Origin of the sequence: Bradyrhizobium sp. U531, from assembly GCF_051710265.1 — a bacterium.
Lineage (GTDB): Bacteria > Pseudomonadota > Alphaproteobacteria > Rhizobiales > Xanthobacteraceae > Bradyrhizobium.
Window position 1 is genome coordinate 998,800 of the sequence record NZ_JASVEN010000001.1, and the last position, 225,237, is coordinate 1,224,036.

A 225,237-nucleotide genomic window follows, 5' to 3' on the forward strand; every position below is an offset into this window, starting at 1 on the left:
CGCCGCTGTACCAGAAATAGCCGTATCGGCGCTGCTCGTCGCAGGCGACGTAGGGCTGGAATGATTTCGCGAGCCAGTCTGGCGAGACGATCTGCCGCCCGTCCCATTGCCCGCGGTTGAGGATCAATTGCCCGACGCGCGCGAGATCGCGCGGCGTCATGCGCAGGCCGGATGCCGGCGCGGGCTGCCCGTTGAACCCTTTGGTCCATTCGGTCGGCCCGATCCCGAGGGGATCGAACAGGTGCGCGTGCGCAAACTCCGGCAGCGATTGGCCGACGCCCTTGACCAGCAGATGTCCGATCAGCTCTGTGCCGGCCGCGCCATAGATCCAGCGGGTGCCGGGATCGGAGATGAAGGGGCGGCTGAAGATGTAGCGCAGCCGATCGGGCGCGCCCTCCATCTGGATTTCGCTGTTGTGCGGGTCCTGGTAAGGAATGTCCTCGTTCCAGTCGAAGCCCAGGGTCATGGTGAGCGCGTGGGCGACGGTCAGGCGCTGGACGCGGGGATCGGTTGCGGCGTCCACGTATTCGGGGAATTGCGCGATCAGATTCTGATCGGGCGCGGGCACCTTGCCGAGATCGAGCGCGATCCCGTAGAGCAGGCCGAGAACGCTCTTGGTGACCGAGCGCAAATCGTGCAGCGTATCGGGGCCGAAGGCGACGGGGCCGCGCGGCGTGCCCCAGACTTCGTCCTCGCCGGTGAAATAGCGTTCGAGCACGATCTTGCCCTTGCGCGTGACGACGACACCATGCAGGCCCCAGGCGCGCTTGTCGGCAATCGCCTTGTCGAGCCGCTCATCGAGGTCGGGCGCAAAGCCTGCATCGGACGCGGCGACCGAGCCCCATGTGAACGGCGCGGAGGCAAGCGGGCTCGTCGTCATGAGGAGCGCTCCTGCTCCCATCAGGGCGGTGCGACGATCGATGGCAGCCATTCGAGCTCTCGCTCCCCGAGGGCACGCATTCGGTGCCGCGATGGAGTTGTGCGCCTGTTCTGCCCGACGAGTCAAACGTCGCCGGGGCTCGCAGAAACCCACAAACAGGGTTTGATAAGCGCCTGACATCCCTCACAGTTTCTACTGTGCATGGGGTTGTTTTCGCAGTTTTTGTTTGGGCGTCTGAAAGAGATTGTCATGCCCGGGCTTGTCCCGGGCATCCACGTTCCCATGTGACGTAAAGCAGAGCGTGGATGGCCGGGACAAGCCCGGCCATGACGGTGTACCGGGTCTACTCCGCCGTTTTTTCCCGCAGCCGCTGCGCATAGACGTTGATGACCAGCGCCGCCAGCAGGATCAGGCCGCGGATCAGGATCTTCAGGAAGCTGTCGATGTTGACGTGGTCGAGGCCGTTGTTGAGGACGCCGAGAACGAACAATCCGACGATGGTGTTGCCGATGCCGCCGCGGCCGCCGAAAAGACTGGTGCCGCCGACCACGACGGCGGCGATGGAGTCGAGCAAATAGGTGTCGAACTCGTTCTGCTGCGCGCTGCCGAAATGGGCGACGCCCAGCATGCCGCCGATGCCGGAGCACACCGCCGAGATCACCATCACCGCGCCCAGGATGAGCTTGACGTTGAGGCCGGCATATTCGGCCGCCTCGCGATTTCCCCCGACCATGTAAACGTAGCGGCCGAAGCGCGTGTAGGTCAGCACCAGATGGCCGCCGAGCAGCATGATCGCGGCGACGATGACGATCCAGGGGATGCCGCCGATCGAGCCGGAGCCCAGCGTCGTGATCAGGCTCGGCACCTTGTAGGCGATCTGGCCGCGCACCAGCAGCGCGGAGACGCCGGCCGCGATCTGCATCATCGCCAGGGTCATGATGAAGGAGGGGATGCCGATCACGGTCAGCCCCAGCGCGTTGACGAGGCCGAGCAGGGCGCAGAGCGCGATGGCGAGCAGGATCGCGGCGGCGCCGGGCATCGGCAGGTTGGCGATGTTGACGTAGGATTCCTGCAAGGTGAAGTAGGCGACCGCGATGCCGGTGACGTTGGCGATGCTGGCGATCGAGAGGTCGATCTCGGCGCACAGGATCACGAAGGTGAGCCCGACCGCGATGATGCCCGTCACCGACACCTGGGTCAGGATGTTGCCGAGATTGTCCAGCGTTGCGAAGGAGGGGCTGGCGAAGGCGAAGAAGGCCGACAGGAAGATCAGGGTGAGGAACGGGGCGATGTTGCGCATCTGCGAGCGCAGGAACGGTCTAAGGCCCCGTGCCCGCCGCTCCCCCGCCAAAGCCGTCTCGCTGCTCATGTGCTTCTCCGTCACGCCGCTTCCAGCAGGCGGTCCTTGCTGACCGGCTCGTTCCTGAATTCCCGCACCAATGCGCCGCGCTTGAGCACGAGGATGCGATCGGCCAGCGACAGCACCGTTTCCGGCTCGGTCGACAGCACGATGATCGCGAGCCCCTTGGCGCGGAGATCGCGGACGATGTTGATGACGTCGTTCTTGGCGCCGACATCCATGCCGCGGGTCGGCTCGCACAGCACGAGCAGCTTGGGCGGATAGGTCAGCCATTTCGCCAGCGCCACCTTCTGCTGGTTGCCGCCGGAGAGCATGCCGAGATCGAGCCCGACCACGGGCGGCCTGATCTGGAGCTGCTCGACCTGGCGCTGGGCGATCTCGCGCTCCTGCGCCGGCTTGAGCAGCAGCGCGGAGATGCGATCGAGAATGCTGATCGAGATGTTCTTGTAGACCGGCTCCTGGTGGAACAGCATGTCGCGCCGGCTCTCCGGCACCAGCGCCACGCCGGCGCGTCGCGCCGCTGCCGTGCTGGCGAAGGTCTTTGGTGTGCCCTCGACGAGAAGCGTGCCGCTGTCCGGCTTCAGCTTGCCGAACAGGATGCGCGACAGTTCCTGCTGGCCGCAGCCCATGAAGCCGTAGATGCCGAGCACCTCGCCGGCGCGGGCCTCGAAGGAGATGTCCTTCAGGCTACGGGACAGCGAGAGCTGATCGACCTGGAGAACGACCTGGCTGGCGCTCGGCTGCGGCAGCATCAGATCGTCGGTATAGCTGTGCTCGAGCGCCTCGCCACCGCGGCCGATCATGGCCTCGATCAGCGCGCCCTTCGTCGTCGCGGATGAAGCGGTCTCGGCGACCTTCCGCCCGTTGCGGAACACGGTCACCGTGTCGGACACGCGCAGGATGTCCTCGATGAAATGCGAGATGAAGACGATGCTTTTGCCTTCCTCGCGCAGGCGACGGAGGGTGGCGAACAGCCGCTCGACCTCGGGCGGGGAGAGGGCGGAGGTCGGCTCGTCCAGAATGATGATGCGGGCGCCGGAGAACAGCACGCGCGCGATCTCGATCAGCTGCTGCAGCCCGATCGGCAGGTCGCCTAGCCGCGACATCGGGTCGACGTCGATGCCGAAGCGGGCGAGCTGCTCGCCGGCCTCGCGCGCCATCCGCCGCCATTGCACGAGGCCGAGGGCGTTGGTCGGCTGGTTGCCGAGGAAGACGTTCTCGGCGACCGTGAGGTCGGGAGCGACCGAGAGCTCCTGGTGCACCATGGCGATGCCGGCCGCGTGCGCATCGCGCGCCGAGCGGAAATGCGTCTCCGCGCCGTCGATCAGGAAGCGGCCGGAGAATTCGGTGTGCACGCCGGCGATGATCTTCATCAGCGTGCTTTTGCCGGCGCCGTTCTCGCCGACGAGACCGTGGATCTCGCCGGGGTGAAGCGCGAAATCGACACCACGAAGCGCTTCGACGCCGCCGAAGCTCTTCGTGATGCCCTGCAGTTCAAGGATGGGCGAACGTCCCTCGGGCATGAAAGCTCAGATCAGGAAGTGATCCTGCATCCACTGCATCCCCGCGGCATTGGCCTTGGTCACGACGGGCCCGTCGGTGACGACGTTCTTGGGAATGCCCTGACCGCTCTTCTCGCCGCCGACCACGGCGGAGACGCCTGCGATGATCGCGCCGCCATGGATGCGGCAGGAGGGATTGCGGACGGTCGCGAACATGCGCCCCTCGCTCACCGCCTGGATCGCCGGCGGCATGGCATCGACGCCGCCGATCAGGATGTTGGTGCGGCCGCGCGCCTTCATGATGTTGGCCGCCGCGAGCGCCATGTCGTCATTGTGGAAGAACGCCGCGTCGATCTGCGGATACTTCGTCAGGTAGGTTTCCCAGAGGCGGGCGGTCTTCGACACGTCCCAGTCGGCCGGCTGGGTGTCGAGCACCTCGATCCCCGGGAATTGCTTCACCGTGTTGGTGAAGCCCTTGGCCCGTCCTTGCGCGCCGGTGTGGCCGAGCGCGCCCTGCGTCATGATGATCTTGCCCTTGCCGCCCATCGCGTTGCACAGCGCCTGGGTCACAGAGGCCCCCATGAACTCGTTGTCGGGGGCGAGGAAGGAGTGCACGTTGATTTGATCAAGAGGAGCAATGAGCGTGTCCATGTCGATCACGGGCGTGCCGGCGTCGATCATCTTCTGCACGGGCTGGGTGAGGGTGCCGATGCCGAAGGCCTGGATCGCGACGAAGTCCCATTTCTGCGAGGCCATGTTGTCGATCGCCGCGCGCTGCTTCACGGCGTCGAGCTGGCCGTCGAACCAGGTGACCTCGACGTTGAACAGTTTGCCCCAGAACTCGGCGGCCTGTTTGCCTTGCGCGCACCAGGTGGCCTGCAGGCCTGCGTTGGAGAACGCCGCCTTCAGCGGCTTTTCGCTGCGTCCGACCTCGGCTGCCAGTGCGGGGTTTATGCCCATGCTGCCGAGGAGGGCAGCTCCGGCGCCGGCGGTCGCAACCGCCTGAAGAAGATCGCGCCTCGTCGTCGAGAAATCTTTCGTCCCGGACATCGCTCGCTCCCATATATTTTGTCGTCGGCGCGTCATTGATTGCGCGACCGATGTCCGAAAGTGTCTCACAAGAGTTGGCGCCACTCAATCTGCAATCACTCATTGCAGCGAGCCGTGTTGGTGCAGCGCAAAGCGTCAGGCCGTCGCACCGGCGAGAGCGTCGATGTCGACGAGCAGCTGATCCCAGGCGCGCGCGATCTCGATCGACCATTCATCGGCAAGCAGGTCGCGGAGCGTGTCCCTGATCACGGCGAAGAACGTGATAAACAGCTCGCGCGGCGTGCCATAACCATCGTGCGAGACGACTTCGCAAGCGATCAGCCGGAAATGTCCGCGGCGGTCGCCGGCAAGATCGAGGATGGCCTCGATCGCCAGCGCGAGCATCGATCCCTTCACGAGGTCACGGCCATCGGTGCGGAACATCGCCTTCGTCTCGGGATGCTCGTCGAACAGGCGCCGATAGACCAGAGGCGTGAGATCGGCGCAGTGTGAGGCGGCGGGTTCGAAGCTGATTTCGATCGGATTGGACGAAGCATTCATGGGCGCTTCAGCCCCTTGCCAATAAAACTTGCGGACAAAAAAAGAGCGGGGCCCTGGCCCCGCTCAAAAATTGTGTCGACCCTATTATCCCCGATCTTAAGATTTGATCTTGATTGACGGGGCGACGCTGCATTTTGCGCGCCAGGGGCTCCTCCCGAGACTTGGACCACCAGGCTTCGACCTCGCGGTCAGCGCCTGAGCAAGAGGGATGCTAGATCAACTTTTCTCACTTGTCATCATTTTCGGCAACGAATGTTCAAAATTCGATCAATAGACGAAATGATCGAGCGGCCGCACTCGCAAGTATATGACAAATATAAGAAATTTGTGGACCGCGAGGCGTTTGATCTGCCTCAAAAGGCTCATCGCCGTGCCGTGCTGGGATACCTTGGCACGGTTTCCGCCAAATTTGCGCTGGGCCAAGAAGGCGGCGGAACTGACCTCGACTTCGGGCGGGGCACGGTGTTTAGTTGATTGACGAACAAATGGTTCGGCGGATGCGCGCACGGCTACAAAAATTCCTGCCTCTGGTCCTGCTCGCTTTGGCGATGCAGGTGCTGGCGCCGATTGCCGCCTGTTGGGCGACGGGAATCGCCGTTGCCGATCCATTGTCTGCCGGCGTCATCTGCCACAGTGCGAGCGAGCCGGGCGGCCTGAGCGATCAGACCGGCGGGCCGACCGCGCATGCCGGTGCGTGCGCGCTGTGTTGCCTGGCCCAGGCCAACGCCTCGCTCGATTCGCCGCCGCACGCTTCTCTCCCGATTCCTGTCCGCCATGCCGAGCGCGTGGTGTGGCATCCGGCCGAAGCATTGGCCATCGCCGCGCCCGTGGGCTCGAGCGCCCAGGCGCGCGCCCCGCCTCAACTTTCCTGACCTAGCGACGAACCGAACCATTGGCGCCATTGCGGTGCCGATGGCGTGCTCAATGACCGGCCTGCGTGCCGGATGTCAGGAATTCAAGAGATGTTACGTATTCGTGCGATCGGAAGCGCGGGCTTGCCCGTGCTCCTCGGACTGGTGTCCCCGATCGGATCAGACGCGCTGGCCCAATCTGCTTCGGAATCGATCCCCGCGGTGACGGTCGAGGCGCCCAAGATGTCCCGTCCCAAACCCGTCAACCGGCCCGCGCGCCTGCGCTCCGCGTCGACGGCCAACGCAAGCCGGCCGGTCGCACCGAACCCGGCCGACGGCGCCGGCGGACGAAACGACACGAGGAGCGCCGGCGAGGCGAGGGCCGGCCTCAACCAGTCGCCGGCCGGACAGACCGCAACCACCATCGATCGCGGCCAGTTCGACAATCGTCCGTCGTTTTCGGTCAGCGACGTGTTGCGGGACAGTCCGGGCATCTCGATCAAGCAGGGCAACGGTCCCCGGGACTTCGGCATCTCGATTCGCGGCTCCAACGCCCGGAACGGTTTCGGCATCCGCAATCTCGTGATCTTCGAGGACGGCTTTCCGGTGACGCAGCCGGACGGCCTGTCACGCAGCGACCTGATCGATCCCCACGCCTATGGCGCGATCGACGTGGTCCGCGGTCCGTCGTCGGCGCTCTACGGCAATTATGCGACCGGCGGCGCGCTCAATTTTCGCACGCGACCGGGCGGCACGATCGACGGCGTCGAATATGGCGTGGACGGCGGCAGTTACGGCTACCTCAATAATTACCTGGCGGCTGGCAAGAAGGTCGGGAATTTCGAGGGCTCGCTGTTCGTCAGCGACACCAGGGGCGACGGCTATATCGGCAACAGCTGGTTCAACACCCAGACCCTCAACTTCCTCGGCACGCTCAAGGCGACGCCGGACGATCGCTTCACGGTCAAGATCATCAACAACGACCTCAGTGCGCGGTTGCCGCTGCGCTCCACGCTGAGCCAGTACTATCAAAACCCATTCCAGCAGGGCTGCGCGACCGGCGCCTCGGCCGCTGCCGGGTGCGGTACTGTCAAGCTGTTCAACAATGGCTTCAATGCAACCGCCGGCACCGACACCGAGACAGCCGTGCAGGCTGGGCTCGGTCGCAATGATCGTCGGACTATCGTTGGCGGCCGCTGGGAGCATGATTTCGACAATGCCACGACCTGGCGCAACCAGTTCGTGTTCGATGACAGGAACATCAGTCAGCCCACCGGCACGACCAGTGCGATCGGTGATTTTCCCTCGTACAATTTCATGAGCGACGTCACCAAGCGCGGAGAGATTCTCGGTCTAGAATCTACCGCGTTCTTCGGCGCGTTTTACAACACCCTGACGGCGTCGAGCGACACGCGAAACGTGATGCCAGGGGGTAACGCGACGCTCGGCAGGCTATCGAGCAACCTTTACAGCGAAACGACCAATTACGGGGTTCGTGCCAGGGAGGAGCTCAAGCTCACTTCAGCAATGACGGCCGTCGCCGGCATCGGATGGGAGACGACGCTCCTGAAGGGCATCAATACGGCGTATGCCTATGCTGGCCCCACCGGCGTCACCACCACGACGCTGACGACCGGGGACCGGCAGTTTCAAAATGCCGCCCCGGAGCTGGCGCTGCTGTACAATCTCAACAACGAATGGCTGTTCCGCGGACGAGTCGCCACGGGATATGGCACTCCGCAGGTTTCGAATCTCTTCGTCCTTCCGACGGGGCTGTCTGGCAACAACACCCAACTTCAGGCTCAGAAGAATCTAGGCTACGATCTCGGTTTCGACTGGACTCCGAACAACACGCTCAAGCTGAGCGCGACCGGCTTTTACGAGTTTTTCCGTAACGAGATTGTCAACCAGGCAACGCCTGTCGCGGGCGTAAATTATTCGTTCAACGCGCCGCGATCGGAGCATCGCGGTATCGAGCTTGCTGCGGACTGGAAGTTCTATCCGGGGTGGCGACTCATGGTCGCGTACACCTATCTCGACGAGGTCTATACCGAATATGTCGAGAACATCACAAAGGGGACCGTGTTCAGCTTCAACCGGGCCGGCAACAAGATCCCGGGCATCTCGCCCAACGAGCTGACGGCCAGGATTGGCTACGACGAGTTTTCTGGACCGCTGGCGGGCCTGGGAGGCTTCGTCGAGGTCCAGTGGAAAGATTCCTTCTACATGGACAATGCGAACCTGCTGAAGGCGCCAGGCTATGAGCTGGTCAATGTCAACGTCCACTACAAGACGGACCTCGTGTCCGACACCTTCAGATCCCTGAACCTGTTCCTCGAGGTCAAAAATGTGTTCGACCGCACCTACATCGCGTCGGCAAACAATATCGCCAATACGGTTTCGGTGGCTGGCGTTCCAGATGTAGGGAGTACGCTCGCAAGCACGGCGCCAGGATCGATCTATGCGGGCTCGCCGCGCTTGTTCGTTGCAGGTATGAAGGTGGCATTCAAATGATCCGGGCTCTCGAAGGGAGGCGGGCCATGATCCGAACCGGCCTGCTCGCGATCGCCGCTCTTGCGTGTCTGCAAGGAACGGCGCTTGCGCAGATGCGTGCCCCGCCTGCGTCAGAAGCGGCGTGCGAGGAGCCGACCTTGCGCTGTGCGACCAAGGCGACGCCCGCCTTCGGCCCGGACGGGACGCTGTGGCTGGTCTGGATGGCGGGAGGGCAGGTCTCGGTCGCGAGTTCTGGGGATGAGGGCCGCAGTTTTTCGGCTCCCAAACAGGTCACGACGACGCGGCTGAACCTCGACTGGGGCCCGGATGCGCGGCCGAAGATCGTGGTCGATCGCAAGGGCGGCATAGCGCTTGCGTTCTCTATCTTCAGGGACGAGGCCTTCAACGGCCAGGTGCTCACCACGCGCTCGGCCGACGGCGGAAAGAGCTTCGCCGAATTGAAGCCGATCACCGCCAGCAACGAGAGCCAGCGTTTCGAAGCGCTGGCGCTCGATCAGGATGGAACGGTCTTCGCGGCATGGCTGGACAAGCGCAATCGCATTTTCGCAAAGGAAGCGGGACAGAAGTACGAGGGAGCCGGGCTGTTCTTCACCTCGTCCAGCGACGGCGGCACCACCTACGTGGAAGCGAAGCTTGCGCGCGAGGGCACCTGCGAATGCTGCCGGTTGGGGCTGGCATTCGCCGCGCCCGGGCGGCCGGTCGTGATCTTCAGGAACATTTTCGAGGGCGGCGTGCGCGACCACGCGGTGATGACCTTCGCCGACGTCTCGACACCAGGCGAAGTCCGCCGGGTCAGCCATGACGACTGGCAGATCAATGCCTGCCCGCACCATGGGCCGAGCCTCACCGTTGCGCCGAACGGGACTTATCACGTTGCCTGGTACACGAACGGCAAGGAGCGAAAGGGATTGTTCTACGCGCACTCGCGCGACGAGGGCCGCACCTTCTCCGCGCCGATGGCGCTGGGGCAGCCCGGCCGTAATCCCACGCGGCCTTACGTGCTTGCCGGGCCCGCGGGAACGGTGATGGTTTGGAAGGAATTCGACGGCGAGAAAACTTCGGTCCAGATGACGATCTCCCGCGACGACGGCGAGACTTGGTCGCCGCCGAAGACGATATCGAGCACGAACGACACCTCCGATCACCCCTTGCTGATCTCCAACGGCAAGAAGACCTATTTGTCGTGGATGACGAAGGCGGACGGCTATCGGTTGACAGCTATCGAGGACCAGCCATGAGATTCCGATTTTTAGGCATCGTCGGTCTGTGTGTCCTGACCGCATCGGCCGCGGCGCTCGGCGCATCTTCGGCCCTGAAGCCGTTCGAACGCGGCACCTGGCAGGGCGTTCTCAAGGGCCATGCCGGCCGCCCGACACTCGTGCATTTCTGGGGCGTGACCTGCGGGCCCTGCAAGGTCGAACTGCCGGAGCTCGGGAAGTTCGCCAAGGATCATCCTGACGTCGACGTCGTCACCGTCAGCGCCGATCTCGTGCCGAACCTGCCGGGAGCAACGCAATCGATGCTCGACAAGGCGGGGTTGTCGTCGACCGAAAACTTCATCTTCAACGACGGATTCGTCGAGCGCCTGCGGTTCGAGATCGACCCGGCCTGGCAGGGCGATATTCCGAGGACCCTGCTCATCTCCCGGGAAGGGACCATCACGACGATCGAAGGCTCGGCCGAAATGGCCGATCTCGAAAAATGGTCGGCGCAACAACTCGCCAAACACTGACCTACAAGTCTGCGAAGGGAATACCGATATGAAGATCATCTCGAAGAATATGCTGCTCGCCGCGTTTGCTGTTGCGATCTCCGCAGCACCAGCGGCCGCCGACGACGTCAAGGCCGGCGATCTCGTCATCTCGCAGGCGTGGAGCCGTGCGACACCCGGCGGTGCAAAGGTGGCCGGCGGCTATCTCGTCATCGAGAACAAGGGGACAGCGCCGGACAGGTTGGTCAGCGTGTCCGCCGATATCGCCGGCAAGTCCGAGATCCACGAGATGGCGATGGATAACGGCGTGATGAAGATGCGGCCGCTCGACAAGGGGCTCGCCATCGATCCCGGCAAGACGGTGAAGTTCGCGCCCGGCGGCTATCATCTCATGCTGCAGGAGCTGAAGGGCCCGTTCAAGCAGGGCGACAAGGTGCCGGTGACGCTGCAATTCGAGAAGGCCGGCAAGGTCGCGGTCTCCCTCGACGTCCAGGGCGTCGGCGCGCAGGCCCCCGGTGACGCCGGGCATTCCGGCCACATGGACGTGAAGAAGATGCCGGATCATTCGGGAATGAAAATGAAATGAGACTGATACAGACTCTCGAAAGGCTGATCATGTCGAAGCGCTCCTGCCTGCTCCTGGTTGCAGCGTTCGCCGCCTCGCCGGCGGCGGCGCACGTCTCGCTCGAGACCAAGCAAGCCGCGGTGGGCACGTCCTATAAGGCCGTGTTCGTGGTTCCCCACGGTTGCGCGGGCTCGCCGACGGTGAAGATCCGCGTGCAGGTCCCGGAAGGGGTGATCGCGGTGAAGCCGATGCCGAAAGCGGGCTGGACCGTCGATGTCGTCGAGGGCAAATATGCCGCTGAGTACGACTATCACGGCAACAAGCTCTCCTCCGGCGTCAAGGAGGTGGCGTGGTCCGGCGGCAAGCTGCCGGACAAGCACTACGACGAGTTCGTCATGCAGACGGTCCTGACCGACAAGCTCAAGCCGAACACGACCCTGTACTTCCCCGTCGTCCAGGAATGCGAGACCGGCGTCAGCCGCTGGATCGAGATCCCGGCCGAGGGGGCAGGTCATTCGCATGACAGCAAGTCCGAGGGCAAGTCGACGGCGCCGGGCGTGAAGCTGCTGCCGAAACCCTGATGCGCGTCTTCGCCGCGCTCGCGACCATGCTCTTTGCTGCCGGTTTTGCGAGCGCGGCGTTTGCGCATGCGGCGCTGATCGCGGTCGACCCGCCGAGCGGGAGCATGCTTGCGGCCGCGCCGAAGGCGGTGGAGTTGCGCTTCAACGAGCCGGTCACGCCGGGCGCGATCCGGCTGATCGACGGCGCGGGCAGGGCGCGGGACGATACGCGCGTCAGCGCATCCGGCGAGACGATCTCGGTCGCGATGCCGGCTGACCTGCCCGAGGGGACCGCGGTCGTCAGCTATCGCGTGATCTCGCAGGACGGCCATCCCGTCACCGGCTCGGTGATCTTCTCGATCGGCATGCCGACCGCGACGAAGCCGCCTGCGAACGTGGACGGCGGGTTGAACGCGCTGATCTGGCTGGCGCGGGTCGGGCTCTATCTCGGGCTGTTCGTCGGCGTCGGCGGCGTGTTCTTTGCGCGCTGGGTGGCGTGGTCGACGGCCGGCATGGCCGTGCCGCGGGTGGCGCTCGCCATCGGCATCCCCGCTGCCGCAGCGTCTCTGGGCGCATTGGGTCTCGATCTTCTCGGCCTGCCGCTGCCTGCGCTCACGACCGCCGCTCCCTGGAAGGTCGCGCTCGCGACCAGCGCCGGCCCTGCGCTGCTGGTTGCCCTGCTTGCGATGCTGTTCGCGGCGCTGGCGCTGCGCAGCGCCTGGTACGCGCGCGCCCTTGCGATCATGGCGCTGATCGGCGTCGGCCTGTCGCTCGCCATGACCGGGCACGCCGCAACGGCACCGCCGGAGGCACTGACGCGCCCGGCGATTTTCCTCCACGGCCTTGGCGTCGCCATCTGGATCGGTGCTCTCGCGCCGCTGGTTGCGCTGGTGTCGCGGCCGACGATTGCGACCCTTCCGATCGTGAACCGCTTTTCCCGTATTGCTGCGCTTGCTGTCGGCGTGCTGGCCTTGACTGGTCTCGCACTCGCGATCGTGCAGCTCGAAAGGCCGGGAGCTCTGGTCGAGACCCGCTACGGGCTGATCCTGTCGACCAAGCTCGTGCTGGTCACGGGATTGCTGGCGCTGGCTGCGCTCAACCGGTTCCGCCTGACGCCGGCCCTGTCCCGGCCCGAGACGGGGGCGCCCGCGCTCAAGCGCTCGATCCTGCTCGAATGCGGCATCGCGCTGGCCGTCCTCGCCGTGGTTGCCGGCTGGCGCTTCGCGCCGCCACCGCGGACCATCGTTCCCGAGACGCCGCTGGCGATCCACATCCACAGCGACAAGGCGATGTTCCAGGTCCTGGTATCGCCCGGCCGACCCGGCGTCGACGATTTCGTGCTCCAGCTCATGACCGGCGAGGGCACCCCGCTGGCGGCCAAGGAGACGACCTTGACGCTGAGCCTGCCCGAGCGCGGCATCGAGCCGATGGAGCGGAAGGCGTCGCTGGGGCCGGACGGCTACTGGCATGTGCGCAAGGTCGAACTTCCCTTCGCGGGCCGCTGGCATGTACGGATCGACGCGCTGGTGAGCGACTTCGAGCAGATCACGCTCGAGGATGAACTCGACGTCACACCACCGTAATGCGCGGTTCGCGCTGAACTTGAAGTCCGACGGAAAAATGACAGGAATTCCGTTGCCTTAGCGGCTTTTCCTCATTCCCGGTCTTGTGTTTTCGCTCTTAATCCGGTTTCACTGCAGGCCACCACTGATTCCACGAGTATTGCCATGCGGTTGTCGCGCTTCTTTCTGCCCATCCTGAAGGAAAATCCGAAAGAGGCGGAGATCGTCTCGCATCGACTGATGCTGCGCGCCGGCATGATCCGGCAGGAGGCCGCCGGCATCTATGCCTGGCTGCCGCTCGGCTTCCGCGTGCTCAAGAAGATCGAGCAGATCGTGCGCGAGGAACAGGACCGCGCCGGGGCATTGGAACTCTTGATGCCAACGCTGCAGCTCGCCGATCTCTGGCGCGAGAGCGGCCGTTACGACGCCTATGGTCCGGAGATGCTGCGCATCGCCGACCGCCACAAGCGCGAGCTTCTCTATGGGCCGACCAACGAGGAAATGATCACCGAGATCTTCCGCGCCTATGTGAAGTCCTACAAGAACCTGCCGCTGAATCTCTATCATATCCAATGGAAATTCCGCGACGAGCAGCGTCCGCGTTTCGGCGTGATGCGCGGCCGCGAGTTCCTGATGAAAGATGCCTATTCGTTCGACCTCAACGAGGCCGCGGCGCGCGTCGCCTACAACAAGATGTTCGTGGCCTATTTGCGCACCTTCGCGCGGATGGGGCTGAAGGCGATCCCGATGCGCGCCGAGACCGGCCCGATCGGCGGCGATCTCAGCCACGAATTCATCGTGCTGGCCGAGACCGGCGAATCCGGCGTGTTCATCAATCGCGACGTGCTGGACCTGCCGGTGCCGGGCGAGGACGTGAACTACGACAGCGACCTGACGCCGATCATCAAGCAGTGGACCTCGGTCTACGCCGCCACCGAGGACGTCCACGACGCCGCGCGGTTCGAGCAGGAAGTGCCTGAAGAGAAGCGGGTGAACACCCGCGGCATCGAGGTCGGCCAGATCTTCTATTTCGGCACCAAGTACTCCGACGCGATGAAGGCCCTCGTGGCCGGCCCGGACGGCGTCGACGTGCCGATCCATGGCGGTTCCTATGGCGTCGGTGTCTCGCGCCTCCTGGGCGCCATCATCGAGGCCTGCCACGACGATGCCGGCATCAAATGGCCGGAAGCCGTGGCCCCGTTCCGTGTGTCGATCCTCAACCTCAAGCAGGGCGATGCGGCGGTCGATGCGGCCTGCGAGAAGCTCTATGCCGAACTCACCGCCAAGGGCGTGGACGTGCTCTACGACGACACCGACCAGCGCGCCGGCGCCAAGTTCGCCGCCGCCGACCTGATCGGTATCCCCTGGCAGATCATGATCGGGCCGAAGGGCCTCGCCGACGGCAAGGTCGAGATCAAGCGGCGCAGTGACGGCTCCCGCGAGACCATGTCGCCTGCGGACGCGGTCGCAAGACTTGTGGGCTGATAAGGCTGTCCCGCTGAATATTGTTCATCGCCCGATATCGCGGCCGCCAATCCGGCCACATTTGCCCCCGAATCATGGGATTATCGAGCGATGGATGAAACCATGACAGAGACCAAGCCTACCGCGCCTTTCGCGCCCTTCGAGTGGATGTTGTCGGCGCGCTACTTGCGGGCACGCCGCAAGGAGGGATTCATCTCGGTGATCGCCGGCTTCTCCTTCCTCGGCATCATGCTGGGCGTGGCGACGCTGATTATCGTCATGGCCGTGATGAACGGCTTCCGCAAAGAGCTGCTCGACAAGATATTGGGGCTGAACGGCCACATCCTGGTGCAGCCGCTGGAATCGCCGCTGACCGACTGGAAGGACGTCGCCGACCGCCTCAGCCAGGTGAAGGGCATCCGTCTCGCCGCGCCGGTGGTGGACGGGCAGGCGCTGGCGTCCTCGCCCTGGAACGCCTCGGGCGTGCTGGTGCGCGGCATCCGCTCCGACGATCTCAACAACCTCACCTCGATTGCCAAGAACATCAAGCAGGGCTCGCTCGAGGGCTTTGACGAAGGGCAGGGCGTCGCGATCGGCCGGCGTCTGGCCGACCAGCTGTCGCTGCACGCCGGCGACAGCATCACGCTGGTGGCGCCGAAGGGCGCGGTGACGCCGATGGGCACGACGCCGCGCATCAAGCCTTACAAGATCGTCGCGGTGTTCGAGATCGGCATGTCCGAATACGATCTCGGCTTCGTGTTCATGCCGCTGGCGGAGGCGCAGGCCTATTTCAACCGCAGCAACGACGTCACCTCGATCGAGGTGTTCACCACCAATCCCGACCAGATCGTCGCCTTCCGCCAGGCGGTGACGGAGGCCGCGGGCCGGCCTGTGTTCCTGGTCGACTGGCGGCAGCGCAACTCGACCTTCTTCAACGCGCTCCAGGTCGAGCGCAACGTGATGTTCCTGATCCTGACCATGATCGTGCTGGTCGCGGCGCTGAACATCGTGTCCGGCCTGATCATGCTTGTGAAGGACAAGGGCAGCGACATCGCGATCCTGCGCACCATGGGGGCCTCGCAAGGATCGATCATGCGCATCTTCCTGATCACGGGCGCCTCGATCGGCGTGGTCGGCACGCTGGTCGGCTTCGCCGTCGGCCTGGTGATCTGCCTCAACATCGAGTCCATCCGGCAATTCCTGTCCTGGCTGACCTCGACCGAGCTGTTCTCGCCGGAACTGTATTTCCTGTCGAAGCTGCCCGCCGAGATCGACATCGGCGAAACCACCGCGGTCGTCATCATGGCGCTGACGCTGTCGTTCCTGGCGACGCTGTATCCGTCGTGGCGCGCCGCGCGCCTCGATCCCGTCGAAGCGCTCCGGTATGAATGAGGGGCTGATGGAGCAGCAACACGGGGCTGAGGATGTACCGGTCATTTATCTCCACGAGATAAAGCGGCAGTACTTGCAGGGCGAGGTGCCGCTGACGATCCTCGACGGCGCCAAGCTGGCGCTGTGGGCCGGCCAGTCGGTTGCGCTGGTCGCGCCGTCGGGCTCGGGAAAGTCGACGCTGCTGCACATTGCGGGCCTGCTCGAGGCCCCCGATTCCGGCGAGGTCTATGTCAACGGCGCGCCGACCTCGCAACTGCCCGACATCGAGCGTACCCAGCTCCGCCGCACCGATATCGGCTTCGTCTACCAGTCGCACCGCCTCTTGCCCGAGTTCTCGGCGCTGGAGAACGTGATGATGCCGCAGATGATCCGCGGCCTGAAGAAGTCCGAGAGCGTCAAGCGCGCGAAAGAGATTCTGGGCTATCTCGGCCTTGGCGACCGCATCACCCATCGCCCCGCCGAGCTGTCGGGTGGCGAGCAGCAGCGCGTGGCGATCGCGCGCGCGGTGGCCAATGCACCGCGCGTGCTGTTTGCGGACGAGCCGACCGGTAATCTCGATCCGCACACCGCCGATCACGTGTTCCAGGCGCTGATGCAGCTCGTGAAGGCGACCAAGGTTTCGATGCTGATCGCGACCCACAACATGGAGCTCGCCGGCCGCATGGACCGGCGCGTGTCGCTGTCGAACGGCCAGGTGGTCGAGCTCGAGTAAAAAATCGCGAAAACAACCCCATGCACAGTAGCCAAGTACTTGGGCCGACTGACGAAAAAATCGGCGGCGACGGGCACGCCGCGCCGCTGGAACTCAAGGCCTGATCACCGTCAATTTGAACGGCCCGCCATTGGCCGCGGCATGCGCCACGGCCTCGTTGGCGTGGTCGAGGTCGAAGGCCGTCGTCTCGTACTCCTCCAGCCTCAATAGTCCGGCGCGCACCAGCGCAATCAGACGGCTCGCGGCATCCGGCGGATACATCCAGACCCCGTGAATGCTGATGCAGTTCCGCATGATCCAGGGGTAGGGCAGCTCGAGGCCCGCGCCGCCGGCCATGCCGACGCCACCCATCAGCGCGACGCGACCGTAGGCGCGCACTGTCATGATCGCCGCACGCACGACATTCGGGCTCACCGAGGGCGGCATGATGTCGAGCACGCAATCGATCGGCGCGGGCGCCGCGCGCTTCATCGCCTCGCGGTCGTCGTCCTCGTTGCCGGTGATCCTGACCGGCTTTACCCGTGAGCCGAAGCGGCGGACGAGATCGGACAAGATCGCCTCGTTGCGGCCCGGCGTGACCACGCAGGCCGCGCCCATCGCGAGCGCCACCGAGACGGCCGCGCTGCCGAAATTGCCGGTGGCGCCGCTGACCAGCACGGTCTCGCCGGGCTGAAGATTTGCGGCGAGGAAGCCGCCATAGGGCACCAGCGCCGTTCCCAGCGCGCACCATCGCGACGCCTCTTCGGACGTGATCTGGCCGAGCCGCTTCACGTTCTCGGTGGGCACGCGCATCTGCTCGGCAAAGGAGCCGTGGCGGAAATGTTGTTGCAGGCGCATGCCGCCGGGGCCGGCGGCGGTGAGCCCCTGGAGGGCGATGTCGGGCGCCACGACATCGTCGCGCGAGCGCACCGTGGGGTCGCAGAACACCCAATCGCCGACGCTGAGCTTGGTGGCATCCGGGCCGATCGCGCGGACCCGGCCGATGCCGCCGGGACCCGGGATGATCGGCAGCTCGAGCGCGTAATTGCGCGTCCCGTCGAAAACCTCGTTCATGTAGGAGAGGACGCGCGTGGCGACGACGTCAACGATCACTTCGCCGGTGCCGAGGGTCGGCTCCGGCACCTCCTCGATGGCCAGCGGCGATCCCAGGGATTTGAGTACGGCAGCTTTCATGTGTTCACCTCAAAGTCGGGTGATGCCGATATGAGCCGCCTTGGAGGGGCCAGGAAGGCCTGGTATTATCCTAGTATTCACACGGCCCTCCATGCGGGAGCGACATCATGGCTGATCCACGCCGCGTCGAATTCGGCGACTTCCTGCGGTCCCGCCGCGAAAAGCTGTCGCCGAAGGCCGTCGGGCTTCCGATCGGCAGCCGCCGGCGCACCGCGGGGCTGCGCCGCGAGGAGGTCGCCCAGCTCGCCGGCATCGGCGTCGACTGGTACATCCGCCTCGAGCAGGGCCGCACCGTCAGCCCCTCCGTCACCACCATCGACGCGCTGGCCCGCGCGCTTCGCCTCGGCAAAACCGAGCATGCGCATCTGAAGGCCCTGGCGCGCGACAGCGTCAGGGGCACGTTCACGCGCGAGATCGTGCCGGCGCCGATCCGGCGGATGATCGAGAGCCTGCAGCAGCCGGCCTATGTCACCGGGCGGCGCTGGGACGTGCTGGCCTGGAACGAGGCCGCCGAAGACATCTTCGCCTTCGGGCGATTGCCGGAGGAGGATCGCAACACGCTGCTGCTGGTGATGACCAACAAGCAGACGCGGAAATTCTACGGCACCAGCTGGACGGATGTCGCCAGGAGCATGGTCGCGATGTTTCGCGCCACCCATGACGTCTGGGCCGGCGATCCCGCCTTCGCCGAGCTGCTGACGCGGCTGCGCCAGGGCAGCCCGGAATTCGTCAAATGGTGGGAAGCCCACGACATCCGCAGCACGATGTCCGGCCTCAAGACCATGAACCATCCGACCCGGGGTCTGCTCCGGTTCGAGCACACCAGCTTCCAGGCCAACGACGATCCCGCCTTGAAGCTCGTGATCTATACGCCGGTTTAGGCAAGCCGGGTTCGACGCCTATTTGATCAACGCGACCGCTCGCCGGAATTCCGCGTGGTCCGACGTCTGCAGCCATTCGAACACCACCATCTCCGTGGTGACGATTTCCGCGCCGTGGCGTTCCATGCGGCGGACTGCGGTCTCCTTGTCCTGCGGATGCCGCGAGCCGAGCGCGTCGCGCACTACGAAGGTCTTCCGAGACGAGGACAGCAGGCCCAGCACCGTCTGCTGAACGCAGACGTGAGCCTCGCATCCGGCAACGACGATTTGTGCGTCGTGAGGAACGCGGTCGAGAAAGCCGTCCTCCCGGCACGCATCGAAGAACTGCTTGTGGACGAGACGGTCCGTCTCGACGGGCACCTCGTCCACGGTCGCCCCGAGCCCTTTGGCGTTTTGCTCGGTGAACAAGCGGGGGACACCGATCAGCTTGGCAGCCTCGATCAGACGGTTTGCGTTTCTGACGGCGGTCGATCCTTCGTGGATCGCAGGCATCAGGCGCGACTGGAAGTCCACGATGAGCAGAAGCGATCGCCTGGGGTCGATGGTGAGCATGGGTCTCACGCCTCCGTCAGGTGGGCGATGCGGTCTTTGACATAGGCTTCCATCAAATCCGACGCGGACGCACCGAACATCCGGATACGGCCGGTGTGAAGCAGCAACAGCAATCCGGTCGCGTGCGCAAAGCAGTCGACCATAAGGAGATTGGCCTTTTGCCGCGACGCGCCGAGTTCGCTCGCCGCTTCGGAGATCGGGCGCAGCGCGGATTCCAACGCCGCGTTCAGCACCTCGTCGCGTTCATGTCCGAGACCGGCGGGCTTCATGCCTCCGCGGAACAGGTAGAAGCCGAGGTCGAGATCCCGCGGGTTATCGGCATAGAAGCGGAAGAACGCCATTGCCGCGGCCTTCAGGCGCTGCGCTGACGTTCGGGCCTGGGCGACGGCCTGATCCACGGCGGCTCCGAGCGAGGCGAGCGAGGCTTTCAGGACCTCGGCGTAGATCGCCTCCTTGGAGTCGAAGTGGAAATAGAGGGCTGCGGGCGTGTAGCCGGCGTGCACCGCGATCGCCCGCAGGCTGGCGCCCTCCAGACCTTCGGCTGCGAAGACCTGCTTCGCCGCGTCGAGAATGAGCTCGCGCTTGTGCCCGCTGACGGCGGCGCGCCGGCTCTGTCGCTTTTCCACCATCAATTTCCCCGCAGCCTGCTTGACATCATTCTAACATTGTTAAAAATTCTAACAGTGTTCGATTATTCATACAAGAGGGAGCGTGGTCATGCTGATGTCGGGTGCCGACTACCGGGAATCCCTTCGTGCCTACAGACCGCGGGTGTTTGTGAACGGCAGTGCCGTAGCAAGCGTCGCCGACGAGCCGCTGCTGGCGCCCGGCATCGCCGGTGTCGGCGTCACCTACGATTTCGCCCGCAAGCAGGAACATGTGCCGATCATGACGGCGCGGCAGGGTACGTCCGGCAAGGTCGTCAACCGGATGCTCCACATCAACGAGACGTCGCAGGACCTGCTCTCGAAGCTCGAGGCGGTCCGCCTCGTCTGCAAGACCGTCGGCTGCGCGCAGCGTTACCTGACCCACGACGCGCTTAACGGCATCTACCAGGCGACGAGGCTGACGGATGAACGTCACGGCAGCGACTATGGTCAGCGCTTTCTGGCGTATCTCCACGACGTTCAGGACCGGGATCTCACGCTCGGCGTGGCGATGACCGATGCGAAAGGCGATCGTTCGAAGCGCCCCGGCGCGCAGGCCAATCCCGACGTCTATGTCCATATCAGGGAGCGTCGTCCCGACGGCATCGTCATCCGCGGCACCAAGGCGATCGTCACCGGCGCGCCCTACATGCACGAATTTCTGGTCATGCCCTGCCGCACACACAATCCGGAGGACAGGGATTTCGCCGTATGCTGCGCGGTGCCGTGCGACGCGCCCGGCGTCACCATCATTGCCCGGCCGGCCGGGCGTCCGGGCGAGGCATCCGCCAAGTTCTCGGCCAAGTACGGCCAGTCGGTTGGTGTCGTGATGTTCGACGACGTTTTCGTTCCGCATGACCGGGTCTTCCTGGCCGGCGAGACCGAGGAGGGCGGCTTGCTCACGACGAACTACGCGACTCACCACCGGCACTCCTGTATCGGCGCCCGGGCCGGATTCGGCGATCTTCTGATCGGCGCCGGCGCCTTGATGATCGAGGCCAACGGCCTCGACGTCGAGCGGCACGCGCACATCCGCGAGGCCATGGTCGAGCTCATCACCATCACCGAGAGCTTTTATGCCTGCGGCGTGGCCGCGTCGGTCTACTGCTCCAAAGATCCGGCCGGGTCGGTCATGCCCGACGCGGTGTTCTCCAACATCGGCAAGCTGCTGCTGGCCACGAAGATCTACGACATGCATCGGGTGGCGCATTACGTCTCGGGTGGCCTGATCGTCGCGCTGCCGGGGCCGGAGGAGGATCACAATCCGGAAACCGCGGCGTCGCTTGCCGCCGTGATGGGCGGCCGGCCGGACATCCCGGCCGACAAGCGCGCCGAGGTCGCACGCTTTATCGAGGACCTGACGGTCTCGCACGAAGCAGGCTGGTACTCGGTGATCTCGCTGCACGGAGGCGGCTCGCCTGAGGCCATGAAGCGCGAGATCTGGCGCAACTATCCCGTGGTCGAGAAGATGGAGCTGGTCGAAGGCCTGCTCGACCGCGGCCTCGTCGATGAGGGGCGCCGCGTCTCGAAGCAGCCGGGCCGCTGCTGCGCGACCGGCTGCCAGGTGCCCGAGCCTGCGACGCAAGTCGCCGTGCCGGCGCTGGAGGGCTCAGCCGAATAGCACCCGAGCCCGTCAGGGTTCTTCATCGACGTGGAGCGATGCCGGCCTGCTTCAGTTGGTCGAGTGGCAGGAATGCGCGCCGCGCTACGGCGCGGGCGTGGCGGCAGGCGTTGCCTTGACATTCGGCAGGGTGCCACTTGCCTTCCAGGGACTGTCCGTCCAGGGCGTCGGCTGCAGGGAATTCGCCGGCCAGGATTTTGCCGGATCTGCCGCCGCCGCCGTGCACGACGTCCCGAGCTGGGTCCACACCGACGTCAGACCGGTCGTGTCGATGTTGAAGCTCGTGGTGTCAGCCTTTCCTTCCGGCTCCGGCGTGGTCTCCCGGACCTGCAGGGAGTGCGAGGCCAGCACCGCTTTGACCATGTCGGGTTCGACGGCGCCGCTCCAGACCTCGAACTTTCCGAACCGCACCGCAGGCCCACCGGCTTGCTTGCTCAGGTCGGCGCTGGCGGCCATCAGGATTGATTTCTTGACCGTCGCGGCCGCGTCGATCTCGCCCGCGATCATCAGCGGCACGCGCTTCTTGTTCTCGCAATACAGGCGCCATTCCATGGTCCTGAACGAGGCGTCGCTGTCCTTCTTCACCGCGGCGATCTTGCTGATGAACGGCCGTGCTCCCTTTTCCAGCCGCCACATCGTCTCGGCCAGCGGCCGCGTGTCAATGCCGAACCGGTAGAGCTCGGGCCGCGTCAGCACGTGCAGGTTCTCGAATTTCACGGTGCGGATCAGCGCGTCGAGCTCGCGGCTGACTCCCATCGCGACAATGAACGCGGCGCGGTCGCGGTCGGCGCCGGCGATCCGGCGTCGGCGCGCTTCGGCGACCACCTCCGGAGGCGGATTGCCGCTAAACTTCAGGATCAGCCTGGAATTATGCACCGCCAGCGCGGCATCGGGGGCGACCTCGCGAGAGGTCGCGCCGAGAAACAGGTAGCCGCAGGCCGAGTTGCACATCGCATGATAGGTGGTGAGTTCGGCCTCGACCTCGCCGGCCCCGCTCTTGATCTTCTGGCACGCGGCGTCCACCTGGGTGCCCGCCGCGCACGCCGTCACGATCGTCCGCCCAACCCGGGCGATGGCCTTGCGGCTGCGGAGCAAGCGCGCGATGTCGTAGGATTGCTCCACGTTCCCGCCGGGCGAGTGAAGGTAGATCGGGCGCTGCAAATCCTTGACGCCGGCGAGGAAGCGGCGAATGCGCGGAGCAGCGTCCCGATCAATCTCGCCCTCGATCGCGATCCAGCGGTCGCAACCCGGCCCGCACGCATCGGGTGCGCCCTTGGCGAGATAGATCGTCAGTCTGGAGGTAAATCCGGCTTTCTCGGCCGGCGTCCCTTCGGCACGCAATGCACCGGGAAGCGACAGCAGGACCAGGAGAAGCAGGAGGCGGGCGAGCATCAAGTGCGAGACCAAGGAGTGGAATATCGACACCGACGCTACATGACGATTGCCGCGTTCACAACTTGCGGTGGCGCATCGGTTCACGTTTATTTTGTAGCCGTCAGGACCAGTATCTTCACTTCCCCGCGGCGGCAGGGAGCGGAGCCGCGATCCCGCGCCTGCGCCGGAACCTTAATGGCTTCATGAAGTTATCAGGGCGCGCGGATGCCAATCTCTCGCTGTCATCGTCGTTGGATCGAAGCCAATGCCGCAGGATTGCGTTGAACGATATTCGGTGGGACGAGCAAACTGTCGGGGGAAGTCAGATGACATCGACGGCCGGGGAGGACTCGACCGATCGCAATGCCGTCCTGGCCGCTCTCGGCGACTATATCCGGGAAATCGCCAATCCTGACGATCTCGCCTATGCCGCGGCAGAGCTGCTCGGCCGTAGTCTGAAGGTCAGCCGCGCCGGCTACGGCACCGTCGATACATCGGCCGAGACCATCACCATCGTCCGTGACTGGAATGCGCCGGGCATCTTCAGCCTGGCGGGTGTGCTGCACTTCCGCGACTATGGCGACTACATCGAAGATTTGAAGCGCGGCGAGACCGTCATCTGTGCCGATGCGGAGAAGGATCCTCGCGTCGGCGACCGCGCAGCCGCGCTCGAGGCGATATCCGCCCGCGCTCTCGTCAACATGCCGATCTCCGAGCCCGACGGCGTCGTCGCGCTGCTGTATCTCAACAACGCGACACCGCGCGCCTGGAGCACCCAGGAGCTCGAGCTCATCCACGACGTCGCCGAACGCACGCGAACGGCCGTCGAACGGCGGCGTGCCGAGGCGGCGGTGCGGGAAAATGAGAGCCGTCTGCTTTTCCTGGATGCGCTCAACAAGGAGACCGCCACCACCCGCGATGCCGACGGCGTGATGGCGGTGACGACGAGAATGGTCGGTGAGCATCTCGGGGTCTCCAACTGCGCCTATGCCGACATGGATCCCGATCAGGACGGCTTCAACGTCCGCGGCGATTGGGCGGCGCCGGGTGCGATGCATATTCTCGGCCATTACAGCCTGGCTGACTTTGGTGAGAAGGCGGTGCGAGAGCTCGGCGCCGGCAGGCCTCTCGTCATCAACGACAATCTGAAGGAGATCGCGCCGGAGGAAGCGGCCACCTTTCAGAGCATCGGAATAGGGGCGACGATTTGCATGCCCCTGGTCAAGGAAGGCCAGCTCACGGCCTTGATGGCCATTCATCACCGCGGACCGCACCGGTGGACGCCGCGCGAGCTGGCGTTGCTCACGGAGGTCACGGAGAGGTCGTGGGCCCATATCGAGCGCGTTCGATCGGAGCAGGCCGCACGCAACGCCGCCGAACGCCTGGGCCTTGCGAACAAGGCAGCAGGCATCGGCACCTGGGATTACGACCCGGTCAACAACGTTCTTGGATGGGACAATCGTTGCAAGGAGGTGTTCGGTTTGTCGCCGGAGGCCGAGGTGAGCTACGAAGGCTCGTTCCTGAAGGGCATCCATCCGGACGACAGGCAGCGCGCCCATGAGGCGGTGTCCGCGGCCCTGACGCCGGAATCTCCACAAAGCTACAACATCGAATATCGAACCATCGGCATCGAGGATGGTATCGAGCGCTGGATCGCGGCGACCGGCGAGGCGATCTTTTCCGATGGGCAGGCCGTCCGCTTCATCGGGACGGTGCTGGATATTTCGGCGCAGAAGAAGACCGAGCGGCAGCTTAGAATATTGAACGATACCGGCGCCTCGGTCGCTCGCGAGCGCGACCTCGAGAAGATCGTGCAGATCGTGACGGATGCCGGCGTCGAGCTGACGGGCGCCCAGTTCGGAGCGTTCTTCTACAACGTCCTGGCGGCCGACGGCGGCAGCTACATGCTTTATTCGCTGTCGGGCGTGCCGCGATCCGCCTTCGAGAATTTCCCCATGCCTCGCAACACCGCGGTGTTCGAGCCGACGTTCAAGGGCACCGGCGTGGTGAGGTCCGACGACATCCTGCAGGACCCGCGCTATGGCAAGAACACGCCGCGCAAGGGCATGCCCGAGGGACACCTTCCGGTCCGCTCCTACCTCGCGGTCCCCGTCACCTCGCGAACCGGCGAAGTTCTCGGCGGGCTCTTCTTCGGCCATGCAGAGACGGCTAAATTCCAGGCCGAGCACGAGACCGCGTTGGTCGGGATCGCAGGCCACGCCGCCACCTCCATCGACAACGCCCGGCTCCTGACCCGGCTGGAGGCGCTCAATGCCCAGCTGGAGCAACGTGTCGCCGACGAAATCGCCGAACGCATGAAGGCCGAAGAGCAGTTGCGGCAATCCCAGAAGATGGAAGCCGTGGGTCAGTTGACCGGAGGGATCGCCCACGACTTCAACAATATGCTGGCCGTGATCCTCGGCAGCCTGAATCTCGCCAAGCGCCGGCTCGGCAAGGGAGAGGTCAACGTCGACCGCTTCATCGAGGGGGCCATCGATGGTGCAAATCGCGCGGCGACCTTGACGCAAAGGCTGCTCGCATTCTCGCGCCAGCAGCCTCTGGCGCCCGAGGTCGTGGACATCAACAAGATGGTCAGGGGGATGAGCGAGCTGCTGGAGCGGTCGCTCGGTGAGCTGGTTCGCCTCGAGACGGTTCTGGCGGCGGGCCTCTGGCGCGTCAAGGCAGACCCGGCCCAGCTCGAAAGCGCCGTCATCAACCTTGCGGTCAATGCGCGCGATGCCATGCCGAAGGGCGGCCGGCTGACGATCGAAACCAGCAACGCCTCGATCGACCAGAAATATGCGCGCGAATATGCGCTGTCGCCCGGGCAATATGTTCTCGTTGCCGTGACGGACAACGGCACCGGGATTCCGGCCGACGTGCTCGGAAAGGTGTTCGATCCGTTCTTCACGACCAAGGTCGTGGGCAAGGGCACCGGTCTCGGCCTCAGCCAAGTCTACGGCTTCGTGCGGCAGTCGGGCGGCCACGTCAAGATCTACTCGGAAGTCGACGTCGGCACGACGGTGAAGATCTATCTTCCACGTTTCGCGGGCAAGGACGCGGTGTCGACCTCGTCGCAAGGCGTGACGCATCCCGGAGCGAGCCTGCAGAGCGAGACCATCCTGGTCGTCGAGGACGACGAGCGCGTCCGCAGCATCTCCTCCGAAAGCCTGCGCGAGCTCGGTTATAAGGTCATCGAGGCGGCGAGCGCCAGGGAAGCGATCAGGACGATCGAAAACGGTCTCGTCCCGGATCTGCTGTTCACCGATGTCGTCATGCCCGACATGACAGGCGCCGAGCTTGCGGCCGAACTGTCGCGACGATACCCGGACCTGAAGGTGCTGTTCACCACCGGCTACACGCGCAACGCCATCGTTCACAACGGCATGCTCGATGCCGGCAAGCATCTGCTGTCCAAGCCCTTTGCGATAGAGGACCTTGCAGCCAAGGTTCGCAATCTGCTCGACGAGGGTTGAAGGCAGATCGCGCCAGCCCGTCTTTTCCGGTTTGCAAGCCGATCCCACAGGCGCTATGCCCCGGCTTTCGGGAGAGCCCCTGACATGACGATCTCTGATGACAACGACCTGGCGCGCCTGCAGGAGATCGGGCGCATCGTCGCCAACACGCTGGAGGCGATGGGGAAGGCGCTCGAGCCGGGCATGACCACCTCTGAACTCGATCAGATCGGCCGAAAGCTCCTGGAGGCGGCCGGGGCGCGTTCGGCCCCGGAGCTGGCTTACGAATTTCCCGGTGCGACCTGCATCAGCGTGAACGAGGAGATCGCTCACGGCATTCCCGGCGAGCGGCGGATCGCGCCCGGCGACCTCGTCAACATCGACGTGTCCGCGGAGAAGAACGGCTTCTTCGCCGATACGGGCGCCTCGTTTGCCGTTCCGCCCACAATCCGAAGGATCGAACGTCTCTGCCGCGACGGAAGGCGGGCGATGTGGACCGGCCTGCAGCAGGTCGGCGCCGGCAAGCCCATTGCCGGGATCGGCCAGGCGATCGGGACCTTTGCGCGAAAGAACGGCTACAGCCTCGTCAGGAATCTCGCCAGCCACGGCGTCGGCCTGTCGCTCCATGAAGAGCCGACCGAGATCGCAACCTGGCCTGACCGCTCCGAGCGCCGCATCATGACCGACGGCCTTGTGTTCACCGTCGAGCCGTTCCTCTCCATGGGCGCGGAATGGGCCGAGAACGGCGATGATCCTTGGACGCTCTACAGCAGCCCGGAGGCGCCGACCGTGCAGTACGAGCACACCGTGGTCGCCACAAAGCAGGGGCCGTTGATCGTGACGATGGCCGGTTGAGGCTGCCGGCAGCTCACGTCGACCGGTGGACGATCTACGCCACCGGATCCCTGGCGGAATCCGCGCGCCTCCAATGATCCGGCGCCAGCGGCGGCGCGTTCGTCAGCGATGCAGCGTCGCCGGGCGAGGCGATCACGGGCGCTGCGGGCCTGCTGTCGCGCCAGGCCACGATCCAGATCAGGAAGCCCAGCAGCGCCAGCGCAGCGCCGACGGGACCGGTGGAGGTCCAGCCCAGCCCCTCGCGGATCGCGAGGCCGCCGAGGAAGGGGCCGAGCGCATTGGCGGTGTTGAACGCCGAATGGTTCAGCGCGGCGGCAAGTGCCTGCGCGTCTCCCGCAACGTCCATCAGCCGCGTCTGCAGGATGGCGCCGAGCGAGACGCTGGCGCCGATGGCGAAGATATCGGCTGCAAGCAGCCATGGATTGCCGGCGGCAAGCGGGAACAGCAGGAGTGCGACCGCCGCGAACAGCAGGATGACACCCGCCGTCGGCATCAAGGCGCGGTCGGCAAAGCGCGGCACGAACAGATTGCCGAGGGTCGCACCGACGCCGAACACGGCGAGGAAGAACGGGATGATTGCGGGGCTCACCTTGGTGACCTCGATCAGCGTCGTCGCAAGATACGTGTAGACCGCGAACATGCCGCCGAAGCCGATGGCGCCGATCGCGAGCGTGATCCAGACGCGGCCGCTCCTGAGCGCACCGAGCTCGCGCAAGGGATCGGATCGGCCGGCCTGGTCGCGCGGCGCGAACAGGGCGCAGAGCAAGACGGTGAGCAACGCCAGCACCGAGACGAGGCCGAAGCTCGCGCGCCAGCCCACCGCCTGTCCGATCAGGTTGGCGAGCGGCACGCCGATGATGGTGGCCGAAGTCAGCCCGAGCATCACCTGGCCGACCGCCTGGGAGCGGCGATGTTGGGGAACCAGCGAGGCCGCCACGAGCGCGGCAATGCCGAAATAGGCGCCGTGGGGCAATCCGGAGAGAAAACGGGCCGCGATCATCGCGCCATAGCCGGGCGCGAGCGCCGTGAGCGCATTGCCGAGCGCGAACACCGACATCAGCGCGAGCAGCTGCGTTCGTCGGGCGAAGCGAGCGCCAAGCACGGCGATCAGCGGCGCGCCCAGCACGACGCCGAGCGCGTAGGCGCTGATCGCGTGTCCCGCGGTCGGCTCGTCGATGCCGAGATCGGCCGCGAAGAACGGCAGCAGGCTCATCGATGCGAATTCGGTGGTTCCGATCGCAAAGCCGCCCATGGCGAGCGAGAGCAGGACGATGGCGAGGCGAGGGGGCGCGGAAGCCGATGTTGGGCGGCGCGAGGTCGCGGAGTGCGAAGTCGTCATGTGTCCTGCATTGGTGGCGTCAACGGGAACCAGCCCAGCGAACGTCGCCACCCCTGCAAGATTTCTCCGTCGTACTTAAACTGCGATCAGCCCGCGTCAACACTGCAGCACCGGCGAAGCGGCGACTGCATATCAGCGTCCCGCCAGTGCCGGCACTTGGCGGGTATGTCTCGATCGGCGAACCTCAGCGCGGCAGGTAGTAGCCCGGCGAGTAACCCGGGATCTGCGGGCGCGGACGGTTTTGATAGGCGTAGGGGTCGTCGCTCTGCCCGGCGAAATAGGGATTCGCGATGCAGGTCAGCGCGCGCCCCGACGCGCTGGCCTGACACTGCGCGTAGGTGTCGAACCTGCAATTGCTCAGACCCGGCCATTCATCGCCGGTGAGGCAGAATGCGTGATGCGTGCCGAACGCGCGCGCGGGAGTCGTCGCGGTTGATGCGAGCGCGATTGTGATGAATGCAAGCGAAAGTGTGGCGACAATGGGGTGGCTACAACGACCGCGCATTTCGAATCTCCAATCACGTGAATGTGCGCGCGACGTCATTACGCGCGTATGAACTTTATGACCTGTAGTCGACATTGGAACTGCTGAAAATACTTGTTTCAAAGGGTTTCCGCGCATGCGCGGATAAACATTCGTTAATGAGCGAGGTCCTTTGGAGCGAACTGTTGCGGCGTGGCTACAGCAATTCCGGGGATCGCTGATATCACCACTCAGCGGCCCGGGGGCCTACTGAAGAAAACTGGAACGGGATTCAAATGAAGAAGAATGTGTTGCTTGCTGCCGTGAGCCTTGTCGCGCTGAGCGCGGCTGCGCCGGCACTGGCTGCTGACCTCGCAGCACGGCCTTACACCAAGGCGCCGGCGATGGTCGCCGCGATCTACGACTGGAGCGGCTTCTACATCGGCCTCAACGGCGGCGGTGGTTCGGCGAACGCGAAGTGGGACCTGGTCGGTTTCGGCCGTGATGGTTCGCACGACGCGACCGGAGGCACGGTCGGTGGTCAGGTCGGTTATCGCTGGCAGTCCGGCCAGTGGGTGTTCGGTGTCGAAGGCCAGGGCAACTGGGCCGACTTCTCCGGCAGCCATGTCGGCGCGATCTCCGGCTTCACCAACAACACCAAGATCGATTCGTTCGGTCTGATCACCGGTCAGGTCGGCTACGCCTGGAACAACGTCCTGCTCTACGTCAAGGGCGGTGCGGCTGTGGTCAGCACCAAGTACGACGCCTCGTTCGCCGGCGTGTCGCTGGCTTCGGGCAACGACACCCGTTGGGGCGGCACCGTCGGTGCGGGCCTCGAGTTCGGCTTCGCTCCGAACTGGTCGGTCGGCGTCGAGTACGACCACATCTTCCTGGGTGGCAGCGACAAGAACCTGACCGGCCCGTTCGGTGTTCTGCCGGTCAACGTCAAGCAGGACGTCGACATGGGTCTCGTCCGCCTGAACTACAAGTTCGGCGGCCCGATGCTCGGCCGTTACTGATCCCGATCGCTCCTTGCGAGCGGTCGTCGAAAAGCCCCGGCCTTGGCCGGGGCTTTTTTGTTGCGTGAATTCAGCGAGTTAACCATTTGATTTTCGAGTGGTCCAAGACTGCTTGACTCCCGAGAACGAAATGAGAACAATGTTCTTCATACGTTCTAGTGATGGAGCAAGCCATGTTCAGGATTTTCGTGGAAGAAGCCGCCGCACTCGCGTCAATCGCACTGTTCGTCGGGATGGTCGCGATCTGGGCCCAGGTGATTCCGCAACTTTGATTCCCCAGCTCTAGGCCGCGACCCCTGACGTTCCCCTCGGCCGCCTGTTCGTTGCCACCTTGGGGAAAAGCAGGACGACGCCGCCAATCGGCGGGTCCGGCGTGGACTCTGCAGCGGTGAGACCCCACCATTGCAATGCGAGTCGGCCGGACGGATGGGGGATGCTCATCATCCTCACAGTGCTGGCGACCGCTTCATCTCATCAAGAGGCCGTCACGCGATCATGCCGAGCGCCGGATTTGTCCACCTTCACGTTCACTCGGCCTATTCGCTGCTCAAGGGCTCGATCAAGATCGCCAAGCTCGCCGAATTGGCGAAGAAGGACCATCAGCCGGCGCTGGCGCTGACCGACACCGACAACATGTTCGGGGCGCTGGAATTCTCCGACAAGATGGCGGGCTCCGGCATCCAGCCGATCGTCGGTTGCGAGCTCGCGATCGATTTCGGCGACCAGGATCCCAACGCGCGCAACGCGCTGCCGCCCTCGCGCGTGGTGCTGTTGGCGGCGCAGGAGCGCGGCTATCGCAGCCTGATGCGGCTGAACTCGCGCGCGTTCCTGGAGACGCCCGACACCCACGCCTGCCACATCAAGTTCGACTGGCTCGAGGGCGAGACCGACGGCCTGATCGCGCTGACGGGCGGCCCCGATGGACCGATCTCGCTGGCGCTGGCTTCGGGGCAGGCGGACATCGCGGCGCTGCGCTGCGAGCGCCTGGCCGGCCTGTTCGGCGACCGCCTCTACATCGAATTGCAGCGCCACAACATCGACAGGGAGCGGCGCGTCGAAAGCGGCCTGATCGACATCGCCTACGCCAAGGGACTGCCGCTGGTCGCGACCAACGAGCCGTATTTCGCCTCGACCGACGATTACGAGGCGCATGACGCGTTGCTCTGCATCGCCGGCGGCCGGCTGATCGCCGAGACCGATCGGGTGCAGCTGACGCCGGATCATCGCTTCAAGACCCGCGCCGAGATGGCGGTGCTGTTTGCCGACATTCCGGAGGCGTTGGCCTCGACGGTGGAGATCGCCGAGCGCTGCTCGTTCCGCCCGATGACGCGCAAGCCGATCCTGCCGTTCTTCACCGTCGGCGCCGCGCAGAGCTCGGACGCCGCCTCGGTCGAGGCCGCCGAGCTGAAGCGTCAGGCGGAGGAGGGGCTCGCCAACCGCCTGCGCGTCCACGGCCTGTCGCAGGGCACGACGCAAGAAGACTACGACAAGCGCCTGGCGTTCGAGCTCGACGTCATCATGCGCATGAAATACGCGGGCTACTTCCTGATCGTGTCCGACTTCATCAAATGGGCGAAGGGCCAGGGCATCCCGGTCGGGCCGGGCCGCGGCTCCGGCGCAGGCTCGCTGGTCGCCTGGGCGCTGACCATCACCGATCTCGATCCGATCAAGTTCGGCCTGCTGTTCGAGCGCTTCCTCAATCCCGAGCGCGTCTCGATGCCGGACTTCGACATCGACTTCTGCCAGGACCGCCGCGGCGAGGTGATCAAATACGTCCAGGAGCGCTACGGTCGCGAGCAGGTCGCGCAGATCATCACCTTCGGTACGCTGCAGGCGCGCGGCGTGCTGCGCGACGTCGGACGCGTGCTGCAGATGCCCTATGGCCAGGTCGACAAGCTGACCAAGCTGGTGCCGCAGAATCCGGCCGCGCCCGTGACGCTGGCGGCGGCGATCGAGAGCGAGCCGAAGCTGCAGGCGTTCCGCGACGAGGATCCGGTGGTGGCGCGCGCCTTCGACATCGCCCAGCGCCTCGAAGGATTGACCCGCCACGCCTCGACGCACGCCGCCGGCATCGTGATCGGCGATCGCCCGTTGAGCGAGCTCGTGCCGATGTACCGCGATCCGAAATCGGACATGCCGGTGACCCAGTTCAACATGAAATGGGTCGAGCCCGCGGGCCTCGTCAAGTTCGACTTCCTCGGCCTGAAGACGCTGACCGTGCTCGACGTCGCCTGCAAGCTGCTCAAGCCGCGCGACATCCATGTCGATCTCGCCACGCTGCCGATCGACGATGCCGACAGCTACCAGATGCTGGCGCGCGGCGAGGTGGTCGGAGTGTTCCAGGTGGAAAGCGCAGGGATGCGGCGCGCGCTGGTCGACATGCGGCCCGACCGGTTCGAGGACATCATCGCGCTGGTGGCGCTGTATCGCCCGGGCCCGATGGCGAACATCCCGACCTATTGCTCGCGCAAGCACGGCGAGGAGGAGCCGGAATATCTACATCCCGTGCTGGAGCCGATCCTGAAGGAGACCTTCGGCGTCATCATCTACCAGGAACAGGTGATGCAGATCGCGCAGGTGATGTCGGGCTATTCGCTCGGCGACGCTGACCTCTTGCGCCGCGCCATGGGCAAGAAGATCCGCGCCGAGATGGACAAGCAGCGCGACATCTTCGTCGCGGGTGCGGTGAAGAATGGGGTCCCGAAGGCGCAGGCCGAGACCATCTTCGAGCTGCTGGCGAAGTTCGCCGACTACGGCTTCAACAAGAGCCATGCGGCGGCCTATGCGCTGGTGTCCTACCACACCGCCTACATGAAGGCGCATTATCCGGTGGAGTTCATCGCGGCGTCGATGACGCTCGATCTGAACAACACCGACAAGCTCTCCGAATTCCGCTCCGAGGCGCAGCGCCTCGGCATCAAGGTCGAGCCGCCGAACATCAACCGCTCCGGCGCGACCTTCGAGGTCGGCGACAAGGTCATCTACTACGCGCTCGCGGCGCTCAAGGGCGTCGGCATCCAGGCGATCGAGCAGATCATCGAGGAGCGCACCAAGCGCGGGCTGTTCACCTCGCTCGCCGACTTCGCCGCGCGGGTCAATCCGCGCGCGATCAACAAGCGCATCATCGAAAGCCTTGCGGCCGCCGGCGCCTTCGACACGCTGGAGCCGAACCGCGCCCGCGTTTTCGCCGGCGCGGATTCGATCCTCGCCGCCTGCCAGCGCGCACATCAGGCAGAGACCATCGGCCAGAACGACATGTTCGGCATGTCGGCGGATGCGCCGACCATCATGCTGCCGCAGATCGAGCCGTGGCTGCCGGCGGAAAAGCTCCGCCGCGAATACGACGCCGTCGGCTTCTTCCTGTCGGGTCATCCGCTCGACGACTACGCCACCGTGCTGAAGCGCCTACGGGTGCAGAGCTGGGCGGAATTCTCGCGCGCGGTGAAGACCGGCGCCACCGCCGGCAAGGTCGCAGCGACCGTGGTCTCGCGCATGGAGCGGCGCACCAAGACCGGCAACAAGATGGGCATCATGGGATTGTCCGATCCCACCGGCCATTTCGAGGCGGTGCTGTTCTCCGAAGGCCTCGCGCAATATCGCGACGTGCTGGAGCCGGGCGCCGCCGTGCTGCTGCAGCTCGGCGCGGAGCTCCAGGGCGAGGACGTCCGCGCGCGCGTGCTGCATGCCGAGCCGCTCGATGACGCCGCCGCCAAGACGCAGAAGGGTCTGCGCATCTTCCTGCGCGATACCAAGCCGCTGGAGTCGATCGCCAAGCGTCTGGCCGGTCCCGACATGGCCGCCTCGAACGGCGCCGCGCCGAAGGTCGGCAGCCCCGGCATCGCGCCGCGCGGAAGCGGCGACGGCGAGGTCTCGCTGGTGATGATGCTCGACCTCGAGACCGAGGTGGAGATGAAGCTGCCCGGCCGCTTCAAGGTCTCGCCGCAGATCGCCGGCGCGATCAAGGCGGTCGCGGGCGTGGTGGACGTGCAGCAGATCTGACGCTTGCGCGCATCGCCGCAAACGAAGGCTTAACTAACAAGATTATGCATGGTTTCGAAGTCTACCGGGTACAGCTATCAGTTGTCGCCCGGCGCGCAACGAAGGAAGAACAACCATGTGTGACAAATGCTCTGAAAATCTGCATCGATCGCCTGCCCCCTCCCGCCGCTCGATGATGCTGTTCGCCGCCTCCGCGCTCGGAGCGGCGGCGTTTGGCGGGACGGCTTCGGCGAAGAATGCCAAGGCACCGCCGAAACCCCAGAACGTGTTGTCGGCCGATGCCGCGCTCAAGCGGCTGATGGAAGGCAATTCACGCTACGTGTCGGGCGTGTCGCGCCGCCACGATTTCACGCACGAGCGCGAGGCGCTGGTCGGCGGCCAGAATCCCTACGCGGCCGTGCTGAGCTGCGCCGATTCGCGCATCGCACCCGAATATGCCTTCGACAGCGGACGCGGCGACCTGTTCGTGTGCCGTGTCGCCGGAAACTTTGCCGGTGACGAGACGGTCGCGAGCATGGAGTACACCGTCGCCGTGCTCGGCACGCCCCTGATCCTGGTGCTCGGCCACGACAATTGCGGTGCGGTCGATGCCACGATCAAGTCGCTGAAGGACGACAAGCCGCTGCCGGGACACATCCCGACGCTGGTCTCGGCGATCGCGCCGTCGGTGAAGGCGTCGGCCGGGCAGGGCGGCAACGCGCTCGACAACGCCATTCGTCAGAACGTCATCGACAACGTCGCCAAGCTGAAATCGGCTGCGCCGATCCTCAATGCAGCGGTCGAGCAGGGCAAGCTCAAGGTGGTCGGCGGCATCTATCGGCTGAGCACAGGAACCGTCGAGTTGATTGCCCAGGGCTGAGCCCACCTTCCGAAAGTACGCTAAGCTTAGGCGGTCGCACCTCTGCCCGTTGAAGGGCGGCCGCCAGGCGGGGACTTGAACGAGCCTCACGCAGTTTCTAGGCTGCGCTGAGGCTGACTTGAGGCTGACGCAAGGGTGGCCTAGAGCTGACCCTGGCAGCGGCGTGGCCACGCCACCGCCTCAATCGAAGCCTTTCGTTCAACCGCCGTTCAGCCGGCTGCGCGCCTGATGCGTGGTGGCATCCAACCGACAATAACGGGCAAGCAAGCCATGCGTGGGACGTTCAGAGTCTTCATTTGCCTCCTCCTGCCGATCTTGGTCATCGCCGCCGGCACACCGGGCGCGGTGCGCGCGCAGCAGCAGGAGAAGCGCATCGCGCTCGTCGTCGGCAACGGCGCCTATGCCAAGTCGCCGCTGGCAACCACCGCGAACGATGCCGGACTGATCGCGCAGACGCTGCAGGCCGCCGGCTTCGACGTCGTCGGCGCGCGTGATCTCGACGGCGACACGCTGCGCAAGAGCTTTCGCGATTTCATCCAGAAGGCCCAGGCCTCGGGCCCCGGCACGATCGCGATGATCTATCTTGCCGGCTATGGCGTGCAGCTTGCCGGCGAGAACTATTTCATCCCGGTCGATTCCAACGTCACCCGCGACACCGACATTCCGACCGAGGCCCTGCGCATCAGCGACTATGCGCGCCAGCTCGCGTCCATTCCGCTCAAGGCCAACATCGTCGTGCTCGACGCGGCCCGCGCGCAGCCCTTCATCGAGGGCGGCCAGCCGATCGCGAGCGGCCTCTCGCTGGTCGAGCCGGAGCCGAACATGCTGATCGCCTTCAACGCTGCGCCCGGCACGGTCGCGCCGGAGGAGCCGGGGCCTTACGGAATCTACGCGCAGTCGCTGGCGGAGATGATCCGCACCGGCGGCCTGCCGTTGCCCGAGGTGTTCGACCGCGTCCGCCTGCGCGTCAACGAGGCCAGCAAGGGCGCGCAGGTGCCCTGGAACGAGCAGAAGATCTCGGCGCCGTTCTCGTTCTTCGAGCGCGGACCCGACGCGCCGCCGCCGGAGGCCGCGCCCGACCAGGTCGCAGCGATCCGCAACAAGCCGATCCGCGATCTCGGCGTGCAGGACGCCTATGCCTCCGCGCTCGAGCGCGACACGCTGCCGGCCTATGAGGAGTTTCTCGCCGCCTATCCCGGTGACCCCCTCGCAAAGCGCGTGATGGCGATCGTGGCGGCGCGCCGCGAAGCCATCACCTGGCGGCGGACCTACCGCACCGACACGCCGGAAGCCTATTGGTCGTATCTGCGCCGCTATCCGCGCGGGCCGCACGCCGGCGATGCGCGCCGGCGTCTTGCGATCCTCACCGCGCCGCCGGAGCCGCCGCCGAGCTTTGCGATGATCGACTATGACGTGCCGCCGCCGCCGCCGGAGGAGGTGGTCTATGTCGATCGTCCGGTGCTGTATTTCAGCGATCCCGATTTCGGCTTCGCGCCGCCACCGCCGCCGCCGGTCTATTACCTGCCGCCGCCGCCGCCGGATTTCGTCGTGCTGCCGCCGCCGATGCCCGTGGTCGGCCTGTTCGTGCTGCCGCAGCCGGTGTTCGTGCCGATCCCTGTGTTCGTCAGGCCGCCGGTTTATGTCGCGCCGCCGCCGAACAACATCATCTACCAGAACATCCACAATACGACGGTCATCAACACGGTGATCAATCGGCCGCCGGCGCCGGCGCCTGCGCCGGCCGCGGGGCCGGGACCAGGTCCCGCCAATCTGGCGCCGGCGGTTGCCGGCCGTGCCAATCCGGCAGGCCCGGCGGTGCCGCAGGCGGTCGCGCAGCGTGCCGCGCTGATCCAGCAAGGCAAGGCGCCGATGCCGCCCAGCGCGACGATCCAGCCGACGGCAAAACCAAATGCGCTCCCGGGGGCGATCCAGCCGATGGCGAAGCCCGGTACGCCTCCGGTGACGCCTCCAGTAACGCCTGCGGCTGTCGCGCCGACCGCAGCGCCGCCGGTCGCACCACAGGCCAAGCTTCCGCAGGCCAACACCTTGCCGGTGCCCGGTGCCCATGGCGGGCCGCCAGCGCCACCGCCGGGAGCAGGGACCCTGCCGGGCGGCAAGCCCGCGCCCGGGGTGACCGCTCCGACGGCAACCGCTCCGCCGACCGCGCCGCCCCATCCGGGAGCACCGGTGACTGCAACGCCGGGTGCTCCACCGCCGGCTCATCCCAATGCGCCAACGGCCACGGCGCCGGCGACCGCTGCGCCGACTGCAACGAACCCTGCCGCCGTGCCCGGTCAGGCGCCGAAGCCGCCGGTTGCGCAGACGCCGCCCAACGCGGCCCCCGGTGTTGCGGGACGTCCGGTCCCGCCGCCCTCGGCTGCGCGCGAACCGGTCAGGCCGCAGCATCTGCCGCCGCCTGCGCCGGCGCAGGCGGCCCGTCCGTCCGCGCCACCGGCGCGTCCGCAAGCCGTGGCGAGGCCGACACCGCCGCCGCCTGCGGCCGTCGCACGTCCCGCACCGCCGCCTCCGCCGCGAGTCGCAGCACCTCCGCCGGCACGGGTGGCTCCGCCCGTGGCGGTTGCGCGTCCGGCGCCTCCGCCGCCCGTGGCGCGGCCGGCACCGCCGCCACCGGTCGCCCGTCCGGCACCCCCGCCACCGCCGCCGCGGATGGCGGTCGCGCCGCCGCCACGCCCGGCAGCACCTCCGCCGCGGCCCGCGGCTCCCCCGCCGGCGGCAAAGAAGTGCCCGCCCAACCAGCCCAAATGCTAGCGGGGTAGTGAGGTAGGGCCGGGCCTTGCAGGGTCCTTGCGGAATGGGGGTCTTTCGGCGGGCGAAATCCGCCCCGGAAAGGCCCTTATTTCCTTGCTTCTGGCCGAAATCGCGCTATACAGCGCGCCATCTCACACGGAAGCATGGCTCGCAAGGCCGTCCGGTGGCAACCGGGGCGACAACGCTCTGTTTTGCTCACACGCTTCCGGAGGAACCAACCGGAGAATTAGAACGATGGCACTACCCGATTTCACTATGCGTCAGCTCCTCGAAGCCGGCGTGCACTTTGGTCACCAGTCTCACCGCTGGAATCCCAAAATGGCTCCGTTCATTTTCGGCGCCCGCAACAACATCCACATCGTCGACCTCGCCCAGACCGTGCCGATGCTGCACACGGCGCTTCAGGCCGTCAGCGACACCGTCGCCAAGGGCGGCCGTATCCTGTTCGTCGGCACCAAGCGCCAGGCGCAGGACGGCGTTGCTGACGCGGCCAAGCGCTGCGCGCAGTACTTCGTCAATTCGCGCTGGCTCGGCGGCACGCTGACCAACTGGAAGACGATCTCGGCCTCGATCAAGCGCCTGCGTCACCTCGACGACGTGCTGGCGGGCGGCGATGCCAGCTCCTACACCAAGAAGGAGCGCCTGACGCTTCAGCGCGAGCGCGACAAGCTCGACCGGTCGCTCGGCGGCATCAAGGATATGGGCGGTCTGCCCGACCTGATCTTCGTGATCGACACCAACAAGGAAGACATCGCGATCCAGGAGGCCCAGCGCCTCAACATTCCGGTCGCCGCGATCGTCGATACCAATTCGGACCCGAAGGGCATCACCTATGTGGTCCCCGGCAATGACGACGCCGGCCGCGCCATCGCGCTGTATTGCGACCTGATCGCACGCGCCGCGATCGACGGCATCTCGCGCGCCCAGGGCGATTCGGGCGTCGACATCGGCGCCTCGACCCGTCCGATGGCCGAAGAGCTGCCGGCGGCCTCGTCGAGCGGCTTCCAGGGCCTTGCGGGTCCCCGCGGCACTGCCGACGACCTCAAGAAGCTCCCGGGCGTCTCGGGTGCGATCGAGAAGAAGTTCAACGACCTCGGCATCTTCCACTTCTGGCAGCTCGCCGAGCTCGACCACGACACCGCGCACACGATCAGCGAAGAAGTTGGTCTGCCGAGCCGCGCGGATGCCTGGGTGGCCAAGGCCAAGGCGCTGACCGCGGAAGCGGAATAGTCAAGACGAGCGATGGGTTGGCCGGACGCGATCCGGCCACCATTTCATTCAGTTGACGCGAATTCCTGAGATGGACCGCGGCGGGGCGATTGGAGCCACGCCGCGGCAAACCGGCAGGCACAAAGGATTTTCAACGATGGCAACGATCACAGCTGCGATGGTCAAGGACCTGCGCGAGTCGACCGGCGCGGGCATGATGGACTGCAAGGCCGCGCTGACCGAAAACGACGGCAACATGGAAGCGGCGCAGGATTGGCTGCGCAAGAAGGGCCTGTCCAAGGCCGCCAAGAAGTCCGGCCGCGTCGCGGCCGAGGGCCTGATCGGCGCGCTCACCAAGGGCAACAAGGGCGTCGTGGTCGAGGTCAACTCCGAGACCGACTTCGTCGCGCGCAACGGTCAGTTCCAGGGCCTGGTCAAGATGATCGCCCAGGTCGCGTTCGATGTCGGAGCCGACGTCGAGAAGATCAAGACCGCCAAGATCGGTGACGTCACGGTCGAAGCCGCGATCAATGATGCGATCGCCACCATCGGCGAGAACATGACGCTGCGCCGCGCCGCTGCGCTCGAAGTGAGCCAGGGCGTTGTTGCGCATTACGTCCACGGCGCGGTCGTCGACGGCGCCGGCAAGATGGGCGTGATCGTGGCGCTGGAATCGCCCGGCAAGGCCGACGATCTCGCCGCGCTCGGCCGCCAGATCGCGATGCATGTTGCGGCCGCCAACCCGCTGGCGCTCGATCCGTCCGGTCTCGATCCGGCGGTCGTCAAGCGCGAGAAGGACGTGCTGGCCGACAAGTATCGCCAGCAGGGCAAGCCGGAGAACGTGATCGAGAAGATCGTCGAGTCCGGTCTGAAGACCTACTACAAGGAAGTCTGCCTGCTCGAACAAGCCTTCATCCACGACACCGGCAAGTCGGTGGCGCAGGCGGTGAAGGAGGCCGAGGGCAAGGTCGGCGGCGCTGTGAAGATCGCCGGCTTTGTGCGCTATGCTCTCGGCGAGGGAATCGAGAAGCAGGAAAGCGACTTCGCGGCCGAGGTCGCCGCGGCCAGCGGCAAGAAGTAAGCGCCGGAACACCTCCTTCCGGCGTGCCGCCGGAAGCGGCACCCGGAGAAGGAAAGTGCCCATGTCTGATCCGGTCTATCGTCGCGTCGTGATCAAGCTGTCCGGCGAATATCTCGCGGGACAGCAAGGCTTTGGCATCGATCAGCCGACCGTCGACCGGGTTGCGGACGATCTGATCGCCGCCCGCAAGCTCGGCACCGAGGTTTCGGTGGTGATCGGCGGCGGCAATATCGTGCGCGGCGTGGAAGTCTCCGCCCGCGGCGTGTCGCGCCCGACCGGCGACACCATGGGCATGCTCGCCACCATGATGAACTGCCTCGCGCTGGAAGCGGCGATCGAGCGCAAGGGCATGCCGGCGCGCACGCTGTCGGCCTTCGTCATGCCTGAGATTTCCGAGCTTTTCACCCGCACTGCGGCGCACAAATACCTCGCCGAGGGCCGGATCGTGCTGCTTGGCGGCGGCACCGGCAATCCGTTCTTCACGACCGATACGACCGCGGTGCTGCGCGCCGCCGAGATCGGCGCCCAGGCGGTGCTGAAGGCGACCAATGTCGACGGCGTCTACTCGGCCGATCCGAAGAAGGATCCGTCCGCCACGCGGTTCGACCGGCTGACCCATTCGCAGGCGATCGAGGGCGGCTACAAGGTGATGGATGCGACTGCCTTCGCGCTTGCCCGCGAGACGTCACTGCCTATCATCGTATTCTCGATCGCGGAGCCGGGGTCGATCGGCGCGATTCTGCGTGGCGTCGGCCACGGAACCATTGTCGCCGGCTGACGGCTGATCTGGCGCGCCCGAAAGGGAAGGGCGCGGAGCGGTCGCCGGGATTTTGAAGGAGAAACGTGATGTCCACGGGTAATTTCGACCTCAACGAAGTGAAGCGCCGCATGCAGGGCGCAGTTGCCTCGCTCAAGCACGAGCTTGGCGGCCTGCGCACGGGCCGCGCTTCGGCCTCGATGCTCGACCCGGTCCAGGTCGAAGCTTACGGCAGCCATATGCCGCTCAACCAGCTCGCCACCGTCAGCGTGCCGGAGCCGCGCCTGATCTCGGTGCAGGTCTGGGACAAGTCGATGGTCAAGCCGGTCGAGAAGGCGATCGTCGATTCCAACCTCGGCCTGTCGCCCGCGACCGAAGGCCAGGTGCTGCGTCTGCGCATCCCCGAGCTGAACGAGGAGCGCCGCAAGGAGCTGGTGAAGGTCGCGCATAAATACGCGGAAGCCGCCAAGGTCGCCGCGCGTCACGTTCGCCGCGACGGTCTCGACGTCCTCAAGAAGCTCGAGAAGAATCACGAGATGTCGGAGGACGACCAGAAGCGTCACGCCGACGAGGTGCAGAAGGCGACCGACGGAACCATCGCCGAGATCGATCAGTTGCTGGCTGCCAAGGAAAAAGAAATTCTCACCGTTTAAGGCCACCTTCAATGTCCAACGCCGCCGCGCCTGCAACGGAAGGACCCGATCGGTCCGAGGCGCCCGCGCATGTCGCCATCATCATGGATGGCAACGGGCGTTGGGCGGCCGCGCGCGGTTTGCCGCGTGCGGAGGGGCATCGCCGCGGCGTCGAGGCTCTGCGCCGCGTGGTGCGGGCCTCGCACGAGCTCGGCATCCGCTATCTCACCATCTTCTCCTTCTCGTCGGAGAACTGGTCGCGCCCGGCGAGCGAGATCGGCGATCTGTTCGGGCTGCTCCGCCGCTTCATTCGCAACGATCTGGCGAGCCTGCATCGCGACGGCGTCAAGGTCCGCATCATCGGCGAGCGCGAGGGGCTGGAAGGCGACATCTGCGCGCTGCTGAACGAAGCCGAGGAGCTGACACGCGACAACACGCGGCTGACGCTGGTCGTCGCGTTCAACTACGGCTCGCGGCAGGAGATCGCGAAAGCGGCGCAGAAGCTCGCGCGCGAGGTCGCAGATGGCACGCGCGATCCCGCGACGATCGACGCCGAGACGCTCGGGGCGCATCTCGATGCGCCCGACATTCCCGACCCCGATCTCATCATCCGCACCAGCGGCGAGCAGCGCCTGTCCAACTTCCTGATGTGGCAGGCCGCCTATAGCGAGCTGGTGTTCGTGCCGATCCACTGGCCCGATTTCGACAAGGCGGCGCTGGAGGGCGCGATCGCCGAATTCGCCAGGCGCGAGCGCCGTTTCGGCGGCCTGGTCGCGAAAACCGCCTCGTGAGCGAGCCCGATTCCGCACCGGCGGGCGCAAAGCCCGCCCCGAGCAATCTGGTGATGCGGGTCCTCGCAGCGCTGGTGCTGGCGCCGCTCACCATTGCGATCGCCTATGCCGGTGGCTGGCTGTGGGTGCTGCTGGTCACGCTGGTGTCGATCGGGCTGTTCGCGGAATGGCTGACGGTGGTCGGTGCAGGCACCGCCGCGCTGACCGGGGCAGGGACTATCGTCATCGCCATGATGGGAGCCGCCGTCGCCTTTGGCGGGCTCAAGACCTCCCTCGTCGTCGGCCTCGTCGGCGGCGCGATCGTGACGTTGATCGCGCGAGGCAAGTTCATCTGGGCGGCGACCGGATTCGCTTATGCGTCGGCGGCGCTGCTGGCCTCGATCCTGGTCCGGAAGGATCTCGTCAACGGTTTCTCCGCGCTGATGTTCGTGCTGCTCGTGGTGTGGGCGACGGATATCGGCGGCTATTTCGCAGGGCGCAGCATCGGCGGGCCGAAGCTCTGGCCGCGCGTCAGCCCGAAGAAGACATGGTCAGGCGCGCTCGGCGGCTTTGTCGCGAGCCTTGCGGTGGCCGGAGGTTTTGCCGCCTGCGGGATCGGGAAGGCGGTTCCGCTGCTGTTGGTCAGCGCCGTCCTGTCGGTGGTCTCGCAAGCGGGCGATCTGTTCGAATCCGCGGTGAAGCGGCGCTTCGGTGTCAAGGATTCCAGTCACTTAATTCCCGGGCATGGCGGGCTTATGGACCGCCTGGACGGTTTTGTCGCCGCCATCCTGGCGGCGTGGATTATCGGCTTTCTCCGCCATGGTGTGCATAGCGCCGGAAGCGGTCTTATGGTTTGGTGAGGATATGAGCGCGGTCCCATTGCGTAACAACAAGGCTGCGGCGTCGTCCGTCCGCAGCGTCACGGTTCTCGGCGCCACCGGCTCGATCGGCGACAGCACGATGGATCTGCTGCGCGCCTCGCCCGAGCGCTATCGCGTCGAGGCGCTGACGGCGAACAGCAATGTCGCGGCGCTGGCGAAGCTGGCGAAGGAATTTTCCGCGCGTTACGTTGCGGTCGCCGACACCTCCAAGCTCGCCGAGCTCAAGGCCGCGCTCGCGGGAACGAGCACCGAATGCGGCGCCGGCGAAAGCGCGGTGATCGAGGCTGGCGCGCGTCCGGCCGACTGGGTGATGGCCGCCGTGAGCGGCGCTGCCGGATTGAAGCCGGCGCTGGCCGCGGTCGATCGCGGCGCGCATGTCGCGCTGGCCAACAAGGAATGCCTGGTTTGCGCCGGTGATTTCTTCATGCAGCGCGCGGCGAAAGCGGGCGCCTGCATCCTTCCGGCCGATTCCGAGCACAACGCGCTGTTTCAGGCGCTCGCTTCAGGCAATCGCGACGAGCTGGTCCGTGTCATCATCACGGCGTCGGGCGGCCCGTTCCGCACCTGGAAGCCCGCCGACATCGAGCAGGCCACGCTCGAGCAGGCCCTGAAGCATCCGAACTGGAGCATGGGCCAGAAGATCACGATCGATTCCGCCTCGATGATGAACAAGGGCCTCGAGGTGATCGAGGCGTCCTATCTGTTCGCGCTCTCGCCCGACGAGATCGACGTCCTCGTGCATCCGCAGTCGATCATCCACGGCATGGTCGAGTTCTCCGACCGTTCGGTGATGGCCCAGCTCGGTGCCCCCGACATGCGCACGCCGATCGCGCATTGCCTCGGCTGGCCCGACCGGATCAAGGGGCCGGCGGCCAAGCTTGATCTCGCCAAGATCGGCCAGCTGACGTTCGAAACCCCGGATTTCGAGCGCTTCCCCGGGCTGCGCCTCGCTTTCGATTCGCTCCGGACCGGGAAGGGGGCGACCACCGTCTACAACGCGGCCAACGAGGTCGCGGTCGCCGCCTTCATCGCCGGCAAGATCCGGTTCGGCGCGATCGCCCGACTGGTCGAGGCCACGCTTGACGACTGGATCCGAACCGGGAACCAGGCGCCCATGACCTCAGCCGATGATGCAATCTCTGTTGACCATGTTGCGCGAAATAAAGCTGCCGCCCTATTGCCTCAAATTGCCTTAAAGGCATCCTAGATGGTTCGGGGCCAGGGCCTAGCGGCGCTGGATGAGGGAATTCGATGATCGACTTTTTTACCCATAGTTTCAATGCGTTGAGCCATGGGGTCCTGGGCTATGCGGTTCCCTTCCTGTTCGTCCTGACGATCGTCGTGTTCTTCCATGAGCTCGGCCATTTTCTGGTCGCGCGCTGGGCGGGCGTTCGTGTCCTGACGTTTTCGCTCGGTTTCGGACCTGAGCTGGTCGGTTTCAACGACCGCCACGGCACCCGCTGGAAGATCTCGGCGATCCCACTCGGCGGCTACGTCAAGTTCTTCGGTGACGAGAGCGAGGCTTCGACCCCGTCGGCCCAGACGCTCGCGTCCATGACGGCCGAGGAGCGCGCCGGCAGCTTCCACCACAAGAAGGTCGGCCCGCGCGCCGCCATCGTCGCCGCCGGCCCCATCGCCAATTTCATCCTGGGTGCGCTGATCTTCGCCGGAATGGCGCTGTACTACGGCAAGCCCAGCACGATCGCCCGCGTCGACGGCGTCGTTGCCGACGGCGCGGCTGCGGCCGCCGGCTTCAAGGTCGGGGACGTCGTCGTCCAGATCGACGGCAAGCCGATCGAGAGCTTTGCCGACATGCAGCGAATCGTTGCGATGAACGCCGGTTCGGCGCTTGCCTTCCAGGTGAAGCGGGACGGCGCCGTCGTCGCCCTGACCGCAACCCCGGCGCTGCTCGAGCGCAAGGATCCGTTCGGCAACAGCCATCGTCTCGGCGTGCTCGGCGTCGAGCACAAGGCGCAGGCCGGCGAGGCCTCGACCGCGCCGGTCGGCATCGGCGAGGCCCTCAAGATCGGGGTCGAGCAGGTATGGTTCATCATCACCAGCACCTTCAAGTTCCTGGGCTCTCTGTTCATCGGGCAGGGGAATCCCAACGAAGTCAGCGGCGTCCTGGGAATCGCGAAGATGTCGGGGCAGGCCGCCAGCGCCGGGTTCCAGTTCGTGATCAATTTGTGCGCGGTGCTCTCGGTGTCGATCGGGCTGTTGAACCTGTTCCCGATCCCGCTGCTCGATGGCGGCCACCTGATGTTCTACGCGGCCGAAGTGGTCCGTGGCCGGCCCTTGTCCGAACGGACCCAGGAGATGGGGTTCCGAATCGGGCTCGGTTTGGTGCTGATGCTGATGGTGTTTGCGACCTACAACGACATCCTGCGGATGGCCGCTTCCTAATTGGGCTTTTTTGTGGCGTTGCTGTTGAGCAACGTCTTGGAATGAAATGAAATTACGGCGCTTTCGGCCGTTTGCGGCGTCGGTGAAATTGGCTACAAGCGGCCTGAACTTGGGGAATCTTCCAGACCCGGCGTTGGGGTTGAGTCTGGCTCGGAATGATAAGGGCGCGTTGCGCATGAAGTTTGGACTGCGACTCCGGGGGGGCTTGCTCGCAACCCTGATCATGTTCGGCGCGGCGGTGGTTGCCCCGGTCGGGGCTGTTTTCGTGTCTTCGTCTGCGCTCGCTCAGACGGTGCAGTCGATTTCCGTCGAAGGGAATCGCCGCGTCGAGGTGGAGACGATCCGCTCCTATTTCAAGCCCGGTCCGGGCGGTCGCCTCGATCAAGGCGCGATCGATGACGGCCTCAAGGCTCTGATCGAGACCGGCCTGTTCCAGGACGTCAGGATCAACCGCGGCTCCGGCGGCCAGATTATCGTTTCCGTGGTCGAAAACCCGGTGATCGGCCGTGTCGCCTTCGAGGGCAACAAGAAGATCAAGGACGAGCAGCTCACCACTGAAGTCCAGTCGAAGGCGCGCGGCACCTTCTCGCGCGCCATGGTGCAGTCCGACACGCTGCGAATCGCCGAGATCTATCGCCGGTCGGGCCGCTATGACGTCCGCGTCACCCCTGAGATCATCGAGCAGCCGAACAACCGGGTCGACCTCATCTTCACGGTTGAGGAGGGCGCCAAGACCGGCGTCAAGTCGATCGAGTTCGTCGGTAACAATGCGTTCTCATCCTACCGCCTCAGGGACGTCATCAAGACCCGCGAATCGAACCTGCTGAGCTTCCTCGCCAGCGGTGACATCTACGATCCCGACCGCGTCGAAGCCGACCGCGACCTGATCCGCCGCTTCTATCTCAAGAACGGTTACGCCGACGTCCAGGTGGTCGCCGCGCTCACCGAATACGATCCGGAGAAGAAGGGCTTCAACGTCACCTTCAAGATCGAGGAAGGATCGCAGTACCGCGTCGGCGCGCTCGACTTCCGCTCCAGCATTCCGAACTTCGATCCCTCGTCGCTGCGCGCCTATTCGCGCGTCAATGTCGGCTCGCTCTACAACGTCGAATCGGTCGAGAAGTCGGTCGAGGAGATGCAGATCGAGGCCTCGCGCCGCGGCTATGCCTTTGCCGTGGTCCGTCCCGGCGGCGACCGCAATTTCGAGGCGCACACCGTCTCCGTCGTGTTCAACATCGACGAAGGCCCGCGCACCTATATCGAGCGCATCAACCTGCGCGGCAACACCCGTACGCGCGACTACGTGATCCGGCGCGAGTTCGACATCTCCGAGGGCGACGCCTACAACCGCGCGCTGGTTGACCGTGCCGAGCGGCGCCTGAAGAACCTCGACTACTTCAAGAGCGTGAAGATCACGACCGAGCCCGGCTCGTCGAGCGACCGCGTCATCCTGATCGTCGACATGGAAGAGAAATCGACCGGCGACTTCTCGGTCTCGGGCGGTTACTCCACCACGGACGGCGCGCTGGCCGAAGTCTCGATCTCCGAGCGCAATCTGCTCGGCCGGGGCCTGTTCGCCAAGGCGTCGGTAACCTACGGCCAGTATGCCCGCGGCTACTCGCTGTCGTTCGTCGAGCCTTATCTGCTCGACTACCGCGTCGCGCTCGGCCTCGACCTCTATCAGCGCCAGCAGCTGTCCAACAGCTACATCTCCTACGGCACCAAGACGCTCGGCTTCTCGCCGCGCCTCGGCTTCTCCTTGCGTGAAGACCTGTCGCTGCAGCTGCGCTACTCGGTCTACCAGCAGGAAATCACCCTGCCGTACTATCTGGCGAACTGTAACAACGTTGCCGGTTCTGCGTTCAACCCGAGCCCTGCCTTCGTGAATGCCAACGGCGGCGTTCCGGATCTCAGCTCGACCAACGGCCTCGGTTGCTACAGCGACGGCGAAGCCTCGCTGCCCGTGCGTAAGGAGCTTGCCAACGGCAAGACCCTGACCTCGGCGCTCGGCTACACGCTCACCTACAACACGCTGGACAACAACAAGAACCCGAGCGACGGTCTGCTCGTCGATTTCCGTCAGGATTTCGCTGGCGTCGGCGGCGACGTGTCCTACCTGAAGTCCGTCGTCGATGCGAAGTACTACACGCCGCTGGTGTCTGATATCGTCGGCCTCATCCGCGTGCAGAGCGGCATGTTGAACAAGATCGGAAGCGATCTGCGCATGCTCGATCACTTCCAGATGGGCCCGAACCTCGTCCGCGGCTTTGCCCCGAACGGCATCGGCCCGCGCGACTTGAACCCCTTCGGTTCTCGGGACGCTCTGGGCGGCACCAAGTACTGGGGCGCTTCGCTCGAATTGCAGATGCCGTTCTGGTTCCTGCCGAAGGAAGTGGGTTTGAAGGGCGCGGTCTATGCCGATGCCGGCGGTCTCTACGACTATAAGGGACCGACGAGCTGGGCGACGACCGGCGAAGTCAATCTGCCCGGCTGTGTTCCGTCGAGCGTCAATCCGGTGAGCGCGGGAACTTGTACCGGCCTCGTCTATGACGACAGCAAGGTCATCCGTTCGTCGGTCGGTGTCGGCCTGATCTGGCAGTCCCCGTTCGGTCCGCTGCGCTTCGACTACGCCGTGCCGCTCAGCAAGGGCAAGTACGACCGTACGCAGGAATTCCGGTTCGGCGGCGGCACCACGTTCTAATTCGATCAGCAGGGCATGAGCCGGCCCCCCATCGGGGCCGGCGTTCAAAAAGATCGTGCTCAGTCCATGAGATAAGGCATGATGCGGCTTGACCGCTTCATGCCGAAGCCGGACCGCGACGGGGTGGAATGGCGCAGCCGACCTTCTTCAAAAAGCCGCCGGCCTCGACGCTGGCCGAGATTGCCGCGCAGACCAAGGCGCAGCTGGTCGACCCCGCAAGGGGCGATCGCGTCGTCACGGGCCTTGCTTCGCTCGACGAAGCCGGCCCGATGCATTTGGCGTTTTTCGACAACCTCAAATATGCCCATGAGCTCAAGGCGACCCGGGCCGGGGCGTGCCTCGTGAGCCCGCGCTTCGAGGCCCAGGTGCCTGCCCATGTGGCCGTGCTGCGGGTGGCCCAGCCGTTCCGCGCCTTTGTCGGGATCGCCCGGGAATGGCACGGCGATGCGCTGCGCCCGCAATCCTGGTTCGGGATCGAGGGCATCGCGCCGTCGGCCATCATCGACCCCTCGGCCCGGATCGAGGACGACGTCATCGTCGAGCCGCTGACGGTCATCGGCCCGGATGTCGAGATCGGCAGCGGCAGCGTGATCGGCGCCGGCGCGGTCATCGGCCCCGGCGTCAAGATCGGCCGGGACTGCAATGTCGGCGCCCGCACGGCCATCCAGTGCGCCCTGATCGGCAACAACGTGCTGATCCATCCCGGCTGCTCGATCGGCCAGGATGGCTACGGGTTCATCTTCTTCGGCCCCGAGGGCCATCTGAAGGTGCCCCAGACCGGCCGCGTGCTGATCCAGAACAACGTGGAAGTCGGTGCCGGAACCACCATCGACCGCGGCTCGCTGCGCGACACCGTGATCGGCGAGGGCACCAAAATCGACAATCAGGTCCAGATCGGCCACAATGTGACGATCGGCCGGAATTGCCTGCTGGCGGCCCAGATCGGCCTCGCGGGCAGCCTGACGATCGGCGACAACGTGGCGCTGGGAGCAAAGGTTGGCATCAACAATCACGTCAAGATCGGCGATGGCGCCCAGGTCACCGCGATGAGCGGGGTCAAGGACGACATCCCGCCGGGCGGTCGCTGGGGGGGCTTCTTTGCCAAGCCGACCAAGCAATGGTTCAAGGAAATTATCGCGGTGGAGCGCCTGGTACGCGACAGCAAGGCCGATCCGAAGGACGAGGGACGGGAATGACGTCGGAATCACCTGTTAAGTTCGAGCTGGTGGACATCAACGCCATCCTCCAGACCCTGCCGCACCGTTTCCCGATGCTGCTGATCGACCGCGTGATCAACATCCGCGCCGACTACAGCGGCATCGGCATCAAGAACGTCACGTTCAACGAGCCGGCCTTCCAGGGGCATTTCCCGGAGCGCCCGGTCTATCCCGGCGTCATGATGATCGAGGCGATGGCCCAGACCGCGGGCGTGATCGGCATCAAGTCGGTTGAAGGCACCGAGAAGCCGCGGGCGGTCTATTTCCTCACCATCGACAAGTGCAAGTTCCGCAAGCCGGTGCTGCCCGGTGACACCATCGAGTATCACATGCGCTCGGTCGGCCGCCGCAAGGCGATGTGGTGGTTTCACGGCGACGCCAAGGTCAACGGCCAAGTGGTCGCGGAAGCCGACGTCGGCGCCATGCTGACGGACTGAGCGGTCCAGGCTGCCGAAATGGGCTTACGCGCGGCAGCCGTAGCGGCTGCCGGCAGTTTCTCGCCTGATATTCTGGTTGAAGAACCGTCCCATGGACGGCGCGCCGAGCAGGCTGTCGACCGTCTCGGCCGCGACACCGCAATAGCGGTCATACCTGCCGTCGACCGCCACGATGAGATCCTGCTGCGCGCGGTCGTAACAGACGCGTTGAAGCACCGTGCTCCGGGTGATGTCGCGGCATTCGAAAGTCTCGAGATCGACGAGGCGGCGTTCGCCGGTCTCGACCGTCTCGGACACGATCGGTGCCGTCACGAGCTGCGCGAGCAGAAGTGCCAGGGCCCTGACCACGATACCTGAGGCTCCACATGAACTTGTTGGCGAACGGGAATGGCCGCTTCATCCGATACTTGAAACACGGCGAGATGATACGTCACTGGACAGATCGGGCATAGTCGCGCTAACCACCGGAAAACTGAACGACTTCAACACATAATCAGAACTTCCTGACGAGTAAGATTGCTTGATGAGCAAGATTGATCCCACCGCACGGATCGCGGACGGCGCCGTGATCGGCGAGGGCACCGAGATCGGCCCCTATTGCATCATCGGCCCGAACGTCGTGATCGGCGCGAACTGCAAGCTGATCGGGCATGTGCACATCACCGCGCAGACGACCATCGGTGACGATTGCACCCTCTATCCCTTTGCCTCTCTGGGTACGCCGCCGCAGTCGCTCAGCTACCGGGGCGAGCTGACGAAGCTCCAGATCGGCTCCGGCTGCACCATCCGGGAATCCGTCACCATGAACGCCGGCACCGTCGCCGGCGGCGGCATCACCACGGTCGGCGATCGCGGCTACTTCATGAATTGCAGCCATGTCGGCCATGACTGCCATGTCGGCAATGACGTGATCTTCGCGACGTCGGCGACGCTCGGCGGTCATTGCGAGATCGGCGACTTCGTCTTCATTGGCGGCCTGTCCGCCGTGCACCAGTTCACCCGCATCGGCCCGCAGGTCATGGTCGGCGGCGTCTGCGGCGTCCGCGACGACATCATTCCGTTCGGCCTGGTCAACGGCCAGTACGCGGCGCTGGAAGGCCTCAACCTGATCGGCATGAAGCGGCGCAAGTTCACCAAGCAGCGGCTGGCGACCGTGCGCGCGTTCTACCAGAAACTCTTCCATGGCCCCGGCACCTTCGCCGAGCGGCTGGAGGCATCCAGGGCGCTTGCGGGCGAAGATCCCGCGATCGCCGAGATCCTCGACTTCATCGGCAAGGGCAAGCGCCCGCTCTGCCTTCCCGCCATCACGAAGTGATCTCGAAAATGGCCGCGGGCATGACATCGGCGGCTGCGGAGATCTCATCGCCGGTCGGCATCGTCGCCGGCGGCGGCGCGATGCCGTTCGCGGTCGCCGACTCGCTTGCCGCCCGCGGCATCACGCCGGTGCTGTTCCCGCTGCGCGGGGCCTGTGATCCGGCGCGGCTGGAGAAATTCCGCCACCGCTGGATCTCGGTCGGCCAGCTCGGCCGTGCGATGCGGCTGTTTCGCGAGGAGGGCTGCCGCGACCTGATCTTCATCGGCACATTGGTGCGGCCCTCGCTCGCGGAGATCCGGTTCGACGTCAAGACGCTGCGCCTGCTCGGCAACGTCATTCGCGCCTTTCGCGGCGGCGACGATCATCTTTTGTCCGGCGTCGGCCGCATCCTCGAGCAGGACGGTTTTCGCATGGTCGGCATCAAGGACGTCGCGCCTGATCTGCTGATGCCCGAGGGCTGCATCACGCGCGCCTGGCCCAGCGACACCGGCAAGACCGACATCGCGCGCGGCCGTGCCGTGCTGACCGCGCTCAGCCCGTTCGACATCGGTCAGGCCGCCGTGGTGATCGACGGCCATGTGGTGGCGGTCGAGGACATCGAGGGCACCGACGCGCTGCTGGCGCGCGTCGCCCGGCTGCGCGAGGAGGGGCGCATTCGCGCGGCCACGGGCCGCGGCGTGCTGGTGAAGGCGCCGAAGAGCAGCCAGGACCTGCGCTTCGACCTGCCGACGATTGGCCCGCGCACGCTCGAAGGTGTTGCGAAGGCCGGCCTTGCCGGCATCGCCGTCATTGCCGGCAACACCATCGCGGCCGAGCCTCAGGCGATGATTGCGTTCGCCGACGCCAAATACCTCTTCGTCATCGGTCTGCCGGCGTGATGCAGTCGCGCAACCCCGAGCGCAAGATCTTCCTGATCGCCACCGAGGAATCCGGCGACCGGCTCGGCAGTGCCTTGATGAAAGTGCTGCGCCAGCGCCTCGGCGACGGCGTCGAATTCGCAGGCGTCGGCGGCCGCACGATGGCGCGCGAGGGGCTTGAATCGCTGTTTCCGATCGAGGAGCTGTCGATCGTCGGCTTCGCGGCGGTGGTGCAGCAATTGCCGAAGATCCTGGGCTTGATCCGCAAGACCGTGGACGCCGTGACGGATGCCGCGCCCGATGCGCTCGTCATCATCGACAGCCCGGATTTCACCCACCGCGTCGCCCGCCGCGTGCGCGCGCGAAATCCTGATATCCGCGTCGTCAATTACGTCTCGCCGCAGCTTTGGGCGTGGCGGCCGGGGCGGGCGCGGACCATGCTCGGCTATGTCGACCATGTGCTCGGCCTGCTGCCGTTCGAGCCCGAGGAATACCGCAAGCTCGGCGGACCGCCATGCAGCTATGTCGGCCATCCCCTGATTGAGCAATTGTCCGCGCTGCGGCCGAACGCCGAAGAGCAGGCGCGCCGCAACGCTGAACCGCCGGTGCTGCTGGTGCTGCCCGGCAGCCGTCGCAGCGAGGTCAGGCACCATCTCGACGTGTTCGGCGCAACGATCGGACGCTTGCAGGCCGAGGGGCGTACGTTCGAGCTGATCCTGCCGACCATGCCGCATCTCGAAGCCACCATCCGCGAGGGCAGCGCGAACTGGCTGGTCAAGCCAAGAATCGTGACCGGCGAGAACGAGAAGCGCGCCGCGTTCCGCATCGCGCGCGCGGCGCTGGCCAAGTCAGGCACGGTGACGCTGGAGCTCGCGCTGTCGGGCATTCCGATGGTGACCGCCTATCGCGTCGGTGCGATCGAGGCCTTCATCCTGCGCCGCGCGATCCGCGTCTCCTCGGTGATCCTTGCCAATCTCGTGATCGGCAAGGACGTCATTCCGGAATATCTCCAGGAGGACTGCACCCCGGAGAAGCTGGCGCCGGCGCTTCATGACGTGCTGACGGATTCCCCGCTGCGGCGGCAGCAGATCGAGGCCTTTGCCCAGCTCGATCAGATCATGTCGACCGGCAACAAATCGCCGAGCGTACTGGCGGCCGATGTCGTGCTGGCCACGATGCGCAAGGGTGGGCGACCAAGCTAGGCGGGCCCCGCAAGCGTCGGCTGGCAGCGGCCGAGCGGAAGTCACTTGGTTTGAGCGCAATTGGCGGCTTTTGACCCGAAGCGGACTTTTCGCCAACCGCCTCGATCGCGATTGTCACGATGGAGGCTATCGCGCTTACGATCCTCGATTATCTGGAGGGCCGCGTTGACAACGGCGGCATCGGTGTGGCTGCAAAAAAAACGCGTTGCCGCGCTTTACCGTGCTTGTTCTTGGGCGGTCTCCGACACCTTCAGAACGAAGTCGTTTTCCCCGCCGTCCTGGCCCTCGATCGCTCGACGACGAGCGACTGATCGAACAGGAACGCCGTCTTGGTGAACGGCTTCTTCGCCATTCGCAGCACCTTCAACCTGCTCCTCTCAGCCGCTTAGCTAGGCGGGGCATTTTGCTTTGATGGTGCAGTTACGGACGGAAAACACCTGCGTTCAAAATCAGCGCGCCGATTGAGCGCCGACCCGCGGAACCGCAGCGCCAGGAGGATTACCGGGGCCAGCTTTACCCTTGATGTCTGAAGTTCCAGGGCCAGCTTTTCCGTTCAGCGCAACGCCAGGCGGGTTCCCCGGCCCAGCTTTTCCTTTTAGATCAACATTGTTTCTGCTTACGACAGGCTTGCCGGTTTGAATGAAAATTTTGCCCCCCGACGTCGCAGCCGGCAGCCGCTGTTCGGCCGGACGGCGTTGCGCCGCTGTTTCCGCCTGCGCATTGCTGACCAACGAGCCAACGAAAGATAGAAAAGCAACTAAAGCAACCGAAGCAAAGCGATTAATCATCGAAGCCTCCCGAGCGCATGAAATCATCATTACGGTGAGCAGCTTTATCGTTGTCATTCCCCGACCTTCGTCATTGCTCGACAATTACAGGCGCAAGACTGGGTCGCCACCGGCAAATGCCGGGGGCGGTGAGGTGTTTTCCGGAGGCGACACGATCCCGGTATTCACACCGGTCAAGCTGAGTGAGCTCGTTCCCGCGCCCGGGGCGCTTTTTGGACTGTTCGACCTTACGCGGGCCGACACAAGCCTGGCGATCAACGTAGCCTCTGGCCAGCCTGTCAAGGCGGCGGCGGATGCGATCGGCATCAAGTTCACGACCGCGCGCTCGTGCCTTGAGCAGATTTTCCGCAAAACGGGTACTATCCAGCAAAGTCAGCTCGTTGCGTTGCTGAAGAGTGCAAGCGCGATTCGTTGACCCAGCTGTGTACGCTATTGGCCCAAGGACGACCTGCGTCAACGTATGCTTCGCGTCTGCTTCCGAGAATAAAGTGGACCCAAGACAAAATGGGTGCACACCTTAGGCGAGCCCCGCGTCGACGCGAAAACACTGGCTGGTGATGCGCTGGCTTTCGTCGGAGGCGAGGAACAGCGCCATATTGGCGATGTCCTCGGGCGTGACGGCATCCGGAACGGCCTGGCGCGCGCGCATCTCGGTGATGACCGTCTCGTCCGGATACCACAGCCGTCGCTGCCGTTCGGTGATCACCATGCCGGGCGCAATCGCGTTGACGCGGATACGGTCGGGGCCGACCAGGCGCGCCAGCGAGTTGGTGAAACCAACGATCGCCGCCTTGGCGCCTGCATAGACCGGCAGCGCCGGCGCACCGCGCATCCAGGCGATCGACGACATGTTGATGATCGAGCCGCCGCCGCGCGCCTTCATCTGGGGCACCACCGCTTGCGCGGCAAAAAAGACGTGCCTGAAATTGACGCCGGTCATCCAGTCGAACTCGGCGGGCGTCACGTCGGCCAGCACCTGACGGTGATCGTTGGCCGCATTGTTGACGAGCACCGCGGCATTGCCGAGCTTTCGCTGAACCTCCGCCATGGCGGCGCGCAAGGCCTCGATGTCCAGGAGGTCGCTGGGCACGAACAGCGGCGCCGTATCGCATGCCGCCCCGACCTCCGCGGCCAGCGCCGCACCGGCCGCCTGGTCGATATCGAGGAAGGCGACGCGGGCGCGCTGGGCGGCGAAGGCGCGCACGAAGGCGGCACCAATGCCGCTGGCGCCGCCGGTGATCAGCACCACGCGGTCCGCGAGGCTCGAATAGCTCGTCTTGGTCATGCGATCAGTCGCTCCGTCTCGGGGTCGAACAGGCAAATGCGGCGGGTGTCGAGCGCGAAGGAGGCGGACGTGCCGGGCGTGGGACGGATGTCGGGCGAGATCCGCGCCATCGCGGGCTCGCCGCCGAGCCGCAGCGACACCATGGTCTCGGCACCGGTCGGCTCGACCATGTCCACGGGAGCCTCGACGAGGACGGGCGCTTCCTCTGAGAACGCGCGGTTGCCTTCGGCGATACATTCCGGCCTGATGCCGACCACCACCTCGCGCCCGACAAAGGATGCCGCGCCGTCATATTGTCCGAGGCGCAGGCGGACCTCGTCCGGCCGGCCGGCGCCGATCACGGCCACCAGCCCGTCACTGTCGCTCTCGAGCCGGGCCGCCATGGTGTTCATCGGGGGCGAGCCCATGAAGCGCGCGACGAACAGGTTGGCGGGGTAGCGATACACCGTATCGGGATCGGCGAATTGCTGCACGCGGCCCTGATGCATCACGGCGATCCGCGTCGCCATCGTCATGGCCTCGATCTGGTCGTGGGTGACATAGACGATGGTGGCGCCGATGCGCTGGTGCAGCCGCTTGATCTCCATCCGCATCTCCACGCGCAGCTTGGCGTCGAGATTGGAGAGCGGCTCGTCGAACAGAAAGAGCAGGGGATCCCGTACCAATGCGCGCCCCATCGCGACGCGCTGGCGCTGGCCGCCGGAGAGCTGCGACGGCTTGCGGCCGAGCAGCGGCTCGATCTGCAGCAGCTTTGCGACGTTCGCGACCGCGGCGTCCTGCGCGGCCTTGGGCACGTGACGGCACTCCATGCCGAAGGTGATGTTCTGGCGCACCGTCATCGACGGATAGAGCGCGTAGGACTGGAACACCATGGCGATGTCGCGGTCTTTCGGGGCAACATCGTTGACCACGCGCCCGCCGATCTCGATCGTTCCGGCGCTCGGACGGTCAAGCCCGGCGACGATGTTGAGCAGGGTGGACTTGCCGCAGCCGGACGGTCCGACCAGCACGGTGAACTCGCCGCTCTCGATGTCGAGCGCGATGTCCTTCAGCACCTCCAGATTGGCGTAGCGCTTGGACAGGTCGCGAATGCTCAGGGCTGCCATGATCGCTCCATCATTTCACGGCCCCGGCAGTCAGGCCGCGGACGAAATATTTGCCGCCGAGGAGATAGATCAACAGCGTGGGGAGCGCGGCGATGATCACCGCTGCGCTCTGCACGCCATGCTGCGGGATATCGGCGACTGCTGCGGACAGCGCGATGAGCGCCGCCGTGACCGGCTGCTGCTGGCCGTTCGTGAACGTCACGCCATAGAGAAACTCGTTCCAGATATGCGTGAACTGCCAGATCACGGTGACGATCAGGATCGGTCCCGAGAGCGGCAGGATGATGCGCCAGAAGATACGGAAGAACCCGGCGCCGTCGATACGCGCAGCCCTGATCAATTCATGGGGAATGGCGACGTAATAGTTGCGGCAGAACAGCGTGGTGAACGACAGCCCCTGGATGGTGTGGATCAAGACGAGGCCGGTCAGTGTGTTGATGAGACCGATGTCCCTGAGCACGATGGTCCAGGGCAGGAGGCGCATCTGCTGCGGCAGGAAAAGGCCAAGCGTCACGATCCCGTAGATCCAGTTGTCGCCGCGAAAGCGCCAGAGCGACACGGCGTAGCCGGCGATCGCACCGAGCAGGGTCGAGAAGATCGTCGCGGGGATAGTGACCAGCGCCGAGTTCAGCATGTAGGGCCGGATGCCGGAGCAGGTCTCGGCGACGCAAAATCCGCTCCAGGCCGCGGCGTAATTGCTCCAGGCCAGATGCTGCGGCCAGCCGATCATCGAGCCCTGCGCGATCTCCTCATTGGTGCGGAGCGAGTTCAGGACGACGACGGCGAGCGGCGCGAGCCAGGCTGCGGCGATCAGCGAAACGGCGAGGTAGATCAGGATCCGGCTCGGGGTGAAGCTGCGTTCACGCATGACCGGCCCGCCGCCGCTGGAGATACCGCCATGCTGCATAGGGCACCAGCACCGCCAGAAGAATGAGCAGCATCAGCACGGCCGCCGCGGCGCCCCGGCCGAGCAGGCTGCGCTGGAACATCAAATCGTAGACGACGAGAGCGGGCAGCTGGGTCGCAATTCCCGGCCCGCCATTGGTGAGCGCGCGAACGAGGTCGAACGCCGAAATCGCGAACTGCAGCTGGATCACGACGACGGTGATGGTGATCGGCCAAAGCGACGGCAGGATGATGCGCCGGTAGATGCGGACCGGCCCGGCGCCGTCGATCTGCGCGGCCTTGATGATGTCGGCGTCGACGGAGCGCAGGCCGGCGAGGAAGAGGGCCATGGCAAAGCCCGAGGATTGCCAGATCGCCGCGATGACGATGGTCCAGATCGCCATGTCGCGGTCGATCAGCCAGTCGAATTTGAACGAGGTCCAGCCGAGGTCGTGGACCAGCTTCTGGATGCCGAGGCCGGGATTGAGCAGCCAGCTCCAGACCGTGCCGGTGACTACGAACGACACCGCGAGGGGATAGAGGAAGATCGATCGCAGCACGTTCTCGCCGCGAATGCGCTGATCGAGCAGGATCGCGAGGATGAGGCCGGTCGCCGCGCTCAACACCACGAAGGCGCAGCCGAACAGCAGCAGATTGTCGAGGGCGATCTGCCAGTTCCGCGACGCCGCGACCGCTGAATAGTTGCGCAAGCCCACCCAGCCCGAGACCGGAATCAGCGTGGACGGCGTGAACGAGATCCAGATCGTCCACAGCGAGAACGACACGAGGTGCGCGGCGGACAATAGCAGCGGCACCCAGATCATCAGATATTCGGGCAGCCGGCGCACCCATTCGGGGAGCGCCGGCCGACCCGGTCTAATCGCGGCGGCATTGCTCAACGCGCGCCCTCGACCGCCTCTGCGAGGCGCGTGGCCGCCTGATCGGGCTTGATCGACTTGTTCTTCACGTACTCCGTGATCACGTCGATCATCGCGGCCGTCATGCCGTTTTCCTGCGCCATGTTGTGCGCCATGCTCAGCACGGCCTGATTGCTGGCGATGGCGTCCTTCAGGGCCTTTGCGGTCGTCCGTTGACCCTCCGACCAGCCTTCGCCCGACAGGTCGACGTCGGTGCGCACGGGGATCGACCCCGTGATCTGCGAGTACATGGTCTGGATCGCGGGATCCATCACGAGCTGGGCCATCAGCGTCTGGCCAGCCTGCAGGTCGGCCTCCTTGCGCTGCCAGAAGATGAAGGCGTCGGCGTTCAGCAGGAAGACAGGCTTGCCATTGTCGCTGGGACCCGGCGCAATGGTGAAGTCCTCGAACTTGAAGCCGGCATTGCGCAGCACGCCCTGCGCCCAGCCGCCCATGATCATCATGCCCATGTCGCCGTCGACGAAGCGCTTCAGATTGGTCGAGAAGTGCTGGGCGCCGACATTGGGGTCCATCCAGTCGGCGATCTTGCGCACCTGCGCGAACGCCGCCTTGATCTCGGGACCCTCGAGGGCCTTCTTCTCGAGATTCATCATGGCGGCGCGATAGGCGAGCGGACTGATGCCGGCGAGGGCCGCCTCGAATTTCTGCCCGTCGTCCGGACGCGTGCCGCCGTTGGCGACGGGGAAGGGGACGCCGCCCGCTTTCATCTTTTCGGCGAGGTCGTTGAACTCCGCCCATGTGACCGGGATCTTGTCGGCCTTGGCCTTGTCCATGGCGCGCTTGGACAGGAACAGCATGTTGGTACTGTAGATCTGCAGCGGCAGCGCGATCCATTTGCCGCCGGGCTTGTGCAGCTTCGCAAGGTCGGGCGCGACGACCTTCTCGTAGCCCGCGGCGGCGACGACGGCGTCGAGATCGAGGGTCGGGGCAATCTTCGACCAGGCTGCGATCTCGGGGCCCTTGAGCTGCGAGCAGGCGGGCGGATCGCCGGCCATGATCTGGGCACGCAGCTTATTCATCATCTCGGTGGTGAAACCGGGGACGGGCGAATGCTGCCAGACGCCTCCCTTCTCCTCGAACTTCTTGCCGAGTGCGGTGATGGCTGCGCCATCGCTGCCCGCGGACCATTGCGAGATTGCGGTCAAGCGCGGCTTGACGGCCCCTTGCGCGCGGGCAAATGCCGGCAGTGCGAGTGTGGCAACGGATCCAGCGAGCAGACGACGCCTGGTTGTTGTGATCGGCATGGCAGTTCCTCCCGGTGTGAAGTCTTGGCGCGTGTGAGAAGTGCAAGGCTCAGCGCATGTCAGGCCGCCTCCGTCGATGAAGCGGGCATGCCGCCCCGGCTGGCGAGACAAAAGGCGGCGAAGGCGAGCGCGGCCTGCGGGTCGTTGCCGGTCGAGGGCGGCACGAAGGCGAGGGACACTTGCGCCAGCTTGCGCCCGCCGAGGAGACACGCGTCGATGCCTTCGACCACGGCGTTGCGATCGTCGTCGGCGAGCAGCGACGGCCAGCCGCTGATCGCGATGCCGCGACACGGCTTGACGTTCAGCGTGTTGCCGATGGCGAGACCGAGCCTGAACAGCCGCTGGCGCAATTCCTGGCGGACCCGCGACGTAAGCGGGATCGTCGTCACCCACTCACTCCCGAGCTGGAGCAGTTCCGCTTCGCCGACCCGCAGCAGCTCGGCCAGTGCCGGCAGCGACGTATAGGCTTCGACGCAGCCGTGATGGCCGCAGCGGCAACGCGGACCCTCGGTTCCGAAGACCATGTGGCCGAGCTCGACCGGCTGCAGCGTATCCTCCTCGAACGGATCGCCCATCCACGTCCCCGCAACGCCCTGGCCGACAAACACGAACAGGTGCGCATCGCTGAACGGGTAGTCTTCCCTCCGGCAGCGGTGAAAGGTGGCATGTGCGACCACCGAATTGGTGAAGGCGACGGGAACGTCCGCAAACAGATCGGCGACCATGTCGCCGATCTGCTCGACGTTGCAGGGGATGATCGGGTTGCCGAATTCGCTCAACCGGCCGAGGCCGGGAATGGTGATGCCGATCTGCGCAAGCGCGATGCGGCGCCGGCGCGTCCAGTCGTGCAGCAGGCCCAGCGCTTCGCGGAACAGGCGGCCGACAGTCTCCATGGCTGGCTTCTTCGGCAGCGGCAAACGCTCGGTGTAATGCATTTCGCCCGACAGGCTGCCGACGCCGAGGGTCAACCACTGACTGTTCAACTCGAGGGCTGCGAGGGCCACCGAGCCATCGAGCGACACCAGCGCAGTCGGGCCGCCGACGTAAGGGGCGGGGCGCCGCACTTCCTCGATCAGGCCTTCGGCCTTGAGGTCGAACAGGATGCGCGACAGGCTCGCTTCCGACAGGCGCACGGCCTTGGCCAGCGGCGGGCGGAACGAGCCGCCCGACTGAAGCAGATGGGTCAAAATGGCAGCGCGCGTCTGCCGCCGACTTCGCGGCTGCTCCGGCATTTCCATTCCCTGTCGTCATTCTTACTTAGTGTAAGAATGCGCGCGGAGCGTTTCCGCTGTCAAGCGATCGCCGGTGCAATGCGCCGACTTGTTGTTGTGCGCGGCAGCAAGCGCAGCCCCATTCGCGCAGGTTCGTAGGGTGGGCAAAGCGAAGCGTGCCCACATCTTGTTCTGGTCGAGAGAGATGGTGGGCACGGCGCTTCGCGCCTTTGCCCATCCTACAACACCGCCTCAAACGAAAACGGCGCCATCTTGCGATGGCGCCGTTCCAAGAGCCGTATCGGCTGGATTTACTTGCGATCCTTCATCGCGACGTAGTCGCGCTTGGTGACGCCGGTATAGAGCTGGCGCGGACGGCCGATCTTCTGCTGCGGATCCTCGATCATCTCGCTCCACTGGCTGATCCAGCCGACGGTGCGGGCGACCGCGAACAGCACGGTGAACATCGAGACCGGGAAGCCCATCGCCTTCAGCGTGATGCCCGAATAGAAGTCGACGTTCGGGTACAGCTTGCGGTCGATGAAGTACTGGTCGCTGAGCGCGATCTTCTCGAGCTCGAGCGCCACCTTCAGCATCGGATCGTCGCCGTGGCCGGTCTCCTTGAGCACGGCGTGACACATCTTCTGCATGATCTTGGCGCGCGGATCGTAGTTCTTGTAGACGCGGTGGCCGAAGCCCATCAGGCGGACTTCGGAGTTCTTGTCCTTCACCTTGGCGATGAACTCGGGGATCTTGTCCACGGTGCCGATCTCGGCGAGCATCGCGAGCGCGGCTTCGTTGGCGCCGCCATGCGCCGGGCCCCAGAGGCAGGCGATGCCGGCGGCGATGCAGGCGAACGGGTTGGCGCCCGAGGAGCCGGCGATACGCACCGTCGAGGTCGAGGCGTTCTGCTCGTGGTCGGCATGCAGGATGAAGATCTTGTCCAGCGCGTCAGCCAGCACCGGGTTGATCTTGTAGTCCTCGCACGGGACGGCGAAGCACATGTTGAGGAAGTTCTCGGCGAAGGAGAGCGAGTTCTTCGGATACACGAAGGGCTGGCCGACGGTGTACTTGTAGGCCATCGCCGCCAAGGTCGGGATCTTCGCGATCATGCGCATGGAAGCGATCATGCGCTGCTTGGGATCGTTGATGTCGGTGCTGTCGTGGTAGAACGCGGCGAGCGCGCCGACCGAAGCCACCATCACTGCCATCGGATGGGCGTCGCGGCGGAAGCCCTGGAAGAAGCGGGCCATCTGCTCGTGCACCATCGTGTGATGGATCACGCGGTCGTCGAAATCCTTCTTCTGCGCGGCGGTCGGCAGATTCCCGTAGAGCAGCAGATAGCAGGTCTCGAGGAAGTCGCCGTTTTCGGCCAGCTGCTCGATCGGGTAACCGCGGTATTCCAGCACGCCCGCGTCACCGTCGATATAGGTGATCTTGGACTGGCAGCTCGCGGTGGAGGTGAAGCCGGGATCGTAGGTAAACAGGCCGGACTGGCCGTAGAGCTTGCCGATATCGATGACATCAGGTCCGACGCTGCCGCTGTGGATCGGAAGATCGTAATTCTTGTTTCCGACCGTCAGCGTGGCGGTCTTGTTGCTTGGTTTTGCGTCCATCGTAGGTCCCCGATGTGTGGTGAAACGGGCCGGAGCCGGAGGCCCCTCGCGAGATCATGGGGGCAGGCCGGAAGTTCCAGAATGTACGGGGAGATGGGTATATTATTGCTGTGTGCGCTGCAAGATCGCCGCACGCATGATCGACTTACGTCGTAGACTGATCCTTAAGGCGGCCAAGGCTCTCCTGGCGTCCAAGGACGTCCAAAACCTCAAATATACCAGGCGACGTCGTCCGTCCCGTCAGCGCGGCCCGCAAGGGCTGGGCGACCGCGCCGAGCTTGAGACTATTTTCCTCGGCAAAAGCGCGCAGCGCGGCTTCGGTGTTGGCGCCGCTCCACGTCTCGACTTTCTCCAGCGCGGAATGAAGCTGGCCGATCAGCTTGCGGTTTTCGGGCGTCAGCAGCGCCTGCGCCTTGGCGTCGAGCTCCAGCGGCCGGTCGGCGAAGATGAAATAGGCGCCGTCGATCAGCTCGATCAGCGTCTTGGCGCGCTCCTTCAGGGCCGGCATGGCCTTCACGAGCTGCGCGCGCGTGGTGTCGTTTAACTTGGCCTTAAGCTCGCTCCGCCCCGGCACGTGGTCGAGCACGTCCTCGAACATCTTCACGAGCGATTGATCGTCGGCGTGGCGGATGTAGTGGCCGTTGAGGTTCTCCAACTTGGCGAAATCGAAGCGGGCGGCGGCACGGCCGACGCTGGCGAGGTCGAATGCTGCGATCATCTCCTCGGTCGAGAAGATCTCCTGGTCGCCATGGCTCCAGCCGAGCCGGACGAGGTAATTGCGCAGCGCCGCCGGGAGGTATCCCATGGCGCGGTAGGCGTCGACGCCGAGCGCGCCGTGGCGCTTGGAGAGCTTCGAACCATCCGGACCGTGGATCAGCGGGATGTGGGACATGCTGGGCAGGGTCCAGCCCATCGCATCGTAGATCTGCTTCTGGCGGGCCGCGTTGATCAGGTGGTCGTCGCCGCGGATCACATGGGTGACGCCCATGTCGTGGTCGTCGACCACCACAGCGAGCATGTAGGTCGGGTTGCCATCACCGCGCAGCAGGACGAGGTCGTCGAGGTTCTCGTTCTGCCAGACCACGCGGCCCTGAACCTGGTCCTCGATCACGGTCTCGCCGGTCTGCGGCGCGCGCAGGCGGATGGTCGGCTTGACGTCGGACGGGGCGGTCGCGGGATCGCGGTCGCGCCATAGGCCGTCATAGAGGCGGGTGCGGCCCTCGGCGCGCGCCTTCTCGCGCATCGCGGTGAGCTCCTCGGCGGTGGCGTAGCAGCGATAGGCCTTGCCGTCGGCGAGCAGCTGCTCGGCGACCTCGCGGTGGCGCGCGGCGCGGGCGAATTGGTAGATGACCTCGCCGTCCCAGCCGAGCTCGAGCCATTTCAGCCCGTCGAGGATGGCTCCGATCGCCGCTTCCGTGGACCGCTCCCGGTCGGTGTCCTCGATCCGCAGCAGCATCTTGCCGCCATGCTTCTTCGCATAGAGCCAGTTGAACAGCGCGGTGCGGGCGCCCCCGATATGGAGGAAGCCGGTCGGCGAGGGGGCAAAGCGGGTGACGACGGGGGAGGTCATTCTTGGCAGGGCCTATGCATTGGAAGCGGTGGTATATAACAGGACCGCGGCATAACTAAAGCCCGGTGGCGGACCGCCGGATCTCGCTTAAGCCCGTGCTTAAGCTCTTGGCTCAGCCGAGCGAATTTGGCAGAAGGACCGCTGATTTCCCGACAGGATTTTCGTAATGACAGAACCGGTGGCAGCTGAGGTTGGGCGCGATTTCATTCGTGACATCATCCAGGCCGACCTCGACCAGGGCAAGTACAGGGAAATCGTGACCCGGTTCCCGCCGGAGCCGAACGGCTACCTGCATATTGGCCATGCCAAGTCGATCGCACTGAATTTCGGCATCGCCCAGGAGTTTCCCGGCCGCTGCCATCTGCGCTTTGACGACACCAATCCGGTCAAGGAAGAGCAGGAATATATCGATTCCATCCAGGCCGACGTGCGCTGGCTCGGCTTCGACTGGGGCAAGAACCTGTTCTTCGCTTCCGACTATTTCGACCGCCTGTACGAATGGGCGGAGAAGCTGATCGGCGACGGGCTCGCCTATGTCGACGACCAGACCCAGGAGGAGATCCGCCTCTCGCGCGGCACGCTGACCGAACCGGGCAAGAACTCGCCGTTCCGCGACCGCAGCGTGGACGAGAACCTCGACCTGTTCCGCCGCATGAAGGCCGGCGAATTCCCGAACGGCGCGCGCGTGCTGCGCGCCAAGATCGACATGTCCGCGGGCAACATCAACCTGCGCGACCCCGTGCTGTACCGCATCCTGCACGCGCACCATCCGCGTACCGGCACCAAGTGGCACATCTATCCGAGCTACGACTATGCGCACGGCCAGTCCGACGCGATCGAGGGCATCACGCATTCGATCTGCACGCTGGAGTTCGAGGACCACCGGCCGCTCTACGACTGGTTCATCGAAAAGCTGCCGGTGCCGTCGCAGCCGCATCAGTATGAATTCGCGCGGCTGAACCTGACCTACACGCTGCTGTCCAAGCGCGTGCTGACCCAGCTCGTCCGCGACGGCCATGTCGCGGGCTGGGACGATCCGCGCATGCCGACCATGGCGGGCATGCGCCGCCGCGGCGTGCCGCCGGCCGCTCTTCGCGAGTTCGTCAAGCGCATCGGCGTTGCCAAGGCCAACAGCGTGGTCGATGTCGGCATGTTGGAGTTCTGCATCCGCGAGGAACTGAACCGCACCGCGCAGCGCCGCATGGGCGTGCTGAAGCCGCTCAAGGTCGTGATCGAGAATTATCCGGAAGGGCAGACCGAGGAGCTGGAAGCGATCAATCATCCGGACGATCCGAGCGCCGGCACTCGCAAAATCACGTTTGGTCGCGAGCTCTATATCGAGCAGGACGACTTCATGGAGAACCCGCCGAAGAAGTTCTTCCGCCTGTCGCCGGGCAACGAGGTGCGGCTGCGCTACGCCTATTTCGTCAAATGCACCGGCGTAATCAAGAACGACAAGGGCGAGGTGGTCGAGCTGCGCTGCACCTACGATCCCGCGACCAAGGGCGGCAACGCGCCCGACGGCCGCAAGGTCAAGGCGACCATGCACTGGCTGCCGGCGGCGACGTCCGTGCCCGCAGAGATCCGCATCTACAACCAGCTGTTCGCCAATCCGAGCCCGGACGCCTCGAACTTCGCGGCGGATCTCAATCCGAATTCGCTGGAGATCCTCGCCGACGCCCGCATCGAGGCGTCGGTGGCCGAGAGCAATGCGACCGAGCCGATGCAGTTCGAGCGCCAGGGCTATTTCGTGCGCGACAAGGACTCGACTCCCGGCAAGCCGGTGTTTTCGCGCACTATCGGCCTGCGCGATACCTTCGCGAAGGAAGTGGCGAAGGGCTGAGGCAAAGGACTGAAAACGACATGAGCAACGAAGCCGACGCCATCGTTTCTGCCATCATCGCGAAATGGTGCGCCGGCTTCGCGACGCTCGACGCGGCTGCGCTGTCCGCGCTCTATGCGAAGAACGCGTTCTTCTTCGGCTCCAACCCAAAACTCTATCGGGGCAGGGACGGCGTTGCCGATTACTTCAACGGCCTGCCGCGCTGGCGCAAGCCGAGCGCGACTTTCTCCGAGGTCAATGCTGCGCAGGCCGGCCCTGATCTCATCAACATGGGTGCGACCATCACCTTCGACCTCGCCGGCGAACGCCCCGATCTCGTCGTCAAGATGAGCTGGGTGATCATCCCTGAGGATGGCGACTGGAAGATCGTCAATCACCACGCTTCGGCGAAGGCGCCGCTGATCTAGCAGGCTGTCCGGTAGAGGGGGCGGCGTTGTTTCCGGATGTACCCGGATTCGGTGTCATATAGCGCGTTATGGCCTTTGGAAAAGTAACGTGCAGGCGTTCCGCGAGGTTGGTCCTGGCCTCGTTACTCAAGGGCTCCACTTTGGTCCGGGCGTTAAATGTGCGCCTTCCAAAGAGTGGTGTCGGGACGAAGTTATAGTCGATGAAGAAGGACCCGATATTGACGATCTCGTTGCTTCCAATCCGAAATCGGGCAAAATCCCCCTTGAGTTCGATACCGGCGCTTGGCTGTGTGCAACCCACTTTTTGCAAGGTGTATGTCCCGGGGGGCAGCACAGCTACCGCTCCATATGACGCGCCGCTAAGAATACGACCGAACAGCCTCGGCGTTGTCTCGACCTCGAACGTATTACTTTCGCCCTTGTCGGAAACCACGGTGACCCAGATGTCCTGACACATCGGCACGCGTGAACTCTCTTCGATCAGGCGTGCGTGCATGAAGACGAGAGAAGTGCCTGGAGTTCGCTCTCGAGCCCTCTTCAGTCTATCCGAGATTCTCTCTTCGGTCTGTGTGTCAGCACGCGCGATCGTAACACTCACAAATGAAAGAATGAGACTGAGGAAAATGTAACGCTTCGTCATATGGTCATGAGGATCAAGAAGGAGGGGAAACGCGCGGACTTTTGTTGCAATTTTTAGTTGCGCATGAAGTGCATCCTGCGTCAAGCATGCAACTGGAAATAGGGCGAGCTGCCGCTTATGAACGAAAGATCGTCTCCCGCGTTGTGGAAGCTCCATTGAAGGAGTTCACCATGCAGAACATCGCAGAGCATATGGAAGTCATCGGCGCCGATGGCGTTCACATCGGCACCGTCGACAAGGTCGAAGGCAATCGCATCAAGCTGACCAAGAAGGACAGCGGCGAGGGCAGCCATAAGGGCCATCATCACTTCATCGACAAGGGCCTCGTTGCCGGGGTCGAAGGCAACAAGGTGCGGCTGTCGGCCAAGGCGGACGTTGCCGTGACCATGGAAGAGGAAAAGTAGGGGGCGCCATCTCGCGTTCCCGATCTGTACCGCTATTCGCGCGGGAATGTTATACTTTGCGTACCCAATCGCCCGGTGCTACTGTGAGTAGCGCCGGGGATTCGTTCGCCCCCGGAGCGCTATGGAGCCTCTGGGACATGTTGACCAAATCTGCGCATGAATTCATCGCCCTGGGGGAGCGAATAGCGCAGGCGCGTTTCGTCTTCCATCTCATGGCCGAAGCCGATCATGGCAGTCCACAACAGCAGTTGCTCCCCGAGGAAAGGGCACAGTTGGGACATGCCTTCCAAGATATCTATCGTCTTTGTGAAGACCTTGATTTGCCAACTTCGAAGGAACTTTTCCGTAAGGCGACTTCGGATCTCCCAGAAACTCTTAGAGAGTTTGAAATCTATCTCTCCGCGGTAAGTTCAGAAATGCAGAGCAAGACATTTGTGTTTTTGCCCGAGCACCGCCGTAAATTCTTCATTCCTATGAAGTTCATATCCACGGGGATTGAAGAGGCGTTCCCTCTAGCAAGACAAGAACTAGTGGAAGCAGGGAAAAGCTTTGCGTTTGACCGATATACTGCGTGCGTTTTCCATTGCATGCGCGCTGTCGAAATAGGCCTGCGCACCATGGCTACCGCTCTTGAAGTCAAGTTCGACCACCCGCTTGAATTAGCGGACCAAGAGAAGGTAATCCGGGCAATTGAGGCTAAAATTCAAGGGATGAAGGACAGGAAAAAGTCGTTTGAGAAGGACGATGATCTAAACTTCTATTCCGAGACTGCGATGCAGTTTCGTTATTTCAAGGATGGCTGGCGGGTGCGAGCCGCTCATACACGAGCTACTTATGATGAAGGCCAAGCTCTCACCGTGATAGAGCACTCAACCGCCTTCATTTCCGATCTTTCGAAGCGCCTGAAGGAGCCATCGATTTTCGATTAGCGATCTTATCGAAAGCACGGTCAAATTCTTCACCGCTTTCGTCAACGCCAAGCTCCCGAGCGGTTTCAATGAAACGTTCGGACTGCTCTTTGTCGCTCAGTTTCTGTTTTGGCCTGTTCTTAGCTGCCGCCTTAGGCGTGGTCTTTGAAGAGATCATCGGTTCGATACTCGTTCGGTAGGCAGTTGGTCTGAGAAGGTCGGATCACTGACAGTCCTAGCTTTTGAAGCTTAGGTATCGAAGTCACTACCTTCGATTTCTCTATCTTTCTTTCGAGGGTTAGAAACTCTGAGCATCCGTCCAAGAGAGCCGTTGCCATGTGTATGCTGTCGGCACCACCAAGACGAACATCATCTTTCCAGCGCAAATCGCGCGCCCGCTCCATCACGAATATGTCGGCTTCAACCAAGCTCACCACACTCCCGGAACTTAGGAAGTCCAAAATTAAAGCTCTCGTCTCATCGGTTGGCGTGGGCTCTTCGTTGATGTGAACGCACTCGGCAATCGACAGCATCGAAGTCACTAACGAAATTGCGCCGTCCCTTGACGCATCGCATACTCGTCTAAAGAACCAACGATCTGCCTCACGAGTAACTGCGCTCTCGGCCGGAATGGGGATTCCTCTTTCCAACTTCACCATTTCTATAAAACAGCAAGCGTCGGCGTAAATTCGCGGCGGCTTAGTGTTCATAATCGAGATTCCAGTCGGTAAATTCCTCCGAACTCATCTCGCCAGTATAGTTTTGATCTGATCCAAAGAACGCGCGGTAACGCTCATCAGATAGTGTCGGAGCAGTTCTCAGTTTCTCGGCTTTGATAAGCGAAATATGCCGGTCTACGCGCCTAACCGTAATAAGACCGTGCACAAAGATGCGCGAACGTCGCTGTTCACACGCTTCAATCACCTCGTTGTACAGCGCTTCCTTGAATTCACACTTGATCAATTCCTTGGAGCGCGACGACCGAAGTTGAAAGTTCAATTCGGCTACACCTAGGCTGTGGATTTGGCCTTGGATCGAGCCCCGATAGGTTATTTCCTGAGAAAGGAAACTAGCCAGGTTAACGGCTTCTCTCTTGGTGAGAGGGGCAAACTTATAGGGCTTGCTCTCGTCTGGATCATCCGGCCGATATAGGCCGAAAGCTAGTTTTTCGTGCGGCCCAAGCGATTCCGCCACCTTGGCATATTGAACCAACGTGCGGTGGCGAACTTCGCCAGTGGACTGACCGGCATTCGCTTTGATCGCATCGACAACTTCAAAAAGACGGTTGAACTCTTTGACGGAATCGATCGGTTGATACGATTCCTTCTCGATATCAAAGCGGACAGACTCGTTCACGAAATTTCGCGCGAGCCATTCACCTCGCTGAATCGTAAGGCCAGCGTCTTGCGCCAGATAACGGAGGAACTTTTCAGCTTCCTCCGCTATGTCGGTAAGCTGTGAAAGCGGCACACCTTCGCCGCCCTCATTCAAAATTAGCTTAACCCGAAGGCGCGCCATTTGGGCTGATCCAGTTTCCGAAGCCCCTTTCAAGGGATTCTAGATTGTTACCGATGGCCAGTAAAGAAGCCGTTTAGCGTCTTTTGGGGCGGCGGCTTCTTCCGTATGGCGCAGCAGAGTTAATGAGATGTTTTATACTTGAGGCGCTTCCCGCTGACGCCCTTCAAGGCGCGATCAGCACGGGAAACATCATCAACGCCAAGGGCAATTCGGTTGCTGTAGCGAAAATCGAACTCGCAAAGATAGCGGTGCAGGTGCTTCTCAGCACAGTGCTGATAGGTACCCTTCATGCCGCGCTTGAACACGGAATAGTAGCCCTCGACAGTGTTGGTCGAGATCATCTTGTCGCCTTCTCGACGAACATATTCGTCCTTGCTGTGAACAACGGTGTCATGGTTGAGGCCATCGACTTCCGCGATGTATTTGTAGGAGTTGGCTTCGTCGGTCATCATCTGAGCGTCGCGGCTCATGTTGGCGCGAATGATCGGCTGGATATCGGCAACGCGCACGCCGTCAACGTGGAAGCTGCGGGCGGAGCCGCCGCGCTCAACGAGGGTAACGACCACGTTCTTGTTGGCCCAAGCGCTGCGGCCCTTCTTGGGAGCGCCCTCAACGCGACCGTAGAAGGTCTCATCGACTTCCACAGTGCCGCCGTTGCTCCCCATGGGGCTGGTATCGGTCGAGCGCATAGCCTCGCGGAGACGGTGCGACAGAAACCACGCGGTCTTGAGGGTGCAGCCGAGGGTACGGTGCAGTTGGTTGCTGCTGATGCCCTTCTTGCTGGAGGCCATCAGGAAGATCGCCTGAAGCCAATGGCGCATAGGGATGTGGCTGGACTCAAAGATGGTCCCGACCTTCACGGTGAAGGGCTTGCGGCACTGGTAGCACTTGTAAGCGCCAATGCGGGTGGACTTGCCGCCCATCTTGGAAATGCGCTCCACGCCGCCGCAATGCGGGCAGACAGGCCCGTTCGGCCACAAGCGAGCTTCAACGAAGGCGTAAGCGGCCTCTTCGTTGTGGAAGTGCTTGGCGGACAAAACGGACTTCATGACGATTCCCCTTGTTGATCCAAACCTATAGGATCACTTTGGGTACGTCAAGTATAATATGCCCATTCGCGCAGTCGCACGTTCCGGTAGCCTCGACGCCAGTCACGTCGCGTTAGGTGCAGGGATATGGCGGAGCCGGGCCGGCCAGTGCGGTCCCAGGGAGTTGCCGGGACGTGGCCGGTCGGCCGCGCTGCGCCAGCCGGCGGCTTTGTCCCGGCGGGCTTTGGCATCTGGCCCGCGATCGTCGAAACGCTGCGCGCATGGGTCCGCGCCGAAGCGGGCCCGGGGCGGCTGCTACCGTGGGTGCCGGTTGCCTTTGGCGGCGGCATCGCGCTGTATTTTGCCGCCGATCACGAGCCGGTGCTGTGGGTTGTGGCGACGACGGGGATCGCGCTGCTGCTCGGTGCGATCCTGTTGCGGCGGAGCCGGCTGTTCGCGCCTGCGATCATGATCGCGGCGGTCGCTTCCGGCTTTGCGATGGCGACCTGGAAGACCGCGCGCATGGCCCACACCGTTCTGGCAAAACCGCTCTATTCGGTGTCGCTGTCGGGCTTCGTCGAGACGCGCGACATCCGTGAGCGCACCGATCGCTTCGTGCTGCGCGTCACCGCCATGGAGGCGCAGCGCAGTGACGTCAAGCTCGAGCGCGTGCGCCTGTCGGTGCGCAAGGGGACTGCACCCGAGGTCGGCAGCTTCGTGCAACTCAAGGCGCGGCTGATGCCGCCGCTCTCGCCGGTGCGCCCGGGCAGCTACGATTTTTCGCGCGACATGTTCTTCCAGGGCATCGGGGCCTCCGGCTTCGTGATGGGCGGGATCACGGCTTCCGTGCCGCCGGACGCCGGCGGTCTAAGGCTGCGCTATGCCGCCTTCATGCAGGGGCTGCGCGATGCGATCGATGCCCGCATCCGCGCCACGCTCGAAGGCGACAACCGCGCGATCGCGACGGCGCTGCTCACCGGGCGGCGCGATGCGATCACCGCGCCCGTCAACGACGCCATGTTCATCTCGGGGCTCGGACACGTTCTGTCGATCTCCGGCTATCACATGGCGGTGGTCGCAGGCGTCGTCTTCTTCGCGGTGCGCGCGCTGCTGGCGCTGATCCCGGGCTTTGCTGTCGGCTTCGCCATCAAGAAATGGTCGGCGGCCGCAGCGCTGGTTGCGGCCGCGTTCTATTTGCTGCTCTCGGGCGCGGAGGTGGCAACGCAGAGATCGTTCTTCATGACGGCCGTGGTGCTGATCGCCGTGATGGTCGATCGCCGCGCCATCACCTTCCGCACGCTGGCCGTGGCGGCATTGATCGTGCTTGCGGTTGCGCCGGAGGCGCTGGTGCATCCGAGCTTCCAGATGTCGTTCGCGGCAACGCTGGGTCTGGTCGCGCTGGTCCAGATCGGCATGCCGAACCTGTTCGCCTCGCCGGATCACTCCACGACGGCTCGGATCGCGATGTGGGGCGGCCGCGAGATTGCGATGCTGTTCCTGGCGTCGCTGATCGCGGGACTTGCGACCACGCCCTATGCCGCCTTCCACTTCCATCGTGTCACGCCCTATGGCGTGCTCGCCAATCTCGGCGCGATGCCGGTGGTCTCGGCGCTGGTGATGCCGGCGGGGCTGTTGGGCCTGCTCGCGGCGCCTTTCGGGCTCGATGGTGTGTTCTGGTGGCTGATGGGGATCGGTATCGACTGGATGGTTGCGGTGTCGCGTTGGGTGGCGGCGCTGCCGGGCGCGGTCGGCCGCATTCCCGCTTTCGGCATCGCGCCGCTGATCGCGGCGAGCCTCGGCCTCATCCTGATGGGCCTGTTGCGCACGCCCTTGCGCTGGTGCGGTGCCGCCGTGCTGCTGGCTTCCATCGCCTGGGGCCTGTCGGTGCGGCAGCCCGACATCCTGGTTGCCCGGGACGGCGCCAGCGTCGCGGTGCGAGGCGGGGACGGGCGTCTGCATCTGATCAGGACGGGCAAGGACAATTTCCTGCTGAAGGAATGGCTCGCGGCCGATGCCGATTCCCGCGATGCCGGCAGCGCCTCGCTGACTGAGGGCATATCGTGCGACGAGGCGGGCTGCGTCACGCCGCTCGCCGACGGACGGCTGGTCGCGCTGGCCTCGCGCATCGACGCGCTCGCGGACGATTGCAGCCGCGCAGCGCTGGTGGTGACGTCGCGGCCGGCGCCGCCGGACTGCGCGGCGATGGTGGTGGACCGGCCAAGGCTGCTGCGACAGGGTACGCTGGCGCTGACCCGGCGTGGCGACGGCTTTTCGGTTCAGGCGGTGAGGGCGAGAGGCACGAACCGCCCCTGGTCGCCGGCGGCCGCCGGCGAGGGAGATTTCGAAACGGCCCTGATGCCGAGGGCGGCGGCTCCGCGCGCCAAGGATGCGACCCCGTCGGAGGCCGATCTTCAGGCGGAGGACTGACGTCTCTGTCAGCCGATCGGCATCGGCGTGATCGGGGACCGGCTGTCGGCGGTGGTCTCAGGCTTGTGCTCGCGTTCGCCGAGCGGCTGCGTCACCGGCAGTTGCAGCACGGTTGCGCGCTGGCCTTCGACAAGCTGCGTCACCAGTACGTACTTGCCATCAGGAAATTCGATCGCGTCATGGTGACGATCGGGAACGTGCGGATCGATCTTGCCGAACTTGCCGACGCGGGAGTTGACGGTGCGCGTCCAGATCCAGCGGTTGTCGTAACGGACGTTGTCGGCGAAGGCGAGCTCCGTTCCCGGCAGCAGGCAGACCGCAACGGTGAGATCGGCCTCGGAGGCGAAGCCGCGCGTCGAGGTGCCGCGGAACGTTGTCGTGACGATCGTCTCGCCCACTTCAGCGGGGCGCGTCGCGACGGCATGCAGGCTGTAGTCACACATCGGGTTGCTCCTCATTCGAAGATGACGACCCGCACCTGCCTTGGAGGCACAGGCCTCGGAGTGGAAGCACGCAACGCTCTGCTTGGTTGTAGGCAAATCTACGGCTGGGATCCACGTGCCGCGATCACTTTATCTTTTCGAATCCGACAGGAACAAAGTCTGCCTGCGTGCATTCGGGCAGGCGGTTGTCGACGACCGCGGAAATCGAATGGCTTGAGATCGTCAAAGAGAATCGCGGCTCGCGATTGCAATGCGCATTGCCCGGTCATCACCCATGACACATGGGCAACGCGCGACGCTGATGCGGGGATCAGCGCCGTCGCGCACCACTCAAAATAAATTGGCACAGAACGAACTGGCACATGGCGGTCTCGAAAGAACTGCGATGCGCTCTGGCTTCGCGCGGCTTGCCGAGACTCTCGCCGTGAAAGAAGGGCCGGACAATCTGTGCAATACCAGAAGGACCATCCAGCCGGAGCGGACCATCATCCGCTCCAATCTCTGATCGGCGCTGCCGATCGACGGCGCGCAACAGGCGCCAGGTGATTTCAGTATCGAGCCCGTTTCGGGCTCAGTACTTGCGGTAAAGCCCGATCAGCTTGCCCTGAATCTTCACGCGGTTCGGCGGCAGGATGCGCACCTCGTAAGCGGCATTGGCCGGCTCGAGCGCGATCGAGGCACCGCGGCGGCGGAAGCGCTTGAGGGTCGCTTCCTCATCGTCGATCAGCGCCACCACGATGTCGCCGGTATCGGCGCTCTCGTTGCGCTGGATCAGAGCCATGTCGCCGTCGAGGATACCGGCCTCGACCATGGAATCGCCGCGCACTTCAAGGGCGTAGTGCTCGCCGGAGCCGAGCATGTCGGGCGGTACGCTGATCGTGTGGCTGCGGGTCTGCAGGGCCTCGATCGGCGTACCGGCGGCGATGCGGCCCATCACCGGCACCGCCACGGGGCGCTCGCCCTCGTCCGCGGACGGGATGGAGCTCGCGCGGACCTTGCCGAGATTGCCCTCGATGACGCTCGGCGTGAAGCCGCGTCGGTTGCTGGCAGCAGCCTGGAGCTCCGGCAGCTTGATCACTTCGATGGCGCGGGCGCGGTTGGGCAGGCGGCGGATGAAGCCGCGCTCTTCGAGCGCGGTGATCAGGCGGTGAATGCCCGACTTCGAGCGCAGGTCGAGCGCATCCTTCATCTCGTCGAAGGAGGGCGGTACGCCGCTTTCCTTCAGACGTTCGCTGATGAACCGCAGAAGCTCGTATTGTTTGCGCGTTAACATCTCGACCAAAGTCCCCCGGTTGATGTCGTTCGATTCCGAGACGATGAATTCAGCGATAAGCCGCTACATCCTCGAAACAAATCATGAACGGACACTATATGTTCGATACATGTTCCGCAACTGCTTAATTTACCGTGAACGAAACGAAACTCGCGGAATGCGTGTAATCGCGCAAATCAGGCGGGGAGCCGCAGCACCTCGCAGGGGCTGCCGGCCTCGGCCTTCGGTGCGAACGGCGGGCGCACGAGAAGTACCTGTGCCGCAGCGAGATTCGCAAGCAGAGAGGAGTCCTGATGATTGACGGGCAGGGCGATCTGCGTGCCGTCGTCGCGCAGCTCCAGGCGCGCGCGCAGATAATCCTCGCGCTGGTCGTTGGCGCCGAGATCTTTTCCGAGCACGGCGCGCTCGCGACGATGATGAATCACTGAACGGCCCGACAGCGCGCGAATCAGCGGCACCATGAACAGGAAGGCGCACACATAGGACGACACGGGATTGCCGGGCAGGCCGACCGCACGCATCGCGCCGAGCCGGCCGTGCATCATCGGCTTGCCGGGCCGCATCGCGATCTTCCAGAACGACATCGCCGTGCCTTCGTCCTTCAGTGCCTGCTGCACCAGATCGTGGTCGCCGACCGACGCGCCGCCGGTGGTGATCAGGATGTCGGCACCGCTCTCGCGGGCGCGCCGGATGCCGGCGGCTGTGGCTGCAAGCGTATCGGCGGCCACGCCAAGGTCGATGGTCTCGGCGCCCTCGCTGCGGGCGAGCGCGTGCAGGGCATAGCCGTTCGAATAGACGATCTGGCCGTGCCCCGGCGTGGTGCCTGGCATCACAAGCTCGTCGCCGGTGGCGAGGATTGCGACCTTCGGGCGGCGGCAGACCGCGAGGTGCGGGTAATTCATCGCCGCCGCGAGCGAGAGATCGCGTTCCGTCAGGCGGTTTCCCTTGCGCAGGAGCACCTCGCCCTCGCGGAAATCGACGCCGGCCGGGCGGATATGCCGTCCGACGATCGCAGCCTCCCTGATCGTGACGCTGTTACCGTCGGCGACGGTGTCCTCCTGGATCACCACGGCGTCCGCCCCCTCGGGGACGACGCCGCCGGTGAAGATTCGCACGGCTTCGCCGGCGCCGACCGCTTGAGCAAAGGGCCGGCCCGCTGCGACTTCGCCGATTACCGTCAGTTTGGCATCGATCCTGGCCGCATCGGCCGCGCGCACCGCATAGCCGTCCATCGCCGACATGGCCTGGGGCGGCTGCGTGCGCCGCGCCGCGACGTCATGAGCGAGCACGCGGTGATGGGCTTCGTCGAGCGAAACCATCTGCTCAGGCAGCGGCTCTGCACCCGCCAGCACCGCAGCAAGGGCGTCGGAAACCGGCATCAGGGCCACGGCGAAACTCCAGCTCGGCAGGGTCGGACGAATGTTCCGACAGTCTTCTAACCGAGCGTGGGAACAGAGGCAAAGATGGCGATGGCGCGGGCGATGGATTTCGCTGCTTTCACCTTCGGATGGAAAGCAAGCTCAAGCGCGACGCGGCATGATCCAGAGAATGAGACCGATCGGCAGCAGCGTGGCCATGGCGAGGACGAGAATGACCAGCGCCACGGCCAGCATCGATCAACTCCCGGTCGGCCTGTCCGGGCTGATATCCGATGCGACGTCGGGAGCTTTGGGGCCCTGATCTTTGTCGGGCAGCGGATCGGCCTGCGATTTCAAGTCGGCAGCCTTGCTGATCAACTTGGCGGACAGGTCGGAATCCGAGGTGGTTCTTGCGAATTCAAGCAGGAGAGAGGCTTGTTTTGTAAGGTAGGTTTTGCCCAGCACTTGGTTCAGTCCGGTGTAGAAGTCCCAACGGAGTCATGAGTCCGAAGGGTGGTATTCCGTTCCCGGAACTTTGTACAAAAATGCACAAAGTGATCAGGTTCCATACGTGTGCAAAAATTAGCAGCGCGGAATGTGTGCGCTGCCGGCCGCTGACGACGACAGCGTAACCTCAGATGCCCAGCGGCTTCAAGGCGTTCCCGACATCGCGCGGCGACGTCACATGCACGGCCCTCAATCCACGCGCCCGCGCGCCTTCAACATTCTCGTCAAGATCGTCGAAGAACACGATTCGCTCCGCGGGCACGCCGATCTCGGCGATGACATGGTCGAAAGCTTCCGCATCGGGTTTGCGCAAGCCGATGCTGGACGACAGATACAGCGTTCGGAAATGGCCGAGCAGATCGGCATATTCCCTCGAGAAATAATCGACATGCGGCCGGTTGGTGTTGGAGAAGGCGTAGAGCGGCATCTGTCTTGCTGCACGCGGCAGAAGCTCGGCGATGTCGGGCATCTCGCCCGCAAAAATCGCGTTCCAGCCCTCCAGGAACTGCGCGTCCGAAATGCCGATCCCGAGTGAGCTGCGGAGCGAGGCGAAATACTCCTCGTCGCTGATCTTGCCGACTTCGTGCATCCGATAGGCTTCGTCGCGCACATAGCGCGCGACGATCGACTCAGGGGCGCAGCCGGCATGTCCCGCCCAGCAGGCGATCGCCTTGGAGAAGTCGATGTCGAGCACCACGCGCCCGAGATCGAACAGAAGCGCATCGGCGCTGCCGGGAGAGAGCGATGTCACCTGCGTCCTTTTCACTTGGGATATGCCGATCAGTACCGGCCGATCAGTACCGGTAAGGGTCGTGGTCGAACAGCGGGAACGCGCTGAACACGCTCGGCGCATTGGTTGCGGTCGCCGGATGCAGGCAGGATTTGTCGACCTCGGCAAACGACGTGGCCCCCAAGAGGCCGAGGCAGCGCAGCACCTCGTCCTCCAGGAGCTCGAGCATCCGCGCGATGCCGGCTTCGCCGGCGGCTGCGAGCGCCCAGCATTGCAGCCGGCCGATGCCGACGAGGTCCGCACCGGCCGCGATGGCCTTGACGATGTCGGTGCCGCGACAGATGCCGCCGTCGACCATGATCTTGGCGCGGCCCTTCACGGCCTCGACGATCTCCGGCAGCACATGCATGGCACCGCGGCCATGGTCGAGCTGGCGGCCGCCGTGGTTGGAGACGTAAATCCACTCGACCCCGTGATCGACCGCGATCAGGGCGTCCTCGGCGGTGGCGATGCCCTTGAGGATCAGCGGGATCTTGAACTTGTCCTTGATCATCTTCACGGTCCGCCACTCCAGGCCCTTCTGGTAGTCGCCACCGGTGGCGCGCAGGCGGCTCTCGCGAACGTAACGCTTGGCGATGTCGCGCTCACGACGGCTGTAATGGGCGGTGTCCACGGTCAGGCAGAACCCGGCATAGCCGTTCTTCTCGGAGCGGCTGACGACATCGGCAACGAAGGCGTCGTCGCCGCGGACGTAGAGCTGGTAGAGCCGGAGCGCATCGGGCGCGGCCTCGGCGGTCTTCTCCAGGCCCGGCTCGGACACCGAGCTCAGCATGTGCGCCGCACCGAAAGCGCCGGCACCGCGCGCGACGCTTGCCGCGCCGTCCGGATCGAAGATCTCGAGCGCGCCGACGGGGGCGATGACCACGGGCAGGCGCATCTTGCGGCCGAACTGCTGGACCGAGCCGTCCACCTTGCGAACGTCGCGCAGCACCCGCGGGCGAAAGGCGATCTCGTCGAGCGCCATGCGGTTGCGGCGCATCGTGGTTTCGGTCTCGGCGGCGCCGACGATGTAGTCCCAGGCGTTCTGGTTGAGATTGGCCCGCGCTTTCCGGATGAATTCGTGCAGGTTCTGGAACGGCTCAGTGCTGGCGCCGAGTTCGACGTTCCGTTCCGGCCGGATGCGGGGTGCTTCGTTCATTTGTTTTATCCTCCCGAGAATTTGAAGCCTTATGTCATCGCCTAACCCGTCCAGCCCTCCAAAACCATCCTAAAATGGCATAGCTGCGAGGCATGGACCGGCCCACCTGGTCCCCTTGCGGGCGGACCAGTCCGGCAACGTTGCCAAAAGTTTAGGTCCGGACGAAGCGATTTCTGCGGAGGACACGCCGGCATGGCATCCCGGCCTTGAAGAAACCAGAATGGTATTGTGAGAAGCAGGCTGGATCGCCAATTGCATGGGCGACTTCCAAGTCTGGAAAGACGTCTCGAAAGACAACCGAACCGCCAAGCAAAAAGGCCAGCCCCTCCATGCGGAAATCCCTGCTGTTCCCACTGGGCGCGCTCACCGGAGCGTGCCTGACCCTTTTGGTAGCCAGCCCGCACGGTGGTGTCTGGGCGGCCCGGGCGGCGACCAGCGCGGATGACGCCTATTCCCAGCTCAATTTGTTCGGCACGGTGTTCGAGCGCGTCAAGGCGAGCTATGTCGAGAAGCCCGACAATGCCAAGCTGATCGAAGGCGCGATCACCGGCATGGTGACCTCGCTCGATCCCCACTCGCGCTACATGAACGCGAAGGCCTGGACCGAGATGCAGGAGACCACCTCCGGCGAGTTCGGCGGCCTCGGCATCGAGGTCACGATGGAGGAGGGGCTCGTCAAGGTCGTCTCGCCGATCGACGACACGCCCGCCTCGAAGGCCGGCCTGATGTCCGGCGACCTCATCAGCAAGATCGACGGCGAGGTCGTGCAGGGCATGACCCTCGAGCAGGCCGTCAACAAGATGAAGGGCCCGGTCGATACCCAGACCAAGCTCACCATCGTGCGCAAGGGCGCCGACGCCCCGCTCGACGTCGCGCTCAAGCGCGAGATCATCCATGTGCGTCCCGTGCGCTTCCATGTCGAAGGCGGCGATATCGGCTATGTCCGCATCACCTCGTTCAACGAGCAGACCACCGACGGTCTGAAGAAGGCGATCGCCTCGATCACCAAGGACATTCCGCAGGAGAAGCTCGCCGGCTACGTGGTCGATCTGCGCAACAATCCGGGCGGACTGCTCGACCAGGCCGTGTCGGTGTCGAGCGCCTTCCTGCAGCGCGGCGAGGTCGTCTCGACGCGCGGCCGCAATCCGGAAGAGACCCAGCGCTTCACCGCGCACGGCGGCGATCTCACCAAGGGCAAGCCGCTGGTGGTGCTGGTCAATGGCGGCTCGGCCTCGGCCTCCGAGATCGTGGCGGGCGCGCTGCACGACCACAAGCGCGCGACCATCATCGGCACGCGTTCGTTCGGCAAGGGCTCGGTACAGACGATCATTCCGCTCGGCGCCGGCAACGGCGCGCTGGCGCTGACCACGGCACGCTACTACACGCCGTCGGGCCGCTCGATCCAGGCCCAGGGCGTCGCGCCCGACATCGAGATCCTGCAGGACGTGCCGCCGGAGCTGAAGGGCCGGATGGACACCATGGCGGAATCGCAGATGCGCGGCCATCTGTCGGCCGGCGAGGGTGGCGAGCAGACCGGATCGCAATCCTACGTTCCGCCGAAGGAGGAGGACGACAAGGCCCTGCATGCGGCCTTCGACTTCCTGCACGGCGTCACCGCAAACGCGGTCGCGGCCAAGCCCGCCTCGAAGGCCGCGGTGCCGAACTAAGCGTTCGCGACGTCCAGACAATCGCTCGGGAGTGGATCACCGCTCCCGGGCGATTTTGTTTGAGTGCGGCTCAGCCCGGGTTCATGGCCGCGAAGGTCACCTCGTAGCGGCCGTCGCGCTCGGCCCAGCGCCGGGCGCGGTCACGCTCCACCAGCACCTCGCCGTTGGGGTGGACCCCCAGCTCCAGCAATTGCATGACCTCCGCGACGTAGGCCGCCAGCGGCATGGCGCGCGCGTCGCTGGCCTGCTGCGCGCCGGTCAGCTCGGTCTGGACATAGGGCGGTGCGAGCTCCAGCACCGCGACGGGGCGCTTGCGAAGCTGGTGGCGCAGCGACTGCAGCCAGGAATGCAGGAACGCCTTGCTGGCGCAGTAGGTCGGAAAGTCCGCGCGCGGCACGAAGGCGAGGTTCGAGCTGGTTGCGATGATCGTGGCGCCCGGTTGCCGCTTCAGGATCGGCAACAGCGCCGCTGTCGTGCGCAGCACGCCCAGGATGTTGGTGTTGACGATCGCTTCCGCATCCGAGGCGTCCCACGCGTCGGCCGTCATGTCTTCGGGCCGCGATATGCCGGCATTGGCGATCAGCACGTTGAGCTCGGGGAATTCCTCGCGGATCCGGCCCGACAGGCGTTGCAAGCTTGCGGGATCGTCAATGTCGAGCGGCAGGCCGATCAGGCCGGGCCGTTCGGCCATGATCTGATCGAGCAGGGCCTGCCGTCGTCCCGTTACGATGACGCGATTGTCGCGGCTGTGGAACGCCTCGGCCAGCGCGCGGCCGATGCCGCTGGTGCCGCCGGTGACGAGGATCGTGTTGCCAATCATCTTCATGGTGGTGCCTTTCGATTGAGAAAGGCCACGGCGATGTTCCAGACCTCACGACGCGCGATCCGGCAAGACGGCCGTCAGCGCGGCGCGTGCGTGCCGGCTTGGTCGTCTTGAACGGGTGAGCATCCGCTGAGAGGAGTGATGGCATGACCGTGGCGTCTCGTGAATCGAGAACTCCCTGCTGGGATCCTCTCGACAAAGGACGCGTTGGATGACGGTAACGCCTACGGCAGCGCCATTTCGGCCGCTGCAGAATGAGGAATAGGTTGGGCGGCCGTGCTCGTCAAGCCTGACGGCGGTCGGCCGAAATCCTAGCCGGCCTCGCGGCGGCGGCCTTCCTTGCCATCCCGCTGGGCGAGCCGGCTACGATGCAGCGCGAACAGCTCCAGCACCTTGTCGGCGGGCTTGGCTGCGCTGAACAGGTAGCCCTGCATCTCCGAGCAGCCGAGCGCGCGCAGCAGGCGCTGCTGCTCCTCGGTCTCGACGCCCTCGGCCGTGGTGGTCATGCGTCGCGCAGCGGCCAGGTTGACGACGGCCTGCACGATGCTGGCCGAGCCGTCGGGTCCGGCGATGTCGTCGACGAAGCAGCGGTCGATCTTGATCTTGTCGAACGGGAAGCGGTGCAGGTAGCTCAGCGACGAGTAGCCGGTGCCGAAATCGTCGAGCGCGATGCGCACGCCGATGGCCCGGAGCTGGTGCAGGATGGTGAGCGCGGCATCGTCGTCGCGGATCAGCACCGCCTCGGTGATCTCGAGCTCCAGCCGGCTCGCCGGCAGGTTCGATGCGGCGAGCGCCGCCATGATCTTCAGGGCCAGCGTCCCACTCTTGAACTGCACCGGCGAGACGTTGACGGCGAGACGGATGTCGTCCGGCCAATTTGCGGCGTCCCGGCAAGCGGTCGCCAGCACCCATTCGCCGATCTCGTTGATCAGGCCGGTGTCTTCCGCGATCGGGATGAACTCCGCCGGCGAGACCATGCCGCGCACCGGATGGCGCCAGCGCACCAGCGCCTCACAGCCAGTGATGCGGTCGTCCTTCAGGCTGAGGCAGGGCTGGTAATAGACCTCGAGACCGCCATGGTTGCCCCCTCGGGCGATGGCGTGGCGCAGGTCGCTCTCGAGCTGCCGCCGCTCGCGCACCTTGGCGTCCATCTCCGGCTCGAAGAAGCGATAGGTGCGGCGTCCGGCTGACTTGGCGGCGTACATCGCCATGTCCGCGTTCTTGAGGATCTGGTCGAGCACCATGCCGTGCTCGGGTGCGAGCGCGATGCCGACGCTGGCGTCGGCGGTGAGATGATGGCCCATGCAGTCGAACGGGGCGCGGATGGCCTCGAAGACCCGGGCGACGAGCTCGTCGACCTGGTCGCGCGAGGTCACCTCGCTCTGGACGATGGCAAATTCGTCGCCACCGAGGCGCGCCACGAAATCCGCCGGGCCCGCGCAGCGTCGTAGGCTCGCGGCCACCGACTTCAACAGCTCGTCGCCGACGAGGTGGCCGAGTGCGTCGTTGACGCCCTTGAACTCGTCGATGTCGATGTAGTGCACCGCGATCTCTTCGCCGTTGCCGACGGCGGCCAGCTCCGTGCGCAGATGTTCGTGGAACATGGCGCGGTTCGGCAGGTCGGTCAGCGCGTCGTAATGGGCGAGGTGGGTGATGCGCTCCTCGATGCGGCGGCGTTCGGTGATGTCCTCGTGGGTCGCGACCCAGCCGCCGTCGGCGAGCGGCTCGTTCAGGATGTGGATCGAGCGGCCGTCTGCGGTGTCGACGACCATGGAATTGCGGACGTGGATGTCCTTCAGGACCAACGCGACGTAGGCATCGACATTCCCGGTGAACGAGCCGGTCTCCTTGCGATGGGCGATGATGTCGTGGAAGCTGCAGCCGGGCTTCACGACCTCGGGCGACAGTCCGTACATCTCGATATAGCGCTGGTTGCAGACCACCATCCGCTGCTCGGCGTCGAACAGCAAAAGGCCTTGCGTCATGTTGTTGACGGCGCGGTCGAGCCGCTGCTTCTCCAGCGTCAGCCGCTCGCGCGAGGCGCGGTGCTGCTCCAGCAGCTTGCGTACGACCGCGATCAGCACGCCCGCGATGGCGAGCGCCGAAGCGCCGGCGACCGAGATCAGCATGCCGATCTGCTCGCGCCAGTCGGTCAGGGCCGCCGCGCGCGTCGTGGTGGCCATCATCAGGATCGGGAAATGGGGCAGGGCGCGCGAGGAGATCAGCCGGTCTTCTCCGTCGACCGGGCTCGTGAAGCGCCCGGCGAAATGATCGAGGCCGAAGACCCTCTGTTGCGCGAACGATCCGGTCTTGAAATTCCGCCCCATCAATTCGCCGGCATGAGGGTAGCGGGCGAGCAGCGTACCGTCCCGATGCAGCATCGAGATCGTCGCGCCTTCGCCGAGCACGACGGAGGCGAAGAATTTCTCGAAATTGGCGGGCTCGATGCCGCGTCCGACCACGCCCAGGAACTCGCCGTTCGGGCCGACGAGCTTACGGGCCACCAGGATGGTCCACGCGCCCGAGATCCGGCTGTGCAGCGGCTCGATCAGGACATCCGGCGCGTTGGGATCGTATTTGAAGGTGCGGAAATAGGCGCGGTCGGCCATGTTGGCCTTGGGGACCGGCCATGCCGTCGATGAATTGATCAGATTGCCTTCGGCGTCGATGATGTTGACGCCGCCGATATAAGGCAGAGCCTCGATCTTCGATCGCAGCATCTGGTGGACGCTCTGGTCGGAAAGGCGTTTGCGGAAATCCTCGACGCTGGTGATGCCAATCGCACGCACGTGATCGACGAAGTCGCGCTGGATGACCGCGAAGTCCTGCAATTGCTGATCGAAATGATGGGCGAGCATCAGCACGGTGTTCTCCAGCTCACGGCCGGAGTTGCGCAGCGCTCGCTCGCGGAAATTCTGCGCCATCAGGACGGAGCCGATGGCGATGGCCGCGATAAGCAGCGTGCCGCCCACCACCAGCCAGCGGATCGGTCCGCTGCGCACGAAGGCCTGGTCAAAGAGGCGACTGCCGAATCTCGTCATCATGCTGGATCATTGCCTGCGCACACCAGGGTCAATTCTTGGCCCCGATAGCATCCGTCGGTTTACGGGAACGGTGTGGAGGCGAAGTTAGGAAGCGCGGTTAACGCGATGTGAACCGCCGAGCACGAATGCAATCGATATGCGGGACGCAAAACATCCATGACGATACATGCAGAAATTGCCGGAAGCGCTGGCGTTGCCGGTCAATTCCTGCCGGTCAGGTCGCGATCAAGGAAGGCTTAACCATCTAAGGTGTTGGCGAGGCTTGCGCGGGCATTGGCACGTGATTTGCGAGCACGTTGCCGGGACATCGAGAGGACAACGATGAAAAACACTTTGAAGAACTTCCTCGCCGACGAGCGTGGCGCGACGGCAATCGAATATGGTCTGATCGCCGCGGGCATCGCGCTTGCCATCATCACCGTGATCAACGGTCTGGGCACCAGGCTGAACACGAAATTCACATCGATCAGCTCGGCGCTGAAATAGCGCCGGTCAGGCGCGATAATGGCCGGACTTGCCGCCGAGCTTCTCGATTAGTTGGATGCCCTCGATACGCACCCCGCGTTCGACCGCCTTGATCATGTCGTAGATGGTGAGGCAGGCCACCGATACCGCGGTGAGGGCCTCCATCTCGACGCCGGTCGGTCCCGTCACCTTGACGCTGGCACGCACCACGCAGCCCGGCAGCCTGGCGTCGGGCTCGATGTCGACAGTCACCTTCGACAGCGCGAGCGGATGACAGAGCGGGATCAGCTCGGAGGTGCGCTTGGCGGCCATGATGCCGGCGATGCGGGCCGTGCCGAGCACGTCGCCCTTCTTGGCGTTGCCCGACACGATCAGATCGAGCGTTGCCCTGGTCATGATGACGCGGCCTTCCGCGACCGCGAGACGCTCGGTGGCCGGCTTGTCCGAGACGTCGACCATGCGCGCCTCGCCGGAGGCCCCGATATGGGTGAGGGCGGCGCCGGCCTTGGTCTTCACGGGGCTGGTCTTCACGGGGCCGGTCTTCGAAGCTTTACGCGCCATGTCAGCGCGTACCAGTCGCACGCGCGTCGGTCTCGCGCGCGAGCAGCGTGCGCGTGGCCGCGGTGACGTCGGCCTGCCGCATCAGGCTCTCGCCGACCAGGAAGGTCGACATGCCGACGCGCTCGAGCCGGGCGAGATCGGCGGGCGTGAAGATGCCGCTCTCGCCGACCATCAGACGCTCCCGCGGGATCAGCGGTGCCAACGCTTCGCTGGTTGCGAGCGTGGTCTCGAAGGTGCGCAGATTGCGGTTGTTGACGCCGATCATCGGCGAGCGGAGCTTCAGCGCCCGGTCGAGCTCGGCGCGATCGTGGATCTCGATCAGCACGTCCATGCCGTAGGCAATCGCGGCGTCCTCGAGGTCTATCGCCGTGGCATCGTCCAGCGCCGCCATGATGATCAGGATGCAGTCGGCGCCATGTGCGCGGGCCTCCGCCACCTGATAGGTGTCGAACATGAAATCCTTACGCAGCACGGGGAGCGCCGTCGCCGCGCGCGCGGCCACCATGAAATCGAGATGGCCTTGGAACGAGGGCGTGTCGGTCAGAACCGACAGACAGGCCGCGCCACCCGCCTCATAGGCTTTCGCGAGCGCGGGCGGGTCGAAATCGGCGCGGATCAACCCTTTCGACGGCGAGGCCTTCTTCACCTCTGCGATCAGCGCGAAGTCGCCATTGGCGTGCTTGGCCTTGATTGCCCGCACGAAGCCGCGCGGAGCGGCTTGCGCCTTGGCTTTCGCCTCGACCGCCGACAGCGGCTGCGCGCGCTTGGCGGCGGCGATCTCTTCGCGCTTGTAGGCTTCGATCTTGGTCAGGATGTCCGACATGTCAGGCTCAGCCGTTCGAGACCGCGATCAGATGCTTCAGTTTGGCGTTGGCCGCGCCGCCGTCGATCGACCTGGTGCCGAGCGCGACGCCTTCCTTGAGGTCCTTGGCGCGGCCGGCCACCACCAGCGCGGCGGCGGCGTTCATCAGAGCGACGTCGCGATAGGCGCTGGGCTTGCCGTCGAGCACGCTCTGCAGCGCGATCGCATTGGCGTCGGCGTCACCGCCCTTGAGGGCAGCGGCCTCGCAGCACGGCAGGCCGGCGTCCTCGGGCGTCACCTCGAAATTCCGGATCTCGCCATTGTGGAGCGCGGAGACGAAGGTCGGGCCGGTGAGGGTGATCTCGTCGAGACCGTCGGAGCCGTGCACCACCCAGGCGGATTCGGAGCCGAGGTTCTTCAGCACCTGCGCCAGCGGCTGCACCCATTGCCGCGAGAACACGCCGACCATCTGCCGCTTCACGCCGGCCGGGTTGGAGAGGGGACCGAGCAGGTTGAAGATCGTGCGCGTCGCGAGCTCGACCCGGGTCGGGCCGACGTTCTTCATGGCGGGATGGTGGGCGGGCGCGAACATGAAGCCGATGCCGCATTCGCGCACGCAGCGGCCGACCTGGTCGGGCCGGAGGTCGATCTTCACGCCGAGCGAAGCCAGCACGTCGGCGGCACCCGAGCGCGACGACAGCGCGCGGTTGCCGTGCTTGGCCACCGGCACGCCGGCGCCCGAGACGATGAAGGAGGCACAGGTCGAGACGTTGACCGAGCCCGAGCCGTCGCCGCCGGTGCCGACGATGTCGACGGCATCAGGCGGGGCCGTCACGCTCAGCATCTTCGAGCGCATCGCCGCAACCGCGCCGGTGATCTCGTCCACGGTCTCGCCGCGCACGCGCAGCGCCATCAACAGGCCGCCCATCTGCGAGGGCGTGGCCTCGCCTGACATCATGGCGTTGAAGGCGGAAGCCGCTTCCTCACGCGACAGGCTGGCGCCGGTCGCCACTTTTCCAATGATCGATTTCAGGTCGTCCATCGCGTGCTTTCAACTCACTGGTTCGCGCCGGTCACCTGCGCGAAGGCGGCCTGATTAATGGTGGTCCCGATGTCGGTTTCAAGCTTGTTGACGTAGGACGCAACCTGCTCCTCCGTCTGGGCACGGTCGATGCTTTCCTTCAGCTTCTTGACCGCTTCGGACGCGGCATCGACGGCGGGATCGACGATGTCGGTGAGGCGGAACACGATCACCTCGGTGCCGCCGGTCACCGGCGTCTGGCCGACGCCGTCCTTGGCGACGCGGAAGGCGGCGGACACGACCGCAGCGGGCACGCTCGCCGGCGTGTCGTCGCGCTTGAAGCCGTTCGCCGTTTCGACCTTGGCGCCGATCGCCGTGGCTTCGTCGGCGAGCTTGCCGCCACCTTCGAGCTTCTGCACGATCTCGGTCGCCTTGGCCTTCAGCTTGGTGGCGATCTGGTCCTGGCGCCAGCGCGCCTCGACCTGGTCGCGGACCTCGTCGAGATTGCGGTCGCGCGAAGGCGTGATGGCCAGCACGTCGTACCAGGCATAGCCGCCCTTGAACGAGATCGAGTCGTTGTCGACGCCGACATCTGTGTTGAAGGCCTGCGACACCACATCGAGTCCCACCGGGATATTGGCGACCGGCTGGCCGTTCGGAGCGCGGCCGGAGCGGTCGACGGACTCGATGGTCACGGCGGTGAGGCCGAGCTTCTGCGCCGCGTCGATCACGCTGGCGCCGCCACCGCGCTCGTCTTCCATCTTGTCGCGGAGGTCGTTGACCTTGACCCGCGCGCGCTCAGTAGCGATCTCGCGCTTGATGTCGCCGGCAAGCTTCGCATAGTCGGCCGGGGCGCCCGGCTCGATCTTGTCGACCTTCACGATGGAGGTGCCGAGCGCGCCCTGAATCGGCTGGCTGAGTTCGCCGGCGGGAAGCGCAAAGGCGGCTTCGCCGACCGTGGCATCGAGCGAGGACTTGGTCACGAGGCCGAGGTCCACATCCGAGGCGCTCAGCCCGCGCTCCTTGCCGAGGTCCTCGAACGAGGTCCCGGCGGCAAGGCGTTCGCGCGCGGTCTGCGCCTCGGCAGCATTCGGGAATACGATCTGTTGGATCTGGCGCTTCTCGGGCGTGCCGAGACGATCCTTGCGCTGCTCGAACAGCTTCTTGGCGTCCTCGTCCGACACCTCGCTCCATTTGCCGATTTCTTCCGGCGAGACCACGACGAAGGAGATCTTGCGATATTCGGGCGCGCGGAACTGGACCTTGTGATCCTCGAAATAGGCGGCAAGCGCTTCGGGCGAGGGCGGGTCGATGGTGCCGGCCTGGGCCGCGTCCAGCCTGACGAATTCGATGCTGCGCTGCTCGTTCTGGAAGCGCGTCAGCACGTCGAGCATCGCCTTCGGCGGCTCGAGGCCGGCGCCGATCGTGCCGGTGATCTGACGGCGCAGCGAGACCTTGCGCTGCTCGGCGACGTAGCGCTGCTCGGTATAGCCGAAATTCCGGATCATCCCCTGGAAGCGGTTCGCATCGAAATTGCCGCCGACGCCCTTGAAGTTGGGGTCGTTCATGATGACCTGGCGGATCTGGTCGTCGGACTGGCCGAGCCCGAGCCGGCGCGCTTCCTCGTCGAGGGCGGCTTCCGCGATCGTCTGCTGCAGCACCTGGCGGTCGAGGCCGAAGGCGCGGGCCTGGTCGGGGGTCAGCGGACGGCCGAACTGGCGGCTGATCTGCTGCAGGCGGTCGGTGTAGATCTGGCGGAACTCATTCAGCGAAATCTCGGTGCCGCCGATCTTGGCCACCGTGGACTGCCCGAAGCCCTTGAAGATGTCGGCAATGCCCCAAATGCCGAAACTGATGATCAGCACGCCCATTACGATGGCCATAATGGTCTTGCCGACCCAGTTTGATGAGGCCTTGCGCATTCCTCGAAGCATTTGGTCCAACTTGTTTGAGCAGGAGGGGAACGGGAGCGCGTCTTAATGCAGATTCCGCAGAAGCGCGTCACCAAATTGAAAGATCATCATAAAGTGGCGGCTTTCCCCCCGCAACCTCGGCTCCTGCGTCCGCTTGCGGCTGCGGTTAAAGGCCCCGGCGCGTTTTCGCGCGGATCGGACCCCGGTTCGCGGCGGGAAAGCGCGTCAAAACAAGAATCTGGAACTGCGGCAGGTCCTCTGCTAGCGCATCCGCCAACCTCATTTTGCTGGGAATTGACATGACCGACATCCGTCCCCTGATCGCCGGCAACTGGAAAATGAACGGCCTGAAGGCCCAGGCTGCCGAGTTCGACGCCATGCTCGGCGGCGCGGCAGATGTGGCCGCCAAGGCCGACCTGCTGGTGTGCCCGCCCGCGACCCTGATTGCGGCCTTTGCCGAGAAGGCGCGGGGCAAAAAGGTCGCGGTCGGAGCCCAGGATTGCCATCCCAAGGCCTCCGGCGCCCATACCGGCGATATATCGGCGGAAATGCTGGTGGATGGCGGGGCGGCGGCCATCATCGTCGGCCATTCCGAGCGCCGCGCCGACCATGGCGAGGGCGATGTTCTGATCCGCCAGAAGGCTGAAGCGGCCTGGCGCGCCGGCGCCACCGCCATCGTCTGCATCGGGGAAACCCAGGCCCAGCGCGACGCCGGCCAGACCCTGGACATTCTGCGCGGCCAGCTCGCGGGCTCGCTGCCCGACGCCTCGACGGCCGGGAATCTCGTCGTAGCCTATGAGCCGGTCTGGGCGATTGGCACCGGCTTGACCCCCACGGCCAAGGATGTCGAGCAGATTCATGGGTTTATCCGGGAGCTCCTGACCTCCCGGTTCAAGGCCGATGGGGCTAGGATGCGGATCCTCTATGGCGGCTCGGTCAAGCCCTCGAACGCGGCCGAGCTGATGGCCGTGAAGAACGTCAACGGCGCGCTGGTCGGCGGTGCCAGCCTGAAGGCGGCCGATTTCCTTGCGATCGCCAAGGGCTGCCCCTAGCTAGGGCACTGGCGTTCGCCAGGTCCAAACCGCGGGGACCGGGCCCGATCGGGGGTGGCATTGCCCCCTCCGATCGTGTAACACCGCGCAACTTCAGGAAAACCCGCGAAGCGCGATCGGCCGCCGTCAGGCGCCGCCCGCTTGTGACGGAAGGACACCATGCAGACCGTTGTCATCGTCATCCACCTCATGATCGTCGCCGTCATGATCGGCGCCGTCCTGCTTCAGAAGTCGGAAGGCGGCGGCCTCGGCATGGGCGGAGGCGCCGGCTTCATGTCGAGCCGCGGCACCGCGAATCTGCTGACGCGAACCACCGCGGTGCTCGCGGCGGGCTTCTTCCTGACCAGCCTGTTCCTGTCATGGCATGCCGGCTACAGCCGTGCGCCGTCGTCGATCATCGGCACCCCGGCATCCCAGGGTCAGCCGGCCGGCGGATCGCCGCTCGCGCCGCCGACCTCCGGCGGCATCCTGGATTCGCTTAAGAAGGCCGACGAGCAGCAGCAAGCGCCGGCTCCGAGCGGCCCGCAGGTGCCGCGCTCGCAATAAAGCAGGGGGGCCATGCAGGCCGGTGGCTACCGTCCTGCATCAACAATCCCCATCAAGGCACTGTCACCACTCTTAGTTTTGGCTCACCCACAGGCCCGCAGAATCTTTGGGGCGGAATACGAATCGCTTTGGCGAATCGAATTCGAGGGATTAGAGGTTAGGTCCCATGGCGCGGTACATATTCATCACCGGCGGCGTGGTTTCTTCGCTCGGCAAGGGTCTGGCTTCAGCAGCACTCGGTGCGCTGTTGCAAGCCCGGGGCTACAAGGTCCGCCTCCGCAAGCTCGACCCCTATCTCAACCTCGATCCCGGAACGATGTCGCCGTATCAGCACGGCGAAGTGTTCGTGACCGATGACGGCGCGGAGACCGATCTCGATCTCGGTCACTACGAGCGCTTCACCGGCCGGCCTGCGACCAAGCAGGACAACATCACCACGGGGCGCATCTACCAGGACATCATCTCCAAGGAACGCCGCGGCGATTATCTCGGCGCGACCATCCAGGTGGTTCCGCACGTCACGAACGCCATCAAGGAGTTCGTGCTGTCAGGCAATGACGACTACGACTTCGTGCTGGTCGAGATCGGCGGCACTGTCGGCGACATCGAGGGCCTGCCGTTCTTCGAGGCGATCCGCCAGCTCAAGAACGAGCTGCCGCGCGACCACGCCATCTACATCCACTTGACGCTGCTGCCCTACATCCCGAGCGCCGGCGAATTGAAGACCAAGCCGACGCAGCATTCCGTGAAGGAGCTGCGCTCGATCGGCATCCAGCCGGACATCCTGTTGTGCCGCACCGACCGCGAGATTCCGAAGGAAGAGCGCCGCAAGCTCGGCCTGTTCTGTAACGTGCGCGAGAGCGCCGTGATCGAGGCACGCGACGCCGACAGCATCTATGCCGTGCCCGAGGCCTATCACAATGCGGGTCTCGACGACGAAGTGCTCGCCGCCTTCGGCATCGAATCGCGCATCCCGCCGGTGCTCAAGAGCTGGAACCAGATCAACGAGCGCATCCGCAATCCCGAAGGCAACGTCACCATCGCCATCGTCGGCAAATATACCGGCATGAAGGATGCGTATAAGTCGCTGATCGAGGCGCTTTCGCATGGCGGCATCGCCAACAAGGTGAAGGTCAATCTCGACTGGATCGAGAGCGAGATCTTCGAGAAGGAAGATCCGGCGCCGTTCCTCGAACACGTCAACGGCATCCTGGTGCCCGGCGGCTTCGGCCAGCGCGGCGCCGAAGGCAAGATCAGGGCGGCGCAGTTCGCGCGCGAACGCGACGTGCCGTATTTCGGCATCTGCTTCGGCATGCAGATGGCGGTGATCGAGGCCGCGCGAAATCTCGTCGGCATCGAGGACGCCAACTCCACCGAGTTCGGCCCGACCAAGGAGCCCCTGGTCGGCCTGATGACGGAATGGCTGCGCGGCAACGAGCTCGAGAAGCGCTCGCAGGCAGGCGACCTCGGCGGCACGATGCGCCTCGGCGCCTATCCCGCCGCGCTCAATCGCGGCAGCCGCGTCTCGCAGGTCTATGGCGGCGCCACGGAGATTTCCGAGCGCCACCGCCACCGCTACGAGGTCAACACCGCCTACAAGGATCGCCTCGAGCAGCACGGTTTGAAATTCTCGGGCCTCTCGCCCGACGGCGTGCTGCCGGAGATCGTCGAGTACGAGGATCACCCCTGGTTCATCGGCGTCCAGTTCCACCCCGAGCTGAAGTCGCGGCCGTTCGAGCCGCATCCGCTGTTCGCCTCGTTCATCCAGGCGGCGATGGTGCAGAGCCGGCTGGTGTAATGGTTCAGCGCGCGGCCGAGTAGTCGCGCGCGTGATGCACCGGCTCCGGCGCCACCCGCGCTGATGATTCAGGCGCGAGCGATCCCGTGATCAGCTTCATCTGTGGCCGCCGCGTCAGCCGGTAGACGGCGGCGGGCGGTACGTTCAGCAGGGCGCGATCCACGAGCTTGGCGCGCAGGCCGAGCCGGTCGAGCACGGGCCGCGGCACCGGGCAGCTCATCCCATAGGTGAACTGGTAGAAGGCGCCACCGGGGCGGAGATAGCTGAAAGCGCCGCTGAGGATCGAGATGACCTTGCGCCTGCTCATGTTGAGCAGCGGCAGGCCGCTCACGACCGCGCCGACCGGTGCGCCGTCATAGAGGCGCTCTGTCGTGAGCCGCCCTGCGTCCATCCACAGCACGCGCGCACCGGGAAAGCGCATCTGCAGCAACTTCATGAAGTCGGAGCCGTATTCGATCAGCGTGAGATCCTGGGGCCGCACGCCGCGCTTGAGCAGCTTGTAGGTGAACGCGCCGGTGCCGGGACCGAGCTCGAGGATCGGACCCGTCGATGCGCTGATCTCGCGCGTGATGAGGTCGGCCAGCGCCGCACCCGATGGCGCGACGGCGCCGACCCGACGTGGTGACGACATCCAGGACAGGAAGAACGAAAGAAAATCGTTGGGCATGCGCACTCCGGCATCTTGGTTTGCACCTCCTGAGATCAGAGGTGAGACGGATGCAGTGTTGCGAAGGCGCATTGCGACAGCATTGCGCTACCCAAAGCGGATGCGGATTGAATCAAACCTGTCGGACCGGCGGCAGCGTCATCCGGAAGCAGGCGCCGCCCTCCGGTCCATCCGCCACCGAGACGTGGCCGCCATGCAGTTGCACGATCTCGCGCACCATGTTGAGGCCGAGGCCGGCCCCGCGATCGAGCGGCGTCAGCCGGTAGAACGGCTCGAACACCTGCTCGCGCTGATCGGCGGGGATGCCGGCGCCTTCATCCGTGACCTCGATGCTTGCGGGACTGAAGACGCGAATTCCGATTGTGCCGCGGCGCGGACCGTGCTGGATCGCGTTCTGCACGAGATTGGTCAGCGCGCGCTCCAGCGCCGCCGCATCGCCGATCGTCTCGATCGGTGTTGCCGGCGCATCGAGGGCCAGCTCGTAGCCGGCCGCGATCGCCAGCGGCGCGAGGTCGGCGGCGACGCTTTGCGCAACCGCCACGAGATTGAGGCGCGTGAAGGGATGGCCGCAGCGGTCGAGCCGCTGGATGTCGAGCAATTGCTCGGCAAGCGTCGCAAGCCGCGCGGCATCCTCGAGCAGGCGGGTCTTGTCCGGGCCGGGCCCGAGCGACTCCAGCCGGGTGTTCAGGATCGCGATCGGTGTGCGCAGCTCGTGTGCGGCGTCGGCGACAAAGCGCTTGTGGCGGGCATAGCCCTGGTCGAGCCGTGCCAGCGCGTCGTTGATCGCGGTCACCAGCGGCACGACTTCCAGAGGAATGCGCTCCACCGGAAGCCGCGCGCCGCGCTGGTGGATATCGATGCGACGGGCTTCGTCCGCCGCGGTATCGAGCCCCCTGAACGCGCGCCGCACGATCATCGGTGTCGCGATGAAGGTCGCCGTTCCCATCAGCAACAGGCCGGGCAGGGCGATGCCGAGGAACGCAAGGGAGGTCATGAACAGCGCCTTGGCGCCGGTCAGCCGTCCTTGCGTCGCGGTGATGACCTGCACATTGCCGGCATCGGTATCGACCCGCTTCAGCCGCGCCGCCGGCTTGCGCGGATCGTCCTCGAACATCTGCCAGCCGAGCCGCGCCTGGCTGATCTGGTCGAGGCCGTTGCCGATCGCGGCGAACTCGGCCGGCACGGTGCCTTCGCTGAGCGAGCGGCCCTGCCGGTCGCGCACCACGAACCAGAGGTCCGGCGTCTCGTTGCGCAACTGCTGCAGCTCGGTGGTCGGGCGCAAAGCCAGTCCGCCTTGTGCCTCGCGCGTGAGCGCACGCTGGACGACATCGATGACGCGGTCCTCATCGCGCTCGGCGAGCACGAAGCCGGAGGCGCAAAGCCCGGCGAGGACGACGGCGAGCAGCGCGACCAGGATCGTGGCCTGGAGCGAGAGCAGGCGCCAGCTCAGCCGCGAGCGCAGGCAATAGGGATCGTCGTGTTTGCTCATGTCAGCTTCTTCAGGCCGGCAGCTTCTTGAGGAGATATCCGACGCCGCGAATGCCGTGGATCTCGATCCCTGCGTCGGCGTCCGCGAGCTTTCGCCGCAGCCGCGAGATATGCGTGTCGAGCGCGTTCGACTGGATCTCGTCGTCGAAATTGTAGACCGCTTCTTCCAGCGCCGAGCGCAGCACGGTCCGGCCCATGCGGCGGATCAGGGCTTCGAGCACCAGGAGCTCGCGGCGCGGCAGCTCGAACGGTGTGCCGTCGATGCTGGCCTCGCGATGACCGAGGTCGAAGGCAAGGCGGCCGGCGCGGATGACATCGGGGGACAGGCCCGCCGGACGCCGCAGCACCGCCCGCAGCCGCGCCAGCAGTTCCTCGACCGCGAACGGTTTCGCCAGATAGTCGTCGGCGCCGCCGTCGAGCCCGGCGATGCGGTCGGCGAGCTCGCCGCGCGCAGTCAGGACGATGATCGGCACGCCGTCAGCGCGCGCCCGGAGCTTCGGGATCAAGGCAAGGCCATCGCCGTCGGGAAGCTGGCGGTCGAGCAGGACCGCGGCGTGGACGTCGGCGCAGATGGCTTCCTCCGCCTCGGCGAGCGTGGGGGCATGGTCCACCACCATGTCATAGCGCTTCAGCGCCGAGGCCAGCGCGTCGGCCATTTCCGCTTCATCCTCGACCAGCAAAATCCGCATGTGACGGGCACCTCGACTGCAGCTCGGCCTTTGTAGCGGCCCGATCATTGCGGCAGCATTGCGGGAGTCCGGCGCAGCGCAGGAAGCACAAGCCATGCGCGGAGCGCCGCAGGGGAGGCCGGGCGGCGCTCAAGACACCGTCGGGGACAGCCGCTATAACCGGCGCGCAAGAAACTTGGAGGAACGAATGATCTACGAAATGCGCGTCTATCGCTGCGTGCCCGGCCGGCTGCCGGCGCTCTTGAAGCGGTTTGAGACAGCCACGCTGAAGATCTGGGAGAAGCACGGCATCAAGCAGGCCGGATTCTTCACCACGATGATCGGTGAATCCAACCAGGAGCTGACCTATTTCCTGGCCTGGGAGTCGCTGGCCGAGCGCGAGACGAAGTGGGGCAAGTTCATGACCGATCCGGACTGGATGAAAGCGCGCGCCGAAAGCGAGGCGGACGGCCAGATCGTAGGCAATATCGTCAGCCAGCTCCTGACGCCGACGGCCTTCTCGGCGGTGAAATAGGCGCCTGCCGACGCACGGGTGGCGCCGGGAGCCCCGGCGCAACCCTGATATTCGACCCGTCCGGGCCGAATAGGGTTGATCCGACCCTCGCGGAGGCTATGGTCGCGCCGAAACGAGGGATTTGCCTTGAGCTCTTCGACGTCAGCGGCGCCGGTCGTCACCATCGGCAACGTCAAATTCGGCAACGATCTGCCGATCTCGATCATTGCCGGACCCTGCCAGCTCGAAAGCCGCCAGCATGCGCTGGAGGTGGCCTCCGCGCTGAAGGAGATCGCGGCGCGGCTGAACATCGGCCTCGTCTACAAGACCTCGTTCGACAAGGCCAACCGCACAAGCGCGGCGGCGCAGCGCGGCCTCGGCCTTGCGCAGTCGCTGCCGATCTTCGCCGAGATCCGCGCCTCGCTCGGCCTGCCTGTCCTGACCGACGTGCACGAGGCCACGCAATGCGCCGACGTTGCGCAGGCCGTGGACATCCTGCAGATTCCCGCCTTCCTGTGCCGTCAGACCGATCTGCTTCTCGCCGCGGCCGCGACAGGCAAGGTCGTCAACGTCAAGAAGGGGCAGTTCCTGGCGCCCTGGGACATGACCAATGTGGTGACCAAGATCACCACCGCCGGCAATCCCAACGTGCTCGTCACGGAGCGCGGCGCCTCCTTCGGCTACAACACGCTGGTCTCCGACATGCGCGCGCTGCCGATCATGGCGCGCACCACCGGCGCGCCGGTGATCTTCGACGCCACCCATTCGGTGCAGCAGCCGGGCGGGAAGGGGGCCTCCTCGGGCGGCGAGCGCGAATTCGTGCCGGTGCTGGCGCGCGCGGCCGTCGCCGTAGGCGTTGCCGGCGTCTTCATCGAGACCCATCCCGATCCCGACAGCGCGCCGTCGGACGGCCCCAACATGGTGCCGCTGCGAGAGTTCGAGGGCCTGATTGCAAGGCTGATGGCGTTCGACGCGCTGGCAAAGAACCCGCGCTGATGCAGGAAGGCGAGGCGCGGCCGCCCGATCACGGCTTGCCGACAGCGCTCTACGTCATATCGGGCGCAAGCTTTGCCGCAGCCTTGTCGGCGCGTGCGCTCGATCCGGTGCTGCCGCATGTCGCCGAGGACTTTGGCGTCAGCATCGCGACCGCCGCGGGCTTTGCCGCGGTGTTCGCCTTCACCTTCTCGATCATCCAGCCGATCGTCGGCGCCGCCGCCGACCTGTTCGGCAAGACGCGGCTCATGATCGGCTGCCTCGCGCTGCTGGGTCTTGCCAACATTCTCGGCGCCTTCTCGACCTCGTTCTCGGTTCTGTTCGCGACCCGCATCCTAGCCGGCATCGGCTCGGGCGGCGTGTTTCCGGTGGCGCTCAGCCTGACCAGCGATCTCGTCGGCCCCGAGAAGCGCCAGGTCGCGATCAGCCGGACCCTTGCCGGCGCGATGACCGGCAATCTGCTCGGCGCCTCGGCCTCCGGCCTGATTGGCGACTTCCTCGGCTGGCGCGGCGTGCTGGCGGTGCTCGGCGCGCTCGTCATCGCCGCCTCGATCGCGGTCGCCGCCGGCTTTCACGGCGCCAAGGTCCAGCATCCGCCGAAGACGAGCCTGTCGGCGCTGAAGGCCGGCTATCGCACCATCTTCACCAATCCGAACGCCTATGTCTGCTATTCGGCGGTGTTCATCGAAGGCTGCTGCGTGCTCGGCCTGTTTCCCTACATCGCCTCGTTCCTGTTCGAACTCGGGCAGACCTCGCTGTCGATCGCCGGCATCGTCATCGCAGGCTTTGCGGTCGGCGGCCTGTTCTACACGCTGACGGTTTCGCGGCTGCTGCCCTGGCTCGGCGTCAAGGGCATGATGATCTCCGGCATGGCGCTGGTCGCCTCGCAGCTCGTCTCCGTCGCCTTCGGTCCGCGCTGGGAAGTGCAGGCGCTAAGCCTCATCGTGATGGGCTGGGGCTTCTACATCGCCCATGGCTGCCTGCAGGTCTTCGCCAGCGAGCTCTCGGTCGAGGCGCGCGCTACAGCGCTGTCGCTGCATTCGTTCTTCTTCTTCATGGGACAGACCGTGGGGCCGCTCGCCTACGGCTTCGGCCTCCAGCATGCCGGCAAGATGCCGACCCTGTTCGCAAGCGCAGGGATCATGGTGGTGCTGGGCTTCGTCTGTGCCCGGCTGCTCAAGCAGCGAGCGCCGGCGGATGCGCGCGGCTGAGCCGCGCTGATCGGTCTCAAGTCATGGGACCTCGCGTAGTCTCACTGGAGGCCTCCATCAGTTGGCGGAATCCTCGAAGTTGAGAGACGCTAGCCCCGTCCGCGATAGGGCGCGACGCCTTGCTCGGGCACCCACATTCCCTTCGGCACCCGTCCGGTCTGCCAGAACACGTCGATCGGGATGCCGCCGCGCGGATACCAGTAGCCGCCGATGCGCAGCCATTTCGGCTTGATCTCGCTCGCGATGCGCTTGCCGATCATCACGGTGCAGTCCTCGTGGAAGGCGCCGTGATTGCGGAAGCTCGCGATGTAGAGCTTCAGCGATTTCGACTCCAGCAGCCACGGTCCCGGCGCATAGTCGATCATCAGATGCGCGAAATCCGGCTGGCCCGTGACCGGGCAGAGCGAGGTGAATTCCGGCACTGTGAAACGCACCAGATAGTCCGTGCCTTTTTGCGGATTGGGCACGCGGTCGAGCTGGGCCTTTTCGGGCGCATCCGGCCATTCCACGGCATGGCCGAGCTGCAGGGCAGCCGGGTCCAGGCTTGAGTTCTTCGATTTGCTGGGTTTTTTCGACATGAGGCCGCCTCCGGAGCGGCCCTCTTAGCCAATCATCCGCCGGCCGTCACCCGGCCTTTTCCACTTCGATGCATTGCGGTAGAAGCACCGCCAACTGCCCCCCTTTGTTTCTCGAAATGAGGCTCTCATGACCGCCATCATCGACATCATCGGCCGCGAAATCCTGGATAGCCGGGGCAATCCCACCGTCGAGGTCGATGTCGTGCTGGAAGATGGTGCGCTCGGCCGCGCCGCGGTGCCGTCGGGCGCCTCCACCGGCGCCCACGAGGCGGTGGAACTGCGCGACAATGACAAGGCCCGCTATCTCGGCAAGGGCGTCTCCAAGGCGGTCGGCGCTGTCAACGGCGAGATCTTCGAGGCCCTGAGCGGCCTTGATGCCGAGCAGCAGGCCCAGATCGACCAGATCATGATCGACCTTGACGGCACGCCGAACAAGAGCCGGCTTGGCGCCAATGCCATCCTCGGCGTCTCGCTGGCCTGCGCCAAGGCGGCCGCCAATTCGCTCGACATGCCGCTCTACCGCTATGTCGGCGGCACCTCGGCCCGCCTGCTGCCGGTACCGATGATGAACATCATCAATGGCGGCGTGCATGCCGACAATCCGATCGACTTCCAGGAGTTCATGATCCTGCCGGTCGGCGCATCGTCCTTCGCCGAGGGCCTGCGTTACGGCGCCGAGGTCTTCCACACGCTGAAGTCGGAATTGAAGAAGGCCGGCCACAACACCAATGTCGGCGACGAGGGCGGCTTCGCGCCGAACCTGCCGTCGGCCGACGCTGCGCTGGAATTCGTCATGAACGCGATCGGCAAGGCCGGCTTCAAGGCGGGAAGCGACATCGTGCTCGGCCTCGATTGCGCCTCGACCGAATTCTTCAAGGACGGCAAATACGTCTATGAGGGCGAGGGCAAGACCCGCTCGATCTCCGAGCAGGCCAAGTACCTCGGCGATCTCGTCTCGCGCTATCCGATCGTCACCATCGAGGACGGCATGTCGGAAGACGACATGGATGGCTGGAAGGAGCTCACCGACCTCATCGGCAAGAAGTGCCAGCTCGTCGGCGACGACCTCTTCGTCACCAACGTCAAGCGCCTTGCCGACGGCATCAAGACCGGCCGCGCCAACTCGATCCTGATCAAGGTCAACCAGATCGGCACGCTGACCGAGACGCTCGCCGCCGTCGAGATGGCGCACAAGGCCGGCTACACCTCGGTGATGTCGCACCGCTCGGGCGAGACCGAGGATTCCACCATCGCCGACCTCGCGGTCGCCACCAATTGCGGTCAGATCAAGACCGGCTCCCTTGCGCGGTCCGATCGCACCGCCAAATACAATCAACTCCTGCGCATCGAGCAGCAGCTCGGCAAGCAGGCGCTGTACGGCGGCAAGGCGGCACTGAAGGCGCTGGCATAAGCCAGCGCTTCCACACGCGACAAGACGACAGGGGAGGATCGACATGAGCGACGGCACATCCGGACTGCAACTGCATTCGCTGCTCAAGAAGAGCGGCGAGCTGGAATTGTCTCTCGTCAATGTCCCGACGCCGGAGCCGGCCGACGACGAGGTCGTCGTTCGCGTCGAGGCGACGCCGATCAACCCCTCCGACCTCGGCCTCCTGATCGGGCCGGCCGACATGTCGGCCGCCAAGGCCTCGGGCACGAAGGAGATGCCGGTCATCACCGCGACGATGCCGGAGGCCGCGATGCGGCTGATGGGAGCCCGGCTCGACCAGTCGCTGCCGGTCGGCAACGAGGGCGCCGGCACGGTGATCCGGACCGGATCGTCGGACGCGGCGAAGGCGTTGATGGGCAAGACCGTCTCGATGATCGGCGGCGCCATGTACACGCAATATCGCGTGCTCAAGGTCCGCGACGTCATGGAGCTTCCGGCGGGCACCACGGCCGCGGACGGCGCGTCCTGGTTCGTCAATCCGCTGACCGCGCTCGGCATGACCGAGACGATGCGGCGGGAGAACCACAAGGCGCTCGTGCATACGGCCGCTGCGTCCAATCTCGGCCAGATGCTCAACAAGATCTGCATCAAGGACGGCATCGGCCTCGTCAACATCGTCAGGAGCAAGGAGCAGGCCGACATCCTGCGCAAGATCGGCGCCAAGCACATTGTCGATTCCAGCGCGCCGAGCTTTACGGATGATCTCACCAATGCGCTGGTCGAGACCGGCGCCACGATCGCCTTCGACGCCATCGGCGGCGGCAAGCTGGCCAGCCAGATTCTGACCGCGATGGAAGTCGCGGCCAACAAGACCGCGAAGGAATACAGCCGCTACGGCTCCAACGTGTACAAGCAGATCTACATCTACGGCAGCCTGGACAACCGTCCGACCGAATTGAGCCGGTCGTTCGGTTTGACCTGGGGCGTCGGCGGCTGGCTGCTGACGCCGTTCCTGCAGAAGATCGGTCCGGCCGAGATCGGCCGGCTGCGTCAGCGCGTCGCGTCCGAGCTCAAGACCACCTTCGCCAGCCACTACACCAAGGTGGTGTCGCTGACCGAGGTGCTCGATCCCGCCAATATCGCCGTCTACGCCAAACGCGCCACCGGCGAAAAATTCCTCATCAACCCAAATAAATAATCGTGACGCGCGGCGGCGCGTCACCGAAAGAAGGTCTTGCCTTCTGAGCCCAGCGGCGGATTATTCCGCCGCCATTTGAATGCGGAAAACCGCAAGGGCTCAGAAGGGGACATCTCCATGACCGATCTCAATCGCCGTCATCTGCTCGCTGGCGCCGCCGCCCTCGGTGCGGCCGCCGCGACCGGGCTTGGACCTATCACCGCCAAGGCCGCAGTGCAGCAAGCCGGGACCCAGGCGCCGGGCTTCTATCGCTACAAGGTCGGCAGCTATGAGTGCACCTCGATCAATGACGGTGCGCGCACATTCCCGATGCCGGACAAGTTCGTCGCCAATCTGTCGAAGGACGAAGCGTTGGCGGCCGGCGAGGCGGCCTACATGCCGAAGGGCATGGTCACGGTGCCGTTCAACCCGCAACTCATCAACACCGGCTCCAAGCTGGTCCTGATCGACACCGGCAACGGCATTGCGAATTTCGAGGCGAGCAAGGGCGCCGTGGGGCGTACCCTGCAGAACCTCCAGGCCGCCGGCGTCGATCCCAAGAACATCGACGTCGTGCTGCTGTCGCATCTGCACCCCGATCACACCAACGGCATTCGCCTTGCGGACGGCGGGCTCGCATTCCCCAATGCCGAGATCATGGTGCCGGGCAAGGACTGGGAGTTCTGGACCAGCGCGGACAACGCCGCCAAGGCCGAGTCCAATCCGATGATGAAGAACTATTTCGCCAACGTGAAGAAGACCTTTGCCGGCCTCGAGTCCAAGGTCACCAAGTTCGAGTGGGGCAAGGAGGTCGCGCCGGGCATCACCTCGATCGCAACCCCGGGCCATACGCCGGGCCACACCTCGTTCGCGGTCGCCTCGGGCGATGCCAAGGTGCTGATCCAGTCCGATGTCACCAACATTCCGGAATTCTTCCTTCGCAATCCGGACTGGCACGTGATGTTTGACGCCGACCCCGCGCTGGCGCAGGAGACGCGTCACAAGTTCTACGACATGGCGGTGGCGGAGAAGGCGACAGTGATCGGCTTCCACTTCACCTTCCCGTCGGTCGGCCATGTCGAGAAGGACGGCGCCAAATATCGCCTGATCCCGTCGGCGTGGAATCCGACGATCTGATCGGAACCAGGATTTGCACGAAAAATCAGGCCGCCCTTCGGGCGGCCTGATTTGTTTTGGAGCTAAGCCAAGAGCCCCGATTTGTAGCCCGGATGGAGCGCAGCTTAATCCGGGGTCTTGCCAAGCCGCGCCGGTCCCGGATTGCGCTACGCTCCATCCGGGCTACGCTGACTGGCCGGACCATCTGCTTTCGCGAAACACAGCGTTTCCAAATCGCGCCGGTTCATGCACTTGCATCCACTGCATCAGGTCGCTTAAGTGCCGCCCGGCACTTTCCTCAAGGTTTCAAGGACACCTCATGGCCTACAATATCGTCGTTATCGCCGGCAGCCTGCGCAAGGAGAGCTTCTCGCTGAAGATCGCCAACGCCCTGGCCAAGCTCGCGCCTGATACCCTCAAGCTTGAGGTCATCACGCCGGCGGGCATCTCGTTCTTCAACCAGGACCTCGAGGGTGCGCCGCCCGCCGACTGGCTGGCCTTCCGCGACAAGCTCCAGAAGTCGGATGGTGTCCTGTTCGTCACGCCCGAATACAATCGCGCCATCCCGGGCGTGCTGAAGAATGCCATCGACGTGGCCTCGCGCCCCTACGGCAAGAGCTCGTTCAACGGCAAGCCGGTCGGCATCGTCTCCAACTCGCCGGGACCGCTCGGCGGCGTCAGCGCCGCCAAGACGCTGCAGAACATCCTGCCGGGCATCGCCGGCCCCATCATGCAGCAGCCAGAGATCTATCTGAACGCGGTCGGCGACGCTTTTGATGCCGGCGGGAATCTGACCAAGGAGTCGCTCAAGCCCGTGCTCCAGGCCTATATCGACGCCTTCGCGGCGCACGTCGCGAAGCACCACGGCTGAGGCATGTGGTGTCATTCCGGGGCGGCTCGAAGAGCCGAACCCGGAATCTCGAGATTCCGGGTTCGATGCTGCGCATCGTCCCGGAATGACGGCTTGCTCCAGGTTAGCACTCCCTTAACCAACCTGTCCCATCTTCGCAGGATGGTCTCCCGCGCGCGCCTGAAATCGATCCTGACCGGCCTTGCCCTCTACGCGATGGCGGCCGCCATCGTCGGCTATTTCGGCGTCAACGCCTACACCGGCAAATACGGCCTCAACGCCCGCCAGGAACTCGACCAGGAGATCATCGCCCTGACCAGCGAGCTGGCCCAGCTCAAGCGTGAGCGCACCAGGAGCGAGCAGCGGGTGTCGCTGCTGCGGTCCGAGCGGATCGACCCCGACATGCTGGACGAGCGGGCGCGCTTCCAGCTCGACTACGTCAATCCGCGCGATCTCGTTCGGATGATCCCGGCGAAGTAGCGTTTTCCGCAAAGCTCGAAAACGACACGAAAGCCGCTGCCGAAATCCGGTCGATGGGGCCCTTGCTCCTGCGAAGGTCGTAAGTCTGGAACCCGCCGGCTGTCTTGACGGCCGCGCCGTGGCGGGCTCATGGCTTGTGGCGGCGCTCTTCTGAAGTTGACGCAGATCAAGCGGGCAGCGCCGGCACGTTCTAGTCTGTCATCCGGAGGAAACTGTGATGAATGGGTCAATGCCCCGGCATCACGCGGCCCGTGTCGAGGCCGCTATCGCGTCAGGCCAGGCGGCAAGATCCGCGCTTGTGGCCTCGTGGCGCCGTTCGTCCAGATTACATCACCTCGATCCCGGCGGCCGCACGTCGCCGTTGCGGCTGACCGAAGCTGAGCTGCACCTGGTCCGCGACCGTGTCGCGCCGCTGCTGGCCGCCGCGCAAGGCGCGATGGACAGGCTCTACCAGGCCGTCGGCGCGAGCGGCTGCTGCGTGCTGCTCGCCGACGGGGAGGGCGTGCCGGTCGACCGTCGCGGCACGCCGGCAGACGACGCGACGTTTCAGTCCTGGGGCCTGTGGACCGGTGCGATCTGGAGCGAGGAGCACGAGGGCACCAACGGCATCGGCACCTGTCTGGTCGAGCAGCGTCCGCTGACGATCGACCGCGACCAGCATTTCTTCACCCGCAACACGCTTTTGAGCTGCACCGCCGTTCCGATCTACGATCATGAGGCGGCACTCGCGGGCGTGCTCGACGTCTCCTCATGCCGGGCCGACCGGACAGATGCGTTTTCCAACCTGATCGCGCTCGCGGCAGGCGAGGCGGCCAAGCGTATCGAAGCCGACCTGTTTCGCAGGGCGTTCGCCCATGCCCGCATCGTGCTGACGCAAGCCGCCGACGGCCAATGCGGAGGTCTCGTCGCGGTCGATGCGGACGATCTCGTGATCGGCGCGACCCGCTCCGCGCGGGCGGCGCTTGGAATTGCTCCCGGCCGGCCGCTGCAGCCCGTGCCGGCAGCCGACCTGCTCGGCGGCGACAGCGCGCACGATCATCTTGCCGGCGGTCAGCGCGCGGTGGTGCAACGGGCTCTGCTCCGCGCCGGCGGCAACGTCTCGGCGGCCGCCAAGGCCCTCGGCGTCAGCCGCGCCACGCTGCACAGAAAGCTCAAGCGGTTCGACCTGAACCACTGAGCCGGGCTGTCTCCCCAATCGTCATTGCGAGCGCAGCGAAGCAATCCAGATTTTTTTCCGCGGATAGACTCTGGATCGCTTCGCTGCGCTCGCAATGACGCTGTGGATGCTCCGAGCACTCAATCTCGCACGGCCTCGCCCTACGACTGTCGCAGAACTGCGACAGGTCCGCTCCGCCATCGCTTTCCTCCGGGCTGACAAAAAACACCTCCCGCATCATCGTCCGCGCAAGTCGCGATCACGCGACGAATTGCGCAAACAGCAATCAACGGGAGTGATCAATGAACAAGGTTGAATTCCTCAACGTCACCAAAATTCCCTTTGCCGAACGCTATGACAACTTCATCGGCGGCAAATTCGTCGCGCCGAAGTCCGGCAAATATTTCGACAACACCTCGCCGGTGAACGGCCAGGTGGTCTGCAAGATCGCGCGCTCCGACGCGCAGGACATCGAGGCCGCGCTCGATGCGGCGCATGCGGCCAAGGGCGCCTGGGGACGGACCAGCGTCGTGGAACGCGCGATCATGCTCAACAGGATCGCCGATCGCATGGAAGAGAACCTCGAGCGTCTCGCCATCGCCGAGACCTGGGACAACGGCAAGCCGATCCGTGAGACCCGCGCCGCCGACATCCCGCTCGCCATTGATCACTTCCGCTATTTCGCCGGCGTCGTCCGCGCCCAGGAAGGCTCCATCGGCGAGATCGACCACGACACCATCGCCTATCATTTCCACGAGCCGCTCGGCGTGGTCGGCCAGATCATTCCCTGGAACTTCCCGCTGCTGATGGCCTGCTGGAAGCTCGCGCCCGCGATCGCCGCCGGCAATTGCGTGGTGCTCAAGCCCGCCGAGCAGACTCCGGCCTCGATCATGGTCTGGGCCGAGATCATCGCCGACATCCTGCCGCCCGGCGTGCTGAACATCGTCAACGGCTTCGGCCTCGAGGCCGGCAAGCCGCTGGCCTCCAGCCCGCGCATCGCCAAGATCGCCTTCACCGGCGAGACCTCGACGGGCCGGCTGATCATGCAATATGCCAGCCAGAACCTCATTCCGGTGACGCTGGAGCTGGGCGGCAAGTCGCCGAACATCTTCTTCAACGACGTCACCGCCGAGGACGACGATTACTTCGACAAGGCGATCGAAGGCTTCGTCATGTTCGCGCTCAACCAGGGCGAGGTCTGCACCTGTCCGAGCCGGGCGCTGGTGCATGCCGACATCTACGACCGCTTCATGGAGCGGGCCTTGAAGCGCGTCGCCGCGATCAAGCAGGGCGACCCGCGCGATGCTGCCACCATGATCGGTGCGCAGGCCTCCGGCGAGCAGCTGGCGAAGATCCTGTCCTACATCGACATCGGCAAGCAGGAGGGCGCCAAGGTGCTGGCGGGCGGCGGACGTGCCGAGCTCGGCGGCGATCTCGCCGGCGGCTTCTACGTCAAGCCGACCGTGTTCGAGGGCCACAACAAGATGCGGATCTTCCAGGAGGAGATCTTTGGCCCGGTGGTCTCGGTCACCACCTTCAAGAACGACGAGGAGGCGCTCGAGATCGCCAACGACACCCTGTACGGCCTCGGGGCCGGCGTCTGGAGCCGCGATGCCAACCGCTGCTACCGTTTCGGCCGGGCGATCCAGGCCGGCCGTGTCTGGACCAACTGCTACCACGCCTATCCCGCCCATGCGGCGTTCGGCGGCTACAAGCAGTCGGGTGTCGGTCGCGAGACCCACAAGATGATGCTCGATCATTATCAGCAGACCAAGAACCTCCTGGTCAGCTACAGCCCGAAGAAGCTCGGCTTCTTCTGATCGGCGGGTCGGAGAGGGCGGCGCCATTTCGGCGCCGCCGCTTCGACGGCCGGGATCGGCAGTCGCTCGATCCGGTCACGAATCTGCAAGCGCGCGGGCCGCGTAGATTTGTTGCCCGATCGGCGCCAAAGATTTTCCAATATTTCGACCACGTTGCAGTGCGGCATAATGAAAGTGGTGTCATGCCGCCGCGGTGCTTTCGCATGCGGTTGAGTTGGGTTAGAGAGGTCGAAAGTTTTCTCTGACCCGGAATTCCTATGGCCGCACCCAAGAAAGCCGCCGCAAGCACGCCACACGACAAGACCGACGGCGGTTCGCCCCCGGAGTTCACCAGGGAGCAGGAGCTCAAGGCGCTCCGCGACATGCTCCTGATCCGGCGGTTCGAGGAAAAGGCCGGCCAACTCTACGGCATGGGCGCGATCGGCGGCTTCTGCCATCTCTATATCGGCCAGGAGGCCGTGGTGGTCGGCATGCAGATGGCCCTGAAACAGGGCGATCAGGTCATCACCGGCTATCGCGATCACGGCCACATGCTCGCCACCGGCATGGAGGCCAACGGTGTCATGGCCGAGCTCACGGGCCGCCGCGGCGGTTATTCCAAGGGCAAGGGCGGCTCCATGCACATGTTCAGCAAGGAGAAGCACTTCTACGGCGGTCACGGCATCGTCGGCGCCCAGGTCTCGCTCGGCACGGGTCTGGCCTTCGCCAACACCTATCGCGGCAACGACAATGTCAGCGTCACCTATTTCGGCGACGGCGCGGCCAACCAGGGCCAGGTCTATGAGAGCTTCAACATGGCGGAGCTCTGGAAGCTGCCGGTGATCTACGTCATCGAGAACAACCGCTACGCCATGGGCACCGCGGTCTCGCGCGCCTCGGCGCAGCAGGATTTTTCCAAGCGCGGCGTGTCCTTCAACATTCCCGGCAAGCAGGTCGACGGCATGGACGTCCGCGCCGTCAAGGCCGCCGGTGACGAGGCCGCCGCCTGGTGCCGCGCCGGCAAGGGGCCCTTCATCCTGGAGATGCAGACCTACCGTTATCGCGGCCACTCGATGTCCGATCCTGCAAAATATCGCACACGCGAGGAGGTCGAGAAGGTCCGCCACGACCAGGATCCGATCGAGCAGGTGCGCAACCGCCTCCTGGCCGCCAAGGTCAGCGAGGCCGATCTCAAGGCGATCGACGCCGAGGTGCGCGACATCGTCAACGCGTCCGCCGATTTCGCCCAGCATGATCCCGAGCCGGATGCCGCCGAGCTCTGGACCGACATTTACCGCTGAACGCGCGCAAGCTTTCTTTTGGAGTCGATATGCCAATTCAAGTGCTGATGCCCGCGTTGTCGCCCACGATGGAGAAGGGCAACCTCGCCAAATGGCTTAAGAAAGAGGGCGAGACGATCAAGTCGGGTGACGTGATCGCCGAGATCGAGACCGACAAGGCGACCATGGAGGTCGAGGCGACCGACGAGGGGACGCTCGGCAAGATCCTGATCCCCGAGGGGACCGCCGATGTCGCCGTGAACACGCCGATCGCGACCATCCTCGCCGACGGCGAGAGCGCCGCCGATCTTGCGAAGGCGCCTGCGCCGGCCGCGAAGGCGGCCGAGTCCGCGCCGCCGGCTGCTGCAAAGGCCGAGGCCCCCGCGCCGAAGGCTGCACCTGCGCCGCAGGCCGTCGCCGAGCCGGATCCGGAAGTGCCCGCCGGCACCGAGATGATCACGCAGACCATCCGCGAAGCCTTGCGCGACGCGATGGCCGAAGAGATGCGCCGCGATGCCGACGTCTTCGTGATGGGCGAAGAGGTCGCCGAATATCAGGGCGCCTACAAGGTGACGCAGGGCCTGCTGCAGGAGTTCGGCGCCAGGCGCGTCATCGACACCCCGATCACCGAGCACGGCTTTGCCGGCGTGGGCGTTGGCGCCGCCATGACGGGTCTCAAGCCGATCGTCGAGTTCATGACCTTCAACTTCGCCATGCAGGCGATCGACCAGATCATCAACTCCGCGGCCAAGACGCTCTATATGTCCGGCGGCCAGATGGGCTGCTCGATCGTGTTCCGCGGGCCCAACGGTGCGGCTGCCCGCGTCGCCGCCCAGCACAGCCAGGATTATTCGGCCTGGTACTCGAACGTTCCGGGCCTCAAGGTCGTCGCGCCGTTCTCGGCCGCCGACTACAAGGGCCTGCTCAAGGCCGCGATCCGCGATCCCAATCCGGTGATCTTCCTCGAGAACGAGGTGCTCTACGGCCACACCGGCGAGGTGCCGAAGCTCGACGACTTCATCATCCCGATCGGCAAGGCGCGCATCGTGCGTTCCGGCAGCCACGTCACGATCATCTCGTGGTCGAACGGCATGACCTACGCGCTCAAGGCCGCCGACGAGCTCGCCAAGGACGGCATCGAGGCCGAGGTGATCGACCTGCGCACGCTGCGCCCGATGGACACCGAGACCATCATCAACTCGGTGAAGAAGACCGGTCGTGCCGTGACGGTGGAAGAGGGCTGGGCCCAGAGCGGCGTCGGCGCCGAGATCGCCGCGCGCATCATGGAGAACGCCTTCGACTATCTGGACGCGCCGGTCGCGCGCGTGTCCGGCAAGGACGTGCCGATGCCCTACGCCGCCAATCTGGAGAAGCTCGCGCTGCCCTCGGCGGCTGAGGTCGTCGAGGCCGCAAAAGCCGTCTGCTACAGGTAGACCATGGCGGGCCCGAAGGAGCAGCCACTGCCGCCCGACGTTCTTGCCCGCGACGACGCGGTCGAGATCCTGCGCGTGTTCGTGCTGGACGGCGGGCTGTCGATGGCGTTCCAGCGGGCCTTCGAGGAGCCCGACATGTGGGGCTTGCTGCTGGTCGATCTCGCCCGTCACGCCGCGCGCGCCTATGCGCGCGAGAGCGAATACACCGAAGAGGATGCGCTCAACCGGATCCTGGAGATGTTCCAGGCCGAGATCGAGCGTCCGACCGACACCGGCACCACGACGCCGCGCGGCAAGGGACACTGACCGTGGCCATCGAAGCGCACCATTTCGATTTCATGCTGGAAGCGATCCGCGAGGCGGAGGCCTCGATCGCGCAAGGCGGCTTGCCGATCGGTGCGGTGCTGACGCGCGACAACAAGATCATCGCCCGCGGCCACAACAACCGCGTGCAGGAGAACAACCCGATCCTGCACGGCGAGATGAGCTGCCTGCGCGAGGCCGGTGCGATCTCGTTCCACGACACCGTCATGTACACGACATTGTCGCCATGCTCGATGTGCGCGGGCGCGCTGGGGCTGTTCAAGGTGAAGCTCGTGGTGATCGGAGAGTCCGTCACCTTCGAGGGATCCAAGGACATCCTCGACAAGTTCGGCATCCCCTGGATCGATCTTGCCGACGACCGCTCCATCAGCATGATGAAGAATTGGCGTTCCGTTCCTGCCAATGAGCGCCTCTGGCAAGGCGACATCGGCAACTAAACCTGGTCTGTTCGTCTTCGCTGTCGAAGCCGAATTTTTGCAAAGTTTGTCTTGAGGTCAGCATGCCCATCAACATCCTGATGCCCGCTCTCTCGCCGACGATGGAGAAGGGCAACCTCGCCAAGTGGCTGAAGAAGGAAGGCGACAAGGTCAAGTCCGGCGACGTCATCGCCGAGATCGAGACCGACAAGGCGACCATGGAGGTCGAGGCCATCGACGAGGGCACGATCGCCAAGATCCTGGTGCCCGAGGGCACGCAGGACGTCCCGGTCAACGACGTGATCGCGGTGCTCGCCGGCGAAGGCGAGGACGTCAAGGCTGCCGGCAGCGCCAAGCCCAGCGCTTCGGCCGCGCCGCCCAAGGCCGACAAGCCCGCTGAAGCTCCCGCAGCCGCACCGGCTCCGGCGCCTGCCGCGCCCAAGGCCGCTCCGCCGCCCGCCGCAGCACCTGCGCCGCAGGCTGCAGCGCCGGCCGCGCAGAGCAACGGCCATGCCGGCCGCGTGTTCTCCTCGCCGCTGGCGCGGCGTCTCGCCAAGGAAGCCGGCATCGATGTCGGCATGGTCACCGGCAGCGGTCCGCACGGCCGCGTCGTCGCGCGCGACGTCGAGCAGGCCAAGTCTGGCAAGGGCCTCAAGGCCCCCGCGGCCGCGCCGTCCGGTGGCGCGCCCTCGATCGCGCCCGCCATGTCGGACAAGCAGATCCTGTCGCTGTTCGAGCCCGGCTCCTACGACATCGTCCCGCATGACGGCATGCGCCGCACCATCGCGCAGCGCCTGACAGCGTCGATCCAGAACGTCCCGCACTTCTTCCTGACCATCGACTGCGACATCGGCAAGCTGATGGCCGCGCGCGAGGAGATCAACGCCGCCGCGCCGAAGGACAAGGAGAAGAAGCCGCTCTACAAGATCTCGGTCAACGACTTCGTCATCAAGGCGATGGCGGTGGCGCTGCAGAAGATCCCGAACTGCAACGTCAGCTGGACCGAGAGCGGCATGGTCAAGCACCACCATTCCGACGTCGGCGTTGCGGTCGCCATGCCCGGTGGCCTGATCACTCCGATCATCCGCAAGGCCGAGACCAAGACGCTCTCGACCATCTCCAACGAGATGAAGGATTTTGCGACGCGCGCCCGGTCCCGCAAGCTGAAGCCCGAGGAATACCAGGGCGGCACCACCGCCGTCTCCAACCTCGGCATGTACGGCATCAGCCACTTCACCGCCGTGATCAACCCGCCGCATGCGACGATCCTTGCGGTTGGCACCAGCGAGGAGCGACCGGTCGTGCGGAACGGCAAGATCGAGATCGCGCACATGATGAGCGTGACCCTGTCCTGCGATCACCGCGCCATCGATGGCGCGCTCGGCGCCGAGCTGATCGGTGCCTTCAAGCAGCTGATCGAAAATCCCGTCATGATGATGGTGTGAGAATTCGCGTCGTCATTGCGAGCGAAGCGAAGCAATCCAGGGCGTCACCGGCAGACTGGATTGCTTCGTCGCAAGAGCTCCTCGCAATGACGGTCTCGAAATTTGAGGCCGGTTGAAACGAGAACGAGCGCAAGGCCATGGCCGACACATCCTTCGACGTCATCATCATCGGCTCCGGTCCCGGCGGCTATGTCACCGCGATCCGCGCCGCGCAGCTCGGCTTCAAGGTCGCGATCGTCGAAAAATCCTATCTCGGCGGCATCTGCCTGAACTGGGGTTGCATCCCGACCAAGGCGCTGCTGCGCTCGGCCGAGATCTACCATTACATGCAGCACGCCAAGGACTATGGCCTGTCGGCGGAGAAGGTCTCGTTCGATCCGAAGGCCGTGGTGCAGCGCTCGCGCGGGGTCTCCAAGCGCCTCAACGACGGCGTCGGCTTCCTGATGAAGAAGAACAAGGTCAGCGTGATCTGGGGCGCCGCCTCGATCGACGCGCCCGGCAAGGTCACCGTGAAGAAGTCCGACGTCGAGGCGCCGAAGGGCACGCTGGGCGAGGGGACGTATCAGGCCAAGCACATCATCGTCGCAACCGGCGCGCGGCCGCGCGTGCTGCCCGGGCTCGAGCCCGACAAGAAGCTGGTCTGGACCTATTTCGAGGCGATGGTGCCGGAGCGCATGCCGAAGTCGCTGCTGGTGGTCGGCTCGGGCGCGATCGGCATCGAGTTCGCCTCGTTCTTCCACACCATGGGAAGCGAAGTCACCGTGGTCGAGGTGCTGCCGCAGATCCTGCCCGTCGAGGACGCCGAGATCGCTGGTCTCGCCCGCAAGCGGCTGGAGAAGCAGGGCATCAAAATCATGTCCTCGACCAAGGTGACGAAGCTGGAGAAGAAGGCCGACAGCGTCGTCGCCACCATCGACGACGGCAAGGGCAAGCCGGTCACGACCGAATTCGAGCGCGTGATCTCGGCGGTCGGCGTCGTCGGTAACATCGAGAATCTCGGCCTCGAAAAGCTCGGGGTGAAGACCGACCGCGGCTGCATCGTGATCGACGGTTACGGCAAGACCAACGTTCCCGGCATCTACGCCATCGGTGACGTCGCCGGTCCCCCGATGCTCGCGCACAAGGCCGAGCATGAGGGCGTGATCTGCGTCGAGGCGATCAAGGGCCTGCATCCGCATCCCATGGACAAGAACATGATCCCGGGCTGCACCTATTGCCATCCGCAGGTCGCCTCCGTCGGCCTCACCGAAGCCAAGGCGAAAGAAGGTGGCCGCGAGATCCGCGTCGGCCGCTTCCCCTTTGTCGGCAACGGCAAGGCCATTGCGCTCGGCGAGGACCAGGGCCTGGTCAAGGTCATCTTCGACAAGAAGACGGGCCAGCTGTTAGGGGCCCACATGGTCGGCGCCGAAGTCACCGAGCTGATCCAGGGCTACGTCGTTGCCATGAACCTGGAGACGACGGAAGAAGAGCTGATGCACACGGTGTTCCCGCATCCGACCCTGTCGGAGATGATGAAGGAAGCCGTGCTGGATGCTTATGGGCGGGTGTTGAATATTTGATAGCCGGACCCGTCATCCTGAGGTGCGAGCGCAGCGAGCCTCGAAGGATGCACGGCCGAGATTTAGCAGCCGGGCTCGTCGCCCTTCGAGGCCTCCGCTTCGCTCCGGCACCTCAGGGTGACGGATTGGACAGGGAACAAACAGAACAAGAAGAGGACTTTTCCCATGCACGACAACGATAACCTCACCATCGAGCGCCCGACCTTCGTCACCCATCTCGAATGCGCGATGGAGGGCGACCATTACGCCGCCGACCAGGTCCACAACCTCTCCAAGGCTGGCAAGCCGCTCCTGGTGCGCTACGACCTCGCGGGCGTGAAGAAGGCGCTGACCAAGGACGCGCTCGCCCAACGTCCCGCCGACATGTGGCGCTATCGCGAGCTGCTGCCGGTGCGCAAATGCCAGGACATCGTCTCGCTCGGCGAGGTCACGACGCCGCTGATCCGGCTGCCGAAGCTTGGCAAGAAGCTTGGCGGCGGCGAGATCATCGTGAAAGACGAGGGCCGCTTGCCGACCGGCTCGTTCAAGGCGCGCGGCCTCGTGATGGCGGTGTCGATGGGCAAGGCGCTCGGCATCAAGCACATGGCGATGCCGACCAACGGCAATGCTGGTGCTGCGCTCGCGGCCTACGCCACGTCCTGCGGCATCAAGACCACGATCTTCTGCCCGGCCGATACGCCCGAGGTGAACGTCAGCGAGATCGAGCTGCAGGGCGCGACCGTCTATCGCGTCAACGGCTATATCGACGATTGCGGCAAGATCGTCGGTGAAGGAAAAGCAAAAGTCGGCTGGTTCGACACCTCGACCTTGAAGGAGCCGTACCGCATCGAAGGCAAGAAGACGATGGGCCTCGAGCTCGCCGAGCAGCTCAATTGGGACATGCCCGACGTGATCTTCTATCCGACCGGCGGCGGCACCGGCCTGATCGGCATGTGGAAGGCGTTCGACGAGCTCGAGAAGATCGGCTTCATCGGTTCCAAGCGCCCGCGCATGGTCGCGGTGCAGGCCTCGGGCTGCGCGCCGATGGTGCGGGCCTATGACGCCGGCACCGAGCACGCAACGCGCTGGGAGGACGCTCACACCATCGCCTCGGGCATCCGCGTGCCGCAGGCGATCGGCGATTTCCTCATCCTGCGCGCGGTGCGGCAGAGCAAGGGCTTTGCCATTGCGGTGGACGACGACAAGATCTCGGCGGCGCTCAACGAGGTCGCGCGCGAGGAGGGGTTGCTGCTCTGCCCCGAAGGCGCCGCGACCTACGCCGCCTACAAGGAGAGCCTTGCCGATGGCCGCGTCTCGAAGAATGACCGCGTGATGCTGTTCAACTGCGCGACCGGCCTGAAGTACCCGCTGCCGCCGGTGACCCGCACGCTCGATCGCCACAAGCCGATCGACTACACGCAGTTCTGAGGAAGGCCAGACCGCCGGAGCGCGACCAGCGCGCTCCGCCGCGTCATTTCGCCCCTTCACGATCAGTCCCTCTTCCCGTACGCGGGAAGAGATAAAAACAACAATGACATCGCTGGGGAGAAGACATGACGAAAGCCGTCTGGGCTGCGCTGATTGCTGTTCTCGCTGTGACCGGCGCCGCGCGCGCCGATGACTATCCCACCCACCCCATCACCATCATCGTGCCGTTCGCGGCCGGCGGACCGTCGGACGCGATGGCGCGCGTGCTCGCCGAGCGGATGCGCACCTCGCTCGGCCAGCCCCTCGTGGTCGAGAACGTCACCGGCGCCGGTGGCTCGATCGGCGTTGGCCGCGCCGTGCAATCGCCGCCGGACGGCTACACCATCTCCTTCGGCCATCTCGGCACCCATGTCGCCAACGGCGCCGTCTACAAGCTCAAATACGACCTCGTCGCCGATCTCGAGCCGGTGGTGCTGCTGCCGAGCAACCCGATGATCGTCGTCAGCAAGAACGCGGTGCCCGCGACCTCTCTGAAAGAGCTGATCGAATGGTTGAAGTCGCGCACCTCGCCGCCGACGGCGGGCACCGCCGGCGCCGGCTCCGGCAGCCACATCGCCGGCGTCTATTTCGAAAGCGTCTCCGGCATCAAGCTGCAGTACGTGCCCTATCGCGGCACCGCGCCCGCGCTGAACGATCTGATCGCCGGCCAGATCGACGTCATCATCGACCAGACCTCCAACTCGATTAACCAGGTCCGCGCCGGCACCATCCGCGCCTACGCCATCACCGACGACAAGCGCCTCGCGTCAGCGCCCGACATCCCGACCGCGGACGAGGCCGGGCTCAAGGGCTTCAACATGACGTTGTGGTCGGGCCTGTGGGTGCCGAAGGGCACGCCGAAGGAGATCGTCACCAAGCTCAATGCGGCCGCCGTCGAGGCACTGAACGATCCCGCCGTGAAGAAGCAGCTCGAAAGCCAGGGCCTGGAGATGACGCCGAAGGATCAGCTGACCCCGGAAGCGCTCGGCGCGCGGCAAAAAGCCGAGATCGCAAAATGGTGGCCGATCATCAAGGCCGCGAACATCAAGGTGGATTGAGGCGGGCGGTTCGTAGGGCGGATGAGCCGAAGGCGTAATCCGCCGACGCCTCGTTCCGCGGAGACAGACGAGGCGGATTACGCTGCGCTAATCCGCCCTACGAAGCCGGATCGCTCACTCCGGTCCGACAAATCCCACCGGCGTCGCCTTGGCGCTGGCGTCCTTCGTCACCACGCGCTCGTCGGTCTTGCCGGCGAGCATGCTGCTGCCCTCGAAGCGTGCGCGATAGACCAGCACGTTTTCGATCACGCGCTGGACGTAGTTGCGCGTCTCCGACAGCGGGATGCGCTCGACCCAGTCGACCGGATCGACATTGGGATCCCGGGGGTCGCCGCGCGCCTGCACCCATTCGCGCACTCGGCCACGGCCGGCATTGTAGCCGGCGAAGGTCATGATCTGGTTGCCGCGATATTCCGACAGCAGCGCGCTGAGCTCGGCCGCGCCCATCTGGGTGTTGTAGACGGGATCGGAGACCATCTTGTCCCAGTCATAGCTCAGGCCGAAGCGTTTCGCGGTGTCGCGTCCGGCTTCCGGCGTCACCTGCATCAGGCCGACCGCATTGGCGGGTGACTTGTCGCGCTGGTCGAACGAGCTCTCGGTGCGCGCCACCGAGTAGATCACGCTGGTCTCGATCGCGGGCGCAACCTGCTTGTGCTCGGGGATGCCGATGGTCGGGAAGGCGTAATGGTCGAGCGCGAGCCCGCGCGCCAGCGCCGACTTGCCGACCTCCAACATCACGCGGGCATCGTTGCGCCGCCCGGCGAGCTCGCCGAGCGCTTCGAGCGCTGCGACGTCGGTGCTCTCCCTGGCGAAATCCTCGGCGTAATAGAACACCATGTCGCGCTCGCCGATGCCGTAGAGCATGTCGGCCGCGCGTACGCGCTCGTCCGCCGGCGCCGTGTCGGCGGCGGCCAGCACCGGCGAGGGCGGCCGCAGCTCGATGCGGTCGAGGCCGAGCTTTGCGCGCGCAAGCTGGCCGTAATAGGCGGTCGGGTAGCGCGAGGCCGCGCGGTAGCTCATGCGCGCATCGGCCACGGCTCCCATGGCCTCGGCGGCACGGCCGCGCCAGTAATGGGCGCGCGACAGCGCGATCGGATTGGCCGAGCCTTCGTCGATGGCGGCGAAGTGCACCATCGCCGCGTTGGGATCGTTCAGGAAGCGCAACGCGATCCAGCCGCACATGAAGTGATAGTCGATGCGGTAGACTTCCTTCTCGGGCACCGCAGCCGTGCGCACCACGTCATACGCCGTTCTAGCCTTGCCCTGGTCGAGCAGCTTGCGGGCGAGCAGGCGGCGCTCGCGCCACCAGGCATCGGTGTCCTGGGCGGCCATGGTGTCGGGCGCGGCGGCCAGGATCACCTCGGCCGCGTCGTCGATGCGGTCCTTCTGCAGGTGCCATTGGGCGCGGCACAGCACATAGCCGAGATCGCGGCGCGCCTCGGCCGGCACGTCGTCGAGATAATCCCCGGCCTTGTTGGCCTTGCCGGTCACGGCGGCGCACGCCTTGACGATCCCTAGCTCGTTCTCGCCGAGCCGTTTCGCGGCGCGCCGTGCGGCCCCGTAGTCCTTGGCGCCGAGCCGCTTGTCCATGCGGGCGCGATGGTCGTCGGCGGTCAGCAGATCGCGGAACGCCTCGTAGGAATCCTCTTCGCTGCGCTCGGACAATTCGTCCGTGCGCCAGGCCTCGCGCACGAGGCGGGCGGCCCTGTCGGCGTCGCCTTCAGCGAGCAGCACGCGGGCGAGCGCGAACTTGCCCTTGGCGCTGATCGGCCGATCCATGGTGAATTTGTGCACTGTGGCGGCGTCGCTCTTCTCCTGCCACAGCCGCGCCTCGGCGCGGCGACGGAGCAGGGCGCGGCTCGGCCAGTCGGCATTGACCGTGAGGAAGGTGGCGTAGCGCTTGAAGTTCGCCGTGCTTTCGGAATGGCGCAGCATGAACCAGTCGGCGAGCTTCTGTCCGGCGGGATCGGCAATGCGGTCGCGTGCCGCGCTTGCGTCGTCGTTCTTGCCCTTGCGCGCGAGGTCGATCGCATCCTTCAGCGCGGCAAGGTCGCCCGTGAGCGCCGGCGCTGCCGGCTTGTCCGCGGGCGCCTCGTCGACCTTCTTCGATTTTCGCTTGGCTTCGGCATGCTTGCCATTTGCTTGCTTGACATGGCGCGCCTTGCCGGCCGCGGCATGACGCTGCTTGCCGGTTTTCGCCTCATGCGACTTCTTCGGCGCAACCGATTTGTGACTGCTCTTCGCTGCCAGCTCGGTGGGAACGAGGGCCAATACGGCCACGGCAACGACACACGCGAGCGAGCGTAGGCACTGGTTCATTCCATGGTCCCCCTGCGAAACCACTACAAACCAAGGTCCGCGACGACATGCGGCTTGAGAATCAAAGACATCGACGACGATGCCACGGCATCGTTTCGCATTCCTCACGCTGTCGCAACATTGCGGCAAAATACGGATGCGACGGTCGAACCTGTGGCCGCCAGCAAAGGGGCAGTTCCTTTAACCTTTGTTAACGATCCGGGCCTGCGCGACGGCCGGCCTTGGCTCATGGCGCCAGGCGGAACCAGATTGCGCGTGTTCCCGCCGGCGGATCGGTGTATGAGTTCCCTCACTCCGTCCTTCCAGCCTTTGCCCCGCACCCATGCCGATTTTCAACCAGTCGATCCGGCGCAAGATCGTCGGCATCGCCCTCGGATTGATCGTCCTGATGCTGGTCACCTCGATCCTGTCGATGGTGATGTCCAGCCAGGTCGGCGTCCTGCTCGACGAGCTGACCACCCGCTATATCCCGGCCTATAGCCATCTGGCCCGCGCCAATATCCGCTCGCTGGAGCGGGCGCTGGCGCTGCGCCGGATGGTCATGACCAGGATGAGCGTGCCGTCGGACGAGGAGGCCTATGCCGCGCGGCTCCGCGATTTCGAGGCCCTGGACCGCAAGTTCGAGGAGGAGGCCGAGACCGCGCGCAAGCTCATCAACGCGATCATCGACGATCCCAGGACATATTCCGACAATGCCGCGCTGGCACGGCTCGATGTTCGGATCGAGAGCGCCGTCACCGAGCTGCGGCGGGATCTGGACGAGGGCAACGCGAGACTCGTCAAGCAGGTCGAGGCCAAGGACATGGTCGCTGCCCGTGGCACGCTGGAAAATCTCGACGGCTTGCGCGATGCGTTCAACCGCAAGGTCGATACGATCCGCGCCGACATGCTGACGCAGGTCTTCTTCTCGACGTCGCAGGTGATCGGCCGCCAGCATCAGGCGATCGTCGTTTCGGGAGCAGTGACGCTGCTTGCCGCGATCGTCGGCTTTGCCTTTGCGCTCCTGGTGTCCAGCGGCATCACGCGCCCGGTGCGGCTGCTGCTCGCCGGCACGCGCGAGGTCGAGGCCGGCCGTTTCGACAAGACCATCACCGTCTCGACGCAGGACGAGATCGGCGAGCTCGCCGCGGCGTTCAACCGCATGACCGAGCAGCTCAGGCACAACGAGCGCGTCCGCGAGACCTTTGGCCGCTACATCGATCCCAAGGTGGTGCAGGGGCTGATCGACCGGCCGGAGGTCGCGATCGACGGCGAGCGCCGGGTCATGACCATCATGTTCTCAGACATGAGCGGCTTCACCGCGATGAGCGAAGGCATGACGCCGCGCGGCCTCGTCAGGGTGATGAACCACTATTTCACGGTCATGTCCGCGCCGATCAGGAACAATCGCGGCATCATCGACAAGTATATAGGCGATGCCATCATGTCCTATTGGGGCCCGCCCTTCATCGAGGACGACGAGCAGGCGCTCCTGGCCGGCATCGCGGCAACCGAGATGGCCGACCAGGTGCCCGCGCTGCAGCGCCAGCTGCCCGACCTGCTCGGCATCCGCGCCATGCCCGCGCCGTGCGACCTGCGGATCGGGATCGCCACCGGCGAGGTGCTGACCGGCAGCATCGGCTCCGAGCTGATGATGAGCTTCACCGTGATGGGCGATGCCGTGAACCTCGCCTCGCGGCTGGAGGCGGTCAACAAGGTCTACGGCACCCGCATCCTGATCTCGCAGGCTACCGCCGAGGCGATCGGATCGCGGCTCGAGCTGCGCGAGATCGATTGTCTGGCGGTCGCAGGCCAGAGCGCGCCGCAGGCGATCTTCGAGGTCATGGCAAGGGCGGGCGGGCTCACCGACGCACAGGATGCCCTGCGCAGGCGCTACGCCGAGGCGCTTGCCGCCTATCGTGCCCGGCGCTTCGACGCGGCGCGCGCCGCCTTCGGCGCGGCCCTCGAGGCCGTGCCCGGCGATGGCCCCTCGCGCACCATGCTCGGCCGCATCGCGCAGTTCGAGGCGAGCCCGCCGGACGAGGGTTGGGACGGCGCCTGGCGGTTCGACAGCAAATAGGCCGCCGCGCGGGAATAATTGATTCTACGGGATAACGATGTTCGCCGTGACCTATTTCCCGGGCTTAGGTTGGATGTCCTTGAGGCGTTTGATGGGGACACGCCGATGCCAGAACTTCAGGACAGGCTGGAACGGTTCGAGACGCTCACCGCCGAATGCGAGCTGATCGCCAAGCTCGCCACCGACAGCACCAAGCGCGAGTTCTATCTGAAGCTTTCGGAGCAGTACCGCCAGTTGGCGATGGACATGCGGCAGGCGATCGCGACCAGGGCGGCGGCCTGACGTCGGCTGCAATCCGTTCTTAAGATTTGGCGCGCATCCTTCCGGGATGCGAGCGTCGCGCATCCACGATTGCTCGCAGTGGGAATGCCGGAGCTTGCTGCAATGCAGCGGGCGCGGTGAACGTCATCGTTGTGCCTGACAGAGCAATCCCATGCGTCTCGTTGCCGTGATCATATTCGCGCTCATGACGGCCGCCTGCGACCAGGAGCAGGACATCACCGGCTCGACGCCGCCGGTCTGCCCGATGCGGAACTACAGCTACAACCCCCGCGACATGAACCAGTGCGTCAGCGCCTGCAAATCGTGCGATCACGGCACCACGGTCACCTGCACGACCTCCTGCACCCTCAAGGGCGCGCGTTGAGGACCCCAGCGTCTGCCTTGCAGGGATCGCAACCGCACCATCCCCGGCCGCCATCGTCCCCGCCGCCTGGACCTGATAAGGGTCGGCGGAAACAGGGGGCCATCCGGTGAAATTCGCAAGCTTTGAGATCGATCGCGTCGCGTCGTGGGGATTGGTGGAGGGCGACACCGTGGCCGATCTCGGCGCGGTGCTGCGCGACCGCTATCCCGACCTGAAATCGGCGATTGCCGCAGGCGGCCTCGCCGAAGCGGCCGGCCTTGCCGGCAAGGCCCAACGCCACGCGCTGGCGAAGATCGCCTTCCTCCCCGTGATCCCGAACCCCGACAAGATCCTCTGCATCGGCTTGAACTACGAGAACCACCGCAAGGAGACCGGCCGCTCCGAAGTCGAGAACCCCACCGTGTTCGGCCGCTTCGCCAACAGCCAGACCGGGCATCTTACCGACATCATCCGCCCGAAGGTCTCGACCCAGCTCGATTTCGAGGGCGAGCTCGCCGTCGTGATCGGTCAGGCCGGCCGCTACATTCCCCGCGCCGAGGCGTTCGGTCATATCGCCGGCTATGCCTGCTACAACGAGGGCAGCGTGCGCGACTACCAGCGCCATACCCACCAGTTCACGCCCGGCAAGAATTTTCCCGCCACCGGCGCCTTCGGCCCGTTCCTGGTGACGCCCGACGAGGTCGGCGAGATCGGGCCGCTGCGGCTGCAGACCCGGCTCAACGGCGAGGTGGTGCAGGACACCACCATCGACCAGATGATCTTCGATATCCCCCGCCAGATCGAGTACTGCTCGCAGTTCACCCGGCTCGAGCCCGGCGACGTCATCGCCACCGGCACGCCGGGCGGCGTCGGCTCGCGGCGGACCCCGCCGATCTGGATGAAGGCGGGCGACGTCGTCGAGGTCGAGATCGACAGGGTCGGTCTGCTTCGCAACGGCATCGCCGACGAGGCCTGATCGGTCGCAGCCCGGGATGCAATCGGCGGTGCTTGGGCACCGGAACGATTCACTTGGGTTCGTCATTGAAAGAAGCGGCAGGACGCGGAGTCCGAACGAACATGGGTATGCTCGATCCCGGTCGATTTCTGGTGTCGTGCTCGCATTGCGACGCCTGGCCGATGGCCGCCAACGTCAAGCGGTCGAGCTGGTCGGCGTCCCCGCACGAGGTCCGCTTCGTCTGCACCCGTTGCCGCCGCGAGGAGACCGCGATCGTCTCGGCGTCGGGCGAACTGACCCCGATCAAGCGCGTCGACGTCCCGCCGAGTGACGTCGCGCTTGCCTGGGCCCAGGCGCAACGGGTCCGCGGCCGGACCTGACCGCCGTCGTCTTTCGCCTTTTCCGGAGGGAACCCGAGCGCACCGTCGAACGTTTGTGCCCCGATATTCACGTGAAGGGGCCGGACCCATGATCGGCGAGCATTTCGACACGCGGACGCGGATCAACATGAAGCTGGCGCTCGATCGGATCTGCCGCGATCGGCCAGCAGGCGAGGATCACGGTTTCCGCCGCTCCGTTGCGGAGGGCATCATCCGCTGCGCGCTGACGGGCCGCACCGGGATCGGCCAGCTCGTCGATGCCGGCGAGCGGGCGGTGATCTGGACCAGACCGGAAAGGCATCCCGCCCAGTGACGATTGCGTGCGCGCCTCGCGTGCGTCGGAGCCTGATGTGAACAGCGCTGTCGAGCTAAACACGGCGAGGGCTCCTGCGGATTTCCTGTCGGGCGGTGGAGAGATGGGCGCACGTATGCGCGCCCATGACTGGCGCAGCACGCCGCTCGGCGAGCCGCACACCTGGCCGCGCAGCCTCAAGACGGCCGTCCGCATCATGCTGACCTCGCGCCAGCCGATCTGGATCGGGTGGGGGCGGGCGCTGATCTATCTCTACAACGACGCCTACAAGTCGATCATCGGCGGCAAGCATCCCTGGGCGCTGGGCCGGCCGACCGCGGAGGTCTGGCGCGAGATCTGGCCCGACATCGGCCCGATGCTCGCGACCGCGATGGGAGGCGACGAGGGCACCTATGTCGAGGAGCAGCTCCTGATCATGGAGCGCAGCGGCTATCCCGAGGAGACTTATTACACCTTCTCCTACAGCCCGATCCCCGACGACGAGGGCCTCGCCGGCGGCATCATCTGCGCCAACACCGACGACACGCGCCGCGTCATCGGCGACCGGCAGCTTGCACTGCTGCGCGAGCTTGCGGCCACGACCGCCGAGACGCGAACCCTCGGAGATGCCTGCCGTCGCGCCAGCCATGCGCTCGCGACCGACGCTCGCGACCTGCCGTTTGCGCTGATCTATCTGGTCGAGCCCGACGGGCGCGACATCGCCCTCGTCGGCACCTGCGGCTTTGACGGCGACCATCCCGCCGCGCCATCGTCGCTTCCGCTGGAGGGGCCCGCGCTCTGGCCGCTCGCCGAGGTCATTCGCGAACAGAAGCCGCAGGTGGTCTCGCATCTGGTGGCCCGTTTCGGTGCCGAATGCCCGCGCGGCGCCTGGGATGTGGGGCCGCGCCAGGCGGCGGTGATCCCGATCCCGGCCCGCGGCGAGACGGCGCGCAAGGGCGTGCTGGTCGCCGGTCTCAACCCGTTCCGGCTGTTCGACGACGACTACCGCAATTTTCTCGAGCTCGCGGCCGGCGAGATCGGCGCTTGCCTCGCCAATGCGCAGGCCTACGAGGAGGAGCGCCGCCGCGCCGAGGCGCTTGCCGAGATCGACCGCGCCAAAACGACGTTCTTCTCCAACATCAGCCACGAGTTCCGCACGCCGCTGACGCTGATGCTGGGGCCGATCGAAGACGCGCTCAACGATGTCTCGCTGGCGGCGCTGCCCGAGGTGCAGCGTGAGCGGCTCGACATCGCGCATCGCAATTCGCTCCGCCTGTTGCGGCTGGTGAACAGCCTGCTGGATTTCTCCCGCATCGAGGCGGGCCGGGTGCGGGCGAGCTTCGTTCCGACCGATCTTGCCGCCTTCACCGCCGAGCTCGCCTCGAACTTCCGCTCGGCGACCGACCGGGCCGGATTGCGATTGAGCATCGCCTGTTCGGCACTGCCGCACGACGTCCACGTCGATCGCGAGATGTGGGAGAAGATCGTCCTCAACCTGATCTCCAACGCCTTCAAGTTCACCTTCGAGGGCGAGATCGCGGTCGAGATGGGCCCGAGCGCCGACGGCAAGTCCGCCGAGCTGCGCGTGCGCGACACCGGCACCGGCATTGCCGCGGACGAGCTGCCGCATGTGTTCGAACGCTTTCATCGCATCGAGGGAGCCAAGGGGCGCACGTTCGAGGGCAGCGGTATCGGGCTTGCGCTGGTGCACGAGCTGATCAAGCAGCATGGTGGCGCCATCACCGTCGAAAGCGAGCTCGGCCGCGGCAGCGTCTTCACCGTCACGATCCCGTTCGGACTGTCGCATCTGCCGGTGGAGCGGGTTGCCGACAGTGTTTCGACGGAGAAGCCGGTCGGAAGCGGCGTCGAAGCCTATGTCCAGGAGGCGCTGCGCTGGTTGCCGCAGCAGGCGGGCGTCACCGATCTTCGCGACGAGGTCGCGCTCGAAGGGGCGAGCGAGACGCCGGACGCCTCGACGCGCGGCGGCGGCGAGCGCATCGTCCTCGCCGACGACAACACCGACCTGCGCGACTACGTCAAGCGGCTGCTCGAAGCCCAGGGCTACAGGGTCGAAGCCTTTGCCGACGGGCAGGATGCGTTGGAGGCAGTCAGGCGCCATCAGCCCGACCTCGTTCTGTCCGACGTCATGATGCCGCGCCTCGACGGCATCGGGCTGCTCCGCGCGCTGCGCAGCGACGAGAGCTTGCGCGGATCGCCGGTCATCCTGCTGTCGGCGCGCGCCGGCGAGGAAGCGCGCGTCGAGGGGCTGGAGGCCGGCGCCGACGACTACGTTAACAAGCCGTTCTCGGCGCGCGAATTGCTGGCGCGGGTGCGCGCCAATCTGCAGCTGGCGCGCATTCGCCGGGATGCCGAGGAGATCCAGCGCCGCCAGGCCGCGCGGCTGGAGGCCGTCGTCGGCACCGTGCCGACCGCGGTCTGGTTCACCTATGATCGCGAGGCGAAGCGCGTTTTCGGCAACGCCTATGGCGCGCGGCTGTTGCGGGTCAGGGCGGACAGCAACATGTCGCTGTCCGGGCCCGAGGGCGAGCGTCCCGCCTGCCGCGTGTTTCGCGATCGCCACGAAGTCGACGTGGCCGAGCTGCCGCTCCATCGCGCCGCGCGGGGAGAGCAGGTCGCTGCGGAGGAGCTCGAACTCTGCTTCGACGACGGTGCTTCGGTCACCGCGATATTCGAGGCTTCTCCGATCGTCGATGCTGCCGGTGTATTCCAGGGCGCGGTCTGCGCCGCCATCGACATCACCGAGCGCAAGCGGCAGGAGCGCCATCGCGAGCTCCTGGTCAACGAGCTCAATCACCGCGTCAAGAACACGCTGACCACCGTGCAGTCCTTTGCGCTGCAGACCCTGCGCAACGCAGCGAGCCTCACCGACGGCCGCAAGGCGTTCGACGCACGCCTGATCGCCCTGTCGAAGGCGCACGACGTGCTGGTCCGGGAAAACTGGGAATCGGCGGAGCTGAGAGAGGTCGTGTCCGAGGCTCTCGCCGCGCATGCCGAGCCGGAGAGCGGGAGGCTCACGATCGGCGGGCCGGACTTGCGCATGCGGCCGTCGGCGGCGCTCGCCATCTCGATGGCGTTGCACGAGCTTGCGACCAACGCCGTCAAGCATGGCGCGCTGTCGAACGGCGCAGGGGCCGTCGATCTCGCCTGGAAGGTCGACGATTTGTTCGAGCTGTGCTGGACCGAGCGGGGCGGTCCCGCCGTGCTCGCGCCGTCGCGCCGCGGTTTCGGCACGCGCCTGATTCAGCAAGGCCTGCCCCATGAGTTCGGCGGCGCCTACGTCGATCTGCGCTTCGCGCCGGAAGGCGTCGTTTGCGTCATTCGCGCACCGCTCCATGAAATCCGCGCCAGCCAGGGCGGATTCGATCTTGCAACCGTTGATGCCGGGAGAAGCACATGAAACCTGAAAACGATCTGGCGGGTCAGCGGGTCTTCGTCGTCGAAGACGAGGCGCTGGTGATGATGCTGCTCGAGGATTCCCTTCTCGATGCCGGCTGCGAGGTCGCGGGCATGGCCTCGCGCGTCGACGAGGCGCTCGAGAAGGCGGCGGCGCTCGCGTATGACGTCGCGGTTCTCGACGTCAATCTCAACGGGCGGCAGACCTTCGAGGTCGCGCGCTGCATCGCCGAGCGCGGTATTCCTTACGTGTTCGCCACCGGCTACGGCCCTGCCAGCCTGCTTGCGGACTTCCGCCACGTTCCGATCCTGCAGAAACCGTTTCAGCAACAGGATCTCGAGACGGCGCTGCGCCAGGCTCTGTCGGCCCAGGCGGAGCGGAACCAAAGTGCATCCCTCGGCGGGCTTCCGTCCGACCAGAGCTGTTCGCTGGCCTGATCGTTCGATTGACTCGCCGTTGCGTTGGCCCCTAAATGGCCAGTGACGGTTCTCCTCACGGAGATCAAAAGGGAATGTGGTGCGGGATGTCCTGGCTTCGGGACTGTCCCAACGCCACGGCTGCCCCCGCAACTGTAAGCGGTGAATCTTTCGTCTCATGCCACTGGGAAACTCGGTCCTGGGAAGGCGACGTAGAGGTCACGACCCGCGAGCCAGGAGACCTGCCGTCAGCCGTGGTCACACGCGAAGATGTCGGTCGGGGAGTACAGACATTGGTATTACCGGAGCAATCCATCGCTCCCCGGTGAAACCTCGTTCGCTGTGACGTGCCACTGACGTCATGCCGAGGTTACAACCGTGTCCCGTTCCATCTCTGTCGCCAGGCGCCTTGCCGCCGGCCTCTTCGCATCCGCTTCCGTCCATTCGCTCGACCTGTCCGCCGCCTTCGCCCAGCGGGCTCCCGCCGAGCAATTGCCGCCGATCGAGGTGACCCAGCCCGAGGATCAGAGCCGCACGCGGGCCCGGGCAGCCGGTGAGGGCGATGCCGGGCGGCTGCGGGCGACCGCGAATGTCGCGCCGGCAGGCCAGGGCACAGGCTCGTCCGGCGCGGAGGCCGTCGCCGGCAATGGCGGCATCGTCGGTGCTGCCACGACCGTGATCACGGCCGCCGATATCGCGCATTCGCCGGCGCAGAATTTGGCCGAGATCATCGCGGCGCAGACCCCGGGCGCACAGATCACGACGTTCTATGGCGGCCAGATCGGCGCCAAGACCAGCGTGGACCTGCGCGGCTTCGGCGCCTTTGCCACCGCCAACACGCTGGTGCTCGTCAACGGCCGGCGGCTGAACGACGTCGACATGGCGCAGGTGGACCTCTCCACCATCCCGCTCAACTCCATCGAGCGGATCGAGATCATGCGCGGCAATTCCGGCGCGGTGCTCTACGGCGACAACGCGGTCGGCGGCGTGATCAACATCGTCACCAAAAATGGCGTCGGCGGCCCGCCCGTGACCGCGCGCATCGAGGCCGGCTTCGGCTCGTTCAACACCAGGCTCGGTAACGTCTCGACCTCGCTCAATTCCGGCCCGTGGTCGACCTCGTTCTACGGCAATACGGTCAGGACCGACGGCTATCGCGACAACAATCGCTATTCGCAGCAGAATGCCATCGGCAATCTCAATTACACCACGTCGGGCCTGACCGGGTTTCTCACCATCACCGGCGATAGTCAGGAGCTGCGGCTGCCAGGCGGCCGCACCGTCGATCCCTCCATCGGCCTCGACGAGCTCAGGGCTAACAGGCGCGGCACCAGCACGCCGTTCAACTACGCCAACCAGCAAGGTTTCAGCGCAACAGCCGGCTTCACCAAGACGCTGGTCAACGGCGTCGATCTCATCGTCGACGGCGGCATGCGCGACAAGAAGCAGCAGAGCGCGTTCTTCTCCAGCCCGTTGCCCGTTCCGGCCTTCTTCACCTCGACCTATGTCGAGTCTCATCTGACGAATTGGTCGATCACGCCGCGGCTCAGCGTGAAGAGCCTCGCGTTCGGCATGCCGTCGCAGCTGCTGACCGGCATCGACTATTACGATGCGAGCTTTCGGCAGGATCGCGGCGCCGGGCAGGGGCTCACGCCCTGGCACAATTACGACCTCAGGCAGCAGACGGTCGCGGGCTATTTTCAGCACACATTGGGCGTAGCCCCCACGACCGACGTCTCATGGGGCGCACGGGTGCAGAACGCCAGTCTGGTCGCACGCGACAATTTCAATCCGGCCGCGCCGTTCAACGCCGACATCGGCGCGTTGCCGCTGACCAGCAGCGAGACCCAATATGCGCTGCATCTCGGCGCCGAGCATCGTCTCAATGAAATGGTCTCGCTGTTCGGTCGCGCCGCGCGCGCGTTCCGCACGCCCGATGTCGACGAGCGCCTGTCGTCGGGACCTTCTTTCGATCCCTTGACCTTCGCGGCGATCCCGCAAACGTTCCAGCTCAAGACCCAGACATCGCAGGACATCGAGGGCGGTCTGCGTCTCAAGGGCGGCGGGCTGGCGATGCAGAGCAGTGTCTACCTGATGGATCTCACCAACGAGATCCATTTCAACCCGGTGCTGTTTTACAACACCAATCTCGATCCGACCCGCCGCTACGGTTCGGAGACGAGCCTGTCCTATCGCGTCAACGACGCCCTGCTGCTGCGCTCCGGCGTGGCCTACACCCGCGCGGTCTTCCGCGAGGGCATCTGGGCCGGCAATGACGTGCCGCTGGTGTCGCGCTACACGGCGAGCGCGGGTGTCACCTGGAACATCTGGCAGAACTATCTGGTGCTCGATGCCACCGCGCGCTTCTGGAGCGAGCGGCGCATGGACAACGACCAGGCGGGCACGCAGAAGCCGATCCCGGCAAACGGCACCATCGACCTCAAGCTCAGCGGCCAGGTCGAGCGCTACTTCTGGTCTCTCAGCGTCAACAATGTGCTGAACGCGCTCTATTACGACTACGCCATCGCAAGCACCTTCACGGACGGCCGCTTCAGCGCCTATCCGCTGCCGGGCCGCACCTATCTGCTCAAGGCCGGCGCGACGTTCTGATCCGGCTTTCACTTTGCGAGGGGCTGCCGCACGCCCGCCAAATGAACTAGACTTCGACAACAAGGAGATCATCCATGGCTCTCGACATCCTGCCGTCCCACGGCGAGCGCTTCCCCCTTCACCCGGTCGCCTCGCGCCTTGCGCCGATGTTCTGCTTTGCGCTGCTGACGGCCTCATGCGCGCTGGCAAGCTTCGCGTTCGCCTGCGCAACGCCGTTCGCGGCCTTCGCCGTCGTTGCCGCGGCGATGCTGCCGCTGCGCCCGGCATTGCTCGTCGTCACCGGCGCCTGGCTGGTGAACCAGACCATCGGTTTCGGCGCGCTGCATTATCCCGTCGACGCCAGCACCGTCACCTGGGGCTTCGTCATCGGCGCGGCCGCATTGCTCGCAACCGCGGCGGCGTCGCTGGTGCTCGGCAGGCTGCCGCAGGGCCGCACGCCACTGATGCTGGCGATCGAGCTCGTCGTCGCCTACGGCGTTTACGAGCTCGCGCTGCTCGCCGCGACGCCGTTTCTCGGCGGCGAGGGCGCCTTCACGCTCGCGATCGTGACGCGCATCGCCCTGACCAGCGCCGCCTGGCTCGCCGGCCTCGTCGCCGTCTGCGAGATCGTCCGTCTCGCCAACCCGCTTGGGCGCAAGGGTGCGATGTCAGCCTGAGCGCAGACCGTAGCCCGGATGAGCGCAGCGACATCCGGGACACCACCCGCAAAGATCCCGGATGTCGCTGCGCTCATCCGGGCTACAAGACCTGCGTGCTGTCACGACCGCGCCACGGCTTTCGCCCACCGCCGCAGCGCGACCGCCGTCCAGACCGTCTCGACGAGTCCGAACGGCCAGGCGCCCTGGAGAAAGCCGTAGTCCCGCTGAGCGCGCACGCCGCCGCGAAGGCCAGCACGTAATGCGGCCCGCGCGGCTCGAGCGCGTAGAACAGCAGCATGGCGCTGACCGACAGCAGCCCGAAGATGGTGAGCGTGTCCATCAGCTCGCGGGCAGCTTCGGCTTCTTGGCAACGCCGAGCATGTGGAAGACCGCGGGCTCCATGACCGGCCAAAGCGCGGCCGTCGCGGTGAGCACGGTTGCCGCACACATTGCCGCCAGCACCGTGGCGCGGATCTTCAAGCCGGTCGTCCGCGACCGCCACACGATCCAGCCCCAGGCGCCGAGCACCACGACGACCGACAGCTTCGTCATCAGCCCGTGGGCGTGGTCGAGCACGGCGATCAGGCTGCCCGCTCCGGCCAGCACGACGGCGGGCAGGGTGAAAGGCAGCACGCAGCATGCGGTGCAGGCTGCCGCGACAAGTGCGGTTGCGACCGCCGTGCTTGCCGCCTTGCCGCCGCCCGGCTCGGGTTTCGTCGTGCAGCCGCAACCGGGCGATGTCTCGGAGGGCAAATTGCAGGATGGTCCAATAACGCTCATGTGATTCTCCTCAAGCTTGTGCGTCATGGACGGGATCGCTACGCCCTCAAGCCACTTGAGGTTCAAGCGAAAAGTGAGAGCTTCCATGAGAATTGGCGTCCTCGCCAAGGCGGCCGGCGTCTCCGTCCCGACCATCCGCTATTACGAGAGCATCGGCCTGCTGACGCCGCCGGCGCGGCAAGGCGGTCAGCGCATCTATGGCGAGGAAGCTCTCAGGGCGCTCAACCTCGTCAGGCACTGCCGCGATCTGGATTTCTCGATCGACGAGACGCGCGACATCCTCGCGTCGGTTCAGCGGCGGCTCCCTTGCAGCGTCACGAAGAGTTTTGCCGAGAAGCATCTCGGCACGATCAGAAAGAAGATCGCGGAGCTGCGTGCGCTGGAGGCCACGGTCGCCTCGCTGGTCAGTGGTTGCGAGACGACCTGCTGCGGCAGCGTGGCACCGGACTGCGTGATCCTGCAGCCCGGAGGGCGCGCGTGAGCCAAGGCGGAGGTCGGAGCCGGTAGCCCCGGTCTCGTAGCCCGGATCAGCGAAGCGACATCCGGGGCCTTTGTGTCTGTCGCACCAAATCCCGGGTATCGCTCCGCTCACCCGGGCTAAGGACGTGCCTGTGGTCGCGCTCTGTCAATTCGCCCCGCCAAAAATATTCCACTTTACCGAAATTCGGTTTCGGCGTATCTGTTGTCCATCCCGGCTCACCAGGAGGGGCGATTTCGTCGTCGTCTTGATCGCGAGCCGGGCTTGCGGTGGACGCGGCAGCGTCGGCATGAGAGGCGCGGGCAGGGCGGGGTGTCCCTGTGAGCCCGAGGCTTCGTGCGGACGACGGCGCTGCTAGGCTTCGTCTCGCCTGTAAGTTTCCAGCTTCGTCGACGGGGCTGGGAAAACTGCGGCGAAATGGCGATCCGCGCGTACGGCAAAACCGTGTGGTCCTGGCCGTCGTTGCTACGGTCAAGCCGTTCGAAGATGCGCACGAGCCCAACCGGGCGGACGGCATCGTCAATTCGAACGGTGAGGGAGGCCAAAGGAAAGTTCGGCTCCCGGGAGATCACGGCATAAGCCGTCCGACCATCGCGCAGGGAAGGCCGAGTGATCGGCGCCACCTGTATGCTGCTGTGCGGTTCTTCCTGCGTGTGCATTTCGCGCAGCGGACCGCGGGTGCGAGCCGGCACCCGGCCTTCCCTGCGCCCTCCTGGATTTGAGGGCGATGCGACCAAGCAAAGCTCGGGCGAAACAAGCCGCGAGAACGCGAACGCATGTCTGCTACACACGCGCGCCGCCACACACTCGGTGTCATCGCCCGCGCAGGCGGGCGATCCAGTACTCCGAGACCGCAGTGATAGAACCGAGAAGCCACAGCGTACTGGATTCCCCGCCTTCGCGGGGAATGACAGTGTCACTTGGGGAAGCAGCCTGCCACCTCATCCACCGTCATTGCGAGGAGCGAAGCGACGAAGCAATCCAGAATCCCTCCGCGGAAAGACTCTGGATTGCTTCGCTACGCTCGCAATGACGGCGTTGAGAGATTGCGCGCGTCACGCTCCGCTCTCGTGTCCCGGCTCTGCGCTGCGTCACCGAGTATCGCGGCGCGTCGGGAGCGGAGATACCGACTCACCTGGACGCCCTTGCCGCCGCCGACCCGAAGCCCGCGCGCACCTCTCATCCCGCAAAATCAGAGGTTGTTTCCTGTCTTCTTGTGAAGGTATCGAAGTACGCATCCCCGTGTCTTCCCGGTAACGATTGTGCTGTCTGCGCAACACTCATTTTGGATTTAACCTTCATCACCGGTGGTTCGCATCACCGCCGCTTTTTAGCCACACCCGAACATGAATAAAATCGCTCTAATGTTTTAGGGCAGCGGCGGTCCTCCGGAGGCGCCGGAAAATCCCCAAGGTCGATTCAAATCTTGGCTCTGATTTTTCGGGTCTGAAAGGGTTGACCGGGGAAACTGGTTTGCGATGGACGCGAAGACCAACATCAAGCAGAGGCTGCCGAGCCGTCACGTGACGGAAGGCCCCGCGCGCGCGCCCCACCGGTCCTATTTCTACGCAATGGGTCTGACCACCGATCAGATCCATCAGCCCTTCGTCGGCGTCGCCTCGTGCTGGAATGAAGCCGCGCCCTGCAACATCGCCCTGATGCGCCAGGCGCAGGCGGTGAAGAAGGGCGTCGCCTCCGCCGGCGGCACGCCGCGCGAATTCTGCACCATCACCGTGACCGACGGCATCGCCATGGGCCATGACGGCATGCGCTCCTCGCTGCCGTCGCGCGAATGCATCGCCGATTCCGTCGAGCTGACCGTTCGCGGCCATGCCTATGACGCCCTCGTCGGGCTCGCCGGCTGTGACAAGTCGCTGCCGGGCATGATGATGGCGATGGTCCGTCTCAACGTGCCCTCGATCTTCATCTATGGCGGCTCGATCCTGCCCGGCACGTTCCGCGGCCAGCAGGTCACCGTGCAGGACATGTTCGAGGCCGTCGGCAAGCACTCGGTCGGCGCCATGTCGGACGAGGACCTCGACGAAATCGAGCGCGTGGCGTGCCCCTCGGCGGGCGCCTGCGGCGCCCAGTTCACCGCCAACACCATGGCGACCGTGTCCGAGGCGATCGGCCTCGCGCTGCCTTACTCGGCCGGTGCGCCGGCACCGTATGAAATCCGCGACGCCTTCTGCATGACCGCGGGCGAGAAGGTCATGGACCTGATCGCCCAGAACATCCGGCCGCGCGACATCGTCACGCTCAAGGCGCTGGAGAACGCGGCCGCCGTGGTCGCCGCGTCGGGCGGCTCGACCAATGCTGCGCTGCACCTACCGGCGATCGCGCATGAGTGCGGTATCAAGTTCGACTTATTCGACGTCGCCGAAATCTTCAAAAAGACACCATATGTCGCGGATTTGAAGCCGGGTGGCCGTTATGTCGCCAAAGACATGTTTGAAGTAGGTGGCATACCGCTTCTGATGAAGACGCTGCTCGACAACGGCTTCCTGCACGGTGATTGCCTTACCGTCACGGGCCGCACGATCGCTGAAAACCTCAAGAGCGTGAAGTGGAATCCGCACCAGGACGTGGTGCACCCGGCAGACAAGCCCATCACCGTCACTGGCGGTGTGGTCGGTCTGAAGGGCAATCTGGCGCCAGAAGGTGCGATCGTGAAAGTCGCGGGAATGTCCAACCTCAAATTTACCGGTCCGGCCAGGTGCTTCGACCGTGAGGAGGATGCTTTCGAGGCGGTCCAGAATCGCACCTACCGCGAAGGCGAAGTCATCGTGATCCGCTACGAGGGGCCGAAGGGCGGCCCCGGCATGCGGGAAATGCTCCAGACCACCGCGGCGCTGACCGGCCAGGGCATGGGCGGCAAGATCGCGCTCATCACCGACGGCCGCTTCTCCGGCGCCACCCGCGGCTTCTGCATCGGCCATGTCGGGCCTGAGGCGGCGGTCGGCGGCCCGATCGGGCTGCTCGAGGATGGCGACATCATCGAGATCGATGCCGACGTCGGTACCCTTAACGTAAAATTGAGTGACGCTGAGCTCGCTCAGCGCAAGACCAAATGGGCCGCTCGCGCGACTAACCACACGACGGGTGCGCTCTGGAAATATGCTCAGCAGGTTGGACCAGCGGTCGGAGGGGCAGTGACCCATCCGGGCGGCGCGCACGAGAAACAGTGCTATGCGGACATCTAGGCGTGCCATTGTTGCGTTTGTGTTGGGGGTCAGTGCGCTGGCCGCGCCCGCGCTCGCCTTCGACGGCGCGCCGGTCAACAAGGACGCGACCATCCCGGTGGTGACCGCCTTGCCGGGAACCGCGGCGACCGTGCGCGGCAAGGCCGCTCCGGGCGTTGTGCCCCAGGAGACCTCGCTCAGTGCGCTGCAATATGCCGCCGAGGGCGGTCATCCCATCGCGCAGTGGAAGCTCGGCCGCATGTACGCCAATGGCGACGGCGTTGCCCAGGATGACGTGCGCGCCTTCGAATATTTCAGCCGGATCGCCAACGCGCATGCCGAGGACAGCCCCTCGGCGCCGCAGGCGCAGGTCGTGGCCAACGCCTTCGTCGCGCTCGGCCGCTATTATCTCAGCGGTATCCCGAACTCCAAGGTCAAGGCCGATCCTGATCGGGCGCGGGAGATGTTCTCCTACGCGGCGTCCTATTTCGGCAATGCCGACGCCCAGTACGATCTCGCCCGGCTGTACCTGAAGACGCCGGACGCCTCGCGCGAGGATTTCCGCTATGGCGCGCGCTGGCTCGGCCTTGCCGCTCAGAAGGGCCAGCACGAGGCGCAGGCGCTGCTCGGCCAGATGCTGTTCAACGGCGACCGCCTGCCGCGGCAGGCCGCCCGCGGCCTGATGTGGCTGACGCTGGCGCGTGACAGCGCCGGCACCGAAGAGGTCTGGATCAAGGAAAACTACAACCGCGCCTTCGCCAAGGCCTCCGACGACGACCGCGCCATGGCCTTGCAGATGATCGAGCAGTGGGTGCAGGGCCGCCGGGATTAGGGCAGCGCGCTCGTCGCCGTAGGACCGATTAGCCGCAGGCGTAATCCGCCACCCCAGCGCCCCGGCTTACGCCGCCTCCAGATCCAGATCCGCCCACACCGGCACGTGGTCCGACGGCTTCTCCCAGCCGCGCACATAGCTGTCGATCCCGACATTGGCGAGCTTGTCGCTGGCCTGGGGCGACAGCAGCAGATGGTCGATCCGCAGGCCCTGATTCTTCTGCCAGGCGCCGGCCTGGTAGTCCCAGAAGGTGTAGAGGTTGGGCTCGTCGGTGACGGCCCGCAGGGCATCTGTCAGGCCGAGGCCGAGCAGGGACTGGAAGCTCTCCCGCGTCTCGGGCTTGAACAGGGCGTCCTCGGTCCAGGCGGCGGGGTTATGCACGTCGCGGGCATGCGGAATGACGTTGAAGTCGCCTGCGAGGATCAGCGGCTCCTCGGTCTTAAGACGCTGCTTCGAATACTCAAGAAGCCGGGACATCCATTTGAGCTTGTAGGGATATTTCTCGGTCCCGACCGGATTGCCGTTGGGCAGATAGAGACAGGCGATGCGCATGACGCCGGACTTGAGCGTCACCACGCCCTCGAGGAAGCGGGCATGGGCGTCCTCGTCGTCGCCGGCCAGGCCCGACTTGGTCTCGTCGAACCGCAGCTTGGAGAGCAGGGCGACGCCGTTGAACGTCTTCTGCCCGTGGGTGACCACGTTGTAACCCAGCGCCTCGATCTCCAGCCGCGGGAAGGCCTCGTCGACGCATTTGATCTCCTGCAGGCACACGATGTCCGGCTGGCATTCCCTCAGCCAGGTCAGCAGCAGGTCGATCCGCTGCCGGACGGAGTTGACGTTCCAGGTGGCAACTCTGATGGGCATGGGGGCGGGCTCCGGGCAGGGGCCATGGTTAGAACAAACTGCAAACGCGCCCGTCAAGGACGCCGCGAAATCTCCCACAAAATTAACCCGGCTTAAGCCGGCCGCAGGCCATTGGTACGGAAAAGGTTCCTTGGAATGGGATGGCCGGACAAATCGATGAAGCGAACGGAGCCGCGTGACGGCCTGATCGGCGCGTTCCTGTACTGGCTCGGCGGCTTCGAGATCGAGGACAGCCTGACCGCCGGTCTCAGCGAGCGCGAGATCCGCCGCATCCGCGCCAAGCAGATCGACGCCGTGACGCGGTTGATCCCGGTGACGATGGCGGTGACGATGCTCAACGTCGCCATCGTGCTGATCCTGTTCTGGGGCCGCGGCTGGAACGACTTCCTCGCCATCTGGGGCCTGACGCTCGCCGCCACCGCCTCGCTCGCGGTGCGCTCGTGGCGGAAGTCGCATCGCAATCCGCCGCAGGAGGCTTCCCCGCGTGCCGCGCGGCAGATGCTGCGGCAGGCGTTTTTCCTCGCCGCCATATGGGGCACGCTGCCGCTCGCTCTGTTCAGCCGCATCGAGCCGACCAGCCAGCTGATCCTCGCCTGCCTGATGGTCGGCATGATGTCGGGCGGCGCCTTCACGCTGTCGACGTTCCCCCGCGCCGGCCTCGTCTACCTCGCCACCATGACGGTCGCCTGCGCCGGCTCGCTGCTGCTGTGCGGCACCGGGCCTTATCTCGTGACCTCGGTATTCCTGCTGCTGTTCGCGTTTTTCATGGCGCGCAACATCGTCTCGCAAGGCAATCTGTTCCTCGGCAATCTCAAGGCCCAGCTCGAGCTCGAGCGGCAGACCGAGATCATCTCGCTGCTGCTGAAGGACTTCCAGGAGAACGCCAGCGACTGGCTGTGGCAGACCGACGCCGAAGGGCATCTGGTCGACGTGCCGCAACGCTTCGCCGACGTCGCGCAGGTACCGCTGCCGCTGCTGAAGGGCTCGCTGTTCGCCGACGTGCTCGACATGCTCTGCCCCGAGGACAAGTCCGCGGCCTACAACATCGTCGGCCTGATGGAACACGCCGAGCCGCTGCACGAGATGAACCTCAAGGTCGTCGCCGGCGGCGAGGCACGGCTGTGGTCGCTGACGGCGAAGCCCGCCTATGATCGCGAGGGTCACTTCCTCGGCTATCGCGGCTTCGGGCGCGACGTGACCGAGCGCTGGCGCGCCGAGAAGGCCGAGGCCGAGAGCCGCGCCAAGTCGGACTTCCTCGCGGTGATGAGCCACGAGATCCGCACGCCCATGAACGGCGTGCTCGGGCTTGCCAGCATGCTGCTCGAGACCAGGCTCGATCCGGAGCAGCGCGAGGCCGTCACCACGATCCGCGAATCCGGCGACAACCTCCAGCGCATCCTCAACGACATCCTCGACCTTTCCAAGCTCGAGGCCGGGCGCTTCACCTTCGAGGCGATCGACTTCGCGCCGCAGGCGCTGGTCGAGGCGGTCGCGACCGTGGTGCGCGCGAGCGCCAAGAGCAAGGGCTTGACGGTCAAGCTGGAGCTCGATCCGAACCTGCCGCCGACGCTGCGCGGCGACGTCGCGCGCATCCGCCAGGTGCTGCTCAACCTCGCCTCCAATGCGGTTAAGTTCACCGACGACGGCGAGGTGACGATCTCGGCGACCTGCCAGACGCGCCGCGACCTGCTGGCGACCGTCGAGTGGGCTGTCACCGACAGCGGCATCGGTATCGCTCCCGAAAAGCTCGGCCAGCTCTTCAGCGACTTCGCGCAGGCCGATGCCTCGATCAGCCGCCGCTTCGGCGGCACCGGCCTCGGCCTTGCGATCTCCAGGCGCATCATCGAGCAGATGGGCGGCACGATCGGCGTCACCTCGACGCCAGGGCAGGGCTCGACCTTCCGCTTCACGCTGGTGCTGCCCTGGAGCCAGGCGCAGATTTCCGAGCAGGTGTCGGAACGCGATGAGGCTGACCAGCTCAAGACCCGCATCGCCGGCCTCGATCGGCCGCTGAAAGTGCTGGTCGCGGAGGACGATGCCGTCAACCGCATGGTCGTCAGCAAGATGCTGGGGGCCTTCGAGGTCGAGCTGCGTGTCGTCACCGACGGCACCGAAGCCGTCGCGGCGGCCTCCGAGGGCGATTACGATGTCGTGCTGATGGACGTGCGCATGCCCGACATGGACGGGCTTGCCGCCACCCGCGCGATCCGCGTGCGAGGCGGACGCTTCGCGGCCTTGCCCATCGTCGCGCTGACGGCCAATGCCTTTCCCGAGGACGTCAAGATCTGCCGCGAGGCAGGCATGTCGGACTTCCTCGCCAAGCCGTTGCGCAAGCCGGCGCTGGTCGCAGCCTTACTGCGCGCGCTCGACGGATACACCATGGCGGAGGACGCGCCGCCGCTGCAGCCGGAGCTGATGCCGGTCGAGATGGAGTGGACGGACGAGGAAAGGCAGATCACCGGCGCGTAGACGCTAACCACGTGCCTGAATATGCGTTTCACGCCGGTCGGCCGGGCGCTGGCAATTCGGATGCGCGGTGTTACCTTGCACCACCATGCGCATTGTTGTCCTGCTTCTCGTCCTGTTCACGGCCTCCGCCCGCGCCGGCGACGGGCCGCTGATGAGCGCGCACATGATGTTGCCTGTCGTGATCTCCGGCAACAAAGTGTTGCTCGAAAGCTTCGTCATTCGTCCTGATCGTCCCGGCAAATTTCCTCTCGTCGTGATCAATCACGGAATGCCTGGCGGCGGCGAGGAATTCTTCGCTGAACTCCTCAACCGTTCTCCGGTCGGTTACAGCAAGGCGGCCGTCGCCTTCGCGCAGCGCGGATATGCAGTGGCCACGATCATGCGTCGTGGCTACGGCCGATCCCGGGGAGGGTTCTCCGAGTCTGCGCGGCAGACCTGCGACTATCTTCCGGCCACGCGCGCTGCCAGCGACGATGTCATTGCGGCGGTCGCTTCACTGAGTCATGAGCCCTGGGTCGACGCCGAGCACGTCGTCTTGCTCGGTCATTCCGTTGGGGGGCTCGCGGTGATGGCCGTCGCCGCACAGAACATATCGGGAGTCGTTGGCGCCGTGAATTTTGATGGCGGTCGGCATAGCTCCTCCGCACCCAACCAACCTTGCTCGCCTGATAATCTGGTCGATGCATCGGCCGCATTTGGGCGCACGGCCCGCGTCCCCATGCTTTGGCTCTATGCCGAGAACGATCAATTCTACGGTCCGGATTTGGCACGGCGCATGTTCGCGGCCTACAGCGCCGGCGGTGCGCCTGCGCAACTGCATGTGCTACCTCCGTTCGAACCGAACGGTCACAACGCTGTCATGCTCGCGCCGGCGGACACCTGGTTTCCGTCCGTCGAACCCTTCCTCGAAAAGCTGGGTCTGCCAACCAAGACCGTCATCGAGGCGCCGCTGTTCGCTGAGCTGCCAATCCCGCCGGGGGGTGTCGCCGCCTGCCAGCAGGCGTTCGCGGACTACCTCGCCAATCCCGATGATGCCAAGGCCTTCGCGGTGAGCACGCGCGGCCATTGCGGGACTGGATTTGGCCGCACAGCTGTCGAGGCGCGCGAGCCTGCCTTGATGAAATGCAAGATCAATTCGCGCGGCGAGGATTGCAGGCTTTACGCGGTCGGACAGAAGCTCGCAGGGGATTGAACCGCAGTGCGCGCGATGGCGGCAAGCCCAGCGCAATTCGCCGGAATGATTCAGCCACGACCCGTCAAAAGTCGGGCTAGACCGAGAAGCTGGTCCCGCAGCCGCAGGAGGCCGTCGCGTTCGGATTGTTGACGCGGAACGAGGCGCCGATCAGGTCATCGACGAAATCGACCTGCGAGCCCGCCAGGAACGGCTGCGAGGCGGAATCGACCAGCACCACCGCATTGTCCTGCTCGATGACGAGATCATCGTCGGTCCGTGCACGGTCGATGTCGAACTTGTACTGGAAGCCCGAGCAGCCGCCGCCCTCGACAGAAATGCGCAGCATCGCGCCTGTGCCTTCGCCCTTGAGGATCTCCCCAATCCGGCGTGCGGCGCGGTCACTGATGGTCACATCGGTCGTCATGGCTCGTCTCCGATAGTCCCGCGGTCATGCCCAATTCATTTGGTATCCCGCGTCCGGCATAGTTAAGTGCAAGGATACGCAGAATCAAATGGATAGGGACTAAATTCGTCGTGTCCGTCGGAATGGCAGCCCCCCGCGCGCCCTATGCCTGCGACCCCGAACGCAGCCGCGGCCGGCTGGTCGCGGAGCCCCCGAGCCGGACCCGCAGCCCGTTCCGGCGGGATTGCGACCGGGTGATCCATTCCACAGCGTTCCGCCGCCTGAAGTACAAGACCCAGGTGTTCGTGTTCCACGAGGGCGATCACTACCGCACGCGGCTGACCCATTCGCTGGAGGTGGCGCAGATCGCCCGCGCGCTCGCCCGGCAACTCGGGCTGGACGAGGACCTCACGGAGACGCTGGCGCTCGCCCACGATCTCGGCCATCCCCCGTTCGGTCATGCCGGCGAGCGGGCGCTCGACGCCTGCCTGAAGAATTTCGGCGGCTTCGACCACAATGCCCAGACGCTCCGCGTCGTTGCCTCGCTGGAGCACCGCTATCCTGACTTCGACGGGCTCAACCTGACCTGGGAGGCGCTCGAGGGCATCGTCAAGCACAACGGTCCGTTGACCGACCGCAGCGGCGCGCCTGTTGGCCGCTATCGCGAGCATGGCATCCCCGTCGGCATCGCCGACTACATCAAGACCTACGACCTCGAATTGTGGAGCTTCGCCTCGCTGGAGGCACAGGTCGCCGCGCTCGCCGACGACATCGCCTACGACGCCCACGACATCGACGACGGCCTGCGCGCCGGCCTGTTCCATCTGGACGACCTCAAGGTCATGCCGCTCACGGCCGAGATCATTGCCGAGACCTCGTCGCATTACCCCGGCCTTGAGGACCTCAGGCGCGGGGCCGAATTGGTGCGCGAGCTGATCTCGCACCTGATCGGCGCGGTGTTCGGGGAGACCCGGATGAACCTCGCCGCGGTGAAGCCGCAATCGGCCCAGGACGTGCGCCAGCAGAGCCGGGCCCTGGTGGCGTTCCCGGCCGAGGTTGCCGAGGAGGAGGCCGCGATCAAGCGCTTCCTGTACCAGCACATGTACCGCCACAAGCGGGTGATGCGGGTGATGGGGGAGGCGGAGCAGATCCTGTTCGACCTGTTCGCCAAGTATCTGAAATCGCCGGGCGAGCTGCCGCCGGAATGGCTGGTGGGGGCGGAGGCCGACGACGAGGGTGACCGGGCCCGGCGGATCGGCAATTTCATTGCCGGAATGACCGACCGTTTCGCCCTGACCGAGCATCAGCGGCTCTTTGACTCGACCCCGGATTTGCGTTAGGCGGCGCCCATGCCCCAGACCTCCTCATCCCTGCATTTGTTCGCCGATGTGCTCGCACGCGTGCACGCCGCCTGCCGTACGCTTGCCGCGGAAGCCAACTGGCCCGAGGGCATCGATTTCTCGCGCGTGGTGGTCGAGCCGCCGCGCGATGCCACCCATGGCGACATGGCGACCAACGCCGCGATGGTGCTGGCGAAAGAGGCAAAGGCCAAGCCGCGCGACCTCGCCGAGCAGATCGCTGAAAAGCTCCGCGCCGACGCGCTGATCGCCAAGGTCGACGTCGCCGGCCCCGGCTTCATCAATCTGACCTTGAAGCCGGCCGCCTGGGCCGAGGCGCTGCGCACCGTGCTGCGGGAGGCCGCCGATTACGGCCGCGTCCGCGGTGGGTCCAAGGTCAATGTCGAATACGTCTCGGCCAACCCGACCGGGCCGATGCATGTCGGCCATTGCCGCGGCGCCGTGTTCGGCGATGCGCTGGCGAGCCTGCTGCAGTTCGGCGGCCACGACGTCACGCGCGAGTATTATATCAACGACGCCGGCGCCCAGGTCGACGTGCTCGCGCGCTCCGCGTTCCTCCGCTACCGCGAGGCGCTCGGCGAGGACATCGGCGCGATCCCGGAAGGCCTCTATCCCGGCGACTATCTGAAGCCGGTCGGCGCGGCGCTGGCGAAGGAACACGGCGACAAGCTGCTCGCGATGAGCGAGGGGCAGTGGCTGCCGACGGTGCGCGCCAAGGCGATCGCAATGATGATGGACGAGATCAAGGACGATCTCGCTGCCCTCAACATCCGCCACGACGTGTTCTTCTCGGAGCGGTCGCTGATCGAGACCGGCAACAACCGGGTTGCCGAGACCATCGATTTCCTCAAGGCCAAGGGCGACATCTACGAAGGCCGCCTGCCGCCGCCGAAGGGCGCGCCGGTCGAGGACTGGGAAGACCGCGAGCAGTTGCTGTTCAAGGCGACCGCCTATGGCGACGACGTCGATCGTCCGCTGATCAAGTCGGACAATTCCTACACCTACTTCGCCTCCGACATCGCCTACCACAAGAACAAGTTCGACCGTGGTTTTGCGGAGATGATCGACGTCTGGGGCGCCGACCATGGCGGCTACATCAAGCGCATGCAGGCGGCGGTGAAGGCGACGACGTCGGGCAAGGGCGCGCTCGACGTCAAGATCGTCCAGCTCGTGAAGTTGCTGCGCAACGGCGAGCCCGTGAAAATGTCGAAGCGGAGCGGGGACTTCGTCACCTTGCGTGAGGTGGTGGATGAAGTCGGCCAGGACGCCGTCCGCTTCATGATGCTGTACCGCAAGAACGACGCGGTGCTCGACTTCGACCTCGCCAAGGTCATGGAACAGTCGCGCGACAACCCGGTGTTCTACGTCCAGTACGGCCACGCGCGCGGCCACTCGATCTTCCGCAACGCCCGGGCCGAGGTATTCCCGGACCTGCCGGAGGATACCGGCGCCCGGATCGCGTGGCTCAGTGAGTCGGCGGTGGAGCGGCTGTCGGACCCGGTCGAGCTTGAACTTCTCAAGCGGCTCGCAATATATCCTCGCATGCTCGAAGCCGCCGCCGCGGCCCACGAGCCGCACCGTATTGCCTTTTATCTCTATGACTTAGCGAGCGAATTTCACGCACTTTGGACGAAGGGGCGCGATTTGCCCTATTTACGCTTCATTATCAATAATGATGCAGATCTTACAAAGGCGCGATTGGCAATGGTCCAGGGCGTCGTCTCGGTTCTGGCATCGGGCCTCGCCATCCTCGGCGTCCATGCACCGAACGAGATGCGGTAGTTTGGGGCGAACTACTTAAGGGGATTGTTGGGGGTACCGGCAGAAGCCGGATCGCTTAGACTTGGTTGAAAGCCTTGTGGGTCGAAGGCCGTGCCTTGGTCGAGGGGGCGCGCGGCTTTCCCGAAGGGACGCATCATCACGATGGCCGAACGATATCAGGACAGACCGTTTCCTTCCGATGACTATGGTCGCGGTGGCGATCAGCATGGGAAGGTGGACAGCGATCCCCTGGCTGAGCTTGCCCGCCTGATCGGACAGACCGATCCGTTCGCCGCGCAGTCGCGGCCCAGCGCGCATTCGCCGACGCCGCCTCCGCCCTCGCAGGGTTATCAGGACGACTATCGGCAGAACGAATATCAGCAAGACGAATATCAGCAGGACTATGCCGAGCCAGCCCCGGCGCAGCCCGGTCCGCCCTCATGGATGCGGCGCGCCAATGTGCAGCCGGCGCCGGCCCCGGAGCCTGACTATCCGGTCTCCGTGAGCCCTGTTCATCCGTTGCATCGCTATTCGGCCCAGCCCGCCGCCCCGGAGCCCGAGCCTCGCCAGCCGCAGGCCTATCCCGATCACGCCTATCCCGAGCAGGCCTACCAGCAGCAGGACCAGGCCTATCAGCAGCAAGCCTATCCGGAGCCGCATCAGCAGCCCGATCCGGCGCGCTACGACGACGCGCTCTACGGCCGGCTCGAGGCAGGCGAGCAGGACTATCAGCGCGATCCCGCCTATCCGGACGATCCCTACGCCTATCAGAGCGACTATCCCGATGCGGAGGTCGACGAGCCCAAGAAGCGCGGCGGCATGATGACGGTCGCGGCGATCCTGGCGCTGGCCGTGGTCGGCACCGGCGCGGCTTTCGCCTACAAGACCTATGTCGGTTCGCCCCGCAGCGGCGAGCCGCCGATCATCAAGGCCGACAACACGCCGACCAAGATCGTGCCCGCACCGACGGATTCTTCGGCCAAGGTGCCGGATCGCATGGTGACCGGCGACGGCACCGAAAAGATCGTGCCGCGCGAAGAGGCGCCGGTGGACGTCGCCACCAAGGCGGGCGGTCCTCGCGTGGTGTTCCCGCCGTTGAACCAGAATGCGAACCCGCCGTCGGTTGCGAGCGTGTCGCCGTCCGCGGTGCCGCCGCCGGGCGCGAGCAACGGCACGCTGCCGAACAATTCGCCGCGCCCGATCAGGACGGTTGCCGTGAAGGGCGATCAGACCGACAGCGCCGCGCCGCAATCGGCTGCTGCCGCCAAGCCGGCTGCTGCGCCGAAGCCGGTTGCCGCTCCCGCGGCTCCACCGGCCCCGCGCAATCCGCCGACCTCGGCCAATGCCAGCGCCAATCAGCCGATGTCGCTGGCGCCGCAAGCGGCTCCGGCCGCCGAGCCGCCGCAGCGGATGGCTGCGACCGCGCCGACCCAGATTGCGCCCGCCGCCAGCAGCGGCGGTGGCGGCTACATCGTGCAGGTCTCCTCGCAGCAGAGCGAGGATAGCGCCGCGGCGTCCTACCGCGTGCTTCAGGGCAAGTATGGCAGCGTGCTTGGCTCCCGGTCGCCGGTGATCAAGCGCGTCGATCTCTCCGACAAGGGCAAGGGGGTCGTCTACCGCGCCTTCGCCGGTCCCTATGCTTCGGCCGAGGAGGCGACGCACGCCTGCAACAGCCTGAAGTCCGCAGGCCTGTCCGCCTGCTTCGTCCAGAGGAATTAACGGCCGTTTCCTTGACCCCCTCGCGGGTCAGGGTTAATCGGCCGTTATGAGCACGCGGGCCTTCATTACCGGTGTATCCGGAACCGAACTGACCGCCGACGAGCGGGCGTTTATCCGCGCCGAACGTCCATGGGGCTTCATCCTCTTCAAGCGCAACGTCGCAACGCCAGCGCAAGTCGCTGCATTGGTTGCGGAATTGCGGACCGCGGCAGGCGCGCCCGATGCGCCGGTCCTGATCGATCAGGAAGGCGGACGGGTTCAGCGCCTGGGTCCGCCGCACTGGCCGGTCTATCCGCCGGGGGCCGTTTTCTCGACCTTGTACGACACTGATTCGGCGCTTGGGCTCACCGCAGCGCGCCTGTCGGCCCGTCTGATCGCGGCTGATCTGGCCGATCTCGGCATCACCGTGGACTGCCTGCCGCTGGCCGATGTGCCGGTGCCGGGCGCCGATGCCGTGATCGGGAACCGGGCCTACGGCACGGAGCCGGCCAAGGTCGCGGCGATCGCGCGCGCGGTCACCGAGGGGCTGGAGCAGGGCGGCGTGCTGCCGGTGCTCAAGCACATTCCCGGCCATGGCCGCGCCACCGCGGACACCCATTTCAAGCTGCCGATGGTCGATACGCCGAAGGATGAGCTGGAACGGACCGATTTCGCCGCGTTCAAGCCGCTGTCGGACCTGCCGATGGCCATGACTGCACATGTTGTGTTTAGCGCGGTCGACCCCGCCCATCCGGCGACGACATCTGCGACAATGATTGCTGACGTGATTCGCGGCGCAATCGGGTTCCAGGGTTTGTTGATGAGTGATGACGTGTCGATGAACGCGCTGTCGGGAAATATCGCCGAACGGACTCGCGCCATCTTTGCGGCCGGCTGCGACATGGCCCTGCATTGCAACGGCAATATCGAGGAAATGCGCGCGGTTGCCGGCCAGACGCCCGAGCTGTCGGGCCGGGCGCTGGAGCGGGCGAACGCCGCGCTCGCCGCCCGCAAGGCACCGCAGCCGCTCGACCGCGTCGCCGCACGCACTGAGCTGGACGCATTGATCGCACGGGCAAACACGGCATCCGCATGACCGCAGAAATTCTATCCTTCGAAACCGGGCGGCCCGCAGAGCTTGCCGAGGGGGAGCCGGCGTTGGTGGTGGACGTCGAGGGCTATGAAGGCCCGCTCGACCTGCTGCTCGCGCTGGCGCGGCAGCAGAAGGTCGATCTCGCCAAGATCTCGATCCTGGCGCTCGCCGACCAATATCTCCACTTCATCGAAGCCGCGCGAAAAATCCGGCTCGAGCTTGCCGCCGACTATCTCGTGATGGCGGCGTGGCTCGCCTTCCTGAAGTCGCGCCTGTTGCTGCCCGAGCCGCCGAGCGCGGAAGGCCCGAGCGCCGAGCAGATGGCCACCGCGCTCGCCAATCGCCTGCGCCGGCTGGAGGCCATTCGCGAGGCCGCCAATCGCCTGTTGAACAGGCCGCAATTGCAGCGTGACATCTTCGCGCGCGGCGAGCCCGAGCAGATCGCCGAGATCCGGCATCCGAAATACACCGCGACGCTGTACGACCTGCTCACCGCCTATGCCTCGCAGCGCCAGTCGCGCGTGCTCGCGAGCGTGCATCTGGCCAAGCGCACGGTGTGGTCGCTCGCGGAAGCGCGCGCGACGCTGGAGCGGCTGGTCGGCAGCATCACCGAGCAGGACGATTGGGGCGTGCTCGACGACTTCCTGATCCGGCACGTCGCCGATCCCACGCAGCGCGCAACGGTGTTCGCCTCTAGCTTTGCCGCCGCGCTGGAACTCGTTCGCGAGGGGCAGCTCGAGCTGAATCAGAAAGAAGCGTTCGCCCCCATCTACTTCCGGAAGGGGCGCCCGAAACCGGTCCCGGACGCAGTTCCTGCGCCCGATGCGCCGGTCGGTTAAGTGCAAGAAGGAGAGTCTGCCATGGCAAGCCTGGCTGAAGTGCGGGTAGAAGAGGCCGAGCCGATGGAGAATGAAGCCCAGGCGCGGCCCGAGGAATTGCGGCTGCTGGAAGCGCTGCTGTTCGCCTCGAGTGAACCGCTTGATACCGCGACGCTGGCCAAGCGCATGCCCGAGGGGGTCGACGTCAAGGCCGCGCTCGAACAGCTTCAGGCCGACTATTCCTTGCGCGGGGTGAATCTCGTTCGCGTTGCCAACAAATGGACTTTCCGCACCGCCGGCGATCTCGCCTGGCTGATGACGCGGGAAAGCACCGAGACCCGCCGCCTGTCGCGCGCGGCGATCGAGGTGCTGGCGATCATCGCCTATCACCAGCCCGTGACGCGCGCCGAAATCGAAGAGATCCGCGGCGTCGTCACCTCGAAGGGCACGCTCGACGTGCTGCTGGAGACGGGCTGGATCAAGCCGCGCGGCCGTCGCAAGACGCCGGGCCGTCCGCTCACCTTCGGAACCACGGAGGACTTCCTGTCGCAGTTCACCCTGGAACAGCTCGGCGATCTGCCGGGCCTGGAGGAGCTGAAGGGCACGGGCCTCTTGGATTCGCGCCTGCCGACCGGCTTCAGCGTGCCGACGCCATCTGACGATCCGGCCTTGCGCGAGGACGAGGATCCTCTGGAACCGGGCGAGGACCTCGACCTGGCGCTGGCGCCTGCAGTCGAGCCCGAGCCCCAGCAAGATGCGCCGGAAGCCAGCCATGAGGGCGGCGAGGGTGGCAGCGACGGCAGCCGCGAGGACTGACGTACCGTCAGCTTCCGGATCCCTGCGACAGTTAACACTAGCAAGATTACGTAGCGCTCACAGAGAATTGGCGCTGCCTTGGTCCTTGTTTTTGAGACCTGCCAAGCCTAGGTTTCGGTGAAGATCGGCCGGTCCCCGGCCATGTGCGTTTGGAGGGTTGCAGGATGGGTTCACTCAGCATTTGGCACTGGATCCTGGTGATCGCAGTGGTCCTGCTGCTGTTCGGTCGCGGCAAGATTTCGGACCTGATGGGTGACGTGGCCCAGGGCATCAAGGCGTTCAAGAAGGGCATGCAGGACGACGACAAGCCCGCCGAGAAGCCGGAGCCGGCCAAGTCCATCGAGCACAACAATGCGCCGACCGCGGCGCGGTCCGACGTCGGCAGCAAGGCCGTCTGAGCCGAAAGAAGCACGCGAGAGGCGGGTAGCCGCCCCGATCCTGCGCGCAAGGGATTGGGCCGGTTGCGGCTTGGCGTGAACGGAAGACCTCATGTTCGACATCGGGTGGAGTGAACTGGTCCTCATCGGGGTCGTGGCCCTGATCGCCATCGGCCCGAAAGAGCTGCCGGGCGTGCTGCGCATGGTCGGACAGTGGATGGCCAAGGCGCGCAAGATGGCCGCCGAATTCCAGGGCCAGTTCCAGGAAGCGATGCGCGAGGCCGAGATGGCCGACCTCAAGAAGAGCTTTGACGAGGTCAAGGAAGCCGCGACCGGATTCAATCCGCTGACCTCGCTCCAAAAGGACGTCAGCGACGCGCTTCGCGTCGATGCCCTGGACAAGCCCACGGAGACGTCCACGACGACTGTCGTCGAACCTCCGGCAACGCCCACCACGCCGGAAGCCCCGACACCCGCTACTTTCATGGAAGCCGAGGCGCATGCGGCCGCGAGCGAGCCGCTCGCGATCACCCGTGAGGTCGAACAGGCGCAGGTTGCGCAGGACACCGCGCCATCCGAAGCGATCAAGGACGCCAAAGCGTCATGAGCGACGCCGATATCGAGGCCAGCAAAGCCCCGCTGATGGACCACCTGATCGAGCTGCGCTCGCGGCTGATCAAGGCGCTGCTCGGCTTTGGCATAGCCTTCATCTTCTGCTTCTTCTTCGCCAAGCAGATCTTCAACGTGTTGGTATGGCCATATGTCCTGGCCGTCGGCGATCCCGCGAACGCCAAGCTGATCTACACCGCGTTCCTGGAATATTTCATCACCCAGCTGAAGCTGGCGATGTTTGGCGCGGCCTTCATCTCGTTCCCGATCGTGGCGGGGCAGATCTACATGTTCGTGGCGCCGGGGCTCTACAAGCACGAGAAGCAGGCCTTCCTGCCGTATCTGGTCGCGACGCCATTCTTTTTCGTGCTGGGGGCGGCGCTGGTCTATTTCGTCGTGTTCCCGATGCTGGCGAAATTCTCGCTCGGCATGCAGCAGCTCGGCAGCGACGAGACCGCGAAGATCGAGCTGTTGCCGAAGGTCGGCGAATATCTGTCGCTGATGATGTCGCTGATCTTCGCCTTCGGCATCGCCTTCCAGCTTCCGGTCATCCTGACGCTGCTCGGGCGGATCGGCATCGTCACCTCGAAGATGCTGCGCGAGAAGCGGCGCTATTTCATCGTCATCGCCTTCGTCATCGCGGCCGTGCTGACGCCGCCCGACGTGATCAGCCAATGCTCGCTCGCGATCCCGCTGATGGCGCTCTATGAGGGCTCGATCATCGCGGTGGCCATGGTGGAGAAGAAGGCGGCCGCCGCGCAGGCCGCCACCGGTACCGACGTGTCGGCGCCGACCAATCCGGCGGAGTAGGGCGGCGCTACTCGCACCACTGTCATTCCCCGCGAAGGCGGGGAATCCAGTACGCCGCGCCCCCCCGGAGAATCACTGCCGTCTCTGGAATACTGGATCGCCCGCCTTCGCGGGCGATGACAGCTGTGCTAGGGGATGCCAGTCATTGCTGACTTACGACGTTGATGCTGACTTGCAACGTTGGCGTTGAAAGTTTGCAACAAGCCCTTGGGACCACAGCCATGCACGACATCAAATCGATCCGCGACAATCCGCAAGCCTTCGACGCTGGCCTCGCCCGGCGGGGACTGAAGCCGCTCTCGGCTTCGCTGCTCGCGATCGACGAGACGCGGCGCTCCGCGATCCTGGCGTCCGAGCAGGCGCAGGCGCGGCGCAATGCGGCCTCCAAGGAGATCGGCGATGCCAAGAAGGCCAAGGACGAGGCGCGCGCGGCCAAGCTGATGGCGGAAGTCGCCGAGCTCAAGACCACGATGCCGCAGCTCGAAGCCGCGGCGAAAGCCGCTGATGAAGAGCTTGCCAAGGAGCTGTCCGCGATCCCGAACATTCCGTTCGACGAGGTGCCCGATGGCGTCGACGAGCACGGCAACGTGCAGCACCACGTGTTCGGCAACAAGCGCAATTACAATTTCGCGCCGAAGCTGCATGACGATCTCGGCACGGCGCTCGGCGATATGGATTTCGAGGCGGCGGCAAAGCTCTCCGGCGCGCGCTTCGTCGTGCTGAAGAGGGGACTGGCGCGGCTCGAGCGTGCGCTCGGCCAGTTCATGCTCAATCTGCATGTCGACGAGCACGGCTATACCGAGATCAATCCGCCGCTGCTGGTGCGCAACGAGGTGATGTTCGGCACCGGACAGCTGCCGAAATTCGAGGACGACCAGTTCTGGGCGATCAAGGGCGAGCTGCTCGCATCCGCCGACCAGGAGCGGCTGAGGACGGAGCGCCTCGGCCTCATCCCGACCGCGGAAGTCTCGCTCACCAACCTCGCGCGCGAATCCATCCTCGACGAGAAGCAATTGCCGATGCGGCTGACCGCGTTGACGCCGTGCTTCCGCGCCGAGGCCGGGGCCGCCGGGCGCGATACCCGCGGCATGATCCGCCAGCACCAGTTCACCAAGGTCGAACTGGTGTCGATCACGACGCCGGAAGTGAGCAAGGACGAGCTGGAGCGGATGCTGTCCTGTGCCGAGCAGGTGCTGCAGCGGCTCGGGCTGCATTACCGCGTGATGACGCTCTGCGCAGGGGATATGGGTTTCTCGTCGCAAAAAACCTATGACATCGAGGTCTGGATGCCGGGCCAGGGCGAGGGCGGGGCGTTCCGCGAGATCTCGAGCTGCTCGGTGTGCGGCGACTTCCAGGCGCGCCGCATGGATGCGCGCTCGCGCGGTCCGGACGGCAAGCCGCGCTTCGTGCACACGCTGAACGGCTCGGGCACTGCGCTCGGCCGTGCGCTGATCGCGGTGATGGAGACCTATCAGCAGGAGGACGGCTCGATCGCAGTCCCTGACGTGCTGCGGCCTTATATGGGTGGTCTGAAAGTAATCGGGCGCGAGTAGGGTTGCGCGGAGCGGGCGGCCGGCTATCCTGCCGGCTCCCGCAACGCGAACCCACCCGTTCATGGCCTTGCACCGCGACATCTTCTGGGTCGGCAGACAATGGGCGGTGACGGGGGCCGGCATTCAGGCCGTCGACCAGCGCCTGCGCGGCGTGCTCGACATCGACATCGCGCGGCTCTGGGACGAGGCGCTGGTGCAGAGCCGGCGGGCCAAGCCCGGCGTGAACGCTGCAGACTTCGACAAGGCGCTGACGATGGCGCGCGAACGCTTTCCGCAGGCACCGGAGTCCAACCCGCTCGTCGCGCAATTGGAGGCGCTCGGTGTGATCGAGGCGCCGATCGTCAGTCCGGCGGTGCCGGCGATGGAGCTGCGTGCGGAGGGCCGGCTGGCGCGCTTCCTGCCGCAATGGCGCGTCCGCCGCTAGCGACGCCTGCGCCGGGAACCCTGATCGGCCGGTTTGCCTGATCGGCCTGAGCCGGATAAGACGGCCCGGACCCCACTTATTGGAATCGACCCCTCGCATGCGCATCCTCTGCACCAATGACGACGGCATCCACGCTCCCGGCCTCAAGGTCGTGGAGGAGATTGCGCGCGCGCTGTCCGACGACGTCTGGGTGGTGGCGCCCGAGCTCGACCAGTCCGGCGTCTCGCATTCGCTGTCGCTGAACGATCCGTTGCGCTTGCGCGAAGTCGGGCCGCGGCACTTTGCCGTGCGCGGCACGCCGACCGACTGCGTCATCATGGGCGCGCGTCATATCCTCGGGGCCAAGCTGCCGGACATCGTGCTGTCCGGGGTCAACAAGGGCCGCAACGTCGCCGAGGACGTGGTCTATTCCGGCACCATCGCCGGCGCGCTGGAGGGCACCATTCTGGGGCTGCCGTCGTTCGCGCTGTCGCAGGAGTTCAGCGTCGAGACCCGCGATCGGCCGCAATGGGACACCGCGCGCAAGTTCGGCCCCGACATCCTGCGCAAGGTGATCGCCGCCGGCATCCCCAAGGACACCGTCATCAACGTCAACTTCCCGTCCTGCGCGCCCGAGGACGTGCTCGGCATCCGCGTCACGCGCCAGGGCAAGCGCAATCTCGGCTTCCTGAAGATCGACGAGCGCAGGGATGGCCGCGGCAATCCCTATTTCTGGATTGGCTTCGAGCGCGCCGCGATGATGGACACGCCGGCGGACGGCACCGATCTCGCAGCCCTTCGCGAGCGCTACGTCTCGGTCACGCCGCTCAGGCTCGACCGCACCAATGAGGCGTTTTCGGAAGAGCTCAGCGCGACGCTGAAGTAACGCGAGCTGCCGTAGCCCGGATGGAGCGAAGCGAAATCCGGGGCCATCGCTCGTGGCGAGATTCCCGGATTGCGCTGCGCTCCATCCGGGCTACGGGGCCGGCGGTTGTGGCTACCCGCCGCGGAGCGCGGCTTCGATGGTCTTGCCGAGCGCGTCGAGCTGGAACGGCTTCTGCAGCGCCGGCCGGTCGCGGTACTGCTCGGGCAGGCCGGAGGAGCCATAGCCGGTGGCGAAGATGAAGGGGCAGCCCTTGGCCTTGATGACGTCGGCGACCGGCGAGATGACCTTGCCGTTGACGTTGACGTCGAGAATGGCGATGTCGAACTCGGTCGCCTGGGCAAGGCGCATGGCCTCGTTGATGTCGCCTGCCTCGGCTGCGACCTTGTAGCCGAGCTCCTCGAGCATGTCCGCGACCATCATCCTGATCATCACCTCGTCTTCGACGAGGAATACAGAGCGGCCGGAAAGCCCTGCGGTCATTGTTGAGTCCTTGCCCATTGCCGAAAACGTTCGCAGATAACACGAATCGACGCAATGCGCGCTTCGACGAACGGATGCCTGAAAATGGTCATCGCGGCTTGCCCGTGGCAAGCCATTTTGTGGTCAAATGCACCGCGGCAAGGTTATCATGGGTTCCTGAGCAGGAACAAGATTCCGCGTCCCGGTTTGACGCCGATCGGGGCCGGCAAGACAGCGTCAGCAGGCAATGACCTCTCAACAGCATCCGCCGGAAAAGATGATGTTTCAGCTTTCGCTGAGGCGTCGGGGCATCAGCGATCAGGCGGTGCTGCGAACCATGGAGGAGGTGCCGCGCGAGCGATTCGTCGATGAGGCCGACCGCGAGGGCGCCTATCGGGACAGCGCGCTGCCGATCGCCTGCGGGCAGACCATCAGCCAGCCCTTCGTCGTGGCCTACATGACCGAGCAGCTTCAGTTGCAGAAGAAGCATCGCGTGCTCGAGATCGGGGCTGGTTCTGGCTATCAGGCAGCCGTGCTGTCCCGGCTCGCCGGCCAGGTCCTGACGGTCGAGCGCTATCGCAAGCTCGCAGATGCCGCGCGCGCCAGGCTGGAAAAGCTGGGCTGTCACAATGTCGAGGTGATGCTCGGCGACGGGCTCAACCTGCCGCCCAACATCGGCCCGTTCGATCGCATCATCGTCACCGCCGCGATGGAGCAGATCCCCGAGAACCTGGTCGAGCGGCTGGAGGTCGGGGGTATTCTGATCGCGCCGGTCGGCCCGCATCAGGGCGTGCAGACGCTGGTCCGCCTGACCCGCACCGAAGGGGGGATCGAGCGCAAGGAACTCGTCGAAGTCCGCTTCGTGCCGGCGCTGCCGGGGGTGGCGCGGGAGCTGTAGAATTCCGGATTGGCTGTGCCGCCAACGTCTTATTGAGAGGGTTAAGCCGTTATTTACTCGGCGCGTGTTTACTTAAAACACCAGTTCTGTTGCGTACGAGTGAGTAACCATGTCCGCTGTCGCCGAGTTGCTTTACTCGCGCCGCGTGCCGCAGGTCGCGGTGCTGGCGCTGATCTCCTTCAGCTTCGCAGGGTGCAGCGCCGACATGTCGTCGCGACTGTCCCAGTCGAACTTCTCCAATCCCTTCTCGTCCGAGGCGACCGGTTCGGTGCAGCAGGCACCGCCGCAGCAGCCCCGTGAGCTGCCGCAATATTCGCGGCCGCAGACGCAGCCCGGTTATTACCAGTCGCAGCCCTTGCCGCCGCCGGCGGTGTCGGCGCCGCAATCCTATCCCGTTGCGGGCGGTGGCGGCGTGTCCGGAGGCGGGCGCGGCGTCAGCTCCTACGCGCCCCCGGCGCAGCCGCATCTGGAGACCACGGCCACCGTGCCGCCGCGCTCCGTTGCGGCGGCGCAGCCGGCCGGCGGAACCAAGATCATCGTCGGCACCAGCGATACGCTCGACCTGCTCGCCAAGCGCTACCGCGTCACGCCGCAGGCGATCCTTGCCGCCAACGGCTACAAGGGCCCGCGCGCGCTCTCGCCCGGCCAGCAGCTGATCATCCCGCATCCGGCCACGGCCGCTGCACCCGCAGCAGCGCCTGCGCTGGCTCCGGTCGCGGCAGCTCCCGTTGCGAAGCCGGTTGCGGCCATGGCTGCGCCGCCGAGCACGCACTTCGTCAATCACGGCGACACGCTCGCCAGCATCGCCCGCAAGAACCACATCTCGTCGGCTGATCTGGCCCGTGCCAACGGCCTCGATCCCTCGGCCAAGCTGAAGCTCGGCACCAGGCTGACCGTGCCCGGTGCCAAGACCGCTGCCCTCGCAGCGCCGGTTGCCGCGGCTCCCGTCGGGGCTGCTCCGGTTGCGGGGACGCTCCAGCCCGTCGCGGCTGCGCCTGCGCCCGCCATGAAGGTGGCCTCCGCTGCCGCGCCCGTGCAGAGCGCGCGCCTCGCTCAAGCCACCGCAAATGTCGAAGAGAAGCCCGCCGCTGAAGCTCCCGCGAAGGCCGCGGAGACCACCAGCGCGCTTCCGACCTTCCGCTGGCCGGTCCGCGGCAAGGTGGTCACCAGCTACGGCGCCAAGACCAACGGCAAGTCCAACGACGGCATCAATCTCGCGGTGCCCGAGGGTACGCCGGTCAAGGCGGCTGAAGACGGCGTCGTCGCTTACTCCGGCAACGAGCTGAAAGGTTACGGCAATCTGGTCCTGGTTCGGCACTCCAACGGCTACGTCACCGCATATGCCCATGCGAGTGAGCTGATGGTGAAGCGCGGCGATACGATCAAGCGCGGTCAGGTCATTGCCAAGTCGGGTCAATCCGGGGAGGTGGCGTCGCCGCAGCTCCACTTCGAGATCCGCAAGGGATCGAGCCCGGTTGACCCGCTTCAATTCCTGAACGGGGCGTGAGACCTACGCAGAGTAGGGCGCGCAATCACAACAAGCACACTGTCATCGCCCGGCTTCGACCGGGCGATCCAGTATTCCAGAGACAGTTGTTATTGAGCCGATAAGCCGCGGCGTACTGGATCGCCCGCCTTCGCGGGCGATGACAGTTGTGGGAGCGGCGATAGCTTCGGCTTCCGCTACTTCGACGTCAGCTTGACGCCCAGACGGCCCGCCAGCTCCTGCACGAACTGCCAGGCGACGCGGCCCGAGCGGGAGCCGCGGGTGGTCGACCATTCCAGGGCCTCGCGCTCCAGCGCCTCGTCGTCGATCTCGATGCCGAAATGGCTGCAATAGCCGCGCACCATGGCGAGGTATTCGTCCTGGCTGCAACGGTGGAAGCCGAGCCACAGGCCGAAGCGATCCGACAGCGAGACCTTCTCCTCGACGGCTTCGCCGGGATTGATCGCGGTCGAACGCTCGTTCTCGATCATGTCGCGCGCCAGCAGATGACGGCGGTTCGACGTGGCGTAGAGGATGACGTTCTCGGGCCGGCCCTCGATGCCGCCTTCGAGCACGGCCTTGAGCGACTTGTAGGACGCGTCGTTGCCGTCGAAGGAGAGGTCGTCGATGAACACGATGAAGCGGAAGTCGGAGTGGCGCAGCTTCTCCATCAGCATCGGCAGCGTTTCGATGTCCTCGCGGTGGATCTCGATCAGCTTCAACTTGTCGACGGGCTTGCGGTCCGCGTTGATGCTGGCATGCGCCGCCTTCACCAGCGACGACTTGCCCATGCCGCGCGCGCCCCAGAGCAGGGCGTTGTTGGCGGGCAGGCCGCCCGCGAAGCGCTCGGTGTTCTCCATCAGGATGTCGCGCATCCGGTCGACGCCCCTCAGCAGGAACAGCTCGACGCGGCTGACCCGCGGCACGGCCGAGAGGCGGCCGTCGGGGTGCCAGACATAGGCGTCCGCCCGTTCGAACGACTCAATCTCGACGGTCGGCTTGCCCTGGGCGGCGAGGTGCGCCGCAATGGTCTCCAGCGCGCGGACGATGCGCTCCTGGGAGAGGTCCGGAGCCGCCTTCAGAGGGGCCTTGGCGGTCCTCTGTACGGTTCTCTTGGACGCCCCCTTGGGGCGATTTGCCGCGACGCGGGCGGGCTTTCTGGCAGGGGTACGGGGGCCTTTGCCGGCCGGGCTTTTGCTAAGGTTTTTGGGCATGTCCGAAGTTCCTGAGAACGCAGCCTTATCGGGCCTGAGCAGCCGCCGCAAGGTGGCTAAAAGGGCGGTCTGGCAGCGTTGCAATTGGGGCAATGGCCGCTATAGTCCGCGCGAATTTGCCGAGCCGGTCGCCTTTGAGGGCCTGACCGGCTTTCCCCCGTTCTCACGAGGATCGTCCGAATGCTGATTACCCCTGCGTATGCCCAGGCCGCGGGCGCCGGCGACACCAACAGCATGTTGATGTCGCTGCTGCCGTTCGCCCTGATCTTCGTGATCATGTACTTCCTGATTCTGCGTCCGCAGCAGAAGAAGGTCCGCGACCACGCCGACCTCGTGAAGAACATCCGCCGCGGCGACACCGTGGTGACCTCGGGCGGCCTCGTCGGCAAGGTCACCAAGGTCGTCGACGACGACCAGATCGAGTTCGAGATTGCCGACGGCGTGCGCGTGCGGCAGATGCGCTCGATGGTCTCGGGTGTGCGCGCCAAGGGCGAGCCGGCCAAGGAATCCAAGGAAAGCGCGAAGGAAAGCGCCAAGGACGACGCCGCGTCGAAGTGAGCGCTTCCGCGAGCATCTCAAGTCTCCTGATCTGACAGGTCCAGTCGATGTTGTATTTCACGCGGTGGAAGGCGCTGGGGGTTATCCTGACGGCGCTGATCGTGTGCCTCTGCGCGGTCCCGAACTTCTTCCCTGAGGCGCAGGTCAAGACCTGGCCGGCCTGGGCGCAGCGTCGCCTTGTGCTCGGTCTCGACTTGCAGGGCGGCTCCTCTCTGCAGCTCGAGGTCGATTCCAATTACGTGAAGAAGGAAAAGCTCGACCAGGTTCGCGATGACGTCCGTCGCGTGCTGCGCGAGGCCAAGATCGGCTTCACTGGCGGCGTCACCGTGCGCAACGACGCGGTCGAGGTTCGCATCACCAAGGACACCGACCTTCAGCCGGCGCTCGCCAAATTGCGCGAGCTTCCGCAGCCGATCGGCGGCCTGATGGGGTCCAGCGGTCAGCGCGACCTTGAAGTCACCGATGCCGGTGGCGGCTTGATCCGCCTCGGCATTCCCGAGGCTGCGATGATCGAGCGCTTGCGCAAGACCATCGAGCAGTCGATCCAGATCGTCGAGAAGCGCGTCAACGAGCTCGGCACCGTCGAGCCCATCATCCAGCGTCAGGGTAACGACCGCATCCTGGTGCAGGTCCCGGGCCTTCAGGATCCGACGCGCCTGAAGGAGTTGCTCGGCAAGACCGCGAAGATGGAATTCCGCATGGTCGATCCCTCGGTGCCGCCGGATCAGGCGCAAGCGGGCAGGTTGCCTCCGGAATCCGAGCTCCTGATGAGCGCATCGCCCCCGCCGACGCCCTATGTGGTCAAGAAGCAGGTGCTGGTTGCGGGCGGCGATCTGACCGACGCCCAGGCGACCTTCGACCAGCGCACCAATGAGCCGGTGGTCAGCTTCAAGTTCAATACGTCGGGCGCGCGAAAGTTCTCGCAGGCCACGCAGGAGAATGTCGGGCTGCCCTTCGCGATCATCCTCGACGGCAAGGTGATCTCGGCGCCAGTCATTCGCGAGCCGATCACCGGCGGCCAGGGCCAGATCTCAGGCAGCTTCACCGTGCAGTCGGCCAACGATCTCGCGATCCTGCTGCGCGCCGGCGCGCTGCCCGCACCCCTGACCGTGGTCGAGGAGCGCACCGTCGGTCCTGGCCTCGGCCAGGATTCGATCGACAAGGGTGAGCTGGCGGCCTATGTCGGCTCGATTCTCGTCATCGTCTTCATGCTCGTGACCTACCGGCTGTTCGGCGTGTTCGCCAACATCGCGGTGGCCATCAACGTCGCCATGATCTTCGGCCTGCTGTCGCTGCTCAGCGCCACTCTGACGCTGCCCGGCATCGCCGGCATCGTGCTCACCGTCGGTATCGCGGTCGATTCCAACGTGCTGATCTACGAGCGCATCCGCGAGGAGCTGCGGGGCGGGAGAAGCCCGATCTCGGCGATCGATGCAGGCTTCAAGCGGGCGCTTGCGACCATTCTCGACTCCAACATCACCACCTTCATCGCCGCTGCCGTGCTGTTCATGATCGGCACCGGACCGGTTCGCGGCTTCGCCGTAACGCTCGGCATCGGCATCATCACCACCGTGTTCACCGCCTTCACCATGACCCGCCTGATCGTGGCGTGGTGGGTGCAGTGGAAGCGGCCGAAGACTGTGCCGATTTGACCATTCGAGGCCGGCTGTGACCACCACTCAACTCGTTCTCATTTCTCTCGGCGTCCTGATTGCCGTGCTGACCGTGGTCAGCGTGCTCGGTCTCCTGCCGTCGCTGCGCATCGTGCCAGACGATACGCATTTCGACTTCACCCAGTTCCGCCGCATCTCGTTTCCGATCTCGGCGACGCTCTCGATCATCGCCATCGTGCTGTTCTTCACGCATGGCCTGAACTTCGGCATCGACTTCAAGGGCGGTACCTTGATGGAGGTGCGCGCCAAGTCGGGCACCGCCGATCTTGCGCAGATGCGCACGAGCCTTGGCGCCCTCGGCCTCGGCGAAGTCCAGCTGCAGCAATTCGGCGGTCCAGCCGACGTGCTGCTTCGTGTTGCCGAGCAGCCGGGCGGCGACAAGGCGCAGCAGGCCGCCGTGGACAAGGTGCGCGGCGCCCTCGGCGACTCCGTGGACTATCGCCGCGTCGAGGTGGTGGGCCCGCGTGTCTCCGGCGAGCTGCTGGGCTGGGGCATGGCCGGCCTGATGCTCGCGATCGGTGCGATCCTGATCTATCTCTGGTTCCGCTTTGAATGGCAGTTCGCGCTCGGCGCCATGATCGCCAACGTGCACGACATCGTGCTGACGATCGGCTTCATGTCGATCAGCCAGGTCGATTTCGACCTGACCAGCATCGCCGCGCTGCTGACCATTCTCGGCTATTCGCTCAACGATACCGTCGTCATCTACGATCGTATCCGTGAAATGCTGCGGCGCTACAAGAAGATGCCGATGCCGCAGCTGCTCAACGAGTCCATCAACTCGACGCTGTCGCGCTCGATCATCACCCACGTCACGGTGACGCTGGCGCTGCTCGCCCTGCTGCTGTTCGGCGGTCACGCCATCCACAGCTTCACCGCGGTGATGATGTTCGGCGTGGTGCTGGTCGGCACCTATACGTCGATCTTCATCGCGGCGCCGATCCTGATCTATCTCGGCGTCGGCGAGCATCGCGAGGATGCGAAAGACGAGGCCCCGCCGGCGAAGAAAAGCAAGGCATGATCCGAACCGCATGCCCCCGCAGGCGTTTGCGAGGGCAATAGGCTCATTCGGACGAAGCACATGGCCGGCGATCCCAACGCACCGCATTTTCCGCGCTCGGCGCCGATCGAGGCCTATGGCAAGGGCGGCTTCGCCTTTGCCGGCATGTCGCATCGGGGATCGCTGCTGTGCCTGCCCGAGGCGATCTGGGCCTGGGATGTGACGGACCCTGCCAAGATCGACCGCTATTCGCTGGACCGGGTGTTCGCAGCCGCCAACGGCATCGACACGCTCCTGGTCGGCACCGGAACCGGATTGTGGTTGCCGCCGCCGGAGCTTCGTCAGGCCTTGAAAACGGTGAGGGTGGTGCTGGACACGATGCAGACCGGCCCCGCGGTGCGCACCTACAACATCATGATCGGCGAACGGCGGCGCGTTGCGGCCGCGCTGATCGCTGTGCCATGAGTGCAGCCGCAACGCCGCCCGACAACGTCTCTTTCTGCGCCGATCTCGTCCGCAGCCACGACTTTCCGCGCTATGCCGCGACCCTGTTCGTGCCCGCTGCCGAGCGCCGCGCGTTGCTGGCGCTCTATGCCTTCAATGTCGAGATCGTCCGCGTCCGCGACCAGGTCAGCCAGCCGCTGCCCGGCGAGATCCGTTTTCAATGGTGGACCGATCTGTTCTCGGGCCTCGTGCACGGCAGCGCCGAGGGCAATCCGGTCGCGGCCGAGCTGCTGCGTGCGATCCGCGATTTCGAGCTGCCGGTCGAGCCGTTGTCGCTGCTCGTCGACGAGCATCAGTTCGACCTCTACAACGATCCGATGCCCACCATGGCCGCGCTGGAGGGCTATCTGGCCGCGACCTCATCGGCACTGTTCGATCTCGCGGCCCGGATCATGGCGCCGCCGTCGGAGGCGGCCGAGCATCTCGCCCGTCATGCCGGGCTGGCGCAGGGCATCGTGCAGGTCATGACGAACCTGCCGCGCGATGCATCACGCCGGCAGCTGTTCCTGCCGCAGGAGGTGCTGGCGAGCCATGGCTGCCAGATGGAGGACGTGTTTGCCGGTAAGGACACGACGGCCTTGCGGGCCGTGCTGGAGCAGCTTGCGGGCGAGGCGCAGCAGCATTGCGCCACGGCGCTGGCGCTGCTGGCGGACGTGCCGCCGGCGGTGCGTCCGGCGTTCCTGCCGCTGAGCCAGGTCAGGGCCGATCTCAAGCGCCTGTCGCAGCCTGGCCGCAATCCGTTCGTGCCGCAGCCGACGTCGCGCCTGCGCACGCTCTGGACGCTGTGGCGGGCGTCACGTTCCCGGGAATTTACCAAATAGCGGTTGGCTTATCGCCCCGAACCGTTGGATGCTCTATGCTGTCCCATGGCTGAGTTGTCCCACATCACATCGCCCGACCTCAGCGGCTTTCCGGTCGCGCCCGATGACATTCATGCTGCCGCCGACACCATTCGCGGCGCCGTCGTCGAGACGCCCTGCAGCTACAGCCGCACGCTGAGCAACATCTGCGGCTGCGAGATCTGGCTCAAATTCGAGAACCTTCAATTCACCTCGTCCTTCAAGGAGCGTGGCGCGCTCAACCGCCTCACCGCGTTGACCGCGGAGGAGCGTGGGCGCGGCGTCATCGCGATGTCGGCGGGCAACCACGCACAGGGCGTTGCCTATCACGCCAAGCGGCTCGGCATTCCCGCCACCATCGTCATGCCCGTCGGCACGCCGATGGTGAAGGTCGAGAACACGAGGCATCACGGCGCCGAAGTGGTCGTCACCGGCGCGACGCTGGAGGAGGCGGCGACGTTCGCGCGCAGCCACGGCGAGGCCCGAGGCATGATCTTCGTCCACCCCTATGACGATCCGCTGGTGATCGCGGGCCAGGGCACCGTCGGGCTGGAGATGATGAGAGCGGTGCCGGAGCTCGACACGCTGGTCGTCCCGATCGGCGGCGGCGGCCTGGTCAGCGGCATCGCCATCGCCGCGAAATCGATCAAGCCGTCACTGCGCATCCTCGGCGTCGAGGCCTGGCTCTATCCCTCGATGTACAACGCCATCCATGACGGCAATCTGCCGGCGCGGGGCGATACGCTCGCCGAAGGCATCGCGGTGAAATCGCCCGGCAAGATCACCACCGAGATCGTCCGCCGCCTCGTCGACGACATTGCGCTCGTCAACGAAGCCGAGCTCGAGCGCGCCGTCGCGACCCTCATCTCGATCGAGAAGACCGTGGTCGAGGGCGCCGGCGCCGCGGGTCTTGCCGCACTGATGTCCGATCCGAGCCGCTTTGCCGGCCAGAAGGTCGGGCTCGTCTTGAGCGGCGGCAATATCGACACGCGGCTGATCGCATCGGTCCTCACGCGCGAGCTCGCCCGTGAGGGCCGGCTGACCCAGCTCTCGCTCGACATTCCCGACCGGCCCGGACAACTGGCCGCGGTAGCTGCGCTGCTGGCGGAGGCCGGCGCCAACATCATCGAGGTCTCGCATCAGCGGACCTTCTCCGACCTGCCGGCCAAGGCGACGCTGCTGCAGCTCGTCATCGAGACCCGCGACGCCGCGCATCTCGACGAGGTGATGGCAAGGCTCAGCGCATCCGGATTGAGCGCGCGCTGCAGCTGACCTATCGCCGTGCCAATCCCGCGAGATGGCCGATCAACCGGTCGACCTCGGCTTCCGTGTTGTAGTAATGCGGCGAGGCCCGCACGACGTTCGGCAGCGAACGCGTTTCGGCGTCGATGCGCGTGCTCGCAGGATCTGACGCCCCGATCGTGATGCCGGCCGCGCCGGCGCTGCGGACGATATCCTCCGCCTCGTGGCCGTCCAGTGTGAAGCTGACGATCGCGCCCGGGTTGCGTCCGAGGTCGCGAATGGTGATGCCGGGAAGGGCGGCAAGGCCGCTGCGAAGGCGGCCGGAGAGCATTCGGCAGCGCTGCGCGATCGGAGCGATTCCGATTGCGAGGGCGTAGTCGACAGCCGTGCCCAGACCGAGCCGGCCCGCGTAGTTGTTCTCCCAGTTCTCGAAGCGGCGGGCGTCGTCGCGCAATTGATATGTGCCACGCGAGACCCAGGGTGCCGCAAAATGGTCGATCATCGGCGGCTCGAGCTGTTGCAGCAGCGCCCGGCGGACGTAGAGGAATCCCGTGCCGCGCGGGCCGCGCAGGAATTTGCGGCCCGTGGCCGACAGCATGTCGCAGCCGATCGCTTCGACATCCACCTCCATCTGTCCGACCGCCTGACAGGCGTCGAGCAGATAGGGGATGCCGTGCGTCCGCGCGATCTTGCCGATCGCCGCCGCCGGATTGACCAACCCGCCATTGGTCGGAACCCAGGTGACCGCGATCAGCTTGACGCGCTCGTCGATCATGCGCTCGAGCGCGCCGACGTCGAGCTCGCCAGTGGCGTCGCTCGGCACCACATCGATGACCGCGCCGGTGCGTTTGGCGACCTGAAGAAAGGCGACGTAATTGGCCGCGTATTCCGCTTCGGCGGTCAGGATCCGGTCGCCTTTGCGGAACGGCAGCGAATAGAACGCCATCTGCCAGGCGACCGTCGCATTCTCCACCAGGGCGATCTCGTCGGGCGCAGCATTGAGCAGACGCGCCACCGAGCCGTAGACTGAATCGAGCCGTTGCGCCTCGCGGTCGGCGGCCGCATAGCCGCCGATCTCGCTCTCGAGATCGATGTGCTCCTTCAACGCCGCGACGACCGGCGCCGGCATCAGGGCCGCACCGGCGTTGTGGAGATAGGTGAGGCGGGAGGTGGCCGGCGTGTCGGCGCGAATTCGGTCGATGTCGATCACTCATGCCCTCCGCTGCTTGCGAGCTCGTGCCTGGATTAGGCGCGTTGCCGGGCGCGAGCAAGATGGCCCGGCCGCCTCAGATGCAGAGGCTGAGCAGCTTGATGTGGCAATTGCTGGATTTGGGCTTGGACTCGGATTTCGGCTTGCTCGCAGGCGCGGCCTCGCGCTTCACGGCAACGAGGGGTTCCCCGTCCTTTTTGCCCTTGCCCTTGTCCTTGCCCTTCGGCTCGTAGTCGCCGGCAATGACCATGGCCCAATAGGTGCGCTTGCCGCTGGCGTTCTTGGCGCTGGCGATGCCGACGCGCGAGGCGTTGCGCAGCAACAGGTTCTTGCGGTGCCCGGACGAGTCGATCCACTGGCCGAGCGTCTTCTCGAAATTGTCGTAGCCGTAGGCGATGTTCTCGGCGGCGCGGCCCGCGCCGGCCGGCGCGACGCGGCGGTTGAAGGGGCCGAGCGCATCGTGGCTGAGGTCGTCCTTCGCCGCCATCGCCTTGGCCTGGTCCATGGCGATGCGGTCGAGCGTCGAATCGCGGACCACGCGAACCTCGCCGTGCTTGAGGCGGAAGCTGGAGATCTGCTCGGCCGGAGAATCCGCCATCGCGGGCGCAGCCATGAGCAGCAGGAAACCTGCGACCAGACCGCCAACGCCACGACGCATCATCGTCCCCCGAATGCCCATGAATCTCGCCACGCCCGAATGATCCGCCCGCTTCTCTATCGCCAATGTGGACGCTTCAAGGCGCAGCCATCCGTCAGTTCGCCGGCAAATCCGCCTCGAAGTTGAAGCGGTCGCGCAGGTTCTTCCGCTGCTCCAGGATGTCCTTGAGGAAGGCGCGGTCCTGGTCGTTCTTCATCATGGGCTCGATCAGGTCGAGCTGGTTCATGGCGACGAGCTGCAGGATCTCGGTGCGCGGCTTGCCGCTGGCGTCGCGCGGCAGCGCGTGCACGATCTGGATGTGTTCCGGCGGCTTCGGGCCCTTGGCGGCGGCGAGCTCGTTCCGCAGCTCGCCCTCGAGCGCGGCCTGATCGGCTTCGACGAAGGCGTAGAGCCCGACGCCGGATCGGCGATCGGCGAACGCGACGATGGCGGTGTCGCGCACGGCCGGATTCTTGCGGATCAACGCGCTCAGCACCGGTGCGTCATTGACGAGCCTGCGGCCGCCGCCTTCGCGATCGGTGAAGTTGAACAGGCCGCGCGTGATGGCGCGATAGACCTTCTTGCCGGTGGCGAGCCACAGGCTGGCCGCGAACGACTTCTTGGCGAGGATCTTTCTCTCGCGCGGCGTTAGCGCTTCCGGCGCGTAGGAGCGCTTGTGCTTGAGCAGATGGCGGAGGTCTTCGTAGGCGAGGATGCGATAGAGCCGGCCGCGGCGATTGAAGCACGCTGCAAGCTGGAAGTCGGTCACATAGGCGCGGCCGTCGCGGCCGAACAGCCAGTTCTGCTCCTTGGCGAGATCGTTGTGGCAGATGCCGGCGCGGCGCAGCCGGCGCAAGGCGGCCTTGGCCGAACGGAAATAGGCGAGGTCGCCATGGGGCTTCGCAAGATGCAACGCGACGCCGTCCACGAAGCCGCGCACCAGCGCGCGGCGGCCGGCCCAGAGCAGCTCGGGGCCGACGTCGAGGCCCTTGGCGAGCTGCAGGGCATGCTTCTCGCGCGCGAACAGATGGCGTGCCAGCACGAATGACCACCACGGCACCTCGTCGAGGCGGCGCAGCACGGCGTCGACTTCGCCGCTGTCGCCGCGGAAGCGCCCGCGCTCGACGGTCGAAAACACGTCGCGCTTGAGCAGTACGCCCTCGGTCCAGCGCGCCGAGAGTGCCGCGGCGTCGTCTTTGGGGAGGCTCATTGCAAACTCACGCGGCTGCGGCGATGCGCAAATGATCGGCGATCCAGCGATCGAGATCGGCGAGCGCCAGCGCGCTCATCGCCTGCTTCTTGGCCACCGTCTTCTCGTTGCCGCGCAGCCGCGTACCGTCGGGCTTCTTGGTCGGCACGGTCGCAAGCGGCGGGAACAGGCCGAAATTGATGTTCATCGGCTGGAACGAGCGCGTGCCCGGCTCGATGGTCTCGATATGGCCGCCGGTGATGTGGCCCAGCAGCGATCCCAGCGCGGTCGTGCCCGGCGGGCTCGCCAGCGTCTCGCCGCGCGCGTCGGCCGCGGCATAGAGGCCGGCGATCAGGCCGACGCTGGCGGATTCCACGTAGCCCTCGCAGCCCGTCATCTGTCCGGCGAAGCGCAGCCGCGGCTGCGCACGCAGGCGGAGCTGGCCGTCGAGCAACTTGGGCGAATTGAGGAAGGTGTTGCGATGCAGGCCGCCGAGGCGGGCGAATTCGGCCTTCTCGAGTCCTGGAATGCTGCGGAAGATGCGCTGCTGCTCGCCATATTTCAGCTTCGTCTGGAAGCCGACGATGTTGTAGAGCGTGCCGAGCTTGTTGTCCTGGCGCAGCTGCACGATCGCGTAAGCCTTGGTGGTGGGATCGTGCGGGTTGGTGAGACCGACCGGCTTCATCGGGCCGTGGCGCAAAGTTTCGGGGCCACGCTCCGCCATCACCTCGATCGGCAGGCAGCCGTCGAAGTAGGGCGTGTTGGTCTCCCACTCCTTGAATTCGGTCTTCTCGCCGGAGATCAGCGCGGCGACGAAGCCGTCATACTGCTCCTTGGTCATGGGGCAGTTGATGTAGTCGGCGCCAGTGCCGCCTGGACCGACCTTGTCGTAGCGCGACTGGAACCAGGCCACCGACATGTCGATGGACTCGCGGTGCACGATCGGCGCGATCGCGTCGAAGAAAGCGAGCGCGTTCTCGTCGGTCAGCTCGCGGATGGCGTCAGCCAGCGGCGCAGAGGTGAGGGGGCCGGTGGCAACGATGACGTTGCTCCACTCGGCCGGCGGCAGGCCCTGGATCTCGCCACGCGCGATCTCGATGAGGGGATGGTCGTTGAGGGCCTTGGTGACGGCGGCCGAGAAGCCGTCGCGATCGACGGCCAGCGCGCCGCCGGCGGGCACCTGGTTGGCGTCGGCCGCCCGCATGATCAGCGAGTCGAGCCGGCGCATCTCCGCATGCAACAGGCCGACTGCGTTGTTGGCGGCGTCGTCCGAGCGGAACGAATTGGAGCAGACGAGCTCGGCGAGCCCGTCGGTGCGGTGGGCCTCGGTCATACGGTCCGGCCGCATCTCGTGCAGCACCACGGGAACGCCTGATTTGGCGATCTGCCAGGCGGCCTCGGAGCCGGCAAGGCCCGCGCCGATCACGTGCACGGTGTTGGATAAGGGTCCTGTCATGGGGCGGACAGGTAGCGCTTTTCGGCGAAGAGTGGAATCGCCGAGATCGAGTTTTCTGCCGCTGAAAACGACAGCGCCCGCGCGAGGCGGGCGTTATCGGTTCGTCCAGTGATGGGCTGAACGATATCAGCCCTGGTACTGACCGGCGGCGACGCGCGGGATGTCCGAGCGATCGAGGCCGATGTCGGCCAGTTCGCGATCGCTGAGCTGGGACAGCTCGGCAACATTGCGCTGATAGTCACGGAAAGCCTGAACCATACGGATGAGCGAGAGCAGCATTGGTAGTCTCCTGTAGTTCGATTCAGCCCTTGCCCGGGCCTCATCGTTGGAATGAATATAGATGGGAGTGGTGCACTGCGAAAGTTCCGATGTTGCGATGCAGCTAAGCGCTGGAAGCATAACACTCGTAACGGACGATTAACCTGAGAGCGCTCCCGCCCAGGGCGAGGGCAGTGTGGGCGCCGGTTCGCCGTAAACGCCCGTGAATTCACGTGGTTACGGGATTCTACGTAGGTCCATCTGGCGACGAAATAAGCTGCATGTCGCCAAGAGACAAGCCACCGGATCAGCTTCTGAACCCAAGTCTTGCATGCGCGAATCGCATGGGAGCGGATTCGATAAAATGAATAGATATTCAATTCATGGTCGTGTCGCGGCCCCCGAACAAGGCGGCGATTCGCTTCGCTAGGGGGAACAGAATGGACGAGACAATCTTTCCCTTGCGTTCGGCGTCTCGCGCCTGTCGAGACATCCCGCCTCGCTGCAGTGCACACGTTGAACGTGCAGCGTTCATTACGTGGGTGTAATGAAAATCAGAAATTTCGCATGCGCCTCTGCGCTCCGCGCAACATCACGCACATCTCGCGAGGAGTTTACTGCGACAAGTTGCCACGTCCGCAGAGAGTGTCCCCGCAGAGTCTCGCAATGTCGCTGGATCTGCTCAAGAACAAGAGAAGGGAAGTAACATCATGACGAAGTTACTCGGGGTTATCGCCATTGCCGCCGTCGCGTTCGCCGTTGCACCGGCCCAGGCCGCCAAGCACGCCATGGGCGGCTGCAGCTCGGCCAATCTGGAGAAGACGGAAACTGCGATCGAGGCCATGCCCGACGGCGACAGCAAACTGGTTGCCCAGAAGGAGATCGCCTCCGCGCAGGATTCGATGCTCAACGGCAAGATGGGCGCGTGCGGCATGCACCTGAACAAGGCGATGCACGCCACCATGGGCAAATAGAATCGTCGAGATGTAAACGCACAAGGAGAGGGCCGGTCGCCGGGCGATCGGCCCTACGCGTTTGTTGAGGGATCTCTAGGGCGCGCGGGCGAGCTGGGCCGCGAAATAGGCGACGGTCTTGGAATAGACCTCGCTCTTGTTCCACTGCTGCAGCACCGCAAAATTCGGGCTGCCCGGTTGCCAATCCTTGCCCTTCTGCCAGCCATAGCCGGCGAGATAGTTGGCGGTCGAGGCGAGCACGTCGGGCGCGTTGTGCAGGAGGTCGCGCTTGCCATTGCCGTCGAAATCGACGGCGTATTTCATCCAGGACGACGGCATGAACTGGGTCTGGCCGAGCTCGCCCGCCCAGGCGCCCTTCATCTCGGCCGGCGCCAGATCGCCGCGCTGGACGATGCGCAGCGCGTCCATCAGCTCGGCGCGAAACTGCTCGGCGCGCCGGCAGTCATAGGCCAGCGTTGCCAGCGAGCGGATCGTGGCGAACTTGCCGGTGTTGACGCCGAAATCGGTCTCCAGGCCCCAGATCGCGATCAGGACCTCGCCGGGAACGCCATAAGCCTGCTCGATGCGCGACAGCACCGAGCCGTATTGCTTCATCCTGTTGGAGCCGCGTTCCAGGCGTGGCGGCACCATGCGGCCGGAAAACTCCTCGAAGGTCTGGCTGAAGACCTTCTGCGAGCGGTCGCGGTTGAGCACGCTCTGGTCCAGCGTCACGCCGGTGAGCCCTGCGGCGATGGCCTGTTGCGAGATGCCTTTGGCGGCGGCCTCGGTTTTGAATTCAGCGAGCCAGGCATCGAAATTGCCCGAACCGCAGGCGACAGCGGCGAGCGCTGGCTGGGCGGACAAGAGGGATGCGGAGAGGGCGAAGGCTGCGAGAGCGAGACGAGAAATCGTCGAGGTCATTCGAGGTAATGAATTCCGTGAAGCGATCGGACCGGCGCGCGCAATCTCGGTCGGAACCGCGGCCAAAGCAAGGCGTGCGACAGGGCGCGATCCTGCCCGAGCCGGGGCAGGATCGCATGTCACGATAACGTCAGGCGTCGGTCCGGTTGCGCCAAGGGAAGAGGTTGGCCGGGAAGTCGGCGGCCGGCTTGCGCGGACGGTGCGGCGGGGGCGGCACCGGACGTGCGCCGGGCTCCGAGACGATCACCTTGCGGTAGAGATGCCAGGTGGCATGGCCGAGCAGGGGGATCACGACGGCAAGGCCGAGGAACGCCGGGATCGTGCCGAGCGCGAGCAGCGCCGCCACGATCAGGCCCCAAATCGCCATCGGCACCGGGTTTTTCGCGACAACGCGCAGCGAGGTGCTCATCGCCTCGAACGCGCCGGCATGGCGGTCCAGCATCAGCGGGAACGACACGGCGCTGATGCAGAGCGCGGCAAGCGCGAACAGGAAGCCGGTACCGCAGCCGACCACGATCAGCCACCAGCCTTGCTGCGTCGTCAGCACGCGCCGCATGAAGTCCGGGATGCCGGTCACGCCCTCATAGCCGAACGCCGCGATATAGATCGCCTGCGCGGTCGCAACCCAGGTCACGAACAGGGCGAGCAGCAGCGTACCGAGACCGAGCATCGCGCCGAACGAGGGCGAGCGCAGCACCTCCATGGCGTCCCAGGCGCTGGCTTCCTCATAACGTTCGCGCCGGCTGGAGAGCTCGTAGAGGCCGAGCGCGGCGAAGGGGCCGATCAAGGCGAAGCCCGCGGCCAGCGGAAACAGAAGCGGAATGACCGAATAGCCCATCGCCACGCGGGCGATCACGAGGCCGAGCACCGGATAGATCACGCAGAGGATGATGGCGTGGCTCGGCACCGCCTTGAAATCGTCCCAGCCGCGCCTGAGCGCATCGTGCAAGTCGGAGAGTTGGATGGTTCGGATCAACGGTCCGGCCGCGTCCGCGGTTTGACCGATCGTGGGGACATTGCCCTGGTAGAGTGTGGCCATGGTCGCTAGCTCCCTTGCCGAGCGGCCGAATCCGGCGCCGGCAAACGGCGCGAGCGGCCGCCATTCTTGAGTTTCGCGAGTCCGACCAGACGCGAATTCCGGAAGGCATCGCGAGCTGAACGCAAAGCGTACGCCTATTTCCGAGTCCTGTCCCTCACGCTTGGGTGAAATTCGATGCCGCAGCGCACCTTCAACGACGTCATTCGGTCGTCATTTCGCCGTAGATAAGCTGATGCTGCGCTATGGTTCGCAGAACTTCGCGGGCGCAACGACGTAACTTCGTCTATAAGTGCCACTCAAGGCCCTTCCAACGGATCCTTTTCGGGGAGCAGACATGAGCATTTTCGGGAAAATCATGAGCGCGATCTTCGGCAGCTCGCCGGCTTCCGCCGCGCCCGCCGGTGGCGCAGCGCCGGGCAGTGCGCCTGCAGGGGCCGCGCCGGGAGCATCGGCGCCGGCTTCCGCGCCGATGGCGGCCGTCGACGTGGCGGAGATCGTCGACAAGGCGGTGGCCGCGCACAAGGGTGAGAAGCTCGAATGGCGCACCTCGATCGTCGACCTGATGAAGGCGCTCGACATCGATTCCAGCCTCGCTGCGCGCAAAGATCTCGCCAAGGAGCTCGGCTACACCGGCGACATGAACGACTCGGCCAGCATGAATGTCTGGCTGCACAAGCAGGTGATGTCCAAGCTCGCCGCCAATGGCGGCAAGCTTCCGCCGGAGATCAAGCACTGACCGAACACCGGTCGTGCCGGAAGGGCCCGCGATCTCGCGGGCCCTTTTGCTTTCAGGCGACCAGATCGGCATCCTCCGGATGCCGGTCGAGATAGTCGACGACGAAGCCGCAGCCGGCGATCACCTTCCTGCCGTCGCGCCGGATCAGATCCAGCGCGCCCTTGACCAGCTCGGAGCCGATGCCGCGCCCGCGCAGCGCGCGCGGCGTCTCGGTATGGGTGATGATGACCGCCGTCGGCGTCAGCCGGTAATTGGCGAACGCGATCTCGCTGCCGACGTCGAGCTCGAAGCGGCTCCTGTCCTTGTTGTCCCGTACCGATGCCGCCATGCAAGATCCTTCCGACGTGCTGTTTGCTCTGATCTAGGCGCCTGAACCGGCCCTTGCCAAGGTGCGACCAAGGAGGATCGCTGCAGGGGAGATATCCGCAAAATGCGTGTCCGGTTCAGTCTCATGGTGTTGCTCGCCGCGCTGACCTCGACGGCGCCGGCCGCGGCCGAGGGAGGTCCGGACTGGGAGGCGTGCGTCGGGCTGACCAGCACGCCGGACCAGCGGGTCAAGACCTGCTCCACTGTGATCGAGACCAAGAGCGAGAGCGGTAAGCGGCTCGCCGGCGCCTATTGCAATCGTGGCCATGGTCTCACCGAGAAGAGAGAGCTCGAGGCCGCGCTGACCGATCTCGACGAAGCGCTCAGGCTCGACCCCTCCTATGCCTGTGCCTACAACAATCGCGGCCGGGTCTATTCGTTCAAGCGCGATTATGATCGCGCCATTGCCGATTACGACCAGGCCATCAAGCTCGATCCGTCGCTGGCGCTGGCCTACAACAATCGCGGCGAGTCCCGCTTCAACAAGGGCGACCTCGACGGCGCCCTGACCGATTTCGATGCGGCGATCAAGCGCAACCCGAATTCCGCCATGGCCTATGGCAATCGCGGTCTCGTCTATTACCGCAAGCACGACGTCGCGCATGCGCTCGCCGACTATACGACGCGGATCAAGCTCGCGCCCGATCTGCTCGCCTATATCGATCGCGGCAACGTCTACCGGGACAGCGAGCAACTCGACCGCGCGGCCGCAGACTACGGCGAGGCGATCCGCGTCGCGCCGACAGACGCGCGCGGCTGGCGCAATCGCGGCATGATCCGCCTCTTCCAGGGCGACAACAAGGGCGGTATTTCCGACTACGACAAGGCGTTGCAATACGATCCCTCCGACGCCTATTCCTGGAACAATCGCGGGCAGGCCCGCCTGCGGCTCGGCGACAAGCAGGGCGCGATCGCCGATTTCCGGAAAGCGCTGGAATTGAAGCCGGGCCTGGCGTCCGCGCAGGACTCGTTGCGCAAGCTCGGAGCGCCGTAGCCACGGTGTGGTTGCTCATCACCGCCCAGCGTTCGCGGCCATCGAAATAATCCTCAAGCCCGCTCTTGCGCAGCCGCCGGCGGTTCCCACGTCCTTTGCAGGACATACGTCCGAATGCGGCCGGCAGGGTCGCCGAGACATTCGTCGCAAGACATTCGGAAGTCGTGCTCGCCAGCCGCCGACGTGTGCCTCTGTCACAGGAGGGTGCGATGTCGGACCTTGGATTCTTGCAGACTCATCGAACATGGGAGGACTGGTGCGGGATGCTGCTCGGCGCAGTGATCGTGGCCTCGCCATGGTTTCCCGTTCAGGATGCGACGATCACCGGTGACCAGACGGTGATCCTGAATGCGATCGCAATCGGTCTCGTCGTCTTCGGCATCAGCCAGCTCGAGTATGTCGCCTTGCAGCGCTGGCAGGAGGTGACGACGATCCTCGTCGGGCTCTGGCTCATCGGCTCGCCCTACATGGTCGGCTATTCCGGTGAGGGTTTTCTGCGCATCTATCACACGGGCCTCGGCGCCGTGCTCGTGCTGCTCGGCATGCTGCAGCTGTGGCAGGACTGGGATATGACCGACCAGGACATGCTCAGGCATGGGCAATAAGGCCGCAAAGCATCGGCTGGCCCGTCGGCTGCGGGCGGCGGGCCCGTATTCCTATCGTGCCAAGAGATCGGCATAGTCCGGATGCTTGTCGATCCACGCCTTCACGAACGAGCATTGCGGGACCAGCTTCAACCCGGCGCTGCGGACCTGATCGAGCGCGCCTTGCACCAGCTTCGAGCCGACGCCCTTGCCGCCGAGCTCCTTCGGCACGTCGGTGTGCTCGAAGGTGATGACGTCGCCGTCGAGCCTGTAATGCTCGGTCGCAAGGTGGCCCTCGATCTCGAGCTCGAAGCGGTGATGGGCCCTGTTGTCGATGATTTCGCTCATGTCGTCTCCGCTCAGCTCTTGAGCGAGTCCATCAGCATCTTGCGGATCGACCAGGCTTCGCCGCCGGAGGAGCCCTTGATGTCGTCGATCTTCCAGCTGTTGGCCTCGCGCACGAAGTCGTAACGCACGATCAGGTCGGCAGGTTTCCGGTCGTTGCGATGACCGGTGATGGTCACCGCGATCGTGGCCTTGTCGGCCTCCATCTTCTCCGCGTCAACCTTGAACGATTTCACGTCCGGTTCCTGCGAATTGGTGACCGGGTCGAAATCGACCGGCCCGACATCGCCCTTGGGTGTATGCGCATCGGCCTTGGCCCATAGCGCAACCAGGGCCTTGGAGAGGTATTTTGCCTTGGCGGCCTTGTTCTCGATGATGAAGGCGCCGCCGCCTTCGCCCTTTCCCTTCGCCGCGCGGGTATAGATCGCCGTCAGGATCGCGACGGGATCGCTCGCGGCGGGAGTTTCGGCCAGAGCAGGGGCAGTGCCGGCGAGCAGAGCGGCGGCGACGAAGGTCCGGCGAGTGAGCATGGATGATCCTGGGAATGCTGTCTTTGCGAAGAGGGCGAGCACGACCGACCGGTGCGGCCGGCGTCTAACCCTGTTGACTGACGTGAACGCCGTTCGGTTCAATCAGCGGCTTTGGCGAGCCTGGAATCTTCCGGTTGCTGCTGGGGACGCAGGCATCCCTGACAGATGACGAGGGAGCGGTTCAGCCGGGCATCCTGCGCGGCCTCGCTGGCGTCCTGCGCCTGCCACCATTCCTTCGACTGGGGCTGAGGTCCGGCCTGCGATGTGTTGCGCTCGGACTGCGCCAGATTGCGGGTCGGCCGTGAGGTCGCGCGCGGCCGATTGGGATCCTCACCGGCGCCGTCCCAGGCATAACGGCCGGGCTTGAAGGCGGGATCGGATGCCAGATGCGCCTGAGGGCCTACGGCACATCCGGCGAGCGCCAGCGACAACAGGAGGAAGGCGGGCGCTTTGACCATGATGCGATACTCTGCAGGCGAGAATTGCGCGAGGTTGCGCCGATCATGTTTAAAATTCCCTGAACGGTTGCCGCCGCCGCGGCGACCAACGCCCATGCGCCATCTGATGCTTCTGCTCGCCCTGACCGCCTCCGCCGCGCGCGCCGAGGATGCCAAGCTCTTCAATCCGTCCGACTATCCACCTGGCGTGCAGACGGCGCTGCGCTATGCCAATGAGGAATGCACCAGCCGGGATGGCGGCGAGGTGATCTTCGCCTCCGATACGGTCCGCAGGATCGACCTCACCGGTGACGGCCGGGACGATTACATCGTCGATTTCAGCGCGACCAGATGCGGCGACCGCGAGACCACCTATTGCGGAACCGGCGGCTGCGTCATGAAGATCGTGGTGACATTGCCAGACGGCAATTCGCGCGAGGTGTTCGACGGCTATGTCCGTGGCTACAAGATCATGCCGCCGTCTGTGAAGCGCGGCGCCGCGCGCAGCATCCGCTTCGATCTGCATGGCAGCTTCTGCGGCGGCTTTGGTGCGCAGGCCTGCGTCAAGCAGAAGGCGATTACGGCAACGCCGTTCGCATTCAAGCAGCCGTAGGGCAGGTGTGCGGCCCGCGGCCTTGCAGGGGTGCGGGCGATGGCGATAAATGGGCCGCAATGAGCGGGGGGCCGGAGCGCCGTCCGCACTTGAAGAGGAAGCCCGATGCAGCCCCTGCGCATGTCCCGCCGCGTCATGAATCTCGCTCACATGCTGACCCAGAATGCGCGGCGGCACGGAGCGTGTCCCGGCTTCGTCTGGGGTGACAAATCCTGGACCTGGCGGCAGATCGATGCGCAGGTCTCGGCGCTGGCGGCAGCGCTCGCGGCACGCGGCATCGCCAAGGGCGACCGCATCCTGGTCCATTCCAAGAATGGCGACGAGATGTTTGTCTCGATGTTCGCCGCATTCCGGCTCGGCGCGGTCTGGGTGCCCACCAATTTCCGCCTGATGCCGGACGAGGTGACGTATCTCGCGGAAGCCTCCGGCGCCAAGGCGTTCCTGTGTCATGTCGATTTCCCTGAACATGCCGCGGCGGTGAAGGGCGGGGCGCTCGCCTTCACCTGGAGCATCGACGGCAAGGCCGCGTTCGGCGAGACGTCGGTTGCGGAGGCCATCGCCTCGCGCGCCGGCGAGGCGATCGAGAACGTCGCCGTCGAGCACGATGATCCCTGCTGGTTCTTCTTCACCTCCGGGACCACCGGCCGTTCCAAGGCCGCGGTGCTGACGCACGGCCAGATGGGTTTCGTCGTCACCAACCATCTCGCTGACCTGACGCCTGGCGTCACGGAGAACGACGCCTCGCTGGTGGTGGCGCCGCTGTCGCATGGCGCCGGCGTGCATCAGCTGGTGCAGACCGCGCGCGGTGTCTGCACTGTTTTGCTGCCGAGCGAGAAGTTCGACATCAACGAGGCGTTCCGCCTGATCGAGCAGCATCGGGTCGCCAATCTCTTCACGGTGCCGACGATCCTGAAGATGATGGTCGAGCACCCAGCCGTCGACACATACGATCACTCCTCGCTGCGCCACGTGATCTATGCGGGCGCGCCGATGTATCGCGAGGATCAGAAGACCGCGCTAAGGAAGCTCGGCAAGGTCATCGTGCAGTATTTCGGTCTCGGCGAGGTCACCGGCAACATCACCGTGCTGCCGGCGGCGCTGCACGATCCCGAGGACGGCCCGCACGCGAAGATCGGCACCTGCGGCTTCGAGCGCACCGGGATGCAGGTCTCGATTCAGGACGACGAGGGCCGCGAGCTCGCCCCCAATCAGAGCGGCGAGATTTGCGTGATCGGGCCGGCCGTGCTGGCCGGCTACTACGACAACCCGGAAGCCAATGCGAAGGCGTTCCGCAACGGCTGGTTCCGCACCGGCGACCTCGGCCACATGGACGAGGAGGGCTTCGTCTACATCACCGGCCGCGCCTCCGACATGTACATCTCCGGCGGCTCCAACATCTATCCGCGCGAGATCGAGGAGAAGATCCTGACGCATCCCGCGGTCGGCGAGGTCGCCGTGCTCGGCGTGCCCGATGCGACCTGGGGCGAGGTCGGAGTCGCCGTCTGCGTCGCGCGTGAAGGCGAGAAGCCGGTGAGTGAAGCGGAGATGGCGGCGTTCCTCGGTCCGAAGGTGCCGCGCTACAAGATGCCGAAGCGGTTCTTCTTCTGGGAGGCCTTGCCGAAATCGGGCTACGGCAAGATCCCAAAACGCATGGTGCGCGACGAGCTCGAGGCGCGCGGGCTGCTCGATCTCGACAAGACGAAGGCGGGCTGAGCGGAGGCGATGCGAAGTATCAAGCAGCCGGGCGCACCGCTCGCCGAACGCATCCAATGGGTGGAGGCGAGGGGCCGCGCCTTCTCATTCACGCTTCAGGCCGGCCTGCCGCTGCTGGAGGCCGCGCGGCGCGGCTTTGCCGCCGAAGGCTTTGCGGGCGGCGTGCTGAACTTCGGACACGGCGCGCTCGGGCCGTTTGCCTATGTCATGCCGGCATTGTCGAAGACTGGCGAGAACGCCGCGTTCTACAGCGACACTTACCGGCCCGGCGGCCTGACGCGCACGAAGCTCGGCAGCATGACGTTCGGCATCCGCGATGATGCGCCGTTCTTTCACTGCCATGGGCTGTGGACGGAGGCGGACGGCAAGGCGAGCGGGGGCCACATGTTGCCGGACGAGACGGTCGTCGCCGAACCGTTCGAGGTCGAGGCTTTTGGCCTCGATGGCGCGACGTTCACCGCCGAGCTGGATTCCGAGACCAATTTCAAGCTGTTCGGACCGGTGGCCGCCGCGCGCACCGGCGCGCGTACCACGGCCAGCGCCTTCGCGCTGCGGCTGCGGCCCAATCAGGACTTTGCCGGCTGCCTCGAAGAGTTCTGCCGCGCGCGTGGCATCAGGCGTGCGAAGGTCCATGGCGGCGTCGGCTCGACCATTGGCGCGCGCTTCACCCATGGCGGGGTGACCGAGCCGTTCGCGACCGAGCTGGCGATCACGGCCGGGCTGATCGCGCCCGGGCCCTCCGGCGTGCTCGAAGCTGCGCTCGACGTTGCGCTGATCGACTACACCGGCGGCGTCGCGGAAGGACGCCTGGTCCGCGGCGACAATCCGGTGCTGATGACCATGGAGCTGGTGCTGGAGGTGTTGGGTTAGTATCGGCAAGCGGTCATCAGTGAGCACGCAATTTGGCGATCGCCATGTACGTGGATTCGCTCATGCTCGGCAGGCCTGAGCTCGATCCCTGAAAGAGGTTGAGCAAGGGCGACTGAGCCTGCCCGGTGCTCCCATTGTTCTTCACGTCATACATGGCCGAGAAGCGATTCAACAGTTTGGCGACCTTCGCGGGATCGGACAGATCCTTGATCTTCATAAATCTGTCCACGTACTTGGCCTGCTGGTCGATCGGCATCGCGGCCATCTGATCGGGCAAATTGAACGTGGTCCTGAACACCTCCGACAGAGCCTTGTCGGCGAGGATGTCGTATGCCGACGTGATGTCGCCCGCCTTTCGCTGGAAGTATAGCGCCAGGCGTACGCCGGGATTGGTTTCGCCTTGCTGCTGCTCGAGGCTTTGCTGGACGTAATTTGCCTGCGTATCCCGCAATTGATCCCGCCTCTGGGGACCCATCATCGGCAGGCGCGCGACGTTGCCCTTGCTGTCGAAATTGAACGACGCCACGATGTCGGCAAAGCGGGAATCGCTCTGCGTGTTCGCGAAGCTCTTGGGATTGTTCAGATCGGAGGCGAAGATCTTCTTGAGAAAATCGTCGCTGACCTTGCTGGGGTTCAGACCCTTGGCGAGGAGAACGAGATCGACCATCGGCCGGTTCGCAAGGAGATCGGAAACGCTGTCGATGCCTGCGATCGCCTCCTGATAAGCCGTCGCGTCCTTGGCTGCCTGTGCCCGAACCGCGGCCTGCTGCTTGGTGGTCAACGTGCTTGCGCTCTTCACCGCCTGAATGACGTAGTCCCTTGCAATCTGGAGGATCTCGGCAGAGTCCTGCGCCACCAGGGGGGTCGTCATATTGCCCTTCGCATCGAAATTGAAGGCGTGCGCGAGCTGAACGTATCGGCTGTCCTTGAGGGTGTGTACATAGCTCTTGGGATCGCCGAGGTCGCTTTCGAGGACAGCCTTGATGGTTGCCAGCGAGACCTTCTTGGGATCGAGGCCGACGGCGCCGAGTGCGAAGTCATACACGCTTGCCGTCGACAGAAACTTGTCGAGCGAGTTGACGGTGAGGATGGCCGTCCTGAATTGCCTGATCGCAAAGGCTTCGTTCAGCGGGGTTGCCGCCGAATAGACCGCGGCCTTGCTGGCGTCGAACCGTTGTTTCGTGAGCGTCACGTTTGCCGCGGTCTGCGCCGACACACCTGGCGGAAGTGATCCGTCGGGCGAGAACTCGAACGCGCCGGCGAGGTCTACAAATCCGTTGATCGTCGCGATCTCTCCACCGAGGCTGGAGACGGAGGCCGCAAATGACTCCAGATGGTGTTTCTCGACCAGGATCTGTATTTTCAATTGGGTCACGTCCGCGCCCGGCTGCGACATTTGAGCCGTGTAGTCCGCAATCTTCGCATTTGTGGCGCCGACATCGGATTGGGCCTGGGCAAGCTGGGCCTTGAGGCCGGTCAACTGGGACGCGAAGGTGGTGTTGACGTAGCTGCTCGGGTCGGATGGATCGCTGCGCAGGACCTGGCTGATCGTGTCTCGTGGCCACTTGCTCTGATCGATCCCGTAGGCCGAATAGACATAGTTGCGAAGGCGGTCGTTGTTCAGGAGATCGTCTGCGCTGCCGATCTTGCCGATTTGGGCGCTGTAGTAGTTCGTCTCGCCCGCGAGCGCATCGACCTGGCTCTTCTTGGTCGCCGTGTACAGGCCGATCATTTCGTCGGTCTGATTGTCCGATTGCGCGATCGGCTTTGCAGTGCCGGTGAAGGAGAATGCCGCAGCAAACTCCTGGTAGCGCTTGTCGACCAGCTTGTTGACGAAGCTCTTGGAGTCGTTGAGGTCGCTCTCCAGCACCTTCTTCATGAAGGCCTTGGCGTAGGCCATGTCTTCGAGCCCGTAGGCCTTCATCGCGTAATGGAACAGGCGATAATCCTTCATGAAATCGTCAACGGTCTTCACCTTGCCGATGTTGGCCTTGTAATAGGCGGCCTCCTGCGCCACGCCCGGCTGCTGCTCGACCCGCGTCAGCGACTGCTTGAGATTGCGCGTGATGTAGCTGTAACCAAAATACGTTGATACCATCGCGCATTCCTCGCGGCTTCTTAACGTCCCGGACGCCCGTCAGTCATTGCGGAGTCGCGAGCTGGAAAGCCGGCCTCATGCCGGCAGACTGTCTTTTGGGTTGCGTTCGCTCTGGGCGATTTTGGCCTACAATCTGACGTTTTAATTTATCGTCCGGTGACGCAACCCGAGTTTGTTTCGAATTGTTTCCATATGTTTCCCGAATGCAGCTTTCGTGGAGGTTGCGTTCCTGTTATGTTCTGGTAAAATTCGGCGGAGCTGGGGGCGGGATGAGCCGAAGAAGCGGTCGAACAATCAACCTGCCGGCGCCGTATCTGAAGCGGGTCTGGCTGGACCCGTCGCGGGTGGGTGATCGCGAGGCCTATCCGTTTTGCCTTCCCATCTTCCCCGACGATTTCGAGCTTAACTTCGACACCGCCATCACAATCATCGTTGGGGAGAACGGCACCGGGAAGTCGACCATCCTCGAGGGCATTGCATCGCTCGCCGGCTACGACGATGCCGGAGGCGGCAAGGGCTACATGCCGGTCGACCATTCCGAGGCGCGCGAGAAGATGGGTGGTCAGCTCGCCAGGGCGCTGCGCGCGAGCTGGCTGCCGAAGATCACCAATGGCTGGTTCTTTCGGGCCGAAAGCTTCTTCTCGGTCGCACGCTATCTCGACCAGGCCGCGCGCGATGCCGGCCAGGCCGGTCCCGATTTCCTGTCGCACTCCCACGGGGAGGGCTTCCTGCGGTTCTTCGAGGAACGCTGTCAGCGCCAGGGCATCTTCATCTTCGACGAACCGGAATCGGCGTTGTCGCCGGCGCGGCAGATCGAGTTCCTGAAGCTGCTGCGGCGCATGGAGGACTCTCGGATCTGCCAGGTCATCATGGCGACGCACGCGCCGATGCTGATGGCTTACCCGAATGCGCGACTGCTGCGGCTCGGGAAATACGGTCTGGAGCCCATGACGGTGGAGGAGACGGACCATTACCGCTTGATGCGCGAATTCTGCGACGATCCGCACGGCTTCGTCGCGGCGGCGCTGGGGGAGTAAACGAGTGTCTGACGGCGGCTCTCTCCGCCGCAACGGTGCCACGAACCTGTCTCCCCTCGGCCCCAAAATGCGCTAGGATGACCGCAGCGCGCACTCCAAGTCGCGCATGATCAACGGGACGTATGAGGAAACGAGAATGAGGGTGACGATTGGACGGCGCACGGCTGTGGCTGCGGCGCTGGCTGTGATTGGGGCGGCAGGCTTGACGGCGACCTTTGGCCCGGCGTGGGCGCATGGGCCGACCCGGCAGAAGGTGCGGGAATCCATCGAGATCAGCGCGCCGCCGGCCAAGGTCTGGGCTGCAATCTCCAATTTTCAGGATATGAGCTGGCTTCCGCCCGTCACCAAGACCGCGGGCGAAAAGGGCAACGAGGTCGGCGCGACGAGGACGCTCACTCTGCAGGGCGGGGCGACGGTCGAGGAGGAGCTCTACAAATACGAGCCCGACATGCAGAGCTATTCTTACCGCATCACCAAGGTCGACGTGAAGGTGCTGCCGGTGACCAATTATTCCTCGACCTTGACGGTGTCGCCGGCGCCCGACGGCAAGGCGAAGCTGGAATGGGCCGGAGCGTTCTACCGCGGCTTTCCCAACAACGATCCGCCGCCGGAGCTGAGCGACGAGGCGGCGGTGAAGGCGGTGAGCGGGCTCTACAAGACCGGGCTCGAGGCGCTGAAGAAGAAGATCGAGAGCGGTAGCTGACCGTGCGCATGCTGGTTCTGGCGGCGCTCGCCGCCAGCCTTTGCCATGCCGGCCTCGGCAGCGCCGCTGCCGAGGAGGCGTTCGTCACCGACCAGCTCAGCGACGATCTGATGGTGGTGGACCTCGCGACGTCGCGCGCCGTGGCCACGATCCCGATCGGCGGCAAGCCCGCCGGGGTCGCCGTCAGCGCCGACGGGCGCTTTGCCTATGTCACGAGCCCCGACGCCAAGGCGGTGACGGTGGTGGATGCGGCCGCGCGCCGGGTCGCCGGCCGCATCGAGGTCGGCGGCGGGCCGCTCGGCATCGCGGTCGCGCCCGACGGCAAGACGGTCTATGTCGCCGACTGGTATGCCGCGGCGGTGCGGGTGATCGACGCGGCCTCGCGCAGCGTTGTGGCCAGCATCGCAGTCGGCGCCTCGCCATCGGGTCTTGCGGTGACGCCGGACGGCAAGCTGCTGCTCTCGGCCGACCGCGACGACGACAGCGTCTCGGTCGTGGACATTGCGACGCGCCAGCGCAAGGCGACGATCAAGGTCGGCACCCGCCCGTTCGGCGTCACCGTCGACGCCGAGGGCAAGCACGCCTACACCGCCAATGTCGGCTCCGACGACGTCTCCGTGATCGATCTTGTGGAGGGCAAGGAGGTCGGCCGCGTGAAGGTCGGCATGCGACCCTATGCGGTAGCGCTGACGCAAGGGCGTGGCTTCGTCACCGACCAATATGGCGGCACCGTCAGCGTGTTCGATGTTGCGAGCTTGAAGCCGATCAAGCGCATCAATGTCGGCGACTACCCCGAGGGTATTGCCGCGACTGCCGACGGCAAGAGCGTTATCGTCGCCTGCTGGGAGAGCAACACGCTAAGCATCATCGACGCGGCCGAGCTGAAGGTCGTCGGCGAGATCAAGACCGGCGACGGGCCGCGGGCGTTCGGCGCGTTCTTGCGCAGGACGGAGTAGGGCCGCGTAGGGCGGATTAGCGCAGCGTAATCCGCCATCCTGCGTCGATCATCGATCGGCGAATTACGCTGCGCTAATCCGCCCTACGATGACGGCATAACACATCCGCAATCTCATCCATACGCTCGAACACATGATCAGGCCCCAGCGCCCGCAGCGCCGCCGGCGCCGCATAACCCCAGCACACCGCGCCGCAGGCGATGCCCACGGTCCGCGCCGCCTCGATGTCGCGGACCTCGTCGCCGATCGCGATGACCTTCTCGGGCGCGACACCGGCGCGGCGAATGACCCGGCGGAATTTCGCGGGCTTGCCGAAGATCGACGCCGCGCAGTCGAAATACTGGAATAGCGCCGCGGCATCCCCGAGCTTCTCGCGCGCATTGGCCTCGCTGTCGGACGTCACCAGCGCCAGCTGCACGCCGTTTTCAGTCAGTGTCCGCAGCATCGCCTCCACACCCGTAAACAGCGAAATCTCCGCCGCCGCCTCGCCCTTCAACCGCCGCGCGTGCCGCGCGATCGCCGGGAGCTTCCACAAGGGCACTTCGAGGCGGGCGAGGATCTCGCGCGTCGAGGCATGCCGCAGGCTCTCGATGTCCTCATCGGCGACCCGGCGAAAATTGAAGCGATCGGCGATGTCGTTGATGGTGCGCAGGAACCACGGGAAGCTGTCGGCCAGCGTGCCGTCGAGATCGAAGATGGCGAGGTAGTAGGGCATGGAAGCGGGTTTCGAGTTCGCTGACAAGCGCGGCCTGATATGCTATCGTTTGGCAAAATTCGAGGACAGCCATGCGGCACGAACGCATCGAAATCAACCCGGGGATCATGGATGGAAAGCCCGTAATCCGTGGAACGCGCGTGCCGGTCGAGTTGGTGTTGCGTGAGCTCGGTGCGGGCATGACCACTGAAGGCATCATCGCGGAGCATCCGCGGTTGACAGCTGACGATGTCAGGGCGGCCCAGGCTTTTGCGGCAGACTACCTGGCCGACGAAGACATTATCTACCGCTGAACCGTGCGCTGGCTTGCGGACGAATGCGTTGCGGTCTCGCTGGTTCGAGAGCTGCGAGGCGCCGGTCACGATGTGCTTTAAGTCTCCGAATTTGCCGCCAGTCTGGGCGACGTGGAGGTCATTTCATTGGCCTTGCGGGAAGGGCGCCTTCTTCTCACGGCTGATAAGGATTTCGGCGAGCTTGTCTTTCGTCGCGGCCAGACCGTTCCTGGCCTTATCTTGCTGCGGATCGATCCGGGACGAGGGGTATTGATGCGGACGCGACTTCTGGAGGCGGTCGACCAGTTTGGTCAGGGGCTCTTTGGGCGTTACGTCGTGATCGACGAGGTCCGCTTCCGATCCCGCCCATTGTAAGCCCACTCTTTACCGGGCGGCCTACCGCAATTTGCGCACGTGAACATTGATGTCGAGATCGATGGTCTTGACGCAGGTCTGTGTCGTCCGATGCGAGCCGCCCTCATGCCAGCGGCCGTCGTGCGCCTGGGCACCGCTGACGTTGGCCAGCTTGAGGCATCGCCATTGCGGTAGCGGTCCGCTGCTCTCGCCTGCAAACTGCCAGGCCAGTACGGCCTCCTCGCCGGTCTTGTCGGTGCCAATGACGTGCGGGCAGAGCTCGCGGTAACGGCCCTCGTAGACACAGGTCACCTGCTGTTCGGCGCGGATGGCTTGACGAAAGAGCGCATAGGTCCGGCTCGGCATGGCGATCGGTCCAAGGTGCGAGATCTCGTTCGCTCGAGATGACGGAAATTACTCCGCCGCCTGGCTCGTGCTCCTCCGCTTCGGCTTGCCCGCCTTCTTCAGCACCGGCGCCAAGAATTTCCCCGTATAGCTCCGCGGCGCCTTCGCGATGTCCTCCGGCGGGCCCCACGCCACGATCTCGCCGCCGCCGTCGCCGCCTTCGGGGCCGAGGTCGATGACCCAGTCGGCGGTCTTGATGACTTCGAGATTGTGCTCGATGACGACGACCGTGTTGCCCTGCGCCACCAGCTCGTGCAGCACCTCCAAGAGCTTCTTGACGTCGTGGAAATGAAGACCGGTGGTCGGCTCGTCCAGGATGTAGAGCGTGCGGCCGGTGGCGCGCTTTGACAATTCCTTCGCGAGCTTGACGCGCTGGGCTTCGCCGCCCGAGAGCGTCGTCGCCTGCTGGCCGACATGGATGTAGTCGAGGCCGACGCGGTGCAGGGTTTGGAACGTCTCGCGCACGCGCGGCACCGCCTTGAAGAACTCGGCGGCCTCCTCGACAGTCATGTCGAGCACGTCGGCGATGCTCTTGCCCTTGAACAGCACCTCCAGCGTTTCGCGGTTGTAGCGCTTGCCCTTGCAGACGTCGCAGGTGACGTAGACGTCGGGCAGGAAGTGCATCTCGATCTTGATGACGCCGTCGCCCTGGCACGCCTCGCAGCGGCCGCCCTTGACGTTGAAGGAGAAGCGGCCGGGCTCGTAGCCGCGCGCCTTGGCTTCGGGCAGGCCGGCGAACCATTCGCGGATCGGCGTGAAGGCGCCGGTATAGGTCGCCGGATTCGAGCGCGGGGTGCGGCCGATCGGCGACTGGTCAATGTCGATGATCTTGTCGATGTGCTCGAGGCCCTCGATGCGGTCGTGCGGGGCTGCGCCCTCGCTGGCATTGTTCAGCTTGCGGGCGATCGCCTTGTAGAGCGTGTCGATCAAGAGCGTCGACTTGCCGCCGCCGGAGACGCCGGTGACGGCCGTGAACAGGCCGAGCGGAATCTCCGCCGTGACGTTCTTGAGATTGTTGCCGCGCGCGTTGACCACCTTGATGGTGCGGCGATGGTTCGGCGGGCGCCGCTCCGGCACCTCGACCTCGAGCTCGCCGGTCAGGTACTTGCCGGTCAGCGATTTCGGATTGCGCATGATCTCGGCGGGCGTGCCTTCGGCGATGATGTTGCCGCCATGCATGCCGGCGCCGGGGCCGATGTCGAGAACGTGGTCGGCCAGCAGGATGGCGTCCTCGTCATGCTCGACCACGATCACGGTATTGCCCAGGTCGCGAAGCCGCTTAAGCGTGTCGAGCAGGCGCGCGTTGTCGCGCTGATGCAAGCCGATCGAGGGCTCGTCGAGGACGTAGAGCACGCCCGTGAGCCCTGAGCCGATCTGTGACGCCAGGCGGATGCGCTGGCTCTCGCCGCCGGACAGCGTGCCGGAGGAGCGTGACAGCGTGAGATAGTTGAGGCCGACGTCGAGCAGGAAGGTGAGACGCTCGCGGATCTCCTTGAGGATGCGGCCCGCGATCTCGTTCTGCTGTGCGTTCAGCGCGTCGGGCACGGTCTCGAACCATTCGCCGGCCTTCCTGACCGACAGCTCCGAGATCTCGCCGATATGCCTGGTCCCGATCTTGACGCAGAGCGCCTCGGGCTTCAGCCGGAAGCCCTTGCAGCCCTCGCAGGGCACGTCGTGAAAATACTTCGCCAGCTCCTCGCGCGCCCACTCGCTCTCGGTCTCGCGGTAGCGGCGGTTGATGTTGGTGATGACGCCCTCGAACGGCTTCTTGGTGTCGTAGGAGCGCACCCCGTCCTCGTAGGAGAACTTGATCTCGTCTTCGCCGGAGCCGTGGAGGATCGCGTTCTGCGTCTTCTTGGCGAGGTCCTTCCACTTGGTGGTCAGCGTGAACTTGTAGTGCTTGCCGAGCGCTGTCAGCGTCTGCACGTAATAGGGCGAGGACGACTTGGCCCAGGGCGCGATCGCGCCCTTGCCGATGGGGAGCTCCTTGTCGGGAATGACGAGGTCCTCGTCGACATGCTGCTCGACGCCGAGGCCGCCGCAGGCCGGGCAGGCGCCATAGGGATTGTTGAAGGAGAACAGGCGCGGCTCGACCTCGGGAATGGTGAAGCCGGAGACGGGACAAGCGAACTTTTCCGAGAACAGCATGCGCTCGGGTCCGCTCTTGTCGTGGATTTTCGCGGTCTTCTTCTTTTCTTTCTCTTCGGCGGGCGCTGCCGCCGGCGCGTCGGCGAATTCGACGACGGCAAGGCCCTCGGCGAGCTTCAGCGCGGTCTCGAAGCTTTCGGCGAGGCGCTGGCCGATATCGGCGCGCACCACGATGCGATCGACGACGACGTCGATGTCGTGCGGGAATTTCTTGTCCAGCGTCGGCGCTTCGGCAAGCTCATGGAAGGTGCCGTCGATCTTGACGCGCTGAAAGCCCTTCTTGAGCCATTCGGCGAGCTCCTTGCGGTACTCGCCCTTGCGGCCGCGCACGACCGGCGCGAGCAGATAGAGGCGGGTGCCTTCGGGCAACGCCAGCACACGGTCGACCATCTGCGAGACGGTCTGGCTCTCGATCGGCAGGCCCGTGGCCGGCGAATAGGGCACGCCGACGCGCGCCCAGAGCAGGCGCATGTAGTCGTAGATCTCGGTGACGGTGCCGACGGTGGAGCGCGGGTTCTTCGAGGTGGTCTTCTGCTCGATCGAGATCGCCGGCGACAGGCCGTCGATCTGGTCGACGTCAGGCTTCTGCATCATCTCCAGGAACTGACGCGCATAGGCCGACAGCGATTCGACGTAGCGGCGCTGGCCCTCGGCATAGATCGTGTCGAAGGCGAGCGAGGATTTGCCGGAGCCGGAGAGGCCGGTGAACACCACCAGTTTGTCGCGGGGAATCTCGACGTCGATGTTCTTGAGATTGTGCTCGCGTGCACCGCGGATCGTGATTGCGTGCCGGCTCGAGCCCGCGTTGCTAGTCTGGCGCTTCGCCTTGATCACTTCATCCATCCGAGTTGCCCCTCAAGGAAGCCCATGGGTGCGCGACCGCGCCAGCAAGAGAGGCGCGCTTCGCCCGGAACCGGGATCGGCACCGATGGGTATGGCAGCGAACGTAGGAAGAACGGGGACGGATTTCCAGAGGCAGTTGCGAATCGTCAACGGAATGTTGCTGCGCTGGCGGCATCTGGCAGCAGCGGGGCTGGGAACTGTCTGGAACGAGGGCCAAGCAAAAGGCCGGCGCGAGGCCGGCCTTTTGTAGCGAGGGGAGCGCCGGAGACGGAGCTCAGTACCGAACTCAGTACCTGGCAACCACCGGGCCGCCGAAGGTGTAGTTCAGGCGGACGGTGCCCATGTCGACGTCCTGCTTGATCCGGTCGATGCGGTCGTTGACGACGCCGAGAATCGTGAAGGAGTTGTTGCGCTTGCCCATGAACAGATGGTCGTACTCGATCGCCACGGACCAGTTCGGCGCGAAGCCGAACTCGATGCCGGTGCCGACCGCGCCACCCCAGCGAGTCTCGCTGGCGCTGTCGAGGACCACGCCGCCCACCAGACCGTTGTACTTGGCGTGCGTAGCGGCCGCGCCGCCCTTCACGTACCAGAGCACGTTGTTCCAGGCGTAGCCGACCTGACCGGTGAACAGGCCGATCGCATCGATCTTGGTCTGGTTGACCAGCGCCGGCGGCCCAAGAAACAGGCTCGTGTTCGAACCCTTCAAATTGGCCCAGTCGCCCTGGGCTTCAAGACCGAACACCCAGTTGGTCGACTGCCAGCGATGGCCGAGCTGACCACCGACGACGCCGCCGGTTGCATTGTGGCAACCCTCGGCCGTGTCCGGCCCGGGAACGCCGAAGATGTTGTTCACGTCCCAGCAGTTGCGGCTCGAGGCGCCACCGCCGTTGATACCGATGTAGAAACCGCTCCAATTGTACATCGCGATCGGCGCGACCGGAGCCTTGGTGTAGGGGCGGGCGGCCAGATCGGCCGCCGAGGCCGGTGAAAACGCACTCAGTGCAAACAAACTGGCCGAAGCCAGCAAAAGCTTCTTCATATCCATTCCCCAGTTCAGTTTCTTTTTCTGGCCTTCCGGAAGCGGAAGAGCAGCGGACCCCAATGACCCAACTGATGTCCCTGCTTACACCATTAAAGCCTTGGGTTGTGTGACCGGTCGACCACATCCGTTCGAAAACGCAGCGCGGGCGCAAAGGTCGCGGAAAACAAAAGGGCCGGCGCGAGGCCGGCCCTTCGTCACGCGATGTCGCGCTCGATTCAGTATTTGGCGATGATCGGACCGCCGAACCGATAGCTGACGCGGGCGGTCACGATGTCGATGTCCTGGCTGATGCGATCGGTGCGGGAGAAGGCCCCGGTGTTGAATGTGAAGCTGTTGTTACGCGATCCCATGAAGCCGTGCACATAGTCGACGCCGACCACGACGTTGGGTGCGACGCCGAAGTCGAGGCCGGCCCCGATCGCTCCACCCCAACGCGTTTCACTGGCCCGGTCGAATACGAAACCGGTCGCGGTGGTGAAGCCCTCGTACTTGTCGCTGACGACGATGGCGCCGCCCTTCGCGTAGACCAGCACGCTGCTCCAGGCGTAGCCGACCCGGCCCGTCACCAGACCGAGGCCATTGATCTTCGAGCGGTCGGAGCCAACGCCGCCCGCAGCCAGGCTCGGGCCATTGGAGCCGCTGAGACGAGCCCAGTCGCCCTGGCCTTCGAGGCCGAAGACCCATGCGGATGACTGCCAGCGAAATCCGACCTGACCGCCCCCGACGCCGCCGGTCGCGGTGTGGCATCCCTCGGAAGCGGGGGGCACGACCGGTGCGCCGAGAATGTTGGTCACGATGTCCTAGCATTTGTGGCTCCAGCCGCCGCCGCCGTTGAGGCCGACGTAAAAGCCGCTCCAGTCGTACATCGCGGCAATCGGCGCAGCCGCCTTGGTGTAGGGGCGCGCGGCCAGATCGGCCGCCGAAACTGATGTCGTCGCCGCAAGCATGGCGATTGCGGCAAGCGTGAACTTGTTCAAAGGCGGGCCCCCAAGCCGAAGTTTATCCGCCTTTTTGATACAACCCTTGAGGTGCGACAGTCTGTCACTCGTGCGCCACAGATGTCGGAATAATGGAACTTGTGCGCAGCGGCGGCGATCCGGCCAAGCGAGAGCCGGACAAACAAAAAGGCCGGCGCAAGGCCGGCCTTTCGTAACGCTGATGCGTTGGAGCAAAGCTCAGTGCTTGGCTCAGTACTTGGCGACCACCGGGCCCCCGAAGTGATAGTTCACGCCGACCTGCACGGTGTGGAAGTTGAGCGTGCCGGTGGGGACGGTGCCCGCGAAGTAGCTCTCGCCGCCGAGGCTGCGATAGAGGTACTCGCCCTTGACCGACCACTGCGGAGCGAAGAACGCCTCGACGCCGGCGCCGACGGTCCAACCCGAGTGGAACTTGCTATCGGAAACCGACAGGCCGCCCAGGGTCGCGGTGATCTTGTTGTCGATCCAGGCGTAACCACCGGTGCCGTACAGCAGCACGTTGTTGACGGCCCAGCCGATGCGGCCACGCACGGTGCCCATCGCGTCAGTCTTGGAGCTCACCGAGGCGGGGATGCCACCGACGCCCGGGACGAAGACCACGCCAGCGGCCGAGGCGCTGACGTCAGCCCACGCACCATCAGCCTCGACGCCGAACACGACGTTGCCGGTCTGCCAGTTGTAGCCGGCGGTGCCGCCGACGAAGCCACCCTTCATCTTCGGGTCGCCGGAAGCGTTTTCCCAAGCGCCGCCACCGACGATACCGAGATAGAAGCCGGTCCAGTTGTAGACCGAAGCCATCGGAGCGATCGGAGCCTTGGTGTAGGGGCGAGCCGCGAGGTCAGCAGCCGAAGCGGGGGCCGCCAGAGCGAACAAACAGGCCGAAGCCAACAAAACTTTCTTCATTTTCAACCTAATCCCAGTCCCAGTTTCTGTTGTTGCCTTCCCCGGAAGGAAGGGCAGCGGACTCAACGGCCCAACTGACGGAGTGCTTACACCACTGAAGCCGCAAGTTGTGTCTCCGAAAGGCCACAGTGGTCGAAAAGGTGATGGTTACTGACTTATTGTTCCCCAGAACACCCGCACCAAACGACAAAGGCCCGCGCAAGGCCGGCCTTCAATCTTCGAGCGATATCAGATGGATGTCAGTATCGCGCGACCAGCGGACCGCCCCAGCGATAGTTCACGCGGATCATGCCGATATCGACGTCCTGGCTGATGCGCTCGGAGCGTGTGGCAGCACCCAACGGGGCCGCCAGAAAGTTCCCAGAAGCGGTGAAGGTCACGGTGCGGTTGCCGAGGAAAATGTGGTCGTACTCGAAGCCCACCGTCCAGTTCGGCGCAAACCCGAACTCGATGCCGGCGCCCACCGTGCCGCCCCAGCGGGTCTCGTTGGCCCGGTCGAACTCCAGGCCTGTGACGACATCGTAGCTGCGGTAGCGGTCACTGACCGCGGCACCGCCGCCCTTCACATAGAGCAGCACGTTATTCCAGACGTAGCCGACCTGGCCGGTGATCAGGCCGAACGCGTTGATCTTCGAGCGATCGCGCAGGCCCGTGCCGACGAACACCGCGCTGATGTTGTCGCCCGAGAAGTCGGCCCAGTTGCCCTGGCCTTCCAGGCCGAACACCCAATTGGCCGATTGCCAGCGATAGCCGATCTGGCCGCCGACCGTGCCGCCGGTCGCGTTGTGGCAGCCCTCGCCGACGAGAACGCCCGTCACCGGGGTGACGAAGTCCCAGCATTTGTGACTGGTGCCGCCGCCGCCGTTGATGCCGATGTAGAAGCCACTCCAATCGTAGATCGCGGCGACCATCGGCGCCGGAGCCTTGGTGTAGGGACGCGCTGCCAGATCCGCTGCGCTGGCGGGAGCCGACAGGCTCAAAGTCATTGCACCGATTGCACCAAACAGAATTTTCTTCATTGCAGTCTCCCCAGTTTCGCCGCTTCTCGAAGTCCCCGAAGCGGCTGATCAGGCGCGCCGCCCATATGAATTCCAATTCCGCGGCCAGCGTAGTCCCGCGGGAGGGCCGAGTCCGTCTCCCAAAGGCCACAGTTGGAGGCCGCCTGACGAGGCGCAACTTGCTGAATGTTAATCGGTTTTTCTTCTCTCCATGGAACCGGAGCAGGTTCCGTTCCGCCGGAACATTCCGCTACCACGCGCTCACGCCTCGACAAGAACAAATCTGGAACGTGGCGGGCGTCGGTGCTATATGTGGGGATAACCTCGGGGGTGACGGGCTGAGTTGCGCCTGCAAGCGTATAGGGTCGCCTCGACAGGGCGCAGAGGAACGCGGGCAGCGCGCTCGGCCTTTAGAAATTCAGTGATATTCGGAGTGGAGAGCGGCGATGGCGGGAAGCGTCAACAAGGTCATTCTGGTTGGAAATCTCGGCAAGGATCCTGAAATCCGCCGGACCCAGGACGGGCGGCCGATTGCGAATCTGAGCATCGCGACCTCGGAGACGTGGCGCGACAAGAACAGCGGCGAGCGCAAGGAAAAGACCGAGTGGCATCGCGTCGTGATCTTCTCTGAGCCGCTTTGCAAGATCGTTGAACAATATCTGAAGAAGGGCGCCAAGGTTTATATCGAAGGTGCGCTACAGACCCGCAAATATACCGACCAGAGCGGCGTCGAGAAGTATTCGACCGAAGTCGTGCTGCAGGGCTTCAACTCGACGCTGACGATGCTCGATGGCCGCAGCGGCGGTGGCGGCGGCGGCAGCTTCGGTGACGAACCCGGCGGCGATTTCGGCTCGTCCGGCCCCGTCAGCAGTGCGCCGCGCCGTCCGGTTGCCGCCGGCGGTGGTGGCCGCAACAACGACATGGACGACGACATCCCGTTCTGAGAACGGCCGGGGACGATGAGGGCGCTGCCAGGGTTGGGGGAGCGCGCCTGTATCATCGTGTCAGCAAACCTTACTAATCGACGGAGCGGGCTCGGATTTCCGGGCCCGCTTCATGTTTGGCTTGAACATGGGATGGCGTCCGGCCGTGGCGCCATGGGACCGCTCGCCTACGTGTTTCGACGGGGCGGCGGAAGTGATTTCGGGAGGCCGGTTCCAGGCTCATCCAAGACACCCGCTATGGGGCCGTAAGCTATTGGAAAAATAAGCGGAAAAAGCACTTCCCAGCACCCGTGCAAGGGTGGTTATCAAGCGCTCGATGCGCTATATGATTCCCAGACAAAAACTCACCGGATTCCCCCTTGGCTGACGACGACAACAAGCCCGGCGACCAGCCGGCGCACCCCTCGGACATTCGCCCCGTTTCGATCTACGAGGAGATGAAAAAGTCCTACCTCGATTACGCCATGAGCGTGATTGTGGCGCGGGCGCTGCCTGATGCTCGCGACGGTCTGAAGCCGGTGCACCGCCGCATCCTGTTCTCGATGCACGAGCAGGGGCACACGCCGGACAAGAAATACGTCAAATCCGCCCGCGTGGTCGGCGACGTCATCGGTAAGTATCACCCGCACGGCGACCAGTCGATCTACGACGCCATGGTCCGCATGGCGCAGGACTTCTCGATGCGCGTGCCGCTGATCGACGGCCAGGGCAATTTCGGCTCGGTCGACGGCGATCCCCCGGCTGCCTATCGTTATACCGAAGCGCGCCTGACCAAGTCTGCGCTGGCTCTGCTGGCCGACATCGACAAGGACACCGTCGACTTCCAGCCGAACTACGACAACAACGAGACCGAGCCGTCGGTCCTGCCGGCCAAGTTCCCGAACCTTCTCGTCAACGGCGCCGGCGGCATCGCGGTCGGCATGGCGACCAATATCCCGCCGCACAATCTCGGCGAGGTCATCGACGCCTGCGTCGCGCTGATCGACAATCCCGCGCTCACCATCGATGAGCTCATCAACATCGTGCCCGGTCCGGATTTCCCGACCGGCGGCGTCATTCTCGGGCGGCAGGGCATCCGTTCGGCCTATCACCTCGGCCGCGGCTCGATCGTCATGCGCGGCAAGGTCGCGATCGAGACCATCCGCAAGGAGCGCGAGGCGATCATCATCACCGAGATTCCCTACCAGGTGAACAAGGCGACGATGGTCGAGCGCATCGCCGAGCTGGTGAAGGAAAAGAAGATCGAGGGCATTGGCGACCTGCGCGACGAATCCGATCGCGAAGGCTACCGCGTCGTCATCGAATTGAAGCGCGACGCCGTGCCGGACGTGGTGCTGAACCAGCTCTACAGATTCACCCCGCTGCAGACCAGCTTCGGCGTCAACATGGTGGCGCTCGACAGCGGCCGTCCGCGGATCATGCATCTGAAGGACCTGCTGGCCATCTTCGTCGACTTCCGCGAGCGTGTGGTCACGCGGCGCACCAAGTACCTGCTCGCCAAGGCGCGCGACCGCGCCCACATCTTGGTCGGTCTCGCGATCGCGGTGGCCAATATCGACGAGATGATCCGCGTCATCAGGACCTCGCCCGACCCGACCACCGCCCGCGACACCCTGATGTCGCGCGACTGGCCGGCCCGGGACGTCGAGGACATGCTGACGCTGATCGACGATCCGCGCCACCGCATCAGCGCGGACGGCACGATCCGGCTGTCGATGGAGCAGGCGAGGGCCATTCTCGACCTGCGCCTGCAGCGCCTCACCGCACTCGGCCGCGACGAAATTCGCGAAGAACTCGACAAGCTCGCCGGCGAGATCGCTGACTATCTCGATATCCTGCGCTCGCGCGAGCGCGTGCTGACCATCATCAAGACCGAGCTCGCCGAGGTGAAGGCCGAGTTCGCCACCCCGCGCCGCACCGTCATCGTCGAGCAGGAAGGCGAGGTCGAGGACGAGGACCTGATCCAGCGCGAGGACATGGTCGTCACGGTGTCCCACGCCGGCTACGTCAAGCGCGTGCCGCTGTCGGCCTACCGGGCGCAGCGCCGTGGCGGCAAGGGCCGCGCCGGCATGCAGACCCGCGACGAGGATTTCGTCTCGCGCCTGTTCGTGGCGTCCACGCACACGCCGGTGCTGTTCTTCTCCTCGCGCGGCCAGGTCTACAAGGAGAAGGTCTGGCGCCTGCCGATGGCCGCGCCGAACGCGCGCGGCAAGGCGCTGATCAACATCCTGCCACTGGAGCAGGGCGAGCGCATCACCACCATCATGCCGCTGCCCGAGGATGAATCGACCTGGGGCGAGCTCGACGTGATGTTCGCCACGACCGGCGGCAATGTCCGGCGCAACAAGCTCTCGGACTTCGTCGACGTTCGCCGCTCCGGCATCATCGCCATGAAGCTCGACGACAATGAAGCGATCGTCGACGTGCAGATCTGCACCGAGCGCGACGACGTGCTGCTCACCGCCGCCGGCGGCCAGTGCATCCGCTTCCCCGTTCCCGACGTGCGCGTGTTCACCGGACGCACCTCGATGGGCGTGCGCGGCATCGCGCTCGGCGAGGGCGACAAGGTGATCTCCCTGGCGATTCTGCGCCATGTCGAGACCACCTCGGACGAGCGCTCGGCCTATTTGAAGATGCGCCGCGCGGTCGCAGGTGAAGCCGCCGCGGAAGAGGCGCCGGTGGATGCCGAGACCGAGGAGACCTCCGGCAGCTTCCAGCTCGCCCAGGAGCGCTATATCGAGATGTCGGCGGCCGAGCAGGTCGTGCTGACCGTCTCCGTCAACGGCTATGGCAAGCGGACCTCGTCCTACGAGTACCGCACCACCGGCCGCGGCGGCAAAGGCATCGTCGCCATGAGCGTCAACAACCGCAACGGCAACCTTGTCGCGTCCTTCCCTGTGGAGGACGCCGATCAGATCATGCTGGTGACCGACAAGGGCCAGTTGATCCGCTGCCCGGTCGAAGGAATCCGCATCGCCGGCCGCTCGACGCAAGGCGTGATCGTGTTCGACACAGCCGAGGACGAGCACGTCGTCTCGGTCGAGCACATCACCGAAGAGGCCGAGAGCGGCAACGGAGCAAACGGCGAATAGCCGGTGGCGAACAGGGCTCATTGCCCTGTTCGCAGCCTTGTGAGCTGGACGCGGGCTGCCTTTGGTAAGACAGTATGAGCCCTGCCGTGGGAGTGCTCATGCCGCGATATCTTGCTTGTCTGTTTGCAATCCTGTTCACGCTTGCGTCTGCGCCGGGCGCAATCGCCGCTGACGTCAAGGTGATGATCTCGGCCGGCTTCTTCTCCGTGTATCAGGAACTCGGTCCCGCCTTCGAGAAAGCGACGGGACACAAGCTCATCACCACGCGCGGGCCTTCCGTCGGCGATTCACCGGAGGCCATTCCGGCGCGTCTGTCGCGCGGCGAAGACGCCGACGTGGTGATCATGGATGGCGTCGGCGTCGATCTGCTGGACCAGCGCGGGCTGAGCAAGCCCGGCAGCCGGATGCCGCTCGCGGAATCCTTCATCGGTGTCGTGGTGCGGGCAGGGCAACCCAGGCCCGACATCAGTATGACCGATGCGCTGCGCAAGACGCTGCTCGCGGCCAAGTCGATCGCCTATTCGGACAGTTCCAGCGGCACTTACCTTTCGACCGTCGGATTCAGGAAGCTCGGCATCGCCGACGACATCTCCGGCAAGACGCGCAAGGTGCGCGGCCCGCCCTCGGGCGAGCCCGTTGCCGCCGTCGTCGCCCGCGGAGAGGCCGAGATCGGCTTCCAGCAGGTGCCGGAGCTGATCCATGTGCCGGGGATCGACTTCGTCGGCACGGTGCCGGCCGAGATCCAGCCGCCGACGCTTTTCGTCGGGGCCTTGCCCAAGAACTCGCAGCAGCCCGAGGCCGCGATCGCGCTGCTGCGCTTCCTGTCCTCGGCCGATGCTGCGGCCGTCATCACGAAATCCGGGATGAAGCCGCTGCCGCCGGGTTGAAGTTCGGGCTACGAAGCTCGCTAAATCTCCAGCTCCGTGCCGAACTCCACCACCTGCTTGGTCGGCACGCCGAAGAACGCGGCGGAGCGTTCGGCGTTGCGTTGCAGGAAGGCGAACACGCCTTCGCGCCAGACCCACATGCCCGGGACGTCCTCGCGCGGGATGATGGTCTCGCGGCCGACATAATAGGTGATGTCGGAGAGATCGATGCCGGGCAGCTTGGCCTGGCGGCAGACCAGATTCAGTCCTTCGTAGATCGTCGGGTTCTGCATGAAGCCGTAATGCAGGACAACGCGGGTGATGCCGGGAATGATCTCGATCACCTCGGCGCGTTCCTCGTCGGCGATGTGCGGGGATTCCTCGATCAGCACGGTGACCAGCAGCACGCGTTCGTGCAGCACGCGGTTGTGCTTGACGAACTGGGTGAGCGCGAGCGGCACGCCGCGCGGCGCCGAGGCCAGGAACACGGCCGTCCCGGGCAATCGCGCCTGGCATTTGTTGACGGCGGTCTCGATCAGATCCTCCTCGGGCTGGCGCAGCTTTGCGCGCGCGGCCTCGACCAGCTTCACGCCGGAGCGCCAGGTCAGCATCAGGAAGGCGACGAGGCCGGCGAGCAGCAGCGGAAACCAGCCGCCCTCGAACAGCTTGATCGAGTTGGCTGAGAAGAAGATCAAATCGATCACGAAGAAGGCCCCGTTCACGGCCACCACCAGCCAGGGCGAATAGCCCCACTGGATCGCGACCAGCGCGGCCAGCAGCGTCGTGATCGCCATCAGCAACGAGACCGCGATGCCATAGGCGCCGGCGAGCGCGTCCGAGGTTCCGAAATTCAGGACGGCGCCCAGCGTTCCCGCCGCCAGCAGCCAGTTCACCAGCGGCACGTAGATCTGGCCGATCGCATCGCTCGTGGTGTGGCGGATCTGCATGCGCGGCAGGAAGCCGAGCTGGATCGATTGCTGCGTCAGCGAGAACACCCCGGAGATGATCGCCTGCGAGGCGATCACGGTCGCGACCGCCGAGAAGGCGACGAGCAGATAGTGCAGCGCGTCGGGGCAGAGCTGGAAGAACGGATTCTCGATCATCGTGGGATCGGTGATCAAGAGCGCGGCTTGGCCGAAATAGTTCAGGACCAGCGCGGGCAGGCAGATCGCGAACCAGGCGAGGCGGATCGGCAGCCGGCCGAAATGACCCATGTCGGCATACATGGCCTCGCCGCCGGTGACCGCGAGGAAGGCCGCCCCGAGGATTCCGAACGAGACGTGGAAATCTTGGTGGATCAGGAAATTGAACGCGTAGAACGGGCTGAGCGCTGCCAGCACCGCCGGCGCCTTGACGATGCCGTGGATGCCGAGCGCGGCGAGCACGACGAACCAGGCCAGCATCACCGGGCCGAAGATGCGGCCGATGAAGCCGGTGCCCTGCTTCTGCATCATGAACAGGCCGATCAGGATGGCGACGGTCACGGGCACCACCACGGGCGCGAGCGAGGGGGCGTCGACCTTGAGGCCTTCGATGGCCGAGAGCACCGAGATGGCCGGCGTGATCGCGCCGTCGCCGTAAAGCAGGGCGGCGCCGATGAGGCCAACCACGAGGAGATGAGCGCGCCACGTTCCTGGCTCGGCGTGGCGGGCATGGAGCAGGGCCAGCAGCGCCACGATGCCGCCTTCGCCGCGGTTGTCCGCCCGCAGGATCAACAGCGCATATTTCAGCGAGATGATCAGCAGCAGCGCCCAGAGGATCAGCGAGGCGATTCCGAGGACGGCGTCGTGTTGGAGCGTGCCGCCGTGAGCGGCCGCCTTGGCGGCTTCCTTCAGGGCGTAGAGAGGGCTGGTGCCGATATCGCCATAGACCACCCCGAGGGCGCCCATGGTCATGGCGAGGGGAAGGGGATCAGGATGATGGCCGGATGCGGTGGCTTGTGTGCTGGACAACGGCGCCCCCAATGGCATCGCGCCCGACGGGCCATTCCGACGGGCGCGATCGACACACAGTCTGCGACGAGACGTCGCAAATATCCATGGGGTCGGGATTGGAATCAGGAGTGAGGATTCAGCCTGGGGAAGCTGACGCCGACCTGACAGACCGATCCGGCTACGGGGTGCGGTTCGCCGTCACGAGGCGGGCCTCGCGGACATCGGCCTTGGTGCCGGCCTTGCGCAGGCACGAGGCCTCGAAGTTCGGCCAGGCCTGCTGCGAGCAGTCCTTGCCGATGGAGCGGATGTCGAGCCGGTCGCTCTTCGCGAGCGGCTGCGGAACGCTTGCCTCGACGGACGGGGCAAAGCCGGGCAGCAGGGTAAGGGCTGCGGCAACACATGCAGAGAGTGCGATCGCTGAAAGAGCCTTGATCATTGACAGTCCCCTGTGATGCGGCCGCCTACGCCCAGTGTGCGGCCCGTCATTCGTTGGCCGGATTAGTAACCATGGCCAGTTTCCGGACGTCTTCGCCGATACGGGAAATGGTTTCGTGTCGGCGCCCCATTGTTTCGTGGGCACCCTCAGGACGAAACAAACCGGCCTGCGCCGACGGGCTAACGGGATATTTTGCCGGCTGCCGCCGGGGAACCGGCCCGGCTTGCCGGGCCGCGTCGGGCGCGGTAGGAGGGGGCCATGCCGCGTATCGCCTTTTATCCCGGTTCCTTCGATCCCATCACCAACGGCCATCTGGACGTGGTCCGGCATAGCGTTCCGCTGTGCGACAGGCTGGTGGTCGCCATCGGGGTCCACCCCGGCAAGAAGCCGCTGTTCTCGACCGAGGAGCGGCTCAAGATGCTCCACGACGTCTGCGACCCGGTCGCGGCACAGGCCGGCTGCGTCCTGGAAGCGGTGACCTTCGACGATCTCGCGGTCACCGCGGCGCGCAAGCACGGCGCCACGATCATGATTCGAGGCCTGCGCGACGGCACCGATCTCGATTACGAGATGCAGCTCGCCGGCATGAACGGGACCATGGCCCCCGAGGTGCACACTGTTTTCCTGCCGGCCTCTCCCGCTGTCCGCCCGATCACCGCCACTTTGGTGCGCCAGATCGCGGGCATGGGCGGGGACGTCTCGGCCTTCGTCCCGCCGCTCGTCGCCAGCCAGCTCAAGGCAAAATTCGCCGGATAACGGCGCACGCTTTCTCTCATCTGACCGGAGTTGTCATGATCCGAATTTTCGCAGTCCTTGCCGCGCTTCTGTTCGCGGTGCCGGCCGTGGCGCAGCAATTGCCCGCCAACCTCGACAAGGCCAACGCCATCGTCATCGACAGCACCAAGGGCCGCATCGTCATCAAGCTGCGGACCGACATCGCGCCCCAGCATGCCGAGCGCATCAAGCAGCTCGCGCGCGAGGGCTACTACAACAACGTGCCGTTCCATCGGGTCATGGACGGCTTCATGGCCCAGACCGGCGACGGCCAGAATTTCAACGGCACCGGCGGATCGAAATATCCGAACCTGAAGCAGGAATTCTCCAAGGTGCATTTTGCGCGCGGCATCGTCGGCATGGCCCGGCGCGGCGACAGCGTCGACAGCGCCAACTCGCAGTTCTTCATCATGTTCGCCGACGGCGGCAGCCTCGACAACCAGTACACCGTGGTCGGCGAGGTCGTGCAGGGCATGGACGTCGTCGACAAGCTGAAGAAGGCTCCGGCTGGCTCTCCCGGCGGCGCGGTGACCGATCCCGACAAGATGGTGAAGGTGCAGGTCGCCTCCGACATCAAATAGGATGGGTCCATGGCGCGCTGCGGTGACAAGCTCCTGCTGGTTGCCGCACTGCTGCTGCTGCTCGGTGCCTCGGGCGCGGTTGCCGAGGACGGGCAGGTCAACACCATCCAGGACGTGTTCCGGCACCTGCGCACCTGCTGGAAACCGCCGCCGCCTGCCAAGGCCCGCCCACTCGACATCACCGTCGTCGTGAGCTTTAACCGCTCCGGCGACATTCTGGGCCATCCGAGGATCTCCTATGAATCCCCCGAGGCCTCCGACAATGACCGGCTGCAATACCGGATCGCGGTGATGGAGGCGTTGCAACGCTGCACGCCAATGCCATTTACCGATGCAATGGCGGGCGCTGCCGCGGGACGTCCCTTCGCGATCCAGTTCCGTAATCGCAGAACTTCACCTGATAAGACTTCACCTCCAACGCAAGAGAGACGAGCATGAGCGCCACCGAAAACACCCTGATCCTCGAGACCACCCAGGGCCCCGTCACCATCGAGATGCGCCCCGACCTCGCGCCCGGCCATGTGGCGCGCATCAAGGAACTGGTCCGCGAGGGCTTCTACGACGGCATCGTGTTCCATCGCGTGATCGAGGGCTTCATGGCTCAGACCGGCTGCCCGCAGGGCACCGGCACCGGCGGCTCGGGCAAGAAGCTGAAGGCCGAGTTCAACAAGGAGCCGCATGTGCGCGGCACGACCTCGATGGCACGCGCCGCCAGCCCGGATTCCGGCGACAGCCAGTTCTTCATCTGCTTCGACGACGCCCGCTTCCTCGACAACCAGTACACGGTGTGGGGCAAGGTCACCGAGGGCATGGAGAACGTCGACAAGATCAAGCGCGGCGAGCCGGTGCAGAACCCAGACAAGATCGTCAAGGCGCGGATGGCCGCGGACGCGGAATAAGCGGCTTTGCCGGTGTCATGCCCCGCGCAGGCGGGGCATCCAGTAATCACCGGCGGTGGTTACAACCAAGATCGTGAGTACAGGATCGCCCGCCCCAGTGCGCAATTGCGCACAAGGCGGGCGATGACAAGTTCTGGGTATGCGCACCGATCTCTTCGATTTCGATCTACCCGCCGAGCGCATTGCGTTGCGCCCGGCGAACCCGCGCGATTCCGCGAAGATGCTGGTCGTGGAGAACGGTGCGCTGCGCGATCAGACCATCGCCGATCTGCCGCAATGGCTGAAGGCGGGCGACCAGCTCGTCGTCAACGACACCAAGGTGATCGCGGCGCAGCTCAAGGGCCGCCGCATTGGCCGCGAGACCGAGCCGAAGATCGAGGCGACGCTGATCAAGCGGCTCGACGGCTCGCGCTGGCAGGCGCTGGTGAAGCCGGCGAAGAAGCTCGTCGCCGGCGACCGCATCCGCTTCGGCAATGAAGGCAAGGTCTGCCTGCTCGGCCATCTCGATGCCGAGGTTGAAGCTAAGGGCCTCGAGGGCGAGGTGACGCTGTCGTTCTCGTTCCACGGCCCGGCGCTGGATCAGGCCATCGCCGATCTCGGTAGCCCGCCGCTGCCGCCCTACATCGCCTCCAAGCGCACGCCCGACGACCAGGACCTCGCCGACTACCAGACCATGTTTGCGGCCAACGAAGGCGCGGTCGCCGCGCCCACCGCGGGACTGCATTTCACGCCGGCCCTGGAGCAGGCGCTGCGCGTGCGCGGCGTCGGCATCGTCAGGGTCACGCTGCATGTCGGGGCAGGGACGTTCCTGCCGGTGAAGGTGGACGACACCGACGGCCACAAGATGCACGCCGAGTGGGGCACGATCTCGGCCGAGACGGCGGAGCGTCTCAACAGTGCGCGAAACAACGGCGGCCGCATCATCGCCGTCGGCACCACGTCATTGCGCCTGCTCGAGAGCGCCGCGCGCGAGGACGGCACGATCCAGCCCTTCGCGGCCGAGACCTCGATCTTCATCACGCCCGGCTACCGCTTCCGCGCGGTCGATATTCTGATGACGAATTTCCATCTGCCGAAGTCGACGCTGTTCATGCTGGTGTCGGCCTTCTCGGGGCTGGAGACGATGCAGGCCGCCTACGCGCACGCGATCGCGAGCGGATACCGGTTCTATTCGTATGGCGATGCGTGTTTGCTGTTCAGGACGCGGGAGTGACCTCCGGGCAGCTTCCTGCTACAATGCCGCGTCATTTGCGTAGATCGAGTGGCCGATGAACATCCGTTCCACGAAAGTTGATGAACTTGCCCAGCGCCTCGCCCGCCTGACGGGGGAAGATATCGAGACGGCGCTGGAGCGTGCCATCGAGGAGCGCTTGTCGCGCGTCCTCCCGCCGGTGGAAGATAGAAAAGCCGCTCTGACGACGTTCTTCGAACGAACCGCTGCCTTGCCTGTTCTAGATTCCCGCCCTGCCGACGAAATCGTTGGCTACGACCGTTTCGGGCTGCCGTCCTGATGGTGCTGGATACGTCTGCGATCGTTGCGACCGTAACCAACGAGCCGGACGGGCAACGCTATCGGACCGCCATGCTGGAGGCCGACAGCTTGTCGATGTCGGCAGTCGCCGTGCTTGAAACCAAGATCGTTCTTGCTTCTCGTTTCGGCGCGTCGGCAGTCGAATTCTTTGGCGAGTTGCTGGCGACGGCCGGCATCGCTGTCGTGCCGTTCGACGCAGACATGGCGAAAGACGCGTTCGAGGCATTTCGGCGCTTCGGCAAGGGCGGGGGCCATCCTGCGCAGTTGAATATCGTCGATTGCGCGGTCTACGCCTTGGCGAAGGCGCGCTCAGAGCCGCTTCTTTTCAAGGGAGCTGATTTTGCCAAGACGGATGTTATGCAGGCGTTGACCTGACTGCGGTCAGCCGTCGTAGGGTGGGTGGGTAAAGCGAAGCGTGCCCACGCCTTTCTTGAATGCGGAGAAGAATGGTGGGCACGGCGCTTGCGCGCCTTTGCCCACCCTACGCACTACGCACCTTCCGCTACGCCATCACCCGCTGCGGCAGGAGCTCGGCGATCTGCACCGCGTTCAGCGCTGCGCCCTTGAGCAGCTGATCGGCCGCCACGAACATCGAGATCGAATGCCCGCTGGCGTCGCTGAGGTCCTTGCGGATGCGGCCGACGAGGACGTCGTCCTGGCCCGAGGCGTCGATCGGCATCGGGAAGTAGTTCTTGGCGCGATCGTCGACGACCTTCACGCCGGGCGCCTGGGCCATGATGGCACGGACCTGGTCCTCATTGATCGGCTTCTCGCATTCGAAGGTGATGGCTTCGCAGTGCGCGCGCAGCACCGGCACGCGGACGCAAGTGACGCCGATCGCGATCTGCTCGTCCTCGAAGATCTTGCGGGTCTCCTTGATGACCTTGGTCTCTTCGTCGTTGTAGCCGGTCTCGGGATCGATAGCGGTGTTGTGGTTGAAGAGGTTGAAGGCGTAGGGGTGCGGCATCACCTTGGGCGTATAGACCTGCCCGTTGAGATTGGCGCGGGTGGATTCGACCAGCTCCTCCATCGCCGCGGCGCCGGCGCCCGAGGCCGCCTGATAGGTCGAGATGATGACGCGCTTGATGCGGTTCTTCTGGTGGATCGGCCACAGCGGCACCAGCGCGGTGATCGCGGCGCAGTTCGGATTGGCGATGATGCCCTTGTGATCCCGGATGCGGTTGGCGTTGATCTCGGGGATCACCAGCGGCACGTTCGGATCCATGCGGAAGGCCGAGGAATTGTCGACGACGACGGCGCCCGACTTGACCGCGATCGGCGCGAACTTCTTCGAAATGCTGCCGCCGGCGGAGAACAGGGCGATGTCGACGCCCTCGAAGGAGCGCTCGGTCAGCTCCTCGATCACGACATCCTTGCCGCGGAACGAGACCGTCTTGCCGGCGGAGCGGGCGCTGGCGAGCGCCTTGAGCTTGCCGACGCGGAAGCCGCGCTTGTCCATGGTGGCGATGAATTCGGCGCCCACCGCACCGGTGACGCCGACAATCGCGACGACGGGATCGTTACTCACTTTGTCCTCCATTGAGTTTGCGATTTAGACAACAAAAAAGCCCCGGACCATCGAGGGCGGGGCTTCGGTAGAGATGATGCGTTTAAGTCGACGACCTACGCGCGCACGCCTCCCCGGGCCCCTGGGGCCGTGGTGGTTTTGGTCGTGCGTTTGGTGGTCGTGAACATGGCGGCGACTTATGCGGGAGAGTCTGGAAGTCGTCAATGGGGTTTCGGCTCCGGCCAATGCCGGAGGCGAAGCCTGCCGCTATTTCGTTTTGGCGCCCGGCGGCTCCAGGATGACTTCCTTGAGGTCGTCTCCGCTGATGACGACGATCGCAAAATTGAGCCGGCCGCGGTCGCGCACCAGGCCGCCGCTGATCGCCTTGCCCGAGGCTGCGCGTTCGGCAACGCGGACGGCGTCGGCGAGGCGGTGCCTGATCGCACCGAGCGCTGCGAGGTTGTCGCGGTCCTCGTGGTCGAGTTCGGCGAGGGGCAGGGCCGCTTCGCCGCCGACGATCTCGCCTGTCGCCGCGTTGATGGTGTGGCGCCAGATCCGGTCGTTGTGCAGGGTCTTCACCCGGTACACCGGCACCCCCGCGGCGCCGTCGAAACTCACATCCGCCGTGGTGGCGCCGGCGTGCCGGCCTTCGGCAATCGCCATGGCCTGGCTGATCGAGATCGACGAGCTGCGGAAGCGCTCGATTTCGCGGCTGACGGTCTGGCGATCGACCGCCGCATCACCATCTGTTTCGCCGTGCAGGGCGGTCGGCGTGCTGTCCGTGGTCACGATCGCACGCGCGGGCGCAGCAAGGAGCAGCGCGGGCAGGGCTAGCGCCAGCAGTCCTGAGGTCCATCGTTTGGCTGTCGTCATGCTCGAAACCCTCGGCCAGCGAGTGTGCCGGATGATCGTAAAGAATTCGCGGCCGGCCTTGGGCATCGGCCGGCCGCGGAGCGCCGCACCGGACTGTACCCGGCAACGGCGATCTCAGCGATACGGTCCACTTTGGGGCTGGTGAAAAAGCAGCCCGTATCGCTTATAACTAAACCATACCGTATCGTTTTATTTCGGTCAATGCGGCCGACTGCGTTCCCGGCCGGCCTCACAAAATTGTCAGCGGGACGGACGGCGGCGTTGCGTGGCCCTGGTGTCCTGGACGCGGTCGGCCGGTCCGAGCGCGCCGGCCAGAAACAGCTTGATGGCGGCGCGCATGCGCTTTTCCGCGGCCTTCATCTCTAGCGCCGTTCCGAACGTCGCCAGGCGGTGGGTGTGGCCGACGACGACGTCGAGAAATACCTCCGCGGCGATCGTGGTGTCGTCGAGATCGAGGGCTCCCTGCGCCACCAGATGGTCGAAGAAGCGCGCCGTGGTGGCGACGGCTTTTAACCAGCCTTCCTCCTTGCCGAGCTTGGCGATGTCGGGGAAGTTGATGGCCTGCGACGTCATCATGCGGCTGAAGGCGACGGCATCCGGTCCGCAGGTGAAGGTCAGCATCTCGCGCCCGATCTCGATCAGCCGCTGCTCGACCGAGATGTCGGAGGCGCTGCTCAGCTGCGTCTCGGCGGCAGCCGACAGCGGGGCAAGCCAGCGCTCGATCTCGCGCCTGAGCACGGCGGCAAACAGGCCGCGCTTGTCGCCATAGCGGGAATAGACGGTGGGCTTGCTGACCCGCGCCGCTTCCGCAACCGCGTCGAGGGAGGTGGCATCGAAGCCGCGATCCAGGAACAGGCGGGTGGCGACCTCGATGAGCCGCTGGTCACGCTCGAGCGCAGCAGTCTTCGTCGGCCGGCCGCCGCGCGATTTCTGCACCTCGCGCCGTGGCGCTGCCGATTTTGTCTTGGTCGCAGTCAATCCCATGCCCAACGAGCCCTGCGCGTTTCTGACAGTCGTCATTCGCTCTATATCGCGCAGGAGCCGGTGCGTCATCGCGAATCTGGCCGAACTGGCCTTATCGTCAACGGTTTCGGCAGGGCCACGTTCCTCTGCCAGGCCTCACGGCACCGTCGTGCTCCAGGCCTGTCCGGACGCGGCCTTGTCGAACCCGTACTGATAGAGCGCGCGCATATAGGTGGTGTCGAACCCTTCCGACGGGGGCGCCGGATAGTCGCGCGCGATGTAGGAGAGATGAAAGCCGAGCCGGTTTCGCTTGGCGAAATCGTAGGTCGAGTAAATGATCGACCGCGTCTGCGATTGCGTGATCGCCGACAGGCTGCGCGAGGCGACGTCGATGGTGCCGTTGGAGACGAGCTCGAAATTGCGCTCGATCTTCTTGTTGACGAGAATGTAGATGTCCATCTTCGCGCTGCCCGGCAGCCGGCTGCCCTGGAACAGCAGGGCTTCCGGCAGCGTCAGCACCGGCGCGGTCACGCCGCCGTCGACATGCATCTCCTGAAACTTGCGGCCCTCGCCCTCGGCGTCGATCATGATCGGCGGAAACACCAGGGGAATGCTGGCGGACGCCGCCATCACGTCGCGAAACAGCTTGAGTGCCTCGGGCGTGCCGACGGCGGCGATCTTGCCCATGTCCCAGATCGCGGTGCGCTGGGTGTCGAGATCGGTCGTGACGATCAGCAGCTTTCGTCCCTTGGCGTTCTCGCGCGCGACCTGTGCCATGATCTCGGGCCCGACATAGCGGGCGACGAGCTCGCGCAGCCGCGTGTTGCCGAACAGGCCGGATCCGAACAGCACGCGCATGATGCTGGGATCGTTGAGCAGGCTTTCCGCGATGCCGCTGGTGTAGACCTCCTTCAACGTGTCGTCATATTGCGGGCCGAGAAACGCGAACGGCGCGATCAGGCCGCCGGTGCTGACGCCCGAGACGACGGAGAAGGCGGGGCGGGTTCTCGCCGCGGTCCAGCCGTTGAGGACGCCGACGCCGTAGGCGCCATCGGCGCCGCCGCCGGACAGCGCCAGATAGGATTTGGTCGCGGTGCTGGTGTCCTTCTCGAAGGTGAATTTGGTGACGGGGTCGTCCGCGTAGCGCCGAAGGCCATCGATCGCGAGGACGCGCGATGTGCGGGCCTCGGCGGCGGTGTAGGGCGTGCGGGGCAGGGACGTGCAGGCGCCGAGCGCCAGGCTGCAGGTCAGGACCAGAATTCCGCTCAGCCGGCGTGCTGGTCTGATCCAGCGCAGCAAACGGCCGAAGACGTCAGTCGAACTCGAAGGCAGGGGCATTGTCGGTGGCTGGCGATCACGCGTTTACCGCCGCCGGCAAACCTCGCCGCGGCATCTCGTCCAGCCCCCGGGATAAAACTACACGGTATCGTTTTGTTTAACAAGGCCGGTGGCGCGAATATCCGCCGCGATTGTGTCCCAGTCTGAGGCACACGCCGGCTTGCGGCAGGGAGAGAGCGGGTTGATCGGCCTCTTCCAACACGCAATAAGCACCGCCATGAATCCCGACAATGACCTTCCCAATCACTTTGAGTTGCTCGCCACCGATGGCGCCGCGCGCACGGGCCGCCTGACCACGCCGCATGGCGTGGTGCGGACGCCGGCCTTCATGCCGGTCGGCACGGCGGGCGCGATGAAAGGCATGCATTGGCGCGAGGTGCGCGATGCCGGGGCCGACATCGTGCTCGGCAACACCTATCATTTGATGCTGCGCCCGACCGCCGAACGGATCGCAGCGCTCGGCGGCCTGCAGAAATTCACCGGCTGGAACGGACCGATGCTGACGGATTCCGGCGGCTTCCAGGTGATGTCGCTGTCGGACCTGCGCAAGGTCACCGAGAACGCCGTCACCTTTCGCTCGCATATCGACGGCGCCAAGGTCGAGCTGTCGCCGGAGCGCTCGATCGAGGTGCAGCGCCTGCTCGGCTCCGACATCGCGATGCAGATGGATGAGTGCGTGCGGCTGCCGGCCGAGCGGGCCGATATCGAGCGCGCGATGCAATTGTCGCTGCGCTGGGCCGAGCGCTCGAAGCGCGCCTTCGAGAGCGCGCCCGCGGGCTACATGCTGTTCGGCATCGTGCAGGGCGGCGACGTTCCGCAGCTTCGTCATGCGAGCGCGCAGGGTCTGGTCACGACCGGTTTCCATGGCTACGCCATCGGCGGCCTTGCCGTCGGCGAGCCGCAAGCGGTGATGCTGGCGATGATCGACGAGACCGCGCCGCTGCTGCCGAAAGAGCGGCCGCGCTATCTGATGGGCGTCGGCACGCCCGACGACATCCTGGAAGCCGTGAAGCGCGGCATCGACATGTTCGATTGCGTGATGCCGACCCGCAATGGCCGCCATGGCGTCGCCTTCACGCGCTTCGGCCAGGTGAACCTGCGCAACGCACGTCACGCCGACGATCCCCGTCCGCTGGATGAGGAGAGCGCATGGCCGTCGACGCGCAATTGCGCGCGCGCCTACCTGCATCATCTCGTCAAGGCAGGCGAGACGCTGGGAGCCATGCTGCTGTCCGAAATCAATATCGCTTACTACCAGTTCCTGATGCAGGGCATCAGGGACGCGATCGCATGCGGAACGTTCGAGGAATTCTATCAGCGCACGCGCGAGGACTGGGCGAGGGGCGATATCGCCCCGCGCTGAAGCGATGAGGCTAGTTGCACACGAAGTGCTGCTTCACGGCGTGCTTGGTGACGAACCCATAGCCGCAATTGTCGCAGGTCCAGAGGTAGCTGATCACGTGGTCCGAGACGTAGGCGGAAGCTTCGGCGGCGACCATGGAGTCGGCGCAGACGGGACAGGTGGGCAACTCGCTGCAACGCGGATCGCGGTTCGGCGCGACGGATGACAACACTTCAGCAACTGCTGACATCGTGGTGACCTCCCTGCTTTGAGACATAAGTCTAACATAAGCAGAAGCTGTTGACGAGGTCGCAACACAAATGCGTTGGTTTTCTGATGTTTGCCGCTCACGCGATTTTGCGATGCAGCGTATTTAACATGTGCCGCATTGTCGCTTGCGTGTCGCCGCAAGCTGTCTGTAACTGCACAATGTCGCGATAGAAGTGCAGATTGTCGCCACAGGGAGTTCATCATGGACGCATCGTCCACCACGGGTGCAGCGCACCAAGCCGGCCGCGGCCGTATCTATGACTCGATCGTCGAGGCCTTCGGCAACACGCCGATCGTGCGCTTGCGCCGGCTGCCCGGCATGCACGGCGTGAACGCGACGATTTTGGCAAAACTTGAATATTTCAATCCTGCCGCCAGCGTGAAGGATCGTATCGGCGCGGCGATGATCGTCGCGATGGAGAAGGCCGGCATCGTCAAGCCCGACACCGTGCTGATCGAGCCGACCTCCGGTAATACCGGCATCGCGCTCGCTTTCGTGGCGGCCTCGCGCGGTTACCGGCTCAAGCTGGTGATGCCGGAATCGATGTCGATCGAGCGGCGCAAGATGCTGGCCTTTCTCGGCGCCGAGCTGGTGCTGACGCCCGCGGCGCAAGGCATGAAGGGCGCGATCGCCGCCGCCGAGGAGCTGTTGAAGACGACGCCGAACTCGGTGATGCCGCAGCAGTTCAAGAACCTCGCCAATCCCGAGGTGCACCGCCGCACCACCGCGGAGGAGATCTGGAACGACACCGGCGGCAACATCGACTTCTTCGTCGCCGGCGTCGGCACCGGCGGCACGATCACCGGCGTTGGCCAAGTGCTGAAGCCGCGCAAACCATCCCTGCGCGTGGTCGCGATCGAGCCGGAGGAGAGCCCGGTGCTGTCCGGCGGCCAGCATACGCCGCACAAGATCCAGGGCATCGGCGCCGGCTTCGTGCCCGACATTCTCGACCGCTCGGTGATCGACGAGATCGTCAAGATCAACTCGACGACGGCGATCGAGACCTCGCGCGCGCTGGCGCGGCACGAAGGTATTCCGGGCGGCATCTCCTCGGGCGCGGCGATCGCGGCCGCGCTCGAGATCGGCAAACGGCCGGAAGCTGCCGGCAAGACCATCCTGGCGATCGTGCCGTCCTTCTCCGAGCGGTATCTTTCGACAGCCCTGTTTGAGGGAATCTAGGACATGGCTGATCAACCGAGGCGGCCGCGCACGCTCGGCGATGCCAGGACCGAAGCCGAGGCGGCGTTCAAGAAGGTGACGGCCAAGGTCGCCGCCGCGCCGGTCAAGCAAAACGTGGCGCCTGGTATCAAGGAGCAGGTCACGCTCCGCATTGACCAGGATGTGCTGGAGTTCTTCCAGGAGGGCGGCCCCGGCTGGCAGGACCGCATCAACGAGGCGCTGCGGAAAGCGGCGGGTAAGTAGGCTCCGACCTTGCGCGTCGGATCCGCTGTGTCTCTCCTCGGACTGTGACACCCGCGTGGCACACGTCTCTATCCGCGTCATTGCGAGGAGCTCTTGCGACGAAGCAATCCAGAATCCCGCCGCGGAGGGATTCCGGATTGCTTCGCTGCGCTCGCAATGACGGAGTATGAGGCGGCGACGCTGCAAAATAAAAAAAGCCCGGCGCGAGCCGGGCTTTTGTGTTGTCAGTCTCGCTCGGCTCAGCGGCGGAACATGCCGCCCATCATGCCGCCGACGACGCCGCCCACGAAGGCCGCACCGGCAGCATCGCCGGGGTTGCTGCGATGTTGCGGAGCCGGCGCGGGCGCGCTGCCCTGGGGAGCGCTGGCGGAACGGCGGGCCGCCTTCTGGCTGGTATCGCTCGCCGTCGCCGGGGCAGCGACGACTTCCGAGATCAGGGCCTTGTGCTGGAACTTGTTGAGGTAGCCCGATGAGGGATAGCCGCGCGCAGCCTGCCAGCGCTTGATCACCACACGGGTGTCGTCGCTGAACACGCCGGTCTGCTTGGTGTCGAAGCCGAGGCCGGTGAGGCGACGCTGCACATCGCGGCGCTGGGTCTTGTCGAGGCCGATCTGGTCCTCGGTGACCTGGGTGGCCTCGTCGGTGAAGGTCGCGGGGTCGACGCCGGCGTTGAGCGTGCGGGTCGCGGTCGAGGGGCCGCTCTTGATCGCCGCAAGTCGTGCCAGCGCCAGCGCCTTGAACTGACCGCTCGGATAGGCGGTGAGGTAGGCGTTGAGTTCTTCCGGCTTGTTGGATTCTTTCACCGAGCGCCAATATTCGAGCTCGACGCCGTCAGAGCTGCCGGCCGCCGCCGGCACGATGCCGGACGCGGTCGGGGCGGCGTTGGCGACCTGGGTGGTCGGAGCCTGGTTGAGATAGACCGAGCCGGTGAGGTTGGTGTGGCCCCAGGGCAGCTGTCCCTTGCGGGTCTCTTCGTTGACCTGGGCGCGCACCGACGTCATCGCCTGCTGGATCTCGATGCCGGGCTTGGTGATGTTGTCGATCAGCGCGCGGGTGAACGGGCTGTTGTTGCCCTCCTGGCCGTCGAGCGCGGTCTGGCCGGGGCCGGTGGCGAACGCGATCAGCGTACCTTCGCCGGACTTCATCTCGGCAAGACCGCTCTGCACGTTGACGCTGCGGGTCGCCGAGTTCGACTTGATCTTGGCGGCGAACGGATTGTCGCGGCAGGCGTCGAGGAAGACGAGCTTGACCTTGGCATCGCCCATGGTCTGGTCGAGCGTCAGGTCGATGTTGATGGCCGCGCCCAGCTTGACGTCCATCTCCGACTTGATGTCGGCGTCGACGGGCAGCAGGTAATTGGTGCCGCCGACGGCGATGCCGTGGCCGGCATAATAGAACAGCGCGATGTCGGAGCCCTGTGCCTTGCGGCCGAAGTCGAGCAGTTTCTCCGTCATCTGGTCGCGGCTGAGATTGGATCCTTCGATCACCTCGAAGCCGACATTGCGCAGCGTGGACGCCATCGCCTTGGCGTCGATCGGCGGGTTCGGCAGTTGCGCGACGTTCTTGTAGGAGCCGTTGCCGACGACGAAGGCGACGCGGCGATCAGCTTTCGCGGCATTGACCGACAGCGCCATGCACATCAGCGATGCGAGGAGGGTGAGATAGCGCATTCTGAAATCCCCAGAATCGAATTGCAGGCAGCAACGAACTGGCAACGAACCTACACGAAGTGCCCGACGTCGTGCCACCGAAACGGCAGTCCGTAGCGTTCAACCCGCTGCTGTGTGGCCGAATGTGCACGGTGGACTCATCTTCCAACGTGATCCAAATCACACGGCCACTTCGTTTTGTCGCGCAAGGCGGGGGAAGGTTCACCGCGCGCGGGCGGGAACCGTCGAGGCCGGCTTCAAATTCAGGAGATTGCCGCACAGGATCAGCACCGCGCCCAGCACGGTCCAGGTGTCGAGCCGCTCGGAATAGAGCAGCCAGCCGGCGGTCGCGGTCAGGGGAACCCGCAGGAAGTCCATGGGAACCACGATCGTCGCGTCGGCGTAGCGAAGCGCGCTGGCAAGGCAATAGTGCGAGAAAGTGCCGCAGACCCCGATCACGAACAACCATCCCCAGAGATAGGTCGACGGCCAGGTCCAGACCACCAGCGTCGGCAGCAGGCCCACGACCATCTGCACCACGATCATCCAGAACAGGATCGACAGCGCGCTCTCGGTCCGGGTCAGCGACTTCGCAAGGATCATGGAGATGCTGAAGCCGATCGCGGCCCCGAGCGCGATCAACTGGCCTGGATTGATCTCGCTGGTGGCGGGCCGCACGATCATGACGACGCCAAAGACGCCGAGCACGACGGCGGCGATCTTCCAGATCGTCATGCGCTCCGACAGGAACGTTGCAGCCAGCAGCGCCGTCCAGATCGGCATGGTGAACTCGATCGCGACGACCTGACCGATCCCGATCAGCGTCAGTGCGTAGAACCAGCCGAGCTGTGCGAAGTAATGCACGCCGTTGCGTGCGAGATGCTGGGGCAGGCGCTTGGTCGCAACCGCCGCGAAACCGCCGGCACGGTAGATGAGCGGCAACAGCAGCGTGAAGCCGATCACCGAGCGCACTTCCATGATCTGGAAAACGTTGAGCTCGCGTGTGGTCTCGCGCCCGGCAACCGCCATCACCAGCATCAGCGCCAGCCAGCCGGCCATCCACAATGCAGCCATCGTTTTGGACGGTGTCGCGCTCATCGGGCAGGGTGCATATGCTGGGGACGGAAAGCGGAAAAGGACGGCCGGTATCGGCGACATCACCGCCATTTGCAACGGCCAAATCTGCGGATGCAGCGATGCAGGAGGGCGTGCTAGCTTCGCTGAACAACAAGAACAGGGAGATCTTCGCTCATGCAAATCCTGCAGCCGGCCGAATGGAAGAAACCGCGCGGCTTTTCCCACGGCGTCGTGGTGGACGGACCCGGGCGCTGGGTGGTGCTGGCCGGCCAGACCGGCGGCGATGAGGCTGGCAATTACGCGCCCGACATGGCAGCGCAGGTCGCGACCGCCCTGAAGCGGATCATCAAGCTTCTCGGAGAGGCCGGCGCCGGTCCCGAGCACATCGTTCGCTTGACCTGGTACCTGACCAGCCGCAGCGAGTATGAAGCCGCAGGTGCCGGCATTGGCGCTGCCTGGAAGGAAACGCTTGGGCGCAACTTCCCGCCGTCGACGCTGCTCTACATCGGCGGCCTGGTGGACGAGCGCGCCAAGGTCGAGATCGAGGTCACCGCGTTCGTGCCGGGCGCATAAAAAAAATCGATCCGGCGAGGCCGCCGGATCGATTCTCGGATCGTCTGCCGTCTTACTTCGACAGCGAGATATTGGCGCCGCGGAACTGGCTGTCCGCGCGCATGGTGACGGTCTGCTTGTTGCCTGACGTCTTCAGCGAGATGTTGGCGTTGAAGCCGGCGGTGGAGGCCACCAGCTCGTAACTGCCGCCACCGCCGCGGCCCTGGAGCGAGCCGGAGATGTTGCGGCTGGCCTCGGACCAGCTGCCGGCAATGGCGCTGCCCTCGGACTTGACGCTGGCGGCGAGGTTGAACTTGTAGGCGTCGCTGGCACAGGTCAGCGACATCTCCATGGTCGGCCCGATCGGGGCGTACTTGGCCCGGCAGCGGATCCGCTCGGTCGAACCGTCGTCCAGCATGACGGTGCCGCCGCCGCTCCAGCTGCCCGCGAGCGGGGCGAATGGGCCCGACTGGGCCTTGCTGTCGGTGTTGGCAATCCCTGCCGCAAACAAAACGGCGGCCGCAATCAGCAGCCGCCGGTTCCGGGCGCGAGCCTCAAATGCTTTATTGGCGCGATGCTTCCCACCGCCCGCTGCACGGTATGCCTGCAGATGCTCCATTCCACTTCCCCGATCCGGCGTTGCCGCTGAGTTGACCGTTAGCATATGCACCATTGATCGAAACTTTCACAAGTCCCCCGCTACCGATGGTGCCGGAAACGTTGGCGCCGGGCGCAGTGATCTTGCCGTCGGCAACCGTCAGAAGGGAGCTCGCGGTCGGTTCGCAGGAGCCGCTCTTGGTCACGATGGTGACCTGCCAATTGCCGTCATAAGGCGTCTGGGCGAAGGCGGAGGCGGCGAGGGTGCCGGTGAAAACTGAGGCGGCACAGAACACCGCGATGCGAGCAAAACGCATAAATCCGTCCTTGAATGTGTCTGATATGCTGTCGCTTATCTGGACCAAATGTGACGGAAATTTGTTGCGATGCCAAATCGAAAATTGTTCCAGTCGAAACAATGGTTTATTTGCATTTCCGGCGGCAATTTTCGATGCGGAATCAATGCCCCCTCGCGTTAAGGGTAAACGTCAGGAGAGACTCGGGGCAGCCGTCGCGAATTGCTCGTCCTGAGTCTTGGCCGGCAGCGCCTTGTGGACGTTGGCGTAGTCGATCACGTCGGCGAGCAGCTTGAGGCCGAGAGGGGCCAGCGCCCGCTCCCAGAGCTCACGTGCCGTCTCGCCTTTCCTGACGAAGCACCAATCCTGCGCGGCGATGGCGCCGGCGTCCATGCGGTCGGCGAGGTGGTAGATCGTGCCACCGGCGATTGGATCGCCTTCCTTGATGGTCCACTCCACGGCGGCCTTGCCGCGATGGCGCGGCAGCAGCGAGGGGTGATAGCCGATGCCGCCGAGCTTGGCGGCGGCGATCGCATCCTTGCCGATCCGGGCGTGACTGTGCGCCGTGATGATCAGGTCGGTATCGGGCGCGATCTCGGAGGCCACCACGAGCTTCGGATTGGCCTGGACCACGACCTCGATGCCGGCGGCCTTGGCCGTCGCGGCGAGGCGATCTTCGGCGTCGGCCACCACGACCCTGACGATCGAGACGCCGTGCTCCCGGAGCATGTTCAGGGTGGTCACGCCGAAATGGCGGGAGCCGACGAGGGTAATGCGCATGGGTGTCCGATCCGGTCTCGCAACTGCGTCATCCCCCGATAACACGTCCGGACGCCCTGTCACCACCCGCCCGGCGTTTACAGGGGTTATCAACAATGCGCGGCGGCACTGGCGGAAGGTGAACGCCGCGATTGCGCAGGCGGCCGTTCCGGTGCTTCCATGGCAGGCCTGTTGCACCTGTTCGGGAGCGAGCTCATGCGTGGCGCATGGTTTTTCCTTCTCGCGGCATTGCTCTTGGCTGTTCCCGCTCATGCGGGCGGGCCATATCCCGCGGTGCCGCCCGAGACCGGGATCGCGCCATTCGTGGGGCCGACCTGGGACAGCTACCGCTGCGCGCGCGGGCCGGTGCTCAATTTCTATCATCGCGCCTATTACGGCGAGGAGCCGCCGGCGCTCTATCGTGGCTACGCCTACCGGCCGTATTACCGCTACAGCGCCTATCGCAGATTGCCGCGCACTTACTTCTGCGTCACCGATTAGCGTTGCCGCGCGGCCACGGTGAGGTGGCAAGCGGCCGATAAGTCGGTTCCTATGTTTCGTTTTTAACAGAGATGGACTGGAGCGGCTGATAAGAACGCGCCTACCGGGGCTGGCGACATTTCAATCCGCATCCGTTTTTAACCCGGCTTGGGCCGCTGGCGTCGTCGTCAGCGGCCTTTTCAATGCCCGCACATCGAGAAATCATCGAATGGTAACGCGATCTCAACCCGCCCGGCGTATCGACGAATCTGTCGCGGATTTGTATTGCGTACCGCGACACCGAAAATATCCCGCCGGCGTGGGTGCGCCGTGCGGGTCTTTTCGTCGGGACAATTTTCATGCCGCGCGCCATTGAGCAGATCGTCGACAGCTATGTGCGGCTGAAGAACCGGCGCGGCCTCGACGAGCTGATGATGCACAGGCAGCGCCTCGCGGTCGATCTGAAGAGCAAGTCCGGCTACGATTTCAGCCTCCCGATCGGCCAGATCGACGAGGAGATCGCGATCATCGAGGCGGGCCTCAACCGCCTCAAGACGGAGAATTCCACGCCGATCTAGGGGCTTCGCGCATCGGGTACGACGCATCGTCGCAGTCCGGGGGCCGGTTCATGCATGGTTCAGGCCCGCGATGTCTCAATCTCAGCATCGTTTCGTGGGACATGAATCCTGCTAGGTTTTGTCCCCGTGATTTGGAGAATACGTCATGATCGCTCTTGCGCTGGCTGGCCTGCTCGCGTTCGCTACCGTGCCCGCGGCATCGCCGGAGCCCATGGTAGAACAGGTTCAGTTCAGGGCTGCTCCCGGCGGACGCTGCCCGGACGGCTATGATTTCAACCACTCGAACGGCCGCTGCTATCCCAACGACTATCATGCGCCGGGTGTCTACACGCGCGATCCCGGCCCGCACGAGTACTACGGACGACGCGGCGGCCTGTGCCCGCACGGTTACGACTACAATTACGCGAACGGCAGCTGCTATCCGAACGGGGCGCACGCGCCCGGCGCCTACGGACAGCCCGAATATTCCGGACGACGCGGCGGCCTCTGCCCGGACGGCTTCGCGTACAATTACGCAGACGGTCAGTGCTACCGCAACGGCAGGCAGCCTCCCGGCTTGTACGGCCGTTAATTGAGCGTGACGCCAAGGCGGGGCGCGCTCAGTCGCGCCGGCCGCCGTCGATCACCGTGAACAGCGGTCGCGCCGGGGTCGGCTCGACCAGCAGTTCCTCCACCAGCGCGGTGGCTGCATCGACATATTTGCGTGTGGGCTTGTCGAGTTCGCGTCTGGCCTCGTCGTCGAGCGCGACCTTTGCGGCCTCGACCAGCTTGCGCATCCGCACGGCATGGTCGTCGCCCGCGGTCAGCGTCGCGCGCGCCAGCGAGCGCAGCACGAACATCTCGCCTTCGAGGCGGAGCAGGCGGTCATTAAGCCTGGTGAGGACGGCGTTGAGGTCGGCCATGTCTGCTGTTCGGCGCCAAGGATCCATCCTGATCTAGCGGCGATCGGTGAACGGAATGCAAACGGCATCGATGCAATTGGGGCGATCCCCGTCATGCCGCGGTCCGCGCCAGATAGTCGCGCGCGAAGGCAAGATACCAGTCGAGGCAGGCGGGGTTGGCCATTGCCTCCTTGTTGATGACCTTCTCGACGGGCTGGCCGAGCAGGAGCTTCTTGACCGGCAGCTCCTGCTTCTTGCCGGACAGCGTGCGAGGGATCTCGGCGACCGCGAAGATCTCGTTCGGCAGGAAGCGGCGTGATAGGCCGGCCTCGATCGCCTTGTTGATCTTCGCTTGCATCGCAGCGTCGAGCGCGATGCCGTCACGCAGCACCACGAACAGCGGCATGTAGCTGTCGCGGCCGAGATATTCGAGATCGACCACGAGGCTGTCGAGTACCTCCGGCAGCGCCTCGATCGCGGAATAGAGTTCGCTCGTGCCCATGCGCAGGCCGTGACGGTTGATGGTGGCGTCGCTGCGGCCATAGATGATGCAGGATCCGTCCGGGTTGACCTTGAGCCAGTCGCCGTGCCGCCACACCGGGCCGCGGCCGCTGCCGTCGAAATTGTCGGGATAGGTCTCGAAATAGCTGGCGCGATAGCGCGCGCCGTCCTTGTCGTTCCAGAAATACAGCGGCATCGACGGCATCGGCTCGGTGCAGACGAGCTCGCCGACCTCGTCCGTGACGGCGCGGCCCTGTTCGTTGTAGGCCTCCACGGCAGCACCGAGCGAGCGGCATTGCATCGCGCCCGGCGTCTGCGGCAGCTCGCGATTGCCGCCGATGAAGGCGCCGGCGAAATCGGTGCCGCCGGAGATGTTGGCCCACCAGACGTCCGCCTGTGCCTTGCTGCCGTTGGTCTTCGACAGCGCCGCGAAGCGCGCGTTGAACCAGCCTTGCGTGTCGGCGCTGAGCGGGGAGCCAGTCGAGCCAAGACAGCGCAGCAGCGACAGATCGCCGGCGGCCGCAAGATCGATCTCGGCCTTGGCGCAATTGGCGAAGAATGCCGCGCCCGCGCCGAAGAAGGTCGCCTTCGACCGCGCGACGAAGCGCCATAGCGTGGTCCAGTCCGGCTTGTCCCTGGTGCCGCCGGGGCTGCCGTCGAAGATGCAGCAGGTGGTGCCGTTGAGCAGGCCGCCGACCTGGCTGTTCCACATGATCCAGCCGGTCGACGAGTACCAGTGATAGCGCTCGCCGAACGAGTTCTCGTGATAGGAGCAGCCGATGTCGTTGTGCAGCCCGAGCAGAGCCAGCACCACGATGACGATGCCGCCATGGCCGTGCACGATCGGCTTCGGCAGCCCGGTGGTGCCGCTGGAATAGACGATCCAGAGCGGATGATCGAACGGCAGCCACATCGGCTCGAACGCGTCGATCGCAGCACCAGTCCTGGCCGTGATCTCCGAGAGCAGGGCATCGGGCGCGGCGGCCGCGCCGGCCTCGCTGTGCAGGATGACATGCTCGACGCTCGGCAGCGATCGCCGCAGCTCGGCAAGGACGTCCTTGCGATCGTGCCGCCGGCCGGCATAGGTGACGGCATCGCAGGCGATCAGCACTTTCGGTTCGATCTGCTTGAAGCGGTCGATCACGGCGGGCGCGGCCATGTCGGGTGCGCAGACGCTCCAGACCGCGCCGATGCTGACGCTTGCGAGAAACGCGACGATGGTCTCGGGGATGTTGGGCAGGTACGCCGCGACGCGGTCGCCGGGCCTGATGCCTTTTTCCTTCAGATGCAACGCCAGCGCGGCGGCCTTGCGCCGCAGCTCCGGCCAGCTCGTCTCCGTGATGCTGCCATCCTCGCCGCCAGAGACGATCGCGGGCAGGCCGGCAGCATCGGCCGCTTCGACATGCCGGAACACCTGCCGGGCATAGTTGACCTGCGCGCCCGGAAACCAGACCGCGCCGGGCATCTTGCGCTCGGTGAGCACGGCCTCGAACGGCGTCGGCGATTGCAGATCGTAATAGTCCCAGATGCTGCGCCAGAAACCGTCGAGATCGCGCACCGACCATTGCCGCATCGCCTCGTAGTCGGCAAAGGACAGCCCGCGCTGCTCGGCGAGCCAGTTGCGGTACAGGGCGATCTGGGGAACGAAGGGCGCGGTCATTTGCTATCGGCTTCAGTTGCGGGGCCCGGAAATCTAGCCGGTGCCGCAGCGAAGCAGAAGCCGCAGTTGACGCAGGCCGCAATGACGAAAGGCGCCCTTGTTCCGGCCTACCAGCCGGCGCCGGCCCAGCGCCGTCCGAACACCGGCGGCTTGGTCTTCACCGCCTGCCAGCCGAAGAAGTGGTGCTTGCCGGACCAGGCGTGCACGACGCCGCTGCAGATGGTGCATTTGAAGGAGCCGGCATGCGCTTCGCTGTGCTCCTCCCTGGTCGCGGTGTAATTCATGCTGCAGCCGGTGCAGGTGAATTCTTCGATTGTCCAGATGCTGTTGGCCATTACACGCAATGTTTGTTGGGACCTCGCTTCAGGGTAGGGGCGGGCCTTTGCAGCGGCGTAAACCGATCGGCCGAAATCCGGTTAATCGCCGTTAGTCAAAAAGGGCCGAACGCCCCGGATATTGCAGGATTTTCCCGGTCCGCGCAGCGCCGGTCAGTCCAAACCGTGCCGCCGGCAGGTCCAAGCGCGCACTTGATGAGGCAGCTAGATTTTACGCCGGTCGCCTCGGTCGGGAGGCGCGTCAAAGGGGGATGAGACCATGGGGATGAAGCTCGTCGTGACGGCTGCGCTGCTGTCGCTGGCAGCGCCGGCATTCGCCGCCGATATCATCGCGCCTGCGCCGGTGAAGGCGGGTGTGCCGGCGCCGGTCTTCACCTGGACCGGTTTCTATATCGGTGCGCATGGCGGCGGCGCCTGGAGCAAATGGACCGGCATCGATCCGACCGATCCGACCTCGACCTGGAGCTCGGTCACGGCCAGCGGCGGGGTGGTCGGTGGCCAGATCGGCGGCAACTACCAGATCAGCAATTTCGTGATCGGCCTCGAGGGCACCGGCGCCTGGTCGAGCGTCACGCTGAACGCCGGAGGACCGTTCGGCGGCGGCGCCGGCTTCAACCTGTCGCTCAAGAACGACTACATTGCCACGGTCGCCGGACGCTTCGGTGTCGCATTCGACCGCGTGCTGCTTTACGCCAAGGGCGGCGCGGCCTTCACCCGTGACAAATACAGCGCCAACAACGGCCTTGCCGGCGCGCTTGCCGGCTCCGCCTCGGGCGCCTTCAATCGCACAGGCTGGCTCGCCGGCGGCGGCGTCGAATGGATGTTCATGCCGAACTGGTCGGCGAGGGCCGAGTACAATTACACGGGCTTTGGCGCGATCACCGAACAGCCGGTGACGACCGGCAATCTGGCCGTGACGCCGGCCAACGTGAAGCTGAACATCCAGACGGGAACGATCGGCGTGAATTATCACTTCTAGCCGCGGGCCCCGCTAGCGAGGCTGTTCACCAGATCAGTTCTCGCGCCCGGGGACGCGCATGTCACGGTCGATGCGCATCTGCACGCGCCGGATGGCGAGCAGCGGGAGCCTGCCTTGCACCCGCCCGGCGCGAACCCTGTCGCCGATGGCATAGGCATAGCGCCAATAGCCGGGCGCGGCGTTGTGCTTCAGCGAATAGTGGACGCCGCGGTGAACTCCGGCGTGCGTGTCAGGCTCTTTGGAGCGGCGTCCCATCGTCTCGGAATGCCAAAGGGGGCCGAAGCGTTCCTAACGGCGGGCAGGGAGCTGGCCCTCTCGTCTTGACGGCCGATGCGGGGCTGGCAATAACCTCGGGGTGCCAGCGCCGGAACCCGCGTTCATGCCGCAAGGAAAGCAGTGCCCGTGAAAAGTCTCCGTCAGCTCCTGACGGGAGAGGACATCATCCAGCTCGTGGTCCGGCTCGGCCTGCTCGCCCTGCTGATCATCTGGACCTTCCTGATCATCCGCCCGTTCGTGCCGATCCTGGCCTGGAGCGGCGTGCTCGCGGTTGCGTTCTATCCGACGTTCAGCTGGGTCGCCAAAGTCCTTGGCGGAAGGCCCAGGACCGCAGCGATCATCCTGACGCTGATCACGCTCGGCATCGTCATCGGCCCGGCGACCTGGCTCGGTATCAGCGCCGTGGACGGCGTGCGTGAGCTGGCCCAGCAGCTCGGCACCGGCGATCTGGCGCTGCAATCCGCGCCCGAGCAGCTCAAATCGTGGCCGCTGGTCGGCCCCTGGCTCTACGAGCTCTGGGACCAGGCCTACACCAATATCCGCGCGGTGGTGCGCGAGGTGGCGCCGTATCTTCAGCCGCTGGCGGGGCCGTTGCTTTCGCTCGCGGGCGATGCCGGCGTCGGCACACTGCAATTCCTGGTCTCGGTTTTCGTGGCCGGCTTCCTGTTTCCGCATGGGCCGAGGTTCGTCGCGGCCGGCCGCGGCTTCCTGTTTCGCATCGTGCCCGAGCAGAGCGAGCATTTCCTGTCGCTCGCGGGAGCAACCATCCGCGCCGTGGCGCAGGGCGTGATCGGCGTTGCGATCGTGCAGGCGTTGCTCGCCGGCATCGGCTTCAAGCTCGCCGCCGTGCCAAGCGCAGGCCTGCTCGCCTTCATCGTGCTGCTGCTCTCGATCGTGCAGATCGGCGCCTTCCTCGTGTTGCTGCCGGTGATCATCTGGATCTGGACCGCCAAGGACGTCACCGTCGCGCTGCTCCTCACCGTGTTTCTCGTCGTCGTCGGTTTCATCGACACGATGCTGAAGCCGCTGGTCATGGGACGCGGCCTGACCACGCCGACCATCGTGATCTTCGTCGGCGTGATCGGCGGCACGCTCGCCCACGGCATCGTCGGCCTGTTCATCGGGCCCATCATCCTGTCGGTGGCCTGGGAGATCATGATGGCCTGGATCAGGACCGAGGACCGGGCAGGGGCGACCAAGGGCTGACGCCCTTCCGCGATCCCCGCCGCGGCCGCCAGAGCCGACGGCGCGCAGCCTGTGATCAAGGCGCGCCGCGAACTTGTCTGTTCGACTAGACAAGTTACGATTGGGACGATTCTGTTTCAATGACGGCAGCGATGGCGAAGTCTTCCAAGCTGGTTGCCGCAAAGCGCGGCAAGGTATTGTTGGTCAGGCGTCGGTCGGACGGGCTTTGGATGTTCCCGGGCGGCCGCAAGCGTGCGCGCGAATCCGATAAGGACTGCCTGCGGCGGGAGATCAGGGAGGAACTGCCCAAGCTGAAGCTCGGCAGGATCAGCCTCTGGAAAGAAGTGAAGGCACGGAACAAGCGCTCCGGCCGCAAGATGAGCGACGCGATCTTCATCGCCAAGATGGCCAAGGGCAAGCTGGCGATCGGCGACAAGAAGGAGATCGATCGCGCCGCCTGGCAGAAGCCACGCGGCATCCGCCTGACGCCGACCTCGCGCTACATCCGCGACCGGCTGTTTCCGAGGAAGCAGCCGCGAGGCTGAGCTAGTCCTCGCGTTCCGCCGCTCGCGTCCGCCCCGCAAACCTGCGCGACTGGGCCTGTGCTTCGGGCGCCGCACGCTTCGCGGCCTCGAGCTCGCGCATCTGCTTGCGGACCGTGCGCGCACTGCGCATCGCGCGCTTGATGAACGGATGCTGGGAGTCCTCGGCGAAGAACAGCACCACTTCGCAACTCGGACACTGCCTGGAATAGCCGTCCTGCAGGCGCCCCGCGCGATCGCGGAACACGCCCTTGCACCGGGTGCATTGAACCTGAACCGAACTCATGCGCGGACAACAATGACTTTGAAAATGGATCCGCAGCTCATCCCAAATGTCTGAAGAAAGCTTGAAGGCCCGGGCGGCCGGATGTCGCACGAGGTGCGCGGCCAAGCGTCATCGGCCGGCCGTGCCGGGCGGTGGAACACCCCGTTGCAGACGGCCGCTATTGCTTGGCGGCCATCGCGTCCAGGCACTGGTTGAGGAACGCGGTGCGATCCCTCGGCAGCACCTTCTCGAGATCTGCTTTCAGCGCGCATTCGCGCTGGCGCAATTGCTCGGCCCGGCGCTTCTCGGCGGCCTCGCGGTATTCGGGAGCAACCTTGTTCGGATCGACCAGCGGCTGTGAGCGGGCGGGCGCCGTCGCCAGCAGGGCGATGGCGGCGATGAAAATGAATGGTTTCAAATGAGCCTCCGTAAAAACGCCATCGTAGCGCGCGCCACGTGCGGGCTCAAAGGCGGAATGCGGTATCCCACTCCAGTCTGCCGGCCCCCGCGGGTCGCCCGAGCGCTATCGGTCGAAACGGTTTGGAACGACTTTGCTCGGCTGGCGTCGAATCCCGGCTCCCGGCCCGTCCCAAGCCCCAAAGCCCCCGGGCCGCGAGAAAACCTTCCCCACAAAGGTTGGCGACCTCGGTAAGCCCGAGGTCGTTTGCTTTCAAGGCATGTGAACCAGTTCACAAGCGCGCGGTGAAATCGCTGCTATGAAGACGTCATTGCTTAACCAATTCATTTTGAACGAAACGCCCCAGCGTGGCTCCAAGCGCTGGGGTTTTTCGTGTCTTCTGGCGCGCCGTGTGTTCACGACCGCGCCAGGCGCCGCATCGACAGGCGCAGGGGCCGCGCCGCCTTAGTTCCGGTCCATGGGTCGATCAAAACGCCCCCGGTAGCGGGATCGCAGCGCTGTGCCGAACGTTGCCAGCAGGCGTGCGTTCACAGACCAAATCCCATATGCATGGCGCGAAGTCGCCGAATCGGAATGAGGGCGGCTGGCGTTCGGTTGACGACGGTTTACGACCAGAAACGGATTCACGTGAGGCAGACCAAGAAGGCGCGGGTGGCCAAGGCCCTTCCGAAGAAGAAGCTCCCGAAGAAGGCGCCCCCGAAGAAAACGCCGCCGAAGAAGGCGTTGCCAAAAGAGACGTCGACCAGGACGAGCAAAGGGGCACAGCGCGGCGCGATCTCCTCGTCCTCGCCGCTCGGTGTGCTGGCTCTGCATCTGCTTGCGCAATGGAAAGAGTCCGGGCGCAGCGGCCTGGTTTTTCTGGCCGAGAACGAGAACAGGGCGGAGCGGCTGGGCAGCGTCATCCACGCGCTCGACGCGTCCTGCGAGGTCCTGGTGTTTCCGCGCTTGAACACCTTGCCGTTCGATCAGCTCGAGCCCTCGCACGAGCTGGCGGGGCGCCGGGCCTCCGTGCTGAGGCGCCTTGCAAAATCCAAGAAGCCCGTCTTCCTCGTCTCGACCGCGGAAGCCGTGATGGAGCGCCTGCCGCCGCCGGCCAGCCTGTCGCGGCTGAGCCTGAGCTTGAAGGTGGGCGGCGCATTCTCCGAGCGCGAGCTCGAGACGCGCCTCGAGGCCCTCGGATACGATCTCGACGACGAGCCGGACTATCCCGGCGGCGCGCTGTTTCATGGCCAGACCTTCGAGATATTTCCCGCGGGCGCGCTGGGGCCGTTCCGGATCGAACATTCGGAGCGCGCGATCGAGCGCATCGTGGCGTTCGATCCGAACGAACACAACATCATCTTCGAGACCAAGGAGCTTCTCGTCGATCCCATGTCGGAGCGGCTTGGCCTCGCCGCCAAGCGCGGCAAGCGCGCGACGCTCTTCGACTATTGCGGGCGCGCCAAATGGGTCGCCGATGCGGGGGTCCGTGTGCACGCCGACGTTTGGCTCGACACGATCGAGGAAGCCGCGCCGCGCGGGGAGCGTGAGCGCGAATATCTCGGACGGCGTGACTGGAAGCAGCTCTCCAAAGGCATGAAGGTGCTGCCGCGCGCCTCGTCCTTCCAGACCATTCCGGAGTTTTCCAAGCTGACGTCCGCCCGGAAAGCGCTGCGGGCCTTCGTCGAGGAAACGCGCCGTGCCGGATCGCGGCTGGTTCTCGTCGCCGCGCAGGAGGAAGATCTGCGCGTGATGGAACGCATGAGCGGCGTCAAGGCGCAGCGCTGCGAGGACTGGGACGAAGCGGCGCGGGGACGCGGCGGCGAGGCGGCGCTGCTGGCCGATTTCGACGCAGGCTTCGTCGTGCCGGGCAAGAAGCCGCTCGTCGTCGTCACGGCGTCCGATGTGCTCGGCAGCCGCGCGCACCATCCGCAGCCGATGGCGCGCGCCTGGAGCGCGGCCTTCGACCATGCCGACGTGCCCGAGCAGGGCACGGTGGTGATCCATCTCCAGCGCGGCCTCGGCGTGCTCGACGGCTTGCAGAGCGTGAACACCGGCAGCGGCCTGCGGGAGTTGATCCGCCTGAAATTCGCCGGCGACAATGCGGTGCTGGTGCCGCCCTCCGATCTCGCCATGATGTGGCCTTACGCGGCCGAGCTCGGCAAGCTTTCGCTCGACAAGGCGGACGGCAGCACATGGTGGGCGCGCCGGACCGAAGCCGAGCGCGAGATCCAGATCGCCGGCAAGGCGCTGGCCAAGCACATCAGCCAGCGCCGCAAGCGACGCGGCGAAAAGCTGGTGCCGCCGGGATCGGCCTACGAGAAGTTCGTCGCGCGTTTCCCGTACTTCACGACGATCGACCAGGCCAAGGCGATCCGCGACGTGCTGGACGATCTCGCCTCCGGCCATCCCATGGACCGGGTGATCTGCGGCGACGTCGGCTTCGGCAAGACCGAGGTGGCGCTGCGGGCGGCGGCCGCCGTGGTGCTGTCGGGCAAGCAGGTGGCGATCGCGGTGCCGACGACGGTGCTGGCCAGGCAGCATGTCGCGACTTTCCAGAAGCGCTTTGCGCCATTCGGCATCGAGGTCGGCAATTTGTCGCGCGCGACCTCCGGCGCAGCGCTGCGGGAGACCAAGGAGGGACTGCGCAGCGGCCGGATCAAGGTCGTGGTCGGCACGCAGGCGCTCACGGCCAAGGACGTGAAGTTCGACGATCTCGGCCTCGTCATCATCGACGAGGAGCAGCATTTCGGCGCGGCCGAGAAGGCCAAGCTCGCGGGCCTCGCCAAGAACGTCCACGTGCTGATGATGAGCGCGACGCCGATCCCGCGCACGCTCGCCGCCGGCCTTGCCGGCTTCCGCGACCTCAGCGTGATCGCCTCGCCCCCGGTACACCGGCTGCCGGTCGCGACGCGCATTGCGCCGTTGTCGGATGCGGCCATCGCCTCGGCGCTGCTGCGCGAGCAGCGCCGCCACGGCCAGAGTTTTCTGATCTGCCCGCGCATCCAGGATCTCGATCCGATGCTGGCGCGGGTGCAGGCGGTGGCCGGCGACCTGCGTATCGTCTGCCTGCACGGCAGATTGGCGGCCGACGAGATCGACGACCGCATGATGAGCTTCGTCGAGGGCAGGGCGGACGTGCTGCTCGCGACCAACATCGTCGAGAGCGGCCTCGACATCCCCCGCGCCAACACCATCGTGGTGTGCTGGCCGGAGAAGTTCGGACTCGCCCAGCTGCATCAGCTGCGCGGCCGCGTCGGCCGTGGCGGCATCCGTGCCTTCGCCCATCTGTTGACCGAGACGGCGTCCGGACAATCCGAGAAGCGGCTCGCCGTGCTCGAGGAGTTCAGCAAGCCCGGCGCCGGCTTTGCCATCAGCGAGCGCGACCTCGATCTCAGAGGCGCAGGCGACCTGTTCTCCGAGGAGCAATCCGGCCACGTCCATGTGTTCGGGCCCGTGCTCTACAGCCATCTGCTGAAGATGGCCTCGGAGAAGCTCGACGAGGGGCAGGCGGTGTGGGTGCCCGACCTGAACCTGCCGGTCGCGGACATGCTGCCCGAGACCTATGTGCAGTCCGAGCCGGTGCGCCTCGAGCTCTATGCGCGCGCAGCGCGCTGCACGGACGAGGACGACCTCGAAGACCTCGAGGAGGAAACCTCCCGTCGCTTCGGCCCGCTGCCGAAGGTCGCGCGCGACTTCTTCGCCGCGGCCAGGCTCAGGCTCGAATGCAAGCGAAGAGGGATCATTCGCCTCGACGTCGGCCCCGAGGCGGCCGCCGCGACGTTCCTGCCCGGACGCTTGCGGAAATCGCGGGGACGGTCATTGCAGCGCGACGGCGATCGCATCGTCTATCACGCCAAGATGCAGGACGCGCCGTTCGCGCGCGTCGAGGAACTGTTGGAGCTGCTGGACGAAGGCTAGGGCCTAAGGCAAAACTTGCGAAAACAACCCCATGCACAGTAGCTAAGTGCCGCTGGCGTCAGGTGTTTTGAATCCGGCGAAAACG

213 protein-coding genes, 2 pseudogenes and 1 riboswitch (1 of these 216 only partly in view) are annotated in these 225,237 nt (G+C 65.1%); of the genes and pseudogenes, 131 read left to right on the top strand and 84 right to left on the bottom strand.

Annotation, left to right across the window (positions count from 1 at the left end; translation table 11 throughout):
• The 5 genes from QRQ56_RS05025 to QRQ56_RS05045 all read right to left on the bottom strand — a co-directional run.
• Positions 1-880, bottom strand: partial view of a serine hydrolase domain-containing protein gene (locus QRQ56_RS05025; protein ID WP_438738011.1) — the 5' portion only. The gene continues 197 nt to the left of window position 1, outside the view; the window shows 880 of its 1,077 coding nt (coding positions 1-880); its start codon is at positions 878-880; its stop codon lies beyond the left edge, outside the window.
• A gap of 343 nt (positions 881-1,223) precedes the next feature.
• Positions 1,224-2,249, bottom strand: a complete 1,026-nt coding sequence (locus tag QRQ56_RS05030; protein WP_438738012.1) for an ABC transporter permease — start codon at positions 2,247-2,249, stop codon at positions 1,224-1,226.
• An 11-nt stretch (positions 2,250-2,260) separates the two neighbouring features.
• Positions 2,261-3,763: a sugar ABC transporter ATP-binding protein gene (locus tag QRQ56_RS05035; protein WP_438738013.1), complete on the bottom strand. Its 1,503-nt coding sequence runs from the start codon at positions 3,761-3,763 to the stop codon at positions 2,261-2,263.
• 6 nt (positions 3,764-3,769) lie between these two features.
• Positions 3,770-4,792, bottom strand: coding sequence for a sugar ABC transporter substrate-binding protein (locus tag QRQ56_RS05040; RefSeq protein ID WP_438738015.1), 1,023 nt, complete (start codon positions 4,790-4,792; stop codon positions 3,770-3,772).
• A 135-nt stretch (positions 4,793-4,927) separates the two neighbouring features.
• Complete coding sequence (locus QRQ56_RS05045) at positions 4,928-5,332, bottom strand: globin (protein WP_438738017.1); 405 nt, start codon at positions 5,330-5,332, stop codon at positions 4,928-4,930.
• A 279-nt stretch (positions 5,333-5,611) separates the two neighbouring features.
• Here QRQ56_RS05045 and QRQ56_RS05050 point away from each other — a divergent pair, with 279 nt between their 5' ends.
• The 11 genes from QRQ56_RS05050 to QRQ56_RS05100 all read left to right on the top strand — a co-directional run bounded on the left by QRQ56_RS05050 (position 5,612) and on the right by QRQ56_RS05100 (position 16,663).
• On the top strand, positions 5,612-5,806 hold the full coding sequence (locus QRQ56_RS05050; protein WP_438738019.1) for a hypothetical protein: 195 nt from the start codon (positions 5,612-5,614) through the stop codon (positions 5,804-5,806).
• A gap of 23 nt (positions 5,807-5,829) precedes the next feature.
• Positions 5,830-6,204, top strand: a complete 375-nt coding sequence (locus tag QRQ56_RS05055; RefSeq protein ID WP_438740075.1) for a DUF2946 domain-containing protein — start codon at positions 5,830-5,832, stop codon at positions 6,202-6,204.
• Between the two features lie 90 nt (positions 6,205-6,294).
• Positions 6,295-8,697, top strand: coding sequence for a TonB-dependent receptor family protein (locus QRQ56_RS05060; protein WP_438740076.1), 2,403 nt, complete (start codon positions 6,295-6,297; stop codon positions 8,695-8,697).
• Between the two features lie 26 nt (positions 8,698-8,723).
• Positions 8,724-9,935, top strand: a complete 1,212-nt coding sequence (locus QRQ56_RS05065; RefSeq protein ID WP_438738020.1) for a sialidase family protein — start codon at positions 8,724-8,726, stop codon at positions 9,933-9,935.
• A complete protein-coding gene (locus tag QRQ56_RS05070; protein WP_438738022.1) occupies positions 9,932-10,429 on the top strand; it encodes a TlpA family protein disulfide reductase in 498 nt (165 codons plus the stop codon). Before QRQ56_RS05065 ends, QRQ56_RS05070 begins: the two co-directional genes overlap by 4 nt.
• A 28-nt stretch (positions 10,430-10,457) precedes the next feature.
• Complete coding sequence (locus tag QRQ56_RS05075) at positions 10,458-10,994, top strand: copper chaperone PCu(A)C (protein ID WP_438738024.1); 537 nt, start codon at positions 10,458-10,460, stop codon at positions 10,992-10,994.
• 29 nt (positions 10,995-11,023) lie between these two features.
• The gene (locus tag QRQ56_RS05080) at positions 11,024-11,554 is read left to right on the top strand and encodes a YcnI family copper-binding membrane protein (RefSeq protein ID WP_438738025.1); all 531 of its coding nucleotides are present in this window, start codon (positions 11,024-11,026) and stop codon (positions 11,552-11,554) included.
• Positions 11,554-13,116 (top strand): copper resistance CopC/CopD family protein, encoded by a 1,563-nt coding sequence (locus QRQ56_RS05085; protein WP_438738027.1) that lies wholly within the window; start codon positions 11,554-11,556, stop codon positions 13,114-13,116. The genes QRQ56_RS05080 and QRQ56_RS05085 overlap by 1 nt, the downstream gene beginning before the upstream one ends.
• Positions 13,117-13,260: 144 nt before the next feature.
• The gene (gene proS, locus QRQ56_RS05090; protein ID WP_438738029.1) at positions 13,261-14,580 is read left to right on the top strand and encodes a proline--tRNA ligase; all 1,320 of its coding nucleotides are present in this window, start codon (positions 13,261-13,263) and stop codon (positions 14,578-14,580) included.
• A 90-nt stretch (positions 14,581-14,670) separates the two neighbouring features.
• Positions 14,671-15,951, top strand: coding sequence for a lipoprotein-releasing ABC transporter permease subunit (locus QRQ56_RS05095; RefSeq protein WP_438738031.1), 1,281 nt, complete (start codon positions 14,671-14,673; stop codon positions 15,949-15,951).
• A gap of 7 nt (positions 15,952-15,958) precedes the next feature.
• Positions 15,959-16,663: an ABC transporter ATP-binding protein gene (locus QRQ56_RS05100; protein WP_438738033.1), complete on the top strand. Its 705-nt coding sequence runs from the start codon at positions 15,959-15,961 to the stop codon at positions 16,661-16,663.
• Positions 16,664-16,756: 93 nt separating this feature from the next.
• Here QRQ56_RS05100 and QRQ56_RS05105 read toward each other — a convergent pair whose 3' ends face one another.
• On the bottom strand, positions 16,757-17,836 hold the full coding sequence (locus QRQ56_RS05105) for an alcohol dehydrogenase catalytic domain-containing protein (RefSeq protein ID WP_438738034.1): 1,080 nt from the start codon (positions 17,834-17,836) through the stop codon (positions 16,757-16,759).
• Between the two features lie 107 nt (positions 17,837-17,943).
• On the opposite strand from QRQ56_RS05105, the gene QRQ56_RS05110 reads away from it, so the two are divergent.
• Positions 17,944-18,717, top strand: a complete 774-nt coding sequence (locus QRQ56_RS05110; protein WP_438738035.1) for a helix-turn-helix transcriptional regulator — start codon at positions 17,944-17,946, stop codon at positions 18,715-18,717.
• A gap of 18 nt (positions 18,718-18,735) precedes the next feature.
• Here the strand turns inward: QRQ56_RS05110 and QRQ56_RS05115 are convergent, their stop codons facing one another.
• Both QRQ56_RS05115 and QRQ56_RS05120 read right to left on the bottom strand, forming a co-directional pair.
• The gene (locus QRQ56_RS05115; protein ID WP_438738036.1) at positions 18,736-19,269 is read right to left on the bottom strand and encodes an isochorismatase family protein; all 534 of its coding nucleotides are present in this window, start codon (positions 19,267-19,269) and stop codon (positions 18,736-18,738) included.
• A gap of 5 nt (positions 19,270-19,274) precedes the next feature.
• Entirely contained in the window at positions 19,275-19,898 is a 624-nt protein-coding gene (locus tag QRQ56_RS05120; RefSeq protein ID WP_438738038.1) for a TetR family transcriptional regulator, read from the bottom strand.
• 88 nt (positions 19,899-19,986) lie between these two features.
• Here QRQ56_RS05120 and QRQ56_RS05125 point away from each other — a divergent pair, with 88 nt between their 5' ends.
• Positions 19,987-21,537 (top strand): 4-hydroxyphenylacetate 3-hydroxylase family protein, encoded by a 1,551-nt coding sequence (locus QRQ56_RS05125; protein WP_438738040.1) that lies wholly within the window; start codon positions 19,987-19,989, stop codon positions 21,535-21,537.
• A gap of 84 nt (positions 21,538-21,621) precedes the next feature.
• Here the strand turns inward: QRQ56_RS05125 and QRQ56_RS05130 are convergent, their stop codons facing one another.
• Positions 21,622-22,929 (bottom strand): hypothetical protein, encoded by a 1,308-nt coding sequence (locus QRQ56_RS05130; RefSeq protein ID WP_438738041.1) that lies wholly within the window; start codon positions 22,927-22,929, stop codon positions 21,622-21,624.
• A 308-nt stretch (positions 22,930-23,237) separates the two neighbouring features.
• Here QRQ56_RS05130 and QRQ56_RS05135 point away from each other — a divergent pair, with 308 nt between their 5' ends.
• Together QRQ56_RS05135 and map are read left to right on the top strand one after the other, a co-directional pair.
• On the top strand, positions 23,238-26,387 hold the full coding sequence (locus QRQ56_RS05135; protein WP_438738043.1) for a GAF domain-containing protein: 3,150 nt from the start codon (positions 23,238-23,240) through the stop codon (positions 26,385-26,387).
• 84 nt (positions 26,388-26,471) lie between these two features.
• Entirely contained in the window at positions 26,472-27,221 is a 750-nt protein-coding gene (map, locus tag QRQ56_RS05140) for a type I methionyl aminopeptidase (protein ID WP_438738045.1), read from the top strand.
• A gap of 34 nt (positions 27,222-27,255) precedes the next feature.
• On the opposite strand, the gene QRQ56_RS05145 is transcribed toward map, so the two are convergent.
• Together QRQ56_RS05145 and QRQ56_RS05150 are read right to left on the bottom strand one after the other, a co-directional pair.
• Positions 27,256-28,560: an MFS transporter gene (locus QRQ56_RS05145; protein ID WP_438738047.1), complete on the bottom strand. Its 1,305-nt coding sequence runs from the start codon at positions 28,558-28,560 to the stop codon at positions 27,256-27,258.
• Positions 28,561-28,744: 184 nt separating this feature from the next.
• Complete coding sequence (locus QRQ56_RS05150) at positions 28,745-29,065, bottom strand: DUF3551 domain-containing protein (protein ID WP_438738049.1); 321 nt, start codon at positions 29,063-29,065, stop codon at positions 28,745-28,747.
• A gap of 254 nt (positions 29,066-29,319) precedes the next feature.
• On the opposite strand from QRQ56_RS05150, the gene QRQ56_RS05155 reads away from it, so the two are divergent.
• The 15 genes from QRQ56_RS05155 to fabZ all read left to right on the top strand — a co-directional run bounded on the left by QRQ56_RS05155 (position 29,320) and on the right by fabZ (position 49,757).
• Entirely contained in the window at positions 29,320-30,042 is a 723-nt protein-coding gene (locus tag QRQ56_RS05155; protein WP_438738051.1) for an outer membrane protein, read from the top strand.
• Positions 30,043-30,537: 495 nt separating this feature from the next.
• Positions 30,538-34,041 (top strand): DNA polymerase III subunit alpha, encoded by a 3,504-nt coding sequence (gene dnaE, locus QRQ56_RS05160; RefSeq protein WP_438738052.1) that lies wholly within the window; start codon positions 30,538-30,540, stop codon positions 34,039-34,041.
• A gap of 115 nt (positions 34,042-34,156) precedes the next feature.
• Positions 34,157-34,900 (top strand): carbonic anhydrase, encoded by a 744-nt coding sequence (locus QRQ56_RS05165; protein ID WP_438738053.1) that lies wholly within the window; start codon positions 34,157-34,159, stop codon positions 34,898-34,900.
• 270 nt (positions 34,901-35,170) lie between these two features.
• On the top strand, positions 35,171-37,669 hold the full coding sequence (locus QRQ56_RS05170) for a caspase family protein (RefSeq protein ID WP_438738055.1): 2,499 nt from the start codon (positions 35,171-35,173) through the stop codon (positions 37,667-37,669).
• A gap of 234 nt (positions 37,670-37,903) precedes the next feature.
• A complete protein-coding gene (locus QRQ56_RS05175) occupies positions 37,904-38,899 on the top strand; it encodes a 30S ribosomal protein S2 (protein WP_438738057.1) in 996 nt (331 codons plus the stop codon).
• Positions 38,900-39,035: 136 nt separating this feature from the next.
• The gene (gene tsf, locus QRQ56_RS05180; protein ID WP_438738059.1) at positions 39,036-39,959 is read left to right on the top strand and encodes a translation elongation factor Ts; all 924 of its coding nucleotides are present in this window, start codon (positions 39,036-39,038) and stop codon (positions 39,957-39,959) included.
• Positions 39,960-40,020: 61 nt separating this feature from the next.
• Positions 40,021-40,737, top strand: coding sequence for a UMP kinase (gene pyrH / locus QRQ56_RS05185; RefSeq protein ID WP_438738060.1), 717 nt, complete (start codon positions 40,021-40,023; stop codon positions 40,735-40,737).
• 68 nt (positions 40,738-40,805) lie between these two features.
• Entirely contained in the window at positions 40,806-41,369 is a 564-nt protein-coding gene (frr, locus tag QRQ56_RS05190; RefSeq protein WP_438738062.1) for a ribosome recycling factor, read from the top strand.
• Between the two features lie 11 nt (positions 41,370-41,380).
• Positions 41,381-42,139 carry an isoprenyl transferase gene (locus QRQ56_RS05195; protein WP_438738064.1) on the top strand — a complete coding sequence of 253 codons (759 nt, stop codon included), beginning with the start codon at positions 41,381-41,383 and terminating at the stop codon, positions 42,137-42,139.
• Positions 42,136-42,978, top strand: a complete 843-nt coding sequence (locus tag QRQ56_RS05200) for a phosphatidate cytidylyltransferase (protein ID WP_438738066.1) — start codon at positions 42,136-42,138, stop codon at positions 42,976-42,978. The genes QRQ56_RS05195 and QRQ56_RS05200 overlap by 4 nt, the downstream gene beginning before the upstream one ends.
• A 4-nt stretch (positions 42,979-42,982) precedes the next feature.
• A complete protein-coding gene (gene dxr, locus QRQ56_RS05205) occupies positions 42,983-44,206 on the top strand; it encodes a 1-deoxy-D-xylulose-5-phosphate reductoisomerase (protein ID WP_438738067.1) in 1,224 nt (407 codons plus the stop codon).
• A 44-nt stretch (positions 44,207-44,250) separates the two neighbouring features.
• Entirely contained in the window at positions 44,251-45,402 is a 1,152-nt protein-coding gene (rseP, locus tag QRQ56_RS05210) for an RIP metalloprotease RseP (protein WP_438738069.1), read from the top strand.
• A 175-nt stretch (positions 45,403-45,577) separates the two neighbouring features.
• The gene (gene bamA, locus QRQ56_RS05215) at positions 45,578-48,103 is read left to right on the top strand and encodes an outer membrane protein assembly factor BamA (RefSeq protein WP_438738071.1); all 2,526 of its coding nucleotides are present in this window, start codon (positions 45,578-45,580) and stop codon (positions 48,101-48,103) included.
• A 128-nt stretch (positions 48,104-48,231) separates the two neighbouring features.
• A complete protein-coding gene (lpxD, locus tag QRQ56_RS05220) occupies positions 48,232-49,299 on the top strand; it encodes a UDP-3-O-(3-hydroxymyristoyl)glucosamine N-acyltransferase (protein ID WP_438738074.1) in 1,068 nt (355 codons plus the stop codon).
• Positions 49,296-49,757 (top strand): 3-hydroxyacyl-ACP dehydratase FabZ, encoded by a 462-nt coding sequence (fabZ, locus tag QRQ56_RS05225; protein ID WP_438738076.1) that lies wholly within the window; start codon positions 49,296-49,298, stop codon positions 49,755-49,757. The genes lpxD and fabZ overlap by 4 nt, the downstream gene beginning before the upstream one ends.
• A gap of 24 nt (positions 49,758-49,781) precedes the next feature.
• Here the strand turns inward: fabZ and QRQ56_RS05230 are convergent, their stop codons facing one another.
• Complete coding sequence (locus tag QRQ56_RS05230) at positions 49,782-50,105, bottom strand: KTSC domain-containing protein (protein WP_438738078.1); 324 nt, start codon at positions 50,103-50,105, stop codon at positions 49,782-49,784.
• A gap of 175 nt (positions 50,106-50,280) precedes the next feature.
• On the opposite strand from QRQ56_RS05230, the gene lpxA reads away from it, so the two are divergent.
• The 4 genes from lpxA (at position 50,281) to QRQ56_RS05250 (ending at position 54,334) form a co-directional block, all read left to right on the top strand.
• Positions 50,281-51,072: an acyl-ACP--UDP-N-acetylglucosamine O-acyltransferase gene (gene lpxA, locus QRQ56_RS05235; RefSeq protein ID WP_438738079.1), complete on the top strand. Its 792-nt coding sequence runs from the start codon at positions 50,281-50,283 to the stop codon at positions 51,070-51,072.
• Positions 51,073-51,092: 20 nt separating this feature from the next.
• A complete protein-coding gene (locus QRQ56_RS05240) occupies positions 51,093-51,950 on the top strand; it encodes an LpxI family protein (protein ID WP_438740078.1) in 858 nt (285 codons plus the stop codon).
• Positions 51,947-53,131 carry a lipid-A-disaccharide synthase gene (gene lpxB / locus QRQ56_RS05245; RefSeq protein ID WP_438738081.1) on the top strand — a complete coding sequence of 395 codons (1,185 nt, stop codon included), beginning with the start codon at positions 51,947-51,949 and terminating at the stop codon, positions 53,129-53,131. Before QRQ56_RS05240 ends, lpxB begins: the two co-directional genes overlap by 4 nt.
• Positions 53,132-53,770: 639 nt before the next feature.
• Positions 53,771-54,334: a helix-turn-helix transcriptional regulator gene (locus QRQ56_RS05250; protein ID WP_438738082.1), complete on the top strand. Its 564-nt coding sequence runs from the start codon at positions 53,771-53,773 to the stop codon at positions 54,332-54,334.
• Positions 54,335-54,436: 102 nt separating this feature from the next.
• Here QRQ56_RS05250 and QRQ56_RS05255 read toward each other — a convergent pair whose 3' ends face one another.
• The 8 genes from QRQ56_RS05255 to gltX form a co-directional block, all read right to left on the bottom strand.
• Positions 54,437-55,204, bottom strand: a complete 768-nt coding sequence (locus tag QRQ56_RS05255) for an SDR family NAD(P)-dependent oxidoreductase (protein WP_438738084.1) — start codon at positions 55,202-55,204, stop codon at positions 54,437-54,439.
• Entirely contained in the window at positions 55,201-56,310 is a 1,110-nt protein-coding gene (locus QRQ56_RS05260) for an ABC transporter ATP-binding protein (protein WP_438738086.1), read from the bottom strand. Before QRQ56_RS05260 ends, QRQ56_RS05255 begins: the two co-directional genes overlap by 4 nt.
• Before the next feature lie 10 nt (positions 56,311-56,320).
• The gene (locus QRQ56_RS05265) at positions 56,321-57,178 is read right to left on the bottom strand and encodes a carbohydrate ABC transporter permease (protein ID WP_438738088.1); all 858 of its coding nucleotides are present in this window, start codon (positions 57,176-57,178) and stop codon (positions 56,321-56,323) included.
• Positions 57,171-58,094 carry a carbohydrate ABC transporter permease gene (locus tag QRQ56_RS05270; RefSeq protein ID WP_438738090.1) on the bottom strand — a complete coding sequence of 308 codons (924 nt, stop codon included), beginning with the start codon at positions 58,092-58,094 and terminating at the stop codon, positions 57,171-57,173. The genes QRQ56_RS05265 and QRQ56_RS05270 overlap by 8 nt, the downstream gene beginning before the upstream one ends.
• On the bottom strand, positions 58,091-59,377 hold the full coding sequence (locus QRQ56_RS05275) for an ABC transporter substrate-binding protein (protein ID WP_438738091.1): 1,287 nt from the start codon (positions 59,375-59,377) through the stop codon (positions 58,091-58,093). Before QRQ56_RS05275 ends, QRQ56_RS05270 begins: the two co-directional genes overlap by 4 nt.
• 59 nt (positions 59,378-59,436) lie before the next feature.
• The gene (locus QRQ56_RS05280) at positions 59,437-60,615 is read right to left on the bottom strand and encodes an ROK family transcriptional regulator (RefSeq protein ID WP_438738093.1); all 1,179 of its coding nucleotides are present in this window, start codon (positions 60,613-60,615) and stop codon (positions 59,437-59,439) included.
• 284 nt (positions 60,616-60,899) lie between these two features.
• Positions 60,900-62,204, bottom strand: coding sequence for a citrate synthase (gene gltA, locus QRQ56_RS05285; RefSeq protein ID WP_438738096.1), 1,305 nt, complete (start codon positions 62,202-62,204; stop codon positions 60,900-60,902).
• A gap of 145 nt (positions 62,205-62,349) precedes the next feature.
• Entirely contained in the window at positions 62,350-63,774 is a 1,425-nt protein-coding gene (gltX, locus tag QRQ56_RS05290; protein WP_438738098.1) for a glutamate--tRNA ligase, read from the bottom strand.
• Between the two features lie 166 nt (positions 63,775-63,940).
• Between gltX and QRQ56_RS05295 the strand changes: the two genes are divergently transcribed.
• Both QRQ56_RS05295 and QRQ56_RS05300 read left to right on the top strand, forming a co-directional pair.
• The gene (locus QRQ56_RS05295) at positions 63,941-65,617 is read left to right on the top strand and encodes a glutamine--tRNA ligase/YqeY domain fusion protein (protein ID WP_438738100.1); all 1,677 of its coding nucleotides are present in this window, start codon (positions 63,941-63,943) and stop codon (positions 65,615-65,617) included.
• A gap of 20 nt (positions 65,618-65,637) precedes the next feature.
• On the top strand, positions 65,638-66,024 hold the full coding sequence (locus QRQ56_RS05300) for a nuclear transport factor 2 family protein (RefSeq protein WP_438738101.1): 387 nt from the start codon (positions 65,638-65,640) through the stop codon (positions 66,022-66,024).
• Here the strand turns inward: QRQ56_RS05300 and QRQ56_RS05305 are convergent.
• On the bottom strand, positions 65,987-66,748 hold the full coding sequence (locus QRQ56_RS05305) for a hypothetical protein (protein WP_438738103.1): 762 nt from the start codon (positions 66,746-66,748) through the stop codon (positions 65,987-65,989). The genes QRQ56_RS05300 and QRQ56_RS05305 overlap by 38 nt on opposite strands.
• An 86-nt stretch (positions 66,749-66,834) precedes the next feature.
• On the opposite strand from QRQ56_RS05305, the gene QRQ56_RS05310 reads away from it, so the two are divergent.
• Both QRQ56_RS05310 and QRQ56_RS05315 read left to right on the top strand, forming a co-directional pair.
• On the top strand, positions 66,835-67,068 hold the full coding sequence (locus QRQ56_RS05310; RefSeq protein WP_063194708.1) for a DUF2171 domain-containing protein: 234 nt from the start codon (positions 66,835-66,837) through the stop codon (positions 67,066-67,068).
• A gap of 137 nt (positions 67,069-67,205) precedes the next feature.
• Entirely contained in the window at positions 67,206-67,997 is a 792-nt protein-coding gene (locus tag QRQ56_RS05315; RefSeq protein ID WP_438738105.1) for a hypothetical protein, read from the top strand.
• Between the two features lie 131 nt (positions 67,998-68,128).
• Here the strand turns inward: QRQ56_RS05315 and QRQ56_RS05320 are convergent, their stop codons facing one another.
• The 3 genes from QRQ56_RS05320 to QRQ56_RS05330 all read right to left on the bottom strand — a co-directional run bounded on the left by QRQ56_RS05320 (position 68,129) and on the right by QRQ56_RS05330 (position 70,543).
• Complete coding sequence (locus tag QRQ56_RS05320) at positions 68,129-68,686, bottom strand: type II toxin-antitoxin system VapC family toxin (RefSeq protein ID WP_438738106.1); 558 nt, start codon at positions 68,684-68,686, stop codon at positions 68,129-68,131.
• The gene (locus QRQ56_RS05325; protein ID WP_438738107.1) at positions 68,676-69,494 is read right to left on the bottom strand and encodes a hypothetical protein; all 819 of its coding nucleotides are present in this window, start codon (positions 69,492-69,494) and stop codon (positions 68,676-68,678) included. The genes QRQ56_RS05320 and QRQ56_RS05325 overlap by 11 nt, the downstream gene beginning before the upstream one ends.
• Positions 69,495-69,613: 119 nt before the next feature.
• Complete coding sequence (locus QRQ56_RS05330) at positions 69,614-70,543, bottom strand: IS1595 family transposase (protein ID WP_438738109.1); 930 nt, start codon at positions 70,541-70,543, stop codon at positions 69,614-69,616.
• 126 nt (positions 70,544-70,669) lie between these two features.
• Here QRQ56_RS05330 and QRQ56_RS05335 point away from each other — a divergent pair, with 126 nt between their 5' ends.
• Positions 70,670-72,949 (top strand): ComEC/Rec2 family competence protein, encoded by a 2,280-nt coding sequence (locus QRQ56_RS05335; RefSeq protein ID WP_438738110.1) that lies wholly within the window; start codon positions 70,670-70,672, stop codon positions 72,947-72,949.
• Between the two features lie 8 nt (positions 72,950-72,957).
• Here QRQ56_RS05335 and QRQ56_RS05340 read toward each other — a convergent pair whose 3' ends face one another.
• On the bottom strand, positions 72,958-73,392 hold the full coding sequence (locus QRQ56_RS05340) for a hypothetical protein (protein ID WP_438738112.1): 435 nt from the start codon (positions 73,390-73,392) through the stop codon (positions 72,958-72,960).
• A gap of 250 nt (positions 73,393-73,642) precedes the next feature.
• Between QRQ56_RS05340 and QRQ56_RS05345 the strand changes: the two genes are divergently transcribed.
• Positions 73,643-73,897, top strand: coding sequence for a hypothetical protein (locus tag QRQ56_RS05345; RefSeq protein ID WP_438738114.1), 255 nt, complete (start codon positions 73,643-73,645; stop codon positions 73,895-73,897).
• Positions 73,898-73,963: 66 nt separating this feature from the next.
• Here QRQ56_RS05345 and lexA read toward each other — a convergent pair whose 3' ends face one another.
• The 5 genes from lexA to QRQ56_RS05370 all read right to left on the bottom strand — a co-directional run bounded on the left by lexA (position 73,964) and on the right by QRQ56_RS05370 (position 78,458).
• A complete protein-coding gene (gene lexA / locus QRQ56_RS05350; protein ID WP_438738116.1) occupies positions 73,964-74,665 on the bottom strand; it encodes a transcriptional repressor LexA in 702 nt (233 codons plus the stop codon).
• A 176-nt stretch (positions 74,666-74,841) separates the two neighbouring features.
• A complete protein-coding gene (locus tag QRQ56_RS05355; protein ID WP_438738118.1) occupies positions 74,842-76,053 on the bottom strand; it encodes a molybdopterin molybdotransferase MoeA in 1,212 nt (403 codons plus the stop codon).
• 228 nt (positions 76,054-76,281) lie between these two features.
• Positions 76,282-76,488 (bottom strand): hypothetical protein, encoded by a 207-nt coding sequence (locus tag QRQ56_RS05360; protein WP_438738120.1) that lies wholly within the window; start codon positions 76,486-76,488, stop codon positions 76,282-76,284.
• A gap of 169 nt (positions 76,489-76,657) precedes the next feature.
• Positions 76,658-77,281 (bottom strand): HAD family hydrolase, encoded by a 624-nt coding sequence (locus tag QRQ56_RS05365; protein ID WP_438738122.1) that lies wholly within the window; start codon positions 77,279-77,281, stop codon positions 76,658-76,660.
• Between the two features lie 43 nt (positions 77,282-77,324).
• Positions 77,325-78,458 (bottom strand): alpha-hydroxy acid oxidase, encoded by a 1,134-nt coding sequence (locus tag QRQ56_RS05370; protein WP_438738124.1) that lies wholly within the window; start codon positions 78,456-78,458, stop codon positions 77,325-77,327.
• A gap of 329 nt (positions 78,459-78,787) precedes the next feature.
• Here QRQ56_RS05370 and QRQ56_RS05375 point away from each other — a divergent pair, with 329 nt between their 5' ends.
• Positions 78,788-80,125, top strand: a complete 1,338-nt coding sequence (locus QRQ56_RS05375) for a S41 family peptidase (RefSeq protein WP_438738126.1) — start codon at positions 78,788-78,790, stop codon at positions 80,123-80,125.
• 70 nt (positions 80,126-80,195) lie between these two features.
• Here the strand turns inward: QRQ56_RS05375 and QRQ56_RS05380 are convergent, their stop codons facing one another.
• Together QRQ56_RS05380 and QRQ56_RS05385 are read right to left on the bottom strand one after the other, a co-directional pair.
• Positions 80,196-80,951, bottom strand: coding sequence for an SDR family oxidoreductase (locus tag QRQ56_RS05380; protein ID WP_438738127.1), 756 nt, complete (start codon positions 80,949-80,951; stop codon positions 80,196-80,198).
• A gap of 308 nt (positions 80,952-81,259) precedes the next feature.
• On the bottom strand, positions 81,260-83,992 hold the full coding sequence (locus QRQ56_RS05385; RefSeq protein ID WP_438738130.1) for a bifunctional diguanylate cyclase/phosphodiesterase: 2,733 nt from the start codon (positions 83,990-83,992) through the stop codon (positions 81,260-81,262).
• 321 nt (positions 83,993-84,313) lie between these two features.
• Here QRQ56_RS05385 and QRQ56_RS05390 point away from each other — a divergent pair, with 321 nt between their 5' ends.
• A complete protein-coding gene (locus QRQ56_RS05390; RefSeq protein ID WP_438738132.1) occupies positions 84,314-84,478 on the top strand; it encodes a Flp family type IVb pilin in 165 nt (54 codons plus the stop codon).
• 6 nt (positions 84,479-84,484) lie between these two features.
• On the opposite strand, the gene moaC is transcribed toward QRQ56_RS05390, so the two are convergent.
• From moaC to QRQ56_RS05410, 4 genes are read right to left on the bottom strand one after another with little or no spacing between them, the layout of a single operon-like run.
• Entirely contained in the window at positions 84,485-85,018 is a 534-nt protein-coding gene (moaC, locus tag QRQ56_RS05395) for a cyclic pyranopterin monophosphate synthase MoaC (protein ID WP_438738134.1), read from the bottom strand.
• Between the two features lies 1 nt (position 85,019).
• Positions 85,020-85,841, bottom strand: a complete 822-nt coding sequence (trpC, locus tag QRQ56_RS05400) for an indole-3-glycerol phosphate synthase TrpC (protein ID WP_438738135.1) — start codon at positions 85,839-85,841, stop codon at positions 85,020-85,022.
• Positions 85,842-85,848: 7 nt separating this feature from the next.
• Positions 85,849-86,862, bottom strand: coding sequence for an anthranilate phosphoribosyltransferase (trpD, locus tag QRQ56_RS05405; protein WP_438738138.1), 1,014 nt, complete (start codon positions 86,860-86,862; stop codon positions 85,849-85,851).
• 14 nt (positions 86,863-86,876) lie between these two features.
• On the bottom strand, positions 86,877-88,775 hold the full coding sequence (locus QRQ56_RS05410; RefSeq protein WP_438738140.1) for a SurA N-terminal domain-containing protein: 1,899 nt from the start codon (positions 88,773-88,775) through the stop codon (positions 86,877-86,879).
• 278 nt (positions 88,776-89,053) lie between these two features.
• Between QRQ56_RS05410 and tpiA the strand changes: the two genes are divergently transcribed.
• From tpiA to QRQ56_RS05425, 3 genes are all read left to right on the top strand, one after another.
• Entirely contained in the window at positions 89,054-89,806 is a 753-nt protein-coding gene (tpiA, locus tag QRQ56_RS05415; RefSeq protein ID WP_438738142.1) for a triose-phosphate isomerase, read from the top strand.
• 159 nt (positions 89,807-89,965) lie between these two features.
• The gene (gene secG / locus QRQ56_RS05420; RefSeq protein ID WP_438738144.1) at positions 89,966-90,352 is read left to right on the top strand and encodes a preprotein translocase subunit SecG; all 387 of its coding nucleotides are present in this window, start codon (positions 89,966-89,968) and stop codon (positions 90,350-90,352) included.
• Positions 90,353-90,518: 166 nt separating this feature from the next.
• On the top strand, positions 90,519-92,150 hold the full coding sequence (locus tag QRQ56_RS05425; RefSeq protein WP_438738146.1) for a CTP synthase: 1,632 nt from the start codon (positions 90,519-90,521) through the stop codon (positions 92,148-92,150).
• Positions 92,151-92,154: 4 nt separating this feature from the next.
• On the opposite strand, the gene QRQ56_RS05430 is transcribed toward QRQ56_RS05425, so the two are convergent.
• The 3 genes from QRQ56_RS05430 to QRQ56_RS05440 form a co-directional block, all read right to left on the bottom strand.
• Positions 92,155-92,817, bottom strand: a complete 663-nt coding sequence (locus tag QRQ56_RS05430; protein ID WP_438738148.1) for a class I SAM-dependent methyltransferase — start codon at positions 92,815-92,817, stop codon at positions 92,155-92,157.
• 112 nt (positions 92,818-92,929) lie between these two features.
• Complete coding sequence (locus tag QRQ56_RS05435; protein ID WP_438738149.1) at positions 92,930-94,306, bottom strand: sensor histidine kinase; 1,377 nt, start codon at positions 94,304-94,306, stop codon at positions 92,930-92,932.
• Positions 94,307-94,316: 10 nt separating this feature from the next.
• Positions 94,317-94,994 (bottom strand): response regulator, encoded by a 678-nt coding sequence (locus QRQ56_RS05440; RefSeq protein ID WP_438738151.1) that lies wholly within the window; start codon positions 94,992-94,994, stop codon positions 94,317-94,319.
• 187 nt (positions 94,995-95,181) lie between these two features.
• Between QRQ56_RS05440 and QRQ56_RS05445 the strand changes: the two genes are divergently transcribed.
• The 3 genes from QRQ56_RS05445 to QRQ56_RS05455 all read left to right on the top strand — a co-directional run bounded on the left by QRQ56_RS05445 (position 95,182) and on the right by QRQ56_RS05455 (position 97,691).
• Positions 95,182-95,508, top strand: coding sequence for an NIPSNAP family protein (locus QRQ56_RS05445; protein WP_438738153.1), 327 nt, complete (start codon positions 95,182-95,184; stop codon positions 95,506-95,508).
• Between the two features lie 126 nt (positions 95,509-95,634).
• Positions 95,635-96,483: a 3-deoxy-8-phosphooctulonate synthase gene (kdsA, locus tag QRQ56_RS05450; protein ID WP_438738154.1), complete on the top strand. Its 849-nt coding sequence runs from the start codon at positions 95,635-95,637 to the stop codon at positions 96,481-96,483.
• Complete coding sequence (locus QRQ56_RS05455) at positions 96,483-97,691, top strand: MFS transporter (RefSeq protein ID WP_438738155.1); 1,209 nt, start codon at positions 96,483-96,485, stop codon at positions 97,689-97,691. The genes kdsA and QRQ56_RS05455 overlap by 1 nt, the downstream gene beginning before the upstream one ends.
• Positions 97,692-97,780: 89 nt before the next feature.
• On the opposite strand, the gene queF is transcribed toward QRQ56_RS05455, so the two are convergent.
• Positions 97,781-98,269 (bottom strand): preQ(1) synthase, encoded by a 489-nt coding sequence (gene queF, locus QRQ56_RS05460; RefSeq protein ID WP_438738157.1) that lies wholly within the window; start codon positions 98,267-98,269, stop codon positions 97,781-97,783.
• Positions 98,270-98,396: 127 nt separating this feature from the next.
• Here queF and eno point away from each other — a divergent pair, with 127 nt between their 5' ends.
• The 15 genes from eno (at position 98,397) to QRQ56_RS05535 (ending at position 115,198) form a co-directional block, all read left to right on the top strand.
• Positions 98,397-99,680, top strand: coding sequence for a phosphopyruvate hydratase (eno, locus tag QRQ56_RS05465; protein WP_438738158.1), 1,284 nt, complete (start codon positions 98,397-98,399; stop codon positions 99,678-99,680).
• A gap of 43 nt (positions 99,681-99,723) precedes the next feature.
• Entirely contained in the window at positions 99,724-100,857 is a 1,134-nt protein-coding gene (locus tag QRQ56_RS05470) for a zinc-binding dehydrogenase (RefSeq protein WP_438738159.1), read from the top strand.
• Positions 100,858-100,974: 117 nt separating this feature from the next.
• Entirely contained in the window at positions 100,975-101,973 is a 999-nt protein-coding gene (locus QRQ56_RS05475) for an MBL fold metallo-hydrolase (RefSeq protein ID WP_438738160.1), read from the top strand.
• A 298-nt stretch (positions 101,974-102,271) separates the two neighbouring features.
• Positions 102,272-102,823 carry an NADPH-dependent FMN reductase gene (locus QRQ56_RS05480; RefSeq protein ID WP_438738161.1) on the top strand — a complete coding sequence of 184 codons (552 nt, stop codon included), beginning with the start codon at positions 102,272-102,274 and terminating at the stop codon, positions 102,821-102,823.
• Between the two features lie 141 nt (positions 102,824-102,964).
• Positions 102,965-103,282, top strand: a complete 318-nt coding sequence (locus QRQ56_RS05485; protein ID WP_247558303.1) for an FtsB family cell division protein — start codon at positions 102,965-102,967, stop codon at positions 103,280-103,282.
• 217 nt (positions 103,283-103,499) lie between these two features.
• Complete coding sequence (locus tag QRQ56_RS05490) at positions 103,500-104,459, top strand: GAF domain-containing protein (protein WP_438738163.1); 960 nt, start codon at positions 103,500-103,502, stop codon at positions 104,457-104,459.
• 281 nt (positions 104,460-104,740) lie between these two features.
• Entirely contained in the window at positions 104,741-106,258 is a 1,518-nt protein-coding gene (gene adh / locus QRQ56_RS05495; RefSeq protein WP_438738165.1) for an aldehyde dehydrogenase, read from the top strand.
• 257 nt (positions 106,259-106,515) lie between these two features.
• On the top strand, positions 106,516-107,538 hold the full coding sequence (pdhA, locus tag QRQ56_RS05500) for a pyruvate dehydrogenase (acetyl-transferring) E1 component subunit alpha (RefSeq protein ID WP_438738167.1): 1,023 nt from the start codon (positions 106,516-106,518) through the stop codon (positions 107,536-107,538).
• Positions 107,539-107,567: 29 nt separating this feature from the next.
• Positions 107,568-108,950 carry a pyruvate dehydrogenase complex E1 component subunit beta gene (locus QRQ56_RS05505; protein WP_438738168.1) on the top strand — a complete coding sequence of 461 codons (1,383 nt, stop codon included), beginning with the start codon at positions 107,568-107,570 and terminating at the stop codon, positions 108,948-108,950.
• Positions 108,951-108,953: 3 nt separating this feature from the next.
• Positions 108,954-109,256, top strand: coding sequence for a DUF5076 domain-containing protein (locus QRQ56_RS05510; protein WP_027529768.1), 303 nt, complete (start codon positions 108,954-108,956; stop codon positions 109,254-109,256).
• A 2-nt stretch (positions 109,257-109,258) separates the two neighbouring features.
• A complete protein-coding gene (locus QRQ56_RS05515) occupies positions 109,259-109,711 on the top strand; it encodes a nucleoside deaminase (protein WP_438738170.1) in 453 nt (150 codons plus the stop codon).
• A gap of 62 nt (positions 109,712-109,773) precedes the next feature.
• On the top strand, positions 109,774-111,135 hold the full coding sequence (locus QRQ56_RS05520) for a pyruvate dehydrogenase complex dihydrolipoamide acetyltransferase (RefSeq protein WP_438738172.1): 1,362 nt from the start codon (positions 109,774-109,776) through the stop codon (positions 111,133-111,135).
• Between the two features lie 137 nt (positions 111,136-111,272).
• Entirely contained in the window at positions 111,273-112,694 is a 1,422-nt protein-coding gene (gene lpdA, locus QRQ56_RS05525) for a dihydrolipoyl dehydrogenase (RefSeq protein ID WP_438738174.1), read from the top strand.
• 165 nt (positions 112,695-112,859) lie between these two features.
• A complete protein-coding gene (locus QRQ56_RS05530) occupies positions 112,860-114,101 on the top strand; it encodes a threonine synthase (protein ID WP_438738176.1) in 1,242 nt (413 codons plus the stop codon).
• Positions 114,102-114,226: 125 nt separating this feature from the next.
• Entirely contained in the window at positions 114,227-115,198 is a 972-nt protein-coding gene (locus QRQ56_RS05535; RefSeq protein ID WP_438738177.1) for a tripartite tricarboxylate transporter substrate binding protein BugD, read from the top strand.
• A gap of 114 nt (positions 115,199-115,312) precedes the next feature.
• Here QRQ56_RS05535 and QRQ56_RS05540 read toward each other — a convergent pair whose 3' ends face one another.
• Entirely contained in the window at positions 115,313-117,517 is a 2,205-nt protein-coding gene (locus QRQ56_RS05540; RefSeq protein WP_438738179.1) for a transglycosylase SLT domain-containing protein, read from the bottom strand.
• A 322-nt stretch (positions 117,518-117,839) separates the two neighbouring features.
• Between QRQ56_RS05540 and QRQ56_RS05545 the strand changes: the two genes are divergently transcribed.
• The 10 genes from QRQ56_RS05545 to QRQ56_RS05590 all read left to right on the top strand — a co-directional run bounded on the left by QRQ56_RS05545 (position 117,840) and on the right by QRQ56_RS05590 (position 128,925).
• A complete protein-coding gene (locus tag QRQ56_RS05545) occupies positions 117,840-119,576 on the top strand; it encodes an adenylate/guanylate cyclase domain-containing protein (RefSeq protein ID WP_438738181.1) in 1,737 nt (578 codons plus the stop codon).
• A gap of 105 nt (positions 119,577-119,681) precedes the next feature.
• On the top strand, positions 119,682-119,858 hold the full coding sequence (locus tag QRQ56_RS05550) for a hypothetical protein (protein ID WP_438738183.1): 177 nt from the start codon (positions 119,682-119,684) through the stop codon (positions 119,856-119,858).
• A 151-nt stretch (positions 119,859-120,009) separates the two neighbouring features.
• Positions 120,010-120,222, top strand: coding sequence for a hypothetical protein (locus QRQ56_RS05555; RefSeq protein ID WP_438738184.1), 213 nt, complete (start codon positions 120,010-120,012; stop codon positions 120,220-120,222).
• A gap of 106 nt (positions 120,223-120,328) precedes the next feature.
• On the top strand, positions 120,329-121,177 hold the full coding sequence (locus tag QRQ56_RS05560) for a fumarylacetoacetate hydrolase family protein (RefSeq protein ID WP_438738187.1): 849 nt from the start codon (positions 120,329-120,331) through the stop codon (positions 121,175-121,177).
• A gap of 101 nt (positions 121,178-121,278) precedes the next feature.
• Positions 121,279-121,536 carry a hypothetical protein gene (locus tag QRQ56_RS05565; protein WP_438738189.1) on the top strand — a complete coding sequence of 86 codons (258 nt, stop codon included), beginning with the start codon at positions 121,279-121,281 and terminating at the stop codon, positions 121,534-121,536.
• Positions 121,537-121,624: 88 nt separating this feature from the next.
• On the top strand, positions 121,625-121,849 hold the full coding sequence (locus QRQ56_RS05570) for a hypothetical protein (RefSeq protein WP_438738191.1): 225 nt from the start codon (positions 121,625-121,627) through the stop codon (positions 121,847-121,849).
• A 103-nt stretch (positions 121,850-121,952) separates the two neighbouring features.
• A complete protein-coding gene (locus QRQ56_RS05575; protein WP_438738193.1) occupies positions 121,953-125,246 on the top strand; it encodes a response regulator in 3,294 nt (1,097 codons plus the stop codon).
• Entirely contained in the window at positions 125,243-125,680 is a 438-nt protein-coding gene (locus QRQ56_RS05580; RefSeq protein WP_438738195.1) for a response regulator, read from the top strand. Before QRQ56_RS05575 ends, QRQ56_RS05580 begins: the two co-directional genes overlap by 4 nt.
• Before the next feature lie 29 nt (positions 125,681-125,709).
• Positions 125,710-125,923, top strand: a riboswitch (cobalamin riboswitch).
• 114 nt (positions 125,924-126,037) lie between these two features.
• Complete coding sequence (locus QRQ56_RS05585; protein ID WP_438738196.1) at positions 126,038-128,269, top strand: TonB-dependent receptor; 2,232 nt, start codon at positions 126,038-126,040, stop codon at positions 128,267-128,269.
• Between the two features lie 74 nt (positions 128,270-128,343).
• Positions 128,344-128,925 carry a hypothetical protein gene (locus tag QRQ56_RS05590; protein ID WP_438738198.1) on the top strand — a complete coding sequence of 194 codons (582 nt, stop codon included), beginning with the start codon at positions 128,344-128,346 and terminating at the stop codon, positions 128,923-128,925.
• A gap of 101 nt (positions 128,926-129,026) precedes the next feature.
• Here QRQ56_RS05590 and QRQ56_RS05595 read toward each other — a convergent pair.
• Both QRQ56_RS05595 and QRQ56_RS05600 read right to left on the bottom strand, forming a co-directional pair.
• Positions 129,027-129,247, bottom strand: a pseudogene (locus tag QRQ56_RS05595) (hypothetical protein).
• Positions 129,247-129,687 (bottom strand): hypothetical protein, encoded by a 441-nt coding sequence (locus tag QRQ56_RS05600; RefSeq protein ID WP_438738200.1) that lies wholly within the window; start codon positions 129,685-129,687, stop codon positions 129,247-129,249. Before QRQ56_RS05600 ends, QRQ56_RS05595 begins: the two are co-directional and overlap by 1 nt.
• Positions 129,688-129,772: 85 nt before the next feature.
• Here QRQ56_RS05600 and QRQ56_RS05605 point away from each other — a divergent pair, with 85 nt between their 5' ends.
• The 3 genes from QRQ56_RS05605 (at position 129,773) to QRQ56_RS05615 (ending at position 134,179) form a co-directional block, all read left to right on the top strand.
• Positions 129,773-130,168, top strand: coding sequence for a MerR family transcriptional regulator (locus tag QRQ56_RS05605; protein ID WP_438738201.1), 396 nt, complete (start codon positions 129,773-129,775; stop codon positions 130,166-130,168).
• 1,475 nt (positions 130,169-131,643) lie between these two features.
• A complete protein-coding gene (gene ilvD, locus QRQ56_RS05610) occupies positions 131,644-133,368 on the top strand; it encodes a dihydroxy-acid dehydratase (protein ID WP_438738202.1) in 1,725 nt (574 codons plus the stop codon).
• Positions 133,355-134,179, top strand: coding sequence for a tetratricopeptide repeat protein (locus tag QRQ56_RS05615; protein WP_438738203.1), 825 nt, complete (start codon positions 133,355-133,357; stop codon positions 134,177-134,179). The genes ilvD and QRQ56_RS05615 overlap by 14 nt, the downstream gene beginning before the upstream one ends.
• Positions 134,180-134,245: 66 nt before the next feature.
• On the opposite strand, the gene xth is transcribed toward QRQ56_RS05615, so the two are convergent.
• On the bottom strand, positions 134,246-135,043 hold the full coding sequence (xth, locus tag QRQ56_RS05620; RefSeq protein WP_438738204.1) for an exodeoxyribonuclease III: 798 nt from the start codon (positions 135,041-135,043) through the stop codon (positions 134,246-134,248).
• A 135-nt stretch (positions 135,044-135,178) separates the two neighbouring features.
• Between xth and QRQ56_RS05625 the strand changes: the two genes are divergently transcribed.
• Together QRQ56_RS05625 and QRQ56_RS05630 are read left to right on the top strand one after the other, a co-directional pair.
• On the top strand, positions 135,179-137,512 hold the full coding sequence (locus QRQ56_RS05625; RefSeq protein WP_438738206.1) for an ATP-binding protein: 2,334 nt from the start codon (positions 135,179-135,181) through the stop codon (positions 137,510-137,512).
• 85 nt (positions 137,513-137,597) lie between these two features.
• On the top strand, positions 137,598-138,704 hold the full coding sequence (locus QRQ56_RS05630) for a dienelactone hydrolase family protein (RefSeq protein ID WP_438738209.1): 1,107 nt from the start codon (positions 137,598-137,600) through the stop codon (positions 138,702-138,704).
• A 76-nt stretch (positions 138,705-138,780) separates the two neighbouring features.
• On the opposite strand, the gene erpA is transcribed toward QRQ56_RS05630, so the two are convergent.
• Positions 138,781-139,110, bottom strand: coding sequence for an iron-sulfur cluster insertion protein ErpA (gene erpA, locus QRQ56_RS05635; RefSeq protein WP_061847977.1), 330 nt, complete (start codon positions 139,108-139,110; stop codon positions 138,781-138,783).
• Positions 139,111-139,220: 110 nt separating this feature from the next.
• Here erpA and QRQ56_RS05640 point away from each other — a divergent pair, with 110 nt between their 5' ends.
• The 12 genes from QRQ56_RS05640 (at position 139,221) to surE (ending at position 151,271) form a co-directional block, all read left to right on the top strand.
• Positions 139,221-140,429 (top strand): deoxyguanosinetriphosphate triphosphohydrolase, encoded by a 1,209-nt coding sequence (locus QRQ56_RS05640; RefSeq protein ID WP_438738211.1) that lies wholly within the window; start codon positions 139,221-139,223, stop codon positions 140,427-140,429.
• Between the two features lie 9 nt (positions 140,430-140,438).
• Complete coding sequence (argS, locus tag QRQ56_RS05645) at positions 140,439-142,229, top strand: arginine--tRNA ligase (RefSeq protein ID WP_438738213.1); 1,791 nt, start codon at positions 140,439-140,441, stop codon at positions 142,227-142,229.
• A gap of 141 nt (positions 142,230-142,370) precedes the next feature.
• Complete coding sequence (locus QRQ56_RS05650) at positions 142,371-143,927, top strand: SPOR domain-containing protein (protein WP_438738215.1); 1,557 nt, start codon at positions 142,371-142,373, stop codon at positions 143,925-143,927.
• Between the two features lie 46 nt (positions 143,928-143,973).
• Positions 143,974-145,002, top strand: coding sequence for a beta-N-acetylhexosaminidase (gene nagZ, locus QRQ56_RS05655; protein WP_438738216.1), 1,029 nt, complete (start codon positions 143,974-143,976; stop codon positions 145,000-145,002).
• Positions 144,999-145,838 (top strand): segregation and condensation protein A, encoded by an 840-nt coding sequence (locus QRQ56_RS05660; RefSeq protein ID WP_438738218.1) that lies wholly within the window; start codon positions 144,999-145,001, stop codon positions 145,836-145,838. Before nagZ ends, QRQ56_RS05660 begins: the two co-directional genes overlap by 4 nt.
• A 21-nt stretch (positions 145,839-145,859) precedes the next feature.
• Entirely contained in the window at positions 145,860-146,633 is a 774-nt protein-coding gene (gene scpB, locus QRQ56_RS05665; RefSeq protein WP_438738220.1) for an SMC-Scp complex subunit ScpB, read from the top strand.
• Positions 146,634-146,797: 164 nt separating this feature from the next.
• The gene (locus QRQ56_RS05670; protein WP_028145381.1) at positions 146,798-147,031 is read left to right on the top strand and encodes a twin-arginine translocase TatA/TatE family subunit; all 234 of its coding nucleotides are present in this window, start codon (positions 146,798-146,800) and stop codon (positions 147,029-147,031) included.
• A 91-nt stretch (positions 147,032-147,122) separates the two neighbouring features.
• Complete coding sequence (gene tatB, locus QRQ56_RS05675) at positions 147,123-147,617, top strand: Sec-independent protein translocase protein TatB (RefSeq protein ID WP_438738221.1); 495 nt, start codon at positions 147,123-147,125, stop codon at positions 147,615-147,617.
• Positions 147,614-148,429, top strand: a complete 816-nt coding sequence (gene tatC / locus QRQ56_RS05680) for a twin-arginine translocase subunit TatC (protein ID WP_438738223.1) — start codon at positions 147,614-147,616, stop codon at positions 148,427-148,429. The genes tatB and tatC overlap by 4 nt, the downstream gene beginning before the upstream one ends.
• Positions 148,430-148,650: 221 nt before the next feature.
• Positions 148,651-149,982, top strand: a complete 1,332-nt coding sequence (gene serS, locus QRQ56_RS05685; RefSeq protein ID WP_438738225.1) for a serine--tRNA ligase — start codon at positions 148,651-148,653, stop codon at positions 149,980-149,982.
• Between the two features lie 61 nt (positions 149,983-150,043).
• The gene (locus tag QRQ56_RS05690) at positions 150,044-150,406 is read left to right on the top strand and encodes a hypothetical protein (protein ID WP_438738227.1); all 363 of its coding nucleotides are present in this window, start codon (positions 150,044-150,046) and stop codon (positions 150,404-150,406) included.
• A gap of 97 nt (positions 150,407-150,503) precedes the next feature.
• On the top strand, positions 150,504-151,271 hold the full coding sequence (gene surE, locus QRQ56_RS05695; protein ID WP_438738228.1) for a 5'/3'-nucleotidase SurE: 768 nt from the start codon (positions 150,504-150,506) through the stop codon (positions 151,269-151,271).
• A 111-nt stretch (positions 151,272-151,382) separates the two neighbouring features.
• On the opposite strand, the gene QRQ56_RS05700 is transcribed toward surE, so the two are convergent.
• Positions 151,383-151,751, bottom strand: a complete 369-nt coding sequence (locus QRQ56_RS05700; RefSeq protein WP_438738230.1) for a response regulator — start codon at positions 151,749-151,751, stop codon at positions 151,383-151,385.
• 226 nt (positions 151,752-151,977) lie between these two features.
• Between QRQ56_RS05700 and QRQ56_RS05705 the strand changes: the two genes are divergently transcribed.
• Positions 151,978-152,628, top strand: a complete 651-nt coding sequence (locus QRQ56_RS05705; RefSeq protein WP_438738232.1) for a protein-L-isoaspartate(D-aspartate) O-methyltransferase — start codon at positions 151,978-151,980, stop codon at positions 152,626-152,628.
• Positions 152,629-152,737: 109 nt separating this feature from the next.
• The gene (locus QRQ56_RS05710) at positions 152,738-154,135 is read left to right on the top strand and encodes a peptidoglycan DD-metalloendopeptidase family protein (RefSeq protein WP_438738234.1); all 1,398 of its coding nucleotides are present in this window, start codon (positions 152,738-152,740) and stop codon (positions 154,133-154,135) included.
• A gap of 176 nt (positions 154,136-154,311) precedes the next feature.
• On the opposite strand, the gene QRQ56_RS05715 is transcribed toward QRQ56_RS05710, so the two are convergent.
• Positions 154,312-155,328 (bottom strand): ATP-binding protein, encoded by a 1,017-nt coding sequence (locus tag QRQ56_RS05715; protein ID WP_438738236.1) that lies wholly within the window; start codon positions 155,326-155,328, stop codon positions 154,312-154,314.
• 180 nt (positions 155,329-155,508) lie between these two features.
• Here QRQ56_RS05715 and yajC point away from each other — a divergent pair, with 180 nt between their 5' ends.
• From yajC to QRQ56_RS05745, 6 genes are read left to right on the top strand one after another with little or no spacing between them, the layout of a single operon-like run.
• Positions 155,509-155,886 carry a preprotein translocase subunit YajC gene (gene yajC, locus QRQ56_RS05720; protein ID WP_438738238.1) on the top strand — a complete coding sequence of 126 codons (378 nt, stop codon included), beginning with the start codon at positions 155,509-155,511 and terminating at the stop codon, positions 155,884-155,886.
• 47 nt (positions 155,887-155,933) lie between these two features.
• Complete coding sequence (gene secD / locus QRQ56_RS05725; RefSeq protein WP_438738239.1) at positions 155,934-157,538, top strand: protein translocase subunit SecD; 1,605 nt, start codon at positions 155,934-155,936, stop codon at positions 157,536-157,538.
• Positions 157,539-157,554: 16 nt separating this feature from the next.
• The gene (gene secF / locus QRQ56_RS05730) at positions 157,555-158,580 is read left to right on the top strand and encodes a protein translocase subunit SecF (protein ID WP_438738241.1); all 1,026 of its coding nucleotides are present in this window, start codon (positions 157,555-157,557) and stop codon (positions 158,578-158,580) included.
• A gap of 60 nt (positions 158,581-158,640) precedes the next feature.
• Positions 158,641-159,024: an Mth938-like domain-containing protein gene (locus QRQ56_RS05735; protein ID WP_438738242.1), complete on the top strand. Its 384-nt coding sequence runs from the start codon at positions 158,641-158,643 to the stop codon at positions 159,022-159,024.
• Positions 159,021-159,884, top strand: coding sequence for a phytoene/squalene synthase family protein (locus QRQ56_RS05740; RefSeq protein ID WP_438738244.1), 864 nt, complete (start codon positions 159,021-159,023; stop codon positions 159,882-159,884). Before QRQ56_RS05735 ends, QRQ56_RS05740 begins: the two co-directional genes overlap by 4 nt.
• A gap of 45 nt (positions 159,885-159,929) precedes the next feature.
• Positions 159,930-161,174 (top strand): threonine ammonia-lyase, encoded by a 1,245-nt coding sequence (locus tag QRQ56_RS05745; protein ID WP_438738245.1) that lies wholly within the window; start codon positions 159,930-159,932, stop codon positions 161,172-161,174.
• Position 161,175: 1 nt separating this feature from the next.
• On the opposite strand, the gene QRQ56_RS05750 is transcribed toward QRQ56_RS05745, so the two are convergent.
• From QRQ56_RS05750 to QRQ56_RS05770, 5 genes are all read right to left on the bottom strand, one after another.
• On the bottom strand, positions 161,176-162,354 hold the full coding sequence (locus QRQ56_RS05750; protein ID WP_438738247.1) for an aminotransferase class V-fold PLP-dependent enzyme: 1,179 nt from the start codon (positions 162,352-162,354) through the stop codon (positions 161,176-161,178).
• Positions 162,355-162,430: 76 nt separating this feature from the next.
• A complete protein-coding gene (locus QRQ56_RS05755; protein ID WP_438740080.1) occupies positions 162,431-163,012 on the bottom strand; it encodes a CAP domain-containing protein in 582 nt (193 codons plus the stop codon).
• Between the two features lie 94 nt (positions 163,013-163,106).
• A complete protein-coding gene (locus QRQ56_RS05760) occupies positions 163,107-164,201 on the bottom strand; it encodes an AMP-binding enzyme (RefSeq protein WP_438738249.1) in 1,095 nt (364 codons plus the stop codon).
• Between the two features lie 7 nt (positions 164,202-164,208).
• Positions 164,209-165,636, bottom strand: a complete 1,428-nt coding sequence (gene trmFO, locus QRQ56_RS05765) for a methylenetetrahydrofolate--tRNA-(uracil(54)-C(5))-methyltransferase (FADH(2)-oxidizing) TrmFO (protein WP_438738251.1) — start codon at positions 165,634-165,636, stop codon at positions 164,209-164,211.
• Positions 165,637-165,762: 126 nt separating this feature from the next.
• Positions 165,763-165,915 carry a DUF1127 domain-containing protein gene (locus QRQ56_RS05770; protein WP_092028666.1) on the bottom strand — a complete coding sequence of 51 codons (153 nt, stop codon included), beginning with the start codon at positions 165,913-165,915 and terminating at the stop codon, positions 165,763-165,765.
• A gap of 689 nt (positions 165,916-166,604) precedes the next feature.
• Between QRQ56_RS05770 and QRQ56_RS05775 the strand changes: the two genes are divergently transcribed.
• Positions 166,605-166,868 (top strand): hypothetical protein, encoded by a 264-nt coding sequence (locus tag QRQ56_RS05775; protein WP_298245649.1) that lies wholly within the window; start codon positions 166,605-166,607, stop codon positions 166,866-166,868.
• A 75-nt stretch (positions 166,869-166,943) separates the two neighbouring features.
• Here the strand turns inward: QRQ56_RS05775 and QRQ56_RS05780 are convergent, their stop codons facing one another.
• Positions 166,944-167,768: a lytic murein transglycosylase gene (locus tag QRQ56_RS05780; protein ID WP_438738253.1), complete on the bottom strand. Its 825-nt coding sequence runs from the start codon at positions 167,766-167,768 to the stop codon at positions 166,944-166,946.
• A gap of 130 nt (positions 167,769-167,898) precedes the next feature.
• Complete coding sequence (locus tag QRQ56_RS05785; RefSeq protein WP_438738255.1) at positions 167,899-168,807, bottom strand: DUF2189 domain-containing protein; 909 nt, start codon at positions 168,805-168,807, stop codon at positions 167,899-167,901.
• Positions 168,808-169,141: 334 nt separating this feature from the next.
• Here QRQ56_RS05785 and QRQ56_RS05790 point away from each other — a divergent pair, with 334 nt between their 5' ends.
• Positions 169,142-169,543, top strand: a complete 402-nt coding sequence (locus QRQ56_RS05790) for a DUF3597 domain-containing protein (RefSeq protein WP_438738256.1) — start codon at positions 169,142-169,144, stop codon at positions 169,541-169,543.
• Between the two features lie 52 nt (positions 169,544-169,595).
• Here the strand turns inward: QRQ56_RS05790 and QRQ56_RS05795 are convergent, their stop codons facing one another.
• On the bottom strand, positions 169,596-169,871 hold the full coding sequence (locus QRQ56_RS05795) for a GNAT family N-acetyltransferase (protein WP_438738257.1): 276 nt from the start codon (positions 169,869-169,871) through the stop codon (positions 169,596-169,598).
• Between the two features lie 102 nt (positions 169,872-169,973).
• On the opposite strand from QRQ56_RS05795, the gene QRQ56_RS05800 reads away from it, so the two are divergent.
• Together QRQ56_RS05800 and QRQ56_RS05805 are read left to right on the top strand one after the other, a co-directional pair.
• A complete protein-coding gene (locus QRQ56_RS05800) occupies positions 169,974-170,903 on the top strand; it encodes a tetratricopeptide repeat protein (protein WP_438738258.1) in 930 nt (309 codons plus the stop codon).
• 209 nt (positions 170,904-171,112) lie between these two features.
• Positions 171,113-171,508: an SPW repeat protein gene (locus QRQ56_RS05805; protein WP_438738260.1), complete on the top strand. Its 396-nt coding sequence runs from the start codon at positions 171,113-171,115 to the stop codon at positions 171,506-171,508.
• A 51-nt stretch (positions 171,509-171,559) separates the two neighbouring features.
• Here QRQ56_RS05805 and QRQ56_RS05810 read toward each other — a convergent pair whose 3' ends face one another.
• The 3 genes from QRQ56_RS05810 to QRQ56_RS05820 all read right to left on the bottom strand — a co-directional run bounded on the left by QRQ56_RS05810 (position 171,560) and on the right by QRQ56_RS05820 (position 172,820).
• On the bottom strand, positions 171,560-171,835 hold the full coding sequence (locus tag QRQ56_RS05810) for a GNAT family N-acetyltransferase (protein WP_438738262.1): 276 nt from the start codon (positions 171,833-171,835) through the stop codon (positions 171,560-171,562).
• A gap of 11 nt (positions 171,836-171,846) precedes the next feature.
• The gene (locus QRQ56_RS05815) at positions 171,847-172,362 is read right to left on the bottom strand and encodes a DUF3828 domain-containing protein (RefSeq protein ID WP_438738263.1); all 516 of its coding nucleotides are present in this window, start codon (positions 172,360-172,362) and stop codon (positions 171,847-171,849) included.
• A 98-nt stretch (positions 172,363-172,460) separates the two neighbouring features.
• The gene (locus QRQ56_RS05820) at positions 172,461-172,820 is read right to left on the bottom strand and encodes a hypothetical protein (RefSeq protein ID WP_438738264.1); all 360 of its coding nucleotides are present in this window, start codon (positions 172,818-172,820) and stop codon (positions 172,461-172,463) included.
• 94 nt (positions 172,821-172,914) lie between these two features.
• Between QRQ56_RS05820 and QRQ56_RS05825 the strand changes: the two genes are divergently transcribed.
• The 3 genes from QRQ56_RS05825 (at position 172,915) to QRQ56_RS05835 (ending at position 175,995) form a co-directional block, all read left to right on the top strand.
• On the top strand, positions 172,915-173,412 hold the full coding sequence (locus QRQ56_RS05825) for a hypothetical protein (RefSeq protein WP_438738267.1): 498 nt from the start codon (positions 172,915-172,917) through the stop codon (positions 173,410-173,412).
• Between the two features lie 105 nt (positions 173,413-173,517).
• A complete protein-coding gene (locus tag QRQ56_RS05830; RefSeq protein WP_438738269.1) occupies positions 173,518-175,125 on the top strand; it encodes an acyl-CoA synthetase in 1,608 nt (535 codons plus the stop codon).
• A gap of 9 nt (positions 175,126-175,134) precedes the next feature.
• The gene (locus QRQ56_RS05835) at positions 175,135-175,995 is read left to right on the top strand and encodes a PCC domain-containing protein (RefSeq protein ID WP_438738271.1); all 861 of its coding nucleotides are present in this window, start codon (positions 175,135-175,137) and stop codon (positions 175,993-175,995) included.
• A gap of 16 nt (positions 175,996-176,011) precedes the next feature.
• Here the strand turns inward: QRQ56_RS05835 and QRQ56_RS05840 are convergent, their stop codons facing one another.
• Positions 176,012-178,093, bottom strand: coding sequence for a DUF1217 domain-containing protein (locus QRQ56_RS05840; protein WP_438738273.1), 2,082 nt, complete (start codon positions 178,091-178,093; stop codon positions 176,012-176,014).
• Between the two features lie 269 nt (positions 178,094-178,362).
• Here QRQ56_RS05840 and QRQ56_RS05845 point away from each other — a divergent pair, with 269 nt between their 5' ends.
• The 3 genes from QRQ56_RS05845 (at position 178,363) to QRQ56_RS05855 (ending at position 180,789) form a co-directional block, all read left to right on the top strand.
• Entirely contained in the window at positions 178,363-179,130 is a 768-nt protein-coding gene (locus tag QRQ56_RS05845; RefSeq protein WP_438740081.1) for an AAA family ATPase, read from the top strand.
• 136 nt (positions 179,131-179,266) lie between these two features.
• The gene (locus tag QRQ56_RS05850; protein WP_438738274.1) at positions 179,267-179,833 is read left to right on the top strand and encodes an SRPBCC family protein; all 567 of its coding nucleotides are present in this window, start codon (positions 179,267-179,269) and stop codon (positions 179,831-179,833) included.
• Positions 179,834-179,835: 2 nt separating this feature from the next.
• Positions 179,836-180,789: a cytochrome D1 domain-containing protein gene (locus tag QRQ56_RS05855; protein WP_438738276.1), complete on the top strand. Its 954-nt coding sequence runs from the start codon at positions 179,836-179,838 to the stop codon at positions 180,787-180,789.
• Positions 180,790-180,862: 73 nt separating this feature from the next.
• Here QRQ56_RS05855 and QRQ56_RS05860 read toward each other — a convergent pair whose 3' ends face one another.
• A complete protein-coding gene (locus QRQ56_RS05860) occupies positions 180,863-181,504 on the bottom strand; it encodes an HAD family hydrolase (RefSeq protein ID WP_438738277.1) in 642 nt (213 codons plus the stop codon).
• A gap of 71 nt (positions 181,505-181,575) precedes the next feature.
• Here QRQ56_RS05860 and QRQ56_RS05865 point away from each other — a divergent pair, with 71 nt between their 5' ends.
• Both QRQ56_RS05865 and QRQ56_RS05870 read left to right on the top strand, forming a co-directional pair.
• Positions 181,576-181,797 carry a DUF433 domain-containing protein gene (locus QRQ56_RS05865; RefSeq protein WP_438738279.1) on the top strand — a complete coding sequence of 74 codons (222 nt, stop codon included), beginning with the start codon at positions 181,576-181,578 and terminating at the stop codon, positions 181,795-181,797.
• Between the two features lie 111 nt (positions 181,798-181,908).
• On the top strand, positions 181,909-182,151 hold the full coding sequence (locus QRQ56_RS05870) for a DUF5615 family PIN-like protein (RefSeq protein WP_438738281.1): 243 nt from the start codon (positions 181,909-181,911) through the stop codon (positions 182,149-182,151).
• Between the two features lie 21 nt (positions 182,152-182,172).
• On the opposite strand, the gene QRQ56_RS05875 is transcribed toward QRQ56_RS05870, so the two are convergent.
• The 6 genes and pseudogenes from QRQ56_RS05875 to QRQ56_RS05900 all read right to left on the bottom strand — a co-directional run bounded on the left by QRQ56_RS05875 (position 182,173) and on the right by QRQ56_RS05900 (position 189,470).
• The gene (locus QRQ56_RS05875; RefSeq protein WP_438738283.1) at positions 182,173-182,496 is read right to left on the bottom strand and encodes a hypothetical protein; all 324 of its coding nucleotides are present in this window, start codon (positions 182,494-182,496) and stop codon (positions 182,173-182,175) included.
• A 48-nt stretch (positions 182,497-182,544) separates the two neighbouring features.
• Entirely contained in the window at positions 182,545-185,526 is a 2,982-nt protein-coding gene (gene uvrA, locus QRQ56_RS05880) for an excinuclease ABC subunit UvrA (protein WP_438738284.1), read from the bottom strand.
• 286 nt (positions 185,527-185,812) lie between these two features.
• Positions 185,813-186,568: an outer membrane protein gene (locus tag QRQ56_RS05885; RefSeq protein WP_438738286.1), complete on the bottom strand. Its 756-nt coding sequence runs from the start codon at positions 186,566-186,568 to the stop codon at positions 185,813-185,815.
• A 218-nt stretch (positions 186,569-186,786) separates the two neighbouring features.
• A pseudogene (locus QRQ56_RS05890) lies at positions 186,787-187,548 on the bottom strand (outer membrane protein).
• 210 nt (positions 187,549-187,758) lie between these two features.
• Positions 187,759-188,451 carry an outer membrane protein gene (locus QRQ56_RS05895; RefSeq protein ID WP_438738288.1) on the bottom strand — a complete coding sequence of 231 codons (693 nt, stop codon included), beginning with the start codon at positions 188,449-188,451 and terminating at the stop codon, positions 187,759-187,761.
• A gap of 239 nt (positions 188,452-188,690) precedes the next feature.
• Positions 188,691-189,470: an outer membrane protein gene (locus QRQ56_RS05900; RefSeq protein WP_438738290.1), complete on the bottom strand. Its 780-nt coding sequence runs from the start codon at positions 189,468-189,470 to the stop codon at positions 188,691-188,693.
• A 425-nt stretch (positions 189,471-189,895) separates the two neighbouring features.
• On the opposite strand from QRQ56_RS05900, the gene QRQ56_RS05905 reads away from it, so the two are divergent.
• The 3 genes from QRQ56_RS05905 to QRQ56_RS05915 all read left to right on the top strand — a co-directional run bounded on the left by QRQ56_RS05905 (position 189,896) and on the right by QRQ56_RS05915 (position 194,372).
• A complete protein-coding gene (locus QRQ56_RS05905) occupies positions 189,896-190,393 on the top strand; it encodes a single-stranded DNA-binding protein (protein WP_438738292.1) in 498 nt (165 codons plus the stop codon).
• A gap of 359 nt (positions 190,394-190,752) precedes the next feature.
• A complete protein-coding gene (gene gyrA / locus QRQ56_RS05910; protein ID WP_438738293.1) occupies positions 190,753-193,485 on the top strand; it encodes a DNA gyrase subunit A in 2,733 nt (910 codons plus the stop codon).
• Between the two features lie 98 nt (positions 193,486-193,583).
• Positions 193,584-194,372, top strand: coding sequence for a substrate-binding domain-containing protein (locus tag QRQ56_RS05915; RefSeq protein WP_438738294.1), 789 nt, complete (start codon positions 193,584-193,586; stop codon positions 194,370-194,372).
• A gap of 20 nt (positions 194,373-194,392) precedes the next feature.
• Here QRQ56_RS05915 and QRQ56_RS05920 read toward each other — a convergent pair whose 3' ends face one another.
• Together QRQ56_RS05920 and QRQ56_RS05925 are read right to left on the bottom strand one after the other, a co-directional pair.
• Positions 194,393-196,246 carry a potassium transporter Kup gene (locus QRQ56_RS05920; protein ID WP_438740083.1) on the bottom strand — a complete coding sequence of 618 codons (1,854 nt, stop codon included), beginning with the start codon at positions 196,244-196,246 and terminating at the stop codon, positions 194,393-194,395.
• A 217-nt stretch (positions 196,247-196,463) separates the two neighbouring features.
• Complete coding sequence (locus QRQ56_RS05925; RefSeq protein ID WP_438738296.1) at positions 196,464-196,721, bottom strand: hypothetical protein; 258 nt, start codon at positions 196,719-196,721, stop codon at positions 196,464-196,466.
• A 258-nt stretch (positions 196,722-196,979) separates the two neighbouring features.
• Here QRQ56_RS05925 and coaD point away from each other — a divergent pair, with 258 nt between their 5' ends.
• The 7 genes from coaD (at position 196,980) to QRQ56_RS05960 (ending at position 200,881) form a co-directional block, all read left to right on the top strand.
• Positions 196,980-197,477, top strand: coding sequence for a pantetheine-phosphate adenylyltransferase (gene coaD, locus QRQ56_RS05930; protein WP_438738298.1), 498 nt, complete (start codon positions 196,980-196,982; stop codon positions 197,475-197,477).
• 35 nt (positions 197,478-197,512) lie between these two features.
• Complete coding sequence (locus QRQ56_RS05935; protein WP_438738301.1) at positions 197,513-198,076, top strand: peptidylprolyl isomerase; 564 nt, start codon at positions 197,513-197,515, stop codon at positions 198,074-198,076.
• A gap of 9 nt (positions 198,077-198,085) precedes the next feature.
• The gene (locus QRQ56_RS05940; protein ID WP_438738304.1) at positions 198,086-198,514 is read left to right on the top strand and encodes a hypothetical protein; all 429 of its coding nucleotides are present in this window, start codon (positions 198,086-198,088) and stop codon (positions 198,512-198,514) included.
• Positions 198,511-198,975 (top strand): peptidylprolyl isomerase, encoded by a 465-nt coding sequence (locus QRQ56_RS05945; RefSeq protein WP_008131015.1) that lies wholly within the window; start codon positions 198,511-198,513, stop codon positions 198,973-198,975. The genes QRQ56_RS05940 and QRQ56_RS05945 overlap by 4 nt, the downstream gene beginning before the upstream one ends.
• Positions 198,976-199,114: 139 nt before the next feature.
• Positions 199,115-200,188, top strand: a complete 1,074-nt coding sequence (queA, locus tag QRQ56_RS05950; RefSeq protein ID WP_438738306.1) for a tRNA preQ1(34) S-adenosylmethionine ribosyltransferase-isomerase QueA — start codon at positions 199,115-199,117, stop codon at positions 200,186-200,188.
• A 55-nt stretch (positions 200,189-200,243) separates the two neighbouring features.
• Positions 200,244-200,486, top strand: a complete 243-nt coding sequence (locus QRQ56_RS05955; protein ID WP_438738308.1) for a type II toxin-antitoxin system VapB family antitoxin — start codon at positions 200,244-200,246, stop codon at positions 200,484-200,486.
• A complete protein-coding gene (locus tag QRQ56_RS05960) occupies positions 200,486-200,881 on the top strand; it encodes a type II toxin-antitoxin system VapC family toxin (RefSeq protein ID WP_438738310.1) in 396 nt (131 codons plus the stop codon). Before QRQ56_RS05955 ends, QRQ56_RS05960 begins: the two co-directional genes overlap by 1 nt.
• Positions 200,882-201,008: 127 nt before the next feature.
• Here QRQ56_RS05960 and QRQ56_RS05965 read toward each other — a convergent pair whose 3' ends face one another.
• From QRQ56_RS05965 to QRQ56_RS05980, 4 genes are all read right to left on the bottom strand, one after another.
• A complete protein-coding gene (locus QRQ56_RS05965; protein WP_438738311.1) occupies positions 201,009-202,046 on the bottom strand; it encodes an aspartate-semialdehyde dehydrogenase in 1,038 nt (345 codons plus the stop codon).
• Positions 202,047-202,280: 234 nt separating this feature from the next.
• Positions 202,281-202,886 (bottom strand): PepSY domain-containing protein, encoded by a 606-nt coding sequence (locus QRQ56_RS05970; protein WP_438738313.1) that lies wholly within the window; start codon positions 202,884-202,886, stop codon positions 202,281-202,283.
• 240 nt (positions 202,887-203,126) lie between these two features.
• Complete coding sequence (locus QRQ56_RS05975) at positions 203,127-203,870, bottom strand: TetR/AcrR family transcriptional regulator (protein WP_438740085.1); 744 nt, start codon at positions 203,868-203,870, stop codon at positions 203,127-203,129.
• A 135-nt stretch (positions 203,871-204,005) separates the two neighbouring features.
• Complete coding sequence (locus tag QRQ56_RS05980; RefSeq protein WP_438738314.1) at positions 204,006-205,187, bottom strand: patatin-like phospholipase family protein; 1,182 nt, start codon at positions 205,185-205,187, stop codon at positions 204,006-204,008.
• A 217-nt stretch (positions 205,188-205,404) separates the two neighbouring features.
• On the opposite strand from QRQ56_RS05980, the gene tgt reads away from it, so the two are divergent.
• Positions 205,405-206,550, top strand: a complete 1,146-nt coding sequence (tgt, locus tag QRQ56_RS05985) for a tRNA guanosine(34) transglycosylase Tgt (RefSeq protein ID WP_438738316.1) — start codon at positions 205,405-205,407, stop codon at positions 206,548-206,550.
• Between the two features lie 10 nt (positions 206,551-206,560).
• Here the strand turns inward: tgt and QRQ56_RS05990 are convergent, their stop codons facing one another.
• Entirely contained in the window at positions 206,561-206,779 is a 219-nt protein-coding gene (locus QRQ56_RS05990) for a hypothetical protein (RefSeq protein WP_438738318.1), read from the bottom strand.
• A 222-nt stretch (positions 206,780-207,001) separates the two neighbouring features.
• Here QRQ56_RS05990 and cysK point away from each other — a divergent pair, with 222 nt between their 5' ends.
• Together cysK and QRQ56_RS06000 are read left to right on the top strand one after the other, a co-directional pair.
• Positions 207,002-207,979: a cysteine synthase A gene (cysK, locus tag QRQ56_RS05995; RefSeq protein ID WP_438738320.1), complete on the top strand. Its 978-nt coding sequence runs from the start codon at positions 207,002-207,004 to the stop codon at positions 207,977-207,979.
• 3 nt (positions 207,980-207,982) lie between these two features.
• Positions 207,983-208,222 (top strand): BrnA antitoxin family protein, encoded by a 240-nt coding sequence (locus QRQ56_RS06000; RefSeq protein ID WP_438738322.1) that lies wholly within the window; start codon positions 207,983-207,985, stop codon positions 208,220-208,222.
• Positions 208,223-208,461: 239 nt separating this feature from the next.
• Here QRQ56_RS06000 and QRQ56_RS06005 read toward each other — a convergent pair whose 3' ends face one another.
• On the bottom strand, positions 208,462-209,892 hold the full coding sequence (locus QRQ56_RS06005) for a caspase family protein (RefSeq protein ID WP_438738324.1): 1,431 nt from the start codon (positions 209,890-209,892) through the stop codon (positions 208,462-208,464).
• Between the two features lie 201 nt (positions 209,893-210,093).
• Entirely contained in the window at positions 210,094-210,969 is an 876-nt protein-coding gene (locus QRQ56_RS06010; RefSeq protein WP_438738326.1) for a DMT family transporter, read from the bottom strand.
• A 153-nt stretch (positions 210,970-211,122) separates the two neighbouring features.
• Between QRQ56_RS06010 and QRQ56_RS06015 the strand changes: the two genes are divergently transcribed.
• Positions 211,123-211,521, top strand: coding sequence for a RidA family protein (locus tag QRQ56_RS06015; RefSeq protein WP_438738328.1), 399 nt, complete (start codon positions 211,123-211,125; stop codon positions 211,519-211,521).
• A gap of 52 nt (positions 211,522-211,573) precedes the next feature.
• Here QRQ56_RS06015 and QRQ56_RS06020 read toward each other — a convergent pair whose 3' ends face one another.
• The 3 genes from QRQ56_RS06020 to QRQ56_RS06030 form a co-directional block, all read right to left on the bottom strand.
• Positions 211,574-212,119 carry a hypothetical protein gene (locus tag QRQ56_RS06020; RefSeq protein ID WP_438738330.1) on the bottom strand — a complete coding sequence of 182 codons (546 nt, stop codon included), beginning with the start codon at positions 212,117-212,119 and terminating at the stop codon, positions 211,574-211,576.
• Entirely contained in the window at positions 212,064-212,414 is a 351-nt protein-coding gene (locus QRQ56_RS06025) for a hypothetical protein (protein WP_084251750.1), read from the bottom strand. Before QRQ56_RS06025 ends, QRQ56_RS06020 begins: the two co-directional genes overlap by 56 nt.
• A 171-nt stretch (positions 212,415-212,585) precedes the next feature.
• A complete protein-coding gene (locus tag QRQ56_RS06030; RefSeq protein WP_438738332.1) occupies positions 212,586-213,173 on the bottom strand; it encodes a formyltransferase family protein in 588 nt (195 codons plus the stop codon).
• 195 nt (positions 213,174-213,368) lie between these two features.
• Between QRQ56_RS06030 and QRQ56_RS06035 the strand changes: the two genes are divergently transcribed.
• The 3 genes from QRQ56_RS06035 to QRQ56_RS06045 all read left to right on the top strand — a co-directional run bounded on the left by QRQ56_RS06035 (position 213,369) and on the right by QRQ56_RS06045 (position 214,781).
• The gene (locus QRQ56_RS06035) at positions 213,369-213,653 is read left to right on the top strand and encodes a hypothetical protein (RefSeq protein WP_438738334.1); all 285 of its coding nucleotides are present in this window, start codon (positions 213,369-213,371) and stop codon (positions 213,651-213,653) included.
• Between the two features lie 338 nt (positions 213,654-213,991).
• Entirely contained in the window at positions 213,992-214,210 is a 219-nt protein-coding gene (locus QRQ56_RS06040; RefSeq protein WP_438738336.1) for a hypothetical protein, read from the top strand.
• Positions 214,211-214,421: 211 nt separating this feature from the next.
• The gene (locus tag QRQ56_RS06045) at positions 214,422-214,781 is read left to right on the top strand and encodes a hypothetical protein (protein ID WP_438738338.1); all 360 of its coding nucleotides are present in this window, start codon (positions 214,422-214,424) and stop codon (positions 214,779-214,781) included.
• A gap of 28 nt (positions 214,782-214,809) precedes the next feature.
• On the opposite strand, the gene QRQ56_RS06050 is transcribed toward QRQ56_RS06045, so the two are convergent.
• The 3 genes from QRQ56_RS06050 to QRQ56_RS06060 form a co-directional block, all read right to left on the bottom strand.
• On the bottom strand, positions 214,810-215,112 hold the full coding sequence (locus tag QRQ56_RS06050; RefSeq protein WP_438738340.1) for a hypothetical protein: 303 nt from the start codon (positions 215,110-215,112) through the stop codon (positions 214,810-214,812).
• A gap of 91 nt (positions 215,113-215,203) precedes the next feature.
• Positions 215,204-217,252, bottom strand: a complete 2,049-nt coding sequence (locus QRQ56_RS06055; protein WP_438738341.1) for an acetoacetate--CoA ligase — start codon at positions 217,250-217,252, stop codon at positions 215,204-215,206.
• Positions 217,253-217,359: 107 nt separating this feature from the next.
• Positions 217,360-217,587 carry a hypothetical protein gene (locus QRQ56_RS06060; protein ID WP_438738342.1) on the bottom strand — a complete coding sequence of 76 codons (228 nt, stop codon included), beginning with the start codon at positions 217,585-217,587 and terminating at the stop codon, positions 217,360-217,362.
• A 259-nt stretch (positions 217,588-217,846) separates the two neighbouring features.
• On the opposite strand from QRQ56_RS06060, the gene QRQ56_RS06065 reads away from it, so the two are divergent.
• The gene (locus tag QRQ56_RS06065; RefSeq protein WP_438738344.1) at positions 217,847-218,566 is read left to right on the top strand and encodes an outer membrane protein; all 720 of its coding nucleotides are present in this window, start codon (positions 217,847-217,849) and stop codon (positions 218,564-218,566) included.
• A 33-nt stretch (positions 218,567-218,599) separates the two neighbouring features.
• Here the strand turns inward: QRQ56_RS06065 and QRQ56_RS06070 are convergent, their stop codons facing one another.
• The gene (locus tag QRQ56_RS06070; RefSeq protein ID WP_438738346.1) at positions 218,600-218,821 is read right to left on the bottom strand and encodes a hypothetical protein; all 222 of its coding nucleotides are present in this window, start codon (positions 218,819-218,821) and stop codon (positions 218,600-218,602) included.
• Positions 218,822-218,962: 141 nt separating this feature from the next.
• Between QRQ56_RS06070 and QRQ56_RS06075 the strand changes: the two genes are divergently transcribed.
• Together QRQ56_RS06075 and QRQ56_RS06080 are read left to right on the top strand one after the other, a co-directional pair.
• Positions 218,963-220,048 carry an AI-2E family transporter gene (locus tag QRQ56_RS06075; RefSeq protein ID WP_438738348.1) on the top strand — a complete coding sequence of 362 codons (1,086 nt, stop codon included), beginning with the start codon at positions 218,963-218,965 and terminating at the stop codon, positions 220,046-220,048.
• A 131-nt stretch (positions 220,049-220,179) separates the two neighbouring features.
• A complete protein-coding gene (locus QRQ56_RS06080; RefSeq protein ID WP_438738349.1) occupies positions 220,180-220,572 on the top strand; it encodes an NUDIX hydrolase in 393 nt (130 codons plus the stop codon).
• 1 nt (position 220,573) lies between these two features.
• Here the strand turns inward: QRQ56_RS06080 and QRQ56_RS06085 are convergent, their stop codons facing one another.
• The gene (locus tag QRQ56_RS06085; RefSeq protein WP_438738350.1) at positions 220,574-220,960 is read right to left on the bottom strand and encodes a hypothetical protein; all 387 of its coding nucleotides are present in this window, start codon (positions 220,958-220,960) and stop codon (positions 220,574-220,576) included.
• A 52-nt stretch (positions 220,961-221,012) separates the two neighbouring features.
• On the bottom strand, positions 221,013-221,252 hold the full coding sequence (locus QRQ56_RS06090; RefSeq protein WP_438738351.1) for a hypothetical protein: 240 nt from the start codon (positions 221,250-221,252) through the stop codon (positions 221,013-221,015).
• Positions 221,253-222,050: 798 nt separating this feature from the next.
• Here QRQ56_RS06090 and QRQ56_RS06095 point away from each other — a divergent pair.
• Positions 222,051-225,152, top strand: coding sequence for a DEAD/DEAH box helicase (locus QRQ56_RS06095; protein ID WP_438740088.1), 3,102 nt, complete (start codon positions 222,051-222,053; stop codon positions 225,150-225,152).
• Positions 225,153-225,237 lie beyond the last annotated feature (85 nt).

Bases quoted from the DNA above. Each gene is read 5' to 3' on its own strand.
- QRQ56_RS05265 (WP_438738088.1), bottom strand. From the start codon at position 57,178: ATGCGTGAACGCAGCTTCACCCCGAGCCGGATCCTGATCTACCTCGCC.
- surE (WP_438738228.1), top strand. From the start codon at position 150,504: ATGCGCATCCTCTGCACCAATGACGACGGCATCCACGCTCCCGGCCTC.
- cysK (WP_438738320.1), top strand. From the start codon at position 207,002: ATGGACGCATCGTCCACCACGGGTGCAGCGCACCAAGCCGGCCGCGGC.
- QRQ56_RS05035 (WP_438738013.1), bottom strand. From the start codon at position 3,763: ATGCCCGAGGGACGTTCGCCCATCCTTGAACTGCAGGGCATCACGAAG.
- QRQ56_RS05540 (WP_438738179.1), bottom strand. From the start codon at position 117,517: ATGAACCAGTGCCTACGCTCGCTCGCGTGTGTCGTTGCCGTGGCCGTA.
- QRQ56_RS05605 (WP_438738201.1), top strand. From the start codon at position 129,773: ATGAGAATTGGCGTCCTCGCCAAGGCGGCCGGCGTCTCCGTCCCGACC.
- QRQ56_RS05865 (WP_438738279.1), top strand. From the start codon at position 181,576: ATGCGGCACGAACGCATCGAAATCAACCCGGGGATCATGGATGGAAAG.
- QRQ56_RS05130 (WP_438738041.1), bottom strand. From the start codon at position 22,929: ATGCTCGCCCGCCTCCTGCTTCTCCTGGTCCTGCTGTCGCTTCCCGGT.
- QRQ56_RS05485 (WP_247558303.1), top strand. From the start codon at position 102,965: ATGGTCTCCCGCGCGCGCCTGAAATCGATCCTGACCGGCCTTGCCCTC.
- argS (WP_438738213.1), top strand. From the start codon at position 140,439: ATGCCCCAGACCTCCTCATCCCTGCATTTGTTCGCCGATGTGCTCGCA.
- dnaE (WP_438738052.1), top strand. From the start codon at position 30,538: ATGCCGAGCGCCGGATTTGTCCACCTTCACGTTCACTCGGCCTATTCG.
- QRQ56_RS05425 (WP_438738146.1), top strand. From the start codon at position 90,519: ATGGCGCGGTACATATTCATCACCGGCGGCGTGGTTTCTTCGCTCGGC.
- QRQ56_RS05375 (WP_438738126.1), top strand. From the start codon at position 78,788: ATGCGGAAATCCCTGCTGTTCCCACTGGGCGCGCTCACCGGAGCGTGC.
- QRQ56_RS05455 (WP_438738155.1), top strand. From the start codon at position 96,483: ATGCAGGAAGGCGAGGCGCGGCCGCCCGATCACGGCTTGCCGACAGCG.
- QRQ56_RS05955 (WP_438738308.1), top strand. From the start codon at position 200,244: ATGAACATCCGTTCCACGAAAGTTGATGAACTTGCCCAGCGCCTCGCC.
- QRQ56_RS05845 (WP_438740081.1), top strand. From the start codon at position 178,363: ATGAGCCGAAGAAGCGGTCGAACAATCAACCTGCCGGCGCCGTATCTG.
- lpxA (WP_438738079.1), top strand. From the start codon at position 50,281: ATGAGCAAGATTGATCCCACCGCACGGATCGCGGACGGCGCCGTGATC.
- QRQ56_RS05480 (WP_438738161.1), top strand. From the start codon at position 102,272: ATGGCCTACAATATCGTCGTTATCGCCGGCAGCCTGCGCAAGGAGAGC.
- rseP (WP_438738069.1), top strand. From the start codon at position 44,251: ATGATCGACTTTTTTACCCATAGTTTCAATGCGTTGAGCCATGGGGTC.
- QRQ56_RS05590 (WP_438738198.1), top strand. From the start codon at position 128,344: ATGGCTCTCGACATCCTGCCGTCCCACGGCGAGCGCTTCCCCCTTCAC.
- queF (WP_438738157.1), bottom strand. From the start codon at position 98,269: ATGTCGAAAAAACCCAGCAAATCGAAGAACTCAAGCCTGGACCCGGCT.
- QRQ56_RS05320 (WP_438738106.1), bottom strand. From the start codon at position 68,686: ATGAACACTAAGCCGCCGCGAATTTACGCCGACGCTTGCTGTTTTATA.
- QRQ56_RS05510 (WP_027529768.1), top strand. From the start codon at position 108,954: ATGGCGGGCCCGAAGGAGCAGCCACTGCCGCCCGACGTTCTTGCCCGC.
- QRQ56_RS05940 (WP_438738304.1), top strand. From the start codon at position 198,086: ATGGCGCGCTGCGGTGACAAGCTCCTGCTGGTTGCCGCACTGCTGCTG.
- QRQ56_RS05935 (WP_438738301.1), top strand. From the start codon at position 197,513: ATGATCCGAATTTTCGCAGTCCTTGCCGCGCTTCTGTTCGCGGTGCCG.
- QRQ56_RS05835 (WP_438738271.1), top strand. From the start codon at position 175,135: ATGCGAAGTATCAAGCAGCCGGGCGCACCGCTCGCCGAACGCATCCAA.
- QRQ56_RS05390 (WP_438738132.1), top strand. From the start codon at position 84,314: ATGAAAAACACTTTGAAGAACTTCCTCGCCGACGAGCGTGGCGCGACG.
- QRQ56_RS05555 (WP_438738184.1), top strand. From the start codon at position 120,010: ATGCGTCTCGTTGCCGTGATCATATTCGCGCTCATGACGGCCGCCTGC.
- uvrA (WP_438738284.1), bottom strand. From the start codon at position 185,526: ATGGATGAAGTGATCAAGGCGAAGCGCCAGACTAGCAACGCGGGCTCG.
- dxr (WP_438738067.1), top strand. From the start codon at position 42,983: ATGAGCGCGGTCCCATTGCGTAACAACAAGGCTGCGGCGTCGTCCGTC.
- QRQ56_RS05105 (WP_438738034.1), bottom strand. From the start codon at position 17,836: ATGAAAGCTGCCGTACTCAAATCCCTGGGATCGCCGCTGGCCATCGAG.
- QRQ56_RS05280 (WP_438738093.1), bottom strand. From the start codon at position 60,615: ATGGAAATGCCGGAGCAGCCGCGAAGTCGGCGGCAGACGCGCGCTGCC.
- QRQ56_RS05445 (WP_438738153.1), top strand. From the start codon at position 95,182: ATGATCTACGAAATGCGCGTCTATCGCTGCGTGCCCGGCCGGCTGCCG.
- QRQ56_RS05875 (WP_438738283.1), bottom strand. From the start codon at position 182,496: ATGCCGAGCCGGACCTATGCGCTCTTTCGTCAAGCCATCCGCGCCGAA.
- QRQ56_RS05175 (WP_438738057.1), top strand. From the start codon at position 37,904: ATGGCACTACCCGATTTCACTATGCGTCAGCTCCTCGAAGCCGGCGTG.
- QRQ56_RS05100 (WP_438738033.1), top strand. From the start codon at position 15,959: ATGGAGCAGCAACACGGGGCTGAGGATGTACCGGTCATTTATCTCCAC.
- QRQ56_RS06010 (WP_438738326.1), bottom strand. From the start codon at position 210,969: ATGAGCGCGACACCGTCCAAAACGATGGCTGCATTGTGGATGGCCGGC.
- QRQ56_RS05340 (WP_438738112.1), bottom strand. From the start codon at position 73,392: ATGTGTGACTACAGCCTGCATGCCGTCGCGACGCGCCCCGCTGAAGTG.
- QRQ56_RS05240 (WP_438740078.1), top strand. From the start codon at position 51,093: ATGACATCGGCGGCTGCGGAGATCTCATCGCCGGTCGGCATCGTCGCC.
- pyrH (WP_438738060.1), top strand. From the start codon at position 40,021: ATGTCTGATCCGGTCTATCGTCGCGTCGTGATCAAGCTGTCCGGCGAA.
- QRQ56_RS05745 (WP_438738245.1), top strand. From the start codon at position 159,930: ATGGCTGAGTTGTCCCACATCACATCGCCCGACCTCAGCGGCTTTCCG.
- QRQ56_RS05625 (WP_438738206.1), top strand. From the start codon at position 135,179: ATGGGATGGCCGGACAAATCGATGAAGCGAACGGAGCCGCGTGACGGC.
- QRQ56_RS05370 (WP_438738124.1), bottom strand. From the start codon at position 78,458: ATGAACGAAGCACCCCGCATCCGGCCGGAACGGAACGTCGAACTCGGC.
- QRQ56_RS05380 (WP_438738127.1), bottom strand. From the start codon at position 80,951: ATGAAGATGATTGGCAACACGATCCTCGTCACCGGCGGCACCAGCGGC.
- QRQ56_RS06070 (WP_438738346.1), bottom strand. From the start codon at position 218,821: ATGGGACGCCGCTCCAAAGAGCCTGACACGCACGCCGGAGTTCACCGC.
- trpC (WP_438738135.1), bottom strand. From the start codon at position 85,841: ATGTCGGACATCCTGACCAAGATCGAAGCCTACAAGCGCGAAGAGATC.
- QRQ56_RS05905 (WP_438738292.1), top strand. From the start codon at position 189,896: ATGGCGGGAAGCGTCAACAAGGTCATTCTGGTTGGAAATCTCGGCAAG.
- QRQ56_RS05470 (WP_438738159.1), top strand. From the start codon at position 99,724: ATGAGCGACGGCACATCCGGACTGCAACTGCATTCGCTGCTCAAGAAG.
- QRQ56_RS05475 (WP_438738160.1), top strand. From the start codon at position 100,975: ATGACCGATCTCAATCGCCGTCATCTGCTCGCTGGCGCCGCCGCCCTC.
- QRQ56_RS05650 (WP_438738215.1), top strand. From the start codon at position 142,371: ATGGCCGAACGATATCAGGACAGACCGTTTCCTTCCGATGACTATGGT.
- tatB (WP_438738221.1), top strand. From the start codon at position 147,123: ATGTTCGACATCGGGTGGAGTGAACTGGTCCTCATCGGGGTCGTGGCC.
- QRQ56_RS05815 (WP_438738263.1), bottom strand. From the start codon at position 172,362: ATGCTCACTCGCCGGACCTTCGTCGCCGCCGCTCTGCTCGCCGGCACT.
- QRQ56_RS05550 (WP_438738183.1), top strand. From the start codon at position 119,682: ATGCCAGAACTTCAGGACAGGCTGGAACGGTTCGAGACGCTCACCGCC.
- QRQ56_RS05565 (WP_438738189.1), top strand. From the start codon at position 121,279: ATGGGTATGCTCGATCCCGGTCGATTTCTGGTGTCGTGCTCGCATTGC.
- trpD (WP_438738138.1), bottom strand. From the start codon at position 86,862: ATGGACGACCTGAAATCGATCATTGGAAAAGTGGCGACCGGCGCCAGC.
- QRQ56_RS05700 (WP_438738230.1), bottom strand. From the start codon at position 151,751: ATGACCGCAGGGCTTTCCGGCCGCTCTGTATTCCTCGTCGAAGACGAG.
- QRQ56_RS05060 (WP_438740076.1), top strand. From the start codon at position 6,295: ATGTTACGTATTCGTGCGATCGGAAGCGCGGGCTTGCCCGTGCTCCTC.
- QRQ56_RS06030 (WP_438738332.1), bottom strand. From the start codon at position 213,173: ATGCGCATTACCCTCGTCGGCTCCCGCCATTTCGGCGTGACCACCCTG.
- map (WP_438738045.1), top strand. From the start codon at position 26,472: ATGACGATCTCTGATGACAACGACCTGGCGCGCCTGCAGGAGATCGGG.
- trmFO (WP_438738251.1), bottom strand. From the start codon at position 165,636: ATGACAGGACCCTTATCCAACACCGTGCACGTGATCGGCGCGGGCCTT.
- QRQ56_RS05885 (WP_438738286.1), bottom strand. From the start codon at position 186,568: ATGAAGAAGCTTTTGCTGGCTTCGGCCAGTTTGTTTGCACTGAGTGCG.
- QRQ56_RS05545 (WP_438738181.1), top strand. From the start codon at position 117,840: ATGCCGATTTTCAACCAGTCGATCCGGCGCAAGATCGTCGGCATCGCC.
- QRQ56_RS05535 (WP_438738177.1), top strand. From the start codon at position 114,227: ATGACGAAAGCCGTCTGGGCTGCGCTGATTGCTGTTCTCGCTGTGACC.
- ilvD (WP_438738202.1), top strand. From the start codon at position 131,644: ATGGACGCGAAGACCAACATCAAGCAGAGGCTGCCGAGCCGTCACGTG.
- QRQ56_RS05250 (WP_438738082.1), top strand. From the start codon at position 53,771: ATGAAAATTTTGCCCCCCGACGTCGCAGCCGGCAGCCGCTGTTCGGCC.
- QRQ56_RS05580 (WP_438738195.1), top strand. From the start codon at position 125,243: ATGAAACCTGAAAACGATCTGGCGGGTCAGCGGGTCTTCGTCGTCGAA.
- QRQ56_RS05790 (WP_438738256.1), top strand. From the start codon at position 169,142: ATGAGCATTTTCGGGAAAATCATGAGCGCGATCTTCGGCAGCTCGCCG.
- QRQ56_RS05795 (WP_438738257.1), bottom strand. From the start codon at position 169,871: ATGGCGGCATCGGTACGGGACAACAAGGACAGGAGCCGCTTCGAGCTC.
- QRQ56_RS05430 (WP_438738148.1), bottom strand. From the start codon at position 92,817: ATGCCCAACGATTTTCTTTCGTTCTTCCTGTCCTGGATGTCGTCACCA.
- gltX (WP_438738098.1), bottom strand. From the start codon at position 63,774: ATGACCTCCCCCGTCGTCACCCGCTTTGCCCCCTCGCCGACCGGCTTC.
- QRQ56_RS05410 (WP_438738140.1), bottom strand. From the start codon at position 88,775: ATGCTTCGAGGAATGCGCAAGGCCTCATCAAACTGGGTCGGCAAGACC.
- QRQ56_RS05705 (WP_438738232.1), top strand. From the start codon at position 151,978: ATGACCTCTCAACAGCATCCGCCGGAAAAGATGATGTTTCAGCTTTCG.
- QRQ56_RS05960 (WP_438738310.1), top strand. From the start codon at position 200,486: ATGGTGCTGGATACGTCTGCGATCGTTGCGACCGTAACCAACGAGCCG.
- QRQ56_RS05330 (WP_438738109.1), bottom strand. From the start codon at position 70,543: ATGAAGTCCGTTTTGTCCGCCAAGCACTTCCACAACGAAGAGGCCGCT.
- QRQ56_RS05715 (WP_438738236.1), bottom strand. From the start codon at position 155,328: ATGCCCAAAAACCTTAGCAAAAGCCCGGCCGGCAAAGGCCCCCGTACC.
- QRQ56_RS05780 (WP_438738253.1), bottom strand. From the start codon at position 167,768: ATGACCTCGACGATTTCTCGTCTCGCTCTCGCAGCCTTCGCCCTCTCC.
- moaC (WP_438738134.1), bottom strand. From the start codon at position 85,018: ATGGCGCGTAAAGCTTCGAAGACCGGCCCCGTGAAGACCAGCCCCGTG.
- QRQ56_RS05740 (WP_438738244.1), top strand. From the start codon at position 159,021: ATGAGTGCAGCCGCAACGCCGCCCGACAACGTCTCTTTCTGCGCCGAT.
- QRQ56_RS05690 (WP_438738227.1), top strand. From the start codon at position 150,044: ATGGCCTTGCACCGCGACATCTTCTGGGTCGGCAGACAATGGGCGGTG.
- tgt (WP_438738316.1), top strand. From the start codon at position 205,405: ATGAATCCCGACAATGACCTTCCCAATCACTTTGAGTTGCTCGCCACC.
- QRQ56_RS05920 (WP_438740083.1), bottom strand. From the start codon at position 196,246: ATGACCATGGGCGCCCTCGGGGTGGTCTATGGCGATATCGGCACCAGC.
- QRQ56_RS05800 (WP_438738258.1), top strand. From the start codon at position 169,974: ATGCGTGTCCGGTTCAGTCTCATGGTGTTGCTCGCCGCGCTGACCTCG.
- QRQ56_RS05055 (WP_438740075.1), top strand. From the start codon at position 5,830: ATGCGCGCACGGCTACAAAAATTCCTGCCTCTGGTCCTGCTCGCTTTG.
- QRQ56_RS05310 (WP_063194708.1), top strand. From the start codon at position 66,835: ATGCAGAACATCGCAGAGCATATGGAAGTCATCGGCGCCGATGGCGTT.
- QRQ56_RS05840 (WP_438738273.1), bottom strand. From the start codon at position 178,093: ATGGTATCAACGTATTTTGGTTACAGCTACATCACGCGCAATCTCAAG.
- QRQ56_RS05925 (WP_438738296.1), bottom strand. From the start codon at position 196,721: ATGATCAAGGCTCTTTCAGCGATCGCACTCTCTGCATGTGTTGCCGCA.
- QRQ56_RS06000 (WP_438738322.1), top strand. From the start codon at position 207,983: ATGGCTGATCAACCGAGGCGGCCGCGCACGCTCGGCGATGCCAGGACC.
- QRQ56_RS06015 (WP_438738328.1), top strand. From the start codon at position 211,123: ATGCAAATCCTGCAGCCGGCCGAATGGAAGAAACCGCGCGGCTTTTCC.
- QRQ56_RS05030 (WP_438738012.1), bottom strand. From the start codon at position 2,249: ATGAGCAGCGAGACGGCTTTGGCGGGGGAGCGGCGGGCACGGGGCCTT.
- nagZ (WP_438738216.1), top strand. From the start codon at position 143,974: ATGAGCACGCGGGCCTTCATTACCGGTGTATCCGGAACCGAACTGACC.
- QRQ56_RS06080 (WP_438738349.1), top strand. From the start codon at position 220,180: ATGGCGAAGTCTTCCAAGCTGGTTGCCGCAAAGCGCGGCAAGGTATTG.
- QRQ56_RS05095 (WP_438738031.1), top strand. From the start codon at position 14,671: ATGGATGAAACCATGACAGAGACCAAGCCTACCGCGCCTTTCGCGCCC.
- QRQ56_RS06050 (WP_438738340.1), bottom strand. From the start codon at position 215,112: ATGGCCGACCTCAACGCCGTCCTCACCAGGCTTAATGACCGCCTGCTC.
- QRQ56_RS05830 (WP_438738269.1), top strand. From the start codon at position 173,518: ATGCAGCCCCTGCGCATGTCCCGCCGCGTCATGAATCTCGCTCACATG.
- QRQ56_RS06005 (WP_438738324.1), bottom strand. From the start codon at position 209,892: ATGCGCTATCTCACCCTCCTCGCATCGCTGATGTGCATGGCGCTGTCG.
- QRQ56_RS05850 (WP_438738274.1), top strand. From the start codon at position 179,267: ATGAGGGTGACGATTGGACGGCGCACGGCTGTGGCTGCGGCGCTGGCT.
- QRQ56_RS05755 (WP_438740080.1), bottom strand. From the start codon at position 163,012: ATGCGTCGTGGCGTTGGCGGTCTGGTCGCAGGTTTCCTGCTGCTCATG.
- QRQ56_RS05670 (WP_028145381.1), top strand. From the start codon at position 146,798: ATGGGTTCACTCAGCATTTGGCACTGGATCCTGGTGATCGCAGTGGTC.
- QRQ56_RS05615 (WP_438738203.1), top strand. From the start codon at position 133,355: ATGCGGACATCTAGGCGTGCCATTGTTGCGTTTGTGTTGGGGGTCAGT.
- QRQ56_RS05040 (WP_438738015.1), bottom strand. From the start codon at position 4,792: ATGTCCGGGACGAAAGATTTCTCGACGACGAGGCGCGATCTTCTTCAG.
- QRQ56_RS05315 (WP_438738105.1), top strand. From the start codon at position 67,206: ATGTTGACCAAATCTGCGCATGAATTCATCGCCCTGGGGGAGCGAATA.
- QRQ56_RS06035 (WP_438738334.1), top strand. From the start codon at position 213,369: ATGCGTGGCGCATGGTTTTTCCTTCTCGCGGCATTGCTCTTGGCTGTT.
- QRQ56_RS05050 (WP_438738019.1), top strand. From the start codon at position 5,612: ATGATCGAGCGGCCGCACTCGCAAGTATATGACAAATATAAGAAATTT.
- QRQ56_RS05770 (WP_092028666.1), bottom strand. From the start codon at position 165,915: ATGCTGCTCTCGCTCATCCGTATGGTTCAGGCTTTCCGTGACTATCAG.
- QRQ56_RS05435 (WP_438738149.1), bottom strand. From the start codon at position 94,306: ATGAGCAAACACGACGATCCCTATTGCCTGCGCTCGCGGCTGAGCTGG.
- lpxD (WP_438738074.1), top strand. From the start codon at position 48,232: ATGGCGCAGCCGACCTTCTTCAAAAAGCCGCCGGCCTCGACGCTGGCC.
- QRQ56_RS05785 (WP_438738255.1), bottom strand. From the start codon at position 168,807: ATGGCCACACTCTACCAGGGCAATGTCCCCACGATCGGTCAAACCGCG.
- QRQ56_RS05965 (WP_438738311.1), bottom strand. From the start codon at position 202,046: ATGGAGGACAAAGTGAGTAACGATCCCGTCGTCGCGATTGTCGGCGTC.
- erpA (WP_061847977.1), bottom strand. From the start codon at position 139,110: ATGACGACCGATGTGACCATCAGTGACCGCGCCGCACGCCGGATTGGG.
- QRQ56_RS05385 (WP_438738130.1), bottom strand. From the start codon at position 83,992: ATGATGACGAGATTCGGCAGTCGCCTCTTTGACCAGGCCTTCGTGCGC.
- tatC (WP_438738223.1), top strand. From the start codon at position 147,614: ATGAGCGACGCCGATATCGAGGCCAGCAAAGCCCCGCTGATGGACCAC.
- QRQ56_RS05045 (WP_438738017.1), bottom strand. From the start codon at position 5,332: ATGAATGCTTCGTCCAATCCGATCGAAATCAGCTTCGAACCCGCCGCC.
- QRQ56_RS05345 (WP_438738114.1), top strand. From the start codon at position 73,643: ATGCGCATTGCCCGGTCATCACCCATGACACATGGGCAACGCGCGACG.
- QRQ56_RS05150 (WP_438738049.1), bottom strand. From the start codon at position 29,065: ATGCGCGGTCGTTGTAGCCACCCCATTGTCGCCACACTTTCGCTTGCA.
- tpiA (WP_438738142.1), top strand. From the start codon at position 89,054: ATGACCGACATCCGTCCCCTGATCGCCGGCAACTGGAAAATGAACGGC.
- QRQ56_RS05760 (WP_438738249.1), bottom strand. From the start codon at position 164,201: ATGAGCCTCCCCAAAGACGACGCCGCGGCACTCTCGGCGCGCTGGACC.
- tsf (WP_438738059.1), top strand. From the start codon at position 39,036: ATGGCAACGATCACAGCTGCGATGGTCAAGGACCTGCGCGAGTCGACC.
- QRQ56_RS05805 (WP_438738260.1), top strand. From the start codon at position 171,113: ATGTCGGACCTTGGATTCTTGCAGACTCATCGAACATGGGAGGACTGG.
- QRQ56_RS05505 (WP_438738168.1), top strand. From the start codon at position 107,568: ATGCCAATTCAAGTGCTGATGCCCGCGTTGTCGCCCACGATGGAGAAG.
- QRQ56_RS05520 (WP_438738172.1), top strand. From the start codon at position 109,774: ATGCCCATCAACATCCTGATGCCCGCTCTCTCGCCGACGATGGAGAAG.
- QRQ56_RS05195 (WP_438738064.1), top strand. From the start codon at position 41,381: ATGTCCAACGCCGCCGCGCCTGCAACGGAAGGACCCGATCGGTCCGAG.
- bamA (WP_438738071.1), top strand. From the start codon at position 45,578: ATGAAGTTTGGACTGCGACTCCGGGGGGGCTTGCTCGCAACCCTGATC.
- QRQ56_RS05600 (WP_438738200.1), bottom strand. From the start codon at position 129,687: ATGAGCGTTATTGGACCATCCTGCAATTTGCCCTCCGAGACATCGCCC.
- frr (WP_438738062.1), top strand. From the start codon at position 40,806: ATGTCCACGGGTAATTTCGACCTCAACGAAGTGAAGCGCCGCATGCAG.
- QRQ56_RS05075 (WP_438738024.1), top strand. From the start codon at position 10,458: ATGAAGATCATCTCGAAGAATATGCTGCTCGCCGCGTTTGCTGTTGCG.
- QRQ56_RS05300 (WP_438738101.1), top strand. From the start codon at position 65,638: ATGAGCAACGAAGCCGACGCCATCGTTTCTGCCATCATCGCGAAATGG.
- QRQ56_RS06025 (WP_084251750.1), bottom strand. From the start codon at position 212,414: ATGCGTTTTGCTCGCATCGCGGTGTTCTGTGCCGCCTCAGTTTTCACC.
- QRQ56_RS05335 (WP_438738110.1), top strand. From the start codon at position 70,670: ATGGCGGAGCCGGGCCGGCCAGTGCGGTCCCAGGGAGTTGCCGGGACG.
- QRQ56_RS06060 (WP_438738342.1), bottom strand. From the start codon at position 217,587: ATGGCCAACAGCATCTGGACAATCGAAGAATTCACCTGCACCGGCTGC.
- lpdA (WP_438738174.1), top strand. From the start codon at position 111,273: ATGGCCGACACATCCTTCGACGTCATCATCATCGGCTCCGGTCCCGGC.
- QRQ56_RS05980 (WP_438738314.1), bottom strand. From the start codon at position 205,187: ATGCCCCTGCCTTCGAGTTCGACTGACGTCTTCGGCCGTTTGCTGCGC.
- QRQ56_RS05155 (WP_438738051.1), top strand. From the start codon at position 29,320: ATGAAGAAGAATGTGTTGCTTGCTGCCGTGAGCCTTGTCGCGCTGAGC.
- QRQ56_RS05990 (WP_438738318.1), bottom strand. From the start codon at position 206,779: ATGTCAGCAGTTGCTGAAGTGTTGTCATCCGTCGCGCCGAACCGCGAT.
- QRQ56_RS05080 (WP_438738025.1), top strand. From the start codon at position 11,024: ATGTCGAAGCGCTCCTGCCTGCTCCTGGTTGCAGCGTTCGCCGCCTCG.
- QRQ56_RS05135 (WP_438738043.1), top strand. From the start codon at position 23,238: ATGACATCGACGGCCGGGGAGGACTCGACCGATCGCAATGCCGTCCTG.
- yajC (WP_438738238.1), top strand. From the start codon at position 155,509: ATGCTGATTACCCCTGCGTATGCCCAGGCCGCGGGCGCCGGCGACACC.
- QRQ56_RS05660 (WP_438738218.1), top strand. From the start codon at position 144,999: ATGACCGCAGAAATTCTATCCTTCGAAACCGGGCGGCCCGCAGAGCTT.
- QRQ56_RS05895 (WP_438738288.1), bottom strand. From the start codon at position 188,451: ATGAAGAAAGTTTTGTTGGCTTCGGCCTGTTTGTTCGCTCTGGCGGCC.
- QRQ56_RS06020 (WP_438738330.1), bottom strand. From the start codon at position 212,119: ATGGAGCATCTGCAGGCATACCGTGCAGCGGGCGGTGGGAAGCATCGC.
- QRQ56_RS05775 (WP_298245649.1), top strand. From the start codon at position 166,605: ATGACGAAGTTACTCGGGGTTATCGCCATTGCCGCCGTCGCGTTCGCC.
- scpB (WP_438738220.1), top strand. From the start codon at position 145,860: ATGGCAAGCCTGGCTGAAGTGCGGGTAGAAGAGGCCGAGCCGATGGAG.
- QRQ56_RS05825 (WP_438738267.1), top strand. From the start codon at position 172,915: ATGCGCCATCTGATGCTTCTGCTCGCCCTGACCGCCTCCGCCGCGCGC.
- QRQ56_RS06065 (WP_438738344.1), top strand. From the start codon at position 217,847: ATGGGGATGAAGCTCGTCGTGACGGCTGCGCTGCTGTCGCTGGCAGCG.
- QRQ56_RS05970 (WP_438738313.1), bottom strand. From the start codon at position 202,886: ATGACGACAGCCAAACGATGGACCTCAGGACTGCTGGCGCTAGCCCTG.
- adh (WP_438738165.1), top strand. From the start codon at position 104,741: ATGAACAAGGTTGAATTCCTCAACGTCACCAAAATTCCCTTTGCCGAA.
- serS (WP_438738225.1), top strand. From the start codon at position 148,651: ATGCACGACATCAAATCGATCCGCGACAATCCGCAAGCCTTCGACGCT.
- QRQ56_RS05065 (WP_438738020.1), top strand. From the start codon at position 8,724: ATGATCCGAACCGGCCTGCTCGCGATCGCCGCTCTTGCGTGTCTGCAA.
- QRQ56_RS05165 (WP_438738053.1), top strand. From the start codon at position 34,157: ATGTGTGACAAATGCTCTGAAAATCTGCATCGATCGCCTGCCCCCTCC.
- queA (WP_438738306.1), top strand. From the start codon at position 199,115: ATGCGCACCGATCTCTTCGATTTCGATCTACCCGCCGAGCGCATTGCG.
- QRQ56_RS05530 (WP_438738176.1), top strand. From the start codon at position 112,860: ATGCACGACAACGATAACCTCACCATCGAGCGCCCGACCTTCGTCACC.
- QRQ56_RS05275 (WP_438738091.1), bottom strand. From the start codon at position 59,377: ATGCCGATCACAACAACCAGGCGTCGTCTGCTCGCTGGATCCGTTGCC.
- QRQ56_RS05570 (WP_438738191.1), top strand. From the start codon at position 121,625: ATGATCGGCGAGCATTTCGACACGCGGACGCGGATCAACATGAAGCTG.
- QRQ56_RS05260 (WP_438738086.1), bottom strand. From the start codon at position 56,310: ATGGCAGCCCTGAGCATTCGCGACCTGTCCAAGCGCTACGCCAATCTG.
- QRQ56_RS05630 (WP_438738209.1), top strand. From the start codon at position 137,598: ATGCGCATTGTTGTCCTGCTTCTCGTCCTGTTCACGGCCTCCGCCCGC.
- QRQ56_RS05915 (WP_438738294.1), top strand. From the start codon at position 193,584: ATGCCGCGATATCTTGCTTGTCTGTTTGCAATCCTGTTCACGCTTGCG.
- QRQ56_RS05295 (WP_438738100.1), top strand. From the start codon at position 63,941: ATGACAGAACCGGTGGCAGCTGAGGTTGGGCGCGATTTCATTCGTGAC.
- QRQ56_RS05085 (WP_438738027.1), top strand. From the start codon at position 11,554: ATGCGCGTCTTCGCCGCGCTCGCGACCATGCTCTTTGCTGCCGGTTTT.
- coaD (WP_438738298.1), top strand. From the start codon at position 196,980: ATGCCGCGTATCGCCTTTTATCCCGGTTCCTTCGATCCCATCACCAAC.
- QRQ56_RS05440 (WP_438738151.1), bottom strand. From the start codon at position 94,994: ATGCGGATTTTGCTGGTCGAGGATGAAGCGGAAATGGCCGACGCGCTG.
- pdhA (WP_438738167.1), top strand. From the start codon at position 106,516: ATGGCCGCACCCAAGAAAGCCGCCGCAAGCACGCCACACGACAAGACC.
- QRQ56_RS05170 (WP_438738055.1), top strand. From the start codon at position 35,171: ATGCGTGGGACGTTCAGAGTCTTCATTTGCCTCCTCCTGCCGATCTTG.
- QRQ56_RS05110 (WP_438738035.1), top strand. From the start codon at position 17,944: ATGGCTGATCCACGCCGCGTCGAATTCGGCGACTTCCTGCGGTCCCGC.
- QRQ56_RS05145 (WP_438738047.1), bottom strand. From the start codon at position 28,560: ATGACGACTTCGCACTCCGCGACCTCGCGCCGCCCAACATCGGCTTCC.
- gltA (WP_438738096.1), bottom strand. From the start codon at position 62,204: ATGGACGCAAAACCAAGCAACAAGACCGCCACGCTGACGGTCGGAAAC.
- QRQ56_RS05860 (WP_438738277.1), bottom strand. From the start codon at position 181,504: ATGCCCTACTACCTCGCCATCTTCGATCTCGACGGCACGCTGGCCGAC.
- QRQ56_RS05255 (WP_438738084.1), bottom strand. From the start codon at position 55,204: ATGACCAAGACGAGCTATTCGAGCCTCGCGGACCGCGTGGTGCTGATC.
- QRQ56_RS05945 (WP_008131015.1), top strand. From the start codon at position 198,511: ATGAGCGCCACCGAAAACACCCTGATCCTCGAGACCACCCAGGGCCCC.
- eno (WP_438738158.1), top strand. From the start codon at position 98,397: ATGACCGCCATCATCGACATCATCGGCCGCGAAATCCTGGATAGCCGG.
- xth (WP_438738204.1), bottom strand. From the start codon at position 135,043: ATGCCCATCAGAGTTGCCACCTGGAACGTCAACTCCGTCCGGCAGCGG.
- QRQ56_RS05125 (WP_438738040.1), top strand. From the start codon at position 19,987: ATGCTGATGTCGGGTGCCGACTACCGGGAATCCCTTCGTGCCTACAGA.
- QRQ56_RS05810 (WP_438738262.1), bottom strand. From the start codon at position 171,835: ATGAGCGAAATCATCGACAACAGGGCCCATCACCGCTTCGAGCTCGAG.
- QRQ56_RS06045 (WP_438738338.1), top strand. From the start codon at position 214,422: ATGGTAGAACAGGTTCAGTTCAGGGCTGCTCCCGGCGGACGCTGCCCG.
- QRQ56_RS05120 (WP_438738038.1), bottom strand. From the start codon at position 19,898: ATGGTGGAAAAGCGACAGAGCCGGCGCGCCGCCGTCAGCGGGCACAAG.
- QRQ56_RS05070 (WP_438738022.1), top strand. From the start codon at position 9,932: ATGAGATTCCGATTTTTAGGCATCGTCGGTCTGTGTGTCCTGACCGCA.
- QRQ56_RS05115 (WP_438738036.1), bottom strand. From the start codon at position 19,269: ATGCTCACCATCGACCCCAGGCGATCGCTTCTGCTCATCGTGGACTTC.
- QRQ56_RS06040 (WP_438738336.1), top strand. From the start codon at position 213,992: ATGCCGCGCGCCATTGAGCAGATCGTCGACAGCTATGTGCGGCTGAAG.
- QRQ56_RS05900 (WP_438738290.1), bottom strand. From the start codon at position 189,470: ATGAAGAAAATTCTGTTTGGTGCAATCGGTGCAATGACTTTGAGCCTG.
- fabZ (WP_438738076.1), top strand. From the start codon at position 49,296: ATGACGTCGGAATCACCTGTTAAGTTCGAGCTGGTGGACATCAACGCC.
- QRQ56_RS05820 (WP_438738264.1), bottom strand. From the start codon at position 172,820: ATGGTCAAAGCGCCCGCCTTCCTCCTGTTGTCGCTGGCGCTCGCCGGA.
- QRQ56_RS05575 (WP_438738193.1), top strand. From the start codon at position 121,953: ATGGGCGCACGTATGCGCGCCCATGACTGGCGCAGCACGCCGCTCGGC.
- QRQ56_RS05735 (WP_438738242.1), top strand. From the start codon at position 158,641: ATGGCCGGCGATCCCAACGCACCGCATTTTCCGCGCTCGGCGCCGATC.
- QRQ56_RS05490 (WP_438738163.1), top strand. From the start codon at position 103,500: ATGAATGGGTCAATGCCCCGGCATCACGCGGCCCGTGTCGAGGCCGCT.
- proS (WP_438738029.1), top strand. From the start codon at position 13,261: ATGCGGTTGTCGCGCTTCTTTCTGCCCATCCTGAAGGAAAATCCGAAA.
- QRQ56_RS06055 (WP_438738341.1), bottom strand. From the start codon at position 217,252: ATGACCGCGCCCTTCGTTCCCCAGATCGCCCTGTACCGCAACTGGCTC.
- QRQ56_RS05325 (WP_438738107.1), bottom strand. From the start codon at position 69,494: ATGGCGCGCCTTCGGGTTAAGCTAATTTTGAATGAGGGCGGCGAAGGT.
- secD (WP_438738239.1), top strand. From the start codon at position 155,934: ATGTTGTATTTCACGCGGTGGAAGGCGCTGGGGGTTATCCTGACGGCG.
- QRQ56_RS05975 (WP_438740085.1), bottom strand. From the start codon at position 203,870: ATGGGATTGACTGCGACCAAGACAAAATCGGCAGCGCCACGGCGCGAG.
- lexA (WP_438738116.1), bottom strand. From the start codon at position 74,665: ATGTTAACGCGCAAACAATACGAGCTTCTGCGGTTCATCAGCGAACGT.
- secG (WP_438738144.1), top strand. From the start codon at position 89,966: ATGCAGACCGTTGTCATCGTCATCCACCTCATGATCGTCGCCGTCATG.
- QRQ56_RS05710 (WP_438738234.1), top strand. From the start codon at position 152,738: ATGTCCGCTGTCGCCGAGTTGCTTTACTCGCGCCGCGTGCCGCAGGTC.